Annotated in this window: 181 protein-coding genes, 1 tRNA gene and 2 pseudogenes (2 of these 184 only partly in view); 107 read left to right on the top strand and 77 right to left on the bottom strand. The window is 71.2% G+C overall.

Annotated elements, in window-relative coordinates:
- Together WMF34_RS30585 and WMF34_RS30590 are read left to right on the top strand one after the other, a co-directional pair.
- On the top strand, window positions 1-23 hold the end of the coding sequence (locus WMF34_RS30585) for an RNA polymerase sigma factor (RefSeq protein WP_012238576.1). It extends 598 nt beyond the left edge of the window; only the last 23 of its 621 coding nucleotides appear in the window; the start codon falls outside the window, past its left edge; its stop codon occupies window positions 21-23.
- Window positions 24-42: 19 nt separating this feature from the next.
- Window positions 43-1041 (top strand): zf-HC2 domain-containing protein, encoded by a 999-nt coding sequence (locus WMF34_RS30590; RefSeq protein WP_012238577.1) that lies wholly within the window; start codon window positions 43-45, stop codon window positions 1039-1041.
- A gap of 79 nt (window positions 1042-1120) precedes the next feature.
- Here the strand turns inward: WMF34_RS30590 and WMF34_RS30595 are convergent, their stop codons facing one another.
- Window positions 1121-1621 (bottom strand): TIGR02266 family protein, encoded by a 501-nt coding sequence (locus tag WMF34_RS30595; protein WP_049876417.1) that lies wholly within the window; start codon window positions 1619-1621, stop codon window positions 1121-1123.
- Window positions 1622-1751: 130 nt separating this feature from the next.
- Window positions 1752-4361 carry a glycosyltransferase family 39 protein gene (locus tag WMF34_RS30600; RefSeq protein ID WP_437990008.1) on the bottom strand — a complete coding sequence of 870 codons (2610 nt, stop codon included), beginning with the start codon at window positions 4359-4361 and terminating at the stop codon, window positions 1752-1754.
- Between the two features lie 606 nt (window positions 4362-4967).
- On the opposite strand from WMF34_RS30600, the gene era reads away from it, so the two are divergent.
- Window positions 4968-5900, top strand: a complete 933-nt coding sequence (era, locus tag WMF34_RS30605; RefSeq protein ID WP_012238580.1) for a GTPase Era — start codon at window positions 4968-4970, stop codon at window positions 5898-5900.
- Window positions 5897-7693 (top strand): ribosome biogenesis GTPase Der, encoded by a 1797-nt coding sequence (der, locus tag WMF34_RS30610; RefSeq protein ID WP_437990009.1) that lies wholly within the window; start codon window positions 5897-5899, stop codon window positions 7691-7693. The genes era and der overlap by 4 nt, the downstream gene beginning before the upstream one ends.
- A 92-nt stretch (window positions 7694-7785) precedes the next feature.
- Here the strand turns inward: der and WMF34_RS30615 are convergent, their stop codons facing one another.
- Window positions 7786-8910 carry an ArsA-related P-loop ATPase gene (locus tag WMF34_RS30615; RefSeq protein ID WP_157907874.1) on the bottom strand — a complete coding sequence of 375 codons (1125 nt, stop codon included), beginning with the start codon at window positions 8908-8910 and terminating at the stop codon, window positions 7786-7788.
- A 181-nt stretch (window positions 8911-9091) separates the two neighbouring features.
- On the bottom strand, window positions 9092-9631 hold the full coding sequence (locus WMF34_RS30620) for a hypothetical protein (RefSeq protein ID WP_012238583.1): 540 nt from the start codon (window positions 9629-9631) through the stop codon (window positions 9092-9094).
- Window positions 9632-9702: 71 nt separating this feature from the next.
- Here WMF34_RS30620 and WMF34_RS30625 point away from each other — a divergent pair, with 71 nt between their 5' ends.
- The 3 genes from WMF34_RS30625 to WMF34_RS30635 all read left to right on the top strand — a co-directional run bounded on the left by WMF34_RS30625 (window position 9703) and on the right by WMF34_RS30635 (window position 13336).
- Window positions 9703-10437 carry a tyrosine-protein phosphatase gene (locus WMF34_RS30625; protein ID WP_437990010.1) on the top strand — a complete coding sequence of 245 codons (735 nt, stop codon included), beginning with the start codon at window positions 9703-9705 and terminating at the stop codon, window positions 10435-10437.
- 73 nt (window positions 10438-10510) lie between these two features.
- A complete protein-coding gene (locus WMF34_RS30630; protein ID WP_012238585.1) occupies window positions 10511-11125 on the top strand; it encodes a TetR/AcrR family transcriptional regulator in 615 nt (204 codons plus the stop codon).
- A 90-nt stretch (window positions 11126-11215) separates the two neighbouring features.
- Entirely contained in the window at window positions 11216-13336 is a 2121-nt protein-coding gene (locus WMF34_RS30635) for an ATP-binding domain-containing protein (RefSeq protein WP_437990011.1), read from the top strand.
- A gap of 16 nt (window positions 13337-13352) precedes the next feature.
- Here WMF34_RS30635 and WMF34_RS30640 read toward each other — a convergent pair whose 3' ends face one another.
- The gene (locus WMF34_RS30640) at window positions 13353-14657 is read right to left on the bottom strand and encodes a serine/threonine-protein kinase (RefSeq protein ID WP_437990012.1); all 1305 of its coding nucleotides are present in this window, start codon (window positions 14655-14657) and stop codon (window positions 13353-13355) included.
- A 300-nt stretch (window positions 14658-14957) separates the two neighbouring features.
- Here WMF34_RS30640 and recA point away from each other — a divergent pair, with 300 nt between their 5' ends.
- From recA to WMF34_RS30660, 4 genes are all read left to right on the top strand, one after another.
- The gene (recA, locus tag WMF34_RS30645; RefSeq protein ID WP_012238588.1) at window positions 14958-16139 is read left to right on the top strand and encodes a recombinase RecA; all 1182 of its coding nucleotides are present in this window, start codon (window positions 14958-14960) and stop codon (window positions 16137-16139) included.
- A 20-nt stretch (window positions 16140-16159) separates the two neighbouring features.
- A complete protein-coding gene (locus WMF34_RS30650) occupies window positions 16160-16669 on the top strand; it encodes a SixA phosphatase family protein (RefSeq protein WP_012238589.1) in 510 nt (169 codons plus the stop codon).
- Between the two features lie 297 nt (window positions 16670-16966).
- Entirely contained in the window at window positions 16967-17827 is an 861-nt protein-coding gene (locus WMF34_RS30655) for a hypothetical protein (RefSeq protein ID WP_231864325.1), read from the top strand.
- A 169-nt stretch (window positions 17828-17996) separates the two neighbouring features.
- A complete protein-coding gene (locus WMF34_RS30660; protein ID WP_231864326.1) occupies window positions 17997-18968 on the top strand; it encodes an HDIG domain-containing metalloprotein in 972 nt (323 codons plus the stop codon).
- A 176-nt stretch (window positions 18969-19144) separates the two neighbouring features.
- Here the strand turns inward: WMF34_RS30660 and WMF34_RS30665 are convergent, their stop codons facing one another.
- The gene (locus WMF34_RS30665) at window positions 19145-19879 is read right to left on the bottom strand and encodes a hypothetical protein (protein WP_437990013.1); all 735 of its coding nucleotides are present in this window, start codon (window positions 19877-19879) and stop codon (window positions 19145-19147) included.
- Between the two features lie 131 nt (window positions 19880-20010).
- Here WMF34_RS30665 and WMF34_RS30670 point away from each other — a divergent pair, with 131 nt between their 5' ends.
- The 7 genes from WMF34_RS30670 (at window position 20011) to WMF34_RS30700 (ending at window position 26335) form a co-directional block, all read left to right on the top strand.
- On the top strand, window positions 20011-21441 hold the full coding sequence (locus tag WMF34_RS30670) for a hypothetical protein (RefSeq protein ID WP_437990014.1): 1431 nt from the start codon (window positions 20011-20013) through the stop codon (window positions 21439-21441).
- Between the two features lie 101 nt (window positions 21442-21542).
- Window positions 21543-22751, top strand: coding sequence for a serine/threonine protein kinase (locus tag WMF34_RS30675; protein ID WP_437990015.1), 1209 nt, complete (start codon window positions 21543-21545; stop codon window positions 22749-22751).
- A gap of 119 nt (window positions 22752-22870) precedes the next feature.
- Window positions 22871-23338 carry a peroxiredoxin gene (locus tag WMF34_RS30680; RefSeq protein WP_012238595.1) on the top strand — a complete coding sequence of 156 codons (468 nt, stop codon included), beginning with the start codon at window positions 22871-22873 and terminating at the stop codon, window positions 23336-23338.
- A gap of 274 nt (window positions 23339-23612) precedes the next feature.
- A complete protein-coding gene (locus WMF34_RS30685; RefSeq protein WP_231864327.1) occupies window positions 23613-23993 on the top strand; it encodes a hypothetical protein in 381 nt (126 codons plus the stop codon).
- Window positions 23994-24062: 69 nt separating this feature from the next.
- A complete protein-coding gene (locus WMF34_RS30690) occupies window positions 24063-24434 on the top strand; it encodes a hypothetical protein (protein WP_012238597.1) in 372 nt (123 codons plus the stop codon).
- Window positions 24435-24569: 135 nt separating this feature from the next.
- A complete protein-coding gene (locus WMF34_RS30695) occupies window positions 24570-25385 on the top strand; it encodes a metallophosphoesterase family protein (protein ID WP_044969510.1) in 816 nt (271 codons plus the stop codon).
- A gap of 128 nt (window positions 25386-25513) precedes the next feature.
- Window positions 25514-26335, top strand: coding sequence for an alpha/beta hydrolase (locus WMF34_RS30700; protein WP_437990016.1), 822 nt, complete (start codon window positions 25514-25516; stop codon window positions 26333-26335).
- Between the two features lie 27 nt (window positions 26336-26362).
- On the opposite strand, the gene WMF34_RS30705 is transcribed toward WMF34_RS30700, so the two are convergent.
- Window positions 26363-27112, bottom strand: a complete 750-nt coding sequence (locus tag WMF34_RS30705; RefSeq protein WP_012238600.1) for a metallophosphoesterase family protein — start codon at window positions 27110-27112, stop codon at window positions 26363-26365.
- Window positions 27109-28113 (bottom strand): hypothetical protein, encoded by a 1005-nt coding sequence (locus tag WMF34_RS30710; RefSeq protein ID WP_437990017.1) that lies wholly within the window; start codon window positions 28111-28113, stop codon window positions 27109-27111. The genes WMF34_RS30705 and WMF34_RS30710 overlap by 4 nt, the downstream gene beginning before the upstream one ends.
- Window positions 28114-28380: 267 nt before the next feature.
- Between WMF34_RS30710 and WMF34_RS30715 the strand changes: the two genes are divergently transcribed.
- The 3 genes from WMF34_RS30715 to WMF34_RS30725 all read left to right on the top strand — a co-directional run bounded on the left by WMF34_RS30715 (window position 28381) and on the right by WMF34_RS30725 (window position 31188).
- Complete coding sequence (locus tag WMF34_RS30715) at window positions 28381-29787, top strand: NAD-dependent succinate-semialdehyde dehydrogenase (RefSeq protein ID WP_012238602.1); 1407 nt, start codon at window positions 28381-28383, stop codon at window positions 29785-29787.
- Window positions 29788-29910: 123 nt separating this feature from the next.
- On the top strand, window positions 29911-30693 hold the full coding sequence (locus tag WMF34_RS30720) for a dienelactone hydrolase family protein (RefSeq protein WP_437990018.1): 783 nt from the start codon (window positions 29911-29913) through the stop codon (window positions 30691-30693).
- A 141-nt stretch (window positions 30694-30834) separates the two neighbouring features.
- Window positions 30835-31188, top strand: coding sequence for a DUF1801 domain-containing protein (locus WMF34_RS30725; RefSeq protein WP_231864328.1), 354 nt, complete (start codon window positions 30835-30837; stop codon window positions 31186-31188).
- Between the two features lie 42 nt (window positions 31189-31230).
- On the opposite strand, the gene WMF34_RS30730 is transcribed toward WMF34_RS30725, so the two are convergent.
- Window positions 31231-33687, bottom strand: coding sequence for a substrate-binding domain-containing protein (locus WMF34_RS30730; protein ID WP_437990019.1), 2457 nt, complete (start codon window positions 33685-33687; stop codon window positions 31231-31233).
- A 137-nt stretch (window positions 33688-33824) separates the two neighbouring features.
- Between WMF34_RS30730 and WMF34_RS30735 the strand changes: the two genes are divergently transcribed.
- The 4 genes from WMF34_RS30735 to WMF34_RS30750 are packed head-to-tail and all read left to right on the top strand — an operon-like array spanning window position 33825 to window position 37810.
- On the top strand, window positions 33825-34802 hold the full coding sequence (locus tag WMF34_RS30735) for a fumarylacetoacetate hydrolase family protein (protein WP_012238606.1): 978 nt from the start codon (window positions 33825-33827) through the stop codon (window positions 34800-34802).
- Window positions 34799-35464, top strand: coding sequence for a maleylacetoacetate isomerase (gene maiA / locus WMF34_RS30740; RefSeq protein ID WP_437990020.1), 666 nt, complete (start codon window positions 34799-34801; stop codon window positions 35462-35464). Before WMF34_RS30735 ends, maiA begins: the two co-directional genes overlap by 4 nt.
- Before the next feature lie 37 nt (window positions 35465-35501).
- Window positions 35502-36650, top strand: coding sequence for a 4-hydroxyphenylpyruvate dioxygenase family protein (locus WMF34_RS30745; RefSeq protein ID WP_437990021.1), 1149 nt, complete (start codon window positions 35502-35504; stop codon window positions 36648-36650).
- Complete coding sequence (locus WMF34_RS30750; RefSeq protein WP_437990022.1) at window positions 36650-37810, top strand: homogentisate 1,2-dioxygenase; 1161 nt, start codon at window positions 36650-36652, stop codon at window positions 37808-37810. Before WMF34_RS30745 ends, WMF34_RS30750 begins: the two co-directional genes overlap by 1 nt.
- 26 nt (window positions 37811-37836) lie before the next feature.
- Here the strand turns inward: WMF34_RS30750 and WMF34_RS30755 are convergent, their stop codons facing one another.
- The 5 genes from WMF34_RS30755 to WMF34_RS30775 form a co-directional block, all read right to left on the bottom strand.
- Window positions 37837-38412 (bottom strand): hypothetical protein, encoded by a 576-nt coding sequence (locus tag WMF34_RS30755; RefSeq protein WP_012238610.1) that lies wholly within the window; start codon window positions 38410-38412, stop codon window positions 37837-37839.
- 25 nt (window positions 38413-38437) lie between these two features.
- A complete protein-coding gene (locus WMF34_RS30760; protein ID WP_012238611.1) occupies window positions 38438-39541 on the bottom strand; it encodes a deoxyhypusine synthase family protein in 1104 nt (367 codons plus the stop codon).
- A 69-nt stretch (window positions 39542-39610) separates the two neighbouring features.
- Window positions 39611-42823, bottom strand: coding sequence for a hypothetical protein (locus WMF34_RS30765; protein ID WP_437990023.1), 3213 nt, complete (start codon window positions 42821-42823; stop codon window positions 39611-39613).
- Window positions 42824-42860: 37 nt separating this feature from the next.
- Entirely contained in the window at window positions 42861-43430 is a 570-nt protein-coding gene (locus tag WMF34_RS30770; protein ID WP_437990024.1) for an RNA polymerase sigma factor, read from the bottom strand.
- Window positions 43431-43650: 220 nt separating this feature from the next.
- The gene (locus WMF34_RS30775; RefSeq protein ID WP_437990025.1) at window positions 43651-45063 is read right to left on the bottom strand and encodes a sigma-70 family RNA polymerase sigma factor; all 1413 of its coding nucleotides are present in this window, start codon (window positions 45061-45063) and stop codon (window positions 43651-43653) included.
- Between the two features lie 619 nt (window positions 45064-45682).
- Between WMF34_RS30775 and WMF34_RS30780 the strand changes: the two genes are divergently transcribed.
- Window positions 45683-46951, top strand: coding sequence for a hypothetical protein (locus WMF34_RS30780; protein WP_437990026.1), 1269 nt, complete (start codon window positions 45683-45685; stop codon window positions 46949-46951).
- Window positions 46952-47066: 115 nt separating this feature from the next.
- Here the strand turns inward: WMF34_RS30780 and WMF34_RS30785 are convergent, their stop codons facing one another.
- Entirely contained in the window at window positions 47067-48101 is a 1035-nt protein-coding gene (locus WMF34_RS30785) for a hypothetical protein (RefSeq protein ID WP_437990027.1), read from the bottom strand.
- Between the two features lie 486 nt (window positions 48102-48587).
- On the opposite strand from WMF34_RS30785, the gene WMF34_RS30790 reads away from it, so the two are divergent.
- On the top strand, window positions 48588-49406 hold the full coding sequence (locus WMF34_RS30790) for a hypothetical protein (RefSeq protein WP_437990028.1): 819 nt from the start codon (window positions 48588-48590) through the stop codon (window positions 49404-49406).
- A gap of 313 nt (window positions 49407-49719) precedes the next feature.
- Here the strand turns inward: WMF34_RS30790 and WMF34_RS30795 are convergent, their stop codons facing one another.
- The 9 genes from WMF34_RS30795 to WMF34_RS30835 form a co-directional block, all read right to left on the bottom strand.
- A complete protein-coding gene (locus WMF34_RS30795; protein WP_437990029.1) occupies window positions 49720-50790 on the bottom strand; it encodes a hypothetical protein in 1071 nt (356 codons plus the stop codon).
- 30 nt (window positions 50791-50820) lie between these two features.
- Window positions 50821-51879: a hypothetical protein gene (locus tag WMF34_RS30800; RefSeq protein ID WP_437990030.1), complete on the bottom strand. Its 1059-nt coding sequence runs from the start codon at window positions 51877-51879 to the stop codon at window positions 50821-50823.
- Complete coding sequence (locus WMF34_RS30805; protein WP_437990031.1) at window positions 51876-52559, bottom strand: hypothetical protein; 684 nt, start codon at window positions 52557-52559, stop codon at window positions 51876-51878. The genes WMF34_RS30800 and WMF34_RS30805 overlap by 4 nt, the downstream gene beginning before the upstream one ends.
- A gap of 78 nt (window positions 52560-52637) precedes the next feature.
- Window positions 52638-53279: a hypothetical protein gene (locus WMF34_RS30810; protein WP_437990032.1), complete on the bottom strand. Its 642-nt coding sequence runs from the start codon at window positions 53277-53279 to the stop codon at window positions 52638-52640.
- Window positions 53280-53458: 179 nt separating this feature from the next.
- Entirely contained in the window at window positions 53459-55021 is a 1563-nt protein-coding gene (gene ltrA / locus WMF34_RS30815) for a group II intron reverse transcriptase/maturase (protein ID WP_437990033.1), read from the bottom strand.
- Window positions 55022-55447: 426 nt separating this feature from the next.
- Window positions 55448-56500, bottom strand: a complete 1053-nt coding sequence (locus WMF34_RS30820) for a hypothetical protein (RefSeq protein ID WP_437990034.1) — start codon at window positions 56498-56500, stop codon at window positions 55448-55450.
- Complete coding sequence (locus tag WMF34_RS30825) at window positions 56497-58695, bottom strand: hypothetical protein (protein WP_437990035.1); 2199 nt, start codon at window positions 58693-58695, stop codon at window positions 56497-56499. Before WMF34_RS30825 ends, WMF34_RS30820 begins: the two co-directional genes overlap by 4 nt.
- Window positions 58692-60152, bottom strand: a complete 1461-nt coding sequence (locus WMF34_RS30830) for a hypothetical protein (protein ID WP_437990036.1) — start codon at window positions 60150-60152, stop codon at window positions 58692-58694. The genes WMF34_RS30825 and WMF34_RS30830 overlap by 4 nt, the downstream gene beginning before the upstream one ends.
- Window positions 60153-60585: 433 nt before the next feature.
- Window positions 60586-61659 (bottom strand): DUF72 domain-containing protein, encoded by a 1074-nt coding sequence (locus tag WMF34_RS30835; RefSeq protein ID WP_437990037.1) that lies wholly within the window; start codon window positions 61657-61659, stop codon window positions 60586-60588.
- 385 nt (window positions 61660-62044) lie between these two features.
- On the opposite strand from WMF34_RS30835, the gene WMF34_RS30840 reads away from it, so the two are divergent.
- Complete coding sequence (locus WMF34_RS30840; RefSeq protein WP_157907010.1) at window positions 62045-62401, top strand: hypothetical protein; 357 nt, start codon at window positions 62045-62047, stop codon at window positions 62399-62401.
- 82 nt (window positions 62402-62483) lie between these two features.
- Here the strand turns inward: WMF34_RS30840 and WMF34_RS30845 are convergent, their stop codons facing one another.
- The 3 genes from WMF34_RS30845 to WMF34_RS30855 form a co-directional block, all read right to left on the bottom strand.
- The gene (locus WMF34_RS30845; RefSeq protein WP_012238616.1) at window positions 62484-62669 is read right to left on the bottom strand and encodes a hypothetical protein; all 186 of its coding nucleotides are present in this window, start codon (window positions 62667-62669) and stop codon (window positions 62484-62486) included.
- A gap of 110 nt (window positions 62670-62779) precedes the next feature.
- Complete coding sequence (locus WMF34_RS30850; protein ID WP_012238617.1) at window positions 62780-63196, bottom strand: RNA recognition motif domain-containing protein; 417 nt, start codon at window positions 63194-63196, stop codon at window positions 62780-62782.
- A gap of 362 nt (window positions 63197-63558) precedes the next feature.
- Entirely contained in the window at window positions 63559-64482 is a 924-nt protein-coding gene (locus tag WMF34_RS30855) for an undecaprenyl-diphosphate phosphatase (RefSeq protein ID WP_437990038.1), read from the bottom strand.
- A 62-nt stretch (window positions 64483-64544) separates the two neighbouring features.
- Here WMF34_RS30855 and WMF34_RS30860 point away from each other — a divergent pair, with 62 nt between their 5' ends.
- The 3 genes from WMF34_RS30860 (at window position 64545) to WMF34_RS30870 (ending at window position 69779) form a co-directional block, all read left to right on the top strand.
- Window positions 64545-64910, top strand: a complete 366-nt coding sequence (locus WMF34_RS30860; protein WP_437990039.1) for a hypothetical protein — start codon at window positions 64545-64547, stop codon at window positions 64908-64910.
- A 151-nt stretch (window positions 64911-65061) separates the two neighbouring features.
- A complete protein-coding gene (locus WMF34_RS30865; protein WP_437990040.1) occupies window positions 65062-65235 on the top strand; it encodes a hypothetical protein in 174 nt (57 codons plus the stop codon).
- A 23-nt stretch (window positions 65236-65258) separates the two neighbouring features.
- Window positions 65259-69779, top strand: a complete 4521-nt coding sequence (locus WMF34_RS30870) for an nSTAND1 domain-containing NTPase (RefSeq protein WP_437990041.1) — start codon at window positions 65259-65261, stop codon at window positions 69777-69779.
- Between the two features lie 332 nt (window positions 69780-70111).
- Here WMF34_RS30870 and WMF34_RS30875 read toward each other — a convergent pair whose 3' ends face one another.
- Both WMF34_RS30875 and WMF34_RS30880 read right to left on the bottom strand, forming a co-directional pair.
- Complete coding sequence (locus WMF34_RS30875) at window positions 70112-71065, bottom strand: hypothetical protein (RefSeq protein WP_437990042.1); 954 nt, start codon at window positions 71063-71065, stop codon at window positions 70112-70114.
- 548 nt (window positions 71066-71613) lie between these two features.
- On the bottom strand, window positions 71614-73176 hold the full coding sequence (locus WMF34_RS30880; RefSeq protein WP_437990043.1) for a sigma 54-interacting transcriptional regulator: 1563 nt from the start codon (window positions 73174-73176) through the stop codon (window positions 71614-71616).
- Window positions 73177-74434: 1258 nt separating this feature from the next.
- Between WMF34_RS30880 and WMF34_RS30885 the strand changes: the two genes are divergently transcribed.
- Entirely contained in the window at window positions 74435-74977 is a 543-nt protein-coding gene (locus tag WMF34_RS30885; protein WP_231865071.1) for a response regulator, read from the top strand.
- A 51-nt stretch (window positions 74978-75028) separates the two neighbouring features.
- Here WMF34_RS30885 and WMF34_RS30890 read toward each other — a convergent pair whose 3' ends face one another.
- The 5 genes from WMF34_RS30890 to WMF34_RS30910 form a co-directional block, all read right to left on the bottom strand.
- Window positions 75029-75523 carry a VOC family protein gene (locus tag WMF34_RS30890; RefSeq protein ID WP_437990044.1) on the bottom strand — a complete coding sequence of 165 codons (495 nt, stop codon included), beginning with the start codon at window positions 75521-75523 and terminating at the stop codon, window positions 75029-75031.
- A gap of 96 nt (window positions 75524-75619) precedes the next feature.
- A complete protein-coding gene (locus tag WMF34_RS30895; protein WP_437990045.1) occupies window positions 75620-76471 on the bottom strand; it encodes a helix-turn-helix domain-containing protein in 852 nt (283 codons plus the stop codon).
- A gap of 159 nt (window positions 76472-76630) precedes the next feature.
- Window positions 76631-77752 carry an ADP-ribosylglycohydrolase family protein gene (locus WMF34_RS30900; RefSeq protein ID WP_437990046.1) on the bottom strand — a complete coding sequence of 374 codons (1122 nt, stop codon included), beginning with the start codon at window positions 77750-77752 and terminating at the stop codon, window positions 76631-76633.
- A 149-nt stretch (window positions 77753-77901) separates the two neighbouring features.
- Entirely contained in the window at window positions 77902-78597 is a 696-nt protein-coding gene (locus WMF34_RS30905) for a hypothetical protein (protein ID WP_437990047.1), read from the bottom strand.
- Between the two features lie 234 nt (window positions 78598-78831).
- Window positions 78832-80328, bottom strand: a complete 1497-nt coding sequence (locus tag WMF34_RS30910) for an amidase (RefSeq protein ID WP_437990048.1) — start codon at window positions 80326-80328, stop codon at window positions 78832-78834.
- Window positions 80329-80516: 188 nt separating this feature from the next.
- Between WMF34_RS30910 and WMF34_RS30915 the strand changes: the two genes are divergently transcribed.
- Both WMF34_RS30915 and WMF34_RS30920 read left to right on the top strand, forming a co-directional pair.
- Entirely contained in the window at window positions 80517-80861 is a 345-nt protein-coding gene (locus WMF34_RS30915) for a hypothetical protein (protein WP_437990049.1), read from the top strand.
- 986 nt (window positions 80862-81847) lie between these two features.
- Complete coding sequence (locus WMF34_RS30920; RefSeq protein WP_437990050.1) at window positions 81848-85798, top strand: serine/threonine-protein kinase; 3951 nt, start codon at window positions 81848-81850, stop codon at window positions 85796-85798.
- Here WMF34_RS30920 and WMF34_RS30925 read toward each other — a convergent pair.
- The 3 genes from WMF34_RS30925 to WMF34_RS30935 all read right to left on the bottom strand — a co-directional run bounded on the left by WMF34_RS30925 (window position 85748) and on the right by WMF34_RS30935 (window position 88758).
- Window positions 85748-86845: an alpha/beta hydrolase gene (locus WMF34_RS30925; protein ID WP_012238633.1), complete on the bottom strand. Its 1098-nt coding sequence runs from the start codon at window positions 86843-86845 to the stop codon at window positions 85748-85750. The genes WMF34_RS30920 and WMF34_RS30925 overlap by 51 nt on opposite strands.
- Window positions 86842-87393 carry a PadR family transcriptional regulator gene (locus WMF34_RS30930; RefSeq protein WP_437990051.1) on the bottom strand — a complete coding sequence of 184 codons (552 nt, stop codon included), beginning with the start codon at window positions 87391-87393 and terminating at the stop codon, window positions 86842-86844. Before WMF34_RS30930 ends, WMF34_RS30925 begins: the two co-directional genes overlap by 4 nt.
- Before the next feature lie 246 nt (window positions 87394-87639).
- Window positions 87640-88758: a sterol desaturase family protein gene (locus WMF34_RS30935; protein WP_437990052.1), complete on the bottom strand. Its 1119-nt coding sequence runs from the start codon at window positions 88756-88758 to the stop codon at window positions 87640-87642.
- Window positions 88759-89122: 364 nt separating this feature from the next.
- Between WMF34_RS30935 and WMF34_RS30940 the strand changes: the two genes are divergently transcribed.
- The 3 genes from WMF34_RS30940 to WMF34_RS30950 all read left to right on the top strand — a co-directional run bounded on the left by WMF34_RS30940 (window position 89123) and on the right by WMF34_RS30950 (window position 94297).
- Window positions 89123-90787, top strand: coding sequence for a glycoside hydrolase 5 family protein (locus tag WMF34_RS30940; RefSeq protein ID WP_437990053.1), 1665 nt, complete (start codon window positions 89123-89125; stop codon window positions 90785-90787).
- A 77-nt stretch (window positions 90788-90864) separates the two neighbouring features.
- Window positions 90865-91956 (top strand): D-xylose ABC transporter substrate-binding protein, encoded by a 1092-nt coding sequence (gene xylF, locus WMF34_RS30945; RefSeq protein ID WP_012238637.1) that lies wholly within the window; start codon window positions 90865-90867, stop codon window positions 91954-91956.
- A 457-nt stretch (window positions 91957-92413) separates the two neighbouring features.
- The gene (locus tag WMF34_RS30950; RefSeq protein ID WP_437990054.1) at window positions 92414-94297 is read left to right on the top strand and encodes a multicopper oxidase family protein; all 1884 of its coding nucleotides are present in this window, start codon (window positions 92414-92416) and stop codon (window positions 94295-94297) included.
- A gap of 108 nt (window positions 94298-94405) precedes the next feature.
- Here WMF34_RS30950 and WMF34_RS30955 read toward each other — a convergent pair whose 3' ends face one another.
- Window positions 94406-94546 carry a hypothetical protein gene (locus WMF34_RS30955; RefSeq protein ID WP_437990055.1) on the bottom strand — a complete coding sequence of 47 codons (141 nt, stop codon included), beginning with the start codon at window positions 94544-94546 and terminating at the stop codon, window positions 94406-94408.
- On the opposite strand from WMF34_RS30955, the gene WMF34_RS30960 reads away from it, so the two are divergent.
- The 5 genes from WMF34_RS30960 to WMF34_RS30980 all read left to right on the top strand — a co-directional run bounded on the left by WMF34_RS30960 (window position 94545) and on the right by WMF34_RS30980 (window position 99882).
- Window positions 94545-95660: a phosphotransferase gene (locus WMF34_RS30960; RefSeq protein WP_012238639.1), complete on the top strand. Its 1116-nt coding sequence runs from the start codon at window positions 94545-94547 to the stop codon at window positions 95658-95660. The genes WMF34_RS30955 and WMF34_RS30960 overlap by 2 nt on opposite strands.
- The gene (locus tag WMF34_RS30965) at window positions 95657-96190 is read left to right on the top strand and encodes an adenylyl-sulfate kinase (protein ID WP_012238640.1); all 534 of its coding nucleotides are present in this window, start codon (window positions 95657-95659) and stop codon (window positions 96188-96190) included. Before WMF34_RS30960 ends, WMF34_RS30965 begins: the two co-directional genes overlap by 4 nt.
- A complete protein-coding gene (locus WMF34_RS30970) occupies window positions 96184-97803 on the top strand; it encodes a protoglobin domain-containing protein (protein ID WP_012238641.1) in 1620 nt (539 codons plus the stop codon). The genes WMF34_RS30965 and WMF34_RS30970 overlap by 7 nt, the downstream gene beginning before the upstream one ends.
- Before the next feature lie 71 nt (window positions 97804-97874).
- Complete coding sequence (locus WMF34_RS30975) at window positions 97875-98315, top strand: response regulator (RefSeq protein ID WP_012238642.1); 441 nt, start codon at window positions 97875-97877, stop codon at window positions 98313-98315.
- Between the two features lie 172 nt (window positions 98316-98487).
- The gene (locus WMF34_RS30980) at window positions 98488-99882 is read left to right on the top strand and encodes a sigma-54-dependent transcriptional regulator (protein WP_012238643.1); all 1395 of its coding nucleotides are present in this window, start codon (window positions 98488-98490) and stop codon (window positions 99880-99882) included.
- A gap of 143 nt (window positions 99883-100025) precedes the next feature.
- Here the strand turns inward: WMF34_RS30980 and WMF34_RS30985 are convergent, their stop codons facing one another.
- The 3 genes from WMF34_RS30985 to WMF34_RS30995 form a co-directional block, all read right to left on the bottom strand.
- A complete protein-coding gene (locus tag WMF34_RS30985) occupies window positions 100026-101144 on the bottom strand; it encodes a branched-chain amino acid aminotransferase (RefSeq protein WP_437990056.1) in 1119 nt (372 codons plus the stop codon).
- A 177-nt stretch (window positions 101145-101321) separates the two neighbouring features.
- Window positions 101322-101957: an MBL fold metallo-hydrolase gene (locus tag WMF34_RS30990; protein WP_173427425.1), complete on the bottom strand. Its 636-nt coding sequence runs from the start codon at window positions 101955-101957 to the stop codon at window positions 101322-101324.
- Between the two features lie 196 nt (window positions 101958-102153).
- On the bottom strand, window positions 102154-103443 hold the full coding sequence (locus WMF34_RS30995; RefSeq protein WP_012238646.1) for a hypothetical protein: 1290 nt from the start codon (window positions 103441-103443) through the stop codon (window positions 102154-102156).
- Window positions 103444-104287: 844 nt separating this feature from the next.
- Between WMF34_RS30995 and WMF34_RS31000 the strand changes: the two genes are divergently transcribed.
- Complete coding sequence (locus WMF34_RS31000; RefSeq protein ID WP_012238647.1) at window positions 104288-105376, top strand: serine/threonine-protein kinase; 1089 nt, start codon at window positions 104288-104290, stop codon at window positions 105374-105376.
- Between the two features lie 25 nt (window positions 105377-105401).
- On the opposite strand, the gene WMF34_RS31005 is transcribed toward WMF34_RS31000, so the two are convergent.
- The gene (locus WMF34_RS31005; protein ID WP_231864334.1) at window positions 105402-107282 is read right to left on the bottom strand and encodes an amidohydrolase family protein; all 1881 of its coding nucleotides are present in this window, start codon (window positions 107280-107282) and stop codon (window positions 105402-105404) included.
- Window positions 107283-109283: 2001 nt separating this feature from the next.
- Between WMF34_RS31005 and WMF34_RS31010 the strand changes: the two genes are divergently transcribed.
- The 5 genes from WMF34_RS31010 (at window position 109284) to WMF34_RS31030 (ending at window position 115929) form a co-directional block, all read left to right on the top strand.
- A complete protein-coding gene (locus tag WMF34_RS31010) occupies window positions 109284-111431 on the top strand; it encodes a TOMM precursor leader peptide-binding protein (protein ID WP_437990057.1) in 2148 nt (715 codons plus the stop codon).
- An 11-nt stretch (window positions 111432-111442) separates the two neighbouring features.
- Entirely contained in the window at window positions 111443-112216 is a 774-nt protein-coding gene (locus WMF34_RS31015; RefSeq protein WP_012238652.1) for a SagB/ThcOx family dehydrogenase, read from the top strand.
- A 31-nt stretch (window positions 112217-112247) separates the two neighbouring features.
- Entirely contained in the window at window positions 112248-113285 is a 1038-nt protein-coding gene (locus WMF34_RS31020; protein ID WP_080599047.1) for a TOMM precursor leader peptide-binding protein, read from the top strand.
- 111 nt (window positions 113286-113396) lie between these two features.
- Window positions 113397-114914: a protein kinase domain-containing protein gene (locus WMF34_RS31025; protein ID WP_437990058.1), complete on the top strand. Its 1518-nt coding sequence runs from the start codon at window positions 113397-113399 to the stop codon at window positions 114912-114914.
- Entirely contained in the window at window positions 114892-115929 is a 1038-nt protein-coding gene (locus tag WMF34_RS31030) for a hypothetical protein (protein WP_437990059.1), read from the top strand. Before WMF34_RS31025 ends, WMF34_RS31030 begins: the two co-directional genes overlap by 23 nt.
- A gap of 110 nt (window positions 115930-116039) precedes the next feature.
- Here the strand turns inward: WMF34_RS31030 and WMF34_RS31035 are convergent, their stop codons facing one another.
- Window positions 116040-117506, bottom strand: a complete 1467-nt coding sequence (locus tag WMF34_RS31035; RefSeq protein WP_437990060.1) for an OmpA family protein — start codon at window positions 117504-117506, stop codon at window positions 116040-116042.
- Window positions 117507-117526: 20 nt separating this feature from the next.
- On the bottom strand, window positions 117527-118789 hold the full coding sequence (locus WMF34_RS31040) for a hypothetical protein (protein ID WP_437990061.1): 1263 nt from the start codon (window positions 118787-118789) through the stop codon (window positions 117527-117529).
- 514 nt (window positions 118790-119303) lie between these two features.
- Between WMF34_RS31040 and WMF34_RS31045 the strand changes: the two genes are divergently transcribed.
- Window positions 119304-121805, top strand: a complete 2502-nt coding sequence (locus WMF34_RS31045) for a M1 family aminopeptidase (RefSeq protein WP_012238658.1) — start codon at window positions 119304-119306, stop codon at window positions 121803-121805.
- A 100-nt stretch (window positions 121806-121905) separates the two neighbouring features.
- A complete protein-coding gene (locus WMF34_RS31050) occupies window positions 121906-122520 on the top strand; it encodes a hypothetical protein (protein ID WP_012238659.1) in 615 nt (204 codons plus the stop codon).
- A gap of 136 nt (window positions 122521-122656) precedes the next feature.
- Here WMF34_RS31050 and WMF34_RS31055 read toward each other — a convergent pair whose 3' ends face one another.
- On the bottom strand, window positions 122657-123319 hold the full coding sequence (locus WMF34_RS31055; protein ID WP_231864335.1) for a hypothetical protein: 663 nt from the start codon (window positions 123317-123319) through the stop codon (window positions 122657-122659).
- 126 nt (window positions 123320-123445) lie between these two features.
- Here WMF34_RS31055 and WMF34_RS31060 point away from each other — a divergent pair, with 126 nt between their 5' ends.
- The 3 genes from WMF34_RS31060 to WMF34_RS31070 all read left to right on the top strand — a co-directional run bounded on the left by WMF34_RS31060 (window position 123446) and on the right by WMF34_RS31070 (window position 126751).
- Complete coding sequence (locus WMF34_RS31060; RefSeq protein WP_437990062.1) at window positions 123446-124606, top strand: hypothetical protein; 1161 nt, start codon at window positions 123446-123448, stop codon at window positions 124604-124606.
- A gap of 136 nt (window positions 124607-124742) precedes the next feature.
- Window positions 124743-125885, top strand: coding sequence for a hypothetical protein (locus WMF34_RS31065; protein ID WP_437990063.1), 1143 nt, complete (start codon window positions 124743-124745; stop codon window positions 125883-125885).
- A 377-nt stretch (window positions 125886-126262) separates the two neighbouring features.
- Entirely contained in the window at window positions 126263-126751 is a 489-nt protein-coding gene (locus WMF34_RS31070; RefSeq protein WP_012238663.1) for a hypothetical protein, read from the top strand.
- Between the two features lie 172 nt (window positions 126752-126923).
- On the opposite strand, the gene gndA is transcribed toward WMF34_RS31070, so the two are convergent.
- The gene (gene gndA / locus WMF34_RS31075) at window positions 126924-128456 is read right to left on the bottom strand and encodes an NADP-dependent phosphogluconate dehydrogenase (protein WP_012238664.1); all 1533 of its coding nucleotides are present in this window, start codon (window positions 128454-128456) and stop codon (window positions 126924-126926) included.
- 218 nt (window positions 128457-128674) lie between these two features.
- Here gndA and WMF34_RS31080 point away from each other — a divergent pair, with 218 nt between their 5' ends.
- The 4 genes from WMF34_RS31080 (at window position 128675) to WMF34_RS31095 (ending at window position 134612) form a co-directional block, all read left to right on the top strand.
- On the top strand, window positions 128675-130738 hold the full coding sequence (locus tag WMF34_RS31080) for a hypothetical protein (protein WP_437990064.1): 2064 nt from the start codon (window positions 128675-128677) through the stop codon (window positions 130736-130738).
- Window positions 130739-131119: 381 nt separating this feature from the next.
- Window positions 131120-132658 (top strand): serine/threonine protein kinase, encoded by a 1539-nt coding sequence (locus WMF34_RS31085; protein ID WP_437990065.1) that lies wholly within the window; start codon window positions 131120-131122, stop codon window positions 132656-132658.
- Between the two features lie 57 nt (window positions 132659-132715).
- On the top strand, window positions 132716-133837 hold the full coding sequence (locus WMF34_RS31090) for a hypothetical protein (RefSeq protein WP_437990066.1): 1122 nt from the start codon (window positions 132716-132718) through the stop codon (window positions 133835-133837).
- A gap of 55 nt (window positions 133838-133892) precedes the next feature.
- Window positions 133893-134612 (top strand): hypothetical protein, encoded by a 720-nt coding sequence (locus WMF34_RS31095; protein ID WP_012238668.1) that lies wholly within the window; start codon window positions 133893-133895, stop codon window positions 134610-134612.
- A gap of 3 nt (window positions 134613-134615) precedes the next feature.
- Here WMF34_RS31095 and WMF34_RS31100 read toward each other — a convergent pair whose 3' ends face one another.
- Window positions 134616-134972, bottom strand: a complete 357-nt coding sequence (locus WMF34_RS31100; RefSeq protein ID WP_437990067.1) for a Spx/MgsR family RNA polymerase-binding regulatory protein — start codon at window positions 134970-134972, stop codon at window positions 134616-134618.
- A 291-nt stretch (window positions 134973-135263) separates the two neighbouring features.
- Between WMF34_RS31100 and abc-f the strand changes: the two genes are divergently transcribed.
- The 3 genes from abc-f to WMF34_RS31115 all read left to right on the top strand — a co-directional run bounded on the left by abc-f (window position 135264) and on the right by WMF34_RS31115 (window position 139924).
- On the top strand, window positions 135264-136886 hold the full coding sequence (gene abc-f, locus WMF34_RS31105) for a ribosomal protection-like ABC-F family protein (protein ID WP_012238670.1): 1623 nt from the start codon (window positions 135264-135266) through the stop codon (window positions 136884-136886).
- Between the two features lie 124 nt (window positions 136887-137010).
- The gene (locus WMF34_RS31110) at window positions 137011-139575 is read left to right on the top strand and encodes an ATP-binding protein (RefSeq protein ID WP_437990068.1); all 2565 of its coding nucleotides are present in this window, start codon (window positions 137011-137013) and stop codon (window positions 139573-139575) included.
- Window positions 139576-139666: 91 nt separating this feature from the next.
- Window positions 139667-139924 carry a hypothetical protein gene (locus tag WMF34_RS31115; protein WP_437990069.1) on the top strand — a complete coding sequence of 86 codons (258 nt, stop codon included), beginning with the start codon at window positions 139667-139669 and terminating at the stop codon, window positions 139922-139924.
- Between the two features lie 122 nt (window positions 139925-140046).
- Here WMF34_RS31115 and WMF34_RS31120 read toward each other — a convergent pair whose 3' ends face one another.
- Together WMF34_RS31120 and WMF34_RS31125 are read right to left on the bottom strand one after the other, a co-directional pair.
- Window positions 140047-140412: a hypothetical protein gene (locus WMF34_RS31120; protein ID WP_437990070.1), complete on the bottom strand. Its 366-nt coding sequence runs from the start codon at window positions 140410-140412 to the stop codon at window positions 140047-140049.
- 158 nt (window positions 140413-140570) lie between these two features.
- A complete protein-coding gene (locus tag WMF34_RS31125) occupies window positions 140571-141206 on the bottom strand; it encodes a hypothetical protein (protein ID WP_437990071.1) in 636 nt (211 codons plus the stop codon).
- A gap of 312 nt (window positions 141207-141518) precedes the next feature.
- Between WMF34_RS31125 and WMF34_RS31130 the strand changes: the two genes are divergently transcribed.
- The 7 genes from WMF34_RS31130 to WMF34_RS31160 all read left to right on the top strand — a co-directional run bounded on the left by WMF34_RS31130 (window position 141519) and on the right by WMF34_RS31160 (window position 147632).
- The gene (locus WMF34_RS31130) at window positions 141519-142358 is read left to right on the top strand and encodes a hypothetical protein (protein WP_012238679.1); all 840 of its coding nucleotides are present in this window, start codon (window positions 141519-141521) and stop codon (window positions 142356-142358) included.
- 205 nt (window positions 142359-142563) lie between these two features.
- Window positions 142564-142983: a hypothetical protein gene (locus WMF34_RS31135; protein WP_437990072.1), complete on the top strand. Its 420-nt coding sequence runs from the start codon at window positions 142564-142566 to the stop codon at window positions 142981-142983.
- Between the two features lie 31 nt (window positions 142984-143014).
- The gene (locus WMF34_RS31140) at window positions 143015-143896 is read left to right on the top strand and encodes a DUF692 domain-containing protein (protein WP_437990073.1); all 882 of its coding nucleotides are present in this window, start codon (window positions 143015-143017) and stop codon (window positions 143894-143896) included.
- Window positions 143893-144843: an HvfC/BufC N-terminal domain-containing protein gene (locus WMF34_RS31145; RefSeq protein ID WP_437990074.1), complete on the top strand. Its 951-nt coding sequence runs from the start codon at window positions 143893-143895 to the stop codon at window positions 144841-144843. The genes WMF34_RS31140 and WMF34_RS31145 overlap by 4 nt, the downstream gene beginning before the upstream one ends.
- Before the next feature lie 38 nt (window positions 144844-144881).
- Window positions 144882-145523 (top strand): RNA polymerase sigma factor, encoded by a 642-nt coding sequence (locus WMF34_RS31150; RefSeq protein ID WP_231864338.1) that lies wholly within the window; start codon window positions 144882-144884, stop codon window positions 145521-145523.
- Between the two features lie 7 nt (window positions 145524-145530).
- A complete protein-coding gene (locus tag WMF34_RS31155) occupies window positions 145531-146193 on the top strand; it encodes an NrsF family protein (protein ID WP_437990075.1) in 663 nt (220 codons plus the stop codon).
- A 161-nt stretch (window positions 146194-146354) separates the two neighbouring features.
- Window positions 146355-147632, top strand: coding sequence for a lactonase family protein (locus WMF34_RS31160; protein WP_012238685.1), 1278 nt, complete (start codon window positions 146355-146357; stop codon window positions 147630-147632).
- 27 nt (window positions 147633-147659) lie between these two features.
- Here the strand turns inward: WMF34_RS31160 and rsmG are convergent, their stop codons facing one another.
- Together rsmG and WMF34_RS31170 are read right to left on the bottom strand one after the other, a co-directional pair.
- Entirely contained in the window at window positions 147660-148379 is a 720-nt protein-coding gene (gene rsmG / locus WMF34_RS31165) for a 16S rRNA (guanine(527)-N(7))-methyltransferase RsmG (RefSeq protein ID WP_437990076.1), read from the bottom strand.
- A gap of 98 nt (window positions 148380-148477) precedes the next feature.
- Complete coding sequence (locus WMF34_RS31170) at window positions 148478-148936, bottom strand: VOC family protein (protein WP_012238687.1); 459 nt, start codon at window positions 148934-148936, stop codon at window positions 148478-148480.
- Window positions 148937-149195: 259 nt separating this feature from the next.
- Between WMF34_RS31170 and WMF34_RS31175 the strand changes: the two genes are divergently transcribed.
- The 7 genes from WMF34_RS31175 (at window position 149196) to WMF34_RS31205 (ending at window position 153024) form a co-directional block, all read left to right on the top strand.
- Window positions 149196-149573: an ArsR/SmtB family transcription factor gene (locus tag WMF34_RS31175; RefSeq protein WP_044966197.1), complete on the top strand. Its 378-nt coding sequence runs from the start codon at window positions 149196-149198 to the stop codon at window positions 149571-149573.
- A complete protein-coding gene (locus WMF34_RS31180; RefSeq protein WP_012238689.1) occupies window positions 149570-150073 on the top strand; it encodes an SRPBCC family protein in 504 nt (167 codons plus the stop codon). Before WMF34_RS31175 ends, WMF34_RS31180 begins: the two co-directional genes overlap by 4 nt.
- Window positions 150074-150085: 12 nt before the next feature.
- Complete coding sequence (locus WMF34_RS31185) at window positions 150086-150562, top strand: ATP-binding protein (RefSeq protein ID WP_012238690.1); 477 nt, start codon at window positions 150086-150088, stop codon at window positions 150560-150562.
- Window positions 150552-151313 carry a tRNA(His) guanylyltransferase Thg1 family protein gene (locus WMF34_RS31190; protein ID WP_044966199.1) on the top strand — a complete coding sequence of 254 codons (762 nt, stop codon included), beginning with the start codon at window positions 150552-150554 and terminating at the stop codon, window positions 151311-151313. Before WMF34_RS31185 ends, WMF34_RS31190 begins: the two co-directional genes overlap by 11 nt.
- Before the next feature lie 339 nt (window positions 151314-151652).
- Window positions 151653-151871 carry a hypothetical protein gene (locus tag WMF34_RS31195; RefSeq protein WP_044966200.1) on the top strand — a complete coding sequence of 73 codons (219 nt, stop codon included), beginning with the start codon at window positions 151653-151655 and terminating at the stop codon, window positions 151869-151871.
- Window positions 151872-152050: 179 nt separating this feature from the next.
- Window positions 152051-152569 carry an HD domain-containing protein gene (locus tag WMF34_RS31200; protein WP_012238692.1) on the top strand — a complete coding sequence of 173 codons (519 nt, stop codon included), beginning with the start codon at window positions 152051-152053 and terminating at the stop codon, window positions 152567-152569.
- Between the two features lie 77 nt (window positions 152570-152646).
- The gene (locus tag WMF34_RS31205; protein ID WP_012238693.1) at window positions 152647-153024 is read left to right on the top strand and encodes a hypothetical protein; all 378 of its coding nucleotides are present in this window, start codon (window positions 152647-152649) and stop codon (window positions 153022-153024) included.
- A 266-nt stretch (window positions 153025-153290) separates the two neighbouring features.
- On the opposite strand, the gene WMF34_RS31210 is transcribed toward WMF34_RS31205, so the two are convergent.
- Window positions 153291-154289, bottom strand: a complete 999-nt coding sequence (locus WMF34_RS31210; protein WP_012238695.1) for a hypothetical protein — start codon at window positions 154287-154289, stop codon at window positions 153291-153293.
- A gap of 286 nt (window positions 154290-154575) precedes the next feature.
- Window positions 154576-155982 carry a porin gene (locus WMF34_RS31215; RefSeq protein ID WP_437990077.1) on the bottom strand — a complete coding sequence of 469 codons (1407 nt, stop codon included), beginning with the start codon at window positions 155980-155982 and terminating at the stop codon, window positions 154576-154578.
- A 488-nt stretch (window positions 155983-156470) separates the two neighbouring features.
- Here WMF34_RS31215 and WMF34_RS31220 point away from each other — a divergent pair, with 488 nt between their 5' ends.
- Together WMF34_RS31220 and WMF34_RS31225 are read left to right on the top strand one after the other, a co-directional pair.
- Window positions 156471-158672, top strand: a complete 2202-nt coding sequence (locus tag WMF34_RS31220) for an SUMF1/EgtB/PvdO family nonheme iron enzyme (RefSeq protein ID WP_437990078.1) — start codon at window positions 156471-156473, stop codon at window positions 158670-158672.
- Between the two features lie 2 nt (window positions 158673-158674).
- Window positions 158675-160174 (top strand): hypothetical protein, encoded by a 1500-nt coding sequence (locus WMF34_RS31225; RefSeq protein ID WP_012238698.1) that lies wholly within the window; start codon window positions 158675-158677, stop codon window positions 160172-160174.
- Window positions 160175-160403: 229 nt separating this feature from the next.
- On the opposite strand, the gene WMF34_RS31230 is transcribed toward WMF34_RS31225, so the two are convergent.
- From WMF34_RS31230 to WMF34_RS31245, 4 genes are all read right to left on the bottom strand, one after another.
- On the bottom strand, window positions 160404-161159 hold the full coding sequence (locus WMF34_RS31230; protein WP_012238699.1) for an SAM-dependent methyltransferase: 756 nt from the start codon (window positions 161157-161159) through the stop codon (window positions 160404-160406).
- 35 nt (window positions 161160-161194) lie between these two features.
- Window positions 161195-162067, bottom strand: coding sequence for an STAS domain-containing protein (locus WMF34_RS31235; protein ID WP_437990079.1), 873 nt, complete (start codon window positions 162065-162067; stop codon window positions 161195-161197).
- 432 nt (window positions 162068-162499) lie between these two features.
- Complete coding sequence (locus WMF34_RS31240) at window positions 162500-163087, bottom strand: thioredoxin family protein (RefSeq protein WP_012238702.1); 588 nt, start codon at window positions 163085-163087, stop codon at window positions 162500-162502.
- 62 nt (window positions 163088-163149) lie between these two features.
- Entirely contained in the window at window positions 163150-164376 is a 1227-nt protein-coding gene (locus WMF34_RS31245) for a glycosyl hydrolase family 18 protein (RefSeq protein WP_437990080.1), read from the bottom strand.
- Window positions 164377-164775: 399 nt separating this feature from the next.
- Between WMF34_RS31245 and WMF34_RS31250 the strand changes: the two genes are divergently transcribed.
- A complete protein-coding gene (locus tag WMF34_RS31250) occupies window positions 164776-166632 on the top strand; it encodes a HEAT repeat domain-containing protein (RefSeq protein ID WP_437990081.1) in 1857 nt (618 codons plus the stop codon).
- 574 nt (window positions 166633-167206) lie between these two features.
- Here WMF34_RS31250 and WMF34_RS31255 read toward each other — a convergent pair.
- Complete coding sequence (locus tag WMF34_RS31255; protein ID WP_012238705.1) at window positions 167207-168124, bottom strand: TIGR01777 family oxidoreductase; 918 nt, start codon at window positions 168122-168124, stop codon at window positions 167207-167209.
- A gap of 128 nt (window positions 168125-168252) precedes the next feature.
- On the opposite strand from WMF34_RS31255, the gene WMF34_RS31260 reads away from it, so the two are divergent.
- On the top strand, window positions 168253-169347 hold the full coding sequence (locus WMF34_RS31260; RefSeq protein WP_437990082.1) for a hypothetical protein: 1095 nt from the start codon (window positions 168253-168255) through the stop codon (window positions 169345-169347).
- An 84-nt stretch (window positions 169348-169431) separates the two neighbouring features.
- Here the strand turns inward: WMF34_RS31260 and WMF34_RS31265 are convergent, their stop codons facing one another.
- Window positions 169432-170205: an acyl-CoA desaturase gene (locus tag WMF34_RS31265; RefSeq protein ID WP_012238707.1), complete on the bottom strand. Its 774-nt coding sequence runs from the start codon at window positions 170203-170205 to the stop codon at window positions 169432-169434.
- 170 nt (window positions 170206-170375) lie between these two features.
- Between WMF34_RS31265 and WMF34_RS31270 the strand changes: the two genes are divergently transcribed.
- Window positions 170376-171152, top strand: coding sequence for an NTP transferase domain-containing protein (locus tag WMF34_RS31270; RefSeq protein WP_437990083.1), 777 nt, complete (start codon window positions 170376-170378; stop codon window positions 171150-171152).
- A 14-nt stretch (window positions 171153-171166) separates the two neighbouring features.
- Here WMF34_RS31270 and WMF34_RS31275 read toward each other — a convergent pair whose 3' ends face one another.
- Window positions 171167-172156 carry a D-cysteine desulfhydrase family protein gene (locus tag WMF34_RS31275; RefSeq protein WP_437990084.1) on the bottom strand — a complete coding sequence of 330 codons (990 nt, stop codon included), beginning with the start codon at window positions 172154-172156 and terminating at the stop codon, window positions 171167-171169.
- Window positions 172157-172299: 143 nt separating this feature from the next.
- Complete coding sequence (locus WMF34_RS31280; RefSeq protein WP_437990085.1) at window positions 172300-174024, bottom strand: hypothetical protein; 1725 nt, start codon at window positions 174022-174024, stop codon at window positions 172300-172302.
- A gap of 246 nt (window positions 174025-174270) precedes the next feature.
- Here WMF34_RS31280 and hutH point away from each other — a divergent pair, with 246 nt between their 5' ends.
- Window positions 174271-175815, top strand: coding sequence for a histidine ammonia-lyase (gene hutH, locus WMF34_RS31285; RefSeq protein WP_437990086.1), 1545 nt, complete (start codon window positions 174271-174273; stop codon window positions 175813-175815).
- Window positions 175816-175922: 107 nt separating this feature from the next.
- Entirely contained in the window at window positions 175923-176270 is a 348-nt protein-coding gene (locus WMF34_RS31290) for a hypothetical protein (protein ID WP_231864341.1), read from the top strand.
- 68 nt (window positions 176271-176338) lie between these two features.
- Here WMF34_RS31290 and WMF34_RS31295 read toward each other — a convergent pair whose 3' ends face one another.
- The gene (locus WMF34_RS31295; RefSeq protein WP_272095040.1) at window positions 176339-176539 is read right to left on the bottom strand and encodes a hypothetical protein; all 201 of its coding nucleotides are present in this window, start codon (window positions 176537-176539) and stop codon (window positions 176339-176341) included.
- A gap of 1311 nt (window positions 176540-177850) precedes the next feature.
- Between WMF34_RS31295 and WMF34_RS31300 the strand changes: the two genes are divergently transcribed.
- The 4 genes from WMF34_RS31300 to WMF34_RS31315 all read left to right on the top strand — a co-directional run bounded on the left by WMF34_RS31300 (window position 177851) and on the right by WMF34_RS31315 (window position 182801).
- Window positions 177851-178582, top strand: a complete 732-nt coding sequence (locus WMF34_RS31300; protein WP_437990087.1) for a hypothetical protein — start codon at window positions 177851-177853, stop codon at window positions 178580-178582.
- Window positions 178583-178695: 113 nt separating this feature from the next.
- Entirely contained in the window at window positions 178696-178881 is a 186-nt protein-coding gene (locus WMF34_RS31305) for a hypothetical protein (RefSeq protein ID WP_437709389.1), read from the top strand.
- A gap of 103 nt (window positions 178882-178984) precedes the next feature.
- On the top strand, window positions 178985-179467 hold the full coding sequence (locus tag WMF34_RS31310; protein ID WP_437709391.1) for a helix-turn-helix domain-containing protein: 483 nt from the start codon (window positions 178985-178987) through the stop codon (window positions 179465-179467).
- A 358-nt stretch (window positions 179468-179825) separates the two neighbouring features.
- Window positions 179826-182801, top strand: coding sequence for a bifunctional DNA primase/polymerase (locus tag WMF34_RS31315; RefSeq protein ID WP_437990088.1), 2976 nt, complete (start codon window positions 179826-179828; stop codon window positions 182799-182801).
- A gap of 58 nt (window positions 182802-182859) precedes the next feature.
- On the opposite strand, the gene WMF34_RS31320 is transcribed toward WMF34_RS31315, so the two are convergent.
- From WMF34_RS31320 to WMF34_RS31330, 3 genes are all read right to left on the bottom strand, one after another.
- Entirely contained in the window at window positions 182860-183072 is a 213-nt protein-coding gene (locus tag WMF34_RS31320; RefSeq protein ID WP_437990089.1) for a hypothetical protein, read from the bottom strand.
- Window positions 183073-183131: 59 nt separating this feature from the next.
- On the bottom strand, window positions 183132-183428 hold the full coding sequence (locus tag WMF34_RS31325; RefSeq protein ID WP_437990090.1) for a hypothetical protein: 297 nt from the start codon (window positions 183426-183428) through the stop codon (window positions 183132-183134).
- A 75-nt stretch (window positions 183429-183503) separates the two neighbouring features.
- The gene (locus tag WMF34_RS31330; protein ID WP_437990091.1) at window positions 183504-184184 is read right to left on the bottom strand and encodes a hypothetical protein; all 681 of its coding nucleotides are present in this window, start codon (window positions 184182-184184) and stop codon (window positions 183504-183506) included.
- Window positions 184185-184828: 644 nt separating this feature from the next.
- On the opposite strand from WMF34_RS31330, the gene WMF34_RS31335 reads away from it, so the two are divergent.
- The 9 genes from WMF34_RS31335 (at window position 184829) to WMF34_RS31375 (ending at window position 196351) form a co-directional block, all read left to right on the top strand.
- Complete coding sequence (locus WMF34_RS31335; protein WP_437990092.1) at window positions 184829-185068, top strand: hypothetical protein; 240 nt, start codon at window positions 184829-184831, stop codon at window positions 185066-185068.
- A 4-nt stretch (window positions 185069-185072) separates the two neighbouring features.
- Entirely contained in the window at window positions 185073-185735 is a 663-nt protein-coding gene (locus WMF34_RS31340; RefSeq protein ID WP_437990093.1) for a hypothetical protein, read from the top strand.
- 2 nt (window positions 185736-185737) lie between these two features.
- Window positions 185738-187000, top strand: coding sequence for a hypothetical protein (locus WMF34_RS31345; RefSeq protein WP_437990094.1), 1263 nt, complete (start codon window positions 185738-185740; stop codon window positions 186998-187000).
- Between the two features lie 313 nt (window positions 187001-187313).
- Window positions 187314-188471 carry a hypothetical protein gene (locus WMF34_RS31350; RefSeq protein WP_437990095.1) on the top strand — a complete coding sequence of 386 codons (1158 nt, stop codon included), beginning with the start codon at window positions 187314-187316 and terminating at the stop codon, window positions 188469-188471.
- 218 nt (window positions 188472-188689) lie between these two features.
- Window positions 188690-190141, top strand: a complete 1452-nt coding sequence (locus tag WMF34_RS31355; RefSeq protein WP_437990096.1) for a hypothetical protein — start codon at window positions 188690-188692, stop codon at window positions 190139-190141.
- A gap of 38 nt (window positions 190142-190179) precedes the next feature.
- Window positions 190180-191718 (top strand): hypothetical protein, encoded by a 1539-nt coding sequence (locus WMF34_RS31360; RefSeq protein WP_437990097.1) that lies wholly within the window; start codon window positions 190180-190182, stop codon window positions 191716-191718.
- 167 nt (window positions 191719-191885) lie between these two features.
- Window positions 191886-192626 carry a hypothetical protein gene (locus WMF34_RS31365; RefSeq protein WP_437990098.1) on the top strand — a complete coding sequence of 247 codons (741 nt, stop codon included), beginning with the start codon at window positions 191886-191888 and terminating at the stop codon, window positions 192624-192626.
- Window positions 192627-192640: 14 nt separating this feature from the next.
- Complete coding sequence (locus tag WMF34_RS31370; RefSeq protein WP_437990099.1) at window positions 192641-193465, top strand: hypothetical protein; 825 nt, start codon at window positions 192641-192643, stop codon at window positions 193463-193465.
- A gap of 765 nt (window positions 193466-194230) precedes the next feature.
- The gene (locus WMF34_RS31375; protein ID WP_437990100.1) at window positions 194231-196351 is read left to right on the top strand and encodes a recombinase family protein; all 2121 of its coding nucleotides are present in this window, start codon (window positions 194231-194233) and stop codon (window positions 196349-196351) included.
- Between the two features lie 394 nt (window positions 196352-196745).
- On the opposite strand, the gene WMF34_RS31380 is transcribed toward WMF34_RS31375, so the two are convergent.
- Window positions 196746-196988, bottom strand: a complete 243-nt coding sequence (locus tag WMF34_RS31380; RefSeq protein ID WP_437990101.1) for a hypothetical protein — start codon at window positions 196986-196988, stop codon at window positions 196746-196748.
- 310 nt (window positions 196989-197298) lie between these two features.
- Here WMF34_RS31380 and WMF34_RS31385 point away from each other — a divergent pair.
- Window positions 197299-197904 (top strand): annotated as a pseudogene (locus WMF34_RS31385) (tyrosine-type recombinase/integrase); the annotation flags it as partial.
- 167 nt (window positions 197905-198071) lie between these two features.
- On the opposite strand, the gene WMF34_RS31390 reads toward WMF34_RS31385, so the two are convergent.
- From WMF34_RS31390 to WMF34_RS31400, 3 genes are all read right to left on the bottom strand, one after another.
- Window positions 198072-198157 (bottom strand) — tRNA-Leu (locus WMF34_RS31390).
- A 320-nt stretch (window positions 198158-198477) separates the two neighbouring features.
- Window positions 198478-198972, bottom strand: coding sequence for a hypothetical protein (locus WMF34_RS31395; RefSeq protein WP_437990102.1), 495 nt, complete (start codon window positions 198970-198972; stop codon window positions 198478-198480).
- A 371-nt stretch (window positions 198973-199343) separates the two neighbouring features.
- Entirely contained in the window at window positions 199344-200546 is a 1203-nt protein-coding gene (locus WMF34_RS31400; protein WP_437990103.1) for a DUF418 domain-containing protein, read from the bottom strand.
- Window positions 200547-200812: 266 nt separating this feature from the next.
- Here WMF34_RS31400 and WMF34_RS31405 point away from each other — a divergent pair, with 266 nt between their 5' ends.
- Both WMF34_RS31405 and tnpA read left to right on the top strand, forming a co-directional pair.
- Entirely contained in the window at window positions 200813-201748 is a 936-nt protein-coding gene (locus WMF34_RS31405) for a MarR family transcriptional regulator (protein ID WP_437990104.1), read from the top strand.
- A gap of 220 nt (window positions 201749-201968) precedes the next feature.
- Window positions 201969-202163 (top strand): IS66 family insertion sequence element accessory protein TnpA, encoded by a 195-nt coding sequence (gene tnpA, locus WMF34_RS31410; protein ID WP_049876422.1) that lies wholly within the window; start codon window positions 201969-201971, stop codon window positions 202161-202163.
- 69 nt (window positions 202164-202232) lie between these two features.
- Here the strand turns inward: tnpA and WMF34_RS31415 are convergent, their stop codons facing one another.
- Entirely contained in the window at window positions 202233-203150 is a 918-nt protein-coding gene (locus WMF34_RS31415; RefSeq protein WP_437990105.1) for a LysR substrate-binding domain-containing protein, read from the bottom strand.
- 88 nt (window positions 203151-203238) lie between these two features.
- On the opposite strand from WMF34_RS31415, the gene WMF34_RS31420 reads away from it, so the two are divergent.
- A complete protein-coding gene (locus tag WMF34_RS31420; RefSeq protein ID WP_437990106.1) occupies window positions 203239-204384 on the top strand; it encodes a peroxiredoxin-like family protein in 1146 nt (381 codons plus the stop codon).
- Between the two features lie 1581 nt (window positions 204385-205965).
- Window positions 205966-206055, top strand: a pseudogene (locus tag WMF34_RS31425) (IS5/IS1182 family transposase); the annotation flags it as partial.
- Between the two features lie 96 nt (window positions 206056-206151).
- Here the strand turns inward: WMF34_RS31425 and WMF34_RS31430 are convergent.
- Window positions 206152-206538, bottom strand: coding sequence for a hypothetical protein (locus WMF34_RS31430; RefSeq protein ID WP_162143951.1), 387 nt, complete (start codon window positions 206536-206538; stop codon window positions 206152-206154).
- Window positions 206539-206914: 376 nt separating this feature from the next.
- Here WMF34_RS31430 and WMF34_RS31435 point away from each other — a divergent pair, with 376 nt between their 5' ends.
- From WMF34_RS31435 to WMF34_RS31445, 3 genes are read left to right on the top strand one after another with little or no spacing between them, the layout of a single operon-like run.
- On the top strand, window positions 206915-210415 hold the full coding sequence (locus WMF34_RS31435; RefSeq protein WP_437990107.1) for a hypothetical protein: 3501 nt from the start codon (window positions 206915-206917) through the stop codon (window positions 210413-210415).
- On the top strand, window positions 210415-211758 hold the full coding sequence (locus WMF34_RS31440; protein WP_437990108.1) for a hypothetical protein: 1344 nt from the start codon (window positions 210415-210417) through the stop codon (window positions 211756-211758). The genes WMF34_RS31435 and WMF34_RS31440 overlap by 1 nt, the downstream gene beginning before the upstream one ends.
- 1 nt (window position 211759) lies before the next feature.
- Window positions 211760-221728, top strand: coding sequence for a LysM peptidoglycan-binding domain-containing protein (locus WMF34_RS31445; RefSeq protein WP_437990109.1), 9969 nt, complete (start codon window positions 211760-211762; stop codon window positions 221726-221728).
- Window positions 221729-221970: 242 nt separating this feature from the next.
- Here the strand turns inward: WMF34_RS31445 and WMF34_RS31450 are convergent, their stop codons facing one another.
- Window positions 221971-222369 carry a hypothetical protein gene (locus WMF34_RS31450; protein ID WP_437990110.1) on the bottom strand — a complete coding sequence of 133 codons (399 nt, stop codon included), beginning with the start codon at window positions 222367-222369 and terminating at the stop codon, window positions 221971-221973.
- Between WMF34_RS31450 and WMF34_RS31455 the strand changes: the two genes are divergently transcribed.
- On the top strand, window positions 222364-222552 hold the full coding sequence (locus WMF34_RS31455; protein ID WP_049876424.1) for a hypothetical protein: 189 nt from the start codon (window positions 222364-222366) through the stop codon (window positions 222550-222552). The two genes, WMF34_RS31450 and WMF34_RS31455, sit on opposite strands and share 6 nt — an antisense overlap.
- Window positions 222553-222783: 231 nt before the next feature.
- Here the strand turns inward: WMF34_RS31455 and WMF34_RS31460 are convergent, their stop codons facing one another.
- Window positions 222784-223872: an AAA family ATPase gene (locus WMF34_RS31460; protein ID WP_012238747.1), complete on the bottom strand. Its 1089-nt coding sequence runs from the start codon at window positions 223870-223872 to the stop codon at window positions 222784-222786.
- A 635-nt stretch (window positions 223873-224507) separates the two neighbouring features.
- Between WMF34_RS31460 and WMF34_RS31465 the strand changes: the two genes are divergently transcribed.
- The 3 genes from WMF34_RS31465 to WMF34_RS31475 all read left to right on the top strand — a co-directional run bounded on the left by WMF34_RS31465 (window position 224508) and on the right by WMF34_RS31475 (window position 225925).
- Window positions 224508-224654 carry a hypothetical protein gene (locus WMF34_RS31465; protein WP_437990111.1) on the top strand — a complete coding sequence of 49 codons (147 nt, stop codon included), beginning with the start codon at window positions 224508-224510 and terminating at the stop codon, window positions 224652-224654.
- Window positions 224655-225029: 375 nt separating this feature from the next.
- Window positions 225030-225389, top strand: coding sequence for a hypothetical protein (locus tag WMF34_RS31470; RefSeq protein ID WP_437990112.1), 360 nt, complete (start codon window positions 225030-225032; stop codon window positions 225387-225389).
- Window positions 225386-225925 (top strand): hypothetical protein, encoded by a 540-nt coding sequence (locus WMF34_RS31475; protein WP_437990113.1) that lies wholly within the window; start codon window positions 225386-225388, stop codon window positions 225923-225925. The genes WMF34_RS31470 and WMF34_RS31475 overlap by 4 nt, the downstream gene beginning before the upstream one ends.
- A gap of 108 nt (window positions 225926-226033) precedes the next feature.
- Here WMF34_RS31475 and WMF34_RS31480 read toward each other — a convergent pair whose 3' ends face one another.
- Window positions 226034-226195 carry a hypothetical protein gene (locus WMF34_RS31480; protein WP_437990114.1) on the bottom strand — a complete coding sequence of 54 codons (162 nt, stop codon included), beginning with the start codon at window positions 226193-226195 and terminating at the stop codon, window positions 226034-226036.
- A 25-nt stretch (window positions 226196-226220) separates the two neighbouring features.
- Between WMF34_RS31480 and WMF34_RS31485 the strand changes: the two genes are divergently transcribed.
- On the top strand, window positions 226221-227111 hold the full coding sequence (locus tag WMF34_RS31485) for a hypothetical protein (RefSeq protein ID WP_437990115.1): 891 nt from the start codon (window positions 226221-226223) through the stop codon (window positions 227109-227111).
- A gap of 198 nt (window positions 227112-227309) precedes the next feature.
- On the opposite strand, the gene WMF34_RS31490 is transcribed toward WMF34_RS31485, so the two are convergent.
- The 3 genes in view from WMF34_RS31490 to WMF34_RS31500 are tightly spaced (at most 37 nt apart) and all read right to left on the bottom strand, a layout consistent with a single transcriptional unit that may run on beyond the window.
- The gene (locus tag WMF34_RS31490) at window positions 227310-228866 is read right to left on the bottom strand and encodes a hypothetical protein (protein ID WP_437990116.1); all 1557 of its coding nucleotides are present in this window, start codon (window positions 228864-228866) and stop codon (window positions 227310-227312) included.
- Window positions 228867-228903: 37 nt separating this feature from the next.
- Window positions 228904-230547 carry a hypothetical protein gene (locus WMF34_RS31495; protein ID WP_437994676.1) on the bottom strand — a complete coding sequence of 548 codons (1644 nt, stop codon included), beginning with the start codon at window positions 230545-230547 and terminating at the stop codon, window positions 228904-228906.
- Between the two features lie 20 nt (window positions 230548-230567).
- On the bottom strand, window positions 230568-230686 hold the 3' end of the coding sequence (locus WMF34_RS31500; RefSeq protein WP_437990117.1) for a hypothetical protein. Its footprint extends 985 nt past the window's final position; only the last 119 of its 1104 coding nucleotides appear in the window; the start codon falls outside the window, past its right edge; its stop codon occupies window positions 230568-230570.

The raw sequence follows: 230686 nt of genomic DNA on the forward strand, positions 1-230686 counted from the left end.
ATTACGCGAGGGCGCTGCGCTAGCGCTCCGGAAGAGCTGTCTATGGACTGCGAGAAGTTCGACCAGCACGTGATGGACGCGCTCTACGACGAGCTCGACGAGCTGACGTATGCGGCCATGAAGCGGCACATGGACGGCTGCGCCCGGTGCGCGTCGGCGTTCGCCGGGCTGCGCGCGGCGCGCGACGTCGGCGCCTTGCCGTTCGAGGAGCCGAGCGAGGAGCTCGAGGCGCGGATCCTCGACGCCGTCGAGGTCGCGCAGAAGAAGACGCCGTTCCGGCGCAAGGCGCTCCGCGCGCTGGCCTGGGCCGGCAGCCACGCGATGCGCCCGCAGCTGGCGATGGCGGCGCTGTTCGTGCTCGTCATCGGATCGAGCCTGCTGCTGCTGCGGCCGAAGACGGGCGTGGCGCCGGTGCGGGTCACCGAGTGGGGCCAGCCCGCGTCGTTGGATCAGCACGAGGCGCCCCGCACGGCCGCGCCTGCCCCCGCGGCCGTCGTGATGCAGGAAGGCGACGGCCGGCGCTCGGCCGAGGCCAAGGCGAACGATGCGCCCAGGGCGGAGGCGGCGAAGGAGAAGAGCGCGCGTGCGTCGGCGTCCGCGTCCCCGGACGACGGCGCGAGCGCCGCGTTGCACGAGGCGCAAGCGCTGCAACGCAAGTCGGGCTGCGCGGCCGCCGTCGGCAAGCTCGACGAGGTCGGCGCGCAGTACCCGGGCACGCCGTCCGCTCACGCCGCGATGTGGGAGGCGGCCCGGTGCTACCAGGCCTCCGGGGACACGGCGAAGGCGCGCGAGCTGCTGCTCGCGCTGCGCTCCGCGAAGGGCTACGGCGACCGCGCCGAGCAGCAGCTCGCGGACCTCGAGGCGAACGCCGCCGGCGCGCAGGCGCAGAACTCGGCGCCGGCGGCCGCCGCCCCCGCCGCTGCGGCGCGGCGCGCTGCGCCCAAGGCGGCGATGCCCGCGGCGCCGCCGCGCGGCGCCGAGGAGCAAGGTGCGGCGGGCCCCGCGCAGGCGGCGCCCGCCGACACCGCGACGTCCCGCTGACGGGCCGCCGGCGCGGCCGCGCCTCCGCCGTCCCGGGCGCCGCGCCTCGACCTCACCGCGCGCCGCGGCGGCGCCAGCGTCAATTCGATCTCACCGGCGCGTCGCGGATGTAGGCGATCGTCCTGATCGTGCCGACGATGCGCTCGCGATCGTCCGGCGTGAGATCGACGAAGCGGATCCCCATGCCCGGGTTCGGGTTGTCGTGGAGGGGGCGCACCTCGTTGATCCACTGCACCGTCCCCTCGAGCACGTACGAGCCGCCGGTCCCCGGCGGCGAGAAGCGGAGCGTGAGCCGCGTGCCGATCGAGAGAGGCTGCGTCGTGCGGACGAAGATGCCCATCTCCGAGATGTTGGTGATGGACGCGTAGAGGAACGTGTCGTCGGTCTCGCAGTCCACGAGCCAGGTGACGTCGAGGCGCTCGGACGAGCGTCGGTCGAGCGAATCCGAGGCGGGGACCTCGAGCTCGGCGTCCTCGCCGGGGCGATGCGCGTCGCCGTAGGGGCCGGTTTGCGCGCAGGACGGCGGCGTACCGCCCGGCGCGTCGGGCGGATGGTTCGAGTCCCCACGGCCCCCGGTCATGAGTCTGCGACTAGCCGCTTTCCGCACGCGCGTCGAGGGCGCTCGACGAGGAGGAGCACGCGAGCGTCGCCGGGCCGCGCGATGCGAGCCGCGCAGCGCGCGCATGCGTCGGGATCCCCACGAGGGCAGCTCACCGCACGCGGATGACGCCGCCGCGGATGCGGTCCTCGTGTTCCGGCCCGCGCGTCACCTGTAAGCGCGTCTCACCGGCGAAGAGGCCGAAGTAGAGCGTGTAGTCGCCCGGGGTGAAGTTGGGCTCGAGCCGGAGCTCGTGGTCGTCCACGACGACGTCGCCCGGCTGCCACAGGCTCAGCGGGTAACGCCCCTCGATCACGGGATGGTCGCCGTTGTATCGACGCTGGAACCCGTCGATGTGAACGAACATCTTCCAGTTGCCGGTGATCGGCCGGTGGACCCGGAAGTACGTCCGCAGGTGGTAGCTCTTCTGAGGGACGACGCTCGAGACCTTCTGGCCGTCGTCGTCGGTGAGCTCCCAGCCGAGCACCTCCAGCTGATCCTCGAGCATCGCGTCGAGCGGGTTCTCGGGAGCGGCGGGCTCGTCGAGGACGATACGGCCGAGCCAGCTCTCGTTCGGCCTGCCCCCGAGCTCGTTCGACGCAAGGAGGATCTGGCTGGAGCGGCCGTCGAGGACGGGCAGGTTGCGCCGGTAGCGCTTGCGAAAGAGGCTGTTCAACCGGGGCAGATCGTCGGCCTTCACGACGAGCCAGCGGCGAGCAGCGGGGACGACCGGAGCGGCGCCGTCCCCCGAGCTCCCCGCGGCGGTGAGCCAGTCGAACGCCTGCAGGACATCGGTGAACGAGGTGACCTCGCCGCCCTGGTAATAGGCCGCCGTGCGGCTCCGGACGCCGAGCGTCGCGAGCGGCTCGCCGGGCTTGCGAAGCGACTCGTACGACGCGAAGACCTCCTTCGGCGAGAGCTGGGCCGCGAGCGCCGGATAGTACCAGAAGCTCAGCGCGAAGCCGGCGACGAGGCCGGCGAGCGGCGTGCCGACGGCGCGCGGGAGGGAGGCGCGCGCGACGGCGTGGCGGAACGCGTCGCGCGCCACGAGGAGCAGCACGGGGCTCGCCGCCAGCAGCATGGGCAGCGCCCACCAGGCGTTCATCCCGTACGCGGCGAGGTGGTTCGGCATCCTCGCCACGGTGCCCCACCCGATGCGCTTGCCGACGAAGAGCATCGCGCCGACGCCGACGAGCGCCGCCTCGAGGACGATCAGCAGGAAGAGCAGGTTGCCGTTCCAGATGCGAGCGAGCTCCGCGGCGCCGGCGTGCACCTCGTCGAGGACGCGCCGCGCCCACGCGCTGAAGCTGCGATCGAGCTCGCGGGGCTGCTCTTCGAGCCAGGTGAGCGAGACGAGGCCGGCGAACGCGAGCAGGACGAAGCGCATCGCCGAGGCCGCTTCGCCCTCGAAGCTCTTCGGGAAGACGGGCTTGTCGACCGAGAAGACGCTGAGCGCCCTGTCCGGTGAGGTGACGAGATCGCGGTAGAGGACGAAGGCGAGCACGGCGCAGCCGACGGCGAGCGCCCGCGAGGAGGGGGCGCCGCGCTCGAGATCGCGGACGGCGAGCGCGGCGATGGCGGCGAGGAGCGCGGGGCCGCTGAACGGGAGCGCCCCGGCGTGCGGCGCGAGGACCGCGAAGGCGCCGTAGGCGAGCGCAGATGTAACGATCAGGGCGATCCGGACGCCGGCCTCGCGATCGAGGAGAGGGTCGACGATCTCGCCCGCTCGGTCCGCGGCGGGGGCTCGGAAGAGCCGGCCGACGGCGAACGGCAGGAAGGCGCTCCACGGAAAGAGGGCGTGGCCGAGCTGGCGCAGCGTGAGATCGAACGTGGACTCGACCGGCGGCTTCTTGAGGAGCGCCACGCCGAGGGCGCGGGGGAGCGGCTCGCCGGCGCTCGAGCTCGCGAGCACGAGGGCGCCCTGCGCCGCCGCCGCGACGCCGAGCACCAGCGCGGCGGCGCCCACGAGGTCGCCCAGCGTGGGCCCCCGGCCTTCCGGCGCGGGCCAGGCGCCGGACGTCCGGAGCAGGAGCCAGGTCAGGCCGGCGCCGAGCGCGGGGACGGCGACCCCGATCAGCAGGCCGCGGCTGAGGTATCCGGCGACGACGCCGAGGATCCCCACGGCGAGCCACGCGGCCGGCGCGAGCCGGGCGCCGCGCTGCGCCCCTCGCCCGCCCTCGAGCAGCGCGCCGGTCAGCCCGCAGAACGCCATCGTGAGCGCGGCCATCGTGACGATGTCGCCGAGCAGGGTGCGCGCCTGCATCACGTAGAGCGGCATCGTCACGAGCACCGCGACGCCGTACAGGCCGGCCCTTCGATCGACGAGGCGGGCGAGGAGCTCGTAGAGCACGAGCGCGCCGGCGAGCCCCCACAGCGCGAGCGGGAGGCGCCCGGCCCAGTCGTGCAGGCCGAACACGCGGAAGCCGAGCGCCATCGAGGTGAACCCGAGCTCTCCCATGCCGAGATCGGTCAGGGTCGGCAGCTGCCCGGGAGCGTCCGGGAGATCCACGCCGCGCGCGCCGAAGACATGGATGGCGATGCGGCGGGCCAGGTCGGCGCGATCGAGCTCGTAGGGGTCCCAGATGCCGCTCTTGCCGATGAGCGGCAGCAGCGCAAGGGCCGCGAGCGCGAGGGCCGCGAGCCTCGCGAGGCCGGCGCGCCCGCTCCCGGCGGCCGCGCGGCCGCCGTCCCCGCTCCCGGCGGCCGCGCGGCCGCCGTCCATGACCGGCGCGTCACCGATCTCAGCCGAGCGCGCCTCGAGGGGGGGCACCTCGGCGCGGGGTGGGGCTCCGCTCGCGTGCGGGTCGGGGGCGGCGGGCGGGGCTCCGCGCTGTGGGTCCCCTCGGTGGACGCTCGACATGCAGGGCATCCCCTTACCGCCTTCGCGCGCGCGTGACCACGGATCGTGGGGAAGCGTTTGTAGCCCCCCTGGGCGTCTGCTATCGCGCGCGGCGTGGTGAAAGCCCGTCCCCAGAGCGCGCCCCAGGGCGCGAAAGCGCGCCCGCAGGCGCCGAAGCCCGCCCCGGCCGCCGGTGGCCCCCGTCGTCCTGCCAAGAAAGGTAACGAAGGCAGCCGCCGGGGAGCGCCGTCCGGCGAAGAGCCCCGGGCGAGCAAGAAGCGAAGCCCCACGGCGCGCTCGTCCGGCGCGGCCCGCAGCCAGCCGGGACGTGGATCCCGCCCTGGTGGCGACACGAAGGGGCGACCGCTCCCGGAGCGGACGGGCCGGACGGCAGGCGGGCGAGGCGCCGCGCAGCAGCAGCGCAGGAAGGCGGCCGAGCCGAGGCGGACGGAGGAGGCCGACGCCTCGCTGCCGAGACGATCCGGGCGCGTGGCCCTGGTCGGGCGCCCCAACGTGGGCAAATCGACGCTGCTGAACGCGGCGCTCGGCCATCCGCTCGCGATCGTCTCGCCGACGCCTCAGACGACGCGCGACGCGATCCTCGGGGTCGTGCACCACGGCCCGGCGGAGATCGCGCTGCTCGACACGCCCGGCCTGCACCGGCCGCGCACGGAGCTCGGGCGCGTGATGAACCAGGCGGCGCGCGAGGCGGCGCGGGGCGCCGACGTGATCGTGTTCGTGACCGAAGCGCCGGATCCCGCGCGCCTGCCGCGGCGCGTGAAGGAGGGGGAAGACGGCCCGCCGCTCGCGCCGCACCCGAGCGATCTGACGTTGCTCGCGGACCTGGGGAGCGAGGCGCCGGTGGTGTTCGTGCTCAACAAGGTCGACCGGATGCGGGACAAGGCGCTGCTCTTGCCGCTCCTCGACGCGTTCGCCAAGCTCCGGGAGTTCGCGGCGATCGTCCCCATCTCGGCGCTGCGCGAGGACGGCGTCCAGCGCGTGCTCGACGAGGTGGCGAAGCTCTGCCCCGAAAGGGACTGGGGCTTCGCGCCCGATGAGCTCACCGACAGGCCCACGCGCTTCTTCGCCGCCGAGTACGTGCGCGAGCAGATCCTGCGCGCGACGAAGGCCGAGGTGCCCCACGCGAGCGCCGTGCAGATCGAGCGCTACGTCGAGCCGACAGGCGAGGGCGCGCTGCACATCGACGCGACCATCCACGTGGAGCGGCCCGGGCAGAAGAAGATCCTGATCGGCGCCGGCGCGGAGCAGCTGAAGCGCATCGGCACGGAGGCTCGGCTCCGGATAGAGGAGCTCGTCGGCCGGCAGGTGAACCTCAAGCTCTGGGTCCGGGTGACGCCGGAGTGGCGCGAGTCGCGGGAGCGGCTGGACGAGCTCGGTTACAACAAGGGAGAGACCTCGTGAGCGCGGCAAAGCCAGCCCTTTCCAGATCGAACAAGCGCAGCCAGGGAGCCGCCGGAGGCGGGCGGACGGCGAAGAAGGGCGACGCCCCCGAGAAGAAGAGGGGCGGCGTCGCTCCCAGGAAGGGCACTGCCGCTCCCGGAAAGAGCGCAGCGGCCCCCGGCAAGGGCGCTGCCGCTCCCGGAAAGAGAGCAGCGGCCCCCGGCAAGGGCGCTGCCGCTCCCGGAAAGAGAGCAGCGGCCCCCGGCAAGGGCGCCGCCGCTCCCGGAAAGAAGGCGGCGGCGCCCGGCAAGAGCGCCGCCGGATCGAAGAAGGGCAGCCGATCAGGCCCGAGCAAGGGCCGCGCTCTCGCCGAGCCGATCGGCCACGAGGCGGCGCTGGACAGGGAGGAGCTCGCGGTGGACCTGGCCGAGGAGGTCATCGCGGCCGTCGAGGACGCCACGGCCGATGCGCCTGCGCCGCCCCCGTCGGCCGGGATCGTGGCGCTGGTCGGGCGGCCCAACACCGGCAAGAGCACGCTGTTCAACCGGCTGGTCGGCAAGCGCGTCGCGATCGTGCACGACGAGCCCGGGGTGACCCGCGATCGTCACTACGGCGACGTCACCTCGCGGGGACGGCGCTTCACGCTCGTCGACACCGGCGGGTTCGACCCCGAGAGCGATGATCCCATGCGGCAGGGGATCAAGCGGCAGATCGACCTCGCCATCGCCGAGGCCGACGTCATCGTGTGCGTGCTCGACGCCGTGACGCCGGTCACGCCGTCGGAGCACGCCGAGCTCGGCCTGCTGCGCCGCGCGGGCAAGCCCGTGATCTACGTCGCCAACAAGGCGGACTCGCCGAAGGCCGAGGTGGAGGCGGCGGAGCTGTACCGCCTCGGGATGGAGCGGCTCATCCCGATCAGCGCCCTCCATGGCCGCGGCATCTCGGATCTGGAGATGGCCATCGAGGCGGCGCTCCCCGAGGAGCCCGCGGCGCCCGAGGAGTCGGCCGAGGGGGCGCTCCGCATCGCCATCATCGGGCGGCCCAACGCGGGGAAGTCGTCGCTCGTCAACCGCATCGCGGGCGAGGAGCGCATGCTGGTCGACGCGACGCCCGGCACGACGCGCGATCCGATCGACACGCTGGCCGAGCGCGACGGCAAGCGTTTCTTGCTCATCGACACGGCCGGCATCCGGCGCAAGTCGAAGGTGGCGAAGGAGGACAGCGCCGTCGAGGCGGTCAGCGTGATCCACGCGATCCGCGCCATGGAGCGGGCGGAGGTCGTGCTCCTGCTCTGCGACGCGGCCGAGGGCGTGGCCGAGCAGGACGCGAAGATCCTCGGCCTCGCGGTCGATCGCGGGTGCGGCGTCGTGATCGGCCTCAACAAGATCGATCTCCTCGATCGCAAGGCGCTCGCCAAGGCGGAGCAGGACGCCCGCGACAAGCTCTCGTTCGTGCCGTGGGCGCCGATCGCGCACGTGAGCGCGCGCAGCGGGCGCGGCGTGGCGAAGCTCATCGAGACCGTGGCCCAGGTGGCCGACGCCTACCGGAAGCGCGTGCCCACCGGGGAGCTCAACCGCTTCTTCGAGCAGATCCTGCTCACGCACCCGCCGCCGACGCACGGCGGCCGCGCGCCCCGCCTGTTCTTCGTCACGCAGGCCGAGACGTCGCCGCCGCTGTTCGTCGTCGTCGCGAGCGATCCCGACAAGCTCCACTTCAGCTACCGGCGCTACGTGGCGAACCAGCTCCGGCAGGCGTTCGCGCTGGAGGGCGTGCCGGTCCGCGTGAAGTACAAGGAGCGCAGGCGGCGGGGGTAGGCGGGGATAAGCCGGGGGCAGCCCAGCTGCCTCCTCACGGACCGTTCCGCGTCACCCGAGGGCAGCCACGAGAACCGACGAGCTGCCCCTGGCTACCCCGCCGCCCCGGGCTGCGGCGCCAGCACGTCGGCGATCCTCGCGAGGCCGGCCACGTCGTGGATGTCGTAGGGGAACGCCGGGACGTCGACGCGGACGCTGCCGGCGCTCTGCTCGTCTTCGAGCGCCGCCTCGAGGGCGATCAGGTTCAGCTGATCGAGCTTGCCCATGCGGCTCTCGTCCTTGGCGGCCTGGAGCAGGCGCGCCGCGGCGCCGGAGGCGAGCCCAAGGCTGCTCCCGTCGAGCGCGGCGGCGATCTCGCCGACGCCGGGGAGGGCGCCGTACACCGGGTGGACGCGGTTCACGACGAACGCGTCGCGACGCATCTGCTGCTCGCGCAGGCGATCGGCGAAGTACAGCACCTCGCGCACGCAGAGCGGATCGGGCGTCGTGACGAGCACGTACGCCACGTCGGGGCCGCGGAGCGCCGACGCCACCGCGTCCGCCCGCTGCTTCCAGCCGCCGAAGACCGCGTTCATCTCGCTGATGAACGCCGCGATCTGCTCGAGGAAGCCGCTGCCGGTCAGCTTGCCGATGCCCCGCAGCACCGCGGCGGTCGAGCGCGCCAGCAGGTTGAGCGAGAGCTTGCCGGAGCTCTGGAAGGCCTGCACGAACCACCGCGTGGCCGCGCCGTCGATGGCGCCGACGAGGCGCTCCGGCGCGTCGAGGAAATCCAGCGCGTTCGCCGTGGGCGGCGTGTCGAGCAGGACGAGGTCGTAGCTCGGGTCGCTCCTGACGGCGTAGAGCTTCTCCATCGCCATGTACTCCTGCGTGCCCGCGAGCGACGTGGAGATGTACTTGTAGAGGACGTTGCCGAGGATCCGGTCGCGCTGCTCGGGCGTCGGGGCGAGCGACGCGACGAGGCCGTCGAAGGTCGACTTCGTGTCGAGCATCATGACCGTCATCGAGCCGGGCACGTCGACCCCCGCCCTGGCGAAGCGGGCGGGCTCGATCGTCTGCGCCTCCGTCGTCATCTCCTCGAGCCCGAGGCTCTGGGACAGCCGGCGCGCCGGATCGATCGTCAGGCAAAGGACGCGCTTGCCGCGGCGGGCAGCGGCCAGGCCGAGCGCTGCAGTCGTGGTCGTCTTGCCGACGCCGCCGCAGCCGACGCAGAGGATCACCCTGCGGGAGGCGAGCAACGGGGCCAGACCGGCGTGGTCTGCCTGAAGGGACGCGTCGGCGGCGGGCGGGCTGTTCCGAGGGGGTGCGAGCGAGCCGGGCATTGCGCGCGACCTGAGGCCGCGGCCCCTTGTAGCACGAACCGGGGGGGCGCGAGCGCCCGGCCTGCGGCGGCGCTGCCGCTCAGGCGGCGCGGAGGATGCGCAAGCACCCCGCAGCGGCCCGGGCAATGGAGGCGCCACGCTCCGCCGTGCCGCCGCGGCCGCAGAGCAGCACCTCGCCGCCCGACACCGAGAGGCTCTGGACCTCGACGTCGGCGGTGAGCGTGGCGATGCGCGAGCCGACGGCCGCGCTCTGCACGGCGTCCGGGTTGGCGAGGAGCGGGGCGTAGGCGGCGAGCTCCTCGCACGCCGGCCACGCGCCCGCCCCGGCGACGAGGCAGCCGCTGTCGTCCACGAGGACCACGACGTCCAGGTTCGCCTCGGCGCGGGTCGTCGAGAGCTGGTAGTGCAGCGCGGTGACCGGATCGTCGCTGCGGCGGCGACGCCGCTCGGAGGTGGGGATCCCCTCATCCAGGGCCGGTGTGCCCTCCTCGACCGAGGGCGCGCCGGGATCGACCGGGGGCTCTGCGCGGCCTCCCGGCCTGCCGCCGCGCTGGCCGCCAGCGCAGCCATCCGACGCGAGCTGAGGCACAAGCTGCTGGTTCGATAACGAGAGCGACACGAACACCTCCTCGACGCGAAGGATGGTCGCAGCGCACGAAGGCGGCCAACTTTGCTAAGTTCGGAGCGACGATGCGCGGCTTCATCGATCTGCACTCCCACTGGGTCGCGGGCGTCGACGACGGCGCCCGCACCGTCGAGGAGAGCCTCGCCCTCCTCACCGCGCTCCGCGGCGCCGGGTTCGACACCGTCGTGGCGACGCCGCACATGCGCCCCGGGATGTTCGACAACACCCGGCAGGGCCTAAAGGCCGCCTACGACGCGACCTGCGCCGCGCTGCGGGCCGCGGCCGGCGCGCGCGACCTGCCCGCGCTCGATCTCTCGTCGGAGCACTTCTTCGACGACATCATCTTCCAGCGCCTCCTCGACGGCAGCGCCCTCCCCTTCCCGGGCGGCCGCGCCGCGCTCGTCGAGTTCCCGACCCGGAGCTTCCCCGCCCGGGCCGCGGAGCGGCTCTTCGATCTCAGCCGCCGCAAGCTCCGCCCCGTCATCGCCCACCCGGAGCGCTACGAGCCCGTCTTCGACGACATCTCCTCGCTCGATCCGCTGCTCGACGCGGGCGCGGTGCTCCTCCTCGACGTCGCGGCGCTCACCGGCAAGTACGGGCGCACCCCCCGCCGGGCCGCCGAGCAGCTGATCGAGGCCGGCTACTACTACGCCGCGTGCAGCGACGCCCACGCCGCAAAGGACGTCCCCGAGGTGCGCGACGGCATCAAGGCCCTCTTCGCCAGGGTCGGCGAGGAGGAGGCGAGCTTCATGCTCATCGACGGCCCGCGCGCGATCCTCGAAGGCACCGTCGACCCCTGAGGCCGCGATCCGCCCGCTCGCTTGACGGGCCGCCGTCGATCGCTATAAGTGAACCACACGTTCACTATTCGCCATGGCGCAGTACCTCAAAGACGACGTCCAGGAGAGCATCACCTCCGCCGCGCTGACGATCTTCGCGCGGAAGGGGTACGAGAGCGCGACCATGGCCGAGATCGCCCGGGCGGCCGGCGTCTCGACGGGCAACATCTACCGGTACTTCGCGAACAAGGACGCGCTCTTCTACGGGATCGTCGACGACGGCTTCGCCCGCGCCTTCACGCTCCTGCTGCGCCGCCGCGTGAAGGCGCTCGACGGCGTGGAGGACGTCCGGGCGCTTCCGCCGACGGCCGCCTACCACCTGATCTCCGAGGAGCTCCTCCGCTTCTGCATCGAGAACAGGCTGCGCGTCGTGATCCTCCTGGGGCGCGCCGGCGGCTCCAGGTACGAGCGGTTCGCCGAGGAGACCGCCGAGCGCCTCATCGCGCTGGCGATCGAGCACTTCCGCGCCCTCGACCCATGCCTCTCGGTGACCGAGGTGATGCGGTTCAACCTGGACCAGATCTACCAGGGCTTCGTCAGGACGATGGTGAACGCCCTCGCCCGCTTCGAGGACGAGGACGCCATCCGAGAAGCGGTCCACGGTTACTCGAAATACCACCTCGCCGGACTCAGGAGCTTCTTCGCGTAACCTTCGCTTCGCCTCGCCTCAAAAGTGAACGAACCATTCACCCATCGAGCTCGACCCCTCGCGGAGGCGAGGGGCGCAAGGAGGCCCATCATGCTGGAGAGCACGCTTGATCTGCCCGTCGAGGCGCGCGCCGTCCTCGAGGAAGAGGCCGCGCTCCTCGAGCGCGTGCGCGCCGCGCTGGACAGGGCGCAGGAGCGCGCCGCGCGCGCCTTCGGGCGCGCGCCGCGCGAGCTCAGGTCCGTCGCGGCGCTCCGGGAGCTCCGCGACGAGGCCGCCGCGGCCTCGGCCGACGATCTGCCGGCGGTGCTCCTCGAGATGAGCGTGCGGCAGCGCCTCATCGAGCAGGAGCCCAGGGAGGCGCTGCCCGACCCGCTCTGCCCGTACCTCGCCCACCTCCGGGTCGACGAGGGCCAAGGGGCGAAGGACTACCTGCTCGGCCACGCGACGTTCCTGGATCCGTCGGCCGACGTGCGCATCCTCGACTGGCGCGTCGCGCCGGTGGCGCAGATCTTCTACCGGTACCGCGAGGGCGACGAGTACGAGGAGGCCTTCCCGGGGCGCGTGGCCGAGGGCGTGGTGAAGGCGCGCCGCATCGTCGTCGTGGAGCGCGGCGCCCTCACCCGGATCGTGGGCGACGGCCTCGTCCTGACGCGGCGAGGCGACGGGCGATGGACCCTCGCGGAGCGCGCGGCGCTCGCCATGCAGCCGGGCGGCGCGGGCACGGCCGCCCGCCCCGGGAGCCTCGGCGTCGGCGCCGGCGCCCCGGACCACGCGAAGGCCGCGGACGTCACCGCCCTGCTCGATGCCGATCAGTACGCCGCCGTGTGCGCGCCCCCCGAGCGGCCGCTCCTCGTGCTCGGCAGCGCCGGGAGCGGAAAGACGACCGTGGCGCTGCACCGCCTCGCCCGGATCGCCGCGCTCGATCCGGCGCGGTGCCCGCTCTCGGCCATGAACGTCGTCGTCCCCGAGGAGGGCCTCGCGCGGCTGTCGCGCCGCCTGCTCTCGCCGCTCGGCGCGGGGGAAGCCCAGGTGAAGACGCTCGACGCCTGGTCGTCGGCGACAGCGCGCGAGGTCTTCGGCAAGCCGATCGCCCTGTGCGACGATCCCCCGGCGCTCGTCTCCAGCCTCAAGCGCCACCCGGCGCTCTACAGTGCGCTGCGCGAGCGGTTCGCCAGGCTCGCCCCGGCGAACACGACGCTCCCGCGGCTGCGCCGCCGCCTCGCCGACGTCTTCACGGATCGCGGGTTCCTCGAGGGCGTCGTCGCCGCCTCGGGCGGGGACCTCCCCAGGAGCGCCGTCGAGGAGACCGTCCGGCACACCCTGCTGCAGATCGCCGAGCCCCTCGACCGGCAGCTCGCCTCGATCACCGTGGCGTCGATGAAGCGGGCGCTCGACGGCCGCGCCATCGCGGAAGGGACGCCGGACGAGCTCGCGGGGACGCTCGACGTCGACGATCTGCCGATCCTGCTCTTCCTTCGCGCCGCTCGCCGCGGCCTGGACGGGGCGGGGTGGTCGCACCTCGTGCTCGACGAGGCCGAGGACTTCTCGCTGTTCGAGCTGTTCGTCCTGGGGAAGCTCCTTGGCGAGACGCGCAGCGTCACGCTCGCCGGCGACGAGGCGCAGCAGACCACCTCGAGCTTCGCCGGCTGGGACGCGGCGCGAGCGGCGCTCGGCGTGGGCGACGCGGCGACCTGCCGCCTCGCGGTGTCGTACCGGTGCCCGCGGCCGGTGGCGGAGCTCGCGCGGCGGCTCCTCGGCGAGCTCGCGCCCGAGGCGCCCGCGCGCGCGGCCCGGGACGGCGCGCCGGTCGGGCTCTTCCGCTTCCCGGGCGAGGCGCAGGCGCACCTGTTCCTCGCCGGCGCGCTCCGCGACCTCGTCGGGCGGGAGCCCCGCGCCTCGGTGGCCGTCATCGCGCGGGACGCAGGCGCCGCGCGGGAGCTCCACGCGCTGATCGCGGACCTGCCGGAGGCGAGGCTCGTGCTGGAGGGGGCCTTCTCGTTCGAGCCGGGCATCGACGTCACCGACGTGGACAGCGCGAAGGGGCTCGAGTTCGACTACGTCGTCGTGCCCGACGCGACCGCGGCGGCGTACCCGATGAACCACGAGGCCCGCCGGCGGCTCCACGTCGCGGTGACGCGGACGTCGCACCAGCTCTGGCTCATCTCCGGAGCGGCGTGGTCGCCGCTCCTCGGCGGCGTGGGGGCGAGCTGACGCTCGCCGCGGCGCCCTAGGGGCGCGGCCCGGCCGGCGCGGAGACGGCGGCGGGAGGGAGCGGGCTGTCCCTCACCGCCGCGGTCCCGGCGAGCGCGACCCCGAGGACGGCGGCCCCGAACACCAGCAGCGCCTGCAGCCAGCGCCGCGTGGCGAGCCGAGGCTCCACCTCGTCGTCGGCCGAGCGGTCCCCTGGATCGAGCGACTCGAGCGCGGCGCGCAGCTGCTGCGTGCGGAGGTGGGACGCGTCGCCCAGGATCGTTCCGAGCCAGCCGGCGACGAGCGCGTCGTTGCCCGGGTTCGCGGCGCCCGGGATCGCCTCCTCGAGCGCGCGCATGAGCTTCGCGGCCGTCGCCGTGCGCGCGGTGGGCGACTTGGCGAGCGCCTCGGAGACGAGGCGATCGAGCGCAGGCGGGATCGGCTCGGGCGGCGGCGGCGCGCTCAGGCGCTCCGCGAACCCGCGCCGGGACGGGACCGCCCGCGACGACAGCGGCGCGGCAGGCCGCTCGCTCGCGATGTGGGTCATCGTGCTCTCGCTGTCGTCGGCCTGGAAGGGATGAGCGCCCGACAGGAGCTCGTAGAGGAGCACCCCGACCCCGAAGAGATCGGACCGCCGATCGCACGGCTGCCCCCGGATGTGCTCCGGCGCCATGTACGGCGCGCTGCTCCGGAACAGGAACGCGCCCCCCTCGCCGCCCGCCGCGCCCGCTCCCGAAGCGCGCCCGCCGTCGCCGCGCAGCGACTGCGGCCGTCGCTCGGACATCCGCCCTTCCTCGAGCTTCGCGATGCCGAAATCGACCATGCGGACGAGCCCCTCGGACGTGATGAGGACGTTGTCCGGCGAGACGTCGTAGTGCAGGAGCTCCCGGGGGTTGCCGCCCTCGTCCCGCAGCTCGTGCGCGGCGTCGAGGGCCGCGCAGATCTGGTAGGCGAGCCTCGCCGCGACCAGCACCGGCGCCGGGCGCCCGCGCGCGGCGCGCAGCACCGACGAGAGCGGCTCCCCGCTCACCCACTCCATGACATAGAAGAACGTGCCGTCCGTCTCGCCCAGATCCACGACGGGCACCACGTTCGGGTGCCTGATGCGCGCGGCCAGCGCGGCTTCGTCGAGGAATGTCCGGACGGCGTCGGGATCGGGCGAGAGCTCCGGGCGAAGCACCTTGATCGCGAAGAGCCGCTGAAACCCGTGCTCCCGCCTCAGACGCGCCGCCCAGACCTCACCCACGTCGCCTGCGGCCACCCGCAGGACGAGCTCGTACCGGCCCAGGGAAAACCCCGGGAAAAAGCGCCCCCCGCCCCCCACGCGGAAGATGTGGCCCACAGTTGAAGAGCCCGCCAGTGCTCCCGGTGTGCGACGATCACGATTGTTGCCCTGGTTGTGAGACTCGACCTCAACCAGGAACCGCTTCCGACCACGACATCACCGCCCTCCGGCCCTCCGGGGCGCCTGCCGGGCCAGCCCGCTGCTCGGACGTTTTCGGTCCTATCCGGGATGCGGGGGTCTTGCTTCCTGAACAACCGGACAGTAAAGCTGCCGGAAACTGTTGCCCTGCGCGTCGTGGGTCCACCTCCGCGGTCCCCCGCCGTCGCCCCCCTCCTATCGCTCCCTCCCGAGGTACGCATGAGTGACGAGAAGAACACCAAGCAGAAGTCTGCCGCCCTCGAGCTCGCGATCGCCAGCGTCGAGAAGGAGTACGGCAAGGGGGCGATCATGCGCCTCAAGGACGGGCAGACGCTGCACGACGAGGTCGCGGCCGTGGCGACCGGCTCGCTCGGCCTGGACATCGCCCTCGGCATCGGCGGCTACCCGCGCGGCCGCATCGTCGAGGTCTACGGGCCGGAGTCGAGCGGCAAGACGACCCTCACCCTCCACGCCATCGCGGCCGTCCAGCGGGCGGGCGGGACGGCGGCGTTCATCGACGCCGAGCACGCCCTCGACGTGAACTACGCCAAGAAGCTCGGCGTGAAGACCGACGAGCTGCTCATCTCCCAGCCCGACTACGGCGAGCAGGCGCTCGAGATCGCCGACATGCTGGTCCGCTCGAACGCCGTCGACATCATCGTCGTCGACTCGGTCGCCGCGCTCGTCCCCAAGGCCGAGATCGAGGGCGACATGGGCGACAGCCACGTCGGCCTCCAGGCCCGGCTGATGAGCCAGGCGCTCCGCAAGCTGACCGGCACGACCTCGCGCTCGCAGTGCCTGCTGATGTTCATCAACCAGATCCGGATGAAGATCGGCGTCATGTTCGGCAGCCCCGAGACGACGAGCGGCGGCAACGCCCTCAAGTTCTACGCCTCGGTCCGGCTCGACATCCGCCGCATCGGCGCCATCAAGGAGGCCGCCGCGGGCGGCAAGGAGCCAGCGGTCGTCGGCAACCGGACCCGCGTCAAGGTCGTGAAGAACAAGATGGCTCCCCCGTTCCGCGAGGTGGAGTTCGACATCCTGTACGGCCAGGGCATCAGCCACAGCGGCGACGTCATCGACCTCGCGACCGAGGCGAGCATCATCGAGAAGAGCGGCTCCTGGTTCTCGTTCCAGGGCGAGCGCATCGGTCAGGGCCGGGAGAACGCCCGCACCTACCTCGAGCAGCACCCGGCGGTGCTCGACAAGATCGAATCGATGGTCCTCGCGAAGCACGGCATCTCGCGCGTCGGCGGGGCGGCCCCGACGAACGGCGCCGCGAGCCCCGGCCCCGCTCCGAAGGGCGGAGCCGCGGCCGAGGCCCCCGCGCAGGCGAAGGGTCGCGGCGAGGCAGCCTCGTCCGGCCAGGACGCCCGCCGTCCCCCGGGCAAGACGAACTGACGCCCGCTGCCATCGACGCCATGCACCTCTACGTGATGCGGCACGGCCCGGCGGAGGAGCGGGCGACCAGCGGGCGCGACGCGGATCGGAGGCTCACCCCCGAGGGCCGCGAGCGCGTGGCGCGGGTCTCGCTCGAGCTCCACCGCCTCCGGGGCGGCGCCCCGCTGCCGCTGGTGCTCGCGAGCCCCCTCGCGCGCGCGAGGGAGACCGCCGAGATCGCGGCGCCGATCTGCGGCGCGCCGGAGGTCGAGCTCCGGGACGAGCTCGCGCTCGACGCCGGGCTCCCGAGCTCGCTGGTCGCCGCGCTCGCCCGAGGCGGCGCCGACGCGCTGCTCGTCGGGCACCAGCCGAACGTGGAGCACCTCGTCCGTACGCTCGTCGACACGCCTGGCCGGGGCGCGACAGCGCTGCTCCCCGCCGGCTTCTGCACTGCCCTGGTCGTCGCCCTCGAGCCGGAGCCTCCCCAGCGCGCGCAGGGCCGCTGGCGCATGACGCAGATCCTCGATCCCCGGGCGCTCGCCCCGCGATGAGCGAGGCGCTGCGCACGGCGCCCTGTCATGGCGGGAGAGAGAGCAGGAGCAGAAGACGCGCGTCCGAGGCGGAAGGCGGCCCGACCGGCGCATGCGCGCGTGGCCTTCACTACAAACACATGAATTTGCAGAGGAAATTCAGATCACCGGCGAGCGACGGCCGGGGCGCCCGCCCTCTCCCTCCGGAGGGTCCGGCCCCCCGCTTACATAGTCACAAATCCGAATGATTTCGATGTTCTCGGCCGCTCGCTTGACAAGGATCCCACCCGAGAATACGCCCAAATAAGGAGGATTGAGATGGCGGGACAGATGGCCTTCCCCTTCGCTCAACCCCCTCCAGGCCGTCTGTCGCGCAGCGGTGGGAAGGGCGCGGCGCGTACTTCCCTGCTGCCGCGTGTCGCCCGGGCGGTCGTCCGGGTGCCGGACCCCCGTCATCATCCGATCGACATCGATCTGCCGCCGGGCCAGCCGCACATCTACGTGCACGAGGGGGCGCGCCAGGCGCTCATCCGGCGGCTGGAGCTGGCCCAGAAGCGGCCGGTCCTCCTCTCGGTGACCGACAACTACCGGCAGATGATCTCCTCCTCGCTCCGGGAGGGCATCCTGCAGGCGCGCGTCCACCACATGTTCCTGGACGCGCCGGCGGTCGTCCAGGAGGCGCTCGTCCGGTACGTCGTGACGCAGGACCGGGCCGCCTCGCTCGTGGTCGGCCAGTACATCGACGAGAACGGCCACCGGATCCGGGCGAGCCGGCCGGTGAGCACGCCGCTCTCGACGCAGGGGCGGACGCACGACCTGCTGCTCCTGTTCCAGAAGCTGAACCACGCGTACTTCGGCGGCGGGGTCGACGCGCTGATCACCTGGGGCAAGCGGACCAAGGCGCGGAAGGCGCGGCGCACCATCAAGCTCGGGAGCTACTCGGCGGTCGAGCGGCTGATCCGCATCCACCCCGTGCTCGACCGGCCCTGGGTCCCCCGCTACTTCATCTGTTACGTCATCTACCACGAGATGCTCCACCACGTGATGCCGGCGAGCCACGGCAACGGGCGCCGGATGCTCCATCCGCCCCAGTTCCTCGCCCGCGAGCGGCTCTTCCGCGACTACGAGCGCTCCCTCGCCTGGGAGAAGGACCACGTGGGGCGGCTCCTCCGCACCTGACGCATCCATCGCCTGCGGACGCACGTCATCCGGCGGCGTGTCGAGCGACGAACGCGACGAACCATTGCGCGAAGGTGCGGCTGGCTCTAAACCGGCGAACCCCCGCTCGGGCCGCGCCAGCCGGCGCCCCGTGGGCGACCCCGTAACCTCGAAAGTGTGGAAGGCCAGCGTGCAGGAGATTGTCACCCAGGAAGCGAGCCCGAAGCGGGCGATGGAGGCCCTCGAGTGGGCCGTCCAGCGAGCAGAGAAGGCGGAGGTCGAGCAGCCCGAGGCGGGCGCCGAGCCACGCGCCTCGTCCAGGGTGATCTCCGGGCGGCCCGCCGACTTCAAGGCCGCGGCCGCCGCCTACCTGCCCGATGTCCGCAAGCTGCTCGACCGGGTCATGATGAGCGACGACGCCGAGGCCGGGCTCGACGCCCTGCTCGAGTCGGGCGCCCTCGCCGCGATGCTGCCCGAGGTCGAGGCGATGGTGGGCTTCGGCGACGGGGAGTGGCGCCACAAGGACGTCTGGAAGCACACGAAGCAGGTGGTGCGCCAGGCCGTCCCGAGGCTCGAGGTCCGCTGGGCGGCCCTGCTCCACGACATCGGCAAGACGAGGACGCGCTCCATCTCGCCGACGGGCGAGGTCCACTTCTTCGGTCACGCCGAGGTCGGCGCGCGGATGTTCGACAAGATCGACCGGCGGCTGCCGCTCTTCACGAAGGAGGAGGCGCTGAAGAACAGCATCCGCTTCCTGATCCTGCACCACCTCCGGGCGAGCCAGTACGACGCGTCGTGGACCGACAGCGCGGTGCGCCGGTTCGCCAAGGAGATGGGCGGCTGCCTGAAGGACGTGCTCGACCTGTCGCGGGCGGACATCACAACGAAGCGGCCCGAGAAGAAGCGGAAGGGGCTGAAGCAGATCAGCGAGCTCGCCGAGCGGGTGCTCCAGGTCCAGGCGGAGGACGCGGTGGTGCCGCCGCTGCCGAGCGGCATCGGCGACGCCATCATGCATGCGTTCGGGCTGCCGCCGTCGCGGCGGATCGGCGAGATCAAGCGCGCGCTGGAGGAGGCGGTCGAGGCGGGCGAGGTGGCGTCGCACCAGGAGGCGGACGTCTACATCGCGTTCCTCCGGGAGCACGCGGGGCGTTTCGGGATCTGAAGGCGTAGCGCAGAGAGCCTCTCAGGGGAGGCGACCGCTCGCGCCGCAGTGCAGGCGCTGAGCGGTCGCCCGCACAGGAGACGGGTCCAGATCGGCGTCTTCGGAGCGGAAGCGCACTCCAGTGCGCTGAGCACCGAAGACGCCGAGATGGGCCCGTATCCGAAGCGGTCGCCCGCTCAGCGCAGGGGCGCTTCGCAGGTGATGCAGCGGGGGGGGACGCCTTCCTTGTGGTAGTGCTCGCCGCAACGGCCGCAGAGACGAGCGTCGGCCTCGAAGGCGATCAGCTTGTCGGTCGCCTTGCAGCGGAGGCCGGCGACCTGCGGCGGCTCCAGCGGGCGCACCTCGCCGGCGGCATCGTCGGGCGGAGGCAGCGCGCCTTCCTTGATGTCCGCCGCTCGCGCGGGGATACGCACCCTCGCCTCGGCCAGCGCGCGCGCGGCCGCCGGCAGGTGCGCTCGCAGCGGGATGGCGATCGCCGTGCCGCTGCCCTGGACCGTGAGCGCTGTCTCCGTGAGCAACAGGCCCGTGACATCGTTCCAGCCGATGCGCTCGATCTCGCCAGGCCCGCTCTCCAGCCCCACCCCGGCATCACCGACACGAAGCGCCTTCATCGACCACTGACCGAAGAGCCCCACCGCCGCCCCGAGGAGCAAGGCGCCGAGGAGCAGGTACGTGGCTGCCGGGTGCGCCCCAGCATCCTCGCCCCGGAACCACTGGCCGTAAACACCCGCCCCGGCCAGCAGCGCCGCGACGGACATGCCGAGCATCGTGAGGCCGAGCTCGAGCGACGCCTTCGGCTCGAAGCGTCGCTCGCTCCGCGGATCGGTCCGCTGCCGCAACACGACCTCACCGCCCTGCCCCGTGGTCCCCGAACCCTTGCGCTTGCGCTTCACCGGTCTGTCGGCTGCCATCGGCGGCTTCCTATCGGAGGAGACGCCCGGACGCAAAGGGGCTCAGCCCAGGCCAGCGCTCCGCGCGAGCAGCCAGACGGGAGCCGCCCCCCGCCCGCGCGGCAAGGACGGAGAGGTATGCTGGGACAGTGATGCTCTCGATGCCCAACGCGGCGACGTACGTCCTGCCCGCGCTGGGCATCGGGCTCGCAGCCCTCGCGATCCTGGGGCCAGGCTCGCCACGCATGGCCACCGGCGTGCGGGTGTGGGGGGCGCCCGTCGCCGGAAGCGAGGCGCTGGCGCTCCGCGTCGAAGGGGTGCGCCGCCTCCACGGCGCCGACGATGCGGCGGCGATCCCGCAGATCGAGGTGAGCGCCACGTCCGCAGGGGCGCCGCTCGAACGGTGGACCGGCTCGCTCGACAAGGACGGCATCGGCGAGGCGCTGCTGCGCGCGCCAGCGGGGCTGCGGGAGCCGGTGACCGTGCGGATCGCGCTGGGCAGCGGCACGCTCCTGGAGCGGCAGCTCCCGCTGCTGCCGCCGCTCGCAGCGGCGGACACGAGCGCGCTGCCCGGCGCGGCGCACGCGACCGCGCTGCCCGGCGCGGCGCACGGGGAGCTCCGCCTGCAGGTCACGGCGGCGCGCGGAGCCCTTGCAGCTCCGTTCCCGGAGCGGGTGCGGGTCGCGATCGAGGCGCAGGACGGAACGCCCGCGGCAGGGGCTCGCCTCGAGGCGAGCGCCGTCGGAGCGGAGCTGGACGGGCGCGGCAGCGGTCCGGCGCAGATCACGGCCGATGCGCGCGGCGCCGCGGAGCTCACGCTCAAGCCGCTGGCGCACGCGGTCGAGCTCACGCTCCGCGCGACCCACCCGGGGAGCGCACCGCCTGGGACACGGATCGCGAGCGGCACCTGGGAAGGGAAGCTGCCCGTGATCCCGGGAGCCATCTGGCTCGATCCGGGCGGTCTCGATGGCGAACGGCCCGAGCTCCGGTTGATCTCCCCGACGCCGAGGCCGCGCGCCTACGTCTCGATCGGAGGTGCGCGCGGCCGTGCGCTCGGGACGATCGTCCCGCTCGCGGCGGACGGCGCGGGCTTCTTCTCGGGGAGGGTGACGCTCCCGGACAGCGCCGCGCCCGGGGAGGCGAACTGGGCCGTTGTCGCGAGCGACCCCTACGAGCAGGGCGCGGGCACGGTGGCCTGGCCGATCACGTCCGCGGCGGCGTCCGCCTCGCCGCGGCGCGTGGAGCTGCTCGCGGACGGGATGCCGGCGGCCGAGGCGCGCGAGCGGGCCCGCGCCTCGCATGCGCGGCGCGCTGGCCTCGTGGTCCTGGCCGCCTCCGCGGTGGCGCAGGTGCTGCTGCTCGCGCTGCGATCCAGGACCGCGCGGCGCCGCCTGGAGGCGCACGTCGCCGCCGCCTCGGGCGGCGAGGGCACGGGCGGGACCGATGGCGCGCCGCTGTCCAGGGAGGATCGCGACCGGCTGCTCGCCGCCGTGCGGGCGGAGCCGCTGCTGTCGGCGTTCGCGCTCGCCGCGCTCGTCGGGCTCTCCTTCGCGGCGGTCGCGGCGCTCGCCACGTTCCGATGACCCGAGGGCGCGTGCCGCCTCGTGGATTTGATCCGCGGCGGGCCCCGAGCCGCTAGACTGGAGGGCCAGGCGGCACGGGGCGGGAGGACGACAGACAGGGCATGTCCGAGCAGCAGCGGTACCGGGTCATCAAGCGCCTCGCCTCCGGAGGCATGGCGGAGGTCTTCGTCGCCGAGAGCGCGGGGATCGAGGGGTTCAAGAAGCAGGTCGCGATCAAGCGCGTCCTGCCGCAGCTCAGCAAGAAGGAGCAGTTCATCGCGATGTTCCTCGACGAGGCGCGCCTCTCGGCGCACCTCTCGCACTCGAACGTCGTGTCGGTGTTCGACATCGGCGTCGGCGACGGCACCTACTTCATCGTCATGGAGTACGTGGACGGCGCCGACCTGAGGGCCCTCCTCGATCACCAGAAGAAGGTCGGCCGGCCGATGACCGTCGAGGTCGCCGCCTTCATGGCCGCGAAGATGTGCCAGGGCCTCGCCTACGCGCACGAGCTCGCGACCGCCGACGGAAAGCCGCTCCAGATCGTGCACCGGGACATCACCCCGGCCAACGTGCTCATCACCCGCTACGGCGAGGTGAAGATCGTGGACTTCGGGCTCGCGAAGGCGTCGAGCCAGCTCGCCGAGAGCGACGCGGGCATCATCAAGGGGAAGTTCGGCTACCTGGCGCCCGAGACGGTGCTCGAGCAGGGCGTCGACCAGCGCGTCGACATCTTCGCGCTCGGGATCATCCTCTGGGAGATGCTCGCCGGGCGCCGGCTGTTCCTCGGCGACTCCGACTACATCACGGTGCGGCTGGTGCGCGACGCGGTGATCCCCTCGCTCCAGCAGATCAACAGCGATGTGCCGCGCGAGCTGGAGCAGATCATCCGCCGCGCGCTCGCCCGCGACCCGGGGGCTCGCTACCTGTCGGCGCGCGAGCTCGGGCGCGACCTGACCCGCTTCCTCTACCGCTATGGCCGCCCGGTGAGCGAGGACGACGTCGCCTCGCTGGTGGAGCGCGCCAAGGGCGGGCCGGCGCGGGCGGTCGACGGGACGCAGAAGATCGCCGAGCTCATCGACATGATGCTCCTCGAGTTCAAGTCGCTCACGAAGGAGCCGACCGCCGGCGGCAGCGGCCTGAGCCTGCTGCCCACCCTGGAGGGCGCCACGATCCTGACGCACGGGGACGAGCACCCGAGCTCGCCGCCCCCGCGCAGCGACGGGCCGCTCGGGGGGCTCGCCGATGAGCTGGAAGGCCCGGACTCGCTCCACCAGGACGAGTCCTCGTCCTCGGTGACGGCCTGGTTCCGGGGGCTCATTCCGCGCTAGATCCCGCACGGACAGCGACGTGACGTCCGCGCCGCCGCGCTGTCCCATCCGTCCCATCCCATGACCCGTCACCGGCCAGGAGGAGCCCTCCTCCGGCCCACAGCAAAGGCAAAGAGAAGATGAGCGTCGAGATTGGAAAGCCGTTTCCGCGCTTCGCCCTGCCGAACCAGGACGGCAAGACCGTGAAGCTCGAGGATTTCGCGGGCAAATGGCTCGTCCTCTACGTCTATCCGAAGGACGACACGCCGGGATGCACGATCCAGGGCAAGTCGTTCACGGCCTCCAAGGCCGATTTCGACGACGCCAACATCGCCGTGGTCGGCGTCAGCGAGGACGACGTCACGTCGCACAAGAGCTTCTGCGACAAGTTCTCGTTCACCATCGACCTGCTCGCCGACACGCGCCATGAGCTGCTCAAGGCCGCGGGCGTCGGCCAGAGCGAGTGGAAAGGCACCCTGTACTGGGACCGGACGACATTCGTCATCGATCCGTCGGGCGTGCTGCGAAGAACCTACCTGAAGGTGAAGCCCGACGGGCACGAGCAGGCGCTCCTCAAGGACATCGCGGAGCTCAAGGCCCAGGCCTGAACGCCGCGACCGCCTGCGAGAGCAGGGCGCACGCAGAAGGGCGCTCCACCTGCGCAAAAACTTGCTCACGCTGGATTTGCTGGCATGTCGCCCCTACCCTGTCGCCCTTGTGGCACCACGCCCTCCTTTTGCTCCCGGTCGAATCGCATCGCTCACGGCCTTCGCGGCGATCGCCGCGGCGGCGCTCGCGACCGCTTCCGCGGTGGGCGCCTGTAAAGGCGCGGGGGGCGGCGGGTCCGTCGGCTCGAGTACGGGCGACGCCAGCGGCTGTCCGATGGGGCCGAGACAGGCGCTGTTCACCATCACCGTGCGCGCGAGAGGCGCCACCGTCCCGCCGGACACCACCGTTCACATCACGTGGAGCGCCGCGGACGAGCCGATCTTCGTCCTGAGCGATCCGACCACCTGGAAGACGCTCGACGAGGCCAACCTGGTGTGCGCCGTCGATCGCGCGCAGCCTCCTCCCGAAGCGCTGGAGACGCTCGTCTGCGAGCTGTGGACGGCCGGCGTGACGTGGGTGAAGATCTCGGGGACAGGCTACGACGACTTCGAGCAGACGCTCGCGCCCGTCATGAACGAGGAGTGCGAGAGCTTCCTGCCTCAGAGCGTCGATATCGAGCTCGTCCCGGCGGTGGACGGGGGCACGGGGGAGTAGCCGGAGGGCGGCGCACCGGGGCGATGAGATCGCTGCCAAGCCCAGGCGCCCTCTCCTGTCGAATGCAGCATGCGCCCCCATCCCGTCTTGCCGCTGCTCCTTACCGCCTTCCTCTCCGCCTGCAGCTCAGCCCCCGAGGCGAAGGCCCCGGCCCCGGGCGGGCAGACCTTCCCCGAGGCGGTCGCGATGATGTGCGATGTCGACAGGAGAGCCGGGCTCGACCCGGAGGGCGATCCGATCAGCGTCGGGCAGATGCGGTCGGCTTGGATCACAGAGCACGTGGAGAGCCCCGATGGAATCGAGCTCCGCACGATGCTCAGCGTGAAAGGGGCCGCGGAGCAGGGCGCGATGCTGCGCGAAGAGGCCAAGAAGGCAGGACTCGCGCGCTGCGCGCTCGCGGACTCGCTGGAGGCGGACGGGACCGGCGGGCTGTCGCCATGACGCCGTGAATGCACAGGATCGGCAGCGACGCCCAGCCATCGGCGGCGGCGCGCCGCTAACCGAAACGTGGAACGGGGATGGGAGATCGCGCCACCCTCGCTGGCTCCCCCTCCCGTCCCCGCCTATCCTGATCTCATGGCCGCGCCGACCCCGCTCCGCCTCGCCTGGGCGACCGACGTCCACCTCAACTTTCTCTCCCGCGAGGAACTCACCGCCTTCTGCTCCACCCTCGCCGCCACCGCCTCCGATGCCGTCCTCTTCACCGGCGACATCGCGGAAGCCACGAGCCTCCGCCCCCTCCTCGAGACCGTCGCCCAGGCCATCGAGCGCCCGCTCTACTTCGTCCTCGGCAACCACGATTTCTACCGCGGGAGCATCGCCGCCGTGCGCACGATGGCCGCCGAGCTGTCGGCCACCTCCCCCTGGCTCAGGTGGCTCCCGTCCATCCCCCACGTCGAGCTCGGCCCGGACACCGCCCTCGTCGGCCACGACGGCTGGGCCGACGCCCGCCTCGGCGATTACGAGAGATCCCCCGTCATGCTCAACGATTATGTGCTGATCCAGGAGCTCGCCTCCCTGGGCAGGCGCCGCCGGAGAGAGGCCCTGCACCGCCTCGGCGACGAGGCCGCGGAATACCTGCGCCGCGTCCTGCCCTTGGCCCTCGAGCGGTACCGGCGCGTCATCGTCGCCACGCACGTCCCCCCGTTCAAGGAGGCCTGCTGGCACGAAGGCCAGATCTCCAACGACGATTGGCTCCCCCATTTCACCTGCAAGGCCACAGGCGAGGTGCTCCGCGAGGCCGCCCTGCGGCACCCGGAGCGGCGGATCGAGGTGCTCTGCGGCCACACCCACGGCGCCGGCGTGGCGGAGATCCTCCCGAACCTCGTTGTGCGCACCGGCGGCGCCGAGTACGGCGAGCCCGCGGTGCAAGGCATCATCGCGACCGCGTAGGCCACCCTCGGGCCGCGCCACCCGCCTCCCCGCCGCCCTCGCGGGCGTCCATCCCAGGTACCATCCTCTCCCCGCACGACGTATCCTGCGCGCCCACTCCCTCGCCGACCTCGGCAGAACGGTGAGCCATGCCGACGAACGACCTCGACAGCCAGCTCGACGAGCTCCTTCGCGCGCTCGACGCAAACCCTCGCGCCACCGACGTCTTCTATCCCAGGCGGGTGAAGACGAGCCCACCCGCCGGCGCGACGGACTACGACATCCCCGTCGCCCCCGGGGTGACGCTCGGCGCGCGCTGGCACCTGTCCGACCCGGGCAACCCGACCGTGCTCGCGTTCCACGGCAATGGCGAGACCGTCCCCGACTACGACGACATCGCCGAAGGCTGGCATGACATCGGGCTCAACCTCTTCATGGTCGATTACCGCGGCTATGGCTGGAGCGGCGGGCAGCCGACGCTGCGCTCGCTCCGAGAAGATCCCGTGAAGGTCTCCGATTTCTTCCAGCGCGAGCTCGCCGAGACGAGCCGCGCCGCAGGCCTCGATCAGCCGCCGAAGCCGTTGCTCTTCGGCCGCTCGCTCGGCAGCTCCCCGGCGTCGCGCATCGCCGCGCACCGCGGCGACGCGTACCGCGCGCTCCTCCTCGAGAGCGGGTTCAGCGACGTGCGGCAACTGCTCGCCCTCTTCGAGATCGACCTCGGCGATCTGCGCGACGAGGCGCACCGCAGCTTCTCGAACCCGGAGCTCCTGAGAAACGTCGAGATCCCGGTCCTCGTCCTGCACGGCGCGCGCGACACGCTGCTCCCGCCGGACCACGCCCGCGAGAACCACGCGGCCGTCCCCCACGAGAGGAAAGCCCTGCACCTCATCGACGGCGCCGGGCACAACGATATCCTGCTCTTCGCGTCCGCCTATTTCGGAGCGATACGGGCCTTCCTGCAGAAGCACTGAGCGAAAGCACCGTTCGGCGCTCGCCCGCTACACCTCGAACAGCAGAAACGGCTTGCCAGTGAGCTTCCTGAGCAGCGGCATCGCCACGTTGTAGACCGGAGTCCCGTTCGACATGCGCCCCTCGAGCGCCCCGTGGTGCGCGTGGCCGTGGAAGACCACGTCGGCGCCGTACAGATCGATCGGCGCTGCGAGGCGGCTCGTCCCAAGGAACGGCCTTATCTCCACGTTCTCGCCGACGGTCGTCTCGAGGATCGGCGTGTAATGCATGATCACGATCTTCTTCTCGCTGTCGAGCTGGGACAGCGCCGCCTCGAGCTTCAGCGCCTCGGTCACGGCCTCCTGGACGAACGCCTTGAGCGGGCCCTCGCCGAACGCCTGGAGCGTCGCGCTCCCGAACCCGCCCATGAAGCCCTTCACGCCGGCAACGCCGATGTCGTCGCGCAAGATCAGGTGATCCCCGTCGAGCACCTCGACGCCCGCGTCGCCCAGGAGCTTCGCGATCTCGGCGCCCGCCCCCCGGTCGAGATCGTGGTTGCCGAGCACGGCGGCGCACGGCATCGAGAGCCCGGCGAGCGCGTCGGCCAGCACCTTCGCCTCCTCGGGGTGGCCGCGATCGGTGAGATCGCCGCACAGCACGAGCAGCTCCGCCTCCGCGTTCACCGCCTTCACGAGCTCGCGCATCCTGGCGCCGTGCTCCGGCCGGCAGTGCAGATCCGAGGACGCCGCGACGCGGCGCTTGCCCGGCTCCCCGTTCCCTCCGGCGACGGCGGCGCTCATGAGCCCGGCTTGCGGACCCGCGCCGCCTCGACCTCCACCCTCGGCCCCTCCGCGCCGCCCGGAGCCCCGTCACGGCCCGGCTTCCCCTTGCCGAGGCGAGGCCGCCCCGCCGCAGACCGCTGGCGCTTCCTGCACAGCGCCCCCCGCGCCGCCTCGGGCGCGGACGCAGCGGACCCCACGACGAGCCCGAGCTTCTCGTAGTCGTGCACGTACTGCTGCCTGCTGATCAGGTTGCCCCGGCATACCCGGAGCGGCGCGTCGCCGGCCAGCGTCTGCTCCAGCGTACGCCGGCAGAGCTCGTCGATGATCCACCCGGGCACCCGGCTCCGCGCGCCCGGATAGACGAAGCGGTACAGCGTCAGGTGCGCGAACAGGACCTCCCAGTAAGGGCCGAACCGGGCGAGGAGCCTCTCCCAGTCCATCTCGTCCCCACACGCGTAGATCAGGTGGTTCACGTCGGCGCCGTCGTACCGCTCCCGCTCGTCCACGAACGCCTTCGTGAAGATGATCTCCTCGACAGGCGCGATCAGGCAAGAGTGCCCCAGGATCGTGGCCGGACGCGCGTGCTCGAACCAGCCGCCATCCACCACGGCCAGGCCGTTGCTCGACGAGAAGATGAGATCGATGAAACGGTCGCCCGTGTAGGCCTTCCCGATCCACCGCGGATCGATGAGCTCCGTCTCGAAGCCGGCCCGCTCCAGCGCCCTGAACGCCGCCGGCACCTCCCGCTCGGCCAGCATCACGTCGAGATCCTTCGTGTCCCGGAAAATGCCCGTGTACGCGAAGAAGGCATACGCCCCCGCCACCATGAACGGCACGCCGGCGCAGAGGAGGGCGTCCATCGCCCTCACCCTCACCTCCAGCTCGCCCGCGCGGGAGAGCTGGCCGGCAGGGTCGTCGAAGGCCGGAGGAGCGAGCGCCGCGCGCTCGCCCGCGCGCATCGCCCGGGCTGAAAGCGCGTGCTCCGCGTCGCCTGCGACAGGGGATCCGCTGCGGACCATCCCCCCCTGCGTAATGAACAGGACGTGCGATGGCGACCCCCCTCCCCCCTCACGCGCCCGGAACATGCGAGGACCGCGAGGACCCCGCGGACCACGTCGGAAGACGCCGGAACGACGCGAACGAAGGAAGAGAAGCGGGCTCGTCCTCGCTGACCATTGCACGACGTGGCGGGTCTGGCTCAAGCTCGCCTGCCGGGGCCGCTCGGCGCGCCCCGAGCTGGCTGGCGACGAGCCGCGGCCCCCGACGCTCGAAGAGGAGGCACATCCGTGAACACCGCCATCGCGACGATCAATCCAGCGACCGGAGAGACGATCGAGACGTTCGAACCCCTCTCGTCAGCGGCGCTGGAGCAGAAGGTGGCGCGCGCGCACGCCGCGTTCCGCGGCTTCCGGCAGACCCCGGTCGCCGAGCGGGCCAAGAAGCTGCGCCGGGCAGCCGACATCCTCGACGGCGAGAAGGAGCAGCTCGGGCAGCTCATGACGCTCGAGATGGGGAAGACCATCGGCTCCGCCATCGCCGAGGCCCAGAAGTGCGCGACCGCGTGCCGCTACTACGCCGACAACGCCGAGCGCCTGCTCGCCCCCGAGGAGGTCGCCACCGACGCGGGCAGGAGCTACGTGGCCTTCCACCCGCTCGGCGTGGTGCTCGCCATCATGCCGTGGAACTTCCCGTTCTGGCAGGTCTTCCGCTTCGCCGCGCCGGCGCTCGTCGCCGGCAACGTCGGCCTCCTCAAGCACGCCTCGAACGTCCCCCGCTGCGCGCTCGCGATCGAGGACATCCTCCGCCGGGCCGGCTTCCCGGAAGGGGTCTTCCAGGCGCTGCTCACCGGGACCGACGTCGTGCCGCGCCTCCTCGCCGACCCGCGCATCGCGGCCGCGACGCTCACCGGCAGCGAGAACGCGGGGCGCAGCGTCGGCGCCCACGCCGGCAAGCACCTCAAGAAGGTGGTGCTCGAGCTCGGCGGCAGCGATCCGTTCATCGTCCTGCCGAGCGCCGACCTCAACGCCGCCGTGGGGACCGCGATCCGCGCGCGCATCATCAACAACGGCCAGTCCTGCATCGCGGCGAAGCGCTTCATCGTGCACGAGTCGATCGCGCCCGAGTTCGAGCAGCGCTTCGTCGCGACCATGCGGCGCCTGCGGGTGGGTGATCCCATGGATCCGTCGGTCGACGTCGGGCCGCTCGCCACCCCGCAGATCGCCGCGGAGCTCGAGGAGCAGGTGCGGGCGTCGGTGGCCGCGGGCGCGCTCCTCCTCACCGGAGGCAAGCGGCTGAGGGGGCCGGGCAACTACTTCCCGCCGACCGTGCTCACCGACGTCCAGCGCCCCTCCCCCGCCGCCGACGACGAGCTCTTCGGCCCGGTCGCGGCGGTCTTCCGCGTCACCGACCTCGACGAGGCCATCCACATGGCGAACTCCACCCGGTTCGGCCTCGGGGCGAGCGCCTGGACCCGCGACGCCGACGAGCGCGAGCGGCTCATCAACGAGCTCGATGCCGGCCAGGTGTTCATCAACGGCATGGTCGTGTCCGATCCACGGCTGCCGTTCGGCGGCGTCAAGATGTCCGGCTACGGCCGCGAGCTCTCCTCGTACGGCCTGCGCGAGTTCGTGAACGTCAAGACCGTCTGGATCGCCAAGGACGAACGGCCGAGGGGCCTGCCAGCATCCGAGTGATCCGAGGAGCGGAGCGGCCGAAGGACGGCGAGATCGAGCCGCCGAGCGATCGGCGGGTGAGCCGCTCGCCACCCGTACGGCCGCCGCTTCCCTGGCGTCGTACGACGGGCGATGATGGCGGCCATGTCGCTCCCCGGCTTCACCGAGACGCAGTTCTCCCACGACGGCGTGGCGCGGGTGGTCTACCGCCGCGGCGCGGGCCCGGGCGTCGTCGTCATGCACGAGATCCCGGGCATCACCCCGTCGGTCGCGGCGTTCGCCGAGCGCGTGGCGGACGCCGGCTTCACCGTCTTCGTGCCGCACCTCTTCGGGACGCCCGGCAAGCCGGACACGCCCCTCTACATCGTCGAGCAGCTGGCCCGCGCCTGCATCAGCCGCGAGTTCCACGTGCTCGCGTCCAGGCAGGCGAGCCCGATCACCGACTGGCTGCGCGCGCTCTGCCGCGACGTCCACGCGGAGCTCGGGGGCAAGGGCGTCGGCGCGATCGGCATGTGCCTGACGGGCAACTTCGCGCTGGCGCTGATGGTCGACCCCGCCATCGCGGCGCCCGTGCTGAGCCAGCCGTCGCTGCCCTTCCCGCTCTCGCGCGAGCGCCGCGCCGGGCTCCACCTCTCCGACGACGACCTCCGCGCCGTCAAGGAGCGCGTCGCCGCCGGGACCCCGGTGCTCGGGCTCCGCTTCACCCACGATCCGATGTGCCCGAAGGAGCGGTTCGACCGGCTCGGGGCCGAGCTCGGCGACGGCTTCGAGAGGATCGAGATCGACTCGTCCCCAGGCAACCCCCATGGGCTCACGCGCACCGCCCATTCGGTCCTGACGCGCGATCTGGTCGACCGCGAGGGCCACCCGACGCGCGAGGCGCTCTCGCGCGTCCTCGCCTTCTTCCGCGAGCGACTCCACCCCTGACCGCCGCGACGGAAGCCGCGCCCGAGCCGGAACGTCACGCGCCGCCACGCGCCGTCACGCGCCGTCACGCGACGAGGCACAGGCGGTTGCGTCTCCGTGAACGTCGACTTACGGTTATTCATTGTGTCGGACGATCCGGCCGTGGCCGCTCTGCTGAGCGAGTACCCCCCTGCAGCGCAACAGCTGACCTTGCGCGTGCGCAAGCTGCTCCTCCGCATCATTCCCGACGTCCACGAGCACGTCTATCCAGGCTGGCGGCTCGTCAGCTTCCGGATGGGCGGCGGCGACCAACACAAGATCTGCTGGCTCGCCCCGCAGCGCGTCGGCGTGACCCTCGGCTTCGAGCGCGGCGCCGAGCTGCCGGATCCGAACGGCCTGCTCACCGGCGAAGCCAAGCAGGTCAGGAACCTCCATATCCGCTCTGCCAAGGACGTGGACGTCGCCGCGATCGCCGCGCTGGTCGCGGCCGCCGTCGCGCTCCACCGGGGCCGGTGAGGATCGCGCGGAGCGCCGCTGCGCGACGGCGGCGCCCGCGGCTCAGCGGCGCCCGTGGAGGACCCGCCCGCCCGTCTTGCCGAGCGCGTACGAGAACCCGAGCTCCAGCGTGGAGCGGGTGACGATCGCCCCGAGATCGAGCCCCTGATCCACCATGAGCCGCGCGGCCTCGGGCGCGATCCCGACGAGCACCACCTCGGCCCCGAGCAGCCCGGCGGCGCGCGCCGCCTGCGCGAGGTGGTTCGCCGCGCTCGCGTCGACCACCGCCATGCCGGTGACGTCGATGATCACGACGCGCGCCTGGTGCTCGGAGATCTCCTTCAGCATCGCCTCGATGAAGCGGCCGGAGCGGTGCGTGTCCAGCGCGCCCACGATCGGCATCACGAGGACGCCGCGCGCGATCGGCACCACCGGGCTCGACATCGCGGCGATCGTCTCGAGGAGCGCCTCCTGGCGGCTGCTCAGCGACTCGAGCGCCCTCGTCCGCTCCTTGATCCGCGACAGGAGCCGCGCGTTCTCGATCACGACGGAGGCCACCGCGGCCACCCGCTCGATGAGCGCCAGGTCGGTCGCCGAGCACGCGTCGGGCTGCGGGCTGGCCAGGACGAGGACCCCGAGGACCGCCTCCCGGGAGAGCAGCGGCACGCCGACCAGCGTGCGCGCGCCGCTCCGGCGCGCCTCGGCGACGTCGCGGAAGCGCTGGTGCTCGCTCGACGCGGTGTCGATGACGAGCGAGCTGCACGAGCGCATCACCCGGCCCACGAGCGAGTCGTCCGCGACGGGCGCGCGCTCATCGTCGACGAGGCTCTCGCGCTGGGCCATGCCGATCACCAGGAAATCGAGCGCGCGCTCGTGCCCCCCCGCGCCCAGCCTGCGGCTCGCGATCCTGCGGGCGGAGCTCGAGGCGAGGTGATCCGAGAGGGCGCTCGAGAACGGCGTGCGCTCGAGGGTCACGAGGTCGACCCCCGTGTCGATGCAGCGCGACGCCGGCAGATCCGCGAGGGCCTCCGGGACGCCGCGCGTGGCCATCTCGTAGAGCGCCTGCACGCCGCGGTACCCCATGTCGTACTCGCGCTGCACGATCGCCGCGTGGATCACGCCGTCCTGGAGCATCGCGACCGTCGAGGTGACGAGATCGAAGGCGACCACCTTGAGATCGCCGGATCGCCCGAGCCTCATCGAGGCAAGCCCCAAGCTGGGGCCGTTCTCGCTGCACACCCCAAGGGCGCCGGAGAGGCCGGGGTTCGACCGCACCGCGTCGACGGCGAGCGCGACCGCGCTCTCCACGTCGAACAGGTTCTCCGAGAGCGAGGCCACGCGGACCGACGAGCCGGCGATCGCCTCGCGGAACCCCTCGATGCGCCCCTGGGCGTTCGGCACGGCGAAGGACTCCGCCTGGACGGTGATCTCGCCTCCCTGCGGCATGAGCCGCAGCATCGCCTCGCCCGCGATCCTCCCGGCGGCCCGGTTGTCGGTCCCGACGTAGAGCAACGACCGGCTGCCCGGGGCGGCCGGCGTGTCGATCGTGATGACCGGGATCCCCGCCGCCATCGCGCGGTCGATGGCCGGCTCGAGCGCCACGGGGTCGATGGGCGCGATCGCGATCCCGCCCACCCGCCGGCGGATCCCTTCCTCGAGGAGCGCCTCCTGAGCCGCGGCGGCGGCGGACATGACGCTCCTGAACTCGACCCCGACCCGGAGGTCGCGCCCCGCCGCCAGCGCGCCGTCCCGCAGGTTGTTCCAGTACGCCGTCAGCGGCCGGCGGGGAGCCTTGTAGACGCGGATCATCGGCTGGCCTCGCGCGCCGTCGGATCCGCGCCATCCATCGGCGACGCGCCCCTCGCCCCCAGCGTCCTCCAGGATGGCGAGATCGATCGTGCTCCACCGCGGGCCGGTCTGCACGCTCCGGATCCCGTCCGCGAGCGTCTCGATGAGCTCGAGGAGATCGACCGACTCGGCGACGGAGCTCAGCACCTCCTCGAGCAGGCGCAGCTCCTGGGCGCTCTGCGCCTTCTCCTCGAAGAGGCCGCGCCGCTCGAGCACGACGCCGACGCTCACCGCGATCGACTCCACGAGCGCGCGCCACGGGCCCGAGAGCGGCGCCGCGTCCGGCTGCTCCAGGGCGAGGTAGGCGCCCGGCGCGCCGAACATGGGCACCGGTACGACGTGGACGTGGACGCCGTCGAGCGGCCAGCCAGGCGCTTCCGCGAGCTCGGGCAGGTGCGCCTGGTACCACGCGGCCGCGGGGACGAGGCACGGGCCGTGCGCCGCCTCGGGCGCCGCGGCGGGGCCGAACGGAGCCGACGCGCTGAGCACCCCGCCGTCGGACGGCATGTTCACCCGGCCCGGCAGGAGGCCGTCGAGCCCGACGATCGCTCGACAGGAGAGGCGCCGGCCGGTGCGAATCAGCAGGCTCCCGCGCCGCGCGCCGGGGAGGCCCTCCACGGCTCGCCGCACAAGGTCGTGGAGGGTCGAGAAAACGTCCAGTCCGGTAGTCATGCAGATCCGTTCTGCCGCTCGCTCGCTCGCCGCGCAGCGCGCGTGCGGGCGCGTCCCGTAGCAGGCGTGAGCGGACTCGTGCTTGTCAAGCAGAGACGATGGGACCACCGTAGGACCCACGAGGAGCTCGCACCCGCATGAAGCTCGCCTCTCTCCGCGGCCCCGGCCGCGACGGCACGCTCGTCGTCGTCCGCCGCGACGGCCTCGCCTACACGCCTGCCGGCGAGGCCTTCCCCACGCTCCAGGCCGCGCTCGACGACTGGGAGCGCGCCGAGCCCGCGCTCCGCCGCATCGCGGCCGACGTCGAGCTCGGCGAGGCGGCCGTGACGCCGCTGGTCGCGGAAGAGCTCGCTGCGCCGCTTCCGCGCGCCTACGAGTGGGTCGACGGCTCGGCGTACATCCACCACATCGTGCTCGTGCGCAAGGCGCGCGGCGCCGAGCCCCCCGAGACGCTGACGACCGATCCGCTCGTGTACCAGGGCGGCTCCGGCGTCCTCCTCGGCCCGACCGACGACATCGTCCTGCGCGACGAGGCCTGGGGCCTCGATTTCGAGGCCGAGGTCTGCGCCGTCCTCGGCGACACCCCGCAGGGCACGCGCCGCGAAGAGGCCCACCGGCACATCCGCCTCTTCCTGCTGGCCAACGACGTGACGCTGCGCAACCTCGTGCCGGCCGAGCTCGCGAAGGGGTTCGGGTTCTTCTGCTCCAAGCCGGCCACAGCGTTCTCGCCGTTCGCGATCACGCCCGACGAGCTCGGGGACGCGCTCCGCGACGGGCGCGTCCACCTGCGGCTCCGCTCGACCTACAACGGCGCGCTCATCGGCGATCCCGAGGCCGGCCCGGAGATGCACTTCTCGTTCTTCGATCTCATCGAGCACATCGCCAGGACGCGCAGCTTCACCGCGGGGACGCTCCTCGGCAGCGGCACCGTCTCGAACCGGGATCCGGCGCGCGGCGTCTCTTGCCTCGCCGAGCGGCGCATGCTCGAGATCCTCTCGGACGGGGCGGCCAGGACGCCGTTCATGAAGCCAGGAGACACGATCATGATCGAGATGCTGAATCGCGCGGGAGAGAGCCTGTTCGGGCGCATCGCGCAGCGGGTGGTGGCCAGATGAGCGCCGCCGTGAAGGGGCTCGCGCTCTACGGCTACTGGCGCAGCTCGTGCAGCTGGCGCGTGCGCATCGCGCTGGCCCACAAGGGCGTCGAGCACGCGTACCGGCCGGTGAACCTCGTCCGGGACGGCGGCGAGCAGCTCCGCGACGAGTACCGGGCCAAGAACCCGATGGCGCAGGTGCCCCTGCTCGAGTTCGAGCAGGACGGCGCCGTCCGGCGTGTGTCCCAGTCGGTGGCCATCATCGAGCTGCTCGAGGACCTCTTCCCCGCGCCGCCGCTCCTGCCCGCGGATCCTTACCTGCGCGCCAGGGCGCGGCAGCTCGTGGAGATGATCAACTCCGGCACCCAGCCGATGCAGAACACCGCCACGCTGAAGTACGTGAGGGACGAGCTCGGCGGCGACGAGAAGGCCTTCGGCCGGCGCTTCATCGCCTCGGGCCTCGCCGCGTTCCAGGCGGCGGCGAGCGAGCTCGCCGGGCGGTTCTGCGTCGGCGACCAGGTCACCGTGGCGGACGTGTTCCTCGTGCCCCAGCTCTACAACGCGCGGCGCTACGAGGTCGACCTCGCGCCGCTCTCGATCCTCACGCGCATCGAGGCCGCGTGCATGGAGCTGCCCGCGTTCCAGGCCGCCCACGCCGACCGCCAGGTCGACGCGGTCGCCTAGCTCGCCCCTGCGTTACCCCTCGCGACGGAGGACCCAGATGGCCAAGGTGGAGTCGATCGGCATCAAGCGGGTGGAGGCGCTGCACTACTACGTGCGCGACCTGGAACGGAGCCGCAGGTTCTACACGGAGAAGCTCGATTTCCAGGAGATCGCCGCGAGCTCACCGGATCTCACGGCGGCGGCGGCGCAGCAGTCGGTCGTCTTCCAGGCGGGCGAGTGCGTCGTCGTCTGCTCGCAGCCCGCCGGCGAGGGCGGGCGGGCGTGGCGCTACCTGCGCAAGCACCCCGACGGCGTGGGCACGGTCATCTTCGAGGTGGAGGACGTCGACCGCGCCTTCCGGCTGCTCGACGGCCGCGGGGGTACGCCGATCGACGAGGTGCATCGGGTGACGGAGGCAGGCGGCACCTTCGCGTCGTTCTCGATCACGACGCCGTTCGGCGACACCACCTTCCGCTTCGTGGAGCGGCGCGGCTACCCCGCGCTGTTCCCCGGCTGCGTGGCCTACGACGCGCCGCGCGGCGGCGAGAACCGCTTCGGGCTCACCCGGTTCGATCACATCACCTCGAACTTCCAGACGATGGCGCCCGCCCTGCTCTGGATGGAGCACGTGCTCGGGCTCGAGCCGTTCTGGCAGATCGCGTTCCACACGAACGACGTCGCGAAGGACGCCAGTCACGGCTCGGGCCTGCGCTCGGCCGTGATGTGGGACCCGGCCTCGGGCGTGAAGTTCGCGAACAACGAGCCCTATCGGCCGCACTTCAAGAGCTCGCAGATCAACGTCTTCAACGAGGAGCACCGCGGCGACGGCGTGCAGCACGTGGCGCTCGCCGTGGAGGACATCCTCGCCGCGGTGCGCGCGATGCGCGGCCGGGGCGTGGAGTTCATGCCGACCCCGGGCGCCTATTACGACATGCTGCCCGAGCGCCTGCAGCGGCTCGGCATCGGGCAGATCGACGAGGACGCGGCGGCGCTGCGCGAGCTCGAGGTGCTCGTCGACGGCGACGGCGCGAGGTCGTACCTCCTCCAGATCTTCCTCAAGGAGTCGTCGGGCACGCACCGCGATCCCGACGCCGGGCCGTTCTTCTTCGAGCTCATCCAGCGCAAGGGGGATCGCGGCTTCGGCGCCGGCAATTTCCGGGCGCTGTTCGAGAGCATTGAGCGGCAGCAGAAGGCGGGGCACGGCTGATGCTCGATCGCGTCGTCGCCGGGATCGTCCCGCCCAAGCACCACATCGCCTTCCGGAGCGAGGCGGGGGATCTCCGCTACGAGGAGTGCCTGACGCGGGCGGGCTTCGACGGCCCCTACACGATCGCTTACCACGAGCGCCGGCCGCACGAGCACCGGCTCGCGGAGGCAGCGCACGGCTTCGCGCTGCCGGTCGCCGCGCCGGCGCGCCCGCTGGCGAAGCGGCACTACCGGTCGCAGGATCTGCCGCGGCGGGGCGGGCCCGCCGTCGACTGCCGCGTGCCGCTGCTGTTCAACGACGACGTGGTGATCGGGCTCGTCCAGCCGGACGCGGCCGATCCGGTGTACTTCGCGAACGCGGACGCCGACGAGCTGTTCTTCGTCGTCCACGGGGGCGGCGTCCTGCGCACGATGCTCGGCGATGTCCGCTTCGAGCAGGACGATTACGTCGTCATCCCGAAGGGGCTCTTCTACCGCTTCCTGCCGGACGCAGCGCCCCAGCGGTGGCTCTCGATCGAGGCCGCGGACATCCACCTCCCGCGCAAGTGGCGCAACGAGGTCGGCCAGCTGCGCATGGACGCGCCGTACTCGCACCGCGATTTCCGGCGGCCCACGTTCGTCGGCCCCCTCGACGAGGGCATCCGCGCGCTCGTCGTGAAGCGCGGCGGCGCCTTCCACGGCTTCACCCTCGAGCGCTCGCCGCTCGACGTCGTGGGCTGGGACGGGGCGGTGTACCCGTTCGCGTTCCCGATCCTGCGCTTCCAGGCGCGCGTCGGGCTGGTGCACCTGCCTCCGGACTGGCACGGGACGTTCGCCGCGCGCGGCGCCCTCGTCTGCAGCTTCGTGCCGCGCCCGACCGACTTCCACCCGGAGGCGATCCCCTGCCCGTACCCCCACGCGTCGGTCGATTGCGACGAGTTCCTGTTCTATTGCCGCGGCAACTTCACCTCGCGCCGCGGCGTCGGCCCCGGCAGCATCTCGCACCATCCGGCCGGCGTCCCGCACGGGCCGCACCCCGGCGCGTACGAGGCGAGCCTCGGGGCGCGCGAGACGAGCGAGCTCGCGGTCATGCTCGACACGATCCGCCCGCTCTCGGCCACCGCGGCCGCGCTCGCGGTGGAGGACCCGGGCTACCAGGACAGCTTCATCGCGCGCCCCTAGCGGGATCGGGCGACGGGAGACTTCCCTCAGGGCCCTCCGCGCGGGGGCTCAGCGCCCTGAGGCTTGTTGAAGCAGGCGCTCGTGCACTCGTTGAAGCGCTGCGACTCCTCGAAATCGATCCCGTTCAGCCCATTGCAGGACATGCCGGCGATGCAGCGGGCGCTGCACAGGATCTGCCCGACGCATTCGTCGGGGTTGGTCGAGAACGGGAGTCCCAGCCCGCACGCCATGAAGACGTCGTTGGCGTCCTCGCAGACGGTGCGGAAGACGGAGATGCCGCAGCCACGGAGGCTATCTCGCTGGCCGTCGCAGCCGTCGAACAGGTACTTCTCGTCCTTGCATTCGAGCTCCTCCTCGACGCAGCTCACGTAGGCGTCGAAGGAGCCGGTGCAGCTCGCCTTCACCGCGTCCGCCCGCGCGGTCTCCGCCTTGTCGACGCACTCGAGGTACCTCGCCTCGCTGCAGCCGGAGCAGTCGCAGATGCGGTCGCAGGCGCGCTCCTCGGGCGAGGGGCAGCCAGCGGACACGAGCGCGCCGCCGGCGGCGGCCAGGGAGAGGAGCACCCAGTGGGTGCGCGGCGAGCGGCGCTTGGGGGCGAGCACGGTGACCTCCTCGCCCTACTTTATTTCATTTCGGCATCTTGCCGAGCCGCTCGAGCAGCGCGCGCACGAGCAGCGGCCACGCGACCGTGGCGTCCGCGTACACCTCGGCGAAGCGCCCGCCCTCCTGCGGCGGGGTGAACTTGCCCCAGCTCACGCCCTCGGAGTACGTGCAGCCGGACAGGCCGCCCCAGTGCACGGGCTCGGGGCAGATGCGGACGCCGTACTGGAACCGCGGGTGATCTACCTCGATGTCCAGGCGATCGCCGACGATGTCGTAGAACGGCGCGACCTGCTGGGCCCAGTTGCGCGGCACGCCGCCGCCGATGGTGAAGATGCCGAGGCGCTTCTTCTTGCGGACCAGGCGGGCGTAGCTCAGCAGATCGAGGAACGGATTGTAGGGCGGCGGCACGGCCTCGCGCCACACGTCGAAGCCCGGCTTGTCGCCGTGCTGCGCCTTCACCTTGCGCAGCATCCACGTCGCCACGTCGAGGCCCATCTCGCTGTCGGTGAAGGCCGGCACGTAGACGGGCACGTCGCGGAGGTACGCGCTCCGGAGCACGCCCGGCGAGTCGCCCATCTCCGCGAGCGCCTTGCCGAGCTGGCGGCAGATGATCTCGCTCGACCAGGGAGAGCCGGGGTCCAGCTTGTCGAGCTCCTTCCGGACGAAGACCTCGATCGCGTTGAGGTTCTTCTCCATCTCGAGCGTGTCGTAGACGCGGTTGTACCCCTTCTCGAAGTACGTCTCGTCGGAGATGCCCGGGTTCGCCTTGTAATGGGTCAGGCCGACGGCCTCGCTCAGCCCGTGCGCCATGAGCGCCCCCGTGCTGATGATGCAGTCGATCATGCCGGCCTCGATCATCCTGACGATGACGACGCCCATCTTGGCGACCGTCATCGCGCCGGAGAACGTCGCCACGACGAGGCAGTCCTCGTCGCGCACCATCGCCTCGAGCACGTCGCACGCCTCGCCGAGCGCGCGGCCGCTGAACGCGGTCCTGCTCATCGCGCGGAGCAGATCGTCGAACGAGTCAATCTTCAGCGGGTCGAGCGCGGCGAGCGGGACGAGCTGGTCTTCGACGCCGTCGCCGAGCTGGCGGTGCGAGGGACGAGGATGCTTCGGAGAGGACATAGGGCGCGAACATATACCCGCGCGGGGGGCGGGCCGTCGAGCGCGAAGCTCCCCGCGAGAGGGGCAAACTCAGGGCCGTACGGGCAGCGAGCACGCGAGGCGCCGCGCGGGTCTGTCCGCAGGTCCGCCCGCTGGTCTGCCCGCTGCCGCGCCCTCCGTTCCGCCGATTCCGCCGAGCTTCCCGGCGCCTTGGCCGATGCCGCGATCGCCGCCTTCGGCGCGCCGGGCCGCGAGATCGGCGCGAACGAACGCGAGCGGGCCAGCGCTGGGCTGGCCGTCGGTCCGCCGCTCCAGATCCATCAGCGCGGCGATCTTCGCCACGCAAACGTCACGACCTGACACACGGACGTCATAGACAGCCGTGCTCGCGGGCGCGCGGCGGCCATCGATCGTCGCGGACGCGCTCGCCCGATCGAACAGGAAGCGCGCGCCGGGCGGGCGCGCGGCGCACGCCGGCATGCGGGTGAGCTCGGCGCGGACATTCGGGGCGATCTCCCAGCCGTCGAGCGGCAGGAGCGGCGGGGCCTTCGCGGTCGCGCCTTGCGCCGTCGTCGCGGCGGGCGGGATCGGCACCGTCCGGCCGAGCGTCAGGCCGTGGAAGCTGAGCAAGAGCGGCACGCCGGCGCTCGTCGGCTGCCCCAGCGCGGGCTCGCCGAGGTTCGCGAGCGAGGCGATCGGCCGCGGGGCCTCGCCGGAGGACCACGCGACGAGCGACGCCCCGCGGAGCCACGCGACGGGGCCATCCGGCGCCTCGCTGAAGGCGACCTCCGCCTCGGGCATCAGCTCCAGCGGCACCTCGGCGACCTCGGCGCCGCGGCCCGGCCTCACCTGGATCAGCACGTCGCGGCCCGAGGCGCGCACCCCGAACAGGATACGGCCCCCGGACGCCGCGAACCGGGCGAGGATCGCGTCCCGGCCGACGCCCTCGGGCGCCGGGCCCGTCCACGAGCGGACCCTGGCCTGGAGCTCGGTCGGGTCGAGCCAGCGCAGCGTCCACGTCGCCCGCGGCGCGGCGGAGGCGCCGCGCGCCTGGAGATCGGCGCCGGCGCCCCTGGCAGCAGCGCCGTCGGGCGAGCGCACCTCGAGCGCGGCGACGGTGGAGAGCTGGCCCCAGCGCCTGTCCCTCACCGACGAGATGCGCCGCTGGCCGTCCGCTCCAGGCTTCACGTCGCGGGCGAGCAGCGCGAGCGCCTCCTGGGTGCTGCGCGGCGGCGGCACGCCCGCCGGCGAGAGCGGCGGCCCCGGCTGTGTCGTGCAGGCGAGCGCGCGCTCCGGCAACGCCGGGGACGGCGGCGGGCGGAGCGGCAGGAGCGGCGCGGCCCCGAGCGCAGGGCCGCGGGGCGGCGCTCCCTGCGCGGGCAGCGGCGGCCCCCAGCCGACGCGGAGGTGGGTCGAGATCCTCAGGCCGGCCTCGTTCACGGCCAGCATCCCGGGCTCGGCGAGCAGGTCGCCGCTCCGGGCGATCTCCGCCGCGGCCTCGGGTGGGACCTCGATGGGCGACCACGTGCGGCCGGCGTCATCCGACGCGAGCACCTTCCCTTCCCCGACGGCGATCCCGCGGCCGGCGTGGACCACGGCGTGCGCGGCCCCGGCGAGGCGAGCCCGCGAGGCCTCGCCGCCGGGGGAAAGGACGACGGCGGTGAGCTCTCCGGCCTCGTCGGCCACCACGAACGACAGCGCGCCGTCCTGCCCCTCCTCGATCGGGCTGACCACGTTGACGTCGTCGCCCCCGCCGCGCAGCCAGCCGAGCGGGAGCAGCGGAGCCTCCCTGCCGCCGGGGTCGATCACCGCGACATGGGCGCCGGGCGAGGCGCCCTCGCGGCCGTCGCCGCGCGGCGCGGGCTCGTCGCGGGGCGCGACGTCGCTGTCCCAGAGCCCGCGCAGGATCGCGATCCGGCCGTCGGCGAGCGCGCCGGCGCCGCGCCAGCGGACGTCCGCGCCCGGGCGGACCGTGCTCCACCGGCCGCTCGGCTGGCGCACGCACACGCTGCCCTCGTCATCCGCGTCGCACGGCGCGAGCAGCAGGGCGCCGCCGCTCGGGGACACGCGGAGCTCGGCCTCGCCGCTCCGCACGAGGACGGGCGGCTCGCTGCCGAGAGGGCGGTCGGGCTTGACCTGGAGCACGCCGAACGGATCGTGGCGGCTGTCCGTCCCGCCCTCGCCGAGCGCGCAGGCAACCCACGCCGCTCGTCCCGCGCGGCCGACGCCGCAGACGTTCAGCCAGTCGCCGCGGCCGAAGGGGGCGACCTCGTGGAGCGCGCCGGTGGCGAGATCCACGCGGGCGAGGACGCCATGGCTCGCCGTGATCGCGGCGGACGCCCACGCCGCGCCGCTCGAGATCGCCGCCTCGAGCGGGTGGCGCCCCGTCGCGCGGATCCAGCGGAGCAGGGGCGCGCCTGGGCCGCCGGGCTCGGGCGCGTCGTCGGCGGGCGCGGGCGCGGGCCCGAGCCGCGCCTCGGCGACCAGGATCCGCGCCTCGCGCTGCCCGGACGACGAGGCCCTGCCCTGCATCACGGCGATCAGCTCGCCGTCGCGCAGACGGACGTCGGCGACGCGGAGCAGCGCGGCGGGGTCGCCGTCCGCTCCGTCCCCGCCCGGCGACGGCGCGACGGGGCGCCACGACGCGCCGCCGTCGGCCGTGACCGCGAGCCCCGCCGCCTCGAAGAGCCCGGCGCCGTGCCGCGCGTCGCGGAACGCGAGGGCGCGCAGCGGCAGGGCGGGCAAGCCCGGCAGCGTGCGCGGCTGTCCCGTCTCGACGTCGAGGAAGATCGGGGAGTCGGCGATGGCGTCCCAGACCGCGACGACGGCGGGCCCGCCGCCGATGCGCTGGAGGTCCGTCTCGGACCGGGCGAGGACCGCGGGCGCGCCGAGCGGGTCATCGAACCGGTAGACACCGTGGACTCCGCGCCCGACGAGCCGCGGGCCGGCTGCGGACGGAACCAGCGCGAGCTCGATCAGGGGCTCGGGGCACGCCGCGGTCTCCGGCCGCGCCGCACCGTCGGCCCCGACGAGGACGCGCTGGCCGCCGACGAGCGCGAGCGTGCCGCCGGCGACCCGGGGCCCGACCACGGTCGCGCCGCTCGCGTCGACCCAGCGGGCGGGCACGGGCGCGGGAGGCGGGGGGCGTACCGCCGCGGGCGCGCCGCGCTCTTGCGGCGCGGGTCGGGGCGGCGCGCCGCCGCAGCGGGCGAGCGCGAGCGCAGCGAGGAGCGCGGCCGCGCGCCGCGACCTGCGCGGTGGCGCTGCGAGGCGGGGAGCGCCCGCCGCTCTGGACTGCATCATCAGGGCTGAGACTACCGTGATTCGCTGGCCGCCTCGGCTACTCTCGCCGATCGGCGAGCGCCTTTCGGGCGATCCGAAGCCTGCCGGCGGTCGTATCCGGGTTCAGTCCGTGCGCCCTGGCGTAGGCGGTCATCGGCTGGGGACCTGCGGCGGCGAGGAGGAGCTCGCGGTGGTGCGCGGGCAGCTCGACGAGCACGCGGAGCGCCGCGCGGGCCAGCAGCCTGCCGTCCAGGTCCATGCTTCCCTCGTGGACGAGCGCGCGCGGCTCGTCGACCGGGACCTCGTGGCGTATGTGGGCGCGTTCCAGGTGATGGCCCGCTTGCCGCCACGTGATGCCATGCAACCAGCGCTGGAGCGCGCGGCGCGGATCGACCCGTGGATCAGGGCGGTACCTGCCAGCCCGGATGGCGCTCCACGCGGCGATGAGCACGTTCTGGAGCACGTCGTCGCGATCGCGCGCTGGGACGCCGCACGCGACGAGCCTGGCCGCGATCAGCCGCTGCTCCGCGACGAGGGTGGCGAGGGGTGGCGAGACCGCGGGGCGGAGCGGCGTCGAGCGCGCCGGAGCAGGCGGCGCGCCGCGCTTGCGGCGGCTGCGGCGGCTCATCGCGAGCTCCGGCGCACCGCGCCTCGGCCGGCCGGCGGCGGGCAGCGGGGAGGGCGTTCGCGATGGAGGGCGGGTGTTCGTGCGGCACGCGTGAGCACGCGTGTGTTGCGTTCGACGGTGAGCCACCGTTGTTCCTCGAATGACGCGTCCATGCGCGCGAGTTCCCCGACGCACCCGCGCTTCGCTGCGAAATCGATCGAGCACGCTCGATTTCACAGGTTCAAGGAGAGCCGTTCAACGCGTCTTCGATGGCGGGCATATAGGCGCTTCCGGGGAATGCCTCGCGGAACCGGGCGGCGCGCGCTGCAGCCTCGGCGTGCCGGCCGCTCTGGCCGAGGGCCTGGATCGCCAGGGCCTCGCGTTGCTGCGCTCTCGGGCTGCGCGGGTGGCTCCGCGCATGGCGGTCGAGCGCGTCGAGCGCCTCGGTCGCTCTTCCCGCGCCGAGCGCGGCGATCGCGCGCTGGATCAGGGTCAGATCGGTGTCCATCGGCGGGACGGACGCCTTGGCGCCGGTCGCGGCTGGCGGCGCAGGAGACGGCGCCGCCGGGACATCGGCGAGCGCGGCCGGCGCGCCCGAGCCGACCGGGGCCGCCGCGAGCCTGTCGCCGCGAACGAGGGTGATCTCCGGCGGGGCGGCGCGCGGCCAGGCAGCGTAGAGCGTGCCGGCGCCGGCGCCGACGCCGCCCAGGAACACCGCCGCGCCTGCCGCGACGAGCTTGGCCCGCGTGATCTCGATGCCACCCCGCGCGAGGCTCGCCGGGGCGCGGCGCGCGTCCCACGCGGGGACGGCCTCCGCCGCGCCCTCGCCGGGCGGGAGGGCTCGCGCGGCCTGGCCGGCCGGCGCGCCCCCGTCGCCCTCCCCGGCGGAGAGCCGCGCCTGAAGCCGCGCCCAGAGGACCTCGCCGAGGTCTTCCGGCAGGTCGAGCCGGGCGTCCCCGAGATCGAGCAGCTGCGGCGCGTGGGCCAGGGCGAGCGGCGCCAGCGCGAAGCGCGCGCCGTACACGCCGAGCGCGTCGCGGTCGCTCGCGCCCAGCCGCTTGACCGCGGCCGCGAACTCCCTGCGGGCCCGCCGCAGCCGGTCCCACGCGGTGTTCTCGGAGATCTGGAGCGCGGCGGCGATCTCGCGCATCTCGATGCCCTCGAGCTCGTAGAGGAGGAACACGACGCGCCGGTCGCCCTCGATGCGCTGGACGAGCTCGCGGACGATCCGCTGCGTCTCGGCCTGCGCGAACCGCTGCTCCGCGTCGTACCCCGGGTCCGCGACATCGACGCGCTCGCCCTCGGAGCCCGCGAGCAGCTCCCGCCGGTTCCCGGAGAGCCGCATGTGCCGCAGGGCGAGGTTCGACGCGATGCCCGCCACCCACGCCTTCATGGAGAAGCGAGGGTCGTAGTCCCCGAAGCGGCGGTGGACGACCAGGAACACCTCCTGGGCCACGTCGCGCAGGTGCCGGGCCGGCACCCCCATCCGCCAGAGCACCCGGAGGACGTACGGGAGCAGGCCCGTGTAAACCTCCTCGAAGGTGGGGCGAGGGGGCGGGTCGGCCGGCGGTGCCGAGCCGGCGTTGGCCGCCTGCCCGGGGTCGGCGTCATGGGTGGGGGCCGGCGGAGGCCGGGGGGATTGAGACTCCGTCATCGCTACTTGTTCCCGCGAGACGGGCCGGATCGTGGCGAAATCGTACGCGGGGCAGAAAAAAAATCGGGGCTCGGTGGCCCCACATGGGGCCGCGCCCGTGGCCGCCTCGATGGCCACCGCCGTTCTGTCGCATTACATGATGTTTCCGCGTATCATTGCGAGATCAACCAGGCGCATCGGCGAGCGGCCATCGACGAGCCTGTCAGCATCTCTCGGCACGTTCTGAGCGCCGTACCTCTACTGCGGGAAGTCGGCCGGGGAAGCGAACCGCCAAGCCGCCAAGGGCGCCAAGAAAACCGGGGAATAGGGGGGAGATGCCGGGACGGCCCCATTCCCCCTCTCCCCTTGGCGTCCTTGGCGGCTTGGCGGTTTTTCTGCTGATCCGGAGTAACTTCCCGCAGTAGAGCTACGACGAGATTCGCTCGGCGGGCACGCGATGGATGCGAACTCTTTGCGCGGATCATTCCGAGAAGGACCCGATGGCGGACGCAATGCGGACCCGCGAGCGTCCAGGAGGGGGAGGTCTTCACGCGCCGTTCTGCCCGTGCTTCCCTCCCGAGGCGCTCGCGCGACAGCACCGCGTGCTCGGGAGCTGCGCCGTGAATGAAGAGGTGAGACGATGACGATGTGGAGGTGGGCTCGACGGGAGAAGCGGGGGATGGTGCTGGCGTCGGGCGCCACGGCCGTCGTGCTGGGGGCCTGGGCTGGTGGCTGCGGAACGACCGATCACTGGCTTTGCCCCTACGATCCCGAGCCTGGAATCAAGGACTATCCTTGTCTTGTATCGTGGGACGCCGTGGATGGTGGCGACGGCGCCGACGCGTGCGGCGATGCCGGTGCTGATGCAGGCGACGCCTGCGCGGAGGGGGGAGCTGGCGCCGATTTCGACAGCGCGACGGTCCCCGGGTTCGATCCCAACCTGCGGGAGACCTGCACCGGGCAGTGCGTGCCGCGGGAACCGCTCGGCTGGTCCGAGCCGGCGCTGGTCTGGATCGGCCCTCCGGATCGCGCGCCCGACTGCCCCGCCGCTGCGCCGAGCGTCGGCTACGAGGGCCATGCGGACTTCACGGCGGCGGCGCCGCCCTCATGCCCGGCATGCCAGTGCGATCCGCCGGACGCCTCGTGCGAGCTACCGGCGGCGTGGAGCGCTTACGCCAGCTTTCCCTGCGACGTCCCCGGCGCCGCCGAGACGCCGTTCGCTGCTCCCGAAGGTTGGGACGGAGCCTGCACCTCGGCCAGCGCGATCGCCGCCGGACAGATGTGCGATGGCGCCCCGTGCGCACAGTCGCTCGAGATCCCGGCCCCCCGCGTGCTTCCGGGGAGCTGCGTGCCCAGGACCGCGGAGAGCCCCGAGGGGCCGGAGGAACCCGAAGGCGCCGGGAGCTTCGCGCTCTTCGCACGGGCGTGCACCGGCACCGCGTTCGCGCCGTGCGCCGATCCCGGGATGATCTGCACCCCGGCGCCGCCAACCGGCGATGCCGCGCCGCCCGAGAGGTTCCTGACGTGCGTCTATCATGAGGGAGAGCAGGACTGCCCGGCGACCTACCCGGACCGGCACGTCTTCTTCGCAGGCGCCGAGGACACACGCGGCTGCGCCCCCTGCGGCTGCGGCGAGCCTATCGGGGGCAGCTGCAGCGTCCTGGCCTCGGCGTTCAGCGATGGTGCGTGCTCCCAGTTCGCCGTCGGCGTGGTGGTGAGCTCCGCGGCTCCGCTCTGCACCGGCATCGTCCCCGGGACGGCGCTCGGGAGCAAATCCGCGAGTGTTGTCAGCCTCGATCCGGGCGCCTGCGCGCCGACGGGCGGCGAGCCGACCGGCAGCGTCGCGCTGCTCGGCGCTGCGACGTTCTGCTGCCGCCCCGAGCCGATCCCTGATCCGGTGCCTGCCTGAGACAAGCGGACCTGGATCCTGACGACAGCACCGACGCAGAGCCCGTCCACATCCTTACCCGCACGCGGGATGCTCCCGGCGCGCGCGCTCCGATCGGCGCACCGTCGGGGCCGGATCAGAACGAAGCGACGAGGTGCAAGGCTCCCGCCTTGGAGCTACCGGCCACGGACCAATTCTCACGGCCACGTAGATGAAACGCGGGACGCTCGAGGTTGGCCACGAGCTCGCCCGTGAGCCGAGCGGCAAGGGAGTACGAGAGAGGCACCTCCACGCCACCGCGCAGCCCGAGCCCCACGTAGCGCCACGACGCATCCCCCACGGCGTTGACCCTACCGAGGTAGCGCACGCGGCCTGCCGTGACGAGGCCGCAGCCGAAGAACCATGCCACGTGCCCGCAGGGGACGACCGAGCCCCCGAGCCAGGACACGCGGTAGACGATGCCCCGATACGGCTCGGCGGCGACTGGCAGGTGTACGCGTCCCTCCAGCGAGAGCGAGAACACCTCCCACCGGGCCCCCACGAACCCCGAGAACCCGACCGCCGGGGCCGGCGCGACGCCCTCGGAGATCAGCGCCCCCGCCCCGACCTGAAGCCGCGGCCACGCCGGCGAGGGGCCACGGCGCTCCCCGGGCCGCGCAGGCGCGGCGGGCTGGCACGGCGGCAACGGCGCCGCGGCCGGCGCGCGCGGGGGCCCCGCCGGCGCCCCTCCCGGGGAAGCCGTCACCGGCGGCTCCGGCGCGGTGGCCGCCTCCCCCGGCGCCGGAGGTGACGGAGCCGGCGGCGACGGCGACGGCCCCCGCGCCGATCGCACCGGGCGCAGCATGATCGCAAGGGCGGTGCCGACGTCCTCCACGAGCGCCCCGCAGGCCGCGCCCGTGAGCTCCTGGCCGCCGAGCCGCCGCCCGTCGCTGTCGAACAGCGCGATCTCCCCCAGGAAATGCCGCCCCTTGCGCGAAAGGACCACCTCGATCCGCCGGTCGCCGCCGCCGCCCACGAACGGATCCATCCCGCCGAGCTGCGCGGCGACGACGTCCCGGAGCGCCTGCTCGTTGGGGCACCCCTCCGCGCCCGGACCGCGCGTATAGGACAGCCGCGCGCCGCCCGCTGGGACCTGACCGGAGGCCGCCGGCACGGCCAGCACCAGGGACACGGCACTCCACCCGATGGCGTTCAGACGTGGATGGCGCAAGGGACTCCGCTCGATCGTCAGGCAAGGGGTGCGGGGCAGCGCCGAGGGGCCACGGCCGGCTGCGACCTGCTCCGAGTGGAATTACGGACCACGACCGGCGCCCGGCAACGGATTTTTCCGGGCCGCTGCGGCTCGCCAGACCCGCACGGGCGGGCGCCGGAGGCCTCGAGGTCTGCCGGACGGGTCGATCACCCGTTCCGGGAGGCCTCCGGGCCTCTCCAGCAGGTCGGCGACCTCTGGAAAGAACCCGATCGGCCTGCGCCGGCACGACGCCGACCCGTTCCGGGAACCCCCGGGGATCTCCGAGCATGCCGGCGACCCGTCGAGGAACCCCCGCGGCATCTCCGACATGCCGGCGACCCGTCGAGGCAAAGAGTCGCAGTCCATAGCACGTTAACGACGACCGGAGGGATTGACCTGGGATATCAGCGTTCATATCGGTACACGATGGACCAAACGTTCGATGCTTCGATCTACGTTCGCGCGCCCATCATCAACATTGCCAATGGCGTGACCCTCGCCAACGCGCTGGTCGCAGCCTGTCCGGATGCGGCGCCGGAGAACGTCGCCAAGGCGTGTACGAAGCTGAAGGCCGCCGGGGAGGCAGGCCAGAAGGCGCTCACCGCGCGCCGCCGGGAGAACGGCGCCCTGTCCGAGGACGACGTGCGCGTGCTCGACCGGGAGGCCGACGGGAGCTTCGGGGCGCTGCGCATGCGCCTCATCGCGACCTCGATGCTGCCCGAGGCGCGCTTCCCGCAGGCCCGGCGCGCCGGAGAGCTCGTCCAGGAGCTGTTCGGCGAAGACGGCCTGTCGTTCCTCACCGCCGAGTACTCCGCGCAGAACACGGTGATGGCCTCCATCGCCGCGCACATCGAGGAAGCGGGCCTGAAGCCGGAGATCGACGCGATCGCCGGGCCCGAGTTCCTCGAGCAGATCGGCAATGTCCTGCCGCGCTACGACGCGATGGTGAAAGACAAGCTACAGAAAGAGGTCGCCGCGACATCGAACCTCGCGACGTACGTGCGCGCCATCCAGTCCGCCATCGTCAACTACGCGACCAAGGTCGCCGGCATGGTCGACGAGGACGAGCCCGAGACCCTCGAGACTGTCCGGAAGGCCCTCCGCCCGCTCGACGCGCACCGCGAGGCCGGCGCCCGGCGCGCCCAGGGCGGCGCCAAGGGGGAGGCGGCGAGCGGCGCCCCGGCCGCCCCCCCGGCGGCCGGCGCGGCAGCCGACGGAGCCGGCGAGCCTATCGCGCCGGTCTGAGGGGCATCGCAGCAGGACCGGGGCGCCAGGCGCCTCTCCAGCGGCACCTGGCGTCCAGATCCTCTCCCGAGCTTCCCGTTCCGACTCGTCTGCGAGCGCCACATCGAACGCGCACCGCGTGACGAGCTCCTTGGTGCCGGCAACCTTCGAGGGGGCGCCCGGAGGCGTCCTTGCCGTCCCACGAGAACGTCGTCCCGCTGTTCGGCTCGCGGGGGGCAGGTGAATCGCTCCTCGGAGCGCCGGCCGGCGATCTCGACGACCAGGTCGATGCGCTCGAGCGAGGCGGGCACGCCGCGGCGGCTGGGCGGGATCGTTAGGGCATCAGGCCGAGCGCGAAGAGGGCATCCGACCAGAGCGGCCAGAGCGTGCGGTACGGGTGGGTCGCGAGCACCACGCCGCCGCTCGGGAGGCGCCGGACGTAGAACCGGGCGTGGTCGACAAGGAACTCGAAGTGGTCGAGGGTGATCTCGACCTCCGACAGGGCCGAGCCGCTGCCTGTCTCCGCGCCCCCTCCATCGCTCTCCCTGCGCTGCCGCGTCCGCTCGTGGATCTCGCGCGCGCGCGGCTCCGCGGCGCGCCACGCGCCGTCTGGTGTCTCCGCCGCGGCTTCGAGCGCTTCGAGCAGGGCGGAGGGTGGTGTTGCCAGCGCCTTGAGGACGGTTTCGCGGGAGAGAGAGCTCGAATGCGCCCCCGCATGTCGTAGCGCGACGCACGCGCCGGGCGGCGCGGCTTCCACCCGCGCGCGGAGCGCATCCAGCGACAGGCCCGCGGTGCGCGACACCCTGTCCTTGTCGTGGAGGCAGATCCACGAGAGGGCGAGATCGCGCGCGATGTCGCGGGCGTCCGCGTTGTACGTCGCGCACAGGGCGACCGGCGCGAGCCAGGTCCGCGCCGTCGTGCAGCCGCCGGTCGGGACGCGCCCGCTCGCGTCCGGCGCGCAGAGGCGGAGCAGGACATCCTCGATGTCTTCCAGCGCCATGTGCCACGCGAGCACGGCCTCGGCCTGCACGGAGCGCGGGCCGCGGTCTAAGGCGAGGTCCATGTGCATGGGGGCAAAGGCCTCGATCTGGCGGGCGTGCATGTGGATGGGGCCCTTCGGCTTGAGACGCTCGCTCTTGTCGGTGAAGCAGCGAAGGATGCAATGGACGAAGTGCTCCTGGCTCAACGATGCGACGAAGTAGGTCTCCGCGTCGGTGCGTCCGAAGTGGGTTCGGAGCATCGCGACCACTTCATCCACGGAGATCGTATGGCATTCCGTGTCGCGGTCCATGATCGCGCGCATGCTGTACCGTGGCTCCTTGATGAGGGCCGACAGCGCCGCGCCGAACGCATCGACCCTCTGTGCCTCGTCACACCAGGCGAAGAAAAACGGACCTTCTCTCATCGATCGATCCTCCTCGTGAGGTAGCCTGCGTCAGGACATGAGGCCGAGCACGAAGAGCGCGTCGGACCAGAGCGGCCAGAGGGTGCGGTAGGGGTGGGTCGCCAGCACCACGCCGCCGCTCGGGAGCCGCCGGACGTGGAAGGGGGCGTGTTCTTCGAGGAAGCGGGTGTGCTCGCGCGTCGTGATGTTTACCCAGAAGGCGGGTGGGACCTCCCCCGCGTCCTCGTCCTCGAGCTGGCGGCGTAGTTCCAGGAGCTCGCGCGCCTTGGGTTCGGCCGCGCGCCACGTGTCGTCGGGCACCGCCGCCGCCTCGAGCGCTTCGAGCAGCGTGGCCGGCGGCGTCGCGAGCGCCTTGAGGACGGCCTCGCGCGAGAGCGAACGCGTGAGCTCGCTCTTGCCTTTCATGGGCACGCGCGCGCCGCGCGGCGCGGCTTCCACACGCGCGTGGAGCGTCGAAAGCGGCGTACCCGCGATGCGTGAGACGCTCTCCTTATGATGGAGGCTCACCCACGAAAGGGCGAGGTCGCGCGCGAGCTCCGCGGCGTTCGCGTTGTACGTCGCGGACATCGCGACCGGGGCGATCCAGTCCTCCTCGCCCGTGCAGGCGCCGGTCGGCACGCGCCCGCTCGCGTCCGGCGCGCAGAGGCGGAGCAGGAGGTCCTCGACGTCGCCCTGGACCACGTGGTAGGCGGCCGCGGCCTCGGCCTCCACGGAGCGGGGGCCCCTGCTCACCGCGAGCTCGTAGGGGTAGAAATCCTTCTTGCGTTCGCCCGCATCTACCCTGAGGGGGCCGTAAGGATGGCGACGTTCGCTTTCCTCCGGGTAGCACGCGAGGTCGAACCTCATGACGCGCTTGGAATCGTTCGGCCTCACGCTGGAGCCCACGTGAGCGCTCTTCAAACCTCCGAAGTGAGCGCGCACCATCGCGAGCACCTCGTCGATGGAGCACGTTCGGCAGGTTAGGCTCGCGCTCATGCCCAGGCTTAACATATACCCCGGGATGACCAGCGCGGACAGCGCCGCCGCGAACGCATCGATCCGTTCTGGCTCGTCGCACCAGGCGACAAATTGAGGTCCTGAATAGCTCATAGCCGGATTACCATGATGGGTTTGTTGAAGCCCTCGAGGGTAACGGTCTTACCAGCGTCCCAATCGAATAGGTAGCCATCCTTGACGGTGAACTTCTTCGGATCGAACTTCGCCCCCTGCTCGATGATGATCTCGACCCGCGCCACGTCTCCATCGAGCCTCCTCTTCTTCAACGCCTCCATCGCGTTCAAAAGCTGATCGCGCACCTTGAAGAAGGGGATTCTCGCGCCGCCCTTGGCTTCGCTCACGATCAGCTTGTGTCCGCTGGATATCGACAAGAAGTCAGGCGCCGCACCCTCGCTACCGCCATGGCTCGATTCCCTCGGAATCTTGAGCACGTCGCGCACGCCGTCGTCGCCGACCCCGATGAGCGATCTTCCGTCGTCCACCAGGAACTTGGCCGCCTTCTTCTCGAAGATGTCCACATCGAACTTCGTGATCGCCCCCGTGAGCGTCTTGTACCCCCGGACGCGGTTCGTCTTCACGATCTTGGCGAACGCCTCCTCGATCTCGGCGATCTCCCCGGCCACCCGGATCGCGGACGGCCTGAGCCCCCCGGCGGTCTTGATCACCCGCCACATCGGCCCGATCGCCGCGACCCCGAACCCCACCCCCGAGAAGATCCGCTCCTCGTCGCTGAGCTCCTGCCCCGACGGCAGGCACCACGCCTTGCCCGTCACGGCCTCGCACAGGTCGAGCGCCGGCCCCACCACCGGCACGAATCCGACCCCGAGGCGCGTCGTCGCGTGGACGAGGGTCTACATCACCTCCGCGTACGCCCCGAACCCCTCGGCGACCGTCGACATCGCCCCCGCGAACGCGCTGATCGTCTGGTAGAGCTGCGTCTGCTCCAGGTCGAACCCGTCCCCTGTCCACAGGTTGAGGTTGTCCTTCATCTGGTCCGCGAGCGCGTCGAACCGCGGCTTCAGCACCGTGTCCACTTGCACCCGCAGGTCCGGCGGGATCGGCGTCTCGATGAACCAGTCCGACGCATCCATGAACTGCCGCACGAACCCGGTGATCCGGTTCTGCGCCTTCAGGAACGCGTTGGTCTCCGCGAGCGACACGCCCATCCGGTCGCGCAGCGCGATCTCCAGCGCTCCGCTGTTGGCCCTCCACGCCCGAACGTTCGCCACGAAGTCCGCCCGGAAGACCACCACCCGGCCGCTCACGTCCGCCTCCAGCGCCGCGAGCACCGCGTCCGCGTACGCCGCGTAGGGATCCCGCCCCTCGTCGAACGCCCCGTTCACCTCGGCGATGTCCGGCACCTCGACCCACGGCACCTCGCTCTCCCCGAGCGCGTACGCCTGCGGGTCGTCCGGGTCCCACCCTCGGTGATGTTCGTCGATGAAGACCGATTTGCGAGGCTGGAGGACTGTTCCGAGAGCGCGGATGCCCACCCTCGGCCCGTGCTCGGCGCTCCGCGCCTGCGCGCGGTCCGCCCCTCCGTCGAGTAGGGGCCCCGGTCACCCAGGGGCCCCTCTCACAGAACCGGACTTGTGGGCCTCACATCCGGCTCTTCGGGACGCCGGCATCCGAGGTCGCCCTCGTCGTCCGGCGCCGGTGTTTCCACCCGCAGCTATCCCAGCGGCAGCGCAAGCTGCGCCGGGGCGATGATGGCTCGGCCTTGCAGTTCCCTCCACTTGGCCGCCAGCGAAACGAGCCCACGTTCGGCGAAGTACGCGTTACGCAGTCCCCGATCCACGGGCGAGTAGTGGCTGAGCGCCCACCAGGAGCGATGCCCCTCGTAGACCTTCCACGCCGTCTTGGGCTTCACGCCGAGCCGGATGAGCCGGCGTGCGATCGTGCGCTTGCGCTTCCACTGCTTGAGCAGCAGCGCGCGCAGCCGCCGCCGGATGTGCGCGTCGAGGTTCGATAGCATCCGCGCCGCGGCCTCGGTGCAGATCCAGAAGAAGCCGATCCAGCCGAGCAGGTACGCGTTCAGCTGGAGGATGCAGTCGCGGAGCGACCTTCCCCAGTTGCGCGGCACCAGCTCGCGGACCTTTTCGTCGACGCGGGTCTTGGACCGCTTCGACAGCCTCACCTCGACGCTTCCGTCCTCCGGCTCGCGCCGCAGGCTGAAACCGACGAAGTGTCGCCCCTCCGGTCGAGCGACCGCGCTCTTGGCCGCGTTCACCTTCAGCCGCAGCCGGCTCTCGATGAAGCGGACCACACTCGCCATCACACGCTGGCCGCTCCGCTCACTTCGGACGTAGATGTTCACGTCGTCGGCGTAGCGGACGAATCGGTGGCCGCGCCGCGCGAGCTCCCAGTCGAGCTCGTCGAGCACGATATTACTGAGCAGCGGCGAAAGTGGACCGCCCTGCGGCGCCCCCTCCTCCGTGCTCACCACCACCCCGTTCGGCATGATCACCTTGGCCTTGAGCATCCTTCGGATCAGGTCGATGAGCCGTCGGTCCTTGACCCGCAGCTCAAGCCTGGCGAGCAAGCGGTCGTGGTGGACCCGATCAAAGAAGGTCTCCAGATCGAGATCGACCATCCACTCGTGCCCCTCCTCCAGATGCCACACGGCCTCCGCGATCGCCGTGTGACAGCTCCTCCCCGGCCGGAAGCCATGGCTGCTTTCGTGGAACGTCGGCTCGTAGTGCGGGCTGAGCACCAGGTGCACCGCCTGCTGTACGATCCGATCGACCACGTTCGGGATGCCAAGGCCGCGCTGGCCGCCCCCTACCTTCGGGATCCACACCCGGCGGATCAGGCCGGGTCGGTAGCTCCCTTCCAGCAGCTCGCGTCGCAGCGCCGGCAGCACGACGTCGAGGTGCGCGCGCACCTCGTCCACGCTCTGCCGATCCGGTCCAGGGGCGCCGTCGTTCTGCGCCACCTTCTCGAACGCACGCATCAGGTTGTCCTCGGACGCCACCTCCTCCATCGTCATCGCCGGCAGGGCGATTCCCTTCGTGTTCCGAGCCTTCGGCACCGCGCGCGGCGCAGGCACGGACCGGCCCGTGTCCACCCCGCCGTCGGCCCCTTGCGGGTTGTCGGCTGTCGCTCGGAACAGTTCGAGCTGTCCTGCCTGTTCACTGGCCGTGGTCGCCTTCCCTCCCCGCGTCGCCGCGGTTGGGACCGCCTTTCGGCGGCCTTGCGGTAGTACGCGACCATCCGACTCCTCCCGTCCCTTCACCACTTTGTCCTTTCGTTCTCCGTGGTTACCGCCCGCGGTCGCCCGCGGCGGAGGCCGGGAGGCCTCCCCGGGTAAGAGCGCGAAACTTCGTGCCGAGCCCGTCGCCTATACGCACGCCGCCCGACGGACATTTGGGCTTCGCCGCCGTTGGCCGGCTCACCCCGCGGTACGCGCGCCTCGTCAGCGCTTCGCTTTCGCTCGGTTCGGCACTGCACCTTAGACTTCCACCAGACGCTCCCTCGCGGGCTCGCCCTTGTCGCTTCGGTGTTGGGTTCCTTTCCGCCTAGGTCCCAAGAGGACTTTCACCTCCAGTTCCGCGCCCATGCCGGGCGCACCAAATCGCGCGCTCCGCGCGCTCAGGGAGGGGTGCGCCGTCCCGCATATCCAGGTGGGAACCTGAGAGGGAGAGCAGCCGGGCAACTCGCGTCAGGACGTGATGCCCAGCAAGAAGAGGGCGTCGGCCCAGAGCGGCCAGAGGGTGCGGTACGGGTGCGTCGCCAGCACCACGCCGCCGCTCGGCAGGCGGCGCACGTGGAACGGGGCGTGCTCTTCGAGGAAGCGGACGTGCCTGCGCGTGGTCGTGTCCACCCGCCAGGTGGGCAGACCTTCGATCTCCTCGGTCTGGCTTGTCAGCTCCAAAATCTCTCTCGCGCGCGGCGCGGCGGCGCGCCACGCGTCGTCGGGCACCGCCGATGCTTTAAGGGCGTCGAGCAACGCGGAAGGCGGTGCTGCCAGCGCCTTGAGGACGGTTTCGCGGGAGAGCGACCGCGCGTGCTCGCTGCCACCTTTCATGGCGACGCGCGCACCGGCCGGCGCGGCTTCCACCCGCGCGCGGAGCGCATCGAGCGACATGCCTGCGGCGCGCTTGATCTTGCCCTTGTCGTGGAGTTCCACCCATGACAGGGCGAGATCGCGCGCGAGTTCCGCGGTGTTCGCGTTGTACGTGGCGCACATGTCGACCGGCGCGACCCAGTCCCAGGCGTTCGTGCATGCGCCGGTCGGGATCCGTCCGCTCGCGTCTGGCGCGTAGAAGCGGAGCAGGAGGTCCTCGAGATCGTCCTCAATCACGAGCCACGCCAGCGCAGCCTCGGTCTCGATCGAGCGCTGGCCCCTGCTCAAGACGAGATCGAGCTCAGGACGGAGAAAGTCGGATTTGTCGCACACACGCAAGACGAGGGGGCCGGATGCATGGCGACGTTCGTATTCTTCCGCGAAGCACGCGATGCCGAAGCATATCGCGCGCTCGGGGTGCCTCAGCATGACGCCGAAGGATAGGTCCGCGTTGATCCATCCGGAGAAGTGGGCGCGGACCGTCGCGACCACCTCGTCGATGGAGTGCGTTTTGATCCAAATGTCGTTATCCATCGCCACGCGGATGAGGTCTCCCGGAATCACCAGCGCCGACAGCGCTGCCGCGAGCGCGTCGACCCGGTCGGCCTCGTCACACCACGCGTAGAACATGGGGCCTGCTTCGCTCATAGCCGGATCACCATGACGAATTTGTCGCCTACGGCGACGGGTTTGCCCGTGAGCAGGTTGATCAAGTAGCCGTCCCGCACGCCGATGTTCTTGTTATCAAACGTCGCCCCCTGCTTCATGATGAGCTCCAATCGGGCAACGTCGCCATGGAGCTTCCACTTCGTCTTCAGCGTTTCCATCGCGTTCGTCAACTGCTCGATCACGTCCCTGGCGATTACCTCGTCTCCGCCTTTTGCCTCGCTGAGAATCAGCTCGTTCCCTCCGCGTAACGAGACGAAGTCCGGCGCCTTCCCCTCGATGGTACCCGTCCGTGACTCCTTCGGAATGTCGAGCACCCTGCGCACGCCGTCGTCGCCGACCCCGATGAGCGCTCTTCCGTCGTCCACCAGGAACTTGGCCGCTTTCTTCTCGAAGATGTTCACCGCCTTGGTCGTGATCGCCCCGGTGAGCGTCTTGTACCCCCGGACGCGGTTCGTCTTCACGATCTTGGCGAAAACCTCCTCGATCTCGGCGATCTCCCCGGCCACCCGGATCGCGGACGGCCGCAGCCCGCTGGCGGTCTTGATCACCCGCCACATCGGCCCGATCGCCGCGACCCCGAATCCTACCCCCGAGAAGATCCTCTCCTCGTCGCTCAGCTCCTGCCCCGACGGCAGGCACCACGCCTTCCCCGTCACGGCCTCGCACAGGTCGAGCGCCGGCCCTACCACCGGCACGAAGCCCACCCCGATGCGCGTCGTCGCGTGCACCAGCGTCTGCATCACCTCCGCGTATGCCTCGACGCCCTCGCTGACCGTCGACATCGCCGCCGCGAAGGCGCTGATCGTCTGGTAGAGCTGCGTCTGCTCCAGGTCGAACCCGTCCCCTGTCCACAGGTTGAGGTTGTCCTTCATCTGGTCCGCGAGCGCGTCGAACCGCGGCTTGAGCACCGTGTCCACCTGCGCCCGCAGATCCGGCGGGATCGGCGAGTCCTCGAACCAGTCCGACGCATCCATGAACTGCCGCACGAACCCGGTGATCCGGTTCTGCGCCTTCAGGAACGCGTTGGTCTCCGCCAGCGACACGCCCATCCGGTCGCGCAGCGCGATCTCCAGCGCCGCGCTGTTGGCCCTCCACGCCCGCACGTTCGCCACGAAGTCCGCCCGAAAGACCACCACCCGGCCGCTCACGTCCGCCTCCAGCGCCGCGAGCACCGCATCCGCGTACGCCGCGTAGGGATCCCTCCCTTCGTCGAACGCCCCGTCCACCTCCGCGATGTCCGGCACCTCGACCCACGGCACCTCGCTCTCCCCGAGCGCGTACGCCTGCGGGTCGTCCGGATCCCACCCTTCGGCGCGCGCGTCTTCCGTCGCCAGGTCCGCGACCTCGTCGGCCTGCGCGCCGAACTCGTCCATCAGCCGCGCGAGCTCGTCCTCGAGATCGCTGACGCTCTGCTTCAGGTCGTCGACGAGCTGCTCCATCGCCGCGCGCGTCTCCGGCGCGACCGCGTCCTTGTGCCGGTCCAGGATCGCTTCGAGGTCGGTCCGCGATATCTCGTCGAGCGGCCGGCCGACAAGGTCCTTGAGCTCGGTGTCGAGCTGCTGGAGCAGGTCCATCTTCTCCGCCAGCAGGCCCACCGCCCGTGCGTTCGCCACGAGCGCCGCGCGCTCCTTGGCGATCTCGGCCAGCAGGATCTCGATGTCGCGCGCCAGCGCCGGGTTGACCTCCGCGAGGCTCAGGTCGAGCGTCGTGTCGCCGAAGAACGCCGTCCCGCTGCGCCGCACGTTGAAGAGAGGCTTGTTCAGTCCGAGCGGCTCCGAGACGAGGTGCACCACCTCGTGCGACTCGGTGCACCAGTCATCGCCGGCAGAGTTCTTCACATGGAAGTGGAAGTCGTTCGCTCCCATCTGGAGCAGCACCGAGTCGAACTCCGTCTCCGCCCTGTTCGTCTGCGGTCCGTCGGGGAGCTCCAGCAGCGCGCCGGGGACCTCGTACGTGGTCAGCGGCGTATCGTTGACGCTGAAGAAGTTGTGTCCGACGAGGAACGCCCCTTCGCACGAGGAGCTGAGCTCCGTGCGCTCCCAGTCCAGCCTGTACGGGGTACCGGCCCACGCGAACGACGGCGCCAGCACCGCCAGCGCCGTGACCAGCGCGACGAGCCTCGGGAACACCGCGGCGCTCCGGCCGCGCAGCGCAACGTCCTTGGCGCCTCTCATGTCCCCTCCGCGCCGCGCACGGCGGCGTCATACGCGATCGCGGCGCCCTTCACGTCGCCCGCGTCGAGCCTCGCCTGAGCCGCGTCGAGCTCCGCCGCGCCCATCCCCTTCTCCCGCAGCGCTGCGAGGCCCGCCGCGATCTTCTGCGGCACCCCCGTGCTGAGCTCGGCCGCCGCGGCGTCGAACCGCCCCCGAAGCGCTGTGCAACCGGCCTCGCGCCAGGACGACCCCGCCGCCTCGCAGAGCGGTCGCAGCTGCGCCAGCGCCAGGAGCTCGCCGCACCGCTCGGCCAAGAGCGGCAGCCCGAGCTTCTCGCTCACCGGCGGCGCCGCCGACAGTGCCGCGACCTGCGCGCGCGCACGCTGCTCGAAGGCGTCCGACGCCTTGCGCGTCCGCGCCCCTGCGACGGCCTCGCGCGCCCCCTCGTCCATCTGCAGCACGCGGAGCGCCTGCCGGCGCAGCGCGATGCCGCCGAGCAGCGCCGACGCGGTCGCGTCGCTCCGGGCGACACGACCCTTCACGTAACCCAGCATCGCGTTCAGCGAGCGCAGCGCGCCCGACGTCATGTCCGGCAGCACCGCGCCGTGCGTGGCGAGCAGCTCCCTGTGCGGCGCCATCGCCTCATCGAAGGAGGCCGCGAAGACCTGGAGCGTCGCCGACCAGCTCAGGATCTCCGCGGTGAGCTCGCCAGGCGAGCGGCTCGCCTCGCGCGCCGCCGCGAGCACCGCCTGCTCCACGCCGTCGATGCCGTCGATGTCCGACCGCGACGCCTGCACCGAGAGCGCCGCGTATGCCGCCGTCTCCGCCGCCTCGGTCGCGCGGTACGCGGCGAAGCGCGCCGCGACGCCCGCGTATTTCGATCGCAGCGGGGCGGCCTCGTCCCGGGCCTGGTCGAAGATTGCCTGTACGGCCGCCGTCGCCTGCCTGTCGGCCGCGAGCGTGGCGGCGAGCGGCTCTCTCTCCGCGCTGGCCTTATCGAGCATCGCCGCCGTGAAGTTGCCGGCCGCGTCGACCGGCGCCTCCGCGAGCAGCACCCGCTGGCGGTCCCTCGCCTCGTCGAGCAGCGACGCAAGCTTGCCAGCGAGCGTCGCCCGCAGGGACTCGGCGTTCCTCACATCGTCGCGCACGTAGGCGATCGCCTCGTCGATGTGGCCGAACCAGACGCCGAGCGAGGTTTCGCTCGCGACGATCTCCTCCGGCGTCTTGTTGTTCGGCCATGTGGCCCACACCTCGATGGGCAGCGCGCCGTCCTTCTCGGCCTGGGCCCACGCGGCGCCCGGCCCCTGATTCTCGCCCACGCAGTGCTCCGCGCCGCCCACCGCCGCCGCGCAGAAGCTCCCGAACGTGTCGTCCCCGAACTTCCACAAACAACCTGCCCCCGTGGCGCCGAACATCAGCGCGCCGATGGCCGCCGCAAGGATCGCCCTCCGTCGCGCCGGTCTGGATCTCTCGATCATGCTCATTGCCTCCACCCCGCGAAATTTCTCGCCCGCGCACGCTCGCCCGCCGATTTTCCAGAAGCAAGCGTCCTCACCAGAGCGCTAGGACATTGCTCGGCCGTGGATCGCGCCCCGAGCGCCAGGTTGTCCGTCCTCAATGCGCGGACAGTCGCCGAACAGGAGAGGTGTGCTTGGGGGTGCGCGGCGCCACGGCCTGCGGACCGGCCGCGGGGTCGAGGCGGACGCCGCTGAGCTCGTGCCCCTCGCCGGCGAGCTCCGCGAGCGAGGTCTCGGCGTCGTGCTCCTGGGGCGCCGCGCGGCTGTCCACGTCGCCACCAGCAGGCCCGCGTGCGCCCGCCAGAGGAGCGGTGTCCGCGGCGGTACACGGAGGCCGCAGCGGCGGATGGAGGCGGCGACCGCGACAGGGACGCAGCGATCGCGACAGCGAGGCTCAGTGGACGGCCGGGCCTGCCGGGACCGGGGCGCTCTCGTCCGCCAGCGCGGCTGCCCTGCGGGCGAGGAGGGCCATGAGCCCCCTGGCGCCGACCACGGCATGGTCGGACACGCAGTTGTTGAAGATCGCGTGCACCTGCTCTGCCTCCTGGGAGAGCCGCGCGACGGTCTCCGCCCAGGGAGCGAGCTCCACGGGATCGTAGACGTACCTGAACTTCTCGTTCACGCCGACGGGCGCGTCCCAGGTCTCCTCGCGCCGGCCGTGGAAGCGCACCACGGCGAGGCGAGGATCGGCGACGAGCGCGGTGGGAGGCATGCTGTTGTCCTTGCCCTGCGGCTCATCGACGATGACGTAGAATGCGCCGAGATCTCGGAGGAGGTCCGCGACGCGCTCGATGCGTCCAGGCATGCCCCATGACCCGTGCCGGAGCTCGACGGCGAACGGGAGCCCGTCCATGCGCCGCCGGCACGCCTCGATGACACGCACGTTGCCGCGCGTCGCCGTGAACCACGGAGGGAACTGGAAGAGCACATACCCCAGCTTGCCCGCCTGGCGCAGCGGCTCGAGCGCCATCCGGAAGCGCTCCCAGAGCGCGTCTCTGACCTCGGCCGGCAGGTCTGCCGGGTAGAGGCGCCGCCGGTCGAAGAGCGAGGCTGGCAGCGCGCCCTGGACGTCCGGGGGGAGGCGGACGGGCTCCACCGGGTGCTGGGTGAGCGGCGCGAACGCCTTCATGTTGAACACGAAATCAGGCGGAGTCCGCTCGACCCACTGCGCCACCGTCCCGGGACCCGGGAGGGCGTAATAGCTCGAGTTGACCTCGACCACGGGGAACTGGGACGCGTAGAACTTCAGCCGTTGCGCCGGGCTCGACACGCCCTTCGGGTAGAATCGATGGCTCTTCACCAGGGTCGGGTCCGTCCACCCGGCGGTCCCGGCGAGGACGTTGCCGATGCGGGCGGGCACAGGCGCGCACGCCGCGAGCGCCGCGGCGCGCGCGAGCCGCTGCTCCTGCTGGTGTGGAGCCTCCTCTGAAGGCGACCGCGGCGGGTCGCGCAGGGCTTCTTCGTGCATATCGGGAGCAACGTAAGGCCTCGTTGCGGCGATGGAACCGCTCGCCCGCAGATACGGCGGCAGGCGCTCATTGCCTCTCACGAAGGTCCTCTCTCCAGTCGTGCGCAACTGCTGGTCGTGCGCGTATGCTCCCGCTCGCTCGACGAGCTCCCGGATTGCCAGATCCTGATCCAGGCGGCCTTCCGTCACGCTCTTTCGCCGTGGTGGATGAGGCCGCGAATGCAGAACGCCGACAGCGTGGAGAGCCCAGATTGTGCATGCGCCGGCCGGTCGCCTGCGCTATACTGAACAGGGGCTAGGGGGATTGATATATTCCTGCCCGGCAGGACAGAGGTGATCGATGTATTCAGCGAATCGTCGCCGGAATATCGAGCGGGAGGAGCGCATGCTGCTCCGCGAGAAGCGGGAGCAAGCGGCCGGCAAGCTCCTTCAGAAGGTGCCGCAGCTCACGAGCTTGAACCTGGAAATTCGCGAGACCCGGCCCAATTCGGCCATGAATGAGACGCAGTACATCCGCCGCGTCGTTGTCGAGCATGCGCATGCGCTGTTCGAAATGCCGTGCTCGTACTCGTCGTGTGACAACGGCGGCTACGACGTGACGCAGGAGATCCTGCGCGGCCTCGCTTCGCGCACGGCGCGGTTCGAGGGGGAATGCGCCTGTCGAGGGAGCTGTGGTGGCGAGTGCTGCTCCCGGGTCCTCCGCTACGTCGCCACGGCCACATACCGCAGCCCCGAGGCATAGGGCGGGCGCTTATCGCCCGGGACGGCGTACGCCGCGAGCGGGGGCCGGGGCGCTGTCCGCGCCTCGGCTCGCGCTCCGCGCTTCACTCGGTGATGGGAGGCTGTGGCCCCGGGACGATCCCTGCGATGTCCGGATCCTCCCCCGGTGTTCCGCCGTCACCGGGGCCCTTTTCCTTGCGGCGCGCGAGACGGTTCGCGTCTTTCTCGCGCTGCTTTTCCTGCCGGGCGCGTTCTTTTTGCCGCTTCATTGCTGCCTGTTTCTGCTGCATAGGGAGCCAGGCCTTTCAGCGCCTCCGGGCGGCGCGTTCTTCAGCACCTCGCGGTGCGTCCTGAAGGCGCAGGCGCGGCGCACGAGCGGCGCCGCGCCGCGCCCGCGAGATCAGTACCGGTCGCCGCGACCGCCGCGGCCGCCGGAGCCACCGCGACCGCCGCGGCCACCGCCGCCGCCGCCGAAGCCGCCCCCACCGAAGCCGCCACCGCCGCCGCCGAAGCCGCCCCCACCGCCGCCGCCGAAGCCGCCCCCACCGCCGCCGCCGAAGCCGCGCGCCGGGCGCTCCTGCGCTTCGTTGACCTTGAGCGCGCGGCCATCGAGGACCGCGCCGTTCAGCTGCGAGATCGCGCTGTTCGCGGCCTGGGCCGAGCCCATGGTCACGAACGCGAAGCCGCGCGGCTGCCCCGTCTCGCGGTCGGTCGGCATCGCGATCTCACGGACCTCGCCGGCTGCGGCGAACGCGGACTCGAGGGTCTCGCGGGTGGTGCTGAACGAAAGGTTTCCTACGTAGAGACGATTTCCCATGCCATCCTGCTTTTTTTACGGCTTTCTGTTGCGCCACTGCGGCGCTCTCGGCCTGCCATCCGACGAAGCCGTAACGGATCGAACGGAGACGTGCCGCGCGGAACTCCCGCGCGGTCACACGGTGCGTCGTCCAGTCGTCCGAGCGAGCTGCAGGCTCCCTCACGAGAGGGAAACAGGAAAGCGTCGTATCGAGGGCCAGGGACGTTCGTGAGAAGAAGCATCCTAGCCCGATGCGCCGTCGTTCGCAAGCGGGCCGTCCGTGGTCGAGGGTGCCACGCGTCGCCACCGCGCGCTCGCGCCTCGCGGGCGCGCCAGCTCCACGCGGCCTCCTGCTCGCCTCGCCGCGCCAGCTGGCTGTACGCTTACGGGCGGCTCGGGTGATCGCCGGCACGGGCGAGGCCGTCTACCGCGGCCGCGACGTCCCCCCGCGGCGCGGGTGAGGCCGAGGCGGCGCCGGCCTCGGCGGGGGCGGAGCGGCTGGCGATCCAGAGCCAGAGGACGAGGGCGCCGAGCGCGATGCGGTACCACCCGAACGGCGCGAGACCATAACGCTTCAGGTAACGCAGGAAGACCGCGATCACGAGCAGGGCGACGGCGAACGAGACGGCGAGCCCGACCACGAGCGCAACGATCCCGCCGGGGGCGTCGAGCAAGGCGCGGCCGTTCTTGACGAGATCGAAGACGGTCGCGGCGCCGAGCGTGGGGATGGCGAGGAGGAACGAGAACTCGGCGGCCGCGGCGGTGCTGAGGCCGGAGAGCTGCCCGCCGACGATGGTGGTCATCGAGCGCGACGCGCCGGGCCAGAGCGAGAAGCACTGCGCGAAGCCGATCGCGAGCGCGCGCTGGAACGTGACGTCCTCGACGCGCGGGGCGCCCTGATCCGGCCGGCGGCGGCGGACCGACTCGACGCCGATCATCAGGAAGCCGCCGACGATGAGCGCGGCCGCGACGGGCCCCGGGCCGAACAGGTGCGCCTTGATCGCCTTGTGGAAGAGCAGGCCGACCACGGCGGCGGGGAGAAACGCGAACGCGAGGGCGAGCGCGAGGCGGAGACTGTCGGGATCCCGCCGGACCATGCCGCGCACGGTGGTCGAGAGGCGCTCGCGGAAATAGACGACGACGGCGAGCACCGCGCCGAGCTGGATCACGATATCGAGCGTCTTCGCCGCCTCGCTCTGGTGACCGAGCCACGCGCCGAGCAGGATGAGATGACCGGTGGACGAGACGGGAAGGAACTCGGTCAGGCCCTCGAGGACCCCGAGCAGGACGGCATCGAACCAGAACATTGCGCCGAGTCTACCCTCACGCGGGCGAGAGGTGCTCGAGAGCGCGCACGGGATCGACCTGCGTGGCGGGATCGCGGCGCGGCCGCGGCGGCGCGGTGGAGGGCGCCGGCCGTCGCGAGGGTAGCGCCGGAGCCGGAGGCCCCACCCACCAGCTGCAGAAAGAGGCCGCCGCGACATCGAACCTCGCGACGTACGTGCGCGCCATCCAGTCCGCCGTCGTCAACCACGCGACCAAGGTCGCCGGCATGGTCGATGAGGACGAGCCCGAGACCGTCGAGTCCGTCCGGAAGGCCCGCCGCCCGCTCGACGCGCACCGCGAGGCCGGCGCCCGGCGGGGGCAGGGCGGCGCCAAGGGCGAGGCGACGAACAGCGCGCCGGCCGCCCCGCCGGCGACCGAGACGGGGGCCGACGGCGGCGCGCTGGGCTGAAGACCGCGGGCCCCAACCCGGCACGTTCCGTGCCGTCGCGTCGCTCCGGAATGTGGGTATAGCATGCCACCGGATGCAACCCGCCCCGATGCTCGCGCAAGCGGCGCAGCGGCGACATGACCCACAGCGATCTTCCCCCAGACGTCCCCCCTTGTGGCTCGTCGTGTCGATCGGCGGCGTATTCACCGGCGTGGCCGTGCCGGCGATTCTCGCCGGCGATGCCGCTCGATCGCCGGCACCATCACAACGCAACATCCGGGTGCGTGCGCCCGCCGAGCGCCCCCGGCCCGAACGGCTGCCCTGGCCGCTGGGGGCGGTCGAATGATCTCCGAACGATCTCGGGGAGCGATGGGGGACTCCGCTCCGTCCACCGTCGAGCGCGCGCTGTGGCCGATCGGCTCCACCGTCAAGCACTACGAGATCATCCGCAAGCTGGGTCAGGGGGGCATGGGCGCCGTGTTCCTGGCGCGCGACACCCGGCTCGGCCGCCGGGTCGCCATCAAGATGCTGCTGGAGCACGGCGGCCGCGGCGCGGAGCGCTTCCTGGTCGAGGCGAGGGCCACGGCCCGCTGCGAGCACGAGAACATCGTCGTCATCCACGAGGTGGACGAGATCGACGGCACCGCGTTCATGGTGCTCGAATACCTCGAAGGCCGCACGCTGCGCGAATGGCTGAATGATCGCGGGCCCGCCCCGGTGCCGCCCGGCCTCGCGGCCGAGCTGATGATTCCCGTGGTGCGCGCGCTCGGCTGCGCCCATCGGCTCGGGATCGTGCACCGCGACCTCAAGCCGGAGAACATCGTCCTGACCGACGCCGGGCCCATCAAGGTCCTCGATTTCGGCATCGCCGCTCGGCTCGGGCAGGAGGAGATCTCGCGGGTCACGGGCACCACCAGCGCGCTGCCCAGCACGACCGCCGTGACCGACGAGGCGACGATCGTCGGCACGTTCCCGTACATGTCGCCCGAGCAATGGCGGTGCGAGGAGATCGATCCTCGCTGCGATCTCTGGGCCGTGGGGCTCCTCCTGTTCGAGCTGTGCACCGGCGCGCACCCGTTCGCGCCGCAGGTCGCGCAGCGGCTAGCCGAGACGGCGGATCCCGCTCTGCCGATGCCCGGAGCGAGGGAGAGGCGGCCCGACGTGGGGCCGCTCGGCCAACTCATCGATCGTTGCCTGAAGAAGCGCAGGGAAGAGCGCTTCGGCTCGGCCGAGGAGCTGTGCGCCGCGCTCGAGCTGCTCGCGACCCGCCGACAGACACCCTCGCTGGGTGAGGATGGGAGCCCGTTCGCCGGCCTCTCGGCGTTCCAGGAGGCCGACGCGGGGCGCTTCTTCGGTCGCGAGCGCGAGATCGCGAGCCTCCTGGAGCGGCTGCGCAACCAGCCGGTCGTGGCCGTGGCCGGCGCCTCGGGCGCGGGCAAATCGTCGTTCGTGCGCGCGGGCGTGATCCCGGCCTTGAAGCGGTCCGGAGAGCGCTGGGAGGCCTTCACCCTCCGCCCTGGCCTCCGGCCGTGCGCCGCGCTCGCCGATGTGCTCGCCCAGACCGGGGGCGCGAGCCTGGAGAGCGCCGCGCCCGGTCCGATCGAGCTGACCGACCCCGAGGCGCTGCTCCCGATCCTCCGCGCCCGGCCCGGCCTGCTCGGCGCCGCGCTGCGCGCGCGGTGCCGGCGGCCCGGAGGCCCACAGCACGTCCTGCTGTTCGTCGATCAGCTCGAAGAGCTGTATACGCTGAGCGCGGATCCAGCCGAGCGGACCGCGTTCATCGCGTGCCTCGCGGGCGCGGCCGACGACGCGTCCTCCCCGCTGCGCGTGATCCTCTCCCTCCGCTCGGATTTCCTCGACCGCGTGGCCGAGGATCGATGGCTGACGACCGAGGTGACACGGGGGCTCATGCTGCTCCCGCCCATGGGGCGCGCCGGCCTGCGCGAGGTGCTGACCCGACCCCTGGAGGCGGCCGACATTCATTTCGAGCATGAGTGTATCGTCGAGGCCATGCTCGACGCGCTCGAGAAGACGCGGAGCCCGCTGCCGCTGTTGCAATTCACGGCCACCAGGCTGTGGGAGGCGCGGGATAGCGAGCGCCGCCTGCTGACGCGCGACAGCTACGAGAGGCTCGGCGGGGTCGCGGGTGCGCTGTCCACGCACGCGGATACCGTCCTCGGGGCGCTCTCGCCGGCCGATCAGCGGCTCTGTCGGGCGGTGTTCCTGCGCCTCTGCACGCCCGAGCGCACGCGCGCCGTGGTGGGGATCGCCGAGCTGGCCGGGCTCGCGGAGGACAGCGGCACTCTTCAGCGGGTGGTCCATCATCTCGCCGACGCAAGGCTCCTCCTGATCGAGGCGTCTGCCGAGCGGGACGGCGCGACGGTGGAGCTCGTGCACGAGTCCCTGATCGACACGTGGGCGAAGCTCCGGCAATGGCTCGACGAGAGCGCGCAGGACGCCCAGTTCCTGGCCCGGCTCCGCGTGGCGGCACAGCAATGGAAGACCGGCGCGGAGGCCGCGGGGCTCCTCTGGCGGGACCGCGCGGCGGACGACGCCCGAGCGTGGCTGTCGCGCCGGCAGGCGGAGCGCGGCGCGGGCGCGGAGCTCGGCATCGATCGCGGGGAGGAGCGGTATCTGCGCGCGGTCGTCGCCCTGGCCGATCGCGCGCGGCGCCTGCGATGGCGGATCGCGGCGGGTGTCATCGCCGCGCTCTCCGCGATCGCCGTCGCCGTGTCGCTCCTCGCGGTCCGGGCGCAGAACGAGGCTGCGCGCGCCGACCGGGAGGCGACGCTCGCGCAGGAGGAGGCCAGGCAGGCGCGCAACGCCACGCGCATGGCGGCGGCGCGCGAGCTGGAGCGGAGCGACCCTACGACCGCGCTCGCCCTCCTGCGCGAGGTCGAGCCGCCGGGCGTGCCGCGGGGCTGGTCCGATCTGGTGTTCAGCGCGCTCCACGGCAGCATCAGCAGCGTCGTCCTCCGCCATTCGAGCAAGATTTGGTTCGTCGCGTGGAGCCCGGACGGCGCGCGCATCGCCACCGCGTGCGACGACCGCGCTGCCCGCGTCTGGCGCGCCGATGGAACGGGCGAGCCGCTCGTGCTCCGCGGTCACGACGACGCCGTGTACTCGGTGGCGTGGAGCCCCGATGGAGAGCACATCGCCACCGCGTCCACGGACAAGACCGCGCGCGTGTGGAACGCCGACGGCACGGGTGAGCCCATCGTCCTCCGAGGTCACAGGGACGTCATCCAGCTCGTGGCGTACAGTCCCGATAGCCGGCGTATTCTGACCGCATCTCGTGACGAGACGGCACGTGTGTGGAACGCCGATGGCACGGGCGAGCCCATCGTCCTCCGAGGTCACCGGGGCTGGGTAGCCGCTGGGGCGTGGAGCCCCGATGGAAGGCACATCGTTACCGCATCCTGGGACAACACCGCGCGCGTGTGGAACGCCGATGGCACGGGCGAGCCGATCGTTTTCAACATCGAGCTAGGGGGCGACGTCTACTGGGCGGCGTGGAGCCCCGATGGGAAGCGAATCGTGACCGCCTCGGAGGACGGGAGGGCGCGCGTATGGAACGCTGACGGCACGGGCGAGCCCATCGTCCTGAGCCCTCATGGGCTCCTGCGGCTGTCCACGACCTACCTGCTCTCCACGACCTTCAGCCCCGATGGGAGGCGCATCCTAGCGACGGACTGGGACAAGAAGGTGTGGCTGTGGAACGCAGACGGGACGGGCGACCCCGTGGTCCTCCACGGGCACCAGAACGTGGTGTTCGTGGCGGCGTGGAGCCCCGACGGAAGGCACATCGCCAGCGGGTCGTGGGACGGAACAGCACGGGTGTGGAGCGCGGACCTCCAGAGCTCGCCCCCCGTGATCGGCGACCACGAGGCCGCGGTCACGGCGGCAGCGTGGAGCCCCGATGGTAGACGCATTGTCACCGCCTCGGAGGACCGCACCGTGCGCGTGCGGAGCGCGGACGGCACGGGGACACCCCTCATCCTGCGCGGCCACGAGGGCAGGATCTTCTCCGCGACGTGGAGCCCCGATGGAAAGCACATCGTCACCACCTCGGAGGACTACACCGTACGTGTGTGGAGCGCGGACGGCACGGGGACACCCCTCATCCTGCGCGGCCACCACGAGAGGGTGAACTTCGCGGCGTGGAGCCCCGATGGCCGGCGCATCGTCAGCGCCTCGGACGATTTGACGGCGCGAATCTGGAATGCCGACGGAACGGGCGAACCGCTGGTCCTGCGCGGCCATGAGCTCCTCGTCAAGTACGCTTCCTGGAGCCCCGACAGCCGGCGCGTCGTCACAGCCTCCTACGACAACACCGCCCGCGTGTGGAACGCCGACGGCACGGGCGAACCGGTCGTCATCGCCCGCCACGAGGCCTTCCTCTCGGCGGCGGAATGGAGCCCCGACGGGAAGCGCGTCGTGACCGTGTCCACGGACAAGACCGCACGGGTGTGGAACGTGGATGGGAGCGGCGAACCCGTGATCCTCGCCGGACACGACAACGATGTCCTTCGGGGGGTGTGGAGCGCGGACGGCGAGCGCATCCTGACCGCATCTCGGGATGGCACCGCGCGTATCTGGAGCGCGGACGGCAAGGGCGAACCGCTGATACTGCGCGGTCACGCCGAACCGGTCTACTCCGCCGAGTGGAGCCCCGACGGCCGGCGCGTCATCACGGCGTCCGCCGATGGGAGCGCGCGGGTGTGGACGGACCTCGAGGTGCCCCGGGGCCCTGACGACCCGCAGCTGTGGTTGGCAACCCGCGATTGCCTGTCCATCGAGCGCAGGGTCGAGCTGCTGAACATATCCGAGGCCGCGGCCCGCGCCGACTGGCAGGCCTGTCAGCGCCGTGTGGAGCAGTCGGTCCCGTAGAACCGACCGCCCCACTCCTCCGGGCGACGGCAGCCGAAGCCGAGCCTTCCACGACCGGTTATTTGGTTTACAGTCCCACAGGATCGCGCCGGTGTCGGCTCGCGTGAACACGTCGATCCGGCCGCCGCGATGCACAGCTGTGACCGGTCCGGTCGGCATCGCAAACAGCCGCTGCTGCGACTCGAACGTCAGGTACGCATCTGCGCCGCCGCGATCGCGCGCGGTCGTCTCGTAGTGCAGCTCTGGCCGCCAGGCAGCCAGCGGCACGGCGCTCCGCCTCGGTGCAAGACCGCTCGATGCGCCCATGGTCTTGACCCACGGCCCATGGGACCTCACGCCGCGCAGTACAGGTCGGCCCGGAAATTCTCCAGGACGCCGATGGCGATATCGGGCACGACCGACATGATCGGCAACTCGAAGGTCTGGTTGGTGACGGGGAGCTTGATGGTCCGGGTCCCTGTTTGGACGAATCGGCACCTCCAGACCGAAATGCTGGCAAAATCGCCGACTCCCGGCAGTCGCTTCTTGACCGCCGTACGCAGGTCCCGGCTGAGCTCGCTGGAGAGCCGAGACAGGCCTTTCCGGATCTGCTCCTCGATCTGCCCCTCGTCCACACACAGGCCGACGATGCAGTCCGGTCCCGGCAGATCGATATCTATCTCCCCGGCCTTGACGTCGATGACGCGCCCCAGGTCGTCGGAGGTGGAACCGCGCACGAACGCAGAGAACTTCAGCTCGCCGCCGCTCTTGGTCGCATGCACGCTCACCCGGCTGCTCAGGATGGTGGCCTTCAGGCTGTCCAGCTCCAGGTTTTTGCGGATGGGCGTCAGCGTCAGGTTGAGCTTCGTCTGGGAGATCCCCTGGTCGTCCGGCGTGGTCAGCTGGGCGATGAAGATCTTCTGGACCGTCTGCTGCTCCTGCGTGGAAACGTCGCTGAACCTGAACGGCTTGGAGCGATAGAGCGGATCCAGTATCCGGAGCGGGGGGAACCCCGGGACCGGGTGTGGCATCATGGTCGTCCGGAATGCCATGACTTGGCCTCGGGAACTCGCGAGCGAACTTGGGATCGCGAATGAAAACTCACCCAGGTCATTCGAATCTATACTGAACGACATCGACGGGATGAAGCTGCCGGAGAACTGGCCGCTCGGCAGGTCGGTCGCGAGGTGAACCCGGGTCTTGCCGAGGGGCGCAAAGCCTTCGGTCGGCTTGCCGTTGGTCTTCACGTAGCTGGCGACGAATGTCTCCAGGTTGGTGATCATGAACAGCTTGCCTGTGATATTCATGTGAGTCGATTCCTTCCCGAGATCGGTGCGTCGTTGTTCGCGCAAACTGGGCGGCGTGCGGATCTATCCCAGCGGGCGCGCGCGGCTGCCGCCCCCTCGGTTGCACCTTTTTCTGCATTGTTTGCATTGGATATGCCATGAGCGCACCGCCAGGCTCGAGGCTGCGAAAGGCGGTCCGTCAGGCGCGTTCAGCTGGACGGGCGATCCCTGGGAAGGGGCACGCGTCCCCTGGAAGGGACGCCCGTCCCCTCCACGGGATCCCGTGGAAGAGACGCCACCGTCACGGCCGAGAGAGGTAAAATGTGGACCGGTTTCCACGCGTGCGCGCAGGCGAGGCCGAGCAGCGCGGCCAGGAGCCGGCGAGTCGCCTCCTGAGGCCGTGTCCGCCTCCTGCAGGCCGGTGGGAAGCGCCCCGGTGCCGGCGCGGTCCCTCGGTTCGAACGCGTCACCTGCCGCCCCGGCCTATGTCGGGCCTCTCCGGCTCGATCGATTCAGCCCGCTCTTCCCGTCGACCCCCGGCGCGGATCCCCCAGGAGGGGACGCCCCCATCACCGCCGCGAGAGGTCGAAAGCGCGGACCAGCCTGTACGCGTGGGAGCGGGCGAGATCGAGCTTCGCCGCGGCCTCGGTCACGTTCCAGCCGTTCTCCTCCAGCGCGTCGCGGAGCAGCGCAGCCTGGAACCGGCGAGTCGCCTCCTGGAAGGTCAGGCCCCTGTACGGCCCAACCTCGACCGGAGCGACGGCCCCCTTCTCCGGTCGGCTCGCCCCCGCCGCCGCCGGGAACAGGTGCCGCCGCTCGATCTGCACGACCCCCTCCGCCGCCGCGCGGATGGCGGCGGCCTCCACGGCGTGCCCGAGCTCGCGCACGTTGCCGCTCCACTCCGCCGCCTCCACCGCGCAGATCGCGTCCACGCTGAGCTGGAGACGGGAAAAGCCATGGGCCTTGCACGTCTTCGCGCAGAAGTGCTTTGAGAGGAGCGCGACATCCTCCCTTCGCTCGGTGAGCGACGGGAGCCGGATCGGCAACACCTGGAGCCGGTACAGCAGATCCTCACGGAACTCCTTGCGCTGGACTGCCACCTTGAGATCGATGTTCGTTGCGGCGATCACGCGCACATCGGCCCGAACAGGCCGCGTCCCGCCCAGCGGGTAATACTCCTTGGACTGGAGCAGCTGGAGCAGCTTGGCCTGTCCGTGGGGCTTCAGCTCCCCAATCTCGTCGAGAAACAAAGTGCCACGCTCCGCGGCGGCCACCTTGCCCTCGATCTTCCTCGCCGCCGTCGAGTGCGCGCCTGGCAGCGCCCCGAACAGCTCGCTCTCGAGGAGCCCCTCCGGGAGCGCCGCGCAGTTCAGCTCAACGAACGGCCCGTGAGCGCGCGGGCTGCTGTCGTGGATCACGCGGGCGAGCTGCGTCTTGCCTGTGCCGGAGGCCCCCGTGAGCAGGACCGCGACGTCCAGCGGAGCCGCCGCCGCGACCTGCGCGAGCATCTCCGCGAGGGCGCGGCTCCTGCCGACGATGTCGTCCGCCCGCAGCGTGCGGCGAGGAAGACGAGTCGAGTCCGCCTCGTCCGACCGGCGCCTCCGGAGCAGCAGCCGATCGGCAAACGGAGCGATGTGCCGCGCGAAGACCTCGACGTGCCGCCGGTCTTCCTCGGAGAACGGCCCCTTCTGCGCGCGGTCCTGCAGGTAGACTACCCCCACCGGGGGAGCCGAGCCGACCGGCGCGCAGATCAGCGCCTCGATACGGTTCTGCTGGACGCTCTTGCTCGAGCGAAAGCGAGGGTCGAGGAGCGCAGATACCGTGCTGATCGTGCGCCCGGTTGCGAGCGCCTCGGCCATGACCCCCCGCGAGAACGCCGCGCGGATCTTCGCGATGTCCTGGTCCTCGCACCCGTGCGCGACCCAGAACGCGGGCTCTCGGTCGTCGGGAGCGAACATCAGCTCGATGTACCCCCGGATAGCCCCGCTGATCTCGACGATCAGCGCGAGCGCGTCCGAGAGGAACGGATCGATCTCGTCGGCCTGACCGAGCTCCAGGAGCATGCGGTAGAAATCCCGTTCTTTCTCGACGCGCGCCGACGGTACGGAGCTGTCGGGGGAGAGGGACGACATTTCTCGGATATAGTGGAAAAGCAGCGAGACCTACAATGGAATCCGCCTGTGTCCGGGCGCAGGCTGCCGCTGCCGCCCGTCGGGGAACCGGGAGTTCGATCGCGAGGCCAATGCGAGCTTCGGGCCGCCGCGCGTGCGCCTCGTCGCGGTCGCGATGGTCCCCGCCGAGCGCTTTCCCGGGACGCGGGGCGCCGTGGAGCTGGTCGAGCAGCTCGTCGGCGATAGCCCCGTAGAGCTGGACGAGCTGCTCATCCCGGAACCGCGCCCTGCTGCGGAAAGCCCGCGCTCGAACCGCGACCAGGCAACCTCGCCGGCACCGGCAGCGGCGCGCAGCTCCCAACGATCGTGGCGCCCGATGGCGTCGGCGTGATCGGCGACCACGGTCCCCGCGAGCCCGTCCGACGAACCCGGATCCGCGAGCCGATATGCGCTGTTGACGTCGCCGTCGTCGCTCGCAGGAGAGGTGGTCCCAGCCAAGCTGTCAGGGAGCCTGAGGGCACGGCACGGACGTGAAGGTCGCGGAAGGACACCCGGACGAACCAGGTTCGCAAAGTCGGAGCAGGTGAGATCCGTCCCCCCGTGATGAGCGCGCCGGCGCTCGTGCGGATCGCCGCGCACGCCACGAGCACGAAACGACACCGCGAGAGGAACAGGGCACCTGCGAGAGGGGGAAATCCCGACAGAAACAGGGAAATCCCGATCAGCCGTGAGTGCCAGCCGCGCGAAGAGGAGAAGAAGGGCACCGCGAGTACTGCAGTTCACACGCTAGCCATGTGAAGATTCGAACAAGTTGCATTTGTTTCCGGCATGCATCGCGATCGTGACCCGAGGCGGGCGCCCGCAGCCGCGCTGAACTGGGCCGTTCGCGTTGCATCTTCGACGTCCCGAGCGCCTCCGCGACACCGTTCAAGCAGGTCGAACGGAACTCGAGATCTTCATGCTGGTCTGTCGAGAGGGCATGTTGCGCGGTTGACTCGAACAAACATCGTCGTGTACACCTCGATGGAAGAGGCCGTCGGCGCCGGGGGGTGCCGCCGTGCAGGCCATCGACACCACGCAAGCGCGCTCGCGCACTTCCGCGGCACAGCGGCAGGAGATGCGGGCCCGCGATCGTCGCAGGGAGGCAGCCACCGTGTCATCGACCGTAAGAGCCCATCGCACCTCTTCGCAGGGTCAGCACAGGGACGCCGCGATCTCGTCTTCCCGACGAAAGTATTGCGTCCTCGTCGTCGACGACGACGAGAGGGCGCTGAGGTCCATTTCCGCGGTCCTCTCCGGGGACGTCGACGTCGTGGAATGTACATCGGCGGAGCAGGCGCTCGTCTTGCTCGAGACCAGGGAGTTTCACCTGGTCTGCTCCGACGTGGTGATGCCTGGGATGAAAGGGGACGAGCTGCTCCGGAGGGTGGCGAACATGCCCGTGTACACGAGCTGTCTCCTCATCACCGGCGCCGAGGAGTACACGCGCTCGAAGGAGGCCGTGTATCACCACGTCCTGCTCAAGCCGTTCAATCCGGCCCGGCTCACGGCGCTCGTCCTTCAGCTGGCGCGCCTCACCGAGATGAAGCGCTCGGTGCACTCGATGGCGGACTCGCTCACGCCGACGGACGCCGGGAGCGAGCTCGTGTCGTGCGGCTGGCCCGACGCCGGGATGGCGCCGGAGTCGTCGCACGCGCCGAGATCCACGAGGCAGGAGGCCTGCGTGACGTGCGGCGCCACGCCGCACGATCTGCCGCACGAGCCGGAGCCGGCGAGGGCCGCCGCGCCCACGCTCCGCGCCAGGAAGCGATGGGCCCGGTGAGCCTGCGGCCGCGCCGCCCCGCGGGCGGCGGCGCGGCCGACGCGGCGCGGGTCAGGCGCCGCTCGGGCCCTGCTCTTCCCACCACCTCGCCATGCGCACCTGCATTTCATCGACCGAGACGTCCTCGATGACGGCCGACAGGATCCACTGGTGCCCGAACGGGTCCTCGATCCTGCCCTCTCGCCGGCCGTAGAACTGGTCCGCGATCGGGTAGATGATCTTGGCCCCCGCCTCGATGGCGCGCGCGGCGACCGCGTCGGGATCCTCGACGTTCAGCGTGAGGACGATCGGCGAGCCGCCGAGCGCCTTCGGGCCGCGCGCGTTCCACTGGGGGGCCTCGTCGGCGATGCTGATGATGGAGTCGCCGATCACGAGCTCGGCGCAGACGATGGCGCCGCCGAGCTTGGGGTCGGCGAGGCGCAGCTTCTCGGTCGCGCCGAACGCCTTCTTGTAGAACGCGATGGCGTCGGGCGCGCCGGCGACGACGATGTGCGGCACGACGGCGTGGTACGGGGGCGGGGCGATGGGGTGGGGTCGCTGGGTCATGGGCGAAGGATGCCCACGCGGCCGGAGCGGGTATTGTAAAAACATGCCGGCCTGCCGAGCCGGCTCGGCCAGCGCCGGCTCGGCCATCGCCGGCGGTCAGCCGTCGAGCGGGACATGGTTCCGCTCGCGGCGCCTGGTCACGTACTCGGTGGGCGTGAGGCCGGCGAACGCGCGGAAGTCGTGGATGAAGTGCGCCTGGTCGTAATAGCCACACGCGGCCGCGACGCCCGCCCAGGAGACGCGCTCGCCGCGCTCGATCGCGGAGACCGCCTGCTGGAAGCGCTGCACACGGCAATAACGCTTCGGGGTGAGGCCGACCCGCTCGGTGAAGCTCCGGATGAACCGCTTCGAGCTCATCCCGAGCTGCCCTGTCACGTCAGCCACGGTCCACGCGCGGGACGGGTCCGCGAACGCGGCGAGCGCGAAATCGACCGAGGGATCGCGCTCGAGCGGCGCGCGCGGGCGGAGGAGCCGCGACGCGAGGGCGGACTCGAGCGCGCGGAGCCGCTCCGCGGGGGTCTTCGCCTCGAGCACGCGCTCGCGGACGAGGGCGGCCTCGCGCCCCCACAGCGCGTCGAGCGAGACGTGGGCGCCGCCGAGCGCCGCGGCGTCCAGGCCGAAGAACGGGGCCGCGCCGCCCGGGGAGAGCTCCGCGCCCACGATCGCGCGCTGCTCCGCCGTGTCGATCGCGAAGTGCTCGGCGTGGGCGCCGCAGACGGCGATGCCGGAGAGGCGGTGGCAGCGGGCGGTGCCGCCATCGGCAGCGCCGTGCTCGGCAGCGCCGTCGTACCAGCGCAGCTCGTCCTCGGCGAGGTTGATGAGGAGGCTCATGGCGCCGCTGGGAAGCACGCGCTCCAGCAGGTCGGGGAGCTCGGGGGCAGCGTAGTACCAGAGCAGGCGGACGAAGCGGGCGAGAGGGGGAGACGGGGTGCGGGTGACGAAGAGCATGGGGAGGCCCGACGGGGGCGAGCATGCCACGGACGGAGGACGAACGGCGCGCAAAGGCCGCTCCGATCGAGCCGCACCGCGGTCGAGCAGACACCCCGATCCATCGAGCCAGCGCGCGAACAGCTTCGGGAGCGGTCCCGTGGAGGGGGCGCTCGGAGCTCAATAAGGCGGCAGCATCCTCCGGAATCCGTGACCCAGCGCCAGCGCCAGGAAGACCAGGTTGCGCAACGGCAATGCCGGCCAGAAGAGGCCGAGAGGCCCTTCCGTTCGGGCGGTTCGCTCCTCCCCCGCCGCGGCGCCCTCCCCTTGCTCGCCCCGGAACACCCGCGCGAGCCGCGCGCCGAGCCGCCGCATCCACGCGATCGACCGCGGGAAATCGGCGATCCCGTCGAGCCACGCTCGCGGGATCCCGCGCGCCCCCACCGTCGCGCCCGCGAGGCCGCCGACGATCGCGCCCGTGCTGTCGGCGTCGCCGCCGAGCAGGATCACGTCCTCCACCGCGCGGCGGAAATCGCCCGGGTGCGCGAGCCAGCAGAACAGGGCCGCTGGAACGGTGTCCACGATGAAGCCGCTCACGCCCTGATGGAGGCCTATAACCGCGGCGAAGTCCTCCGCCGAGGCGCGCCGGCCGAGCAGCTCCGCCGCGCGGTCGAGCCTGCGGCGGAGCTCCTCGTCCGCGACGCGCTCGCGGAGCAGCGCGAGCAGCTCGGCCGAGTTCACCTGCTCGGGCGCGCGCACAGCGGCATACGCGGCCGCGAGCGCGATGATCCGCGCGCCCTCCTCGGCGCGTGGATCGGTGTGCGTGAGGCGCGTGGACACGCGCACCATGGAATCGATGCGCGAAGGCGTGAGCGCGAGGGCCGCGCCCAGGATCGGCGCGCGCATCGCGGCGCCGTTGCCCGCGGAGAAGACGCCGCTCCGCTCCGGAGAGAACCCGAGCCACAGCTTGAGGATCGCCCGCAAGGTGGCGTAACCGACGCCTGCCGGCAGCGAGGCGAGCCAGCCGCGGAGCTGCCACGCGAGCGCGCGCGCGAACCGCGCCGCGTCCCGCGGCGCGGCCAGGAGCGCCTGGGCCGTCATGCACGCGTGCTCGGCGTCGTCGCTGATCATCCCGCGGCCGAGCACGAAGCGGTGCTCGATCGGCGACGCGCCGAAGAGGCGAGCGGCGCGGCGGCGCGACAGGCCCTCTCTGGGCAGGCCGAGCGCGTCGCCGACCGCCGTCCCAAGGAGGACGCCGGTGAGGCGGTCCTCGCGATCGATGGGTATCGTCTCGATGGCCATGCGAGCACGTGTTTCACGTTCCGTGCCCGCGAAGCGCGGCGGAGAGCCGCGCTTTCACCCGCCCTGGCCAGGGTGGCGGCTTGCCAGGATGGCAGTTCCTCGACAGGCTGATCGACACCGTGTCGCGAGAGCCGCGGTAACCCGCTGCCTCAGGGGCAGCGCGGAGCTGTGTACTCGCCGCTGGGATCGGTTTCCCAGAGCGAGCCCACGCTGAGACGGAAGCGCACCTCGGCCTCGTCGATGGCGAGGATCTCGAGCGTGCCCGGTCCAAACGACCCACCGCCCCACGGGCAGTCGTCCGGCTGCGGAGAGTAGGGCTCGCCCGTCTCGCTCATGTGGCTATAGCTGACGAGCGCGGGATCCTCGAGATCGTAGACGCCGACCTGCTGGTAGGCGCTGGGCAGCACGATGCTCAGCGCCCAGTGCCCGCCGCAGGTGAGATGCGTGGTCGGCGAGCCGCACGAGACACCGAGATCCGATGCACGAAGGAAGAGGTCATTGGGATCGAGCGCGGGGCCGCCGCCCGACCCGCTGCTGCCTCCAATGTCACCCTGGCTCTCCCAGTACCGGTCCCAGAGCACCTCCATCTGAGCGCGCGTCAAGGCGACAGCCGGCAACGCATCACCTGGCTCGGCGTCGCCCCCGGAGCTGCCGCTGCCCGCAGTGTCGATCGAGCCGCTCTCGCGCCGCGGATCGGCGGGGTCGTTCGAACCGCTCTCGCGCGGCGGATCGGCGGGGTCGTTCGCGCCGCCGTCGTTCATCGCGCCCTCGATGAAGCTCACGTCACAGGCGGCCAGCAGGAGGGGCGCCAGGATCAACAGCATGGAAGCGTTCTTCGTCGTCATGGCGTCCACCACTGCATGACCGGCGCCAACCCGACGGTAGTCCAAAACCACGGCCAAACGACGGTGCAACACGCAACCTGTGCCGCGGGTGTGCCAGCGTGCGCCTTGGCGCCCTGGCACCGGGTACGACGCTCTCGCTCTCAGGTACGAGCGCGCCGGCAGCGGCCCGTGAGGGCCGCGCCGGCCACGCTCGTCCCTCGCACCCCGGCAGCGCCGGAGGTGCGAGGCGCGAGCTCACCACGAGGTCAGCTGAGCTTCGATCCTGTGTTGAGTCGCCTGCTCGTAATCGTAGGCGAACCCGAGCAGCTCCGCCTCGCTCCAGTGAGGGCCGACGAAGATCAGGCTGAAGGGAGCCCCGTCGCTGTATTGACCAGCGGGCACGACCACCCCGGGCAAGCCCGCGATGTTGATCGCAGACTCCGTCGTCGCGGGATAGGTGTCCGAGCCAGAGAGCTCCGGCACCGTGTCATAGGTCTGCGGAAACGCGAGGCCGTCCAGATCGTGCGCCGCCATCACCGAATCGAAGACGTTCACGTACTGGTCCCGCAGGGCCCAGAAGCCCGACAGATCGGGCGCGACCTCGGGGAAGAGCAGCGAGGCGGCCAGCACGGGGAGCTCGTCGACGTACCAGGACAGCGGCCCGCCGACGGGATCGAACGGAGATATCCCCGTGAGGGCCGCCAGTCCGTCGATCGAGCCGACGACATTCCCGCCGACCTTGACCCCCTTGAGGTAGCGCTGGAAGTCGTAGGCCACAGACTCCGTCCCTCGCATGTCATAGGGCTCATCCGGCAAGGCCAGATCGGCGAAGCCGCTCCCGGCGAAGGGATCTGCGACGACGATCGCGCCTTCGTCCTCCAGCTCCTCGATCGCTTCCTCGTACAGCGCTTGCGTCTCGGGAGACAGGCCGCCGTTACGCCACCCCGAGCCGTACAGGCCGATTCGCTTTCCGCAGAGGGCGGTCTTGCTCAGCCCGCTCGTGTAGCCCCCCACGGGCAGGTGTCCATTGGACAGGCTCGTCTTGGGATCCTCCGGGGAGTAGCCCGCGAGGATATCCATCACCATGGCCGCGTCGCGGACAGTCCGCGCGATGGGGCCCACCACGTCTCTCGTGCTGGCGGCCAGGGGCACGACGCCGGCCGTGGGGACGAGGGCGAACGTCGGCTTGATGCCGACGAGGCTCTGCGCGGCCGCAGGGTTCTGGATGGATCCCCCCGTCTCCTCCGCGAGGCCAAGCACGGCGAAATTGCCAGCCACCGCCGTGGCTGTGCCGCTGCTGCTCGCCCCGGGCACCAGGGTCGGGTCCACGGCGTTGTAGGTGGGCCCCGCCCAGCTGCTGTTCGCCCGGGTGCCGTCGTCGCTGAAGGCCGGGATGTTCGTCTTCCCGAGGATGATGGCCCCGGCGGCGATCAACCGATCGACGACGACGGAGTTCTTGATGGGGAACAGATCGACACCGCCGGCGACCTGCGAGCTGAGCGGAGCCCAGCCCGCCGTCGACGGCAAGCCGACGTGATCCATCGACTCCTTGATGACGACGGGGATCCCGGCCAGGGGGCCGAGGGCCACGCCGTTCCTCCGCTTCCTGTCGATCTCGCGCGCCTGCGCGATGGCGTTCGGGTTCATCGAGGTGAACGCGTTGTAGGACGACTCGTACTGCGCGATCCTCGCGAGATAGGCGTTCGTCAGCGCCTCCGCCGTGTAACGGCGCATCGCGTACGCCAGCTGCACCTTCGAGATCGTCAGCTCAGATACGTCGATAACGGGAACGCCAACAGAGGCGGTCGCACCATAGGCGGTGCTGGGAGCCCCTGCGGCAATACCAACGGAAATGGCTGCTACCAAGGCAGCGCCAGACAGAATGTTCTTGTTCACGATGGACTGCTCCCTCTCACTTCAGGACATCGACCCTATGCCGAATGAACCTCCGCCGTCGGGTGCCGATCTGGAGCCTCGAGCTCGAATCACACGAGTACAGCGGACCAGAGATCGACGAGGCATGGAATCGTCGCGCTCCGCTCGTTCAAGGCCATGTGACGGCGCCCGTCGCTCCGGACGAATCGCCGTACCGTGACGATGACAATACCAACCCGTCCAGCGAACCAACTGGCTCGCACCATCTCGACGGTTCGTCGAGAGCCAATTTAGCTAGGATGTACAGCGGCCTTGAGCAGAAGATTCTTCGTGGCTTTTTACCAGCCAAGCAGGTGACACAGCGACAGAAGAAGCGCGCCTCGAATGCGGTTGCTCTCCTACAAAGATGAAGAATATGCGAGAGCTAGGCGCATCATACTTCATGTAAGATATAGCAAGTCGGGGTTCGGTGGCAAGTTGATGTTCGAATTTTTTGAATAGTTTGGGATTCTCGCTGCCTCCCTTGTGCTCCACGTCTAGCTCTAGCCGCGCGCCCCCTCTGGCCGCTCTGGCCGCTGCACCGCGTCTTCCTGGCACGCACCGTGCAGCGTGCACCCGTCGGGGCGGCGCCTCGCCGGCAGCGACGGAGCGGCCTTGTGACCGGTTGTCATCGTCATGGCGCAAACCGCTCGCGGCGCGAGCGGATGTCGCCGGGAGCGGGGCGGCGTCGGTCCCGTCCATCCCGTCCATCCCGTCCATCCCGTCCATCTGGCACGGGGCGTTGCGCGTCGCCCAGCGGCCCAGCGATGCGCGGAGGGGCACGCTCGCCGAGGCGGCCGCTGCCCGGGGCGAGCCCGCGTCGTTCAAGGCGCTTCGGCCAGCCGACGGTCAGCGGAGGCCTGCCCCCGGGATGCCGGGGTGGGAGAGCATTCTTTAGAACCATGTGTTCCGCTCTCCTTGGAAAGCGACACCCAATCAACAGCTCAGGCACCCTTCGAAGGGGCCTCCTTATACATGCTCCACGGCCTGCGGACGCTCGTCCACGTCGGCCCGGCTTCGCCCCCGGCGGGGCGATGCTCCAGAGCCGAGCGCCGCGCGGCGCGCACCGGCACACGTCGTCCCCCCATGTCAGAGAAGTCGTCACTTGATCTGAGCCGCTTGCGGAGGATCGGAACACCGGTCTCGGGGAACGGAGTCAGGCCTCTGGGGGAGAGAGGACTCAGAATCCTCCACAAGAAATCGTCCCATGGCTCCTCGCCCTCTGCTGGACCGACGGCGGCGAGGCTGGCCACGGACACGGGGGCGACGCTCCGCGCCTGCCCCGATGTCGGCCTCGGCGGCCAGCCCCGGCGCTCGCCGTGGACTTTCACGGGCGAGGACGCCGATACTCGAGGGGATGCAACCAGGGGAAGTGCTCGGAGGCCGCTTCGAGATCGTGGGCCGGGCGTGCGCCGGCGGCATGGGGGCGGTCTTCCAGGCGGTCGATCGGCGCTCGGGCGAGGTCGTGGCCGTCAAAGTGTGCCTCGACGAACAGAAATTCGGCGACGAATCGCGCCTCTCTCGCGAGTCCAGGGTGCTCGCAGAGCTCTCCTGCCCAGGTATCGTGCGCTACGTCGCGCACGGGCTCGGCGCCTCGGGCGCGCCGTGGCTCGCCATGGAGTGGCTCGACGGCGAGGACCTCGAGCAGCGGCTCCAGCGCCGGGTGCTCACCGTGGACGAGGCGATCGCGCTCACGGTGGGCGCCGCCGCCGCGCTCGCGGCGGTCCACGCGCGCGGCATCGTTCACCGCGATCTCAAGCCGAGCAACCTGTTCCTGGTGAACGGCGACGCCGCGCGCGTGAAGCTGCTCGACTTCGGCATCGCCGGGATCCCCGACGCCACGCGGCTCACGCGGACGGGCGCCTTCCTCGGGACCCCGGCGTACATGGCGCCAGAGCAGGCCCGGAGCGGGCAGGACGTCGACACGCGCGCCGACGTCTTCGCGCTCGGCTGCGTGCTGTTCGAGTGCCTCACCGGCCAGCCGGCCTTCTGCGGGGCTCACCTGATGGCCGTCCTCGCGAAGATCCTCCTCGACGAGGTGCCGCGGATGAGCTCCCTCTGCCCCGGCGTCCCCCCCGCCCTCGACGCGCTCTGCGCCCGGATGCTCGCCAAGAACCCGGACGACCGCCCCCGCGACGGCGCGGAGATCGCCGCGGCGCTCGAGGCCATGGGCGTCTCGCCGCTGGCGCGCGCGCCGTCGGAGCCGCCGCCTTCGAACCAGCGCCGCCAGTCCTCGCTGACCCACAAGGAGCGGCGCGTGCTCTCGGTGGCGCTGATGGGGCCCGGGCCGCGGCTCGCCGCTTCCCCGGGGCGGGCCGACTCCGAGACGGTGGTCGCCGTCGTGTCGCCGGAGCTGCGCCGGGAGATCGAGGCGCTCGGCGCGTGCCTGGAGCTCCTGGCGGACGGGTCGATCCTGGTGATCCTCCTGGGAGCGGGCGTGGCGACGGATCAGGCAGCGCAGGCGGCCCGCTGCGCGCTCCTGCTCCGCGCCGCCGGCGGGGACAGGCCGGTGGTCCTCACGACCGGCCGCGTGGAGGTCACGGGCGGCCGGCCCGTCGGCGACGTGATCGACCGCGCCGTCCGGATGCTGGCGCAGCCCACGGCGGCGCTCCCGGGCGCGCCGGCGGCAGGACGCGGGACGCCCATCGCGCCCATCGCCATCGACGAGGTGACCGCCGCGCTGCTCGACGCCCGCTTCGAGGTCGTCGAGACCGAGGCGGGCCTGTGGCTCCGGGGAGAAGAGCCGCTCGCCCGCGGCGCGCGCATGCTCCTCGGCAAGCCCACGGCCTGCGTCGGGCGCGACTGGGAGGTGGCCACCCTCGAGGCCCTGCTCGCCGGGTGCATCGAGGAGTCGCGGGCGCGCGCCGTGCTCGTCACCGCGCCGGCGGGGCTCGGCAAGTCGCGCATCGCCTACGAGATCATCCGCCGCGTCCGGCAGCGCGACGAGCCCGTCGCTGTCTGGATCGGCCGCGGCGACCCGCTCCGCAAGGGCGCCCCGTTCGGGATGCTGCGGCAGGCCCTCCAGGGCGCGTGCGGGATCCGCGACCGAGAGCCGATCGAGGCGCGCCGGGAGAAGCTGCTCGCGCGGGTGACCGAGCGCGTCCGCGCGGCCGACGCCCAGCGCGTGGCGGAGTTCCTCGGCGAGCTCCTGGGCACGCCGTTCCCCGACGAGGACAGCGCGCCCCTCCGCGCCGCCCGCAAGGACGCCCCGCTGATGGGCGATCAGATGCGCAGGGCCTGGCTCGATTTCGCCTCGGCCGCGTGCGCCGCGCAGCCGCTCCTCCTCGTGCTGGAGGACCTGCACTGGGGCGACCTGCCCACCGTCCAGTTCATCAACGACGCCCTGCGCCGGCTCGTGGACCAGCCCCTCCTGGTGCTCGCCCTGGCGCGACCCGAGGTGTACACGCTGTTCCCCGGGCTCTGGGCCCACAGGGATCTCCAGGAGCTCCGGCTCAAGGAGCTGAGCTCCCGGGCGGGCGCGCGGCTCGTGCGGCACGTCCTCGGCGACGGGGTGAGCGCCGAGACCGTGGCGCAGCTCGTGGCGCAGGCCGACGGCAACGCGTTTTACCTGGAGGAGCTCATCCGGGCGACGTCCGAGGGGAGCCAGGGCGCGCTTCCGGAGACCGTGCTGGCGATGGTGCAATCCCGGCTGGAGCGCCTCGACAGCGCGGCGCGGCAGGTGCTGCGCGCGGCGAGCATCTTCGGGCGGGTGTTCTGGCGGGGCGCGGTGGAGGCGCTGCTCGGCGGCCCCGGCGGCGTCTCCGGGCTCGCGGATCACCTCGATCGCCTCGAGCGGCTGGAGTGGATCGGCGCGCGCGACGAGGCGAGGTTCGAGGGAGAGCGGGAGCTCGTCTTCCGCCACGCGCTCGTGCGCGAGGCGGCTTACGGGATGCTCACCGACCAGGATCGCGCGCTCGGCCACCGGCTCGCCGGCGAGTGGCTCCAGCGCGCGGCCGAGCCCTCGGCCGCGGTGATCGCGGAGCACTTCGATCGGGGCGGCGAGCCGCTGCGCGCCGCCGCGTTCTACCACCAGGCCGCGGCGCAGGCGCTCGCCGCGAACGACCTCGTCGTGGTGCTCTCGTCGACCGGGCGCGCCATCGAGCTCGGCATCAGCGGCGAGGCGCGCGGCGAGGTCCTCCTGCACCGGGCCGAGGCGCACCACTGGCGCGGCGAGCTCGTCGAGGCCGCGCGCTGGGCGACGATGGCGGTAGAGGAGCTGCCCCGGCGCAGCGCGCCCTGGTACGCCGCCGTGCGCGAGGCCGCGGTCGTGCTGGCCCGGCTGGGGCAGCACGATCGCCTCGCCAGCCTCAGCGGCGATCTCGCGGACGCCTGGACGGGAGAGGGCGCGACGGGCGCGCTCCTGGCGGCGTCCGCGGGGACGGCGCTCTACCTGACGATCAGCGGCCTCTACGCGCACGCCACGCCGCTCCAGGCGCTCATCGACGCCGCGGCCGAGCGCTTCTGCGACGACCCGGCCGTGAGCGGGGTCGTCCTCCGCGAGCGCGCCTGGCGCGAGCTGTACGCGGGCCGGCACGGCTCGAGCCGGGCGCTGCTCGCGCGCTCGATCGCGTCCCACGAGCGCGCGGGGAACCTGCGCCTGGCCTGCTTCTGCCGGCTCGATCTCGGCTTCGAGGAGCACCAGCTCGGCGCGTACGCCGAGGCGGAGACCATCCTCCGCGCCGCGCTCGCGGACGCCGAGCGCATGGGCCTCGACGGCTGCATGGCGGTCGCGTGGAGCACCCTCGGCGCGCCCCTCTGCCGCCTGGGCGCGCTCGACGAGGCGCGCGAGGCCCTGACGAAGGCCATCGCGTTCCTGGAGGCGCAGGGGGATCGCCGGCTCGCTGGCGCGTCGCGCACCTACCTCGCCGGGTGCCTGATGCGCGCGGGCGATCTCGCGGGCGCCGAGGCCGAGGCCCGGCGCGCCGTGGCGCAGCTGGAGAGGATAGGTCCGCTCGCCGTGCTGGCGCGGGCGACGCTTTCGGCCGTCCTGCTCGCGCGCGGCGAGACCTCCGAGGCGCTCGCCGAGGCGCGCGCGGCGGTCGCGTTGCTCGATCGGCTGGGCATGGTCGAGGAGGGCGAGGCGTTCGCCCGCCTGGTCCACGCCGAGGCGCTGTTCGCGGCGGGCGACCTCCCGGCGGCCCGGACCGCCATCGCGCACGCCCGGACGAGGCTCCTCGACGTCGCCGCCCAGCTCGACGACGCCGCGCGGCGCGCGCAGTTCCTCCAGCGCGTCGAGGAGAACGCGCGCACGCTCGAGCTAGCGCGCGCGTGGATCGACGAGCGGGGCTCCGCAGGACGAGGGGCCTAGCGCCGCCCCGCGGGGGCGAAGCTCGCCGGCGAGGAACTCGGCCTGCCGGCGAGCATTCTCCGCGTGCGCCGGGCCTACATAGAGGTCGAAGTGGCCGCAGTCGTACCCGGCCAGCTCGCTGCGGTCCCGCAGCCGCGCGTGCGCCTCCTCGACGTACGCGCGCGGAACCATGTCGTCGCGATGCGCCGCGACGAAGAGCACCGAGCACCTCACCTTGTCGAGCTCGTTCATCGGGACGCACTCGTCGAGGGTCGCCAGGCCGCGCGCCAGCATCCGGTTCTCCCACCCGCCGAGAGGCGGCCTGGGGAGCAGTCGCCAGAAATCCGAGCCGAGCGGCCCCTCCAGTCCGGCCGCGCTCGGGTTCTCCACGCTCGTCGCGAACGCCCACTCGCCGGGGCGTCCGAAGAGCGGCACATACACGGGCGGGAAGACGCCCAGCATGTCGAGCGTCGCAAGGAACACGAAGCGCGCCATCGAGAGGCCGCGCGGCTCGAGCCGCGGCGGCGTCTTCAGGTACGGACACTGGGCCACCACCGCGCGGACGTCGTCACGGCGCGCGGCGGCCACCAGCGCGGTGCCGCCCGAGAAGCTCGAGCCCCACAGGGCGATTCGCGACGAGTCCACCGACGCGCCGAGGTCGCGCTGCACGAAGGCGATCGCCGCTTCGTAGTCCTCGCGGTGCCGGGGCGGCGCGACCCAGTGCCGCGGCAGGCCTTCGGACCCACCGAAACAACGGTAGTCGAAGGCCAGCACCGCGAGCCCGCGCTCCACGAAGACCCACGCAAACTCCTCGAGGAAGCCGTCCTTGGTGCCGCCGAGGCCAGGCGCCATCAGCACCACCGGCGGCGCACGCGCGTCGTCCGGCAGAAACAGCCAGCCTTCGAGCTTCGTGCCGTCGACGGCCGGGAAGTGGACGGTGCGGACGACGCCGCCACGGCCTCGTTGCTGCGGGCGCCCAGGCGACTTCACCCACGGAAACCGCGAGCGCCTCCAGAGCACGCCCCAGACCACGGCGAGCAGCGCCAGCGCGACAGGCAACCCGATCATCGACGACCTCCCTTTGGCCGGAGCTCACGCCGCGCCTTGTCGACCCAGGCCAGCTCGGCGTCGCACCAGGCGAGCCCGTGCTCGATGGAGAGCCGCCACAACGTCGCCTCGCGCTTCGAGCGGGCGAGCGAGAAGATCTCCTTCATCGAGAGGCGCGCGGTGTACTCGGCGCGCGTGGCGGCGAGCGAGTCCCCGTACTTCGCGAGCACGTCGTCGAGGACCCGCGGCGGGAGCTCGGCCGCGAGGACGAACTTGAGGAGCAGGGGGTGTCGCAGGTGCAGGGGCTCGACGGGCGCCCGCAGCCACGCGTCGAGCTCGACCATCCCGCGCTTCGAGAGCGAGTAGACCAGCCGGTCGGGCTTCCCCTCGCCCGGCTCGCGCTCGCTCACCACGAGCCCGTCTTTCTCGAGCGCGTGAAGCTCCCGGTAGATCTGGCTCTGCGTGACGCTCCAGAACGCCCCGACGGATCCCTCGAACCGCTTCCGCAGCATGTACCCGCTCGTCGGCTCGAGCCGCAGAAAGCCGAGGATGGCCGCTCTTAGTGACACGCGAGCCATAGGATACACGTGTCATATGATTCCTGTCAAGGTCATCTCTCCTCGGGGATGTCCCTGAGGTGAAGCCCCGCCAGATCCCTCACGTTGCTGGGACTCTCAGCGAGAAATTGAGCAGGGAGACGGGGAGGCGGGGAGACGGGGAGGCGGGGAGACGGGGAGACGGGTGGGATTCAACCCCCCGCCTCCCTGGGAATCTTCCCGAAACTCTTTGTCGCTCTTCAGGACTGCTCCCGCCGCTCAGGCCGGCGAGATTGGCAGTTCCTTCGGAGAGCTCGCGGCCGCCGCGCCCTGGGCCGGCGCCGGCAGGCTCGGCCCGTCGAGCAGGGCGCCGACCGCCGCGAGCGCCGCAAGGAGGACCGCCGCCCCCGCCCACAGCGGGCCCGCGGCCATGGCCGGCGACGCGTAGAGGTACGCGATCGCGCCGAGCAGCGCCGCGAGGAAGAGCGCCGCGGCGAGCGCGCGCGCCCGGCGGGGGCGCGCCACGTCGTGCAGGACGTAATCCGGGTCGGTGCGCAGCGGGCCGCCGTCGGGCGGAGTCGCGGTGGACCGCCACTCCGGCGGCCGGAGCCAGACGAGCAGCTTGCCGGAGAGGCGCGGCTCCGCCGCCGCCATGCGCGCAAGCCTCCGCCACGGGTCGACGTTGGCGCGCAGCGCGCTGAAGCTGGCCAGCGGCTGGACCACGCCGTACCGCGGGGGCGCCCCCTCGGCGCAGAAGGTGCCGAACAGCCGATCCCAGACGATGAGCACGCCGCCGTGGTTCCTGTCGAGATACGCGGAGTCGACGCCGTGGTGCACGCGGTGATGAGATGGCGTGTTCAACACCCACTCCAGCGGACCGAGGCGGCCGACGAGCTGCGTGTGAATCCAGAACTGATAGAGGATGTTCAGCGTATACGTCGTGACGACCATCCCCGGCGGGAAGCCGAGCACGGCGAGCGGCCAGAAGAACGGCCAGTACAAGGCCCGCTGGAGCCAGCTCTGGCGCAGCGCGACCGAGAGGTTGTAGTCCTCGCTCTGGTGGTGGACCGCGTGCGCGGCCCACATGAAGTTCACCCGATGGCTCGCGCGGTGCGCCCAGTAGTAGCAGAAGTCGACCGCGACGAAGCAGGCCGCCCAGCTCCACAAGGCGCCGTCCGGCAGCCGCGCGAGCGCGGCGCGCTCGAACAGGAAGAGATGGACGAGGACTCCGCCGCTCACGACGGAGACGATGACCTGCTGCCCGACCCCGCACGAGAGGTTGGCGAGCGCGTCGGAGAAGCGGTAGTCGCGGCGCCCGCCGCGGCGACAGAGCCAGAGCTCGACGCCGATGAGCGCGAAGAAGGCCGGCACCGCGAACAGGATCAAGCTCGGCGACATCCCCCGTCCTCCATGGAGCCGCCGCGCGGCGGCTCGGCTCACGCCGGCCCAGTCTAGCCTGGAACGCCCCCGGCGCGCCCGGAGACGCACCACGCGAGAGGCGCCACACCAGCCGACCTCTTCCCTGTTGACGCTGAACCGTTTAAGTGGTCTGCCACGAGCCACGCCGGCGCGCGAGCGACCACCTGGAGCGGAGATTTGTATCGTCGCGGAATCAGGGGGAGCTCACCGGTGCCGCCGGCGATGCCACCCCGCGACGGTGGCGCAGCAGCCCGGCAGCTCCCTGCGAACCGGACGCGCGCTCCGGGCGGCAGGGCTCGGCGATCCGTGAGGAACGACACTCGAACCACATAAGGAACCGACCATGAAGAAGACGTTCTTGCTCGCTTTGGGTTTGCTCTCCCTCGCCGCGTGCTCCTCCTCCGACCCGGCGGACCCCGCGCCCTCCGGCGGCACGGGCGGGTCCGGCACCACCGGCGGCGGCGGAAGCGGCGCCACCGGCGGGAGCGACGCCACCGGCGGCGGCGGAAGCGGCGCCACCGGCGGGAGCGACGCCACCGGCGGCGGCGGGGACGGAACCGGCGGCGGCCAGGAGCTCGACTGCGCCCAGCAACCGGAAAAGTGCTACGTCCGCGCCGAAGGTAGTAAGCTCACGCTCGACGGGAAACCGTACAGGTATATGGGCACGAACTTCTGGTCGGCTCCCTACATCAGCCGCGAGCGCCTGCGCACCGAGCTCGACATCCTCGAGGCCCACGGCGCCCTGAACCTCAGGATCATGGCGCTCAGCGAGGGCGACATCCCCGCGGCGCAGCAGAACGATCAGGTGTACGGCCCACAACGGATCTTTCCAGCATCGTCCGACAAACCGTGCGCCGATGCGCAGCTCGAGGCGTTCGCCGACAACCTGGTGACGGTGCTCGACGAGATGCACAGCCGCGGGATGAAGGCGGTGATGACCCTGAACGACTTCTGGCACTGGTCCGGCGGTATGCCCCAGTACATGAAGTGGGCTCACGAGCAGCCGACCCTCTCCTGCGGAGAGGACTTCAGCGCGTACCAGGTCGGCCTGACGCACCCCACGACGGGCGCTGCCCTGCTCGCGGCGGACCACCACGTGCCGTTCGCCGGCTCGATCCGGTTCCAGGAGGGCACAGGCCAGGACTGCCAGGCCGTGGCCATCGGCGAGTGGGCCATCCCTCACTCGGGCACGCTCGATCCGAACACGAACCCGTGGCCCGACCAGATGGATCTCTCGTCGCTGTTCTTCTGCAACAAGAAGGCCCAGGAGTTCTACTTCAGCCGGGCCAAGGTCCTGATCGAGAAGCTCAAGGACCATCCGGGGATCATGGCGTGGCAGCTCGGGAACGAGCCGCGATCGTTCAAGGGCTGGGGCCCGCTCTTCAAGCTCTGGGTCGAGAGGAACGCGAAGTTCATCAAGGACATCGACCCGAACCACCTCGTCTCCATCGGCTCGGAGGGCGACCTGTCCTATAACTGGGGCGACTACGCCAACAGCGATTACAGGGCGTTCCACGACGTGCCCGGCATCGATTACCTCACCTTCCACGTGTGGCCCGAGAACTGGGAGTGGTACGACCCGTCGCTGCCGATGGACAGCGCCGCCGACAAGGGGCTCCTGGCCGCCATCACCAAGAGCAACGGGTACATCGACGCGCAGCTCGCGCACGCCAGGGCGCTTGACAAGCCGATCGTCGTGGAGGAGTTCGGGCTCGCCCGGGACGACAAGTCCGAGCCGGTCTCGTCGCCCGTCGCCAAGCGGAACGAGTATTACGCTTCCATGTTCGACGCCGTCGTCGAGAACCCGGAGCTCGCCGGCGTCAACTTCTGGGCCTGGGCCGGGATCGGGAGGCCGTCGGACGACGGCAACGACTACTGGCTCCTCGGGAACGACTACATCGGCGATCCGCCCCATGAGCTCCAGGGGTGGTACTCGGTGTACGATGACGACACGGAAACCTTGAATCTTATCATGAGCTACGCCGACCAGCTCAACTCGACGCAGTAGCGCCGGCGGCCATAACAGAGCCCCTATTCCATTCATCTCACGCGGAGGTCACCTTGATTCGTCGCTCCACCTTTCTCATGGCGTTGTTCTCGCTCGCGTTCTCGGCCGGCTGCTCGAAGCCGGAGTCTGAAGGCGGCGCGAGCGCGAACAAGCCCGAGGCAACAGCCGCCAAGGGTGCGGAAACCAAGGGTCCGGAGAAGAAGAAAGACAAGATCACGATCGGCTTCTCCATGGATACCCTCAAGGAGGAGCGGTGGCAGCGCGACCGCGACCTGTTCAAGGCGAAGGCCGAGACGCTCGGCGCCCAGGTGCTCGTGCAGTCCGCGAACGGCGACGACGCCCTCCAGAACTCGCAGGCGGAGAACCTGCTCACGCAGGGCGTCGACGTGCTCGTGGTCGTGCCCCACAACGCCAAGACGACGGCCACCATCGTCGAGTCGGCGCACAAGCAGGGCGTGCCCGTCATCGCGTACGACCGGCTGATCCTCGACTCCGACGTGGACCTCTACGTGTCCTTCGACAACGTCAAGGTGGGCGAGCTCCAGGCCGAGGCCCTCGTGAAGAAGTTCCCGAAGGGGAACTACATCCTCATCGGCGGCTCCCCGACCGACAACAACGCGAAGCTCTTCCGTGAAGGGCAGATGAACATCCTGAAGCCGCTCATCGACAAGGGCGACGTCAAGACGGTGGCGGACCAGTGGGCCAAGGACTGGCAGCCGGTCGAGGGGCTCAAGATCACCGAGAACGCCCTCACCAAGAACAACAACAACGTCACGGCGGTCGTCGCGTCGAACGACGGGCTCGCGGGCGCGGCCGTCCAGGCCCTCGGCGAGCAGAAGCTCGCCGGCAAGGTCGGCGTCTCGGGCCAGGACGCCGAGCTCGCCGCCTGCCAGCGGATCGCGGCCGGCACCCAGAGCATGACCGTCTACAAGCCGCTCAAGCTGCTCGCCGAGAAGGCCGCCGAGCTCGCCGTCAAGCTGGCGAAAAAGGAGCCCGTCGGCGAGAAGACGCAGACGGTCAACAACGGCAAGAAGGACGTCCAGAGCGTGCTCATCACGCCGGTCGCCGTGGACAAGGACAACCTCGCCTCGACGGTGATCGCGGACGGCTTCCACAAGGTCGAGGACGTCTACAAGGACCTCCCCAAGGACCAGTGGCCGGCCAAGTAGGCCCCTAGCTGGACATCCAGGGCCCGGCGAGCGCCCCGGCCGCCGCGAGGCGACCAGCCGCCGGGTCAGGTCCGCCCCTCCCCCATCTGCGCCCGTCTCGACGGCCGCGATCCTCAATGAGGCTCTTCGCCCGGAGAGCCACCGGCACGGCACATCCCCTCTCGACCACGGGCCTTGGGCGGCGGATCGTCCGAGGCGACCCCGCTCCGCACGGCGGAACGCGGCGCGGCTCCGGGGGCCTTTCGATCAGGGCGATCCTCCGTGATCCAGGGGCTCCTCGAATCCGGAGCTTCCTGCGTGGATCGGAGCCGTGCGCTGGTCATGATGCTGCGCCCTCGCAGCGCCGCGCGAGGCAAGGAGACGCGATGTCCTCCATGAAGCGACGAGAGCCACGGAAGGACGGTCCGACCGCGACGGGGTCACGGGGCTCCGGCGAGGTGGCGCGGTGAAGGCGGCCGTGGCGACGTGTCCGGCCGCCCCTGGCTCGGCCCCGACCCTCTCCGGCGCCGCGATCCCGAGGTACACGCGCCCGTTGCTCATCCCAGGGGTCATGCCCCTGGCCACGGGGCTCGGCGCGGGCAGCGCGGGCCGCGATGCCTACGAGATCGCCGTCCGGCAGATCGAGCAACACATCCTGCCACCCGAGCTGGGTTTGCCCCCGACGACCGTCTGGAGCTACGGCTCCGTCCATCATCCGGAGACGTTCGCCTATCCGGCGTTCACCGTCGAGGCGAGGTACCGCAGGCCGGTGCGGGTGAAGTGGATCAACGATCTCAGGGACCCAGCGACCGGCCGCTTCCTGCCTCATTTGCTCCCCGTCGACCCCACCCTGCACTGGGCCAACCCGCCCGGCGGGGCGCAGGGCCGCGACAGCCGGCCCGCGTTCCCTGGCGATTGCCCGCCAGAGCCGTACCGGGGCCCGGTGCCGATCGTCACGCACCTCCACGGGATGGCCAGGATGGGGCAAGAGAGCGACGGTTATCCCGAGGCCTGGTATCTCCCCGCGGCGACCGACATCCCCGAGGGGTACGCGGCGACGGGCACCTTCTACGACTACTTCCAGCGCACGTCGCCGCTCGGGGACCTGTGGGAGCCGGGCGCGGCCGTGTTCCAGTACCCGAACGACCAGCGGGCCACGACGCTCTGGTACCACGACCACACGCTCGGCATCACCCGGCTCAACGTCTACGCGGGGCCGGCCGGCTTCTACCTGCTCCGCGGCGGGCCGGACGATCTGCCGCAGGGCGTCCTGCCCGGACCAGCCCCGCGACCGGGAGACCGCCCAGGGGCGAGGGTGTACGAGATCCCGCTGTTGATCCAGGACCGCTCCTTCAACGACGACGGGTCGCTCTTCTATCCAGCGTCGCGCGGGCTCGCCCCCGAGCTCGCGGACATCTACATCCCGAAGGGCGATATCCCGCCGATCTGGGTCCCGGAGCTCTTCGGCGACGTCATCGTCGTCAACGGCCAGGCATGGCCCTATCTCGAGGTCGAGCAGCGGCGGTACCGCTTCCGCATCCTGAACGGCAGCGGCTCGCGGTTCTTCATCCTGAAGATGGATAACGGCCTCCCGTTCTGGCAGATCGGCTCGGACGGCGGACTCCTCCCTTCCCCCGTGGAGCGCGGAACCCTCCTGCTCGCTCCGGCCGAGCGCGCGGACGTGATCGTGGACTTCAGCGGGGTCCGCGCCGGCGCCGAGCTCGTCCTCCTCAACCTCGGTCCGGACGCGCCGTTCACCGGCGGCCCGCAGACCGCCGCCGATCCGGCGACGACAGGGCAGGTGATGCAGTTCCGCGTCGTGCCGGCGACCGGCGCGGACTCGAGCACGCCGCCGCACCGGCTCGCGCTGCCGCCGCTCGCCCCGCTCGGAGAAGCGGCGCTCGTGCGCCAGGTGTCCCTGAACGACCTGAGCTCCGCGATCCGGCCCGACGCCGGCCTGAGCGTGGCCGCGCTGGGCACGCTGGAGCCTCCTCCGGGCTCCCGCACGGCGAGGCCGCTCTTCTGGCACGATCCCATCACCGAGAACCCGGCCCTGGGATCGACCGAGGTGTGGGAGATCTACAACTTCACCGTGGACGCGCACCCGATCCACGTCCACGAGGTCCATTTCGCGATCGTCGATCGCCAGCCGTTCGACGGCGCCCCGCGCCCGCCGGAGGCCGGGGAGGAGGGCCGCAAGGACACCGTCGTCGCGCTGCCGTTCGAGATCACGCGCATCAAGATGGTGTTCGAGAGCCCTGGCCGGTTCGTGTGGCACTGCCACATCCTCGAGCACGAAGACAACGAGATGATGCGGCCTTACCAGATCGGTCACACGCCGCCCGGGATCCCGACGCGCTGATCCCGCCCCGCCTCACGCCGCGCGACGTCGCGCGGCCCCGCGCACGCCTCGCGCGGCGGCGCAGGTCCTGCGAGCGCCCGGCCTGGTCCCGGCGCCGTGCCCGCCTCATCAGCCCGCCGAAGGCTCCGCGAGGTCCAGGATCCGGCCGCTCCCCGAGGTGCGCTGCTGGAGCAGGCTCGTCAGCCATGCGGTCTGCTTCTTGCTGCGCACAGGGTCACGCGAGCACGTCGCCCCATCCGAGGAGACCATGAGCGCCCCGTCGGTCCTGCCTGAATCCGATCCCGCACGCCCGGTCCGCGAGCTCATCGATGCAGCGTTTCCTGCGGCGCGCGTCGAGGAGATCACCCTCCTCGGACCCGACAACCCCTCGGGCCACGACCAGACCGAGAAGGCCGCCGGCTACGGCGTACCCCGCCGGATCACGGTGGTGAGGCCCGATGGCTCCAGGCAGAAGCTGGTCCTGCACACGTCCACCGCGGACGCGTTCGGCCACGACAGGCGGGCGGATCGCGCGGCGGAGGCGCTGCTCGCCTTCGACACCTTCGGGTCGATCCCGGCGCACGTCGAGGTCGTGGACGTCGGCTCGCTGACGCGCGACGGTCACTTCCTGTCCCTGCGGGATGCGGGCGAGTTCTATCTCCTGACCACGTACGCGGAGGGAGACGTCTACGCCGCGGATCTGCGCCGGATCGCGAAGGAGCGGCGCGCGGGCCCCGAGGATCTCGCGCGCTGCGAGGCGCTCGCCAGGTACCTCATCGCCCTCCACGGCGCGAAGGGCGCGCAGCCGGGCAGCTACCGCCGCGCGGTGCGCGATCTCGTGGGCCACGGTGAAGGCATCTTCGGCATCATCGACGGCTATCCGGACGACGTGCCCGGCGCGCCGCCCGAGCGGCTCCAGGCGATCGAGCAGCGCTGCGTGGCGTGGCGATGGAAGCTCCGCGGCATGGACCGCCGGCTCGCTCGCACGCACGGGGACTTCCACCCGTTCAACATCGTGTTCGACGAGGCGTCGCGGCTCACGCTGCTCGACACGAGCCGCGGATCCCAGGGCGATCCCGCGGACGACGTCACCTGCCTCGCCATCAATTACGTCTTCTTCGCGCTGGACGCGCCTGGCGCGTGGGAGGGCGGCTTCCGCGCGCTGTGGCGGCGGCTCTGGGAGGTCTACCTCGGCTGGAGCGGCTCCGCGGGGCTTCTCGACGTGGCGGCGCCGTTCCTCGCGTGGCGCGCGCTCGTGCTGGCCAACCCCGGGTGGTACCCCGCGGTCACGGCGCGGGCGAGGGACGCGCTGCTCTCCTTGGTGGAGCACGCCCTCGACGCCCCGCGCTTCGATCCGGACGACGCCGAGGGGCTCTTCGCGTGAGCGGCGGGGTCGTCTGGATCACGGGGCTCCCGTCGTCGGGCAAATCCACGCTGGCCGCGCGGGCGCACCGGGCGCTGCTCGGCGAGGGGCGGGCGAGCTGCCTCCTCGACGGGGACGAGGTGCGCGACGCCCTGGTCCCGCGGCCCGGTTACGACCCGCGCGCTCGCGACGATTTCTACGAGACGCTCGCGCGCCTCGCGGCGCTGCTCGCGCGCCAGGGGCCGATCGTGATCGTCGCGGCGACGGCGCACCGCCGCGCCTACCGGGAGCGCGCCCGCGCGCTCGCGCCGCGGCTCATCGAGGTCTACGTGGACGTCGCTCCGGCGACCTGCAGGGAGCGCGACCCGAAGGGGCTCTACCACGCGGCCGGCGCCGGGGAGATCGGCGCGCTCCCGGGCGCGGGCGCCGACTACGAGGCGCCGCTCGCGCCGGAGGTCGTCGCGCGCGGCGGCGAGGACGAGGCGGCGCTCGCGGCGCTCCTCGAGCGCGCGAGATCCTGGTCCGCCTCGGCGGGGGCGGGGCCGTGGTAGACACGGTAATCGTGCCCGCGCAGGAGACGCTCTTCGACGAGATCAAGCGGTACGTCCGCTTCAGCGAGCAGGACGAGCGCTGGCTCGCCGTGCTCCGCGCGCACGCGGAGCCGCACTTCCCCCGCATCGCCGACGAGTTCTACGATCGCATCCGCGAGCACGAGGGCGCGCACGACGTCTTCACCGGCGAGGAGCAGGTGGAGCGGCTCAAGCGATCGCTCGTCCGCTGGATGACGCGCATCTGCACGGGGCCCTACGACGGCGCGTACTTCGACGAGAGCGCGAAGATCGGGCGGATCCACGTCCGGGTGGGCCTCCCCCAGCGGTACATGTTCACGGCGATGACGCTCATCCGGCTCGCGTTCCACGAGATCGCCCAGGGCGCGCTCGGCGCGGAGGTGATCCCGGTCAGGGCGGCGGTGAGCAAGGTGCTCGATCTCGAGCTCGCCATCATGCTCGAGACGTACCGCGACGATTTCCTCGCGCGCGCGCAGCGCACCGAGCGCCTGGACCGCGAGGAGGTCGGCCGCACGCTCGCGCGCACGGAGCACCGGTACAAGAGCGCGGTCGAGCTGGCCCGCGTCCTCGTCGTGGGCCTCGACGCGCAGGCGATCGTGCGGCTCTTCAACCGGGAAGCGGAGCGGATCACGGGGCTCGCGCGCGAGGACGTGCTCGGGGTGCCGTTCGTCGAGGCGCTCCTCCCCGAGGAGATCCGCGCGGATCACGGCGCGCTCGTGGAGGACGTCGCCGCGGGCCGCCGCCCCAGCGTCGATCTGCTGGAGAGCATCGTGCGCACGCGCGCCGGCAAGATCCGCGATCTGCGCTGGCAGCTCGCGTACGCGCCTTCCGCGGCCGACGACGAGGTGGTGCTGTTCGCGATCGGGCAGGACACGACCGACGAGAACGCGCTCGCCGCGCGCGTGCGCCAGAGCGAGAAGCTCGCCGCGGTGGGGACCCTCGCGGCCGGCCTCGCGCACGAGATCAGGAACCCGCTGAACGGCGCGCAGCTCCACGTGACCTTCCTCGAGCGGGGGCTCGCGCGCGCCGGCCTGAAGGACCCGGACACGCTGGAGGCGATCCAGGTCGTCCGCGACGAGATCCGCCGCCTCTCGGCGCTCGTCAGCGAGTTCCTGGACTTCGCCCGGCCGAAGCCGCTGGACCTCCGGCCGACGCCCGTCGTCCCGCTCTGCGAGCGGGCGGCGCGCGTCGCGGCGTCGTCGGACGGCGCCGGCGCGCAGGCCGCGGTGAAGGTCGACTTGCCCTCGACCGACATCATGCTCGACCTCGATCCCGCGAAGATCGAGCAGGTCCTGCTGAACCTGCTCCGCAACGCGATCGAGGCGGTGGACGCGGCCGGAGGCGGCACGGTCACCCTCCGCGCGCGGCGGCAGCCGCGCCACGCCGTCGTCGAGGTGGAGGACGACGGCCCCGGGATCGCGAGCCCGGACGCGCCGATCTTCGATCCGTTCTTCTCGACGAAGCCGAACGGCACCGGGCTCGGGCTGGCGATCGCGCACCGCATCGTCACCGATCACGAGGGGACCATCGAGTTCCAGAGCCGCCCGGGGAAGACGCTCTTCCGCGTGACGCTCCCGCTGCGCCGCTCCGGCTGACCTCCGCCGCTCTCCTGGCCGCGCGCGACCGCGGCTCTGGGGCTGGCACGCAACTTGGTAGGGATCCGGGCGTGGAACCGCGCAGCACCGAACAACCGCTGATCCTGCTCGTGGACGACGACGTGCAGAGCGCTCGCCTCCTCGAGCGCCTGCTCGAAGAGGACGGCTTCCGGGTGGAGCTGGCCACCAACGGCGCGCTCGCCATCGCGCGGCTGGCCCGCCGTCCGATGCCGGACATCCTCGTGACCGATTTCCGGATGCCCCACGCCGATGGAATCGCTGTCGCGCGCTACGCGAGATCGCTCCGGCCGGATCTCCCGCTGTTCTTCTTCACCGGGTATCCCGACCTCGTGGCGCGCCTCGGGCGAGGGCTGGAGCCCGCGGCGGTTGTGCACACGAAGCCGATCGACTACATCGCCCTGAGCGACGAGCTCCGCGCCACCGCGGACGCGGCGCTCTCCGACGCCTCGCGCGCGACGCGGCCGAGCTCCCCCTTCCCTTCCCCGGCCTGAGCAGGGGCGCGCCAGGCCTGGCGAACGGCTTGCGCCGGGGTGCAACGGCTGCGGGGCCCGCCGCCTGCCCCGGCGCGGCCCTCCCGCCGGCCCCCCTCGAGCCGCGCGGCCGCGCGGTCGCCGAACGAGTGTCGCGGCGCCTCGCGGACACGGTATGTTCGGAAGGAACGATATGAACGCTGAGAAGAGGCAGAGCTCGAGGGTGCTCGTCGTGGACGACGAGGCGAGCGCGCGCTCGGGGCTGGAGAAGCTGTTGCGCCAGGAGGGTTATACCGTCGACGCGGCGGCGGACGGCGTCGAGGCGGTCGAGGTCGCGGCGGAGCGGCCGCCGGACGTCGTCATCACGGACCTGAAGATGCCGAGGATGGATGGGGTGGCGCTGCTCGGGAAGCTGCGCGAGCAGGATCCGGCGCTGCCGGTGATCGTCGTCACCGCGTTCGGGGACGTGACCTCGGCGGTGCTGGCGATGCGGGCGGGGGCCGAGGATTACCTGACGAAGCCGGTCGACTTCGACGCGCTCCTCCTCACGCTGGAGCGCGCCCTCGAGCGGAGCGCGCTCCGGGTCGAGGCGGAAAACCTCCGCCGGCAGCTGCGGGAGCGCCAGGGCGAGGGCGTGGAGGGGCTCATCGGGACGAGCCCGGCGATGCAGAGGGTCTACCGGATGGCCCGGCAGGTGGCCGGCGCGCGGGCGACGGTGCTCATCACCGGCGAGAGCGGCACGGGCAAGGGCGAGCTCGCGCGCGCGATCCACGCGAAGGGCTCGCGCGCCAAAGGGCCCTTCGTGACCCTGCACTGCGCGGCGCTCGCGGAGTCCCTGCTCGAGAGCGAGCTGTTCGGCCACGAGCGCGGCGCGTTCACCGGCGCCGACAAGCGGCGCATCGGGCGGTTCGAGCAGGCGCACGGCGGGACGCTCTTCCTCGACGAGGTCGGCGAGATCGCCCCCTCGACGCAGGTGAAGCTGCTCCGCGTTCTCCAGGAGAGGACGTTCGAGCGCGTCGGCGGGAACGACGCCGTGACCGTCGACGTGCGGCTCATCGCGGCGACGAACCGCGATCTCGCGGCGGCGGTGCAGGAGGGCCACTTCCGGGAGGACCTCTACTACCGGCTCAACGTCGTCCACATCGACATGCCGCCGCTGCGCATCCGCGACACCGACGTGCTGCTCCTGGCGAATCACTTCCTGCGCCGGTTCGCGGCGGAGAACCACCGCAAGATCGAGGGGTTCACCGACGAGGCCCGGGCGAAGCTCATCGCGCACCGGTGGCCGGGGAACGTGCGGGAGCTCGAGAACGCGATCGAGCGGGCGGTCGTCCTGTGCGACGACGCGCGCATCGACGCGGAGCACCTCCCCATCGACGCGGCGCCGGTCGCCAAGGGGGCCCTGCGGATCCCGGGCGCCACCATGGCGGAGATAGAGCGCTATGCCATCCTGTCGACGCTCGAGGCGACGAACGGCTCGACGACGCGCGCGGCCGAGCTCCTGGACATCAGCATACGCACCATCCAGTACCGCCTGCACGAATATGGGCTGACGGCGAAGTCCAAGCGCCCGCCGGCGGCGCAGTAGAGCGGCTTCCGCCCACTCCTGCCACGTGCAGAGCGGCGGTCACCCGCACAGGAGACGGGCCCAGATCGGCGTTTTCGGCGCGCAAGCGCACTCCGGTGCGCTGAGCACCGAAAACGCCGAGGTGGGCCCGTATCCGAAGCGGGTCAGACCACGTCGTGCATCCAGCCGTGGCGATCGGGGGCGAGGCCGTGCTGGATGTCGAGCAGCGCCTCCCGGAAGCGCGTCGCCACGGGGCCCGTCTCGTTGTTGTGGATGGAGAAGGTCCCCTCGCGGGACTTCACGGCGCCGATGGGCGTGATGACCGCGGCCGTCCCGCACGCGAACGCCTCGGTCATGCGGCCCTCGCGCACCGCCGCGCGCCACTCGTCGAAGGTGACCCTGCGCTCCTCCGCGGCATAGCCGAAATCCCGGGCGAGCTGGATGATGCTGTCGCGGGTGATGCCCGGCAGGAGCGTGCCTGTCAGCTCGGGGGTCACGATCACGGGGCGCCCCCGCTCCTCGTAGACGAAGAAGATGTTCATTCCCCCCATCTCCTCGACGACGCTGCGCTGGACGGCATCGAGCCAGACCACCTGCGCGCAGCCCTCGGCCGCGGCGTTCATCTGCGCGAGCAGGCTCGCGGCGTAGTTGCCCGCAAACTTGGCCGCGCCCGTGCCGCCCGGCGCCGCCCGGACGAAATCCTCCGAGATCCAGACCGTCACCGGCTTCACGCCCTGAGGGAAATACGCGCCCGCAGGCGACGCGATCACCAGGAAATCGTAGTCGCGCGACGCCCTCACCCCGAGCGCCGCCTCGGTGGCGAACATCAGCGGTCGGACATACAGGCTCTCGCCAACCGGCGAGGGGACCCATGCGCGATCCTGGCGGATCAGGGCGTCGACCGCGCCGACGAACAGGTCGACCGGCATCTCCGGCATCGCCAGCCGGCGGGCAGAGCTATTGAAGCGGCGCGCGTTCGCCTCCGGCCGGAACGTCTTGATGCGCCCGTCCGGCTGCCGATAGGCCTTGAAGCCCTCGAAGATCGCCTGACCGTAATGCAGCACCATCGCCGCAGGATCGAGCGTGATCGGCGCGTACGGCCGGATCTGCCCCCGGAGCCAGCCCCTGTCCGCCGCGTACGGGATCACGACCATGTGCTCCGTGAACACGCGTCCGAAGGCAGGGTTCTGCATGCGCTGCGCGCGCTCCGCGTCGCCGAGGGGATGCGGCGTGGCTAGAATCTCGAGATCGACCTTCTTGACAGGCGCGCTTTCGGTGCTCATCGTGCTCGACTTCCGCGGCGGACAGCGGTCGACCCGGCTCGAGTGGGCCGACGCGCGTCATCGTCGCGCGGCATTTTTCGAAAGAATCCTGGCGGGATGCAAGCACTTTCTCGCGAGAAAGCACCGCGGCGACGTGGTCAAGCGAGCGCGCAAGCGAGCGCGCGAGCGAGCGGCGCGTCACGACCGCAAAAAGGGATTTCTGTCGCGCTCCTCGCCGATCGTCGTGGAGGGGCCGTGTCCGGTGACGACCCGGGTCGACGGATCGAGCGTGAGCAGCTTGCCCCGGATGGATGAGACGATCGCCCGCGAGTCGCCGCCCCACAGATCGGTCCGGCCGATGCTGCGCCGGAACAGGGTGTCCCCCGTGAACGCGACGGCGCCCGTCTCCGCGAGCACCAGGAACGAGACGCTGCCCGGCGTGTGCCCCGGCGTGTGGAGCACGTGCAGATCGAGCCCGCCCGCCTTCACGACCGCGCCGTCGTTCAGGTCGCCGTCGACCTCGCACCGCTCCGGCAGCGCAATGCCGAGCATCGCCGCCTGGACGGGGAGCATGTCGTAGAGGAAGCGGTCGGCCTCGTGAATGCGGGCCGCGGCGCCGGACCAGCGCTGGAGCGGCGCCGTGGCGCCCACGTGATCGATATGGGTGTGCGTGTGCACGATGGCCGCGACCTTCGCCCCGGCCTGCTCGACGCGCGCGCGGATCTCGTCGAAATCGCCCCCGGGGTCGATGACCACGGCGCCCTTGCTCACAGGGTCGACGAGGATCGAGCAGTTGCACCCCAGCGGACCGACGGAGAACGTCTCGAGCAGCACAGGGCGAGCTTGTAGCACGCGGAGCCCCGACCTCCACGCGCGACATCGTCGGCGAGGCGGCGCCGCGAGCGCCGGTCGACCACCGCCGACCACCGCCCGGAGCGCGCGGCGCCGCGGCGCTGAAGGACGCGCGGAGACCTCGGATCCTCGCGGACCTCGGGTGCTCGATCCCGCGCGCGCTGGCCGCCCGCGGCCGCTACTTCGGGGCGCTCACGATGGTGCCGTTCATTCCGAGTCCGTTGGTCCAGTAGACGCGGGTCGCGTCGAGGGCGATGCCGTAGGGCGACGGCTCGCCGGCCGCCACGGCCCCGATGATGCCGTTCGGCAGCATCCTCATGACGTTCGGTGAGGTGGGGTCCGCCCAGTAAACGCCCGTCGCGTCGGCGGCGATGCCCCTCGGGTTCCCCTGCCCGCTCGCGATCACCGCCGGCTCTCCGCCGGTCTTGGCCACCCGCATCACGTTGCCGGTCCTGCTGGTCGTCCAGTAGACGTGCGTCGCGTCGACGGCTATCTCGCGCACCTGGCCTTGATCGACCGCCAGCGTGGTGAACGGGCCTTCGCCCCTGGAGTCCTTGGGCGCGGACATCACCATGCCGCGCTCGTTGCGCACGGTCCAGTAGACGTGCGTCTCGTCGACCGCGAGGGCGTGGGTCGTCCCGCCCCCGTCCGAGATGACGGTGAACGGCCCGTTGCCGTCCGAGTCCTTCCGCGCGCGGACCACGGAGCCGCCTTCCTCGCGGTTCGTCCAGTAGACGAACTCCTCGTCGATCGCGATGCCGAACGGATCGGGCTGCCCTGCGGCGATCGCCACCGGCGCCTCCTGCCCGCCGACCCGCGCCCTCATCACCTGACCGTCGCTCTCGCCGGCCACGCCCTGGTTGGCCCAGAAGACGTGGGTGGCGTCGGCCTTGATATCGGCCGGCTGGACCTGCGCGGTGGCGATGTTGATCGCGACGGCTTCGCCCTGCGTCCACTGCCTGACCACGCCCTGCTCCCCGTTGGTCCAGAACACGATGCCGTTGGCGACGGCGAGGTACAGCGGATCCCGCTGGCCCGAGATGTGGATCGAGGTGCGGATGCACGTGCCGTCCCGGCAGGTGCCATCGCAGTCGACGGGGCAAGTGCCGCAATGGAGGGCGTCGTTCGTCACGTTGACCTCACAGCTGTTCTCGGCATCCGCGTCGCAATCGACGTAAACGTCCCCGCAGACCGGCGGCTCGTCGATGATGGGCCCCACGCCCCCGCTCCCGCCGCTCCCCGCGGTCGCTCCGCCCACGCCCGGCTCGCCCCCGGTGCCCTGGCCGCCCACGCCCGCCGCGCCCCCCGTGCCCGGCGCGCCGCCCTCGCCTCCTCCCGCGGAAGCCGTGGTCCCAGGACCGGACCCGCCGGTAACGAAGAGGTTCGACGCCTCAGGCGTGGAGCAAGCTGCTACGGCGAGTCCGGAAACGAGCCCGAGGAGAACGGTGCGACGCATTGTGCTGTGCATGGAAACCTCCACCCATACAGGCTACACGAGCCTGTCGAAAAAACGCATCTGTGAACTTGATGTGTTTTCAAACCTAATTCGTCCGCGCACGACCGGTCACGCCTCGTGCGGATCCGGAGGACGATGACGCCGATGCGGCGGGCGAGGGCGCGCGTGGCAGGACAGCAGGCTCGACCCCGGCGCGTGCGGGCGCGCGGGTCCGGCCGCCCCGCGCGGGCGCGCGCGGCTGGGGCTCCGGCAATGTCGCTGGATCTACCGACAAGTGGTCGCGCTCCGCCGGCGACGGGGAGCGCCGCCCAGCGCGCAACGGGCTCTCGCCACGCCGGGGCCGCGGGCGCGACTCCGCACCTCGCGCGGCCGGCGCTCCCCGTCGCGCGGCCGTGAGGCACAGGCGATGAGGGGTCTCCGCGCGCTCGGCCGGAGACACGATGAGGCAGCGCCATCAGCGCAGGAGACGGCGCAGCCCGGCGACTCACGATCACGGCGGAGCGGTGGAATCTCGAGAGAGCGCGCGCGGCCGCGGCGGTGGGCGCGATCTCCCGAAGGCCGCTCGGGAGGCCTGGCTCACGCGCGCTTCGTGAGCTCCAGCCTCGGCGCCGCCCGCCCGCCCGCTCCCTCGCGAGCGCCTCGCCCACGCGCCCAACCGGGAAGATGGCGCTGGGCGCGCAGGGGCGCTACCCTCCGGACGCCGCGTGTGTGAACGTACGATGTCATCCAGGGTGGATCCGCTGTTCCGCCGCGTGGCGCGCGGTCACGGGGGAGCGCGCGGCGCGGCTGTGCGAGCCCTGCGCTGCGGCCTCCTCGACAACGCCGCGCGCGGGGCTCGACCTGGAGGCGCGAACGCATGAGCGAGTCCGTGTTCATCGCGGGAGGCCAGGCGAGCTCCGCGGCGCGAGAGCGCGCGATGACGCTCGTCGGGCGCACGCTCGTCCACCGCTATCGCCTCGAGGAGCTCGTCGCGATGGGCGGCATCGCCGCCGTCTTCAGGGCAAAGAAGCTCGCGACCGGCGAGGACGTGGCCGTCAAGGTGCTCCACCCGGACGCCGAGGAGCTGCCGGAGCTCATCGAGCGCTTCGAGCGCGAGGCGCTCGCCGGTCGCCACATCTTCCACCCGAACGTCGCGGCGGTCTACGAGATCAACCAGCTCGACGACGGCGCGTGGTTCATGGTGATGGAGTTCATCCGCGGCATCACGCTGCGGAAGCTCATCGACCAGGGCCCCGTCCCCCCGCTGCGCGCGGCGAACATCGCGCGCCAGCTCGCGAGCGCGCTCAACGCGGCGCACGACTTCGGGATCGTGCACAGGGACGTCAAGCCGCTCAACGTCATGGTCCTCGACGGGCCGGAGGAGCGCGTCCTGCTCATCGACTTCGGCCTCGCCAAGGTGCCGATCGAGCAGTTCTCCATCACCGACGACGGCTCGCGCCGCTCGCTGACGAACGCCGGCGTGCTGCTCGGCACGGTGGCGTACATGGCGCCCGAGGCGGCGCTCGGCATGCGCTCCGTCGACCGGCGGGCCGACCTCTACGCGCTCGGGGTCATCCTCTACGAGATGCTCGCGGGCAAGCACCCCTTCACGGCGGTCGAGCCGTCGGCGCTGTTCGCGCAGCACCGGTCGGCCGTGCCGCCGCCGATCGCCGAGCGCTCCCCCGGCGTCGTCGTCCCGCCCGCGCTGGAGGCGGTCGTGATGCGCCTGCTCGCCAAGGACCCGGACGACCGCTTCCCCCACGCGCGCGCCGTGCTCGTGGCGCTCGACGCCGCCATCCAGAAGATGAGCGCGCCCGAGAGCGGCATCGCCCTCGCCGCCCCGTCCAGCCTCCGGGCCGCGGCCAGCTTCATCGAGCGGCGGACGTCGCGCGCCGTGATCGCCGGCGCGGGCATCCTGTTCTTCGCGATCGGGAGCGTGATCGCCTGGCTGCTCGCGTCGCGCTGAGCGCGCGCGGCGTCGTCGCGCGCGCTCAGCGGCGCTCGGATTGCTCACAGGTCCCCACGGGGAGGCCCGCGATCGCGGTGCGATCGACGCATCGCTCGCCGCCCGGGCACGGCCCGCCGCGCTCGCCGCGCGGATCGCAGAGCGCTCTGCACGTGTTCGAGGGGTCGCACACGCTGCCCGGCGCGCAGGCAAAGGACGCGTCGCACGGCTGCCCGTTCGAGCCAGCGCCCGCGTACCAGCACGACGTCGAGCCGTTGCCCCAGAACACGCAGGCGGCGCCGTTCGCGCAATCCTGCGTGAAGAGGTCGCAGCCGTCGCCATCGACGCAGGCCCCCGCGGCGAGCGAGCCGCCGTCGACGAAGCACGCGCTCCCCGGCGCGCAGTCCGAGGCGACGCTGCAGGTCGCTGCGCAGATCTGGGCCGGGCTGCACGCCCGCGCGGGCGCGCACTCCGACGCGGCGAGGCACGTCTCGCCGAGGCCAGCGCCCGTCCTGGGCGCCCGCGCGAGGTTCGTCTTGCGCGGCAGCGCGAGCGCCTCGCGATCGAGGAGGACGCCGGACTTGTAGACGCGCGACACGCGCCCCAGCGCGCGGATGTCGGCGAGCGGATCGCCGTCGACCACGAGCACATCCGCGAGCGCCCCTCGCTCGAGACGCCCGAGGTCGGGCCGCCCAAGCACGTCCGCGGCACGCCGCGTGGCTGCGGCGAGCGCCTCGAGCGGCGGCACCCCGGCCTCGACGAGGAGCGCGACCTCGCGGCGCAGGCTGAGCCCGTGAAAGACACCCGGGTTGCCGGCGTCGGTGCCGGCGGCGATGGTGACCCCGGCCTGGTAGCAGGTCTTGAGGTTCGCGATCCCCTGCTCGCGCCACGCCTTCACGAGCTCCCGGTACCGTGCTGTCCTGAGCTCCGCGAGCAAGGACGGGTCCTGCAGCGCGGCGATCACGCCGGCCGGCACGTCGTCGGCGAGGGCGGGGTCGTCGAGCTCGGTGAGCGTGCCATGGACCGTGCGGGACAGGCCATCCTGCACCACGAGCGTGGGGACGACGACGGCCCCGGCGGCGGCCATCCTCTGCGCGAGCTCCGGCGAAATCCGGTCCTCGTCCGGGACGTGCGCGAAGAGCGTCACGCCGGCGTCGAGCGCCATCTCGATGTCGGCGGCCGCCGTTGCGTGAGCGATGACCCGGACGCCCGCGGACACGGCAGCCTGATTGATGGCCGCCGCGGACGGGGGCGAGAGGTGCGGGAGCGGCTGCGATCCTCCCGACTCGAGCACGATCTTGATGAAGTCGGGGGCCCTCGGGAGTAGCGCTTCAAAGGCGCCATCGACGTCGGCGGGAGAGTCGATGAAGACGCAGAAATCGCCGGGCGGGCTGCCGAGATAGCAGGGATGCCCTCCGGTCGGCGTGAGCAGCGGACCGGCGGCGAAGAGCTGCGGAGCGAGGATGTCGCCGGCGTTGATGCGCGCTCGCTGCTCGAAGATGACGTGCTGGGAGGAGCCGAGGTCGAGGTACGAGGTCACGCCCGCCCGGAGCATCGCCTTCGTGTGATCCTCGATGTGGAGGTCGCCGTCGTAATACCCATAGGGCCCGGCGACGCTGAGCGAGTGGACGTGGAGATCGATCAGCCCGGGGAGGACCGTCTTGCCGGCGACGTCCACGACCTCGCCGCCCCCGGCCTCGACGCCGTCGGGCGCGACGTCGTCGAAGACGACCTGCTTCACCCTGTCGCCCTCGATCACCACGGTTGCCCTGGCCGCGCGCGTGCCGTCGAACACCATGCCTCCCTTCAGCACGGTGCAGCCCGCACACCCCACCTCGGTCGCGTTGAGCGTCGAGGGGCGCTCCGCGACGCCGCAGCCTGCGAGCCACGTTGACGCGGAGAAGAAGCACAAAGCGAGGCGACCCATCGCCAATCCGGGCGAAGTACGACGCATGACACTCCGTTGTTGATGGGCGCCTCTGGCACCCGAGAAGAGGCGGACCGGTTACCGGAGACAGGGCGGAAAAGCAATCGAATGAGGCGGCGCGCACAGCGCGGTGCATGCGCGCCCGCAGCGTGCCGCGTTATCCAGGATTGTTCGCGTCGAGGAGGGCGAGGCGCTTCGTCGCCGACGTCCCTCTCGGCGCTCCGGCCCGAGCGGGTGACGGCTCCAGATCGCAGGAGAGCTCGACAAATGGGCCTATCCCGGAAGCGCACCCGCTCGAGCGCACGGAGGGAGCGCAGGGAGGCACGCTCGATGTTGTTCCGGCCTTCTCGGCTCCTCCGGCGGCGATCATGGCCATAGGGGAGAGCCGCCCGACGTGGGACGAGCGAGAGAAGGGAGCCCGCGGACAGCCACCTTTGGCGGCCAGTTCCCTCGCGCTGCACACGGATCGGGCCGCCCTGGATGTTAGGGAGTCAGCCCAAGGTTCCGTCGTCCAGCGACAAGCCGCCATATTGACGAAGACCCTCTGCGTGCCTCACCTACTCGTGGGAGGCTCTGCGATGAGTGATTCGAAAAAAGAAAACAGTGCTCCGAAGGAATTGGATGTGATGATGAAGGAGCTCCGCAACGCCATCGACGATTTGTCGACCAGGCTGGACGACATGGCAACAGCGACTCCGGCCAGTTACAACTGCAGCTGCGGCGGCTGCGGCGGCTGCGGATGTGGCGGATGCGGCGGCTGCAGATGTGGCGGCTGTAGATGTGGCGGCTGCAGATGTGGCGGCTGCGGCAGGTGTCGCTGTAGCTAGCCCCGAGGCCGGCGAGGCCGAGCGATAGAGCTCTCTGGGGAGACGGGGAGCGCGAGGCTCGAGAAAGGCACGTTCCCGGCTTCCCCGGCTTCCCCGGCTCACCATGAACGCGCGACGTCGCGCGTTCGTGGTGAGCTCGCGAGTTTCTTATTTCGTATCCCCTCCGCTCGTCGGAGCACGGCTCCCCGAGCACCAGAATTGAACCTCTTTACCGAAAGTGCAGGGCGGCGCCTGTCGAGGCGCCGCCGCGCTGCGCTTTCCTGGAGATCTCGCGTGGCCGCTCAACTGCCCAGCTCAGCGACCACCGCTCCCTCGCTCGAGGGGACCGCCCGCCTGCGCCGGCGGAAGCGCGCGAGACGCTCGCGCGATCACGCGTCCGGGAGCCCGCGAAAACCTCCTTTGGCGGCCGGATTTCTCGCGCTGTGCACGGGTCGGATCTCCCTGGATGATAGGGAGTCAGCCCAAGCTTCCGTCGTCCAGCGACGAGCCGTCATATTGACGAAGACCGTTTGCGTGCCCCACCTACTCGTGGGAGGCTCTGCGATGAGTGCTTCGAACAACGACAACAATGCTCCGAAGGATCTGGATGTAGCGATAAACGAGATCCACAATGCCATCGACGAACTGTCGACCAGGCTGGAGGACGTGGCAGTAGCGAATCCGACCGCCCGCAACTGTAGCTGTAGCTGTAGCTGTAGCTGTAGCTGTAGCTGTAGCTGTAGCTGTAGCTGTAGCTGTAGCTGTAGCTGTAGCTGTAGCTGTAGCTGTAGCTGTAGCTGTAGCTGTAGCTGTAGCTGTAGCTGTAGCTGTAGCTGTAGCTGTAGCTGTAGCTGTAGCTGCGGCGGTTGCCGATGCGGCGGCTGCCGATGCGGCGGCTGCCGATGCGGCGGCGGAGGCAGGTGTCGCTGCAGCTAGCCCTGAGGCTGGCTAAGGCCGAGCCATAGAGCTCTGGTGGGAGACGAGGAGCGCGAGGGGTCGAGAAAGACAACTTCCCGTCTTCCCGGGCTCACCACGATCGCCCGACGTCGCGCGGTCGTGGTGAGCTCGCGAGCGTCTTCTCTTCTTTGCCTGTCGGGGCACGGCTCCCCGAGCACTAGAGTTGAACCTCTTTACCGAAGGTGCAGGACGGCGCTCGTCGAAGGGCCGCCGTGCTGTCCTTTCCTGGAGATCTCGCGTGGCCACTCAACTGCCCAGCTCAGCGACCACCGCTCCCTCGCTCGAGGGGACCGCCCCGCCTGCGCCGACGGAAGCGCACGAGAAGCTCGCGCGCTCGCGCGTCCTCGTGGTCGGGCTCGAACCGTGGGGCGCCATCGCGGCCATCGAGCTCGCGTGTCTGGGCGTCGGCGCGCTCCACGTCCTCGACGACAGGGAGGTCACGACCGACGATCTCGGCCCCTTCGCCGAGGCGGATCTCGGAAAGGATCGCGCGCGCTCGCTCTCCCTCGCGCTGTCACGCATCGCCCCCGGCTGCGCGGTCACGCCCGGAACGCTGCGCGCCGCTGTGGATCGCCCGATCGTCCAGGAGGACACCGGCTGGGACCTCGTCCTCGCCTGCGTCTCGGGCGATGATCTCCTCGTCCTCCAGGGCGTCGCCCGCTTCGCTCACGCGGCCTCCGCCCTGTCGCTCAGCGCGCACATCGAGGGGCTCGACGCGGTGATCGGCCCGGCCGTCGTGCCGGGCGAGACCGCGTGCTGGAACTGCTGCCGTCTGCGGAGGCTCGCGACCAGCGATCGGCCAGAGGCGGATCACGCGCTCCAGGCGTCGCTCCTCGCCGCGCGCCCAGGGCGGCGCGCGCGCACCTACCTCGCGCCGATGCCGGCGTTCCTAGGCCACGCCGTCGCGCTCGCGGCCCTCGATCTGCTCGTGAACCGGGCCGCGTCGCGGCTCACGGGCCATTTCATCGTCCAGAACCTGGTCGACCCGGAGGCGTCGCTCCACGCCGTCCTGCAGATGCCCTGGTGCGCGGTCTGCGGCGGCGCCGCCGACGCCCTCCGCACGGCGAGCGCGCGCCGGGGCTCGACCACGCGCCTCCACGAGGCCCACGATCCCGCGGCGCTCCGCCGGATGCTGGCCGGCGTCGTCGACGCGCGGTCGGGCATCGTCCGCCGCCTCACGCTGGACGCCACGAGCCCGGCGCTCGCCCCGCAAGCGCCCATCACGGCCGCGGCGGTCCTCAGCGAGTACACCGATGGCTCTCCACACGCTCACGGCGCTCGTGAGCCGCAGGTCGGCACCGGAAAGGGCTTCACCGCCGTCGAGGCCCTGATCAGGGCGACCGGCGAGGCGGTCGAGCGCTACTCTGCCGAGGTCGTCAACCGAAAGGAGCTCCTTCGCTCCTCGGTCGCCGGGATGGCAGGCGACTTCATCGCTCCGGAGCAGCTCTGTCTCTACGACGAGGAGCAGTATGCAAGGCCCGGATTCCCCTTCGTGCGGGTCGATAAGGCCGCGCCCATCGACTGGGCCCTCGGGCGCTGGATGGACACGGGCGCGCCCGTGCACGTGCCGGCGCTCCCGACCTACTTTAACTACTGCGGAGGGCACGACGCCCACTTCTGCCAGGTGACCTCGAACGGGCTCGCCGCGGGCGCGACGCTCGAGGACGCCTCGATGGGGGCCGCGCTCGAGCTCATCGAGCGCGACGCGTTCATGATCTCATGGCTCGCTCGCCGACCAGCGCGGCGGATCTTGCCCGACGACTCGGTCGATCCCGAGGTGCACGAGATCGCCCGGCAGCTCGAGGAGCGCGGGGCCCGGATCGAGCTGTATCTCCTCGACGGGGGCGTGTCGGTCCCTGTGGTGATGTGCGTGGGTTACGGCGACGGCAAGCGCTGGCCCGGCGCGGTGGTCTCGATCTCCGCCCACCTGAGCCCCCTCACCGCGATCACGAAAGCCATCTTGGAACAAGGCCAGATATGCCACTACGTCTTCCGCCTGATGACGGGTGAGGCGGTCGCCATCCCCGAGCGGCCCGAGGATGTGCTGACGCTCGAGGATCACGCGGTCTACTACCTCCCCCCGAGCCGCGCCGAGGCGTTCGCCTTCCTCCGCGAAGGAGGCACGGTGACCGCCGCCGAGCTGGAGGAGCCCGAGGACGTCTCTCCGTCCGAGCTCACCCGGCGCGTGCAGTCCGCGGGGCTGCGCATCGCGATCGTGGACGTGACGTCGCCCGATCTCGCGGCGACCCCTTTCCGCGTCGCCCGGGCCGTCGGGCCCTATTTCCAGCAGATCCATTTCGGCCACCAGCTCGCCCAGCTCGGCAACCCGCGCCTCCGTTCGATGACCCCCCACGGCATCAATCCTGACCCGCACCCGATGGCCTGAGAGAGGACACCATGGCAAGGAGCAAAGAGGCGGACGTCGCGCGGCTCTATCATCTCCAGTCCTCCCACGTGAGGTCGCGGCCGCTGGAGCCGCCGTTCGACGCGGATCTCCAGCCGATCCGCTTCCGCACCTACGTGGGCTCGACGCGCACGCCGCTGCCCGGGCGCGATTTCGCGATCGATGCCCCGCTCGGCGCGGTGCTGGAGCAGCGGCGCTCGCACCGCGAGTTCGCCCTCAGGCCGATGCCCATCGAGACGCTCGGGCGGCTCCTTCACGCGAGCTACGGCGTCCGCGGCACGCGTAACGTCGAAGGGGTGTGGAGCTGCGATCGCCCCGCGCCCTCAGCCGGCGCCCGGTATCCGCTCGAGATCTACGTCGCGACGCAGGCCGTCGAGGGGGTCCCGGACGGCCTGCACCACTACGACCCCCGCGCGCACGAGCTCGAGCTCCGCCGGGAAGGCCTCGCGCACGCCACGCTCGTGGATCTCACGCTGGGTCAGGACATGATCCTGAACTCCAATGTCGTGGTCGTCATCACGGCGGTGCCGTTCCGCACGATGTGGAAATACGGCCAGCGCGGATATCGCTTCCTGTGGCTGGACGCCGGGCACGTCGGTCAGAATCTCTATCTCGTCGCGACGGCCATGGGCCTCGGCCCGGTGGGGATCGGCGGATTTTACGACGAGGAGCTCAAAGCCTTCCTGGCGCTCCCGGCCGAGGAGGACACCATGTACGTCGTCTGCATCGGTCAGCCCGCGCCGGCCGAGGGCCGGAAGGGGCCCTAGCGTGCCTGAACCAGAAGCGTCGGAGAGCACCATGCCCAGCATTCGACTCAGCCGCTCGGCCAGCATCACGCCCACCGACGTGGGCGTCATCCTCCGCTCCGATCTCGGCAGCTTCCAGCTCACCGGCCTGGATGTGAGCGCGTTCGTCGAGCGGATGGTCCCGCTGCTCGACGGGTCGCGCGACCGGGAGGCGCTCGTCGAGGCGCTCGCGGACTACTCGCGCCAGAGCGTGACGGCGTTCCTCGACCTGCTCGAGGCGCGCGGCCTGGTCGAGCCGGTGCCCGACCACGCGCCGTCGGCCGACGGCGATCGCCTCCGCGGGCAGCGCGAGTTCCTCCGCAAGTGGTCGTCGGCCCCGGAGCAGGCGGCGCAGCGGATCGCGAACGCGCGCGTGCTCGTGGTGGGCCTCGAGCCCTGGGGGGCCTCGGCCGCCCTGGCGCTCGCGGGGGCGGGCGTCTCCGCGCTCCGCCTGATCGACGGCGGCGCCGTCGGCCCGCGCGACGTCGCGGTGGTCCGCGCGCGGGGGGAGGCGGCGCTCGGCGGGCCCCGGCGCGGCGCCGTGGCCGCGCTGATCCGCGAGCACGCGCCGCTCTGCCGGGTGGACGAGAGCTCCTCCGCCGCGCTGGAGGGGGGTGACCTCCTCTCGCCGGAGGGGCGCCCTCACCTCCTCGTCGCGGCGGTGCGCGGCGACGACGCGGAGCTGCTGGAGCGCGTCGCGCGGTTCGGCCATCGCGCAGGGATCGCCTCGCTCTTCTCGCACCTCGCGGGGACGACGGCCGTCCTGGGCCCGCTCGTCTTCCCGGGGAAGACGGCGTGCCGGATCTGCGCGACGACCGAGGCGCTCAACCCCTCGCTCGCGGCGCGCTCCCTGGCCGAACCCGCGCCGCACGCCGGCACGATGGGTCAGCTGCTCGGCCACCTCGTGGCGATGGAGGCCCTCAAGGTGCTCTCGGCGTACACGCCCTCCAGGCTCGGGGGCAGGTTCCTGATCCAGGACCTCGCGACGCTCGAGACATCGCACCACACGCTCGTGAGGTTGCCCTGGTGCAAGGTTTGCGGCGAGGGATGACGCGGGGCTCTAGGTGCTCTAGCCTGCGGCCGTGAAGAGGCCTCCCCTTCCAGCCGCCTCCCGCATCGCCGACGCGCCCGCCGCCGTCGCCGATGGCCCGGGCCTCGCGCCATGATCGGTCGAACGCTCGACGACCGCTACACGATGCTCCGGCTGCTCGGCCAGGGCGGGATGGGCGCCGTCTACGAGGCCCGGCACGCGGGCACCGGCCGCCGCGTCGCGGTGAAGGTCATCCTCGGCCAGGCCGCGGACGACGAGCTCGTCCGCCGCTTCCAGCGCGAGGCGCGCGCGGTCGGCGCGGTCGAGTCGGAGCACATCGCGCAGGTGTTCGACACCGGGCGCGACCGCGAGACCGGCGCGCCGTACATCGCGATGGAGTTCCTCGAGGGCGAGGACGTGCAGGCCCTCATCGAGCGGCTCGGCCCGCTCCCTGTCGATCTCGCGCTCCGCATCGGGCTGCAGGCGTGCCTGGGGCTCGAGCGCGCGCACGAGGCCGGCATCGTCCACCGCGACATCAAGCCGGCGAACCTGTTCCTCGCGAAAAAGCAGGGCGGCCAGCGCGTGATCAAGGTGCTCGACTTCGGCGTCGCCAAGGTGACGGACAACAGCCTCGGCAACGGCGGGATGACGAAGAGCGGGGCGCTCCTCGGCTCTCCCCTCTACATGTCGCCCGAGCAGGCGCGCGGCAACGGCGCCATCGACGCGCGCTCGGACGTCTGGTCGCTCGGCATCAGCCTGTACCACGCCCTCTCGGGCCATCGGCCCAACGAGCACCTGACCGGCCTCGGAGAGCTCGTCCTGGCCATCTGCACGACCCCGGTGCGCTGGATCCAGGAGATCGCGCCCTGGGTGCCGCCGGAGGTCGCCCGCGTGGTGCACCGGGCGCTGGTGATCGATCCGGCGGGCCGCACCGCGAGCGCCGGCGAGCTCGCGGCGGCGCTGCGCGCGTTCCTGCCGGGCGGCGAGGCGATCATCGAGGCGATGCTCGTGCCGCTCGACGCCGCCACGCGCGCGTCGCGCGCGTCGTTCGGCGCCATCTCGGCCCCCCCGCACGCCTCGAGCGCGCCGTTCGGCGCTGCGCTGACCCCGCCGCGCGCGTCGGCCGCGCCCTTCGACGCCGCGGGGCGCCCGTCGGGCGGGCAATCCGGACCGTATGCGCTGTCGGCCACGGCGCCCGCGACGAGCGTGCGGCTGTCGAGCCGCCCCGAGCGCCCGGCGTCGCGCCCGCCCGTCGCCCTGATCGCCGGCGGCGTGCTGGCCGCCGCGCTCGCGGGCGGGGCGGGCGTCTACCTCGCGGTGCGCAGCGCGCCGCCGGCCGCGCCCGCGCCCTCGGCCGAGCCGGCGCCGCCTGCGCGCGCCGAGACCGAGCCGCCGCCTCCGTCCGCCGGCGTCGAGGCCAGGCCGACGCCGTCCGCCAGCGCCGAGCCGCCGCGCGCCGACACGCCCGTGGATCCGCCGGCCGCGGCCTCGTCGACGCCCGCGGCGCCCTCCGCTGCGGCGACGGCGCGCGCCGTCGCTTCGGCGCCGGCGAGCGCCGTCGCTCGACCGCCCGCGCCGAGGCCGTCTGCGGCCAGGCCGCCGCCGCACAGGCCCCCGAGGAATGACGATGATGAGACATCGAGGAAATAGCCGCGTCGCGTGGTGTGTCGCCGCGCTCCTGTCGCTCTCCGCGGGTGTCGCCAGCGCGGAGCCGTCCGCGGATCAGGCGGCCGCGGCCGAGGCGCTCTTCCGCGAGGGGCGCGATCTCGTCGCGCAGGGCAAGCTCGCCGAGGCGTGCCCCAAGTTCGCGGCGAGCCAGCGGCTGGACCCGGGCTACGGCACCCAGTGGAACCTGGCGGACTGCCTCGAGCGGCTCGGCCGCACCGCGAGCGCCTGGGCGGCGTTCCGCGAGGCGGCGGACATGGCGAGCCGGGCCGGCCAGGCGGACCGCGAGGCGAAGGCGACCCGCCGCGCGGCCGATCTCGAGAAGAAGCTCGAGCGCCTCGCCATCACGGTGAGCACGCCGGCGGACGGCCTCGTCGTGAGGCGCAACGGCGCGGTCCTCGACGCCGGCGCGTGGGGCGCGCCGCTCCCGGTCGATCCGGGCAAGCACCGCGTCGAGGCGACCGCGCCCGGCAAGAGGCCGTTCTCGGTCGAGGCGCAGACCGCCGGCCCCGGCCAGGTCGTCACCGTGGAGGTCCCGCCGCTCGAGGACGACCCCGCGGCGACAGCGGCGACCCCGCCGCCCGGCGGGCAGCCCGGGCCGCTCGCCGCGCCGCTCCAGCCGGCCGCGGGCGGCGATGGAGACAGCAGCGCGGGCACCCGCCGCACCCTCGCCTTCGTGGCAGGCGGCGTCGGCGTCGCCGGCGTCGTGACCGGCTCGGTCTTCGGGCTCCTCGCCAGCTCGCGGTGGAACCAGGCCCAGGACGATCACTGCCGGACCGAGACGCTCTGCGACGCCCGCGGCGTGGCGCTGGTCGAGGACGCCAAGAGCGCCGCGAAGCTGTCCACCGCCGGCTTCATCGTCGGCGGGGTCGGGCTCGCGGCCGGCGTCGCGCTGTTCGTGACGTCGCTCGGCGACACGGAGCCCGCGGCGGCGCGGATCGTGGTCGCGCCTGCCGTCGGCACGGCCGGCGGCGGGCTGGCGATCCACGGCCGCTTCTGACGCCTGGCAGCGCCCGGCGCCACGGCGCGCCGCGGCGGCGGCCAGCCCCGCTGCGGGCCCCGCCGCCGTGCCCGGGAGGGCGCGACGCGCCGCTCCCGGGCGAGCGCGCCTCACTCGTCGATCACGAACTCCACGCGGCGGTTCTTCGCCAGGCTCGCCGGATCGGTGCCCTCGGCCACCGGCCTGTCCGACCCGAAGCCCTCGGCCGTGAGCCGGCCCGGGCTGACGCCCTTCCGGATCAGGTACTTCCGGACCGTCTCGGCGCGCTGCTCGCTCAGCTCCTGGTTCAGCTCGGGCGTGCCGGTCTCGTCGGTGTGCCCCTCCACCCGCAGCCGCTCGATCTCGGGGTTCGCCTTCATGACGAGCGCCACCTGATCCAGGGTCCTGTACGAGTCCTGCTCGAGCTCGGCCGAGCCGGTCCGGAAGCGGATAGTGTCCCGGATCACAAACTCGCCCTGCTCGTACGCGACCCGCGGCTCGCCCTTGTCGGGGCAGCCGTCGTCGTCCTCGACGCCGTTGATCGTCTCCTTCTCGTCCGGGCACTCGTCGTCCGCGTTCGGCACGCCGTCGTGATCGTCGTCGGCGTCCTCCTCGGGGCAGCCGTCGCTGTCGTAGTCGGCGTCGCGATCCTCCGGGACGTCGGGGCACTGGTCGCGCTCGTCGTCGACGCCGTCGTGGTCCCTGTCGTGCGAGGTCGGCGTGTACTTCACGCCCGCGAACACGCGGAAGATCGGCACGCCGTAGCCGGCCAGCGCGCCGATCCCCGGGCCCGCGGTGATCTCCCACTCCTCGCTCGGGTTGATCTTCACGTAGCCGAGCGCCTCGAGCGGCGTCTCCTCCTCGTTCAGGTCGTCCGCGGCGATGCCGATGCCGCCGTTCGCCTCGGCGCCGATCTCGACCTTCCCGTCGATGCCGCCGAAGCGGTAGCCGAGCGCCGCGGCGTACGTCAGCTCGCTCGCCGCCTCGACGTTCGCGTACGTCGTCCCCTCGCGGATCGCGACGCCCGCGTTGACGCCGAACCTGAGGCCGGGCGCGAACCGGTGATCGAGCACGATGCGCGGCCAGAACACGACGTTGCGCGCGCCGCCCGCGAAATCCCCGGTGTGCGTCGGGACGCGCAGCTCGGCCACGAGGCCGAGGCCGATGGAGTCGCGGTCGTCGAGCAGGCGCAGCTTCGGCACGATCCGGATGTCGCCGAGGCCCGCGAACGACGGAGAGCCCTCGCCCGACTGCGCGAGGAAGAACGGGATGTCGAGGCCGAGCGCGAACGGCTCGGCGATCGTGACCGACGCCATGAGATCGGCGCCCAGACGGCCGCTCACGATCTGGCTGCGCACCTCGCCGTCGCCCGTCGCGACGATCAGCGGGTTGCGCGCGTAGTTCAGGAACAGCCCGAACGCCCATGGATCGCCGGGCTCGCGGACGCCGGAGCCCTCCGTGACGACGAAGGCGTCGTGGGTGACGGCCGGCTTGAAGCGCTCGACGTCGATGTCCGTGCTCTGCGCCGACGCGGGCGTCGCGGAGGCGAGGACCGCGCACGCGGCGCAGGTGATGGCGGCGAGGCTCGGTGCGCGCATGGTTCTCCTCTTCATCGGCTTCATCGGCCGGCTCCGGGTCCGCGGCGCGGGCGCCTCCGCAACCGGAGCGCGAGCCCGCCGGCGGCGAGCAGCGACAGGGCTCCCCCTCCGTACGGCGCGGGCCCCGCCGCGCAGGCGCAGGCGCCGCCCTGGACCGCATCACCCGGCAGGAGATCCGGTTCGCCCGGGCCGCCCGCGCCGCTCGACGCCCCGCCGTCGACGCAGCGCCCGGTCGGCGCGCAGCGCAGGCCCGCGCCGCACCCGGACGAGCCCGGCGAGCACGGGCCGCACTGCCCGCTGACACACACGAGATCGCCGCACTGGGCGTTCGACGTGCAGGTGTCCCCGGGCGTGGGGACGCACCGGTAATCCGCGGAGCAGTCCTCGTCCGCGTCGCAGTCGACATCGTCGACGCACGACACCGGCAGGATGCAGTCGCCGTCCACGCAGATGCCCCTGCCGGCGCAGTCCGCGTCGCGCGTGCAGCCGGAGGGCGGGACGATCACGTCGGGCACGCGGTCGCCGTCCGCGTCGCCGGCCACGCACGGCGCGGAGAGGCCGATGTCGAGATCGCCCGGCCCGAGCGCCGCCGCGTCGTTCACCGACCGGAAGTACAGGTTCGCCTCGCACGCCACGCCGACGCCCACGGTGTCGAGCGCGATGGATGCCTGCGCGTACCCCCGCGTCGCGTCGTTGATCAGCAGGGGGTCGATGTCCGTCCCGGCCTCGGTCGCGACCTGCGCGTCCGTCACGTCGACGGGCTCGTACCGCCCCGACGCCCCGGAGAAGGACCAGACCCTCACGAGCGTGCCGTCGCCCTTCACGCCGAGCACGACCTCGTAGCCGCCCGGCGACCCGTCGTTCGTGAACCGGTCGTCGATCCCCGCCGTCGCGGCGGTGCCGCCGGTCTGCCGGTTCCTGTCGGTGTCGATGAACACGAAGAGCGTCGTCTCCCGGCTGATCGCGGCCGTCTCCGACACATACCCGCGCACCCAGAACCGCCCGTCGGCGGCGACCGCGTACGCGGAGCGGAAGTCGATCGATCGCTCCGGCGCATCGAAGGTCTCGCCGTCGCCCGCGACGTCCTCGTCGCCGTAGGGCCACCTCGGCTCCCCGCTCCTGTCGATCGCGACGATCTCGTCGAGCACCGGCGTCGTCCGCCCGCCCGTCCACGTCTGAGCGGACGAGCTCCTCGGAAGGAGCGCGACGCCGAGCGCCGCGCCCACAGCCAGCGGCGCGACCCACGAGCGCCCCCGCGCGCACCCATCTTTGTGTTGTGCCATGGCGGGGAGCATCCTCGCACAGGTCGCCGCAACCCTTACAAATGAAAGGCGATTCGCGCCCAGAGTGCGCAAGGGTGCGCGCCTGCAATACCATGCATCCATACCGTTTGTTCGCGCGCGAGCGGGAAGCGGGAGAAGCGCTCACCGTCGATGCGATGTCGATGCGCTCACCCTCCGTGCCGATTGGGCAGCTGATCATCGCTCCTCCCTCCCCGCGCGCACGAAGCGCGGAGAGCACGGTAGAAGGCGAACGCGCGCGCCGGAGGCGCGGCCTCCACGCGCGGCGGCCCGGAGCGCCGAGCGGCCGTGACGCGGGCGACCAAGCGCCCCTTCTTTTCATCACCGCGCGGCTCGCCGGGGCCTCCAGCGCGATCACCTGGCTTGGCCACGCGCCCGTGTTCTGTAACTGTCCCGCGGTCAGTTACGCGTCGCTGCGCCGCCGTGGGCTCGGGGGGTCCGAGCGCTGGCGCCTGGCCGCGCGAGATGAATCCCTCTTCCGATCGAAGGAACCGCGATGCACTGCACACTCCAGAAACACCGCCCCGGAGCGCTCCGTGTGGCTTGCCTGCTGCTCGGGTCGCTCGCCGCCGCGTGCTCGGACGAGGGCCCGGCGCCGCTCGAGGGGAGCGCGTTCGACGTCGAGCGTTACGACCTCCGGGGCGAGTTCGACTGGGAGCGGAGCCGCCTCGTGGCGACGCTGGGCCTCACGCTGTCGCTCACCGGAGACGGCCCGAGGACGGTGGTCCTCGACAGCGCCGTCGCCGAGGTGAAGGAGGTCCGGCGGAAGGGCGGCGGGGCGCTCCCGCACGCGCTCGATCCGCAGCGCCAGGCGCTCGCGATCGACCTCTCGAGCGAGCCCGAGGCGATGAGCGGCGCGCCGATCGCGCTCGAGATCGACTACGAGGCCCGCTCCGGCGACGCCCTCCGCGCGGTGCCGGCGCGCATGGGCGATCCGGTCGCCGTGCGCGCCGTCTACACGGTATCGGAGCCGCTCGGCGCGTCGCGGTGGATGCCGTGCCACAACGCGCCCTCGGACCGGGCCATCTTCTCGATCGCCATGCGCGTCGACGGCGGCGAGGCGCTGATCGCCAACGGCGATCTCGTCGGCGACGAGGATCTCGGGGCGTCGGGCCACCTCGTCCGGTACGAGACCGCCTACACGCTGCCGCCCTACCTCATGGCGTTCGCGATCGGCGACTTCGAGGTCGAGCGCGGGACGAAGGGCGATCTCCCCATCGCGGTGTGGCATCGCCGCGGGTTGCCGGGCGATCACGGCAGGATGGTGGACGAGCTCGCGCGCGCCATCGGCCGCTTCGAGGAGCTGCTCGGGCCGTACCCCTTCGAGAAGTACGCGCTCGTGCTCCTGCCGGATTTCTCCGTGGGCGGGATCGAGCACGCGAGCATCAGCTTCCAGCGCGAGGAGCGGAGCACGCAGCCCGCGCTCGCCTCGGATCTCCTGCTCACGACGCACGAGCTCTCGCACCAGTGGTTCGGCGACCTCGTGACGGTGGAGACCTGGGACGATCTCTGGATCAAGGAGGGCATGGCGACGTTGCTCGAGCAGGAGGGCGTCCGCGTCTACACGGACGAGAGCGGCGCGGGGACGCTGAACGGCGACGAGCTCGGCCCCCGGGACGGCGACGCCGTCCGCGATCCGTCGCTCGCGCCGGGCGAGAAGTACACGAGCGGCCCCTACGGCCGCGCCGCCTGGCTGCTCACCCAGATCCGCAGCCTGGCCGGCGAGGAGGCGTTCTGGTCGGCGCTCCGCGGGGTGCTCGAGGAGCGCCGGTTCGGGACCATCGGCACGGACGCGTTCCTCGGCGCCTTCGCGCCGGCGCTCGGCCCGGAGGCGGCCGCGCGCGCGCGGCGAGCGGTCGTGGCCAAGGCGCTCCCGTGGCTCACGGTCGACCCCGCGCCCTCCGGCGGGGCGTTCGTGACGGTGCACGACCCGGAGGGCGCGCTCGTCGCGCCCCTGGAGCTCGCGTGGGTGGCCGGCGACGGCCCGACCCGCGTGCAGACGCTCACGCCCGGCGAGCGCGTCGAGGTCGCGCCCGCGCGCCCGGGCGAGCTCCTCGTCGTCGATCCGCAGGACCGCCACCCCGAGTGGGCCTTCCTGACCACCGACCGTGATCTCGAGGCCTACGCCGCGACGCTCGCCCCGCGCCGCGTCCCCGCGGGCCCCGAGGGCGTCTCGCGCTTCCTCGACGTGGGCGGCGCGCACCAGCTCGCCGCGCTCCAGGACGGCCTGCCCCAGGGGCTCGCGCCCGAGGAGTTCGAGGCGTTCGTCGAGGGCCTCGACGGCGAGGCGGCCCGGGCGGTATCGCTCGCCGCGGCGTGCGACGTCGCGTGCGCGCCGGGCCTCGACGCCGACGTCCGCGGCGCGTGGTCGAGCGTGCTCACCGGCCTCTTCGCTGGAGCGCCTTACAGCTACGGCCTCGACTACGTCGGAAGCTACGCGTCGTGCAGCGCCGTCGTGTCCCCCGAAGCGCTGTTCGCCGAGGACTGGTCCGCGCTCGAGACCGGGCTCGCCTCGGGCGGCGTCTCCGACGTGCGGCTCCAGTACCTGTCCAAGTTCAAGCTGCCGCCCGAGGCGGCGCTCCGCACGTGGGGCAGGGTCGCGCAGATGGCGAGCTCGGTGCGCGCGCGCGTGCTCGCGATCCGGCACCTCGCGACGTACGTGGACGGGCTCGACCCGGCTGCCCTCTCGGCCTTTCGCGCCGTCTTCACCGGCGTGCTCGGCGCGACCGATGTCTCCGACGTCCTCGCCGCGGATCTCCGCGCCGTGGTGGCCTCCGCCGCGCCCACGGCGGCCGGCAACCAGGGAGCGCTGGACGGCCTCGCCCGGGTGCTCCGCTCGCCCGCGGCCCGCTCGGCTCACCCCGCCTCCGTCTGCGCGGCGTTCGCGTTGACGAGGGGTGACGAGCAGGCTTTCCGCCGCTTCGCCGCGGGGATCGAGGGCGCCGACGTGACGGACACCACCGCCGATCTGCTGCGCTCTCCCGTCCATTGTCTCTGACGCGCGCTCGCCACGACATCACATCTCCCCCCGCCGGCCTCGCTCCATCGCGAGGCCGGCCCTCTGCGCGGCAACCGAACGCTGCTATGCTCCGCTGCCCATGTCGGAGCTCGTCCAACTTCTTCGCCAGAACGCCCCGATTGCTCGCATCGCCGAGCACCTCGATGGCCTGACGCACGAGGAGCGCCGCAGCGCCCTGTCGACAACGACGCGCGCGGATCAGCGGGCGCTCTATGCCGCCGCGAGCCACGCCCCCCCGCTCACGCTCGACTTCTTCGTCCCGGACGGCACTCCGCGCCGCGTGGCGGTTCGTCACGAGGGCAGGAACAGCCTTCCTCTCCCGTCCACATTCCGCTTCTTCGAGAAGCGTTTTGCCTTGCCCGAGGACGGCAGCGCGCGGCTCTTCGGTTACAACGAGGGTTCCACGCGTCCCTGGATTGGCCCGGGCTTCTTCGTCGCGGTCCCGACGGCCGGCAATCCTGCGTGGCAGGAGCGTGGCGCCATCGTGATCGACTACTTCCAGGTCCCTGACGGCCCCGTACCTGACGGCTGGCCCCGGGTCGTCCCCAACAGCAAAGGACTCCAGTTCTTCGTCTACAACGGAACCCGTGATTTCATGCGTCGGGTCTCGAAGGACGTGTCCATCGGCGCGGCGTTCAAGGGCGAGCGTTCGCTCGACCATTACTTCACGCTCTGCCGCTCGCCGCCCGCGTAGCCGTCACCAACGTTTACCTTTACTGATCGTGGTCGTCAACGATAGGTCGTGAACGACCACGACCACGTAAACGACCACGTTCACGTTCGGATGTTAGGAGAACGCGGCGCGAAGCTGGGTGAACGGCGATGCCCCCCTAGTTTGGCTGGGGCCCCCCGCCCAGCCGCGCCAGCATCCCCTTTCGCAGGAGCCCCACCTTGTTCCGCATCGCGGTCACCTGTTGCCGCATGCCGTCCGCCTGCTCCGCGAGGTCGACGATCCCCGCGGCCGTCGCCGCCTGGGCGAGGGCGCGCGCCTCGTCGGCGAGGCGCCCCATTCGCCCTTCCACCTCGTCCATCGCCGCCACCACCTCGTGGATCTGCTCCGGCGTCGTCGCCTCCCGCTGGCGCGCCGCGGTCTCCTGCACCAGCTGGTTGATGCTCCGCCCCTCCTCCCCGAGCGCCGCGAAGCGCTGGAACAGCTCCCCGAGCTGCTCCGCCCGCCGCTTGATCTCCTCGCCGCGCGCCGCGAGCGCCGTGGCGGTCGCCTCATGGCGATCCCGCGCCGCCGCGATCGCCGCGATGAGCGACCCGAGCGCCATGCTCACGCGCTGCTGCGCCTCGGCCGCATCGGTGGTCGACTTCGCCGCGCGCTCGATCCCCTTGCGTGTGTCGAGGGAAAGCCGCCGCGCCGACTCCGCGAGCTCCTCGAAGCGGACGAGCTCGCGCTCGAGCGCATGCGCCGCTTCCGCGAGCTCGCCCCCGCCCTTGCCGTGATCGTCCTTCCCGCCCCCACGGCCGTTCTTCTCGCGCTTGTTCACGTCACACTCCCTGCGCTGCCTGTCCACCTCCTGGGAGGCCCCGCCGTTTCGCCTGCAAGCGATGTTCGGACCGGTGTACTGTATCAAAACGGCGGCTCGTACGTCGGACGCACCTCGGAGGAACGGATGCGAAGCGCGTGGCTCGTCCTCGTCGGAGTTCATGCCCTGCTGGGCTGCGGGGCCGCGCCGCGGAGAGAGCCGGCCGCCGACGTCGACGCCACACACGCCGGGGTCGCCGCCCCCAGCGCCGTCCCGGAGAGCTCGACCCGCGAGGCGCGCGCCGCCCTGCGCTCGCCCGAGGAGAAGGAGCGCGCCGCCCTGCGCCCGCCCAGGAGCACGCGCGCCCGCGACACCGCGCCCGAGGCCCCCAAGCCGCGCGCCCCGATCCCGCTGTCCGACAAGGCGAGCACGCCTGTCCGCTCCGCCGGGAACAACCGCCCGCCCGCCCGCCCGCCCGTGAAGGAGCGCGCCCCGATCGCCCTCCCCGGGAAAGGCAGCGCCGCGCGCTCGATCGAGGCCGACTGCAAGGCGCTCGGCCCGGAGGTCCAGAAAGCCTCGAGGATGATCGAGGTGCTCCGGCAATCCGACCTGAACACGCCGCCCGACGTGCTCGGGAGGATCGCGGATCGGCTCGACCTCTGGGCCCGCGCGGCCGCGGTCCAGGCCTCCGATCCGGAGCTCGCCCAGGGCGCCAAGGACATCCGGGAGAGCTTCGCCCGGACCGGCGCCGCGGCCCGCAAGCTCCAGGCGTCGCTCGGCGCTCACGACCGCAAGAAGGCCGGTGTCGCCCGCGCCGGCCTGGAGAGGGAGCTCGACCAGGACGCCAAGGCCGTGAGGGGCATTGCCGCCCGTTGCAAGAGCAACCCCTATGACCCGATCAAGGGCAAAGCCCACATCCCGCCTCACGTCGTGCGGAGCGTCGTCCAGGAGCGCTTCGGCGAGATGCGCGCTTGCTTTGAAAAGGGCCTTCGCCTGAACCCCAAGCTCCAGGGGCGCCTGCCCGTGCACCTCGTCGTCGATGGCGAAGGGAAGGTCACCTACGCGGGTGACGCCGACCGCCCGCCCGAGGACGCGCCGCTCCTCATTGCGCTGCCCTCGCCCGGCGCGACGCCGCCGTCGTCGCCCGCTCCCCCGCTCCGCGACGCCAAGGTCGTCGGCTGCGTGCTCGACGTCTTCCGCGGCCTCCGATTCCCCTCCGCCGCAGACCGCAAGAGCGTTGCCACGGTGGTCTATCCCGTCGTCTTCGGTGTGGACGACAACCGCTCTCCAGCGACCTCCTCCAGGTGACGCACAGCGCAATCGCGGCAGCGAGGGGCTGGCCCCTTGCCGTCCGGGCGAGGCCGACGCCAAGCACGCTCAGCCTCACTTGCGCCACTTGCAAAGTTATTTCCTTCTCAGGGGCCTGAGGGTAAGCATTCCGCCGATGAAGCTCTCGCTCACCGAGCTCCAGGACATCCGCCGCACGCTCGCGGCGCGCATCGTCTTCGGCCTCTCCACGCCCGGCACCGAGATCGCCGCGCTCCCTGCCTATCTCGCGCCGCCGCCGGGTGGGATGATGGGCCGCGCCGTGGTGGTCGACGCCGGCGGCACGAACCTGCGCGCCGCCATCGTGGAGCTCTTGCCGGGAGGCCAGTCGCGCATCGTCGCCGGGCCCGTGCCTGCGAAGTTCCCGGGCGGGCCGGAGATCGCGGGCGACGCCTTCTTCGACGTGCAGGCGGAGCTGGTCGAGCGCCTGGGCGCCGTGCACGGCTTGCCGGTGGGGTACTGCTTCTCGTATCCGTCGGAGACGCTGCCGTCGCTCGACGCGCGGCTGCTCCGCTGGACCAAGGGCGTCCAGGTCGCCGGGGTCGAGGGCACCAGCGTGGGCGAGCGGCTCGGCCGGGCGCTCGGCGCGCGGAGGCTCCGGCCCGGTCCGGTCCGGGTGCTGAACGACACGGTGGCGAGCCTGCTCGGGGGTGCCTTCGCGCACGGCGGGGCGCAGCCCGCGGCGTTCATCGGGCTCATCGTGGGGACGGGGACCAACATGGCCACGTTCCTCCCCGCCGGCCGGATCCCGAAGCTCAAGACGGGTCACTTCGTCGCGCCGATGGCGGTCAACCTCGAGAACGGAAACTTCAACCCTCCGCACCTCCAGCCGTTCGACGCGGAGCTCGACGCGAGCTCCGAGAACCCCGGCGCGCAGCGGTTCGAGAAGGCGGTGTCCGGGGCCTACCTGCCCCGGCTCTTCGGGCGGCTGTGTCCGGACCATGCCCCGCTGACGAACTCCGCGGATCTCGTGCGGCTCCGCGACGAGGGCACGGACGAGGCGCGGCGGGTGGCTGGCGACCTGCTCCAGCGCTCGGCCGACCTCGTGGCGGCGGGGCTCGCGGCCGTCACCGACGTGCTCGACAGCCCTCCTGGGGTCGGCATCCTCGCGGAGGGCAGCCTCTTCTGGGGCGATCCCCGCTATGCGCCGCGGGTGCAGGAGACGCTGCGCGCCCTCGTCGGCTCCCAGGTCGAGCCCCGGATCGCCCGGCTCGAGCACGTCAACCTCATCGGGTCGGCCTGCGCCGCGCTGTTCGCCTGAGCGGCCGCGCGCTGCCTCCCCTCGCCGCTCGCTGCGCCGCGCCGGGGGCGCCGGGCCTTTCGGCACGCAAGCTGCGCGGCCAGGGGGGAGCACAGGGGATGCCCGGGGATCTTCGTCATGGCCTGCCTTCGCGGGACCGGTCGAGTGCGGCCAGGGCCGCGTCCGCCTGGCTGTGCGGCGTCCCCGTGGGGGGTCCGAGGCGGCAGGATCACACATTTCTGGCCGAATCCGTTTTTTGCGACCACCATGACGCAGCGTTGACCCCATGGGAGGAGCTCGTCCGGTGATGTGTGAAACAACAGCGCGCTTCGGCTCGACCGGACCGGTCGGGCGGGTGGGGCGCTTCCGGTCGTCGCGGGCGGGCCCCGGTGGCCGGAATGGCTATTGTCTTTAGAGAGATGCTCCCGTCGAACCGCAGACTCGCGTTCCGCAGGCAGCCTCACCTGCTCGACGACACCGGGAGCGTCGGCGTGTGGATCACGCAGCCGGCGGGCATGGTCGTCCAGCTCTTGCGGGAGACGGTGGCGACCGGTGAGATCGCGCGGTTCATCTCGGTCGACGCGTACCAGAAGCTCGTGGGCGTCATGCGCCCGGGGGAGCGGGCGTTCTTCATCTACGACATGGCGCTCATGGTGCGGTACGAGAGCGAGGCGCGCGTGATCCTGACCCAGTGGGGTCTCAACGTGCGCGACAAGATCGAGCACATCGTCGTCCGCCCGCCCCCGGAGATGAACAAGCTCGGGCGCATGGGGATCCAGACGATCGCGGCGGCGATGAGCCTGGCGGGGGTGCAGCTCGACATCGTGGACGACATCGAGCCGTTCCTGCGCGAGCAGAACCTGCGGCCGCGGATCAGCCTCACCTGAGAGGAGTCCTCGCGAGGCTCCCCGCCCGAGGAGACGCCAAGCCTCGCGCCGAGTTCTCCTACATCCGAACGTTTACGTGGACGTGGACGTCCACGTTCACGTTCACGTTGGTGGCCGATGGTGGGGGAGGAAGACGGGCTTCGTGCCCTGAGGACGGGAATCGCGCCGGGCGTCAGTGCCCGCCGCCGGTGCCCTTGATATCCAGCTGAGGACGGGAGGGGTGCGGCCAGTCGAGGTGGAAGAACTTGCCGCGCGGCTGATCCGTGCGCTCGTAGGTGTGCGCCCCGAAGTAGTCTCGCTGCGCCTGCAAGAGGTTCGCAGGCAGGTGGGCCGCACGGTACCCGTCGTAATACGACAGGGCCGACATGAACGCAGGCGCCCAGACGCCGTTCTGCGCCGCGATCGACACCACCTTGCGCCAGTTCGCCTGACCCTGCTTGATCTGATCGTTGAAGTACGGATCGAGCAGCAGGTTCGTCAGGCCAGGATTGCGCGTGTACGCCTCCGTGATCTTCTGGAGGAAGCGGGCGCGGATGATGCAGCCGCCGCGCCAGATGCTCGCGATCGTGCCGAAATCAAGCGTCCACTTGTACTCCGCCTGCGCCGCCGCCATGAGCTGGAAGCCCTGCGCGTAGGCGCAGATCTTCGAGCAGTACAGCGCGTCGCGGATCGCCGTGATCGTCCCCTGCCGGTCCGCGACCGGGGTCGGGGTCGGGCCAGAGAGGTGCTTCGAGGCCTCGACGCGCTCGTCCTTCAGCGCAGAGAGGCAACGGGCGAACACCGCCTCCGCAATGGCGTTCGCGGGGATGCCCATGTCGAGCGCGTTGCTGCTCGTCCACTTGCCCGTGCCCTTCTGCCCCGCCGTGTCGAGGACGAAATCGACGAACGGCTTGTCCTTCTGGACAGGGTCCTTCTGCTGCAGGATATCGGCGGTGATCTGGATGAGGTACGAGTCGAGATCTCCGCTGTTCCACTCGGAGAAGACCCGGGACATCTCGTCCTTCGACATCCCGAGCAGCCCGTCGAGGAGCGTGTACGCCTCGCAGATGAGCTGCATGTCGATGTACTCGATGCCGTTGTGGACCATCTTCACGTAATGGCCCGCGCCGTTCGGCCCGATGTACGCCGTGCAGGGGACCCCGCCCTCCACCGGCTTGCCGGGGGACGCGCCCTCGATCGGCTTGCCGGTCGCAGGATCGACCTTGGCGGCGATCGCGCGCCAGATCGGCTCCAGGTGCTGCCAGGACGCGGGATCGCCGCCGGGCATCAGCGAGGGGCCGAAGCGCGCCCCCACCTCGCCGCCGGAGACGCCCGAGCCGAAGAACTTGCACTGCTTCGCGTACTCCTGCTCCCGGCGGATCGTGTCGGTCCAGAGCGAGTTGCCCAGATCGACGACGATATCGTCCGGCTCGACGCCCGCCTCGATGAGCTGCTTGACCACCATGTCCACCGGCGGACCGGCCTTGACCAGGATCACCGCCTTGCGCGGCTTCTTCAGCGCGCGGACGAAGTCCTTCAGCGTCTCGCAGCAGACCAGGCCGCCGGGCGTGCTCGGGTTCCTCGCGACGAAGTCCTTCGCGACCTGCACCGTGCGGTTGTACACGGCCACCTTGAACCCGTGGTCGGCCATGTTGAGCGCGACGTTCTCGCCCATGACGGCCAGCCCGATCATGCCGATGTCGCAGCTGGATGTGGCATCATTCATCCTGGTTCTTCTCCTTCGCACGTGGCTCTTTCGCCGCCAGCGACCGCTGTGCTGCGCGGCCAGGACGACGGGTCAGCAAGCCGCGAGCCGCGAATCGCAGGCCGCAGGCCCGCGCGCCGTCGATCTCGCTGGGTCGGCTGGGAGCCACGGGCGCGCATTCTGAGCAGGCCGGCGGCGCGGCGTCCAGTGCGCTCGCACGCCATGGTAGGCTCTCGCCGATGCGACCGGGCCCGGCGCTCGCAGGCCTCCTGCTCCTCGCCTCCGCAGCAGCCTCGGCCTGCGGGCCAGCCACGTACAACGCCCGCGCCGCCCGCGCCTTCGCGAACGAGGACGCCCGCCGCCCCATCATCGACGATCGCGCCGCGGACCTGGAGCGAGCGGCCTGGCTTGCCGACGAGGTCCTCTCGAGCACCCCGTACTCCCCGGGGGACGCGTGGATCGCGGCGCTCCGCCTCGACGACGACGAGGGCGAGCGGCTCCGCGCGCGCCTCGAGGAGACGCCCCCCTACGACGGAGAGCACGAGGTCCCGCTCGCCAAGCTCTACCGCGCGAAGCTCGACGAGGCGCTCGCCCGCGCGCCTCTTCAACAACGCGCGCGCGGTGAGCGCGGCGCGCCGCCCGCGTTCGCGCGCCTCTTCGACGCGCTCGCTGCGCTCGCGGCGCCGTCGCGCGAGGCGAGCGCCGCGAGCCGCCTGCCGGCCGCGTGGCAGGCGCTCGCCGAGCACGCGCGGGCGCTCGCCGCAGAGGAGCGGAGCGTCGAGCGGCTCTCGGCCGGGAGGCCCCTCGGCGCCCCCGACACGCCCGAGATCGCCGCCGCCAAGGCGAGGGCCGGCGCGCGGCGGCGGGCGCTCGCCGGAGCGCACCGGGACGTCGCTCTCGCCGCCGCCGCGCTCCGCGCGGCCAGCGCGGAGCAGGAGCCCGCCCGGACGATCGCGCGCGACGCCCTCCAGGTGCTGTCGTTCGTCCTTCGAATGCACATCGAGGCGCTCGCCGTCGCGCCGTACGTCGTGAAGCAGGCCCGGCGGGTGGCGCGGGACGAGCCCGGCTACAGGGCCGCCGTGGAGCGCGCGGAGGCGATCTCCAGGGTGCTCGAGGAGCAGCGCGCGGCGCTCTCCATCTGCGCCGAGGCGCTCTCCGCGCCGGCGCAGACGCCGCTCGAGGACACGGCGGGCTTCGAGGCGCAGGAGGGCTTTCTCGAGCAGGGCCGGGCGATCAGCCTCGACGCCGTCCACCTGAAGCTGAAGGGCGACGTCGAGCTCCTGCTCTTCCACCAGCTCGCGAGCGCGGGCTCCTCGGGCGGCGTCAACGATTACCGGGGCAGGACGCGGCGGCTCGCCTACGACGTCGATCCGGTGTTCATGGTCGGCGGCCGGGCGCTGCTCACGTACGACTTCGACCACGCGCGCGACGCCGCGCGCCTCAACGCCGGCTTCAAGACCGACCGGCTGTTCTCGTCGGGCGGCGACATCCAGTACGACGGCTCGCTCGGCAGGCTCCTCGGGCTGAACGGCTTCGCGAGCGACGTCTTCGACATCGGCGCCGACCTCGCCGGCGTGAGCACGAGCCTCAAGATCGCGCGCTTCACCGCCGGGAACGTGACCGAGCTCGCCGTCGATCCGGCGACCGACCGCGACGCCGGCGCCGTCGCCAGCGCGCCCTTCCAGCTCTTGCTCCGCCAGATCGACGTCGGCTTCGACGTGACGAAGCTCTTCCCCGAGGCCGCGGACGACCTCTACCTCGAGGAGCTGCTCGCGGGCTTCAGGTACATCGACTACAAGCTCCCGCGCATCTTCTATGCGCTCCGCGAGCGGGACCCGGGCGAGGGCGACGTCTACGTCTTCGAGCGGCAAAGCCCTGCCCAGAGCGTGACGTCGCGGTTCTACCAGGGCGGCTTCAGCGTGCGGATGGGCAACGGCGAGTGGCCGCGGCTCGCGCCGTTCGGCGATCTCGGCCTCTACGGCGGCGCCGGCCCGGTGCGCTACGCCTTCTCCGCGGATCCCGCGGTCCCCGGCGCCCCGCGCGAGGTCGACGAGGCGACGATGATCGCGCTCTCCGGCAACGTGTCGGTAGGGCTCCGGCTCCGCTTGACTTCGTACCTCAGCCGGCTCCGCCTGCTCACCGAGGTGTCCTACAACGTGGAGGCGATCGGCCAGGGTATCATATCGAGTATCCGCGCGACCAGACGCGGAGACGAGACGATCTACACGATCGGTCGCAAGCTCGATATCGGCGGGTTCGACGTGTTCCACGGGCCCCGGCTGCTCGCGGTGCTCGTGCTCTGACGGGACAGGCGGCGCCCCGCGCTCCGCCCGTGCATCTGACGATGTCGATGTGTCTGTCGTGAAAAACGATCAGAACGGACGGGCGCCCCATCCGCCACATCACCGCTGCAGAGCCCCGTAAGCCACGAAATCACGGGATCTTCTCGCGACGACGAGCGAGCACGAGCAAGCACGAGCGACGACGAGCGACGACGGTCGGCGCTCCGCGCGAGCGGCGCCAATCAGCGCAGGGCACTTACCTGGTGCGCAGACCTAACGAACGCGCCCTACATCGGGACTTCGATGTGGGGAGTCTTACGGCCACAAGTTTGTAAGGTCTGCAAGTTAACGAGTGCGGTCGTCCGACCAGGTGGTGTAACCTCGTTCGACGCGGGTGAGACTATGTCGCTGAACTTCAACGAGGGGATGCTGTTCGCTGGTAGGTACCGCGTCGTGCGCAGCATCGCGACGGGTGCGATGGGGGCGGTCTACGAGGTCGTCCACGTCGAGACGGATCGTCGGCGGGCGCTCAAGGTCATGCACCCGCACCTCGCCGAGAACCCCGAGTTCCACGCGCGGTTCAAGCTCGAGGCGCGCATCGCCGCGCGCATAGCGACCGAGCACATCGTCGAGGTGTTCGACGCCGGGATCGACCTGGACACCGGCATGCCGTTCCTCGTGATGGAGCTGCTCCGCGGCGAGGAGCTCAGCAAGCGCATCCGCCGCGGCGGGCGCCTGCCGCCGGAGAACGCCATCGCCTACCTGCGCCAGACCGCGCACGCCCTCGACAAAACGCACGCGGCCGGCGTGGTCCACCGCGATCTGAAGCCCGCGAACCTCTTCCTCGCGGCGAGCGACGACGACGACGAGATCCGGATCAAGGTGCTTGACTTCGGCATCGCAAAGCTGGTCGCCGAGACGGCGGTCGAAGGGGCGAACACCGCCGCCCTCGGGACGCCGCTTTACATGGCGCCCGAGCAGTTCAGCGGCGAGACGATCACGCGGGCGGTCGACCTCTTCGCGCTCGGCATGATCGCGTACACGACCCTCGTCGGCAAGGCCTACTGGCTGAACGACATGCGCGAGTACAGCAACTCGCTGGCGTTCGCGGTGATCGCGATGCACGGCCCGCAGGAGCCCCCTTCCGTGCGCGCGGAGAAGGAGGGGGTGAAGCTGCCCCCGGGCTTCGACGCGTGGTTCGCGAAAGCGACGGCGCGCGATCCCGGGGCGCGCTTCCCGACCGCTTCGTCCACGGTGGAGGCGCTCGCCGAGGTCTTCGACATCGCCCCCATGACGGTCAGGTCCTCGCGCCTGGCCACGCTGGAGACCCCGATCCCGCGGTTCAGCCATGCCAGCCAGGGGCCCGCGTCGTCGATGCCGGTGGCCGCCCAGTCGTCCAGCACGGGCGTGGAGACCCGGGTCGGCACCGGCACCGGCGCCGGCACCACCGCGGGGCCGCGGAGCCGATCCGCGCTCGCCGTCGCGGCCATCGCCCTGGTCGGCGGCAGCGCCATCGCCCTCGCCGCGTTCAGCAGGGTCGGGTCCCCGGCCCCCGGCCCCACCGAGCACGGGCAGGCGGCGCAGGCGGCGCAGGCAGCGGCCGTCGCGCCGCCGGCGACCGTCGCGCCGCCGGCGACCGTCGCGCCGCCCTCCACGCCGCCCGAGGCCGCCCCGGGCGCCGCCCGCCCCGAGGCGGCCGGCACGCCCAGCTCGACCGACCTCGCGGCGCCAGCGACCTCCGCCTCCGCGCCACCCGCGGACGGCGGCCTGGCCATCGATCCCGAAGTGCTCGCGAACGCCAAGGCCTCACCGGCGCCGCGCACCCCGGCGGCGCCGCGCACCCCGGCGCCGCCGCCAGGCGCCTGGCGCAAGATCGCGCCGACCGCCTCCCCCGCAGCGACCACCGCGAAGCCTCGGGAGTCGCTCTACGGGGCAGACTGAGCGCGGCCCCACAACGCGCTGATTTTTTGCCTAGGGCGGTCCCAAAGGAGGTATCTCATGTTATCTCCGATGCGAACCTTCTGGCCCGGGTCCGTCTTGAGCGGACTCCTGTGCATTGCTGTCACCGCGCCGGCGAACGCGCAGCCTGACGCCGTGGCCGTGGCCGAGTCGCTCTTCAACCGCGGCCTCGCGGACATGCTGGCGGGGAAGTTCCAGACCGGCTGCCCTGCCCTCACCGAGAGCTACCGGCTCGATCCTCGCGCAGGGCGGCTGTTCACGCTCGCCGAGTGCGAGGCCAAGTGGGGGCGCACCGCGACCGCTGTCGCGCGCTACAACGACTTCCTTTCGCTCTACTCCCGCCTGTCCGAGTCCGAGCAGATCAAGCAGTACGATCGCTACAAGCTCGTGCTCGAGCAGCGCGACGCGCTCGTGCCGCTCGTGCCACAGCTCACGCTGTCGCTGCCGGCCGACGCGCCCGCCGGGACGCTGGTCCAGCGCGACGGCATCACGCTGGAGGGGCCTTCGCTCGGGATCGCGCTCCCCGTCAACCCGGGCGAGCACGTCGTGACGACGAAGGCGCCGGGCGGGCCCACGCACGAGGTGCGGTTCACGATCGAGAAGTCGGAGGAGAAGACGATCGAGCTCGAGGTGAAGCTCCCCGAGGCGCCGCCGCCCGCGACGCCGGCGGATCAGCCGCCCCCCCATCAGTCCTCCTTGCCGCCGTCGCAGCGCGACGAGGGCGCGTCGCGGGCGCCGGCGCCGAGCGGGACCAGCGGCCGGCGCGTGCTGACGTACGTGACGGGCGGGCTCGCCTTGGGCGGGCTGATCGCCGGGGGCGTGACGGGAGCGATGGCGCTCAGCGAGAGCCGCCACGCGGAGGAGGACTGCGACGACGTCGGCTCCGGCAGGGCGGTATGCAAGACCGCCGAAGGGAAGGCCGCTGGAACGCGCGCGAAGGACCTGGGGCTGGTGAGCACGATCGGCTTCGGCGCCGGGGCGGCGCTGGCCGGCACGGCGCTCGTGCTCTTCCTGACGGAGCCCTCCTCGTCCGGTTCGCAGGCCAGCGCAACCACCGGCGCGCAGGCCGGCGCCGCGCCCTACCACCCAGCAGGCGCGGTGAGCTGGTCGCTGCTCGCGGGACCGACCGGGGGCGGCGTCGTGGTGCGCAGCCAGTGGTGAACCAGCCCGGGGCCGGCGCGCCCTGGCGGGTGAGGCGGTGAGGAAAGGGCAACTCATGATCACGAAGACCACGATGGCCATGTTCGGGGTCGCAGCCTCCGGTCTGCTCGCAGGCTGCACGGAGACGCTCGACTCGCAGCAGATCAAGACCGGGGGGATCTCGGCGACCCTGGAGGCGATCGCCGAGAGCGCGTCGTCGACGACCCTGCGGGCCACCCTCAAGGCCGGCGGCGACGAGAGCAACACGTACGTCATCCTGAGCGCGGGAGATCGGATCTCGGCGACCGTGGACGGCGAGGCGGTCGCGATGTCCGCCGAGAGCGATGGGGTCTACGAGGCCGCCGTCGACGTCGGCGCAGGAGGCACCGAGATCAGGGTGCTGCTGGACCGCGACGACGAGGACGACGACGACGCGACGAACAACGTGGGGACGCTCCCCGAGCCGTTCGACCTCGAGGCGTTGCCCAGAGAGCCAGTCCCGCGCGGCGAGGACCTCACGATCGCCTGGTCGCCGAGCACCTCCGGGGACGACATGGTGATCGACGTGAAGGGCCGCTGCATCTTCTCCAAGACGTTCGATGTCGGGGGCGACCCGGGGACGTACACCATCGAAGCGGGCGAGCTGGAGGCGACCAGCTCGCAGGAAACCGAGAGCTGCGACGTGGACGTCGTGATCCGCCGCTCGCGCAACGGCACGACGGACAACAACCTGGACCCGGAGAGCTCGTTCGAGCTGAGCCAGGTCCGGGGAGGCCGCTTCACCTCGGCCCCCTGAGGCTCAGCCGAACAGCGCGGCGTAGTCGTCCTCGCGGAAGCCCACGAGCACGCGGTTTCCCTTCACCAGCACAGGCCGCTTCACGAGCTTCCCGTCCTCGGTGAGCCACCGCGTGACGTCGTCGTCGCTCGCGGCGTCCACCCGCGCCTTGCCGAGCGCGCGGTAGCTCTGCCCGCTCGTGTTGAGCCACCGGCGCACCGAGAGCCCGCTCGCTGGGACCCACCGGGCGAGCTCTGCGGCCGTCGGCGGCTCATCGACGATGGGGCGCACGTCGACGTCGACGCCGCGCTCGCCGAGCCACTTCAGCGCCCGCTTGCAGGTGCTGCAGCCGGCATAAGAGAGGATCTGGACCTTGCTCATGCCGGGCCTTCTGCCCCCTCGCCCGCCCGACATCAAGCCCGGATGAGCGTGAAAAAGGAGATGGAAAGCGCGCGCATAGCAGGAGAGAAAAAAGAGGGCTCCTGTGCAATGCGCCCGGAATGCGCCTGGAATGCGCCCGGAGACGAGCAATTCACCGATTGACCGCCGGCGGTTGCGGTTCATGGCGCGCGCGCCGGCGCCGACGGCGGCGGACGAAATGCCGCATCGCGCGACGGGCCGTCTGGTATAGGGGGGCGCGGAAAGGAGCCGCCCCCAGCGGCAGCGCGCCTCGTGATCCGTCTCGATTCCATCAGCAAGCAGCACGGCAAGCAGATCCTCTTCCTCGAGGCCTCCGCGGCCGTGAACCGCGGCGAGAAGGTCGGCCTGGTGGGGCCCAACGGCTCGGGCAAGACGACCATCTTCCGGATGATCACCAAGGAGGAGGCGCCCGACGGCGGCCAGGTCGCCATCGATCGCGGCGTCACCGTCGGCTACTTCAGCCAGGACGTCGGCGAGATGAAGGGCAGGAGCGCCGTCGCCGAGACCATGGACGGCGCCGGCCCGGTCTCCGACGTCGCCGCGGAGCTCCGCGAGCTCGAGGCCGCGCTCGCCGACCCCGAGCGGATGGATGAAATGGAGAGCTTGATCGAGCGCTTCGGGCAGGCCCAGGCCCGCTACGAAGAGCTCGGCGGCTACGCGCTCGACGCCAAGGCGCGCGAGATCCTCGCCGGGCTCGGCTTCAGCCAGGCCATGATGGACGGCGACGTGGGCGCCCTCTCGGGCGGGTGGAAGATGCGCGTCGCGCTCGCCCGCATCCTCCTCATGAGGCCCGACGCGCTCCTCCTCGACGAGCCGACCAACCACCTCGACATCGAGTCGATCATCTGGCTCGAAGGGTACCTGAAGCAGTATGCAGGGGCGCTCGTCATGACCTCGCACGACCGAGAGTTCATGAACCGCATCGTCACCAAGATCATCGAGATCGACGGCGGCGAGCTCACCAGCTACTCCGGCAACTACGAGTTCTACGAGCAGCAACGCGCCATCAACGAGCAGCAGGCCGAGGCGCAGTACGAGCGCCAGCAGGCGATGCTCGCGAAGGAGATGCGCTTCATCGAGCGCTTCAAGGCCCAGGCCGCCAAGGCGGCGCAGGTCCAGTCGCGCGTGAAGAAGCTGGAGAAGATCGACAAGGTCGAGCCGCCGAAGCGCAGGAGGACGATCCGCTTCGAGTTCAAGCCCGCGCCGCGCTCGGGCGACGACGTGGCGCGGCTCAGCGGGGTGAAGAAGTCGTACGGAGGGCGCTCCATCTACGACGGATTCGACCTCCTGATCCGCCGCCGCGAGCGCTGGTGTGTGATGGGCGTCAACGGCGCCGGCAAATCCACCCTCCTCAAGCTCGTCGCGGGGGCCTCCGCCCCGGACGCAGGCGGCGTGAACGTCGGCGCGAGCGTGAAGCTGGGGTATTTCGCGCAGCACGCGATGGAGCTCCTCGACCCGACCCGCTCCGTCTGGGAGTCCATCGTGGCGAGCTTCCCCCAGGCCTCGATCGGCTCGCTCCGCACGCTCGCCGGCGCGTTCGGCTTCTCCGGCGACGACATCGACAAGCCCTGTCGCATCCTGTCCGGCGGCGAGAAGGCGCGCCTCGTGCTCGCGATCATGCTCTATGATCCGCCGAACTTCCTCGTGCTCGACGAGCCGACGAACCACCTCGACATGGCGACCAAGGAGATGCTCGTCGAGGCGCTCTCCTCGTTCGAGGGCACCATGCTGTTCGTCTCGCACGATCGCCGCTTCCTCGCCGCGCTGTCCAACCGCGTCCTGGAGCTCTTGCCCGACGGGCCGCGCGTGTATGGCGGGGGATACCTGGAGTATGTCGCCCAGAGCGGACACGAGGCGCCAGGCATCCGGAGCTGACCCGCGCCGATGTAGCGCGCGGCGCGGGCAGCGAGCAAGCTCCGCCTGAGAGCGGCGCTCTCTCGTCGATTTCGTCGATTCGAGTCGATGCTAGGTGAACACGCGCTCAAGGATTCGCGCTATCGTGAGGTCCCCGATGGATCTGCTCGGTAGACCGAACCCAAAGCGGCTCTCCGACTTCATCCAGCGCCACCACGACGCGCTCCTGGATGCCTGGAAGTACCGAGTCCAGGCGCTCAACCCGGTGCGGCGGCTGCCGGCGCCGAGGCCGACCGATCACCTGCCCGACATCCTCACCTACATCGCCGAGGGCGCGCGCGGCGCGGGCACGGCGGCGGTCGACCGGAAGCACCGGGGGCTCCCTGGGCTCCACGCGTTGAGCCGGCTCGCCCACGGGTACGATCTCGCCGACGTCGTGATGGAATACGCGGCGCTCCGCGCCGTGATCCTGGAGCTCTGGGAGCGGGACGGCGGCGACGGGGGGCGAGAGCTCATCCAGCTGAACGGGACGATCGACGAGGCGATCGCCGACGCGGTGTCCCGTTACCAGGCGGCGCGCGTGCGCCTGCTCCAGGCGCTCGACGCCATCTCGACGGCCGCGCTCGGAAGCAGCGATCTGGACACCTTCCTGAAGGCGCTCCTCCGCGCCACCCGGGAGGCGGCGGCCGCCGTGGACGTGGCGCTCGTCCTGCTCGGGGACGGGGACGCCCTCGAGGTCCACGCGACCGCGGGCATCGACGACGGGCCCCTGCCCGGACCCCCGCTCGAGGCGGCGCGGGAGTTCGCCCGCGCGGTCCTCGCGCTGCGCGGGCCCACGTCGCTCGACGCCGCGGCCGGCGGCTTGCCCGTCACCGCGCGGGAAATCCGGGCGAGGGGGCTGCGCGCCGTCTACGGCGTGCCGCTGATCCACGAGGGACACTCCATCGGCGTCGCGATCCTCGGCTCCCGCAACGCCGAGGAGTTCTCCGAGGACGACGCGCTGATGCTGCGCACGATGACCAGCCGGGCGACCGGCATCATCGTGCAGGCGCAGCTCGTCGCGAAGGAGCGCGCGGCGCGGCGCCAGGCGGACGACGCCCGCGCCCTGCTCGCGACCGTGGTCGAGCAGATGCCGGCGGGGCTCGTCATCGCCGAGCCGCCGACGGGGCGCGTCCTCCTCTCGAACCCCCAGGCCGGCGCGATCTTCGGGCTGCCGCTCCTGGAGATCCAGAACATCGATGGATACGCCGTCTGCCGGGGCTCCGACCCTCGGTCGGGCAGGCCGTACGAGGCCCGGGATTGGCCTCTCGCGCGGACGATCACGACCGGGGAGGTCGTGATCGACGAGGAGATCGACATCGTCCGCGACGACGGCGCGCGGGGGCGGATCCTCGTGCGCTCGGCGCCGGTCCGGGATCCGGTCGGGCGCGTGATGGCGGCCGTCGTGACCTTCTTCGATATCACGGAGCGGACGCGCGCCGAGCGGGGGGAGCGCTTCCTGGCCGCCGCGAGCGCCGCCCTCAGCGACACCCTCGACTTCCAGGGCACGCTCGACCGGGTGGGGCACCTGACGGTCCCCGAGCTGGCGGACTGGTGCGTCATCCAGACGCTCCCGGACCTCGAGCAGTCGCGCGGGCTCACGGTGATCCACGCGCGCCCGGAGGAGCTCCAGAGGGCGCGGGCGCTCTTCCGCGAGCTGGATCCCCCGCCGCCGCTGGTGGCGCTGCTGGAGCGGGCCCTCTGCAGCGAGCGCCCGGAGCTCATCGGGGATCCGTCGCACCCGCTGATCGCCTCGCTCGACGAGAACGGCGTCTTCCGCCGGTTCGTCCGGGCGCTCGGGATCACGTCGGCCCTCGTGGTCCCGCTCGTCGCGCGGGGCCGCACCTTCGGCTGCATCACGCTGGCGACGGCGGGATCCGGCCGGGTCTACGACGAGGCGGACCTCGCGGTGGCGCACGACCTGGCGCAGCGGGCGGCGCTCGCGGCGGACAACGCCCGCCTGTACGAGGCGGCGCAGCGCGCGATCGAGCTCCGGGACAACGTGCTCGCCACGGTGTCCCACGACCTCAGGAATCCCCTGAGCGCGATCCTCACGGCGGCCGCCGTGATGACGAAGCGCGCGGTGACGCGGGGAGAGAAGGGCGACACGAAGGCGATCCAGGCGATCCAGCGCTCGGCGCACCGGATGGATCGGCTGATCCACGACCTGCTCGACTTCGCGAGCCTGCGCGCCGGCCGGCTGGCGCTGCGCCGGCAGCCGCAGGATCCGCGGGAGATCGGCAGGGAGGCGGTGGAGACGTTCGAGTCGCAGGCCCAGGAGAAGGGGATCCTGCTGGGGGTCGTGGCGGCCGACGACGTCCCGCTCGTCACGTGTGATCGCGATCGGGTGCTCCAGGTGCTCACCAACCTCCTGAGCAACGCGCTCCAGGTGACGGGCGCCCAGGGGGCGATCACGCTGCGGTGCGAGCGCGGAGAGGAGCACGTCGTGTTCTCGGTGGCCGACACGGGGCCGGGGATCCCGGAGAACGAGCTGCCCCACCTCTTCGAGCGGTTCTGGCGCGGCGAGCGGAACGGCTACAAGGGCACCGGGCTCGGGCTGGCCATCGCCCGGGAGCTCGTGGCGGCGCACGGGGGGACGATCGACGTGGAGAGCCGCGTGGGGGTGGGGACGACGTTCAGGTTCACGATCCCCGTCATCGACGAAGGGTGAGCCGGGGCGGCGGGCAGACGGGACAGCCGCCGCAGGGGAGGAGTGGACGATCGAGCGCGCCGGTCCCAGGAGCCCTCGGGAAGGAGGAAGCATGGGAGTCGAGAAGACGCACGATCCGCCGGGCGACCCGCGCCTCGCAAACGAGGTCAGCGAGGAGAAGCGGCCTCCGCCGCAGGCGGATGTCCCGGGCGTCCGCGGGCCGATCACGCCCTCTGGCGAGCTCGAGGACACGCCGCCCGACGAGGTCGATAGCTGGGGCAGCGAAGGCGGCGCCGGCTCGTACGCGGGGGGGCCGATCATCTCGAATACGAAGCTCTCCGCGCCGAGGCCGCCCCGCGCGTCGGGGTAGCGGGGAAGCAGGGTTGATCCGCCCGGCCCGCGGGCGCGACACCAGGGCGACCGGTGAGCGCCGCGGACAGCGAGAAGAAGTCGAGTCGACCACGGCGTTTTTCAGACGACGACCGCGCCACCTCAAGGCAGCTGCGCGGACCTGGGCGCGCACCGCTGCATGTAGGCCGGCTCGGGGCAGCCGTCGTGCGTCAGGATCTCGCCGTCCAGGCACTTCACGAGCGCCGCCCGGATATCGAGGCACCTCCCCCGCCCCGCGTCCACACATCGATGCTCCGTGGTGGTCCCGTTGGCGCAGCCGTCGAGCTGGCCCTCGGGGCACTCGAGGAGCGGCCCAGTCGAACAGTCGTTCTCCCGCCGCTCGCCCGCCGCCATCGACGTCCCCTGGGTCGCCGGCTGCTTGCTGGAGCAAGCGGCGATCGAGACGAGCGCGAGCCCCGTGAAGAAGAGGCTCAGGCCCCGGCGGGGCGAGTGGCTGCGCGTGTTCATACCGTCGTTCTCCGTGGATGAAGCCCGGCCGCGGAGCCCCGATGGCGGGTCGCCGCCCGAGCGGCCGGCAGCCTACTCCACTCCACGGGACGAAGGGGCCCCGCGCATGCCCGCCTCGTCCCGCAGGTGCAGCCCAGGTCAAGACCCGATGGCCCTGGTCAAAACGCGCCGCCGCCGTGCGCGAGCAGCGACCAGCTGTCGCCGCCCGTCCGGTTCGTCACGCCGCCGATGGTCAGGTCGTCGAAGAACGCAGGGCGGAAGTTGAACCGAGCGCCCAGCTTGACGTTGCGCGTGACGAGCCGCTCCACGCCCGCGGTGAGCGGCACCGACATCGCGAACGCGTCGCCGCCGCGGCCCGCCCAGCCCACGTAGCCCACGCCCGCGACAACGAACGGCTGCACGATCGCCTCGTCGGCGCGCAGGATGTTGTAACGCAGGCCCGCGTCGAGCGCGGTCATCACCAGCGATTTCCCCGCGATCGTTCGCTGGTTCACCGAGCCGGTGTAGTTGCCCTCGACGGCCACGCGCGGCGACATGGTCCCGGTCACCCGCACGTTCCAGCTCGGCCCGACGCCCGCGGCGCCGCCCACGTAGCCCAGCACGCCAAAGCCGCCCTCGACCGCGACGGTGGGCTCCGGGATGCGCCGGATGAGCGGTTGATCCGCCGGAGGGAGGTTGCCTGTCGGCCGGGCGTGCTGATCCCGGCCCGCCGCGCCCTGCGCCTCCGCCGCGCCGGCGAGCGCCATCATTCCGGCGGCGGTCATGGCGGCCGCCGCGAGTCGTCGCGTGCTCATTGCAGTTGTCTCCGGTTGGCTCGTTCCGTCTTCGACGACCGCCTCGTGCACACCGCAGGCCACACGCGGCTGTGCAGCGCAGGTCCGGCGGGCTGCGCCCTGCGCCGCACCGGCGGCGGCCACCGAAACCATGGCGCCGCTCGCTCGTATCTCGGACATGGGACTCATGGAACCGAGGCGCCGAGCGGGCGGCCAAGCGAGGGCGATGACTCCGATCTCCCTTCCCGGGCGCCGGCCATCCTGTTCAAGTGGAGACCGCCGCGCGCCGCCGTGCGCGGGCGCGCAACGACCCGAGAGATCCAGGAGGCGAGCGTGACGACGATCCGGACAGGGACCTTGCTCCTCCTCGCGCTCGCGGCCGCCGGCCTGGGCGCGGCCGCGTGCCAGGGGGAGCAGCCGAGCCTCGCGCCCGCCGCGACCGAGCTCAAGGCGCCGGAGCCGAAGGCGCCCGCCGCGGCGGCCTTCGCGATCGACCGCGCGGGCAGCAAGGTCGAGCTCGTGATGGATGCGCCGCAGGAGAAGATCCGCGGGCGGATCGCGGGCGCCGCCGCGGGGACGCTCCAGGTCGACCCCGCCGACGTCACGAGGACGACGGGCCTCATCACGGTCGACCTCTCCACGATCGAGCTCTTCCAGACCGCCGTGGGCGACGACGGCAAGCCCGGCGAGGAGAAGAAGAGCGACCTGCAGAACCAGCACGCGCGCACCTGGCTCGAGATCTCGAAGGACACGCCCGACGACGTCCGCGCGAAGAACGAGAAGGCCCAGTTCGCGATCCGGTCGATCTCGACCTCCGGCGAGAAGGACCTCTCGAAGCTGTCCGGCGCGGAGCGGACGGTGACCGTCACGGCGTCGGGCGACCTGCTGCTGCACCAGCGGCAGTCCCCGAGGACCGTGGAGCTCATCGCCACGTTCAGGTACGAGGGCGAGAGGCCCGCGAGCGTCACCGTGAAGACGGCGAAGCCGTTCCCGGTGGGGCTCGCCGAGCACGACGTCCGCCCGCGCGAGGCGTTCGGCAAGCTCGCCCAGAAGACGCTCGAGGTGCTCTCGCCCAAGGTCGCCAAGGAGGCGATGGTGACGCTCGAGCTGACAGCGACCGCCGGCGCGGCCCCCGCGGCGCCGGCGGCGGCAGCGGACGGCGGCGCGCGGTGAGCGCGGCGCGCCGCCCGCAAGTGGGCCGTTGCGGCGACGCAGCGGCTCTGAGATGACACGGCGGTCCGGAAGCCGCCGGAAGCCGGATGACGCCTCGCCCGCCGGAGGGCGCAGGCCCGACGTGACGACAACGGTGGGCGCAGGCCCGTCGAGACGACAACGGAGGGCGCAGGCCCGACGTGACGAGAACCAGAGGAGCTACACGATGCTGTCGAAGAAGAGCATTTACGAGACCCTCGCCGCGCTGAGCGCCGGCGCCATGGTGATGAGCGGCTGCGCCGGCGCGCAGGCGCCGGTCAACGCGAGCGAGGTCCCCGCGGAGCAGGCCGCCCCGGCCGAGCCCGCGCCGGCGCCCGCGCCGACCGAGGCCGCCTCCGGCGACGCCGCCGCGGGCGCGAACGTCCCCGCCGCCCCGGCCGAGCCCGCGCCGCCGAGCGACGCGCAGTCCGCCGCGACCTCGCCGCAGGTCGCCCCCACGGCCACCCCGGCGGCCACGGCCGCGCCGCCCGCGCCGCCCACCGCGGCCCCGGCCACCGCGGCCCCGGCCAAGCCCGCCGCCAAGAAGACGGGCGCCGCCGCGAAGAAGCCCGGCCACGCGGGCTGCGGCCAGGGCACCTGCGGCTGATCGCGGCCTCCCGCGCCCTCCCCGTACCCCCATGACCGGCAGCGCGCTCACCGGCGTCGGCCTCGGGCTCCGATGGGAGTTCCTCGACGAGGTGCTCGCGGCGCTCGACGCGCCCGATCACGGCGCGCGCGACGCGGCGCTGCCCGTCCCCTTCTTCGAGCTCTCCCCCGAGAACTACATGCGGCGCGGCGGCTACTTCCCCGCCGCCATCGAGCGCGTCCGGGAGCACCGCCCGATCCTGACGCACGGGCTCACCCTGTCCGTCGGCGGGCTCGATCCGCTCGACGCCGGCTACCTGCGCGCGCTCGGGGGGTTCCTGGAGCGGCTCGATCCCCCCTTCCACAGCGACCACCTCTGCTTCTCCGGGGTCGACGGCGCGTTCCTCCACGACCTCCTGCCGCTCCCGCACACGTCCGCGGCCGCCGCCCACGCCGCGGCCCGCATCCGCGAGGCGGAGCAGCGGCTCGAGCGCCCGATGGCGATCGAGAACATCACCTACTACCTGGTCCCGGGCCGCACCTCGCTCGACGAGGCCGACTTCCTCGTCGAGGTGCTCGAGCGCGCCGGCTGCCGGCTCCTGCTCGACGTGAACAACGTCTACGTCAACGCCCGGAACCACGGCTTCGACCCGGTCGCGTTCCTGGAGAAGATCCCTCCCGAGCGCGTGGCCGCGATGCACGTCGCGGGGCACGAATGGCGCGACGACGCGGAGGTCCTCGTCGACACGCACGGCGCGCCGGCCATCGCCCCGGTGCTCGACCTGCTCGCCCGCGCGGTCGCGCGGACCGGGCCGGTGCCGGTCGTGCTCGAGCGGGACAACGACGTGCCGCCGCTCGGCGCGCTGCTCGCCGAGCTCGCCGAGGTCGACGCGGCGTACCGGCGCGGGCTCGCCGCGCGGGAGGCGCGGGCGTGAGCGGGGCGCGCGGGGTGCGGGAGGCGGGCGAGGCGGGCGCGACCTGCGAGGCGGGCGAGGCGTCGAACACGCCGCCGCCGGAGCTCGCGGCGCTGGAGCGGGCGCTCCAGCGGAGCGTGACCGCGCCGGACGGCGAGGCGATCGCGGCCGATCCCCGCGCGTGGCTCGCCCGCGCCGGGCTCGAGGGGCCGGACCTCGAGGCGATGGCGGCGCTCCCGCCGAAGCGGCTGCTGCTCTACCGGAGCCTCATCCGCCGCGGGCTGACGGGCGCGATCCGCGCCGGGATCCCGCGGACCGCGGCGCGGCTCGGCGCGCGGTTCGAGGCGGACGTGGCGCGCTTCATCGAGGCGGAGCCGCCCCGGTCGCGCTACCTCCGCGACGTCGCGTTCGAGTTCGTGGGCTTCGCGGCGCCGCGCTGGGCCGGGGATCCGGAGGTCCCCGCGTACCTCGCGGATCTCGCGCGCCACGAGCTGGCCGCCTTCGCGGCGGCGTGCGCCGAGCAGGACGAGGAGGCCGGCGCGGGCGGGGCGTCAGGGCCGCTCGGCGACGTGGCGCCGGGCGACGTGGCGCCGGGCGACGAGGCGCCGGGCGACGAGGCGCTCTCGCTCGACCGGGGGGCGCGCTTCCAGCGGGCCGCGGCGCTCGTGCGCTACGAGCACGCGGTCCACAGGCTGCTGGGCGACGCGTCGGCGCGCGACGTGCCGGCCCGCGAGCCCACCCGCCTGCTCGTGTACCGCGACGCCGCGCACGACGTGCGCTTCCTCGAGCTCACGCCGCTCGCGGCCGAGATCCTGGGCCGCCTCCTCGCGGGCGCCGCGCTCGGCGAGGCCGTGGTCGCGGGCTGCGCCGCGCTGGGACGCCCGGTCGACGGGCCGGTGCTGGAGAGCACCGCCGCCCTGCTGAGCGACCTCGCCGAGCGCGGGGCGCTCCTCGGGCCGTCGCGATGATCGCCGGCGCGCAGACGGTGTATGCCGTCAGGACCGCCATGGATGAGCTCGCCCTGAACGAAGCGATGGACCGGTACGCGTGCGGCGACGCGCGCGCGTTTCCGGAGCTGCACCGCGCGCTCGCGGCGCGCCTCCTCGCGTACCTCACCCGGATGAGCGGCTCGGAGACGCTCGCGGGCGACCTGACGCAGGAGACGTTCCTGCGGATGCACCGCGCCCGATCGAGCTTCGCCCGCGGCGGCGCCGTCGCGCCGTGGGCCTACGCCATCGCGCGCAACGTCTACCTGGATCACGCGCGCGCCCAGAAGCACCGCGGCACCGAGCGCCTCCCGAGCGATCCGGGCGCGGAGCCGCCGGACGCGCGCGGCGCGGACGCCGAGGCGGTCGCGATCGCCTCCGAGACGGCGCGGGCGGTGGAGCGGACGCTGGCGGGCCTGCCGGCGTCGCAGCGCGAGGCGTTCATCCTCATCCGGTACGAGGGGCTCAGCGTGCAGGACGCCGCGGCGGTCCTGGGGACGACCACGAGCGCGGTGAAGCTCCGCGCGTTCCGCGCCTACGAGGCGCTGCGGGCGGCGCTCGACGATCTCAAGCGGCGGCCCGAGGCGGAACCAGGAGGCGCGGAGGAGCGCCGCCGGGGCAAGGGCCAGGGGAGCGTCCGGGGAGGTGCCAATGTCGAATGAGCGCGACTTGCTGAGCGGGCTGAAGGACATCCCCGATCCCGCGGCCCACCTCGCCGCCCGCCCGCCGCCCGTCGTGGCCGAGGCGCCGGCCGAGCCGTCGCTGACGCGCCCGGCGCGCGAGCGCCGCTCCTGGAGCGCGCTCCTGGCCGGGCTCGGCTGGATCCTGCTCGTGAGCTGGTGGGAAGGCTTCCGCGACGACCTCCCCTCTCTCCGGGTCGCCGTCCCGCTCGCCGTCACGGCGGTGCTCTCCGGTCTCGGCCTGCTGCTCGCGCTGAGCCCGCGCGCCCGGGGCCTGCCGGCCGGTGTGAGGGCGATCCAAACGCTCGTCGTCGCGGTGCCGGCCGGGTTCCTGGCCGCGGCCGTCGCGACTTCGCCCGTGGCCGATCCGCCGGTGCCGCTGGATCAGCACCTCCGGTGCGTCGCCAGCGCCGTCGGCACGGCGGTCCTGCCGTTCGCTCTGGCGGCGCTCGTGCTGCGCCGCTCGTTTCTGTCGGCGCCGGCGTGGCGTGGCGCCGCGATCGGGGCCCTGTGCGGCCTCGGGGTGGTGGTCGGCATCGGGACGCACTGCGACATCGACGATCTCCTCCACATCGCGTTCGCCCACGGCCTCCCGATCGCGGCCGGCGCGCTCCTCGGCGCCGCCGCCGGGTCGCTGCGCGGACGAGCCTGAGGCGCCGCGCCGCGCCGCGTCGCGCATCCTCCCCGGCCTTCGCCGCGGTGCAGCGCGACCGCCGCGGACCTGCCGCAGCGCGCCGCGACGAGGATCGCGCCGCGGCGCTTGCGCTGCGGCGCTGGCCAGGCCTAACGCAGGAGGTAGGAGAAACCAGGTCGATGCAGCGCGCGCTCCTCTTTCTGGCGGCGGGACTGTGGCTCGGGTGCGGCAGCTCCGGCGCCGGAGCCGCGAACAACGGCGCCACGGCGGGCGTGACCGCCGGCGGCGGTGACGGCGCGAGCGTCGGCAGCACGAGCGCCAGCAGCACGAGCGGCGGCGGCGCAGGCGGCACCAGCGCGAGCGGCGACGCGGGCGGGAGCGGCGCGGGCGGCGGCGGCTCGCAGGCCGAACGCGCGTTCGTTGTCTATGTCGGCGGTCACGAGGGGCTCTTCGCCTTCCGCCTGGACGGCGCCGACGGCGCGCTCTCGGCCGTGCAGGGCCCGCTCGACGCCGAGATGAACCCGACCTTCCTCGCCGTCGACCCCGCGCACCGGCGCCTCTTCGCCGCGAACGAGCTGAACGAGGTGGATGGGGAGCTGTCGGGCGCCGTCAGCGCGTTCCGGATCGATCCCCAGGGCGGGACGCTCGAGCTCATCAACAGGGCGTCCTCGAAGGGCGCGGGCCCCGCCCACCTGTCCACGGATCGCTCCGGGCGCTTCGTCCTCGTCGCCAACTACGGCGGCGGGACGGCGGCGGTGCTCCCCGTGGGCCAGGACGGCGCGCTCGGCCAGGCGGCCTTCGACGTGTCCTTCGGTCGCCGGACGAGGCCGCACCACGCCGTGACCGATCCGGCGAACCGGTTTGCGTTCGTCACCAACCTCGGGCTCGACGAGATAACGCAGCTCACCTTCGACGCGGACACGGGCCAGATGGCGCCGAACGACCCGAAAGCCCTCTCGCTCCCCGCGGACACGACGCCTCGACACCTCGAGTTCCACCCGAACGGCCGGTTCGCCTATGTGATCAACGAGTCTGCCGGCTCGATCACCACCCTGAGCTACGACGCTTCGCGCGGGACGTTCACGGCCATGGCCACCGTCTCGACGTTGCCCGACGGCGCGAGCGCCAAGGGAAACACCGCCGCCGAGATCCAGGTGTCCCCGTCGGGCAAGTTCGTGTACGGCTCGAACCGCGGCCACGACAGCATCGCCATCTTCGCTGTCGATCCCGAGCGGGGCACGCTCACGCCCGCCGGCCATGCCTCGACGCAGGGCATGACGCCGCGCCATTTCCAGATCTCGCCGACAGGCAAGCTGATGCTCGTCGCGAACCAGGACTCGAGCAACATCGTCGCGTTTCGCGTGGACGAAGCGACGGGCGCCCTCGAGCCGACAGGCCGCGTCACCGAGGTCCCCGAGCCCACCTATGTCGGGATCGTGGCCCTGCCTGACCGCTGAGCGGGGCGAACCGAACACCGCCGTGGATCACCGCCCTGGATGGCGCTTCGGCTCCTCCCCCGACTTCCGCAGCATCACGATCTTCCCCGTCGGCGTCGCCACGGTCTTCACGAAGGCGGCCCGCTGTCGCCCGAGGACCCAGCTCGCCTCGGCGAGCTCTTCCTCGGCGCGCTGGCCCTTCACCAGCAGCACGAGCCCGCTCGGCCGCACGAAGGGCACCGTCAGGGGGATCAGCATGACCAGGCGCCCGACCGCGCGCGCCGTCACCGCGTCGAACGCGCCGCAGAGATCGCCCTTGCCGAGCTGCTCGGCGCGCTCGGCGCGCACCGACACGTTGGTGAGCCCGAGGCCCGCGGCCACCGCGACGAGGAACGAAGCCTTCTTCTGCGTCGCCTCCACCAGCGTCACCCTCAGATCGGGCCGCGCGATGGCGACCGGAAGCCCGGGGAGGCCCCCGCCCGAGCCGATGTCGGCGAGGCGCGCCCCCGCGCTCAGCTCCTCCAGGAGGGGCAGGAGCGTGAGCGAATCGAGGACGTGTTTCTCCCAGACCTCGACCGGATCCGTGATCGAGGTGAGGTTCATCAGCTCGTTCATCGCGAGCAGGCGTGCGAGGTAATCACCGAGCTTGGCGATCACCGCGGCGTCGAGGGTGACGCCGATCGCCGCGAGGCGCTCCGCGAAGCCCTCCGGAGGCGTGAGCGGAGCGGGAGCCGGCAGCGGGAGAGGAGCGCGTTCGTCAGGGGGCATGGACGTCCGCGCACCCTAGCAAGCTCCCCCTCGTGAAGCGCCGCAATTCTCGCGCTCGCCCTCCCCGCCCGCTCCGGGGCCGCCCTTGTGACGGGTCGCTACACCGCCGAGAGGCGCCTCTGCAGCTCTTCGGGAGAGACGTCTTCGATCCGGCTCGCGAAGGACCAGCGATGGCCGAACGGATCGCGGAGCCAGGCCGCCCGGTCTCCGAACGGCTTGTCCTGCGGCGGGCGATCGATGGTCGCGCCTGCCGCCGCCGCCTGCGCGACGAGCGCGTCCACGTCCTCCACGTAGACGACGACGGCCGCGCTGCTGCCTCCCAGCGTCTCGGGGCTGACGGCGCCGAGCTCGGGATACTCGTCCGACAGGAAGAACCGGGCGCGGCCGATGGACAGCTCGGCGTGGCCGATCCGCCCGTCGGGCATCGGGATGCGCGAGTCCTCGCGCGCGCCGAACGCGCGCTTGTAGAACTCGATGGCTTCCGCGGCGCTCCGCGCGCTCAGGTAGGGGAAGCACGTTTGACCATCCGGGACGGGGTGGACCTTGCTCTTCGTCATCGTCGCGCTCCTTCGTGCTCGTATCGGATCATGGCCTTTCCCGGGGCAACGGCGGGAGTCGCCTCGACGGTCGAGCGGCGCTCCTCGCGCGCCCGTGCGCCAGGAGGAAGGCGAGCCTCTCCTGGCGCCCGTCGCCTCGGCGATCCGGGTCGGCGCTCATCCTGGAGCATCGCGCCGACCGCGTATTGGAAGAAATTCACCTGCGGGCCCGGCCGTGCGGCTTGACGAACGCGTAACACATCCGTTACACATCAGGCCGATGGACGCCGTTGCCCAGGCGCTGGCGGACCCGATCCGGCGGGAGATCCTGCGGATGCTGCGCGATCGCACCGCCACGGCGGGCGCCATCGCCGGCGCGTTTCCGGTCAGCCGCCCGGCGGTCAGCCGGCACCTGCGCGTGCTGCGCGAGGCGGGCCTGGTGCGCGACGTCCAGTGCGGTCGCGAGCGCGAGTACCGCCTCGAGCTCGGTGCGCTCGCCGAGCTCGAGGCGTTCCTGCGCGAGTTGCACGCGCCGAGTCCGTGGCACCGCCGGTTCGACGCGCTCGAGACCGAGGTGCACCGCGTCGGCCGGCAGCGGCGCATGGCGACCGCCCCCCCGTCCCGCAACGAAGTGAAACGAAAAAAGGAGACTGCATGAGCCCCCGACCCACAGGCCGCGTCCGGAGCACGGCGACAGGCGCCGATCTCGTCATCACGCGCAGCTTTCGCGCCCCCATCGAGGATGTCTGGCAGAGCGTCACCGCGTCCGAGAGCACGGCGCGCTGGATCGGCCCGTGGGAGGGCGAAGCGGGGCCCGGCAAGACGGTGCGCCTTCAGATGGCGTTCGAGCAGGGGGCGCCATGGTGTGACGTCTCGATCGACACGTGCGAGCCGCCGCGTCGCCTCGCGGTCTCGGCCAAGGACGATCACGGCGAGTGGCGGCTCGAGCTGTCGCTCGCGGCGAAGGGCGAGACCACCGAGCTCACCTTCATCCAGCGCCTCGCCGATCCGGCGCTCGCCGGCGACGTCGGGCCGGGCTGGGAGTATTACCTCGACATGCTCGTCGCCTCCAGGCTCGGCGAGCCGCTGCCCAGCTTCGCCGATTACTATCCGGCGCAGCGCGACTATTACCTCGGCGACGCGCGCACGCCCTGCTGAGGTCGCCGATCGATGGGCTCGCCGGCAGTGATCCTCTTCGTTGGCCTGCCGGCATCGGGCAAGACCACGTTCTTCCGGACCCACTTCTCCGGGACGCACGTGCATGTCAGCAAGGACAATTTTCCCAACGCGAAGAAGCGCGACGTGCGCCAGGCCCGCCTGGTGACCGAGGCCCTCTCGCGAGGGCTCTCTGTCGTCGTCGACAACACCAACCCTTCCCCGGCCGAGCGGGCGCCCCTCATCACCATCGCACGCTCCCACGGAGCGCGCGTCGTCGGATATTATTTCTCGTCGCGCGTGGCAGACTCGATCGCCCGCAACGCGCTGCGCGAGGGGCGGGCGCGCGTCCCCGACGTGGGGGTGCTGGACGTGGCGAAGAGGCTCAGGCGCCCGCATCCGAGCGAAGGCTTCGACGAGCTCTACTACGTGACGATGACGAACGACGGTTTCGTGCAGGAGCTCTGGCAGGAGCAGTCGAATGAAGAGTGACGAGATGGATGCGAAGATGCGGCTGGGCGAGTGCTTTCACGAGCTGCGCGCGCTGCGGGGCGCGTACATCGTCATCCGGGTGGACGGCCGATCGTTCTCGCGGCTGACGGAGCGCACCTGCGAGAAGCCGTTCGACACGGGGTTCCATCACAAGATGACGGACGCCGCGAAGGCCGTGCTCACCTCTCTCCACGGCTCTTACGCCCATACGCAGAGCGACGAGATCTCCATCCTGCTCCCCCACGAGACCGACGTCTTCGATCGCGAAGTAGAGAAGCTGGTCTCCATCGCCGCCAGCTCCGCCACCGCCAGCCTCTCGCTCGCGCTCAGCGCGCCGGTGGAGTTCGACGCGCGCCTGTGGCTCGGCGCCCGGCGCGGAGACGTGGTCGACTACTTTCGCTGGCGGCAGGCGGACGCGGCGCGATCCGCGCTCAACAACTGGTGCTATTGGACCCTTCGAAAGGAGGGCAAGAGCGTCAAGGAAGCCACCCATGCGATGCTCGGCCTCTCCGTCGCTGGAAAGAACGAGCTGCTCTTCTCTCGTGGGATCAACTTCAACGACGTGCCCGCGTGGCAGCGCCGGGGGTCGGGCGTTTATTGGGAGACGATAGCCAAAGTAGGGAGGAACCCCAGGACCGGAGAGAGCGTCCCGGCCACCCGTCGCAGGCTTCGCGTCGACGACGATCTGCCCATGAAGGAGGCTTACGGGAAGTTCGTGCGTCAATTCCTCAAGGAGCAGGCCGAAGCATGACGAGCGCCCGCCCGCGCGTCGCCGCCTGAGGGGCTGGGCGAACAGGCCACCATGCGCTCCCGGGCGCGGTCGCTCCGGCGGCGCGCCCTCGCCTGGCGCTGGCGCGCTGTGCGCTCGTGAGCTCTTCCGAGCCGAGCTCTGCTGAAAATGAATCCAAGGGGCGCGGCGCCTGGCGACCGCGCCCCCCGTCCCGCCATGAAACGAACGCAGATCACCTCAGCTCGTAGACGTCGACCGTGTCCACGATCACATGGGGAACGAGGACGCGTCCACGCTTCGTGTCGTAACCGCGAAACGAGGTAGCGGTCGTTGTCCACGTCGTAGAGCACGCTCTCCGGCTTGGCGAAGCCGGTGTACTTTGCGACCGGGCTCGGCGCGGCGAGCCTGGGCGGCTCGGGTGCCGCCGCGGGCGCCGCGGAGGCTGCCGGAGCCGCAGGCGGGGGCTCGACGCTGTTCGTCGCGATGGGCGCGGCGGAAGCGGAAGCCGCCGGCGCCAGCGCGGGCGGCGGGGTCTCCCCCCGCAGGAAACCATCGCGGCCGCAGCGGCAATCGACGTGAAAATGCCACGGGATCGTGCCACGAGAAGACCTCCAGGCGGCGAATCTACCACAAGGCCGAGCGCTTGCGGCGCAGCGTCGATCCATGAGAATCTCCATGGGGAGTTCACAAAAAGACGACGATCTGGACAGACCTGGTCCGCCGGCTTCGGTTGGCCAATCGACTGATGGTTGGGCCTTATGACTACCACGAGAGAAAAGGCACGGTTGTATGCGGTTGCTGCGCACGGGGACCAGCGGTACGGCGACCATCCGTACTCCTTTCACCTGGATGCAGTCGCGGCGCTGGCAGAGCCGTATGGAGAAGAGGTGGTGGTGGTCGCCTACCTGCACGACGTGGCGGAGGACACCGACGTTACGCTCGCAAGCATTGAAGCGGAGTTCGGATCGCGAGTGGCCACATGCGTGTGCTTGCTCACCGACGAGCCTGGTGCGAATCGCAAGGAGCGGAAAGCAAGGACCTACGCCAAGCTGGCGCAGGCCAAGGGCGAGATCGAGATCGCGCTCGTCGTGAAAGCGGCGGACCGCCTCGCCAACGTGCGCGCGTGCATCGCTGACCGCAAGGCGAGCTTGTGGCGGCTCTACCAGAGCGAACAGCAGGCGTTCAAGAACGCGGCCTTCCGCAGCGGACAATGCGATCCCCTTTGGTCGGAGCTTGACCGATTGCTCGCAGAGGGAGCCTTCGATGGCCAGACCTGACCTCTCCATCGAGCGGACAGGTCGCGGCAATCCGGGCCCTGCCGCTCCTGTCGAACGTTAGCCGGATCCGAGAGCGCATGAGCGGAGAGCGCAAGGTGCTGGAGCCAGAGGTCGAACACAAGCTGGCCGCCGCATGGCCTTCCGAGGAAGACCGTGCGGCGGCGCGCGCGGAGCTCAGCCGGTACGGCGTCGAATCGTACGAGCGCGAGACCGAGCGCGTCCGTCTGGCGATCATCAAACTCAGCGGAGGTGCCCTCGGGGAGCTTCGCCGGATGACCGACGCCGCGAAAGGCGACTACCGCGATGTCTTGATGTGGGCCGAGTCCCCGGAGGAGGCAAAGGCACTCTGGGCAATGAACCCGAACCTCACGGACGAACAACGCCTTGAGCTCAAGGCCATCAGGCGTCGTGACCGAGCGCAGATGGACGCCTGGCTACGGAAGTCTCAGGAGTGATCGCCATTTCCCGGTCTCCTTCGCGGCGCTCCAGCCCTGGACGAGGAGGAGGATTTGCTCGCGGCCACGTCCCAGGACCATCTTGCCCGATCTCCCGAGGGAATTTGCGAGAGGGCCGTACGAAAGGTCATGTCCCCCTGCTGGGCCCATGGCGATCGGGCGGCGCCGCGCATCCTGGCGGCTTGCGCGCCCTGGATGGCTCTGGTTGATGCAGCCAGGGTCATCAGCAACGAGCTCGGCAACGACTGGACGGGGATCCGCCTTGGCTAGAGAGGCACGTCGGTCGGGACGCACGTGGAGACGCCCGCGCCGATGACCGCGGTCAGGAGCAGGGGCACCACGAGGACGGGCGGAGCTTGGGAATCGGGATCGTAGCGGTAGACGCTGGCCGACTCGAAGTCCGTGGTCACGAAGAACCAGAAGTCGCCTCCCCAGGTCGCGAACGCCCAGCTCGAGCCGATCGTGACGCCTGCCAGCGGCGTCTCGGAGAGCGCTGCGCCTGTGATCTTGTCAAACTCGCTGACGCGCGCTGCTCCGATCGGCCCATCCTTGACGAAGCCGAAGAGATGACCGTCGCCCGTGCCGGTCAGGTCCGCGTTGCCGCCCGCGCCCGCGCCAACCGGGAGGATCGTGTACGTCGTCGTGTCGAAGACGCCGAGCGTCCGGACCGGGGCCGGTTCGTCCGCGTCTGGGAAGAGGTCCGCGTCGCGCACATAAAGGGTCTCTCGGCCGGGGACGTCGTCTGCGACGAACGCCATGCCGAAGTGGCGAAACGGCTCATCCGGTCCCTTCTGGAAGGGCGTTTTTTCGCACCGCCCCGTGGCGATGTCGAGCCGGACGACCGCCCCGTCCAAGTCCACGATCCACGCCACGCCGTTCCGATCGACGGCCATCGAGAGAGGGTTTCCGGCGCCGCAAGAGAGCTTACCGATGAGATGGAGCTCCAGGTTGGCAGGGTGGAACGAATAGAACTTCCGATCAGGCGAGACCAGGTAGATGTGGTGCGTCAGCTCGGAGCACGCGCCGACGGCCCCGACGGACGGGGGATCCCATGTGGGCGTATCGTCGCGGCTCGCCCCGGGCTCGTCCCCCAGCCCGAGGTCCGGGTCCTCCGCTGGTCCCGCTCCGCCTCCACCCGCCTCGCCTGCATCACCCCAGACGAGGCTCGCGCCGCGGGGGACGTCCAGGGTGGCCCCCTGTGCGCACCCGGCCAGCAGGAGACCGAACACGCTTGCGGAAGCGAGGCGCTGGACGAGGTACCGCATGCCCAATCCTCCGGAGATGGGAGCGTTGCGGAGCGGTGAGTGGGGACGAGAGCAGGACGCCATTTGAAAAAACGAATCGCTTGAACGATCCGCCCTGCCCGGAGTCCCTGCGCCACCTCGGGGTCTCGTGCTCTCGACCGCCGGGAGCATGCTCCTGGCCCGGCTCGTCAGGCCGGCCTGGCCAGACCGCGCGCTGCCCAGCGCGCAGGTCGTCACCGGCGCGCCGCGCCGAGCTGGCCGCTATCGGTATCCGGAGAGCGTGCTCCCCGGAGGCTGCGCGTCCCCTTCAGAACGAGGCGTCGAGCTGGAGGCGACCGACGTGGCGGGCGTCGGCGGTGTCCTTGCCGAAGATGTAGAAATAATCGCCCTGGATCTTCAGGGCATACCCGTTCACATAATAATTGAGCCCGCCGCCGACCTGCTTGCCCTGCGTGTCGACGAGACCGACGAGCTTCGGATCGGTGCCGCGCTCCGCGAAGATCTGGTCCCAGCGCGCGGCCACCTCGACCTCGTCGGTCAGCAGGTAGCCCGCCTGGGCGAAGTAGCCGTAACCCGACCGGGTCCACTCCTGCGCGGCCGCGCCGTTGACCTCGCCCTCGAAGGAATCTTGCTTGGCATGGCGCACGACAGCCTCGGCCGAGAGCGAGAAGCCGGCGTATTTGAAGATGAGATCGGCCGCGCCGTGCAGATAGTCCGCCGCCCCGAGCGTGAGCGTCGTGCCAAAGGTGCTGTTCTGGCGGTTGGTCTGGTGGTTGTAGGCGCCCGTGACACCCACCGCGAGCCGGGGCTTCGCCTCGCGAGAGAGGTCGGCGTCCTGGTCGTCGTCGAACGCGCCGAACGGGCGGACCGCAAGCCGCGCCACCGCGAGCGGACCGTGCTTCTGGCCGCCGAAGCGATTGCGCCCCTCGCCGCCGCCGACGAAGAGGTTGTACGACAGCTTGCCTCCGAAGCCGAAGAGATCGGGCGACGAGAACATCAGGCCGACGTCGCGATCCAGGTTGAACTCGCGGACGGCGATCGGGCGCTCGGTCTGCTGGAGGGAGGGCTCGCGCAGGGTCCGCGCCCGGTTGAACGGGGTGAGGAACTGGCCAACACGCACGTTGAGATCGCGGATCCCGTTGTACTCGACGAAGGCGTCGAGGATGGGAGATGCGCTGTCCTTCTCGAAGTCGTTGCCGCCGAAGGCGAGCTGCACGTTGTACTTGAGATCGGGCGAGAGGATATGCCCGCTCGTCGTGAGGCGCACCGTCCTCACGTTGATCTCGTGCGTGTCGTCCTCTCCCGTGTGCGTGATGGTCTCGCGGACCTGCAGGCGGGCCCGGATCGTGGACGAGAACTTGTCGTCCGCCGTCTTGACGGTGAAGCCCTTTCCGGCCCCCGCCGTCACCTTGACGCCGCTGCCCTTGTCCTTCTCCGCGCTGGCCCGCTCCTCGGCGGCCGCCTTGCGCTCGGCCTCGAGGCGCTCGATCAGCGCGCGCTGCTGCTGCTCGAGCTCCGCGACCCTCCGGCTCAGCGGCTCGACGCCGGCCGCCGCCCCCGTCTCCTGCGGCGCGGGGGCCGGGGGCGGCGCCGGGGCCTGGGGCGGCGCCGCGGGCTGCTGAGCGGACGCCGGGGAGGGAAGCGCGGCGGCGACGAGCGAGAGCGCCGCTGCCGCGCGGACCATGTGCGACTTCTTTCCGTTGATCGATTTCAAGCGCGTTGTTCCTCGAATCAAACCAGCTGCTGACGGCGCACGGCGCTCTGCGCGCGGCGCGCACGGCCAACACCGGCCGCCGGCGCAAAGGCACACCACGCCCTCGCTGGCGGCGGACCATCGCTCCCCGGCCTGCGCTCGACGTCCCACGCACGAAACGCAGACGAGAGGCCGCGGTCAGGAGCACCCGGCTGGGCAGCAGCGACGCCAGCTGGGAACCACCGAATGTGTCATCCAATATAACGGACGAAGATCTCTGTCAAGAGATGGATCGTGCCCACAGGAATCCCTGAATGCGGGCTCGCTCACCATCCAACCGGCCTTGGAACGTCCGTCATACCGGACACCCGGAGCGGGCGGCGCCTCTGGATCGGGGAGGGCGCCGGATCGCGCGAAAGGGTTCCAACCGACGGCGAGGCAACTAAGATGACCCCGACGCACGCGCGAGGCGCCCCGATCGGGGCCCCGCCGCGGTGCGTAGGGATCTCATGAGCCAGAACCCGGACCGCAGCGATCCGCTCAACATCGCCGGCAGCCTGATCGCCGACAAGTACAGGATCGATCACGCCGTGGGCGAAGGCGGCTTCAGCGTCGTCTACAGGGCCGAGCACGTCATCTGGAAGCAACCCGTCGCCGTCAAGTGCTTCACCCTCCTCGGGGGCGCGCCGGCCGAGCAGCGCGAGCAGCTGCTCCAGGCGTTCATCCAGGAGGGCAAGCTCATGACCGAGCTGTCCAGCCGGTCGGCCGCGATCGTCCAGGCCCGGGACATCGGCACGTTCAACGCGCCGGACGGGCAGTGGCTGCCCTACATGGTCCTCGAGTGGCTCGACGGCAGGCCGCTCGATCGGGTCCTCTTCGACGAGACGGGCGAGGGCGCGCCGCCGCGCGACCTGCGCGCGACGATGGCGCTGCTCGAGTCGGCCGCGATCGCGCTCGATCTCGTGCACTCGCGGAACATCGCGCACCGCGACATCAAGCCGGCGAACCTGTTCGTCATCGGCCAGCCACGCGACGCCTCGACGTTCGTGAAGGTGCTCGATTTCGGCATCGCCAAGGTGATGGCCGATCACGCGGCGGCGGCGACGGCGCTCGCTCAGACCGGCAAGGACATCACCGCGTTCACGCCGAGCTACGGCGCCCCGGAGCAGTTCAGCCGCACCCACGGCGCGACCGGGCCCTGGACCGACGTCTTCGCGATGGCGCTCATCATGATCGAGGTGATGCTCGGCGGAGCGCCGGCGCTGCAAGGCGACGACTACCTCCAGCTCGCGGTCGCGAGCCGCGATCCGTCGCGCCGGCCGACCCCGCGGACGCTCGGCCTCACGGTCAGCGACGAGGTCGAGGCGGTCTTCGCGAAGGCGCTCGCCGTCGCGCCGGCGGACCGCTTCCCCACCATGGGCCGCTTCTGGTCGGCGCTGCACCGGGCGGTCTTCCCCGAGGACCCGGCCTGGGCGCTCTCCGCGGGCGGCGGCTCGCTCGCGCCCCCGTCCGGCGCGCCGTCGCCCCGCGCGTCCGCGCCGCGGCTCCCGTCCTCGCCGCGGATCTCGCTGCAGGCGCAGACCGCGCCGACGATGGCGGCGCCCTCCACGGCCCCGGGGCCGCCGCCCGCGCTGACGTCGCAGCCGGTCGCCGTGGCCGGCTCGAGCGCCGCGGGCGACGCGGCGGCGCCGAGGTCGAAGGGCCCGCTGTTCTTCGGCGGCGTCGCGCTCGCGCTCGCGGCCGGCGGCGCAATCACCTGGAGCCTGCTGCGCGGCGCGGCGCCCGCGGAAGAGGCGTCGCGGAGCGCGCCGGTCGCCACCGCGTCCGCCACCGCGGCGGCGCCGACGGCGAGCGCCACGGCCGCGGCGGCCGCGCTCCCCGAGCGGCGGACCGAGTGCCCTGCAGGCATGGTGCTCGTCCCCGGCGGCAAGTTCTTCATGGGCTCCGACGAGCCGGAGTTCAAGCTGTGGCAGCCCGCGCACAAGGTGACGATCGACACGTTCTGCATCGACGTCCACGAGGTGACCGCGGGCGACTACAAGGCGTGCTCGGACAAGGGAGAGTGCAAGCGGCCCCCGGCCGCGCCCGACTTCCCGAACACGAGCGGCGCGCCCGCCGCCGCGCACCAGAAGACGCTGACGGCCCTCGCCGAGCAGTGCACCTTCGGCAAGCCCGAGCTCGCGAAGCACCCGATCAACTGCTTGCCGTGGAGCCTCGCGAACGCCTACTGCGAGGTCCACGGCAAGCGCCTGCCGACCGAGGCGGAGTGGGAATACGCGGCGCGCGGCTCCGACGGGCGCAAGTTCCCCTGGGGCGACAAGCCCGGCGACCAGACCTTCATGAACGCGTGCGGCACCGAGTGCACGGCGTGGGAGAAGGCGCGCGGGCTCACGCCGAGCGAGCGCATGTACGAGGCCGACGACGGCTTCCCCGGCACGGCGCCGGTCGGCTCGTTCCCGAACGGCAGGACGAGGTTCGGGGCCGACGACGTGGTCGGCAACGTGTGGGAGTGGACCGCGGACTGGTTCGAGACCTACAAGGACGAGGAACAGGTGAACCCGAAGGGGGCGCCTGCCGGTGATCGCAAGGCGATCCGGGGCGGCGCCTACAACGGCGGCTTCGCGCTCTGGCTCAACCCGGCGTTCCGCTACCACCAGCTCGCGACGGCGAGCGCGCCGGGCATCGGCTTCCGCTGCGCCGCGCGCCTGTAGCCGTGCCGGTCCCCACGTCGCAGCTCACGAACCCCTCCATCGCCGGCCCGCTCGGCACGCTGGCGTTCTCGCAGGTGCGCCCGCTGAGCTCGTCGCTCGCGCTGCGCGCGATCCGGTGGCACCAGAGCCTGGAGCGGCTCGGGGTGGTCCTGCCGTTCGCGCTGGTGCACGACGCGGGCCTGCTCTTCTCGACGCCGCGCGAGCAGCTGGAGCTCGGGCCGCGCTGCGACCCGAAGGAGCTCGCGGGCCGGCTCCGGGACGCGGAGCGCATCGTGGAGGGGTACCGGGCGGTGCTCCGGGAGCTCGCCGAGAGCGAGGCCGCGCGATGCGCGGCGCAGCTCCGGATGAGCGACGACCTGGTCACGGTCGTGCTGTCGCGCCTCTTCGGCGCGGTCGCGGCGCGGACCCACACGCCGCCGGCCTACCGCGCGATGCTGCCCGCGGACGCGGCGCTCTTCGAGGGGATCGAGCCGCAGCTCCGCGGGCTGTTCCTGTCGGCGCGGCGCGAGTTCGAGCAGCGGGCGCTGGAGGCGCTCGACGTCTCCCGGCTGTACGTGCTCACGATGTCGGACGCGCTCGACATCGAGACGCTGCGCCTGTTCGGCATGCTGGGCTCGGAGGCGTCGGCGGGGGCGCTCGCCCAGGTCGATCTGCTCGCGGCGCTCTCGTCGCCCGAGGCGAACGACATCGTGAATTTCTCGCTGGAGATCCTGCCGAGCGTGCTCGAGACGAAGACGCGCCCGGCCGCGGGCACGACGGCGGCGCACGGCTACTCGGGGCTGGGCACGCGCGGCTCGATCGACAGCATGGTGCTGACCGAGCTCGCGTGGGACGACATGGAGCTGGCGCGCCGCATCGCGGACAACGAGGTGCTGTATTTCGCGCGCGAGCAGAGCCGGGACGAGCAGCGGCGCATCCACTACCTGCTCATCGACGCGTCGGCGTCGATGCGCGGCGATCGCCAGACGTTCGCCCGGGGGATGGCGATCGCGACGGGCAAGCGGCTGCTGCTGGAGGGCGAGGACGTGGCGTTCCGCTTCTTCGACGCGCGGTTGTACGAGCTCTACCGGGCGAAGAACGGGCAGCTGCCGACGGCGCACCTCCTGTCGTTCAAGGGGGAGCGGGGCAGGAACCCGGCGCGCGTGTTCGCGGAGCTCGCGACGGATCTGGATCTGACGCGGCACCACGATCCGCGCACGCCGGTGGTGCACCTCTTCACGCACGCGGCGCTCTACATCCCGCGGGAGATGGTGCAGGCGGTGCAGAGCCACGCGCACATCTCGGCGGTGTTCATGCTGCCTTCCGGGGGGGAGCTGGACCTCGACTACCTGGATCTGCTGGATGCGCACTGGGTGGTCGACCACGCGACGGTGGCGAGCGGGGCGGCTCGGGCTAGCGCGGCCAAGGCGATCCTCGGGGAGAAAGACCGGCAGGATCGGCCCGAGGAGGGAGGTGGTGCCGCACGGCGCCTGGGGGCCCCGCCGAACTCGCACATGGCCTGAGCCTTGCCCGCTGGGCAAGGCTCAGGCCATGTGCTCAAACATCGGCCCATCCCCCAGGCGCCGTGCGGCACCACCTCCCTCCTCGGGCCTACCAAAATTGATGGGGAGATGGGGAGATGGGGAGATGGGGAGATGGGGAGATGGGGACGGAACATCCCCCAGGCGCCGTGCGGTAGAACCTCCTTCGGGTCTACCGAAATCGATGGGGCGATGGGGAGCGGGCTTTCCTTCAGTGATGCGCGATCAGGCCCCGCATCTCGAACGGGTTCACCGCGTACTCCTCCTCGGTGATGAAGTCGTCGATGCCGAGCCACTCCGCCAGAGGCCGGCATTCATCCACCTTCCATGGGGCCACGAGCGCCGCGATCTCCTCGGGCGTGCGCGGGTAGACCTTGACCCCGGCGAGGGATCCGGCGCTGCTCAGCTGGCCCGCCGCGGCGGCGCCGCGCGACATGACGAAGCTGAGCGACAGCACGCTGCCAGGGGCGCAGAACGCGTGCAGCTTCTGCAGAATGTCGCGCGAGCTCTCATCGTCCATCAGGTAGAAGATGCCGATGCCTCCGACCGCGATGCGGCGCTCCGCGCCGAAGAACTGCGCCGCCGCCGCGAGCAACGGCGACGGGTCTCGCAGATCGGCCTGGATGTAGCGCATGTTCTGCTTGTCAGCCAGGATCTGCTCGCCGTAGATCACGCTCACCGGGTCGACGTCCGAAAAGAGGATGCGCGCATCAGGCAGGTAGTCGTTGAGATGGCCCTGCGTCGGTAGCCCCGAGGCGAGATCGAGCACGTTCATGATACCCGCCTCGGACCATCGCTGCCCCACGAGCTGGATGAACCAGCGGTTGAGCTTCGCGACCTTCGGATAGGTGGGTACGAGCTTCAAGATCGCCGCGGCGGCGGCGCGATCCACCTCGTAGTTGTGGTGTCCTCCGAGGACATAGTCGTAAACCCGACCGACGTGCGGCTTGGTCGTGTCAATCTCCATCGTTTCCTCCCTGGAGCGAGCTCACGGCGCGCTCGTCAACGGCCGCGATACAAGCCATCAGATCCTCGCTGCGGACGCGGACTGCCACGCACCTCGAGCCCTTCCCGCCGCAACGCATAGAGGATACCGCTCTGAAGATTGGCCAGGACCACGATGCCCGCGAGGTGGGCGTCCTGATCGCTCAGCGCGCGGGCCGCCTCGGGGCGGATGCCGACCAGGACCGGGTGGGTGCCGAGGAGGTCGAGCGCGCGCGCGGTGCGCACGAGCGCGTCGACGGCCTCCGCGTCCATCGCCGGCACGCCGGTCACATCGATGATCGCGGTGCGCGCTTGCCGGTCCACCACCTCTCGCAACAGGCACTCGGTGATCCTCCCCGCTCGCTCGGTGTCGAGCTTTCCAATGAGCGGCAGCACCAAGATATGATCGTACACGGGCATGATCGGCGTCGAGAGCTCGATGATCACCCGGCGCAGCTCGCGCTCGCGGTGATGGATGGCGCGCTCGAGCGCGAGCTGCATCTCGTCGCGCTGGACGCCGACCTCGCGCTTCTCTTGCTCTGCCACCGCGTCCACGAGCAGCGTCAGGTAGTCGTTCACGAGCGCCGCCGCCTCCCGCGCTTCGGGCGTACTTCCGGGCAGGCGCGCCAGCACCTCGCGCACGAGGGCGCGGCTCAGTCCAAGGAGCGCCCGCAGCCCGAGCCCCTGCTGCCCGAGCTTTTGCCCGAGCGACATGACGGGCGCCGCGTCGACGGTGGAGGAGAAATGGAACAGCTCGTCGAGGATCTGCTGCGCGACCTGCGGCAATCGAAACGGCGGGAGACCGCTGCGGTTGTGTAGGGCGTTGTCCTTGAGCACCTTCGCCGCGCTCTTCGCCAGCGCCTGGCGCTCCGGGCCTATCCAGCTCTGCATAGGAGGTCCCCTTCCTTGGCCTTGACCGTGTTGTGTCGCATGGGCGCTCACGAAGTGGGAGAGTAGACCGCCTTCGGATCGCGCTCGTCGTTCCGAGATCCAGACTGGAGTGGACCTCGGCCTCATGCCGCAGTCCACCCACCATGCAGGCGAATGTATGGCTTCACGAGGAACGCGCCCCCGAGATGAGGTCTCACTCCCCGTGCTGTGAACCTATAGGATCAGTGTCCTGACTGTCCATGTTCCATGACGACGGCAGCGCGCAGCGGCGCGACCGCCGCACGAGGCATGGCCCGCGCCTCGGCGCTCCTGGGCCTGCCGCCGACCGGCTCCAGCACGTCCATGTCGCCTGAACCCGCACCCGGCACCACGTCGCCGGGGTGAAGCGTGCGCTTCCGCCGGGTCCGGTCAGGCGCGTACTTCCAGGGATCGTTACGGAGTTCTGCCGTGATACCCCGGCTCATTGCCGGGCTTCCACTTGATGTTGCAACCGATGCTCGGGCGCTGCTCCGAGGGGACGGGCGCCGAGGAGAGCACCGCGTCGATGGCGGCGCGGAGATCGCGGCCCGTCACGGGGACGTCGTTGCCAGGACGGCTGTCGTCGAGCTGACCGCGGTAGACCAGCCGGCGATCGGGGCCGAAGAGGTAGAAATCCGGCGTGCAGGCGGCCCGGTACGCCCTGGCGACCTGCTGGGCCTCGTCGAGGAGGTAAGGGAACGTGTAGCCGACCTCGCGCGCCTCTCTGGCCATCGCCTCGGCGTTGTCCGCTGGATACGCGACAATATCGTTCGAGTTGATGGCCACGATGGCCACGTCGTCAGCGCCATAATCGCGCCTCAGCCGGGCGAGCTCGTGGCGGATGTGCTTGACGAACGGACAATGATTGCAGATGAACATCACGAGGAGCGCCCGCTGCGCTTTGAAATCCGACAGCGCGACCTGCTTTCCTGTGAAGTCGGGCAGCCTGAAGTCGGGCGCCGGGGTGCCCAGCTCAAGCATCGTGGACGGGGTGCGTGCCATGACAGGATTCTCCTCTCGCTGTGACGGCGCGCACCCTACCACGCGGCCGCAGGGCGCGGCGATCACCTCGGGAAGTGACGCTCGATCATCGAGAAGAACGCGGCCCCGCCCGGCTCGCCGCCGATGCTCCAGTACGTCACCCCGCCGAGCCCACCCTGCTCGGCGACGACGACCTTCTCCTCGAGCGACGCCAGGTCCTCGAAGAAGAGGCGCTCGCCGCTCGCGAGGAGCCGGTTCGGCGCTCTCCCCGCCGCGAGCCGCCCGCCCTCGTCGTCCGGGCACACGCTCATGTGCTCGGTGCTCGTCTCGTAGCCGTCGCCCGCGAGCTCCAGGCACTTGCTGAGCGGCTCGCACCCCACCACGGCGCCCCCGCTCCCCGGCGCCTCCGGCCCGACGAGACCGTAGTTCGGCAGCCCGAAGATGAACTTCTCGCGGCGCGCGCCGCCGTCGAGCGACCCGATGTACGAGACGGTCTCCTGTAGCCAGCCGAGCGGCGCGACCGGGCCCACGTGCGCTCCGCCGTGCCAGTGGTAGTCGTAGCTCATCACGTGCACGTGATCCGCCGAGGCGCTCAGCGCCTCGTAGTCGAATACGCCGTTCGCGGACGCGACCGCCGGCACCGCGAGCGAGAGCTCCTTTCCACGCGCGTGGAGGGCGCGCGCGAGCTCGTCGATGAACGCCGAGAAGGCGGCCCGCTCGGCCCGGACGGTCTCGCCCGGCCCGAGGACCGAGGAGAGGTGCTCGTAATCGATGTCGATCCCGTCGTAACCGTTCTCCATCACGAGCGCGACGACGCCCTCCACGTGCCTCGCCCGGAGCGCTGGATCGTGGAGCATGGCGTGCACCGCGACGACGTCGGGCCGGTCGATGGCGGCGATGAGGGGGATGAGCCGGGTCCGCGCGCCGCCGGCCGTCGTGCGGTCGAGGACGCGCCGGTCGTGAAAACCGGCGAACGGGGCCTCCCGGCCGCGCGGGTGGTTCTCGAAGCTGGTCGGCGAGGCGACGCGCCACCACTTCGGGTGCACGGCGTCGAACGCTCCCGCGTGGGCCGCGAAGGTGTCGTATCCAAGCTCGGTCGACTCGGGATCTCCGAGGAACTCGTGCAGCCAGCCGCAGAAGCGGTGATCGCCCGGCGCCTCCTCGCCTGGCGCGCGCGCCGCCTGGCCCGCGCGCTGCGCGCCGGGCGCGGCCGACGCCGAGAGCTCGGCGCTCCCCACCTCGTCGAGCGACGACGCGCGCTCGGCCGCGCCACCGCAAGAGACCGAGAACGCGGCGGAGCAGACGAGCATCAGAGTCTGGTGAAACAGCTTCATATCGGCCGCGCTCTAGCAGCCCGCCGCCGCGTCGACAGCCCGGTTCTGACGCTTCCGCGGGCTGCCTCACGCCGAGCCGGCAATGCGCCGTTTGACGGCTACTCCATCCCCGCGCTCCCAAGGAATCCCCTTATTTTGCAGCCCTTTTCAGCGGAAACAAATTGAACAGGGAGGCGGGGAGACAGGGAGTATTTTGAAGATTTCCCTCCCCGCCTCCCCGTCTCCCTGTGAATTTTCCGAAGAATTCGAGGGGATGCCTCGAGCCCTCGCCCCACACGCCGCGCCCTCGCGGCACCGGCGGCCGGCCGGCGACGTCGCCCGCGCGCGCCCGCCGCTCCCCTCGGCCAGGGCCGGTGTACTACGCTCGCTCCCGGCATGACCCAAGGCGTCCGCCCCCTGCACGAGCTCCGCGACGAGGCCCGCTCCGCGCTGGCCAGGAGCGATCTCACGCGCGCGCGCGACGCGCTCTTCAGCGCCCTCCAGCACACCATCGCCCGCGAGGAGGAGTACGTCGCCATGACGGACGAGCTCCGCGACGTGCTGGTCCGGCTGGGCGACGCGCGGAGCGCGCTCACCGTCTCCTGGTACGGCGGCAACGAGCAGAGCCAGCGCCCGCTCATCGCGAAGGTCCCGCCCATCGACCGCGCGCGCACCGTGCTCGCCTGGGCCGAGCGCGAGCAGGACCCCGAGCGGCAGAAGCGGCTCTACGGACGCGCCGCCGACGAGTACGAGGCCGCCGGCCTCGTCGCGCAGGCCGCCATCGCCCGCGAGCGCGGCCAGGACTTCGCCCGCGCCCGCGCGCTCTGGTCGCGCCTCGCCCAGCTGCTCTCCTCGTCGGGCAGCGACCTCTACGCCGCCGGCCTCGCCCGCTTCAACCTCGCCCGCACCTCGCTCCGCACGGGCGACGCCGCGGCGGCGCGCGAGGCCGTCTTCGCCTCCGTCCACCTGCTCGAGGAGGCCGCCGACAGGTACGAGACCATCGGCCAGCGCGAGCGCGCCTTCGACTGCTACCAGGTCCTCATCGCCGTCGGGCGCGAGAGCCGCGCCTTCGAGCACGTCCTCGAGGGCTACGTGAACGTCATCCGCATCCTGCGCGAGGACCACCTGCGCTACTACGCGCTCCAGTCCTACGAGGAGGCCGTCTCCGCGGCCGAGAAGCAGGGCGAGGTCTCCGCCGCCGCCACGCTCGCCCGCGAGATGGCCGCGTACGCCCGGAAAGAGGGGCTCGCCGCCGTCGCCAACTTCGCCGTGCTCACGCAGGCCCGCCTCTGGCAAGAGGTGTCCGCCGTCTCGCAGAAGCGCGCCGCCCCCCCCGAGATCGCCGAGAACGCGCTGCTCGCCGCCGTGATCGCGCTCGGCGAGGCGGGGCAGTACAGCAAGGTGGGCGGCGTCTACCGCGCGCTCACGCAGCTGCCGCTCGAGGAGACCCGGAAGAAGCACTACGCCCGCGCCGGCCGCCGCTACGTGAACGCGCAGGACCTGCCGATCGACGCCGCGCCGCTGCCGGCGCACCTCCGCCACGAGCTCGGCTTCCCCGACGTCTGGCACATCGACCTCGTCGAGTGGGAGCAAGCCGGCAGCGCCGCCCAGGCGTGCGGCGACATCGTGCTCGACCCGGCGCAGTGGTCCGAGGTCACCCGCCGCCGCGCCATGCTCGCCCGGCTCACCGCGCTCGCCGTCGAGGGCGCGACGCCCGAGGCCGCCCCCGCGCAGCAGCTCATCAGCCTCGCGGAGCAGCTCGCGACGGTCGAGCTCTACACGATCCTCTCGCCGCTCGAGCGCCTGTTCCGCCGCGCCGAGCCGAAGATCCGGGTGGCCGTCGTCCGCGCGCTCTCCCACTTCCTCTACAAGCGCACGTTCATCACCATCCGCGACGCGCTCGTGGATCCCGACCCCACCGTGGTCCACGAGGCCGCCCGCGCGCTGGAAGAGCTGCGCTTCGCCCACGCCTTCGATCCGCTCGCCCGCATCTACCGCGAGTCGCAGGCCCCCGCCGTGCGCGCCAGCGCCGTGCGGGCGATCGCGAAGATCGACACCCTCGAGGCCGGCGAGATGCTCCTCGGCATCCTCCAGCACGAGGGCGCCGAGGAGCGCGCCGTGGCCGTCGAGGCGCTCAAGCGCGTGCGCGGCATGAAGTTCGTGGAGCTCGCCCGCGGCTCGCTCTCCGAGCTGACAGGCTCCGCGCAGGCGGTGGTGCGAGAGATCCTCCAGAGCCGTGGCCTCAGCCCCTGAGCGCGCCTGCACGACCACGCGCCCGCCGGCCGCGCCGGGGCTCCACGACGCACCACAACGGCACAGCGCGGGGGTGATCCGCTGTCCGGGCAGCGAGCGCAGACTGCGCCTGGCTCCTCCCCTCTCCCACGCATCAGGGACCGCGCCTCGGACGAGCCTCAGACGAGGAGCACGAGCAACCCCGCGATTGTGCGCTGCGGCAAAGGGATTCCCCTAACGAGTTTGGTTCTCGCGGCGTTTCTGGAGGGTGCACGTCGACATCCAGTCGGGATACCCTGCACGCGCCAATCCAACTCATCCCGAGAGATTCTCGGAGCCCGATGACGTAAGCATGGAAGCGGACGGAGCGCTTGGGGGAGCGCTGGGAAACTGCCGTCCGGGCTCCCGATGGTGCGCTGCTCGACACAGGTCGACTTCTCAGCGCGCCACCGGCGGCTCTTGTCTCGTGTGGGCAGCAGCTGGGCGCCGTGCCGCGGCGCCCAGCTGCCCGCCTCCAGCGCGCCGCTCCGGCGGCGGCCGGAGCGCGGCCGCGCCCTTGCGCAGGGCGGTCGGCGCTCGACCCGCGCGCGGGCGCTCAGCCGCGGAGGATCGACTCGAGCGCGGGCACGATGCGGGCGTAGCGGAACTTGTATCCGAGCTCTTCCGCCCGCCTGGGATAGACGCGCTGCCCGGTGGTGACGATCTCGGCCGCGTCGCCCATCCCCAGCTTCACCACGGCCTCGGGCACGCGGAGCCACGACGGCCGGTGGAGCACCGCGCCGATCGCCTGCGCGACCTCGTCGCCGGTCTGCGCGTGCGGCGCGGTCATGTTGAAGGGGCCGCGCACGGCGTCGTTGTCCAGGGCGAGCAGGGTCATCCCCACGACGTCGTCGCGGTGGATCCACGAGATGACCTGCTTGCCGTCGCCGACGGGCCCGCCCAGGAAGAACCGGAAGGGGGCGATCATCTTGTCGAGCGCGCCGCCGCCCTCGCCGATCACGACGCCGATGCGCAGCTGCACCGAGCGGACGCCGTGCTGCTCCTCGACGGCGCGGGCCGCCTCTTCCCAGCGGACGACGACGTCGGCGAGGAAGCCCTCGCCGGGCGCCGCGTCCTCGTCGAGCACCTTGTCGCCCGGCTGCGGGCCGTAGTAGCCCACGGCGGACGCGCAGAGGAACGCGCTCGGCTTGCGCTTGGCCTTGCCGATCGCCTCGCCCATGAGGCGGGTCGTGTCGACGCGGCTCCTCAGGATCTCGCGCCGCGCCTCCTCGGTCCACCGCTTGACGATGGTCTCGCCCGCGAGGTGGATGACCGCGTCCACGCCGTCGACCTCCTCGAACCACGGCCCCGGGGCGTCCGAGCTCCACGACACGACGCGCGCCCCGGGCAGCGCCGCCTGCGTCCGCCCCACGTCGCGCGTCAGCACCGTCACCCGATCACCCCGCGCGAGCAGATCCTTCACGAGACCGCGCCCGATAAACCCGCTGCCGCCAGTGACAAGAACCGTCTTCACGCGATCTATCTATCACGGCTCGGACGGAGGCGGGGCTTCCCTTCGAGCGCCGGCCGGGGAGCGCTCGGACGGCCTGCAGCTGTCCAGTCGTGACGCCGAGCGCTGGAGACGGTAAGACGCGGGACGTGATGGATGACCTAGAGACCTTCAAGAAGCTTCCTCTCGGCGGCCTCGATCGCCGCGCGCTCGTGGGCTCGCTGGCCGAGCACGGCGCCCGCGTGGCGACCGAGCAGCTCGCGGCGCACCGCGCCCGTATCAGCCCGGCGGGCGCGCGCATCGCCCCGGACACGGCGGTGCTGATCCTGGGCGGCTCGAACGGCATGACCCGGGCGCTCGCCCTGCAGCTGCTCTTCGGGGAGCGGGCCGCGGTCTTCGCCGTGCACTTCGACAGCGAGAAGATGCAGATCGGCCCGCACCACGTGAAGGCGATCTCGGACGCGGCGGCGGCCGAGGGGCTCACCGCGCGCTTCTGGAACAACGACGCCACGAGGCCGCAGGTGATCGACGAGGTCGTCGCCGCGCTGAAGGAGCGGTATCGGGCGGTGCACCTCGTGAACGGCATCGCGGCCGGCGCGATGAAGCGGTACGCGGAGCACGGGCCGACGAAGGTGAAGGACCTCGACGTCGCGTTCGATCCGGTGCTCCAGATCCCTGATTTCTCGCGCCCGGAGAACATCCGCAAGCTCGGGCTCGTCGAGGTGGACGTCGCGAACGACGCGGACATCGAGCGGACCAACAAGTTCATGGGCACGTCGTCGCTCCTGTGGGTCGAGCCGCTCGCCGCGGCGGGGCTCATCGCGAAGGGCGAGAGCGTGGTGTCCTTCTGCGACTACGACTACCCGAGCGACGATCCCGTCTACGCGATGGGCCCGCTCGCCGGCGCGAAGATCCTCCAGCGCAAGACGATGGCCGAGATCCGGGAGCGGTTCGGGGCGAAGACGGCGCGCATCTGCTATCCGGCCCTGGCCACGACGGCGCTCGGGGCGATCCCCGGCGGGCTGCTGATGTACGGGCTCAGCACGCAGATCTTGAAGGAGCGCGGGCAGTTCAAGGACGTCATCGATCTCGCGGGCGAGACGATGGAGATCTGGCGTCCGAGCTGGGACGGGAGCGATCTGCGGGTGGACGCGGCCTACCAGGCGTGTCTGCCGGAGTTCAACAAGCGCAAGGAGCAGATCGGCCCGAAGGACGTCCCCGGCGCGTTCCGGCAGCTGTTCGAGTGAGCCCCAGCGCGCGGGGCCTCGGCTCCGCGCGCCGCGCTTCACGGCCGGCCACGCTGCGCGCGCGGCCGGCGGACCGCTCTACCTTCAGCCTTCAGCCCGCGCGACCTCGGGCTCGAGCCGGGCGACTTGGACCTTGTCGGACATCCGGATGATCCCCACCCAGGCAAGCACGCGGATGACCTGATACGCCGGGTCGATCTCGAACCACCGCACCGCGAAGTTCGGGCTCATCGCGTACTTGTGGTGGTTGTTCTGGAAGAGCTCGCCGAGCGTCACGAGATCGAGGGCCAGCGTGTTGCGGGAGTCGTCGTCGCTGTCGAAGTTGCGGTAGCCGTAGCGGTGGCCGCACCAGTTCACGATCGCCCCGTGCAGCGGGCCCATGGTCCAGTGGAGCGGGAGGAACAGGAACTGCCACCAGTGCGAGGCGAAGGCCACGTAGAAGAGCACGTAGCCGGTGCCCCACGCGAGCCGGCCGATCCACGCGTTGCCGATGCGGTCGAGCGTGGGCCACTCGGGGTAGCCGCCGAGGAAGCGCGGCTCCACGTCGGCCTTGCCCTCGTAGATCGCGTCGTAGCGGTGCGCGGTGTCCAGCATCATCCGGACGACATTCGAGTAGTACCGCGGCGAGTGCGGATCCTTCGGCGTGTCGCTGTACGCGTGGTGCATGCGGTGCAAGATCGCGTAAACCCAGGGCACGAGGTACGACGAGCCCTGCGTGAGGTACGTGAGGAAGTGGAAAATCCGCTCCCATGGCTTCGACATCGTGAACATCCGATGCGAGGCGTACCGGTGCAGGAAGAAGGTCTGGAAAAAGACCGAGAGCGTAGAGTGGGCGATGAGGACGATCGCGATCTCCATGTTCGCGTCCTAACCCGGGGCCGTGCGGCAGGGGGTCAGCTCACGGTCACGTTTCCGTAACGGGCCCCGGGTCCGCGCGGCCTCTGGGCGCCTCTATCTTCGCGAGATTCCGCGGGAATCCACGTGATTGTCCGTGATAAACCGAGTCCGTTCATGGTAACAGCGGTGTCGTGAAGGCCGTGATCATCGGTGCGGGCCGGGGCAGCCGGCTGCGTCATCTGACCGAAGAGCTGCCGAAGACGCTGGTCCCGATCCTCGGGCGCCCGATGCTCGACGGCATCCTCGAGGCGCTCGCCGCGGGCGGCTTCCGGCGGTCGGATATCGTGTTCGTCTGCGGCTACAAGGCCGACGTCATCCGGGCCGCCTACCCGGATCTGACGTACGTCGAGAACCGCGACTGGGAGCAGAACAACATCCTTCTGTCGCTCCTCTGCGCGCGCGAGCACCTCGAGGGCGGCTTCGTCTCGACGTACGCCGACATCGTCTACCGGCCCGAGATCGTGGCGGGGCTGGTCCGCTCTCCGCACGACATCACGCTCGCCTGCGACACGGACTGGCGGCGCCGCTACGTGGGCCGCTCGCAGCACCCCGAGACCGACGCCGAGAAGCTCCGCGCCGGCGGCGCCGGGGGGGATCGCGTCCTCCAGATCTCGCGCCGCATCCCTCCGGAGTCCGCGACCGGCGAGTTCATCGGGGTGATGAAGCTCTCGGCGGGGGGCGCCGGGCAGTTCCTGGCCGCCTTCGACGCCGCGCGCGACGCCTTCGCGGAGCGGCCGGAGTTCCGCGAGGGCCGCTCGTTCCAGCGGGCCTACCTCATCGATCTGCTGGAGCACATGATCGAGTCCGGCGCCGACCTCCGCAAGCTCGACACCCACGGCGGCTACATGGAGATCGACACCCTGGAAGACGCGTCGATGGCCGACGCGTGGTGGCGCGGCGCGCCCTGAGGCGCTGATCCGTTCTAGAGGGCGTCGGCGAAGGTCGCGCCCTGGGCGAGGAGGCCGGGGAGACCGCCGGTGTGCAGGAACAGCACCCGCTTGCCCGAGAGCTCGCCTCGCTCGGCCAGGTCCCAGAGCCCGGAGAACGCCTTGCCCGTGTACACGGGGTCGAGGACGAGGCCCGACAGCCGCGCCACCTGGAGGATCCGCGCTCGCTGCTCCGGCGTGGATACCCCGTAGGCAGGGCCCTTCGCCGAGTCGTCGATCACGAGGTGGGCGGGCGAGCCGAGGCGCGGCTCGAGCGCGCGCGCGTCGTCCATGATCCCGACCACGATCCGCGCGAACGTCGCCCTGTCCTCGCAGACCGCCATCGAGCGCACCTCGCCGGCGACCTCGTAGCGGGCCGCGCCGAGCGCGGTGCCCGCCGCCGTCCCGCCGGAGCCGCACGCGTGCACGATGACGTCGAACGGCTTGCCCCCCGCGAGGCCGAGATCGAGCTGCTTCCGGATCTCCTCCATCGCGCGCACGTAGCCGAGCGCGCCGAGGCCGTTCGAGCCGCCCTCGGGGATCACGTACGGCCGGCCGCCCGCCGCGCGGATCTCGGCGGCCGCCTCGGCCATCAGGGCGCCGCGTTCCCTGTACGCCTCGGGCGAGATCAGCCGGATCTCCGCGCCGGCGAGCCGGTCGAGCAGCACGTTGCCCTCGAGCGGCGCGGCCGCCGACGGATCGCTCGTGCGCAGGAACAGCACCGAGCGCAGGCCGAGCGAGGCGCTCACCAGCGCGGTCGCGCGCGCGTGGTTCGACTGGAGGCCGCCGCAGGTGATCACGCAGCCCGCGCCCTCCTCGCGCGCGGCGGCGAGCAGGTACTCGAGCTTGCGGATCTTGTTGCCGGCCTCCGCGCCCGCCGTCATGTCGTCGCGCTTCACGTAGAGGTCGACGCCGAGCGCCTCGGCGAGCCGCTGCGGGCGCTGGATCGGTGTCGGAAGGTGGCTCAGCGCGAGTCGTTTGCGCATCGTTTCTCTCCGCTGTCTGCCAGGGGCGCCCGCTGCTGCGCGCGGGCGGGCGGCCCTCGCAACCGCCCTCTAGCACCCTGGGCGGCCCTCGTCTGCTGTGTCCCGCGCGAGCTCGACCGAGGGCCCGGCGCGCCCTGGCCGGCTCAGTGGATCACGCCCAGCTTGAGCGTGAGCAGGTACTGATCGGGGAGCTCGGCGCCCGCGGCGTCGTCGAAGGCGCCGCCCGGGAACAGGACCCCGGCCTCGGTGCCGAACTGGAGGGTGACGAGCCTGCCCATCGCGATGCGCGCGTCGACACCGAGGTCCAGCTCGACGCCGAGATCGCGGCGGCGGCTGTCGCCGCCGTCGTAGTTGGCCAGGCTGCCGCCCGCCCGCGGGGCGCCGTAAGGATCGACCAGATCCGAGGTCGCCTCGGCGATGACCGCGCCCGCCTTGAGGTCGAGCCAGCGCGCCGGCCGCACGAGGATGCGCGGGTTCACGTAGGCGGCGCCGGGCACGCCTCCCTTGGACGGCAGCGACCTGATGCCTGGCTCGGGGGACGCGGCGAAGAGCTCCCGCTCGGCGATCGTGGCGGCGCGCGCGGTCTTCCAGGCGAGCACCTCGTCGAACAGGAGGAGCCCGACGTTGTGGCTCGGGTCGAAGGTGAAGCGCCGCGAGACGCCGTCCGTCGGGTCGTCGTCGCCCGAGGCGTAGCCGGCCTCGATCTCGGTGACGACGCGCCCCCACCGCCCGCCTGGCTGCCCTCCGCGGCCCGCGACGTGCACCGCGCCGAGCGTCGCCGCGCCGCCGACCGAGCGCACCGCCACGGGCGAGCGCCCGAACCCGTGGCCGGAAGGCGGCGGGGACCCGCTCGGGGCGAACGACGCCGCGCCGAGGATCACCGCGGCCTCGAGCTCGCCGTAGACGTGGGCGCCGCCGCCCGGCACCGGCGCGTTGAATTTGCCTGCCACGTCGAGGATGCCCGCCGTGAGCACCTCGTTGAACCGGGCCGAGCTCGTCTTCGCGCGGCGCTCGCGCGCCTGCCGCCGCAGGGCGCCGTAGATCCCGATCTCGCCGTGCCGCTCTCGCCAGAGCGCGGACACGACCGCCTGGACGGCGCGATCGCCCTCGCCTTCATCCTGCCCCTCGACGTCGTTTCCGAGCAGGTCGGCCGCGTTGTCCTCGAACACGAGGTCGGCCGCGACGGTCACGTGGAGCGGCCCGCCCTTCCCCATCGGCGTGGCCGCGAAGAGGACGCGTTCCATGAGCGATCCGCGCTCGTGGTCGCCGAAGACGCTCGCGCGCTCGCCGTCGTTGACGACGAGCCCCATCCCCCAGTGCGCGCTCTGCTGGCCCACCCGGACGACGCCGAGCGCCCACGGCAGCTCCAGGTAGAGGGTGCGCGGGTGCACCTCGTACCACGCGAGGGCGGCGCGCGCGTCGCGCACCTGCTCGACGTCGCGCGTGGTGTCCCCGGCGATGAGCCCCCGGACGACGTCGATCTGCGCCACGATCGAGGCCTTGTCCTTGAAGTGGAAGCGCGGCGAGAGGCGCAGCCAGTGGGCGATGTACTGGCTCTGCCCGAGCGTCGCCGCGCCCGGCGCCGACAGGGGCGGCGCCCGGAGCGGCAGATCGCTCATGGCGCGGTAGCGGAGCTGGTACTCGCCCTGCAGCGAGAACGTCGACCGGGTGGGATCCGGCGGGGGCGGCGGCTTGCGGCCGGTGTCGAGCACGAGCCGCTCCTCGAAGTCGTCGATGGCCGGAGCGGCCGGCGCGGCTGGCGGAGAGCCTTGCCCGGAGCTCGCTCCTTCGACGGGCTGAGCGGCGCTCGGCGAGGCGAGCGCGACAGCAAACGCAAGGGGGGCGAGGTTGGCGAAGGCGAAGCGCATCGGAAGCAAGCAGCCGCTCACCAGCGCCCGGCCGGGAACGCGCGCCCGAAGGATAGGCGGATCGATCCCCGCGGGGCACTGGATTCTTCCGTCAACGGCGCGCAGCTGGCTTTTCGCGGGGCATCCGCCGCTCTAGCGTGCGCCTTCGTGACCCTTTCCACGCCGAGCGCCGCCGCTGGTTCTCCTTCTTCGCCGCCTCCTCCGCCTCCGTCGGATCCGTCGGATCCGTCGCGTCCGTCACGTCCGTTGCTCCTCGGCCGCCCGCTCTCGCTCGCGGATCTCGAGGAGATCGCGCGGCGCGGTCGTCCGGTGGCGATCTGCGCCGAGGCGCGCGAGCGGGCGGCGGCCTCGCGCCGGGCGATCGACGCGATCGCGGCGGCGGGCGACGCCGCGCCGGCGGTGTACGGGATCAACACCGGCTTCGGCGCGCTCGCGGAGACGCGCATCGCGGATCACGACATCCGGGCGCTCCAGCGCAACCTCGTGCGGAGCCACGCCTGCGGGGTCGGGCCGGAGCTCGGCGAGGCCGAGGTGCGCGCCATGATCGTCCTGCGCGCGCAGGTGATCGCGCTGGGGCACTCGGGGGTGCGCACGGAGGTGCTCGATCTGCTCGCCGCCCTGCTCGATCGCCGCGTGAGCCCGCGCATCCCGGCGCAGGGGTCGGTCGGCGCGTCGGGCGATCTGGCGCCGCTCGCGCACCTCGCGCTGACGCTCATCGGCGAGGGGGAGGCGCGCTTCGAGGGGCAGCTCCTGCCGAGCGCGGTGGCGCTCGCGAAGGCCGGCCTCGCGCCGATCGAGCTCGCGGCGAAGGAGGGGCTCGCGCTGATCAACGGGACGCAGTACATGACCGCGCTCGGCGCGCTGGCGCTGCGGGACGCGGCCGCGCTCTGCACGGTCGCGGACATCGCCGGGGCGGTGAGCCTCGAGGCGCTGATGGGCTCGAAGCGCCCGTTCGACGAGCGGCTGATGCGCGTCCGCCCGCACCCGGGCCAGGCCGGCACGGCCGGCAACCTGCGCGCGCTGCTCGCGGGCAGCGAGATCATGCAGAGCCACGCGGACTGCCCCAGGGTGCAGGACGCCTACTCGCTCCGCTGCATGCCCCAGGTCCACGGCGCGACGCGCGACGCGGTCGCCTGGGCCGCCGAGGTGCTGACCCGCGAGGTCAACAGCGTCACGGACAACCCCACGGTGTTCCTCGGGGATGGGGCGGATGGCGGCGCCGAGCTGATCTCGGGCGGCAACTTCCACGGGCAGCCGGTCGCGCTCGCCCTGGATCTCGCCGCGATGGCGGCGGCGGAGCTCGCGAACATCAGCGAGCGGCGGGTCGAGCAGCTGGTCAACCCCGCGCTCTCGACCGGGCTGACGCCGTTCCTGGCGCCGCACAGCGGGCTGCACTCGGGGTTCATGATCGCCCAGGTGGCGAGCGCCTCGCTCGTGAGCGAGAACAAGGTGCTCTGCCACCCGGCGAGCGTCGACTCGATCCCGTCGAGCGCCGGCCGCGAGGACCACGTGAGCATGGGCAGCATCAGCGCCCGAAAACTCGCGCAGGTGATCGAGAACGTCCGGAGCTCGCTGGCGATCGAGCTCATCACGGCGGCCCAGGGCGTGGACCAGCGGCTCCCGCTCCGCCCCAGCGCGGGCGTCGCCGCCGCCCACGCCGCCATCCGCCGCGTGGTGCCCGGGCTCACCGAGGACCGCCCCCTCTACCGCGACATCGCGGCGGCCGCGGAGCTCATCCAGAGCGGTGCGCTCATCGCCGCGGTGGAGGAGGCAGTGGGGCCGCTCAACTGATTATTTCTGTTACTAAAGTTACATCTGAGACGATTTAGAGGAAAACTTACGCGAGATAAGGGAATGCGATCGGTCCATTGCGGGGCGAGTTGCTGTACATTGGCTCAGTGCCGATTCCGGTCAGCGTCCCGCCGTTTCCCTTCGATGCCGTGCGGGATCTGCTCGGGGTGGTGCGGACGATCTACGCGGCGGCGAAGGAGGGGGGGTCGTCGCGGGAGGAGCTCGCTCGCATCGCGCAGGTGGGCAAGGAGCTGAGCCGGGCGCTGGATCTGGCGGGGTCGCCCCAGCAGGGGGCGTCGGGGCTGTCGGCGGCGTGGAAGGTGGCGGACAGGGCGATGCTCCAGGTGAACGACCTGGTGGATCCGCTCACACCCGCGGCGCCGCTCCTGATGGCGGCCCGGAGCCGGGTCACGGGGAGCCGGCTGACGCTGCGGAGCAAGCCGCAGGGGCGGTAGGTGGTGGGCGGTAGGCGGTGGCGGTAGGCGGCCAGCCCCCTCGGCGGCCTGCTGTGGGGCTGGAATCGTCAGCTGCGACCGAAGAACCGGCGGCCACGCGATCGCTCGGCGTCGCGCCGGATGCCCTGCATCACCACGCGGATGAGCTCACGGTTGTAAGCGCGCCTGTCGTGGCGCTTGTGCTCGGGCAGCTTGACGCCCAGAGCGTGTGCGAGACGTTCTACGTTCTCTACCTTCGCCTCACGCAAACAGTCGATGTCCAGATCCATGGAGTGGCGCTCCCATTACTCGAATCCACTCGGCTTGTCGAGCCCAGAGGACACGAGGGTGGCCGCGCGCCGCGTCCCATCGGGTTCCCGCCGGACCATCGCAGGCTCCCATCAGACCGTGACGGGCACGCGGCGCCCCGGGCACGTCGGCGCCACGAGGCGCGGTGCGCGCCCTGCGCGACCTGGGCCCGTTCGAGGCGGCGAGCTGCTCAGGTGAGCCGCCGGGCGCGAGGCCGACCCGACGCTTCCGCCCGATTCCCCACACCACGAAGCGCGCTGCGCAACCTCGGGCAACTTCGGGGGGCGTGTGGTTCCAGGGTGCCGGTGCGGGTTGAAGCTCAATCGAGCAGGCGGCTCCCGGTCGATGGGGGTACCGCGGCTCCGGATCGCATCATCGCCCGCCAGCTCGGCGCGCCGCACTTACGAGGTAGCCCCGCCCGGACTCGAACCGGGACGCCCGCGAGGGCCGCGGATTTTAAAACCGACCAGATGGACGCCATAGGCGTCGATGCACCGGTTTCGGCCGGGAATCTCGGGGAGCCCCCCGTCCTAACGGCGCCGGTGGAGCACCCGCCCGCCCGTTCCGGCGACCCGTCCGCCCTTTCGCCAGACCCCGGACCGCCATCGCCGCCCGCCCTCCCCTCGCTGCACATGCCGGATGACCAGAGCCGGACCGAGCGGAACGCGGTCGCCTCGCCGCGGCAGCTGGATCTCGCCTCGCCAGGGCCGATCGGCGCTCCGGTCGGTTCTCAGGCCGACCTGCTGGAGCAGATCGCCAGCGCCCTCCGCACGGCAGCGGCGCGCGGAGACCTTGATACCGCTCGCGCGCTCCACGCCGCACTCGCCGGCGCGCTCGGGGTGACACAGCCGGCGGGCGAGGCGAGCGGCGCGCGGGTTATCCCGCTTCGCGGACGCGGGAGACGAGGCTAACAACGATCGCGAATTGTCAAGCGGTGCTCGTCGCACTCGTCCTGCTCCTCGCCGCGGTGGTGGTAAGAGAACGGCCGGCGAGGGCGGCAACCCTCCCGGCTTGAGATGCGAAGCGAGGTTCACGTGGGAGGCCAGGCGGGCGAGGCGAACAATGAGGCGGCGCGCCTGCGCGCAGCGGCGCGCGCGTGGCTGACCGGCGCGGACGCCCGATGGCTCGCATGGTGGACAGCACGCCGCCGGTCGCGCCTTGAGTGGGTCTACAAGGGGAGCTGGCCGAAGCTCGATCCCTGCCCTGTACATCTCCGGGAAGAGTCTGAGCACGGGCCGCGCATGCGCCTTGACTCGACGCCCGCGAGCGCATCGACTCCGCGGGAGCGCGTCTTGTCCGTTCAGACCGAGCCGGCAGAGCAAGCGTTCCTGGATCTCATCGGGCGGCCAGAAGGCGCGCGCGGAGACGCAGACATTGCCGCAGCCGTGAAGGTGCTCCGGTTCCTCGTCAAGGCTTCAATCATGGGGTCTTCTGCTGACCTGGACGTCCTTCGCGGCTGGGCCGCGGAACTCGACAGCGATCATGTCCGCCGAGCGAGCGTGGTTCGCTGCATCGTGCGTGGTGCCAAGCCCTTCGCAGAGTGGCCCGGGCCGACAGAGCGCGCCGTCAAGGAAGGATTTGAGCGCTTCCCGGTGGCTGAGCCGGACGATCGTCTGGCGGCCGAGCGTGGCCGGCCTCTGGGGCCCGCTCCGGCTCCGGAGCTCGCCGCGACCAGGGCGATCGATCGGCTCTACTTCTGGATTGCACGGGGCGAAGAGCTCGCCAAGGAAGACCCGAGCGTCAACGATGGTCTTCAAGCGATGCGCCGTATTGTCGCCGTCTACGAGCTGCGAGAGGACCTAACTGCCATCGACGCGCGCTTCGGCCGGCTGGATCCCGCGACGCTCTACGACGAACTAGCGAGTGCGACAGGGCGCAAGAAAGGCGGCAGGGGCAACGTTGGGCTGCCCGGGCTAGCGGGACGCCTGAGCGCCTCCGTCGGCGCTTTCGGCGACACGGAGAAAAGCGTCGCGGCTCAAGCGTTCCGTGATGCTCAACTCAGGCTGAGGGGGCGCCGCTGCTGACGAAAAGCCCAGCCGTCTGACTTGGGTTCTTGGCGAGCCCAAGATGAGCGACTTGCGTTTCCATAATCCAAGTCGTCGCCCTGCGGTTTCAATACGCGCCATGCTGTCCCCGTATGCAGCAGTTGACGAAGACGCAGACGGTTCTGGTGCTCGCGGGGCTTTCAGGAGCAGACCCGCGCACGGTGCGGAACTACCTCGAAACGGGGAAGGTCCGCGGGGCATTGAAGGAGCGGATCGAGCTCGCACAGCGCCAGTTGGCGCAGCTGCAGAGCTCTCTGGCGCCGGTGGTGAAGGGCTGAAACCGAGCCGTTGACGGCGCCGAGCGGGGACCGGCGGACAGGCTCAACAAGGAAGCTGGCGGGCGCCGGGTGCAAGCCGAGGCCGCGCCGTGAGGAGACGTGTATGGAGAGGATGAACGCAGCGGCCGTGCCGAGCAAGGCCGCTGACATCAGGGGGAAGGCGCTGCCCGGGCGGAAGAGCGGCAGCGACATCACGGCGCGCGTGCTGGCCACGCTCGCGAGCCCAGACGGGCCTGCCGCGGATCTGGTCCCGATGCTGGTCAAGGTCGTGCAGGTGGTCGTCCAGGAGGTGCAGCACGCCGAGCAAGCCGAGGACGACCCCGTGCTCGACGCTGGCAGCGCCGCGGCGTTCCTCGGCGTCTCGAAGGAGACGGCGAACCGGATGGCCAGGAAGGGCGAGATCGCGGCGATGAAGCTTGGCTCTCGGCTCGGCTGGCGCTTCCGCCGGTCCGATCTGCTAGCGTACCTCGAGGCGAAGCGCCGCTGGCCGGCGCCGGAGCCCGCGAATGACGCGGAGGGCCTCCCGACGGATGTTGCAGGCGTCTTGGCAGAGATGGGTCTGCCCGCCCGTAGGGGGCGACGATGAGCCGCGCATGCACAGCACATCGCGCCGCGGCCGACGGTAGTGCAGACGAGATCGGACGCGTCCTCGCTGGCCTGCGGGCATTCCTGTCGGAGCTGGGGCCGCCCCCGGAAGACGTGCGCTCTCTGCTCGTGCTCGGCTGCGTTCGTCCGCGCGGCCCTGAGTTCGCGCTCACCTCCAGGTCTGCTCTCGTGGCGCACCTGCGGCGGCAGGGCGACGATGAGACCGCGCAGGCTCTTGATGCACCGGTGCCGAACGGTGCAGTTCGCGTTGTCGCCGTGGCGAGCGACGGGAGCTACCGCTCCGCGCTGGTCTGGTGGCCATCGACGGCGGAGCGCATCAACGCCTCCGGGGGATGCGCGTGACGGCCGCAGCTCCGCATCTGCACAACGCCGCGCCGCGCGCCGCGCTCTCGGGAACGGTGGCGCGCCTCGCGTGCACGCCTCCGCCTGACGTTGTCGGGCTCGAGGCCGTGAGCGCTCTGTCGCTCGCTGAAGCTGCCGCGGAGTACGCGCGGCGTGGCTTCCGCGTGATCCCTCTGCACAGCGTCGGACCGGTCGGCGCCTGTAGCTGCCCGCGAGGAGCAGCGCACGCGAGGCATGCCGGGAAGCATCCTCGGATCAAGGACTGGGAGCGAGAGGCATCGAGCGACGTCGCCAAGGTCCGGGCATGGTGGGAACGATGGCCGAAGGCGAACGTCGGGCTGGCGATGGGCGGCCCGGCTGCCCTGTTCGCCGTCGATGTCGATGGGCCAGAAGGGCGCAGCACGCTCGAGGCGCTTGAGCGGGAGCACGGCCCGCTGCCGGAAACGCTCCGCATGGCGTCGGGCCGCGACGACGGCGGCGGTCACCTTCTCTTCGCCGTCCCGCCCGAGCTGGCCGAGCTCGGCGCAGAGCTCGCGAACAGCGTCGCCAAGCTGCCCGGGATCGATGTGCGCGCGCAAGGCGGGCAGATCGTTGCCCCGCCGTCGCTCCACCACACGGGCCGGCTCTACGCCGTGGCGCACGTCGCCCCGATCGCGAGCGCCCCCCGGTGGCTGCTCGAGCGGCTGACCACGCCGAAGGCGCCCCCCGCCAGACCGCACCTCACGCCTGCCACGCAAGAGGCGGCGCCGCACAGCACGGACGCTCGGACGCGCGCAGCGGCGTACCTACGGAAGATGGATCCCGCGATCTCGGAACAGCGAGGGCATGACGCGCTCTGGCGGGCCGCCGTGGCGATGGTCCGCGGATTCGAGCTCGCCCCCGATGTCGCGCTCGATCTGCTGCGCACCGAGTACAACCCGCGCTGCCTGCCGCCGTGGTCCGAGGCAGAGCTCCGCCACAAGGTCGAGGATGCAGGCCACGCCGGGGTGCCTCGTGGGTACCTGCTGCACGAGGCGGGGCATGCGGACCGCTTGCGGACCTCTGCCGCGCTGGCGATCGACCCGGCGCGTGATGAAGGCGACGAGGAGATCGAGCGCGATGCGATCGTGAACGAACCGCAGAGCATCGCGGCCGTCTTGAACGAGCTTCGGGGACTTCCCAGGGAGAAGCGAAGCAGTGCCGCACGTGCGCCTGGCATCCTGCGCCTCGCTGCGGCGCTGTCCGAGGACTCGCCGGACTGGACCGACCTCTACGAGGGGCTGAAGGTGCTCGGCGTGGGCGTGCTCCCTTGGAAGCGCGCGGTCCGCGCCTTCCGGGGGCACGGTCACAGCGCGAGCTCCAATGACGCCCACCCGAGCGAGACCGACGATCGCCCCGTGATCGTCGTGACCACGGCGGAGCACGAGGTCAACGACGGCGCGGTCCAGGCGCTTGCATCGGTTCCGGGCGTCTACCAGCGCGGGTGGATGCTGGTCGACATCGTGCGGGAAACCGCGAGCGTCCCAGGGCTTGCACGCGCCGAGGGGACGCGCCGTATCCGGACGATCCCCCTGCCCCGGCTGCGTGAGCTCCTCACCGTCGCTGCGCGGTGGGTCGTACAGCGGACCGATCCGCTGACCGGCGAGATCACCATGCGGACAGCGCATCCGCCGGATTGGAGCGTCCGCGCCGTTGAAGCGCGCGGCCAGTGGGAAGGCATCCCACGGCTCACCGCGATCGCAGAGTGCCCGGTTCTTCGACCCGATGGGAGCATGCTGCTCGTGCCCGGCTACGACGCACGAACGGGCATCCTCTACGCGCCCGTCCTCGACTTCCCGGCGATCCCACACGCGCCGACGAGGGATCAGGCGCGTGAGGCGGCGGACTTGCTCCTTGATGTCGTCGAGGACTTCCCCTTCGAGAGCGATGTGCATCGCGCGGCGTGGCTCGCGTCGGTCCTGACGCCCCTCGCGCGGTTCGCCTTCGAGGGGCCGGCGCCGATGTTCGTCTACTCGGGGAACGTGCGCGGCGCGGGCAAGACCCTGCTTGCGAAGGTCGTCGGGGAGATCGTCACGGGCCGATCGATGGCGACGATGACGCAGGTCGAGAGCGAGGAAGAGGAACGCAAGCGGATCACGTGCATCGCGCTGGAGGGCGATCCGCTGGTGCTCATCGACAACATCAGCCGCCCCCTCGGCAGCGGCACGCTGGACAAGGCGTTGACGGATGTCGTCTGGGGGGAGCGACTTCTCGGCAGCAACAGCCGCCCGCAGCTCCCCCTGCTCGCCACGTGGTACGGCACCGGGAACAACGTCGCCTTCCGAGGCGACACGGCGCGGCGGTGCTGCGTGATACGGCTCGACAGCCCGCTCGAGAAACCCGAGACGCGCGACGACATGCGCCAGCCGCACCTGCTCGCCTACGTGCGCGAGCACCGCGCGGAGCTCGTAGCGGCAGCCCTGACCGTCCTCCGCGCGTGGACTGCTGCAGGGATGGAGCTGCACACGCTGGAGCCGCGCATGCGGTCGTGGGGCTCGTTCGAGGCGTGGTCGAGGGTGGTCTGTGGTGCGATCGTCTGGCTTGGCCTTCCGGACCCCGGCGAGGCGCGCGGCTCTGCGGACGATGAGGACGACCCGGAGGCGACGGCGCTCGAGCAGCTCGTGGAGGGGTGGGCGACGGCGTGCGCGGACCTCTCGCCGGAGCGCCAAGGGTGCACCGTCGCTCAGGTCCTGGACGCTCTCCAGCAGGACGACGCGGATCGCGCTGCCATCCGCATGCAGTACACGCCGAAGCCGGCGAAGTGGCCGGTGCTGCGCGCCGCTCTGGCCGAGTTGATCTCAGGTGTCCCGGCGGGCAAGCTGCCGAACGTGAAGCAGGTCGGCTACCTGCTGCGTCGTTACAAGGGCCGCAACGTCGGCGGGCGCAAGCTCGTTCAGGCGGTCGTAGTGCGCGGCGAGCGGCTGTGGACGGTCGTCCAGGCGAAGCGGCCGTGATGGGGCGCCGCAGCCGGAGTTCATAGCGCCACACGAGGGGGCCTTCTCCCCGCACCGCCTAGGTCGAGATCGGAAACGCAAGCCCTTCGGAGACGAGGTGCTTCAAGAAATCGTTCATCTTCGCGGTGTCGGCGTGGCCTGGGTACACGACTACCGTAATCGACGCCGGCATGACCTGGAACGTGAACTTGTCGATCTGTACCGTCGTAAGCCCGAACTTCTGAGCTTCCGCCTTCACCTGATCGAGCGAGAGCTTCGTCGTGACGATCATCGGCAACCAAGCTACTCCGACTGGGGGCGGGGAGGAAGCGTCTGCGGGCGACGAGGCAGCTACCAGCGCCTCTTGCCGGCTAGAATCGGCTTCCCGTCATCGGTGGCAGGTTCGTCGCTAGGCTCCTGGCCGGCTTCGCGTTCCGCTCCTGTCCGTTCAACCGGCCGGCGCAGCACGGCGAGCATGCATTTCTGGGCGTGTCCCGCGGGCAGTCCCTCCCTGTGCGGCACGCCCGGCGCCCACGTCATCCCCACGCTGGCCGACATGAACTCCCACCCCTCACGCTCCGCTTCCTGCACCACCTCCGTCAGCCTCTCGGCGCTGGTCGCCTCCACGAACTTGGTCTGGTACGCCATGGGCCCTCCTCTGCCGTGCTGGACGGCGCGCGGGCCAGGCTACGTGACGCGGACCGAGGCGAGCAAGAGTCCCCTCTACTTCAGCGCGCAGTAGGGGCGCTGTGGCTCCTGCAGCTCCTTCTCGGCCTCGCGCAGGCGCGCCGCCGCGTCGGCGCAGTGGCTTGCCTCACCCAACCTCATGCACGCGCGCACGTTCCCGGCCGCCACCCGGAGGCTCACGATCCCGGTGAAGTCACCCGCCATCGCGTTGAGCTCGGCGAGTACGTCGTCCACGCTCCCGACCTCGCCGTTGCCGCCGCCGCTCCGTGCGAGCTTCCGCAGCTGGCCGAGAAGGCCCCGCGCGCGGCGCACCGCCCCGTTCCGGCCCTCGAGGCAGGCCTTCTCCAACCGCCCCGTCTCCGCGCCCGAGGAGGCGTCCAGGAGCTCGTAGACCAGCGCCGCGTTGCAGTGTCCATCGTCCCGGCAGGCCTCCCGCATGCGCGCCTCACGCTGCGCCGGCGTCCATCCGGCGATCTCCTCGCGCGTCGGAAGCGCGGCGGTCGAGGCCGGTGTGGCCGATGCCTTGGCGGGCACCGCTGCTGGCTGCTGTACCTGGGCTTGCGGCGCCGCCGGTCGGCTGCTCTCCAGCGGGGCGAAGGCCTGCCGCGCCAGGATGGCGACCAGCACCGCGCCGAAGATGACGCTCCAGACGATGATCTGCCGCTTCGAGAGCGCACCGGGTTGGGCCGGAGGCGGCTGCCCGTCGGATGTCTGCATGCTCACAGGGTAGGCGGCGAGCAGCGATGTCGTCGATGGGGGATCGGGTGGCGATGATGGCGATGGTGGCCAATCTCCCCGGGCCCCTCCGAGCGCAATCCACTTTTTCAATGGCACATGATCCGGCACACACGAAAATTTTTGTTCTCGCCCACGGCGTCTAAGGAGCATCGTCATCATCGCCACCCCGTGAGGGGCTGCATCGCGACGAAGAGGGGGAGCGTTGACCGCGCAAGTACCTGACTCTGGCGTGTCCTAGGCGTCGCCTACCCTCGGGAACAGTATCCGGGGGGTCTGATGCCCTGGGGGCTGCGTCCTCGTATGGGACGGGTTCGGGCGGGAAAATCGGAAACACAAGGCGGGAGGGCGATGGCCTGCCTCGGGAACGGCGGAGGTCGGCCGGATGCGTTCCCGCGGGTCAGTGGATCTCGAGGCTTGGGGCGACAGCGCGCCGTGGCATACGCGTTGTAGCCCGTGAACTCGGGGTGGAAGCCGCCATCGACGAGCATGAGGGGACACCTCGTCGCGTCGCCGAGAACGCTCACTCCATCGTTGCGCAACATGATGTTTCATAATGCGCAATCGACACATGACCTGTGATTATCTCTAGACCAGAGACGCTGAAGAGCTCAAGTTGTGAACCCATGAGCAAGCGACCTGTTACTGTGCTGCTCGATGACGAGGTGGAGGCGCGTCTTCACCGGAGACGCGTCAGCCGCGAGCGGATTCGTTCGTTCTCCGACGTCACGCGCGAGGCATTGATCAGAGGCCTCGATGTGATGGATCGCGAGCACCTTCCGGCGTCCATCGCGAGCACGCCGACCTTCCTCGCCGCCGCGAGCGGCACGAACGACAACAACGGAGGCGCGCCCGAGTGCGCGTAGGGCAATGTCCAAGACACAGACGCTCAGTGAGAGCGCGAACTACTATCGCTATGAACGGCCGGGGCCGCTGGCCATCGTCTCGTCGGCGTGGGGGCGCGAGTTCCCTGCCGTTCCCCACGGCGGGCCGCCGAACCGCTTTATCGCACTGCCCGCACCCAAGGCCGCCGCCCCAAGCCCCTTCCCGGCCTCATCGCTCCCCCGAGCCGTGCGGGTGTGCACCGTACCGGGGAAGAGCGCGAAGCCCGTCGGCAAGCGGGGGAACCGCGCGGCCGTGGTGTCGAGCAGCAGGCCGATCGATGCCGCAGCGAAGGGGCGCCTCACCGCTCTCAACGCGAAGGTCGGCCAGCTCGCCGTGATGGTCGATAAGGTCGACGAGCGCAAGGAACGCGATCGCCTCCTCGCGTCGCGTCCGGACCTCATTCCCGAGGTCGTCGCGGTGCTCAACAAGGCTCCGATCGCAACGGTTCGCGACGCGGTGAAGAACTGGCCCCGCGAGCCGGCAAGCCGGCTCCCCCCGAAGGAAAAGCAGGCGCTCGACGTTCGCATGGGTCTCAGCAAGCCGACGCAGGGGATCCGGCGTGAGGGGAACGCCGTGGTGTTCGGCGTCATGACGCGCGAGGACGCATGCGACGCGCTGGCCGCTCAGGGCCCGCAAGGAAGGCAGTGATCGTGAGCATTCTGGAGAAGGCGAAGAAGATGAGGATCGGCAAGAACGACACGAGTGGCACGCCCTCAACGCTGGAGATCGCACGCTCCGCGCACGCTGCGGCGGAGCAGGAGAAACGCGACACCGCGGAGCGCTTCGGGGAGGCGGAAGCGGCCCTCGCTGCCGCAGAGGCGGCCTATGACGCGGAGCCGTCCGAGGAGCTCGGGGAGAGGGTCATTGCAGCCCGACGGACCCGCGACCTGGCCGAGCTCCGCGCGAAGCGAGCCCGGTGCAGGGCCGAGGAGGCGGCCGCGGGGTGTGCCGCCGCAGAGCATGCGGCCGCTGTCGCGGGCCTCGCGGCGGACATCGCGGCCGCAGAGCGCACTCTCGAGAGCGCCAGCAAGGCCGAGAGCGAGGCGCGCAGCGACGTGGAGCACGCGAACCCCGCTCCGGCGCTGCGGCAGCTCATGGACTTCAACTGCACGCGCGAGCGGGATGCCTGCGCGGCGCACGAGCGAGCGAGGAGCGCGCGGGAGGCGAGCGTCGCGACCCTGGAGCAGCTCGAGGCGAAGCTGCTGGAACTGGCTCCGGAGCGGGAGAGCGAGATCGCCGGCCGGCGGAAGGCCCGCGCCTCGCGCGCGCTCGAGGAGCTCGTCGCCGGCGCCAGCCTCGCCGCGGTCCGGCGGGAGATCGCCCCGAGCGTCGAGGCCATCATCGCCGCCGAGCAGATCATCAGGGAGCACGTCGCACGCATCGAGGGGACTGTGGGCCGCGCCCGCGCCGACGCGCTCCGCGCTCGCGAGCTCGGGGCAGACGTGGAGCCCATCAACGAGCACCACGGGATCATGAACATCCTTGAAGCGCAGTTCAGGGCGACCCCGGACGAACACAAGAACGTCAATCAACACGGCGTGATGCTCGGCGTCCTCAGCGGCGCGATGCGGCCCGACGACATGAAGCGGCCGGAGATGTTCAGCTCGTACCGGCTCGTGCTTCGGTATCCGCCTCTTCGCGAGATCGAGCGGGCCTCCGCGCATCACATCGCCCCTGGGGACATCGATCGATACCTGAGTTACCCGAGCGCGAGCGCGGCGCAGCGAGGCGAAGCGGACCGCAAGGCCGCGAGGAAGGAGCAGGACAGAGCGGCTCAAGCCGCGTGGCGCACGAACGGCCAGACGATCGACGAGCTCCCTCCCGTTCCGCGCAGCATGGCTGAGATCGTGAGCGACTACCTGCCGCGCGTCGGCGGTATCGTCGCGCCGAACATGGGGCACAGCGCGAGCTGAAAACACGCCCGCGGCTCCCCGCTGCTGGCCGTCTCCTTCGCCTGATCAGGTCCTACACCGTAGCGGCCGAAGCCCCTCGCCAGCGCAGCGATCCCAAGGGCGCGCCACCTCTACGCCGCGCTGGCAGGCCCGGAGGAATCCGCTCGAAGCACGCGCCGATCACGGGCCTGCTGCTGTGTCAAGCGGAAAAGGCGCGTCGGACGAGGCGCGTCGTGGCGCGCCCAAGCCTCGGCCACCGGGGACGGACGAACGCGTTACGCCAGCGGGCCAATATTTCTCAGCCAAAGCGCCGATCGCTGTCGATTTCGTGCCCTTGACGCCGTCCGGCTGGCGAAAGTACCGTCCAGCGGTGCGTTTCGTCGCGAAATCGCTGTGGATATGCCTGGTGTTTGGCGTCGTGACGGGCTCTGCGGGTTCAGTCCGCGCGGAGGACCCCTATCCAGCACCCGGGAAAGGCGGCGACTCGACGGTAAAGGACCACCTTCGCCGCGCCAAGCGCGCTCGCGCACAGGGACAGTGGACCGAAGCAGTTGCCGCCTACAAAGCGGCCTTCGAGGCAGCCGATCCGGCGTCTGCCACAGAGAAGGAACGCACCGAGATCGCGGGTGAGCTCGGGCTCTGTGAGCTCGCGCTTCGCAAGTACCGTGACGCGGCGGAGCACCTGGCGTGGAGCCTTGAGCAGGGCGAGGCGCCACCTCTCGCGCAGCAACAACGGTTCTCGGAGGGACTGCGTAAAGCTCGGCCATTCGTCGCCACGCTCTTTCTGGCGGTGGATCCCCCGGACGCCGAGGTGCTCGTCGACGGCAAGGGCATCGGCCGGACCGCGCGGACGTACAAACTGTTCTTCGAGCCGGGAAACCACATGGTGCGGGGCCGTGCACCGGGCTGTAAGGACGCGCTTCATCACTTACGCGCCGTGGCGGGCGCGGAGCACGAGTTCACGATGCCGTTGCTGTGTGTGGCGGCGAGCAGCGCCAAGGAGGCGAGCAGCGCCAAGGAGGCCGCGTCGACGACGCCGACTCCCGTGCGCGCTGTGCCCGCTCCGCGCGGGCAGGCCCCCAGCCCGTGGGCCTCTTGGCCGGGGACGGTGCGGATCGGCGGTATCGCGGTCGCGACAGCCGCCGTGTCAACGGGCGCCGTCCTGATGATCAGGGCCAGCACGCTGGATGGTGACGCAAGCGAGCAACGCGACAGGCTCACGCGTTCTCGGACGTCGAGCTCATCGATGTGCTGGCAAGCGTCGCCACGCTCCGCGTGCGGCGACCTCCGCCGCCTCCTCGACGGGCGCAACCTCTCCGACCGCTGGGGCACGGCCCTGGTCATCACCGGTGGTGTCATCGGGGCAGCGACCGCCGCGTCCTTCTTTACCGACTTCTCCTTCCTGGGGCTGTCGCCGGCTCAGGAGCGGATTCACGTCTCGCCCGTGGCGACCGGGCAAGAGACCGGCGTGAGAATCGAGGGGCTGTGGTGAGGTCAGCGGGAGTGGTGGAGATGCGTTTGCGTGCAGGCCGAAGTGCTAGAGCTTCCGTTTTCGCTGTCGCGCTGTGCGCGTGGAGCGCAAGCACGTTGGCCGCGTGCCGTTATTCCGATACTTGCTTGGAAGCATTGGATTGCGACCCCGAGCCGGAGCCTCCGCCAGACCCGTGCGAGGGAGCGCCCGGTACCGCGCCAGCGCTGGACGAGTGCGGGGTGTTCGTCAGCCCGTCGTCGGGTGACGACAGGAGCCCCGGCACGAAGGGCGCGCCGGTGAAGACGTTGCAACACGCGATCGATCTCGCCGCGAGTGGCCGAGACGACAGCGAGACACCTACCCGGCGCGTGTATGCGTGCGGCGGGGTGTTCGAGGAGGCGATCACGTTGCCTTCGGGGGTCGACCTCTGGGGCAGTCGTCGCTGTGATGACGGCGACGATTCGTCGGAGGAATGGCCGCTCGGCGGGCCGAATGCGTCGACCGTGATCGCGCCGCCCGTGGGCATCCCGGTGCGGGTCCTCGGCGGGGACGACCAGCACGTCATCGCGGGCGATGACGTGACGTCGGTGATCGTCGGCGTGCGCGCTGTGGCGGCCGACGCCTCGGCACCTGACCACAAGTCATCGATCGCGATGATCTTGAGCCAGGGGGCCAGGGCGATCGTCCGGGACAGTGTGATCGTCGCAGGGAACGGCAAGGACGGGGAGCCGGGCGAGGATGCGGCCATCAAACAGGCGACGGGTGGCGAGTTCGGGAACGTCGGCGCGAACGCCTGCACGGCGGACGGCGAGACGGGCGCCCTCCCGGTCGTGACCGTGTGCGGCGACGGCATCGAGTCCACGGGCGGCTACGGGGGCGACGGCGGGCTCGAGTCGGGGGGCGACGGCGCGCCGGGGAAGCCCGAACCGGCGGAGAATCCGGAGGGCAAGGGCATGGGAGGGACCGGCGCGGGCGACGTACGGTGCATGAACGGTGCGGATGGCCGGCCGGGCCCTGACAGCCCTCGTGCGGCCGGCGCCGTTGGAGCAGGCTACCTGACGGTCGACGGCTGGATCGGCGTTCGGGGTAAGGACGGGCAGAAAGGCGGCGTAGGCCAAGGGGGCGGCGGTGGCGGCGGTAGCCTATCCCGCGGTCCCATGACCGCATGTCCGGCCAACCGGCCCCAGCGGGGAGCGGCCGGGGGCTCGGGCGGCAGCGGCGGCTGCGGTGGCCTGGGAGGCCACGGCGGCAGCTACGGCGGCGCGAGCATCGGTGTCATCGCGCTGGAAGGGAGCTCGCTGGCGCTGGACGCGACGGACGTGATCACGGGCGATGGCGGTCATGGCGGAGTGGGCGGAACGGGCCAACCGGGCGGCTATGGTCAACCAGGGGGTCAAGGTGGCCTGGGCTTCGCAAACACACCTATGTGGAAGGCGTGCGACGGCGGTTGGGGCGGCGCTGGCGGCCGCGGGGGCGATGCCGGTGGCGGCCTCGGAGGGCCGTCCTATGGCATCGCAGCCCTCAGCGCCTCCGTGAGCTTCGGGTCGGAGGTCCAGATACAGTACGGAAGGGGTGGCCTCGGAGGTCTCGCAGGCAACGCGCCTGTCAATGATTCCCTGGGGCGGGGGGAAGAAGGCGATGCCGCGGCGTACCGTCCCTTCGACAGCCCCGATCCGGAACCGCCTCGTTGAGCGGCTCGCTTCACGAACCACGACCTCGAGGGAGAACGATGAGCAGAACGAGGGCGACCTATCTGTTCCTTGGTTTGCCGCTCGCCGCACTCGGCTGCGGCACTGCGCCCGGCGTGAGCGATGCTGGCGGAGCGCCTTGTGGTGCCACCTCGTGCCACGACGAACCGCCGCCGGAGTCGGTCTGCCTCGAGCATCTCGCGGCCGGCATTCTCGACGAGGGCTGCGGCGTGTTCGTCGCCGGGCTCGCAGGGGGCGGCGATGACAGCAACCCCGGAACGAAGGCGAAGCCGGTGCTCTCCGTTCAGCGTGCTATCGACCTCGCGCGCGTTGGACGAGGGCGCGTGTACGTCTGCCGCGACGGGTTCAAGGGCAGCGTGAGGCTGCCCTCCGGCGTGGACCTCCTCGGGGGCTTCGACTGCTGGCGTTGGAACCGCGACGGCCTTGCCGCCTGGTCGCTGGTCTACGTCCCTGACAAGCCCGACGTGGCGGTGACGATCGAGCCGGCGGGCCCCGACGACGTGGGGGCCGCGGACGGGGTCTCGACGCTCGCTGATCTTCGCATCACGGCGCATGGCCCGCTCGCGATGCTCGTCCAGTCCAGCACCGGAGTGGAGCTCCTACGGAGCGAGCTTCGCGCGTCCGAGGGATGGAGCGGCCACGAAGGCGAGGAGTGGCCTTGGCCGAATCGCGCAGCGAACGGACCGGACGGCTTGTACGGCGGCGACGCGTGCTCCGCAGCCACGGTGGCTGGCGGGGCGGCGGTGGTGAACCCGTGCGACGGAGGAACCGCGAGCATCAGTGGGAAAGGAGGGGACGGCCTTCCCGATGGCGCCGGCGACGGGGACGACGGGAAGGCTACGGGGACCTCGGACCCGGAACACGGACGGGGAGGAACCGCGGAGGGGCCGGGCGCTGCCTGCCAAACGGGGTCCTTCGGGATCTACGGCGCGCAAGGCATGGTCGGCGCACCCGGCGAGGGCATCGGGCACATCACCGAGGAGGGATGGTACGGCGATCGAGCGGGCGACGGCAGCATGGGCACGCCGGGCCAAGGCGGGGGCGGGGGCGGGGGCCGCCGGGGCGGGCTCAGCGTGTGCGGCGCGGCTTCCAAGGGAGGCGCGGGGGGAGGATCGGGAGCGGCCGGCGGCTGCGGCGGGCGGGGGGGCCGAGGGGGCGAGAACGGACGCCCCAGCATCGGGATTCTCGCGCTCCACGCCAAGGTGACCGTGCGCGACACCGTGATCGAGACGTTCGAGGGGGGGTGGGGCGGCGACGGCGGGCCCCCCGAGGACGGCGGCGACGGCGGCCGAGGCGCACCGGGCGGCGCCTTGGGGGACGGCACGTGGTCGTGTGGCGGCGGCGATGGCGGTCGAGGGGGCGACGGCGGCTACGGCGGCCCGGGGCGCGGCGGCGATTCGATCGGCATCGCCTACCTCGAGGAGGACCAGCTCACCCTGGAGGGCGTCACCTTCGAGCTGGGGCCGCCGGGCAAGGGCGGCGTGAGCTGGGAGTGGAACGGCGACGAGATCCGAGGAGAGGACGGCAAAGCCGTCCGGACGCTTCGGTTTCCTGAATAGCCGGACTGGAGCTCGCCCAGCGAACCGCGTCGTCCAACTTCAGCGGTCGCGAACGTCCAGAGGCCGCCCCACGGCCCGGTTGCGGCGTCCGCGAGAGTGACCCGAATTACTTTCCATGTAGAAAACCATTCCAGCTTTACTTAGTATTCCGGGCTCGGAGGCAGCTCATGTCGAAGCGCAGTCTTCTCGGCAGGCTCGGAGCTCTGCTTGTCATCGGGTCCGTCGGCGCGATACTGATACCGGCATGTACGATCCGAATCGGGAAAGGCGGAGAAACGGAGGACAGCGAGCCCACGCCTCACGAGACGCCCACCCCGGACGGGATGCAGCCAGCGCCCGACGAGACGCAGCCCACACCGACAGACGACGGCGCGGGGGATAACACGACGTTTACCCCGGAAGAGGAAGCTGCGATCGATGCAGCGTACAACGCAGACCCGAGGGAACTCGCCTTGATGAACGCTAAGGCGACCTATGCAGCCTATGCGCTCTCCGGGCTCACCGAGACCCAGGTCGTTGATCCGACCATCGTTGACGAGCAGACACTTCGCCAGATTATCGACCAGAACACGGAGCTTGCCTGGCAGCTAGCCGAGGAGTGGATCGCAACGCTCGATCCGACAACGCTGTCCGTCGGATATCCGATCAAAGTCGAGTGCATGGATCCACCCCTTCTGTGCCAGTCGAGCGTGAAGTGTCCATTCGCCAAGAGATGCGTGCTCAACGATTGCGGCGATGGTCGTTGTAGGACGTGCCCTGATATCTGGAATCTTGGCAATCTGATTATTGGAGGATGGTGCACCTACACCTGCTACAATGATCTTGATATCGTGGGCGCTGCCATCACGTTAAAACCGGCAATCGGAAGCCAACTGGTCCCCTGGATTCAGCTCTGTAGGCCGAAGTGATAGAGGGACTCGCCATGGACTCTGACGAAGCTTCGAAGCGCGCCGCCCGGCTAGCGCAATGTATCTCTGGAGCCCTGAACCTTGCGGGTTTGCTCGCGTCGCCGCGCGCAGCGCGCAAACTCGGGGTGATGCCGTCTCGCGAGCACGCCGTCGAGCACCTGACCGACCTCTTGACTGTGCTCGGCGAAGGCCCCGACGCAGGGCTCAGCGCGGGTGCGCGGCCGCTAGACGCAGCGTCGGAGGTAGAGAGACTGCTCGCGCTGTGCCGGGACTGGTCGCCATCCCCAGACATCCCGGCCGAGATCCTGCGTGCCGCGCGTGACGTGCTCGTTGCGTTCGCCATCCCGGAGCCGCCCGGAGGGTGGGACGACTGGGAAGGCGTGCCGCCTGAAGCGCCGCCCGAGCCAGAAGACCAGGACCCGCGCCCGCCGCCTACGGAGGCGGAGCTGGCAGCGATCCCGGATACGCCCACCTTCGCCGCAGCCCTCGTGTGGTGCGGCTATCTCGCGTCGCCCAAGATGGTCGCGAAGATCCCCCCCGCGGATCTGCGCCGCCCAGCGCTCGGCCACATCGACAGCTTGCTCGCCACCTTCCGGCCAGTCCGCCGGAATCAGCCGGAGACGCGGGCATGGTGGCTAGCGCTGCTCGAGCGCCTCGAGAGCTTCCGGGCGCTCTGCGAAGCATGGGACGGCACCTCAGCGCCGCCCATGCCGTTGCAGGAGGCCGCGCGGGCGGTCCTCATGTACCTAAATCACAAGTCGAGTTCGGAGGAGTACGAGGCGCTCGATGAGGAGGTAAGCCCGTTCTACCTCGAGCCTCCCGGCCCGCGGGGCGCGTAGGCTCGGCGGGTCCGCCAAGTATCGGAACTTACAGACGACCACGCTGCGTCTGCGAGCGTGGGGAGCTCGTTCGCCGAAGCGGTTGCTCTCGGTGCGGGTGAGCGGCACGGCGTGGCGCCTCCGAGCGGGAGCGCGGGCGCCTAGAACGGGAGAGAGGTGTTGCCCTGGCTCCCGTGACGGAGCCATCGTTGCTCCCGAAGGGAGAGAGATGGCCGGCCGGCAAGCCGGCGGCGATCCCAAAGAGTAGAGCGGGCCCACGCGGTGTTGGTAGCACCGCGCGAGCCGACACCGTCCACAAACTGCGCCACGTCCAGCACCCCCTTCGGAATATGTCACCGTCACGCTGCCCATCCATCCCCTGAAGGGACGGCGGCTTGCTGTGGTCGCGTCCGTGCGCGGCCAGGATGGCCGGCGGTACGTCGACGCCGAGCATCCGCAGGGCTGGACGATCCGTCTTCCGGTTGAGTGGACCGATCGAGCCGCCACATGGGTAACGCCGCGGTTGTACGGCCGCGAAGTCCGTCTGGATGCTCGCGGTTTGCTTGAGCTCGCTGGCGCCGTGCGTACCGCCCTGGACCTCCACCGAGAGACGCCCAAGACAGAGGCGGTGGCACCCGAAGAAACGAGACAACCCGCCCATGCCTCGGCCGAAGATCCCTCGGTGGTCAGCGCTCCCCGCAACGATGCAGCGAGATCTGCTGGGCGCGTGGGCCACGCTCGTCCTCAAAATGCTACGCGTCGAGCCCACACCCGTCGAGGTCGGCCATGAGCGACAAGATCCAGCCGCAGCATCTGGAGCGTCGAGCGATGGTCTACATGCGCCAGTCCACGCTCCGTCAAGTCTACGAGCATCCTGAGTCCACGTCCCGGCAATACGCACTGAAACAGCGTGCGATCGAGCTTGGCTGGTCTGCCGACCGTATCGACGTGATCGATGAGGACCTTGGTCAGAGCGCTACAAGCGCGCAGTGGCGCACCGGCTTCCAGCGGCTGGCCGATGATGTAGCGCACGGACGCGTCGGAGCCATTTTCGCGCTGGAAGTCTCACGGCTCGCCCGCTGCTCAGCGGACTGGTACCGGCTGCTTGACTTGTGCGGCCTTGCCGATGTGATTCTCGCTGATGAGCACAGCGTCTACACTCCACGTGATTCCAACGATCGGCTTCTCCTTGGACTTAAGGGTACTATGAGCGAGGCAGAGCAGATGTGGATGCGCTTGCGACTGCACGGCGGAAAGCTCAGTAAGGCGCGTCGCGGAGAGCTCTTCTTTCACGCTCCAGGCGGCTACGAATGGGATGAAGCTGCGTGCCGTTTCCGACTCGATCCGGACGAGCACGTCCAGCGTGCTCTCCGACTCGTCTTCGAGCGCTTCCGCCTTGATGGGAGCGCCTATGCTGTGATGCGGTACTTCGCCGATCGCGGACTCAAGATGCCGGCGCGTAGCATCGCGACAGGCGAACTGCGCTGGGGGCCTCCGCGGCATGGCACAATCCTTCGCATATTGCACAACCCGACGTATGCCGGCGCGTATGTCTTCGGTCGACATGAGGAACGCCTCGCGCTTGTGAACGGTCAACCGCGCCGCCGCGTGACACGCCTGGCGCAAGAGGCATGGAAGACGTGCCTCCGCGATCGCCATCCGGCCTACATTCCATGGGAGGAATTCATGGCCAATCAACGAAAGCTGCATGACAACCGGACCCATCAAACATCACCTGATCAGCACGGCGCCGCTCGTGAAGGGCAGGCCCTGCTCCAAGGCCTCGCATTGTGCGGCAAGTGTGGTCATCGCATGGTCACGAATTATCAAGGCACGCTGCGGCGGGCATACTACAGATGCCGGACCCCGATCACGCATACCGGCGGCCGGCATGTGTGCTGTACTGTTTCGGCGCGGGTCATCGATGAGGCGGTCTCAAGGCTCTTTCTGGAGGCGACCCAGCCGCCCGATATCGAGATTGGTCTGGCTGTAGTCCGCGAAGCAGAGCGACAGTCAGACGAGGTGAACCGACAGTGGAAGCTGCGACTGGAACGGGCACGGTATGAGGCACGGCTCGCGGAGCGCCGCTATAAGGCAGTTGATCCGGACAATCGCGTCGTCGCGCGCACGCTCGAACACGAATGGAACGAGAAACTTCGTGAAGTCGAGGCGTTGGACCGAGAGCGCCAGGAGATGTTCCGACGTGAGAAGGTCAACATTACCGATGAGGACCGCCGTCGCATCTTGTCGCTTACCAAGGACCTCTCTCAGGTCTGGAACGCGCCATCCACCACGCACGCCGAGCGGAAGAATCTTCTTCGCATGCTCGTTCAGCAAGTCACCTTGAGTCCCATCGAGGTCCCTGCGCGCATGACCCGCGTGCAACTGCTCTGGAAGACGGGTGTGGTCAGTGACTTTACCGTCCCGCGGCACAGCAAGCCCATGGCCGTGGTGACGCCCCCCGAGGCGATCGAGCTTATCAAAATGCTCGTCGCTGACCAGAAGCCCGATCGGGTGATCGCCGACGAACTCAACCGCCGCGGGCTGCGCACAGGCCGCAGCGCTCGATGGAGCGCGATGTCTGTGCGCTGGATCCGCTGGCGCCACGACCTGCGGCGCCCCAGCCTCCCATCCCCCTCCGCACGTCAGCCGGACCGGCGCGCCGACGGCCTGTATTCTATCCACGGCATCGCTGCACGCTTCCACGTCACCGAGCACGCCGTGCGCTACTGGGTCGCCAAAGGCTGGCTCAAGAGCGTCGAGGGCGGTGGCCTTGGTCGTACGTTATGGTTCAAGCTCGACCGGGCAACGACCAAACGCCTGAATGAGGCCAAAGCCCGCGGCTATGGTCCGCGACCTCGAAGACATTCCCAAACCAGCATGCAGGAGGAGAATCAGTATGCGTAGGGCGTCCCCTTGGCCGACCCCCCCGACATCCCGGGAGATCACCCATGACGCACGTATCAGCTTACGCATCCTGCGCCAAGTCGCCCCCCCTCGCCCCTTCCACCCCGGAGAGTGTCGCACTCCGCGCGCTCAGCACCCCCGCGCGAGCGCTAGGCATCCCGGACGCATACGCTCCGACAGCGTCGCGAACCGTTGACGAGCTCCTCTCTCTGTGCATGGCTCCGCCCCGGAGCCGGCGCAGCACGGCCGAGAAGGCCCGCCAGACAAGCATGCCCTACCCCTCACGCTGCTCGTCCGCTGTGCCTCGGGGCTCGATCTGCAATGCGTGCGAGCCCGCGCGCCCTCGCCGCCAGCGGGGGGCTTGAGCCATGCCGCGACGCGCGACGGGCAACGTCTACTTCAGCGCAGGGCGCTGGTACGCGCGGGTCAAGCTCGGGGAGAAGCTCCGCCCGAACATCGCCCTCCCCACGTGCACGAGCGAGGACCAGGCCGTCGCGCGCAAAGACGTGCTGGCGGGGCTCGCGACGAAGCTGCGGGCCGCGCCGCACGTCGCTCCGGACATCGCCCGGGGGCTGCTCGAGCGCGCCGCGCAGCGCGACGGGAAGGCGCTCACCGCGGTGGTCGACGCGGTCGACACGCTCTGCAAGGACGAGGCGCGCCCGCAGGAGCCTGCCGCTGGCGCTGGCCCGGTCGGGCGCACCGTCGAGGCGTTCGGGAAGCAGTGGACGTCGGGCGAGCTCGCGCGCCTCTACCCCGACCACGTGAGGGAGAAGCGGAGCGCAGGCGGGGACGCCTCCCGGCTCGAGCTCTACGTCTATCCGCTCGTCGGCCCGGTCCCCCTCGCCGCCTTCTCTCTGGACGACGCACAGCGGGTGATGCGCGCGCTCCCTCCGCGCTCCGCGGCGACGCGGCGCCACGTCGCGCAGCTCATGCACCGGCTGCTGGCGATGGCCGTTTTCCCGGCCCGCCTCATCGCCGCGAACCCCCTGCCCAAGGGGTTCCTGCCCAAGGTGGGCACCGGCAAGGCGAAGGGCTGGCTGTACCCCGACGAGGATGCCCGCCTTCTCGCCTCCCCCTCGGTGCCGCTCTGCTGGCGCGCGCTGTACGGCTTCCTGGACCGCGAGGGATGCAGGGCCAGCGAGGCCGCCGGGCTGACCTTCGCCGATGTCGACCTCGAGCGCGGGGTGCTGACCCTCGACGTGAACAAGACGGACGAGCCGCGCGCGTGGGCACTCGCCGCCGACGTCGCGCGCGCCCTCCGCGCCTGGCGTGCCCTCCGCGGCGATCCGCCGGCCGACGCGGCGGTGTTCGTGGGCGAGGACGGGGCCCCGCTCAACAGCCGCGACGACCACATGGCGGCGCGCTTCCGGGCTCACCTTCAAGCCGCAGGCGTCACGCGCTCGGAGCTCTTCGAGGCGAGCAAGGCCCGGCAGCCGATCCGGGTTCACGACCTCCGCGCGACGTTCATCACCGTGAACCTGGCCAACGGCCGCTCCGAGACCTGGATCGCCGATCGCACGGGCCACAAGTCGAGCCAGATGATCAACCGCTACCGGCGCGCGGCGAGGACGGCGGCAGAGCTCGGCCTCGGAGAGCTCGCCCCGCTCGACGCCGCGATCCCCGAGCTCCGCACCGAAAAGGCGGCGGGAAAGGGCGGCAACGGCTCATCGGGGGGCGACGTGCCACGGCGGCAACGTCCAAAAAGTCTAATGAATCCAAGTGGTAGCCCCGCCCGGACTCGAACCGGGACGCCCGCGAGGGCCGCGGATTTTAAATCCACCGCGTCTGCCATTTCGCCACGGGGCCAAGACGTTGATATTACTTTGATTTTTACTTTTTTGGACCCGCGTTCTCCCTCTTGTGTGCGGTTTCCTGTGCCGTTTCCGGCGAGCTCGGGGATCGCCTGGGCGAGGGAAGCTAGCTCGCCAAGGCCCAGTTCTGCAAACGTCCTGGCGGCTCGGCGGTATCTCTGGATCATCACGCTCGATCGATGGCCAGTTCTGTCGGCCACCCAGGTCTCGCACGGGAAGACGGCCATCGCCATGAGCCGGTGGAGAAGCTGCGCGATGTGGCGGCGCAACGCGGGGGACATCGGCGGGAGCGCACGCATGACGCGCTCGGCATCGTCAGCGTGAAGGCCGCGGCGAGGACATGGCCGGCGATCGGGCAGATGTGGCGGTCGAGCGATAGACGTCCTGCTCCACGTTGCGCTTTGGCTTGACGTGGTCGGGGTACATGCGAGCGAGCTCGCCCGAGGTCCAGAGCTGGCCGAACTGCTGGAGGGTGACCTGCTTCGGTACCGAGCTGACGCCGGGAACGACCTTCGCTTGCGCGCCGCCCTTGCAGATGACGTCGACCGCCGCGATGACGTCGCGGAGCGCCCTGCCCTCGTGTACCGCGGCATGCTCCAGCAGGGCGACGATCGCGTCGCGCGTGACGTTTCGCGAAGCGCGCAGCCGCACAGCCAGGTCGGCGACGAGCTCCTTGCGCTGCTCGGCCTGCTCCTCGGTCAGCTTGGGATCGAGAGGGAAGCTCTCCCGGTCCTTGTCGCCGACGAGGACGCAGGCGTAAACCCGACCGGCGTCGTTGCGGAAGAGCAACCCGGTGGGCTTGCGGGACATGGCGCCCCGTCTTCTACCGCGATTACCGCGATTCGCGGCCGCGCTCACGCCTGCGGTGGCCGCCAGCGTGGGGGGAGCGCGAGGCCGACCTCATGGAGCCTCACCGCCATGCCGGCGGGACCGTGCTCGGGCATCTTTCGCCCTGCGCGCCGCGAGCGCAGGGACGGCGTCGAGCTTCGTCTTGAGCCAGGCGATGAACACCGCATCTCGGCTGTACGCTCCCAGCGGTACCTGGCCTCGGGCAGCACCGCCGGTCATCCGGCCAATACGGCGAACGCATCAAACAGGTTCGCGGTCCGCTGCATTTGGTAGATAGCTGGAGTCCAGAAACAAGCGGCAGCGACGAGCAGGGCCACCACGGAGCGGTGAATTCAGTCTTTTTCCTTTGAAAGAGACGGCGCGCTGACAGGCGCACTGCGGCCATAGGACATCTGTCGCAGGAGCACCTCTGCCGGGCCGCGGTGGCCCGCGCGGCGCATCCGGTCGGCCAGCAGGATCGACACGATCCAGAGGGCGACGGCGACCGTGCAGCTGGCGGTGAAGCCCAGGTCATCTCTCAGGTCCAGGGTGAACGGGTAGAACAGCGCGAGCCACACCGCCGACTGGAACAGGTAGAACGTCAACGACCGCTGACCCAGCGCGGCGAGGGCCGCAGTCAGGCGCCCAGGGTCACATCCGATCCTGATCGAGACGAGCCCGGCGGCGGCGGCCATGCCGATGCCGCCAGCGTATCCAGTCATGGCGTGTGCGCCGGCGACCGTCCAGGTCATGGTCGTCGTCCACGCGCCGGTCAGCTGCAGGGCCATGGGAAGCCGGCCGATGACGGAGACCGCCATGCAGATCACGGTGACCCGCGACAGCATCGCCGCATGGCGCTCGGGTTCGTCGAGGATACGGCGTCTGGCGGCCCAGACGCCCGGCAGCATGGCCGGCACCACCACGATGGTGGACACGGCCGTCTTCAGCGGCCAGAACGGAAGCTCGGCGAGGACGTGGGCAACATAATCGGGGGCCATGAGCGCCGCCAGGGTCATGGGAATGCCCATGGCCGCGGTGGTCTGTGCGGTGACGCTCTGCCATGTGAGCACGAGCGTCGCGGGGACGAGCGTGAGGACGCTGGTCCACCAGAGGACCGAGTCCCGGGCCCGGACCATCGGCGCGAGCAGGAGCAGCGTCAGCCCGTAGACAGCGACGATGTCGAGCGGCACGAGCAGAGCCCCGTGCGCGAAGCCGATGGCGATCAGCCCGAGGCTCCGGCGCCGCAGCAGCTTGCGAATCGAGGTCCAGTCGCCGCCCCGAGCGAGCTGCCGCTCGGTCAGCTGCCCCAGCGCGTAGCCGAAGAGGAACACGAACATCGCGCGAGCCTGGTTCTCGGCGAAGAGCGATCTCACGAGCTTGGCGATGGTGTTGAGATCGGCGGGTCCGAGGTCCCAATTGCTGACGAACGCCGGCGCATGCGCCAGGGCGATCGGCAGCAACATGAAGCCGCGGGCCAGGTCCGGCGCCAGAGATCGACGGGTGACGTCGGCAGGCGTTTGGGCGCTTCTGGCAAGGTCCATGAACATCACCCGCATGCGCGGGGTGCACGGCTGCGCCGTCCCGCGAAACGGGCACACACGCCGGCTCCTCGCCGTGGCTCGTTGAACGGTCACGAAAGCTACGTTGCGTCTCATGTGCAGTCAACGGCGAAGCAATGGATTCATCGCTCCGCGCTGCGAATTCATGACTGCTATTGCAATGGCCTTGTGGATGAATGCAACGATCGGGCGATCGACCGTTGCAATGTGCTGATTGTGAATGCACACTGGCCTCGACCATCGATCAACAGGAGCGGGCGAGGATGCCGGGAGGCAGGCTGAGCGACGAGGACCGCCGGCACATCGCATCGGGGCTGGCCGAGAGGCTCGGGTACGCCGAGATCGCGAGGCGGCTGGGCAGGCCGACGTCGACCATCAGCCGGGAGGTGGCTCGCAACGGCGGGCCCGGCGGCTACCGGGCGGACCACGCCCACGAGGCCACCGGGCAGCGCGCGCGCCGGCGCAGGCCGGCCTCGCCGCCCGGTCTGCCGGTCGCCGCCGGTGCGGACGGGCGGGGCCCCGAGGCGGTGCGCGCCTTCGTCGAGCAGTTCGCGGCGCTGATGGTCCAGACCGGGCTTCCACGGACGGCAGGCCGGGTGCTCGCCTCGCTGTACACCGCGGACTCCGGGGCTCTGACGGCCGCCGAGCTGGTCAAGCGTTTGCGGGTCAGCCCCGCGTCGGTCTCCAAGGCCATCGGTTATCTCGAAGGGCTCGAGGTGGTCCGGCGTGAACGCGGCCCCCGGCGGAGCGAGCGCTACGTCATCGACGATGACGTCTGGGAGCGGGCGTGGACGACGAGCGCTCGCTCGCACGAGATGTGGGCAGATGCCGCGCGGCGGGGAGCCGGGATCCTCGGTCCCGTCACGCCCGCCGGAGTCCGGCTGAACCGCATGGGCAGGTTCTTCCGACGCCTTGGCGACGACATGGCCGGCGGCCCCGCCGCGCCCGCCGCCGGTGACGCGCTGACGGTGCTGGCCGCGCTCGTGCACGCGAGCGCGCCGGTGACCGTCGAGCAACTGGCCACCGCGCTCGGCTGGCCCGCGGACCGTGTAACGAGCGCCCTGCACGACGCCGAACAACACCCGGACGTCATCGATCCGGTCGCCCTCCGGCGCACCGCGCCCGGCACCTACGCCATCACCGCCAGGCTCGACCGGCTCACCACGGCACAGCGTGAGGCCCTCAGCCACCTCGTGTAGAACCGAGTGGCGTAGAGGTGGCCGGTGTTCCCTGGACGCGGACGTCTCTGGACGAGACGCCGAGTATCGAGGCAACCGCCGGACGTGACCGCAGCGATTCGGCTTCGGCGAAGCGAAGCGCCTCGTGGGCCTCGCCGCTCGGCCCCCTCACCAGGTCGCGTTCGGTGACCTGCATGCTGTCTTGGAGCCTCTGCGCTGCATAGCGATCCGCGCCGGAGGTGTGACGGCCGAGAGCAGACGCATCTGGCGCGACCGGGTGGCGCGCTGGCACAAGAGCGGGCAGTCCGCCCGCGTGTTCGCGGAGCGGGAGGGGGTCAACGCAGGCACGCTCTACTCCTGGAGCCGCCGGCTGGGGATGAAGCGGAGCGAGCACCGGCAGCGGGAGGAGAAGCCAGGAGCGCATGCCCCAGCGTAGCAAGCGGAGCGTTCCTCTCCGAATGCAGCGTGCGTTGCTACCCAGACGACCCAGGTCGCCGAACCGCGCTCACCGCGCACCAGGTCGCCGGACCTGCCCGGGAGCGGGCGCGAGGGCGCGGCGGAGGTGCTCGGTGAAGGCGCGCACCTTCGGCAGGACGTGGCGGGTCGGGAGCGATACGACCGAGATCGCGATCGCATCGCACGCGGCGTCCGGGAGCACTTCGACGAGCTTCCGCGCCTTGCCCGCGCGCGCCAGCATGAAGTCGCAGAGCCACGCGAGGCCGGCGCCCTCGATCGCCAGCTCGATCAGCGCCTCGCCGTCGTCGACGACGATGCGCCGCGTGGGCGCGATCTCGCGCACCTTCACGCCGTCGCGGAGGCGCCACGGGAGGAGCCGGCCGTGCAGCGCGTACCCGAGGCGCACGTGGCGCTCGAGGTCGTCGACCGTGCGAGGCCGGCCGTGCTCGCGCAGGTAGCCGGGCGCGCCGCAGACGAGCATCCGAGAGCGGCCGACCGGGCGCGCTATCAGACCCGAGTCCGGCAGCGTGCCCAGCCGGACCGCGACGTCGATCCGCTCCGACGCGAGATCGGCCGGGTCGTCGCGCAGCACGAGCTCGACGTCGACGTCGGGGTAGCGCTCGGCGAAGCGTGCGAGCACCGGCACGATCACGTGACGGCCGATCACCGTCGGCGCCTCCACGCGGAGGAGCCCGGCCGGTCGATCGCGCAGACCCGAGGTGGCGCGCTGCGCGTCGTCGAGCTCGCGCAGCGCGGCGCGGGCGCGCTCGAAGAACGCGCGCCCTTCGTCGGAGAGCGTCACCGCGCGCGTTGTGCGGTGAAAGAGCCGCACGCCGACCTCGCCCTCGAGCTGCGTGATGCGGCGGCTGACCGCCGACGGCGTGACGCGCAGCCGGCGCGCGGCGAGCGTGAAACTCCCGAGCTCCGCGGCCTCGACGAACGCTTCGATCGCTGCGAGCCGGTCCATGTCGCACCTCGATTGATGCGTATCATGCACGAAAGTTGTTCGCCTTCGGCGATGGTTTGCGCCCCGCGCACGAGCCACGGTGCCCTGCATGAGCACCGTGAACGTCGGCGCCACCTCTCCCAGCCCGCGCGCCCGGGCGGTCATCCTCGGAGCGGTCGCGACGCTCGTCGCGACCGCGATCCACCACGTCTACGGCGGCGTTCGGTACGCGACGCCGTGGCGCCTCCACGGCGCCGCCGTCGCGCTCGCGCTCTGCGTCCCCATCGCGCTGGCGTACGCGGGGTACCGGCGGAGCCCGGGCACGCGCGCCGGCCGCATCTCCGGGGGCTCGCTCGCGGCGCTCGCCCTCGCGTTCCCGGTGACGTCGATAGGGCTCTTCGAGGGCGCATACAACCACCTCGCGAAGAACGTCCTCTTCTTCGCGGGCGCGCCTCGCGACCTGCTCCTCCGGATGTTCCCGCCGCCCACCTACGAGCTCCCCAGCGATGCCTTCTTCGAGATCACCGGCGTCGGGCAGATCGTCCCCGCGGCGATCACCGCGATCGCGGCCCTCGGCCTGATCGGCGACCTGCGCCGCCGTGTCACGAGGCTCGCGCCCGGGGCCGTGCTCGGAGCGCGCGAGCTCGTGGGCGTCCACGGCGAGCGGATCCGCATCCCCGATCCCACGCGGATCGTGCACCTCCAGCTCCGTCGCTTCGCGGGCTGTCCGGTGTGCAACCTCCACCTCCGCTCGATCACCGTCCGTCACGACGAGCTCGCGGCGGCCGGGATCCGCGAGGTGGTCGTGTTCCACTCGAGCGCCGGCGAGCTCCGGCTCCACGCCGGCGGGCTCCCCTTCGCTGTGGTGCCCGATCCCGAGAAGCGCTTGTACGCGGAGCTCGGCACCGAGCCGTCGCTTCTCTCGGTGTTCGATCCGCGCGTGTGGCCCATCATCGTCCACTCGGTGGCGCGGAGCGCGATCGCGATCCTGCGCGGACGCGAGCGGCCGCCTGCGTTGATCCCGACCGGCGGTCGCTTCGGGCTCCCGGCCGACTTCCTCGTCGCGCCCGACGGCCGCGTGCTCGCGAGCAAGTACGGCGAGCACGCGGGCGATCAGTGGTCGGTCGACGAGGTCCTCGCGCTGACGCGTGCGCCTGCGGTGTCGAGCGTGCGCGCGGCCGCCGAGCGCGGCGCCGCGAGCGTGCTGGACGGCGGAAGCGCCTCGCGCTTGCCGACGCGATGCTCTCCGGGATGACGAGTACGGCGCGGCTCATGCGCACCAGCGCGGGCGGCCGAATCACGCTCGCGCTGTTTCGGCCTGGCGGGGCCGCGGCGTTCTTCCCCAGGGGGCCGCGTTCATTTCACAGCCTGCGTGGGTCTCCTACGGTGAGCACTGCATGACGCCGTCGTCCGCGTCCGTGCAGCTCTGGAATCCGAGCGAGCTGCACAGCGCACTCGCGCAAGCACAGGTCACCTGACCCTCGCACGCGAGCGGACGAGGCTGGCAATAGTACGGGGTACCGGCGGCGTCGTTGAAACCACGAAAGCAGACGTGGTCGTCATCGCAGCCGGTGCAATCGGGTCGGAAGCCGCAAAGCTCGATCGGCACACACTGCCCGGTCCAGCAGCGGTTGTCTGCAACGCTCGGCAGCGTTCCCTCCGGGCACTCGGGGGGCAGGGCGTCGCACTCGGCGAAAAGGGGACTACAGTTGTGGGAGGTAGCGACGGTGCAGCGACCGGCGAAGCACATAGCGCGCTCGATCGCGTAGCGCTCACAACGATACTGGTCACAGTCCTCGGCACAGGCTTCGGGGGCCTCCGCCGAAGCGGGATAAGCGCCGCAGGTGCAGCAATCGGAGGCCAGTCTGCAATCTTCGTCGACCGAGCATTCCGGCTCAGCACCGCCCTGACCCGCAGTCCCGCCCGAACCAGAGCCCCCGGTCCCCCCAGTCCCACCGGAGCCTGCGCTGCCGCCCGTCGAACCCGTGCTACTGGTCTCGCTAGCGCCGTCGCTCGTCGTCTGGCCACAAGCGAGGACGAGCGTGGTGAGTAGTGTCACCTGGCACAACTTGGCATAGATGTTCGTCATGGCGACTTCTCAGCAAGATGCATTCCTCGCGGGCTGCTCGCGTGGGACGACGCGCTTGACCCAATTGTACGAATTCATCGATCTGCTCGGCGGGCGCTCCCCGATCCGGTACGATCCATAGGCGATGAAGCTCGTCGCACCCAGCGCTGTTTCGGCCTGGCGGGGCCGCGGCGTTCTTGCCGCAGCCGCTCCACGAGCTCTTCGGACAGACGTCGACGCTCCTCGACCTCGTCCCGCCGCCGTGCCGTCCGAGAGCTCGCGGGCGTCGAGCGGCCAGCGCGCTCTCCCAGCGACCTGGACCGGCGGCCGGCGCCGGCCGGTGGACGAGCACTCGAGCCGCGCAGGCAGCCGCGAGTGCTGCACGCTTGAGCGCCGGTGTGAGCCGCGGGTGGCTCCAGGCCGGTACCATTCCGCGCCTCGCGGCGGGGCCCCATGCGGGCAACTCGTGACTCATTCAGCGAGACATCCTGTTCACGGTGCACGACCTCCGCACGATCCTACCCCCGACCCAGGAGGACGGGCCCGGGGTCTACAACCAGACCTCGGTTGACATCGGGTACGCGTGGAAGGACGGCAACGTCAGCGCAGGGCCGTCTCTCGCGTTCTACGTCATGCCGGCGTGCGACGTCAGAGACCGAGGAGCACGACCGGCTCGTGCGCGCGGATCCAGGCATCGACGGGCGACCGATGGCGCGGCCTGCGGCGTCGCATCCAAGACGGATTCCATGGTAGGTTCATGAACCATTCTTCCAGGGGATTCCCATCCGGTGGTCGAAGCGCGCGGACTCCCACCTCGCCCTTCTGCACCTCGCCTGCGGGGTCATCACCTGGCGCGCGCCTGCCTGCTGGGATAGGATCTTCGGCAAACGGGTGGCGAAAGAGGCGCTCGCCGGGCTGCGCGATGCTGCACCCGTTCCTCACACTCTCTGCCATTCAAGGCAACGGAGGATTGATGGACAAGAAGAAAACAGCCTCTTCGAGGGGCGCCTCGAAGTCAGCAAGGAAAGCGGACCCGGTCCCATTCGCCGGTACCGTGAGCGGATCGCGCACGTTCGCCCAGTCGTTCACGGTGACGTGGACGCCGTCGGCCACGTGCGCCGAGATCGCTGTCACCATCACGGCAGGCGGCTCTCTCCTCACGAGCAACACGTTCACGCCAGACACCGCCACGCAGAGCGTGAGCGGATCCGACGGGACTTTCTCCGTGGACGGCTTGCTGATCGCCGCCTTCAACTCCAGCGGGACGACGGGAACGCTGCTCGCGCAACCCCTGAACTTTGACGCCCCCACCACCGGGCAGCAGACGTTCAGCGGCGCCATCGGTCTCTGGTAAACGGCCGGCAGTCGGCGAGGCCGGGCGGGCGCCCGCGTCAACGTACGGCCCGGACTTCCGCGCTCCCTCTGCGGACGGCGCCGGACAGCGATATGCGCGGTCGTCCTTCCATGGCCGACTCCCGTCAGCGCCTCGCCGTCACCCTCGCGGTCTGCGTTTTCGAGGGTACACTGACTGCCGAATTCGCCCGGTCGGGGGCGACCGGGACGCTGTTCTGTTGCGATGGCAAGTCCGCGAGCCAGGGGGGCTGATCCGTACCCCTGCACCGGCATGATCGGATTTCGTCAAACGGCTTTGAAATTGCGAGGCCGTCGGACTTCATGCGGGGGCCTTTCGTCCCGACGTCCGTCCATGGGGTGAGTGATGCGAGCTTCCGCGGTAGAACAGCCATTCTTTTCGCGCGTCGCGGAGCAGGCGGCCGCGACGCTCTACGAGCGACAAGCCGTCCCCGGCGCGGGCGGTTGGTTCGCCTTCGTCGCCTTCGCCGCGCCCCCGCAGCCCGAAGCCCTCTCCTTCGCTGGATCCTGGTCGAGCTACCTGGGCGACCCCCGGCGCGGCGAGAACGGCGGCCTCTACGTCGTCGCCGCCTCGCGCCCGGCCGATCCGGCCGCCTACCTCGCCGCCTTCATCCACGTCGTCCAGACTCTCAACACGCAGACCGGCAACTTCGCCTACCGCTACCTCTTCATCGGCGACCCGACATCCGGCGACCCCACGGCGTGCCCCGGCGTCATCCCCTTCTTCACGACCTCGCCGGACCCTTCGCAGCCCGGGCAGATCACGAGTGCAACGACGGTCGCGGCGCGCAACGTGGGCCTCGTCTTCGCGCAGGGGGTCCGAGTCTACGGCGACGTGGGCACGTCGTCGCTGCGCCTCGCCTCCTACGGGGGTGCGATCATCTCCTTGCTCTCGAGCAAGTACACCCCGAAGAACATCACGACGCTGACCTCCGATGTGATCTTCCCGCTCGATGGCGCGGCGGCCGGGGCCTTCGGCTTCGGCGTCACACTCCTCTCTTCGAACGTCCCCGCCAACGACGACTTCACGCTGCTCGACGTGGGGCTCAAGTACTTCACCGAGCGCGGCGGGCGCATCCTCAGCCAGCGCTACCCTGTCTTCGGCCCGACCGTCGACGGCTCGCCCGTCCCTTTCAGGGTCAGCTTCGACCCGCTGCGCCCGCTCGCGCACGGCCGCACGGCCTTCACCTTCGCGGGCGACGGCTCGACGTGCGCGCCCATGCACAGCGCGCTGCGCGACACGTTCGTCCACGGGGTGAACCTCGTCCCGACCGCCGGCGCGGCGGCGCTCGTCGTGCAGCGGGACACTGTGGCCGTCGCCTCGCCCGGAGACCCGCAGCAAGACTTCTACTACCTCGTGCCGTCGGGGCCGTTCGCGCTCGCCGCGGGCGACTCGCGGCCGCCGGCCACACGCGTCATGTGCGGGCTGTCGCCGACGGAGAACGTGATCTTCGATCCGCCCGGCTCCGTCATCACCTTTCACCCGGATCAGCCGGCCTTCTCGCCGCTGCTCGCGGACGCGCCGGCCGCGCAGGGCGCGCCGCGCCTGACGGATCGGTATGTCACGGCCTGGGCCACCATCACGGCCAAGGGCGGCGCGGCGCCCGGCCCCGCGCCGACCTACCTCGCACAGCCGCAGGGGAGCGCGCTGTTCGCTTCGGGCGGCAGCCCGACGACGTATCTCGAGCACCGGGAGGTACCGGCCTGCGTGCTGACCGACGCCTCGGCCGCCGCCTCGTTCCCGATGGTCGGCTACGGCGCGGTCGCCTTCGGCGCGCACCACGACACGTTCAGCCAGGGCGACGTGGCGCGGCTCGAATCGGACGTCCTCTCGGTCGAGCGCCGCGCGCGCCTCACGGCGCACGGGCAACTGCCGACGCGGGAGTCGGCCGCCAGGCCGCAGGGCGACACCCCGCCGCGCGCGACGACGCCGCAGGGCTTCGTCGTCGATCTGGCGACCGACGGCAGCGGCGCGTGGAAGCGGCTCCACCTCGCGCAGACCTCCTGGTCGCCCGACCCGGCAAAGGTGCCCAGGGCCGTGATGACGCTCGCCTTCGACGATGTGGACGACACGTTGCGCGCGGCCTTCCAGACGAACCAGCAGTTCCTCGTCGTCACGCAGCCGCGCGTGCCCTGGACCCTCGGCGGGGCGGCGGGCGCGGCCGGCACCGTCTTCGAGAACGTGCTGGCGCCGCAGGGGTGGCCCTTCGACCTCCGCGTCGGCGAGGGCTCGAACCCGGACGACTTCCGTAACGTCCTCATCTTCAAGTTCTGCGACGGCTCGCTCGACTCACGCATCGACGACGCGGCGCGCTGGACGGCCGCCGCGGACTTCAACGCCGATCCCGACTCGGTCGCCGCGTGGCTGCGCGCCTACGTCGAGGAGGCCAAGCAGCTCGCGCAAGGGCCGGACGGCGCCTACTTCCAGCGCTTCGTCGACGCCGTGAAGAGCGACGCGTGGCGCGGCATCCTGGCGCTGCGCGTGAACGTGGACGCCTCCGCCCTGCCGCAGGAGCTGCGCGGCCTCGTCGCCGGCATCGACCTGACGCAGCTCGACGCGCACCACGTCGGCGTGGACATCAGCTTCGTGGACACGTCGGGCGGTGGGTTCAAGCCCGACGGCAACAGCTCGGTCTTCGCGACCGTCTACTACGTCGATCCCGTCTACGCCGACAACCTCGCGGCCGGCGCGAGCCCTGATCTGCCGATCCCCGTCGCCGCGCAGGTGGACTATGCCTTCCGCGTCCTCACGCTCAAGGCGCTCTTCGTCAACGCGGAGATCGCGGCCTTCTCCAGCAAGTCGCAAATCACGCTCAACCGCGTCTTCGGCGAGCAGGTCGGCGCGCTCGCGCTCGACGGCGTCGTCGCGCCAAGCCACTCGGTCGTCCTCGACGGCCAATACCAGAGCCACGATGGCGTCGGCACCTACGTCTTCCAGACCAACGCCAAGGCGCGCTTCCTGCTGGTGAGCAATCTCTGGCGCGGCTTCGAGACCGACCGCGCGAGCTTCGCCACGCTGCGCGCGCCGGCGACAGGCACCGTCCTCTCGCGCTTCACCTTCGCCGGCTACCTCGATTTCGCCGTGCTCTCGACCTCCGACGGCCAGACGAGCGCCCCGTTCGACCTGCTCTCGTTCGGCGGCGAAGGGGCGGGCCACGACCCGCGCGGGTCGGGCCTGCCGTTCTCGGGGCTTCACCTCGACATGACGTTCGACACGGCCGCACCCGGCTCGCCGTCCTTCGCCTTCATCATCGACCAGATGACGTTCGCGCCGACGGCCCAGCAGGCGCGCGCGGCGAGCCTCTACGCGCGGATGCCGCTCACGCTCGCCGGGATCACGTCGGGGGCGGGCTCACCGCGGGATCTCGGCTACCTGGCCGTCAACGTGCCGTCGCTGCCGGCCGACCCGCTCGGCGACGCCTGGTACGGGCTCGTTTATACGCTCGACCTCGGCACGGCCGGCGCGCTCGCGGCGAAGGTGGGTTTCACGGCGCGGCTGCTCGTCGCGTGGGGGCCGGGCAGCGCCGCCCCGTCCTTCCGCGTCTCGGTCGGGCTTGCGCTGCCGGGCACGGGCGCCGGCAACACGGGAGCCCTCTCGCTCCAGGGCGTGCTCAAGCTGACCATCGATCGCATCCTGCTCTACCGCGATCCCGCCTCGGCCACCTTCGTCCTGCGCCTGATGAACGTCGCGCTCTCGCTGCTCGGCGTCTCGCTTCCGCCGGGCACCACGACCGCCTTCATCGTCTACGGGAACCCCGCGCCGGGCCAGCGCGACGCGGTCGGCTGGTACGCGGCCGTGAACCGCGAAAAGAAGCCGGAGCTGCTCGCGCCCACGGGAGAACGCTGATGCCGCGAATGATCTACTGGAACGTCCAGCATTTCAGCGAGGACAAGTTCTTCATCCGCAAGCGCAAGCGCAAGCTCGATGAGGACGAGGCCTGGGGCGAGGACCCCGCGCAGAAGTATCTCAATGTGCTATTCAACGCCATCACGGCGAACGCCCCCGACTTCATCGTCATCGTCGAGGCGCGGCCGGGCGGGAACACCGGCGAAGGGACGCTGCTCAGCGACGACGGCGCGATGCGGCTGCTGCGCTATCTGCGCAACAAGAGCAGCGCGCAGTGGGCGCTCGTTCCGCCCGTCATCAGCGGGCTCGGCAACGCCGGCGAGGGCATCGCCGTCTACTTCCGCCGCACCGCGACGCTCTACTTCACGGGGCCGTGGCGCTGGCCCGGCGGCGCGGGGCCGGCCGCGCCGGGCGTCGGGGCCGGAGTTTACCCGTCGCAGTACCGCAACGCCTTCTCGAGGCCGGTCGACAACCGCACGGTGCCCAACGGGAACAACCTCTACAATGCGGGGCAGATGGAGCGCCGGCTCGCCGGCCAGTGGCGCTACTTCGTGGGTGGCGGAGGAGGCGGCGGCGGGGGCGCAGGGCCGGCCCCCGCGCCGATCAGCTTCGGCGGCGCCGGCACGCGCTCGCCATTCCGCACGACGTTCTATGATTCGGCGGCGGGGCAGAACTACACCATCCTCGCCTGCCACGCCGCGCCCGGCCAGAACGCCGCCGCCCCGGCCACGGCGCCCTCGACGCTCGCCACGCAGGCCATCGGCAACCTGCACGAGGTGCAGAACATCGGCGCCAACGAGATCATCGTCGTCGTCGGCGACTTCAACGTGAGCCTCTTCGTGGCGGCGGCCACGGCCGTCGCCTACGCGCCGTTCGCCGCCCACTACACGAAGGTCATCGACACGGTCGGGGGGGCGGCTCTCCCGGCCGGCTACCCGGCCCGGGGTTACCTCTCCACGCACATCGTCCCGATCAACAACGCGACGCCCTCGAACGCGAGGGGCTACCCGGCCTTCGGCTACATGTCGGAACTGGATGCGCACGGACAGTACGACTCCATCGACAATGCTTTCGTCCGCAACAGCGTGGTCGCCAACGCGACCATCGCCAATCTCGTCACCGGCGCGCCGTACACAGCCGTCATGCCCGTGCCCGCGGGGATGCCGCCGGGCACGCTCACCTACGCCTCGGCCCTCGGCAACCCGGCGTCGCTCAACTCGCCCAACGGATACGACCCGAACGGGACGACCTTCCCCGACGAGACCGCGCTGTTCCGCGACGTCGACAACTACGCGCGCGTCTACGGCGTGAGCGACCACATCGCGCTGGTCTTCGACTTCTGACATGGGACTGCCCGAGCTCGCCACACGCCTGCGTGCGCTCGCCTCCTCCGGCGGCGTCACGCTCGATCGGGCCACGCTCACGACCGGCACCGGTCTCACGCTGCCCGACACCTACGATGCGCTCGTGCGCGCCGCCTACGGGCTGGTCGCGGGCGAGTCGTGGGTGCTCTCGGTCAAGCCCGGCGACATCCCCGATCCTTCAGGAAACGAGCTCCGCATCACGGCCGGCACCTCGACCTTCACGCGGCTGAAGCTCAACAGCGTCGCGCTCGACCTGCGCTTCACCGTGGACGCGGGCTCGGCGGCGCTCAAGGTGACGGCCGAGATCGCGCTGCCCGGCGACTGGAAGTTCACATCGAGCTTCCCGCTGATGGGCGGCTACCCGTTCGACAGCGTCCCTTACGAGACGCCCGCCTTCGTCTTCGCCTCCGAGCACGTCGACTCTTACAAGGCCGCGCCCGCCACGGTGGCGCTCGACGCCGGATTGAACTTCGCCAGCATGCTCCGGATCGAAGGCATCCTCGCTCAGATCCGCCGCTTCGTCTCGCTCTCGCAGGACACCTTCCCGTTCTTCGGGCCGATCGACGTGACCGCGTCGGACGTGATCCCGGCGCTCAGCGCGCGCGCGCGACTGGCCGGCACGCTCGTCGCCCTTGGGCCATTGCGCGTCAGCTCGCCGTTCGTCGAATTGCGCGTGCAGTACGGCGCGAAGACGGGCCGCCGCACGGTCGTCTTCGTCTTCGGGATGCAGCTCGAGATCGGCCCCGGCGTCTCGGTCGAATTCACGGCGCTGATCTTCGAGAAGCCGATAGAGATGGTCATCGGCGTCGCCGCCACCCCCGATCATGCGATGACGCCCGACGCGCTCTTCGCGCTCGTCGGGGGCCAGTCGTGGGGTGACGCCGTCCCCGGCCCGCTGCGCTCTGCGCTCCAGAGCGTCGCCTTCAAGGACCTCGAGGCGCGCACCACCATCGCCACGCCACCGGCGCTCACCACGCTCACCACGCGCGTCGGCTCGACCAGGCCGCTCCAGCTCTTCGACCAGTTCACGCTCGACGAGTTCGACGTGATCTGGGTGCTCGAGCGCGACGGGGACACCTGGGACAGCAGGCTCCAGTTCGTCGCATGGTTCAAGTTCTACCCGGAGCTGTTCGAGGGCGAGTTCGAGATCGGCATCTCGACCGACCTGCAAATCTGGGGCTCCTACGCCGGCAGCGTCTCGCTCGCCAAGCTGCTCTCGACGATCACCCATGGCGCGGTGTCGCCGCCTTCGAGCACGGACTTCACGCTGACCGATTTCAGCGTCGCGCTCGACATCCCGCGCAAGAGCTTCTCGCTGGATGTCGCGGGCAGCGGCACCTTCGACCCGCTCGGCTCGGGGCTCCTCGTCCTCGATTCGGTCGAATTCTCGATCTCGTCGAACGCCTCGACGGCGGGGCGCACCTACGGTGCGAGCTTGAGCGCCGTGCTCGCCATGGCCGGGCTCCCGCTCGGCGTGACGGCCACGTACGCGACCGGCGCGGGCTGGGACTTCCTCGCCGCCATGCCGGCCGGCGCGACCGTCTCCCTCCAGGACTTCCTGCAGCGCCTCTTCCCCGACGCGGCAGTCCCGCCCTTCCTCGAACACGTGGTCCTGAGCAACGCGCGGCTCGCCGCCCACACGGGCGGAGGCGCGCCCGGATCCATCGACACGTCCGCGACAATCCAGCTGCGCGACGTCGGCCTCGGCCCGCTCGGCACGTACACGCTCATCGCGAACTTCCACCTCCAGCACGTCGGCGGCGACGCGCCGACGACAAGCGCCGGTTTCTCCTTCGCCACGACCCTCCCGGGCATCGGCGCGCGCGTCACCATCGGCTACGCCTTCACGAGCGGCGCGAGCAAGGTCGTCAGCGTCGCCTGGGGCGCCTTCGAGGCCGACTACGACATCACCGAGAGCTTGCTCACCTTCTCGGTCGGCGAGGCGACGCTCGGCGGACTGCTCGGCCAGATCGTCGGCCTGCTCCTCGGCGACGACGGGTACCGCCTCCCGCCGCCCTGGAGCGCGCTCAACGAGCTGAGCCTGCGCGGCCTCGAGATCGTCTATGACCTCAACGCCAAGACCGTCAGCGTCGACTACAGCCTGCCGAGCCCGATCCACCTCGGATTCCTGACGATCAACGGCCTTTCGATCCAGAAGAAGGAGAGGGTCATGGTCGCGTTCGACGCGACGTTCGTGGGCGGGCAGAAGGTGCCCGCCTTCGACCCGCTCGACAAACCGCCCGACGTGCCCGGCGGCGCCCCCATCGACCTGCGCCTGCTCGCGCTCGGCCAGCGCGTCACCGTCCCCGGCATCGAGACGTCGAAGAACATCGACGCGGCCATCCGGCTGCTCGCCTCGTTCACCGGCACGCCGGGCAGCGGCCTGCCGGTTGGGCCCGTCTTCAGCGCCTCCTCGCCGTGGCTCATCGGCCTCCACCTGCTGGTGATGGGCGCGACCGTGGAGCTGGAGATCGTCTTCGTCGATCCGCTCCTCTACGGGCTGCGCGTCGCGCTCAACGGCGAGAAGGCCGGCCCCTTCAAGGGCCTCGACTTCGAAATCCTCTACAAGCGCGTCACCGACACCATCGGTGTCTACCAGATCAGGCTCACGCTGCCCGACAAGATGCGCTTCCTCCAGTTCGGCGCGCTCGCCATCACGCTCCCCATCGTCGGGCTCGATATCTACACCAACGGCGACTTCAAGATCGACTTCGGCTTCCCGTGGAACATGGACTTCTCGCGCTCCTTCGGCGTGCAGTATTTCCCGTTCACGGGCGCTGGCGGGTTCTACTTCGCCAAGCTCTCGGGCGCGACGCAGACGGCCATCGGCAAGCCGTCCGTCCCCGGCACGTTCGACCCCGTCATCCAGTTCGGCGTGGGGCTCCAGCTCGGCCTCGGCAAAGACATCTCGGCGGGCGTCCTGGAGGCGGGCATCAGCATCACCGTCTTCGGCATCGTCGAGGGCATCCTCGCCCGCTGGGTGCCGGCGAGCATGACGGGCACGGCGCACGCGTCGGACGCCCTCGCGCCCGCGCGCGCTCTCGTGGCGACGGACGACGACCCGAACGCGTCACACGACGTGGGCAAGGCCTATTACTACAAACTCTCGGGCACCCTCGGGATCATCGGCACGGTTTACGGCTCGATCGATTTCGCCATCATCAAGGCCAGCCTGAACCTGACGATCATCATCTCGCTGCAAGCTGTCATCGAGGCGCACCAGCCGCTCCTCGTCGCCATCACGGCGAGCGTCGATGTTTCGCTCTCGGTCTCCATCGATCTCGGCCTCTTCTCGATCACCATCCACCTCTCGTTCACGACGACGATCCGCGAGTCGTTCACGCTCGGCAAGGCGACAGGTGCCCCGTGGGGCACGCTGGGGCCGCCGCCGCCGCCCGCGCTCCTCGCGGAGCGCGCCGCGATGGCCGCCCACATGGCCGCGCCCGATTTCCGCGCGCTCGCCGCGCTCGCCGCGGCCGACGACGATCGCGCCGAGGTCGATCTCACCTTCGTCATGCACCCGAGCGTGGCGAGCGACCCGTCGGACGCGACGACGGCCAGGGGCAAGCTCGCCGCGATGCTCTACCTCGACGCGCCCGACCCGACCTCGCCGCCGCCGCCGCTCCCGCCGCCCAACCAGCCGCTCCCGCCCGCGCCCACCTCGTTCGAGCGCTTCGCCGAGGCCGTCTTCCTGTGGGTCGTCGCCTCGTTCGGCGGCGCGGGCACGACGCGGCGCGCGTTCCTAGAGACGACCGTGACGCGCGCCCGCATCGCGGCGGCCTACGCCTACCTGACCGGCACGACCGACCAGCGGCCCATCTCCTACGACGACGACATCGTGCCGGGGCTCTACCCGCACCTGAAATTCGTCGTCAAGGCCGGCCAGAGCGTCCAGAACGCCGCGCCGTTCCCCGTCCTCCCCGAGCTGCGGCTCGTCGCGGGCGACATCAATCGCCGCTTCGGCGACGGCCTCGCAGTCGGCGACGACTACCTCGGCGCGCTCCGCGCCTACTTCGAGCAGCTCGCCGCCCGCTACCAGAACGATCTCCAGAAGAAGTACAACGGCGGGCCCCCGGCCCCGCAACGGATGACAGCGCGCACGTCCGCGCAGACCTCCTACGCGGCGGCCATCTTCGAGGACGTGGTGCTGATGCTCGCGCGCGGCATGACCAAGGCCGCGCTCGACGTGATGGACGCCTACGCCTACCCGTACGGCGGCAGAAAGCTCTCCGACATCGTCGGCGACTTCTTCGCGCTCGGAAACCCGCTCACCGTCGCGCAGCTCGCCGAGGCGAACAAGAACGTGCCGTTCACCGCCGGCGCCTCGCTCGCGCTCGCGCGCGTCCACTACCAGCTCGCCGCGGGCGACACGTTCGCCAGCGTGATCACGCGCTTCGGCGTGACGGACGCGGCCGCCGTCCTCTCCGACGCGGCGAACGCCGCGCAGGGCGGCGTCCTGCGCCCCGGCGTGCAGCTCGCTTCCGGAGCGCTCAGCTACACGACGCGGCCGGGCGACACGTTCGCGCGCATCGCCACGGGCGAGGCGGGGTGGGGCTACGCGGCGCTCGCCGACGCGTTGAAGGCTGCGCCCGACGCCATCCTCCCGCTCTCGCTCCTCGTCCTGCCAGCCGTCAGGTACACAACGGCCGAAGAGGACACGCTGACGGGCGTGGCGAACTCCTTTGGCCTCGACCCGGCGGACGTGGCCGGCGCGGCGGCCGATGTGCCCCATCTTTACGCCGACCCCGACGGGAAGCTCGAGCTCTCCGTGCCCGATCTCATCGCGCTCTCGCCGGCGATGGTCCTGGGGCGGATGCGCTCGAAGGAGGCCGCGGCCAACCTGGCGGGCGCGAACGCGCGCTTCCTCCTCTACGGGATGCGGCCGCCCTCACCCGTGGCCGGCACCCCGCCGCTCGGCGCGCCCGCCGCGCTCTACGAGCTCGACGCGCAGCAGATCGACCTGCCTCCGGTCGATCAGGCGACGCTCTCCATCGACGCGGCGCAGCCGTGGATCGATTTCAGCGGCGGGCCGTCGCCGCTCTCCGTGCAGCTCGACATCACCTCTGCGAAGTCGCTCGCCGGCCAGTTCACCGGCGTCGTCACGGCGCAGGGCGTCCCCGCGCACGTGGACTCGATCACGCCGCTCCCCACCTTCCACGACGACCCGCGCCGCTTCACGCTGCGCCGCACGGCCCTCGTGCAGGCGGCCGAGCCCATCGCCTACCCGTTCGACGGCAACACCTCCTCCGCCGCCGCGACGCCGCGCCTCTGGTTCGTGCCCGACGCCATGGCGCGCGCGCTGGCCGAGCCCAAGCGATTGCTGCCCGCCTTCACGCTCGAGGCGACCTCGGCTGGCAACCCGCCGGAGAAGACCGCCCCCCAGCGCTACGGCTGGGCCACGGTCGTCGATGTCGAGATCAAGCGCCACGCCAGCCTGCCCGACACCTACGAGGTCTTCGGCAGCGACGAGGCGGGCACGGCCCTGCTCGAAGCCCTGATCACGCCCGGCGCGAAGGCGGCCATCGCCGGCATCGCGCTGCTGACGGGCGCGAACGCGACGGGGCAGGTGCCGACCGGCTACACCGACGCGGGCCTCTCGAAGGTGCGCGCCTATCTCGTCAAGACGAACCTCTCGACGGAGACCAACCCGCGCGCGGCGCGCGGCGCGCTCGCGGCCCGGGCGCAGCCGAAGCTGACCGGCATCCTCAACGACCCGCTCGACTTCGTGCGCTTGCTCTGGGAGGCCAGCGTCACGCGCAGCGGCGGCTTCTCGCTGACCTACCGGCGCGAGGACGGGACGGGCCTCCCCGCGTCGATCTTCGCGCAGGGCGAGTCCGCCACGATCACCTTCATGATCCTGCACGCGGCCGACGGCGACGTCGTCCACCGCGGCGCGAACGCCGTGCTCGTCGGCGACGGATTCGACCCGGCGCGCTACAATCTCGCCGCCGTCTCGGCCGCGCTGCTCGTCGACTACGTCGCTCAGGGGACGGAGTCGCTCGACGACATCGTCGCGGCCTACCGTATCCCGGTCACGTCGCTCGGCGTCGCCGCCGCGCGGGCGCGGCTCTCGCCCTCGGCGACGCTCACGATCGGCGGCATCGTCCACCAGGTGCGAGGCCCGACGAAGGACAACCCTGCGACCGAGACGCTTGCGCAGATCGCGCAGGCTTACGGCGTCACGGCGCAGCAGATCGAGGACCTCAACCCCGGCGTCTCGTTCGACCCGCTCGCCGCGCGCACGCTGCTGCGCATCCCCGACATCTCGCGGACGGGCGCGCAGTTCGCGAGCCTCTCGGCGCTCACCGACGCGTTCGGCGTCGATGCCGGGGCGCTCGCGCTCACGAACCGCGCGCTGCCGAGCATCTTCGCCGCCTCGTCCGCGAACGCGCCCAACACGTTCACCTTCGACGACCAGCTCGTCGACCGCGTCCCGACGCTGCCGCCGGGCAACGTCGGCTTCGTCTTCACCCGTGACAACCCCGGCTCCGGCGGCGACCCGGCGACGGCGCTGGCCGCGCAGTTCAACCTGCTCGGCTTCGCCGTGGCCGAGAACGTCGCCTTCAACCCGACGGCGGACGCCCTCCCCCTCGGCCCGACCCTGGAGACGGGCGCGGCGACGCGCGCTGAGCTGCACGCCTTCGCCGACGCCCCCAGCTGGAAATACACGCAAGTGCTGTACGTCGCCGCCGCCGCCAAGGGCGCGAAGGCGGGCGACCCCTACGCGGGCGCCGGCTCCTACGTCCAGATCGCCTTCCACCTGCGCGACATGTTCGGCAACCTCGCGGCGTCGGCCATCACGGAGCCTTCGCTCGCGCCGCCGCAGCCGCTGAACGACGCGCCGCTGCGCGTCGCCTACACGGACGCGCTGCTCGGCCCCGGCTCCTGGCCGAGCGTCGGCGCCGAGTACCGATTCTGCCGCCCCGAAGGCACGAGCCGGCGCGTCCTGTCGCTCGCCTTCACGTTCGACGCGAGCCGCTACACGCCCGACTCGCCGCCGTCGCCCTCCCACGATCCGAACGACGTGCCGGCATGGCAGCAGCGCGCGCTGGCCGACCAGGTCGCCTTCCAGACCGTCGCGCGCCAGCTCTCCGCGCCCGGCGTCTCGCTCTACGCGAGCACGACGATGGACGGCGGCGCGGCGCACGGGCTGGACGCCGCCGCCTTCGCCGCCTTCGCGCAGAGCGCGGCCGACTACCTCGCCGGCGTCGCCGACGGGAAGACACCGCCGCTGCCCGTCGTGCCGAAGGCGGAGTTCGATGTGGCGCCCTCGAACCCGGCCGACATCTTCGCCCTGGAGGTCTCGATCGTCGTCGAGCGCCCGGCCTCGCAGGTCGACACGGCCTTCGTCGGCACGGCCGCCGAGCGCATCTCCACGCTCGTCTCGCCGCGCGCGGCCGCCAAGGAGGGGGCCGAGACGCAGGCGCTCGCCGCCTTCGCGCGGGACCTCGAAGCGGCTTACGTCGACGGCGACGTGTTCCTCAAGGTGGCGAGCGGGCGCTCGCAGCGCGACACGGCCGACGCCCCGACGGTCTGGATCGTGCGCCTGCGGACGAAGCCCGGCTCGCCCGCCGACCCGGGCATCGGCTTCGCCGCCACGGGGCCGGCGCGCTACTACGCCCCGCGCCCGCTCGCGAACGTGCTCATCTCGCGCGGCGACGTCCCCATCCTCGCCTACGATCCGCGGACGGGCGTCGACTGGGACAGCCCGAAGGAGACGGCCTTCTCCGGCATCGCCATGGACACGTGGGGACGGACGGCGCTGGCCGCGCTCGATCGCTTCCTCTCGCCCGACGTCGCCGGCGCCGCTTTCCTCATCGACTACGTCGATCCGGAGGAGAACGGCTACCTGCAGAAGCTCCTCCAGGTGAAGGCCGACCTCGCCGCCGACATCGCGCAGACGCTGGAGCCGATCCTCCAGATCCCGCCGCTCGATCCGGACGATCCGGCGCCGCTCGACGACGCGTCGGAGACGATGCGCCAGCAGATCCTCGCCAAGGCCGAGAACGCCTACATCGTCTCGGCCATCTGCCAGTTCCGCGCCGACGTCTCTTCGAAGTACGTCAACGACCCCGAAAAGGACCTCTACGCGCCGCGCTTCTACGGGAGCATCGGCGCGGCGCTCGGGCCCGCGCCCGGCGGCGCGGCGGGCAGCGCGCCCGAGTCGCGCCCGTGGTCGTTCACTGTCGCGCGGCCCGTCCTCGCTCCGAAGGGCGCCTTCGTCACGACGGCGCTGACCGTGGTCGACCCGACGGCGCAGTCGCACCTGCCGCTCGAGCTCGACTTCAAGCTCTCGAACATCGAGCACGACATCTCGAAGGGCGTGGACGGCGAGTACCTCGCTTCGTCGTGGCTCACCTTCGTCATCCCGTTCGACCGCGAGCCGCCGCAAGCGCCGAGGGTCGACACGCAGATCGGCGCGGTCGACATCCCCGTCGTCCTGCGCGTCATCCCGCCCGCCCCGTCGCTCGTCGCGCAGGACGCGTTGCCGACGCCGGACGACAGTCAGGATCTGGTCAAGGCGTTCGAGGACGCGAAGCGCTGGAGCTACGCCTTCACCTACGAGAAGGACGTTGTCGCGCAGGACACCATCGACTGCTCGGTCAGCTTCAACCTCGACGATGTGGCACCGTCCGGCACGCTCGGCGCGCGCCAGCTCGACCTCTTCGACTACCTCGCGCGCTTCGTCTCGGTCTGGCCGGACATGCTCCGCACGATGATCGACGTGCTCGTCCCCGAGAAGATCGATCTCGACCCGGCGAGCGACGCCTACAAGCGCGCGCGCAAGCTCGTCGGCGATTTCTACAAGCTCCTGGAGCCGATGCCCGCCGCGTGGGCGCTCTGGCAGGCGCGCCTGGAGCGCAGGCGCCTGCTCGCCGCGCGCGTCGCCGGGCCGCAGGTCTCGGAGTTCGCCTTCTCGGTGCAGGAGCAGGACGTGGGCGGCCTGCTCGTCGCGCGCCGCACGCTGGGCAAGAGCACGGCGCAGGTCTGGGACTCGGCCGCGAAGCAGCTCGTCCCGCTGCCGCCGCCGCAACTGACGATCGACGACGGAGCGACCGTCTGGACGGCCACGCCCTATGGCTCGCCCGACCCGGAGCTGTTCAAGTTCACGAGCGGCGGCCAGACGCTCACCTACCAGGCGGCGGAGGGGCTGCGCCAGCGCCGGCCGATCTTCAGCGGTCTGGCCGGCGGGCTCGACATCGCCGCTTACCAGAACGGCTGGTCGGCCGTGCAGGTCTCCCGCAACCGCGACCTCGTGCGCGACGCCCAGGGGAAGACCATCCCGACGACGCTCGACTTCATCTACGCGACGCCGGAGATCCGCTTCGCCTCGCGCGTCACGCCGATGCTGCTGCGCACGCGCGTCTTCGACGTGGCCGCGCTCTCGTCGCCGCCCTTGCAGACGCTGGCGACGCACATCCAGCGCGTGCTGGCGCTGCTCTTCGAGGGGACGGCCCCCGGCACGGAGCAGCTCGTGCGCCTCGACGGCGAGTACGCGCAGACCATCGGCGCCGGGCTGCCCCCGGCCGTCGCGCCGATCTTCCTCGGCGTGCCGACGCGCGTCACGCTCGACGGCGCGGCCACACTCGCCGAGAACGCCGCGGGCTACGTCGGCCGCTGGTTCGCCGAGAACAACCCCGCCGACGGCTCGTTCCACTTCACGCTGACGCTCTTCCCGACGCTCAGCAGCAGCCGGCTCCCGCTCTTGCAGATGACGCAGCTGTCGCTGGCACGGAAGGACGTCTCCGGCCTGCCTGGTCGACCGCGCGGCGGCGCGCCCGAACCTCCGGCCGGGGCCCGAGGCGAGCGGCGGCCGCAGAAGAAGCAGTCGAGCCCGCGGCAGAAGGAGTCGCCGGCTGCGCGTTCGGGGGAGCCTCCGGGGCCGGAGGAGCGGCTGGACGACGGGGCGGAGAAGCAGCCCGCCGCGCGCCCGAAGAAGCGGCATTGACGGACGCCCTGATCCGTCGAATTCAGCGATGGATCGGACCAGGTTTGGATCCGAATCAAGCTCCCTGAAGGCTTGACAAAGACGCCTCTCGACCCGTGCAATGGTCGGGGTCATGCGGCCGGCCAATCGTGCTCGCACGCATGGTCCCACAGCGGTTCGACGAGGTTGAGCTCCGGGCAGTATTCACGTACTTGCTGATGCCCCCCGCAAGACAGCTCCGTCAGGGATTCGTGATGCGCGACTCAGGGCAATTGCCCGTCATCACCCGGCTCGTCGTCTCCCACTTCGCCCGCCTCCGACTCGCCGTCTTCCGGCTCGGCCTCCTCCGGCTCGCCGCCATCCGCCCCCTCCTCTTCTCCTCCGCCGTGGGCGCCGCGGGAGACGGGGAACGGCGCATAGTCCTTCATCTTGTCGGTGCCCGCGTACCAGTACTCCGCGGCGGCGCGCAGCCTCCGCTCGGCGTCGCCGCTGCCCGCCCGGATCGCCATGAGCCGCTTCTGCCCTTCGGGGCTCTTCTTGAAGCGGAGATCGAAGAAGCGGAGGAGCGATTGCTTGATCTGGGCGGCCTCGGCGGCCGGCTTCTCGAAGGCCGCGGCGGCCCGCTCCTGGCGCTGCTGCGCCGCTTGCCAGCGCGATTGCACGACGCGCAGGAGCTCGATCTTCTCACGAAGCCCGACTTCCTCGTCGCGCCCGACGGCCGCGTGCTCGCGAGCAAGTACGGCGAGCACGCGGGCGATCAGTGGTCGGTCGACGAGGTCCTCGCGCTGACGCGTGCGCCTGCGGTGTCGAGCGTGCGCGCGGCGGCCGAGGTGTGCGCGCGGTGATGGAGCACCCGAGGGCTCGGCCAGCGACAACCTCGACGGTCTGCTCGAAGTCGTAGCCAGGAAGACGAGCCGCTCCCGCCCTCAGACGGCAAGCCCGCCCCGACGACCGCCTCCCCCGCCGCCGCCCTGAGCTGTCGAGCTCGGCCAGGTCGCTTCCCTCCGCTTGACGAGGAAAAGAGATCTCCTCCCCTCGCGCCGGCTCCGCTCGCAGGGCTCACGCGGGGGCGGACGTCATTCATTCTCTGCCGCGCCGCGCGCCAGCACCGTCTCGCCACCGTTCTTGTCAAGCTCGATGAGCCGGCAGGGCGTCGCCTTCCGGATCCGCTCTGCCAGCGGGCGGGAGTGCGTCGTGATCCACAGCTGACTCCGGGATGCCGCGTGCACAAGGAGATCCCCGAGCGGCCCGAGCAGATCCGGATGCAGGCTCGTCTCTGGCTCGTTCAGCGCCAGCAGCAGCGGAGGCCTCGGGCTCAGCAGCGCTGCCAGGAGGCAGAGATAGCGCGCCGTGCCGTCCGAGAACTCGCGGGCGTCGAGCGGCCGCGACATCCCTGGCAACCCGAGCTCGACGCGGAACCGCCCCTGCGTCGAGGAGACCTCGAGCGATGCGCCAGCGAACGCGCTGGAAACGGCATCCTTCAAGGCGCCCCTGTCGCCGATATCGAGGATCGTCGCCAGCGCCGCGGCCAGATCGTGGCCATCGGTGCTGAGCACCGGCGTCCGCACCCCGACCTGCTCCACCCGCAACGGCGCGCCGGAGTCGGTGCGGAAGTGGTGATAGAACCGGAAGTTCATCAGCTGTTGCCGCACCACCGAGAGCAACGGAAAGCGGTGCGGCTCCACCACTTGCGCCAGCACCGACTCCGAGCCCCAGAGCGAGAAGGGAAAGGTCACGCGGTGGCCGTCCGCGTCGCGCACGAAGGCCGAGCCCGCGGCCCGCTCCAGCATCGGCAGGCGGCGGCGCTTGTCGAGCAGCCAGAGGTTCTCTTCCTTGATGTCCGGGTCCAGCTGGAACGGCCCTCCAGGCGGCGGCGTCAGCCCGCATTGAAGCTCGTAGACGAGCTGATCCAGCCGCACCCGCAGCGTCATCCGCACCGGGCCTTTGCTGCGCCCGCCGGCCCAGAGCACCGAGGGCATCCCCCCCTCTTCGGCCAGGGTGCGCGCAAAGCTCCCGCTCGCCGCGGCGCCCAGCAGCACCATGGTACGATAGAGGTTGGTCTTGCCGACGCCGTTCGGTCCGACGATGACATTGACCTGCGCGAGGGGGAGGGTCAGCTCGCGGATCGAGCGATATCCCGCGACGTGAAGCTCCTGGACCGTCATCCCGCCGAGGATAGCCCAGACGGGTTCGTTTCGGCATCGATGGGCTCCTTCCCCCGTGCGTAAGACAGCAGGCTGACCGTCAGGTTCCGGGAGATGCCGAACAGCGTGCCATCCTCGGCGCCCTCTCGCCCTGCCTGTTCACGGCTCCGGGCCGCGGGCTGCGCTCGCACGCGACGTCGTGCCGCCTGGTGGACGCCGCAAACCGCGGGCGAGCGGAGTACCCAAGGTGGAACGTCATGATCGACAGGCTGGGGGATCGATACGGCCTTCAAAACGAATCGTTCCACATCTTGGCAGGGTGGGTCGACTCGGCCGACTCGGCCCGCATTTGGCTCACCGACCAAACGGCGCTCAGCTTCTACAAGCGCCGCGCGAGCTTGGGGGCCGTCGCCGTCCACCGTCCACCTGGTCAAGCTCGAGGCCATCGCCGGCGAGCTCCTCGGGCGCGGGGCCTGCCGCCACGGCCTGCAGAACGGCCGCGGGTGTCGAGGTCGACTTCCGCGAGCGCGCGATCACGCTGGCGTCATACATGGCGCCGGAGCAGATAGCGGGGCCGCGGGGTCAAGGAACACCGCGGCGGGATCCGCACCTTCCGGCGGACCGGAGGCGGCGGTTGATGAGAGGATGGATGCCTGATGAAAAGAGCGTGTTCTCCCGGGTGCGGCGCGGTGGCCATCTCCTTTAGCTCGGATCCCCGGGATTGGGTGTGGGTCGGCGTGGTCCTGCTCGTGCTCGTCGGCGCCTGCGTCGCGCTCGTCCGCCGCTCCCGGCGCCGTCGCTGACGCGGTAGGCCGCCTGCACTCCGTAGGGGGCGTTGCTCGCTTGGGGCGGCGCCTGGCGGGGGAGCAGCCGCGGGGTCGAGCTGGACGCCGCGAGTACTGCACGCTCTGGACGGAACGATCCGCGTCCATTGTGGTCCTCTCGTCTGGATTCCGTTTGACGCCGGATCCCTGTTATCAGAAGAACCGCCCGCGTCGCCACGTTGCTCGTCTGTTGCGGAGAGGGGAGAAGCGGAGAGGCCGACAGAGAGCCCGACGAGCGCGCCAGACCCGTGCCCCGGATTCGGCGACATATCCGGAGACGAAGCGACCTTCTTGAGCTGTAGCGACGCGTGTAGCTCGAAGTGCCCGCCGCCTGGAATGGCCCCATGGATATATGTGGATTTCGATCCGTCGGCATTCAGGTTTGTCACCATCATCGATGACGACGACACGGGCAAAGGCGCGGGGTGGCAAGAGGCCAAGGCCAAACTGAATTTTAAGAGACTTACTGTTCCGCATGAGATCAAGAGCTGGTTCTGCGCTTTCACCATCGGCATGCCGCTCCGGACCGAGATTTATGGACCAATCGATGCAGACCGTGCAGCCAGCATCAGCGAGGAGATTACGGAGGAGGTAGCAAACCGCATGGACTACCATCTCCCGCAGGGAATATTCTGTAGTAGGTTCATCGACCAGACGCGGGCGACGTTCAAGTCCAAGTACAAACGGCTCGGTGCAACGGTGACGAATCCATGACGATAACTCGCTCCGAGCTTCTCGACGTCGTCTACCGATTCTACCCGCGGGGCGTGCACAACACCGATCGCATCTACGTGCCTCCGGGCGAGCCCGTTTACAAGGACACGGAAGAGCACCGCCGCCTGGTGGAAGCCGCAGACCGCGGGCGAGCGGAGTACGCAAGGTGGAAGGCAATGATCGACCGGCTGGGGGATCGATACGACCTTCAAAACGAGTCGCTCCACATCTTGGCAAGGTGGGTCGACTCGGCCTACTCGGCCCGCATCTGGCTCACCGAAGAAACGGCGCTTAGCTTCCACGTGTCCCTGCTCGGGCCATACTACGGGATCCATCTCCCCGGCATCCCCGAGGAGGAGCCGGTGGCGCTTGATATCGCCCGGGAAATCGAGTCCACGTACCCTGGCTACCGGCCGATCCCGCCGGAGATCGGGAACGAGGTCGTGCCGGATGTGGCGATGATCGTGGTGTTGATGGGCGAGGCGACGATCTACATGTGCCTCTTATCGGACAAGTGGACTTGGGTGGATCCGTAGCTGTTCCCCTGGGTGAATGCCGCCCGCGTGGCCGAGCACGCTATTGGATGGACAGAGCTGAAACATCGACTCCGGGATTGTGAGACTATGAAACACAACGTTGAAGAGCTACTCGGCATCGTCTATCGATACTATCCCCGTGGGGTCGGGATTATGGATGACGGCGATATCGACGTCCAGCGATGCATGGAGACCGAAGAGCACGACCGGCTCGTGCGCGCGGATCCAGGCATCGAAGAGCGACCGATGGCACGACCTGCGGCGTCGCATCCAAGACGGATTCCCTGGTAGGTTCATGAACCATTCGCTGCACCTCCCCACCGGAGGCCTCGACGCCTGTTACTCTTTTTCGATCGACATGCCGGAGTCCACGGGTCGAACGCTATGGTTCCATGTGAGCTTTCTGGTTCCTTACTATATCGTCCATTGCGAACGCACGATCGATATCGTAAAGCGAACGAGGAACTCGTTCTCGGTCAAGTTTCTAGGACTACATTTCATCGTTCCGCGCAGCCCGTTCGATCCGAGGTTCGTCGCTCGTCCGGACGATGCGCAAAAGTTTGCCATCATCGGGAGGGAATATGCCACCTTCGATCTGTTGCCCGACGAGCATCCATGCGCGGAGTGGATCTCCGGCGACATCGAAGCGACCTTCGGTTGCGAACGGATGCCGCCGGAGATCGGGACTGTGCTCGTGCCCGATGTGATGCCGGGCCTGCGTCTCCCCGGGGAGGCTAGACTCTACGACTGCCTGTTCACGGACCAGCACAGGTGGGTGGAGCCATCGCCGTCTGATGAGCCGGCACCCGGCGTCCAGATCGAAGCGAGCAACCTGACACAGCCCCTCATCGCGGTGCTCACGGTGCTCACGGCGCTCTACTGCATCTTGTGGCCCCTGATGCCAGAGTTGCAGAGCGGTTCTTGCTACTCCGTGGTCGAGACGGCCGGAGTCCTTCGCAAGGACGAGTTGATCGACACGCTCGCGAAGATTCGCGTGCTCCTTGAGCCGCCGAAGACTCCATGGGGCATCGCTGCCAGGCGCGAGCTCGAAGCTGCCTCGCGCGAGCTCGAAGCGCTGGTCGCCTCGTGGGACGGCGAAGGCGAGCCGCCGGCCGCCATGGTCGCCTGGGCCTGGAGCTTCCTGGCGAGTTGGCCCGTGAACTCAGAGCCCGCAGCTTCCTCGTAGCACGACTGCTGGAAATTGTCCCGATCGGCAGAAGAGCCGCCGAGATCGCCAAGAGGAGAGCGGGAGGGCCGTCCGGGTATGTCCCCTCCTACTCCCATGGTTTCTAGGCATCACGGCGGTTCGCTTCGCTGCCTGCCTTGCTGAAATCGTGGCAGCCGCCGTGGAGGTCCGTGCCGTTCTCCCATGACGTGACTTCGGCTACTCAGGGAACCGAAACGTCTCGACGGCGATGCCGTCCTCCCCCGTGAGCACGTCGCCGGACCAATCCCAGCTCGTGCCGCCCGGGCCCGGCAGCCCGATCTCGAAGGTGACCCGCTCGAGCGTGAGCTGGTCCTCGTCGAGGTAGGCGATGCCGATCGAGTCCCCACCGCGCCCGGGGCCGCCGTAACCGCCGTCGCCTCCGGGGCCGCCGCTGCCCCCCTGGCAGGACCACATGCCGTCCCCCAAGGCGCCTCCTGGAGCGCCTCGGCCGGCCTTGCCGCCCTCCTCCGGCTCCCCGCCGTCGCCGCCTTGGCCCCCGTCGTCGCTGATGATGAAGCTATCGCGCACCGTCACCGTCGCGTGGAGCGCCAGGATCCCGATGCTCGGCTGGGCGTTCCCGCCCGCTCGGCCGCCCCGCCCCCCGCAACCGCCCGCGCCTCCGGAGCCGCCGCCGGCGCCGCCCTGGGTGGCCACGCCGCACACCGCGAGCCCACCGCGACGCCCGCCACCCCCGCCGCCGCCTTGGCCCGGCATCCCCCGGGCGCCATCGCCGGCCCAATCGCCGTGCCATCCGGTCTCATCGAGCCGCCCGCGGCCCTTGCCCGGTGCGCCGGCGGCGCCCCACATGCCGCTTTTCCCGGTGGTGCCGCTGCTGCAACCCCCGTCTGCCTGGCTGCCACGTCCTCCACTTCCCTGGTGCCGTGGGTTCGGCTCGGGTACGGGCTCGCCGTCCTCCCCATCTCCGGCGCCGTCGGCGAGCCCGTCGCCCCCCTTGCCACCGACGCTCGGGATCCCTCCCTCGCAGGAGTTCACCGCTCGAGCCCCACCCGGGACCGTCGCTGCGGAGCACGCGTCTCCCCCATACTGCCCGTCCGGTCCTTCCGCTGCCCGGCCCGGCCATCCGTCCCCATCGTGGCCCCCCAATCCGTAGTCGGCATCGATCCAGCTTCCGACGATCTCCACCGCGGCGCCCGACCGAACGATCATCCCGATATGCATTTGGCTGCGGATGAACATGTGATCGATGACCGAGACCCCGTCCGCTGCCCCCGTGTCGCCGGCGCGCGCCGGCTCGACGATCAGCGCGATCTGCCCGACCGAGAGGGGACCGAGCTTGCTCATGCCCTGCGACACGGTTTGAACCTCCTTCACGCGTTCCCATTCCAACGTGCTGAAGCCTCCGTAGATATCCACCCCGGAAGGCAGCGTGAGGGACTCGTCGAAGCCATCGTTGTTGGCGAACACGCGACCGCGCCCGGTGCGCGCAAGCTCGATGCCGCGCTGGATGGAACGAACCGGCCTGTCCTTCGTGCCGGGGTTCGCGTCGTCGCCGCCGAAGAACGGATTGTGGACGAACACGCCGCAGCCATCGACCGCCTTGCCGTTCGCAAGGTGCTCCAGGCAGACGGACTCGGGGATCGGATCGCCTCCACACGTCGATGGTCCGTCGCACGGCGGCGCACCGTTCGGGTCGTCCACCCCCGGTGCGGTCCCGCAGCCGGCCGAGGCGAGCGGCAGCGCAACGACAAGGAGGATCGCGGAATTCAGGTTCATGGGCATCCCTCGATGGCCGCGTGTCGCGCGGCGCGATTCAATGGATCGGCTCGCCTGCCGCGGGGAAGGCGACCAGTTGACCTTGTGGGCCGCGTTCCCCTTTGCCCACCTCGTCCTCCGTGCCGGCGTTCCCCGCGAAACCGCCGTCACCGGCGCCTCCGACACTCACCGTGGTGCCGGGTCGAATGGCGAAGTTGGGCACCACGTAGGCAATGCCGACGGATGCGCCACCGAGCCCGCCGCCGGCATCACCTCCGCGACCGCCGTTGCCTCCATAGCCTCCGCGGCACGCGCCCCACAGCACGCCGTCTCCAGCATAACCGACGCCGCCGTGAGCGCCCTGGCGACCAACGCCGCCCGGTTGGCCAGTTCCGCCGACGCCGCCATGGCCGCCGTTGCCAGTGCGCACGTCGGTGTTGGCCACGGTCAGGTCCGTGCCCTCCAGCGCGACGATACCGATGCTCGCGCCGCCATAGGCGCCGCCCTTGCCGCCCTCGCCACCGCAGCCCCCGCTCCCCCCCGATCCGCCGGCCGCACCACGTTGGGGGCGGCTTGTCGGACACGCAAACATGAGCCCGCGCGACTTGCTGCCGCCGCCGCCGCCGCCGCCGTAGCCGACGCCGCCCTTCGTCCCGTCCTCACCACGGACACCGGTCCATCCATCGTCGCTGAGGAAGCCTGGACCCAAGGCGCCATCCGCACGACCACCGTCGGCGCCGTCTGCGCCATCGCCCCCGTCCTCGCATCGCGTTTGATCCGCGCCGAGCCCCGCGTGGCTGTCGCGATCGGGATCCTCCGCGAGCGCCGGCTGTCCCGGTGCGCCATCGCCGCCCACGTCGAGTCCGCCGTCACCGCCGTAGCCGCCCGTCGACTCGATGCCGTCGCCGCACACGGTGACCACCGGAAGGGCGCCCACCGCAGCGTCTACAGTACATGCGTTCGCGCCGTTGTTCCCTACGACGCCGTCCGGCGCCCGCTCGGTGTCCGCGTCCTCTCCCGGCTCCCCGTCCTTGCCGTTGCCGGCGACGATCACGCTGTCCTGCACGATCGCCGTGGCCCCCGTGCTCAAAATCACCGCGATCGACGACTTGCCATCGGGCGCCGAGGCGTCCGCCGCCACGACGCGCACGCCGGCGATCACCGACGTCGTGTCGTCCCCCGCGACCGCCTTACCCTCCTCCCGGAGGACCCGCAGCGGGATCCCCCCCGGCGGAGCGATGATCGTCGGGTGATCGGGCCCGCCGAATGAGCCCTCGTACGACCAGTCCCCGCCGTCACACAGGCGCCCGCCCCAGAGGTCGACCCCCGAGGGCAGCGTGATCGTCTCCGCGAACTCCCCGCCGCACGCATACACGCGCAGGGTCGCGTCCTCGCCGCGGCTCCGCCCGTGCGCGGCCAGCCCGATCGCGTGCTGCAACGTCCTCACCGGCGCGTCCTTCGTGCCAGGGCTCCTGTCGTCACCCGACAGCGGGCTGACGAACACGCCGCATTCATCCAGCGCCGGCGCCGTGCCGGGCTCTCCCTCGCACGGACCGGGCGGAGGCACCGGCTCGGGCTCGCACGCCTCCACCTCCCAGCAAGGGTCGGAGTACGGACACCCTGTCAGCGTGCTCGCGCCGCACACGCAGATCGCAAGAGCGACGACACCCCGCGCCGCGCGCCGGCCTTCCTTCGAACGCATCGTCTCGGCCCCCGATGTCGTCACCACGACCCCTCGAGCATCACGCCGATCTCTCGCCCGGTCGCCACGGGCGACGCGTGGATCCGATCCCGAGCCGGCGTGAGCCCCAGGAAGGAGAAGTCCGTGAAGAAGGAAGCGG

The sequence above is a fragment of the Sorangium sp. So ce145 genome (assembly GCF_051525985.1).
In the GTDB taxonomy this organism is placed as follows: domain Bacteria; phylum Myxococcota_A; class Polyangia; order Polyangiales; family Polyangiaceae; genus Sorangium; species Sorangium cellulosum_B.

Coding starts and splice junctions, on each gene's coding strand:
- WMF34_RS30590 (WP_012238577.1), top strand. CDS start 43: ATGGACTGCGAGAAGTTCGACCAGCACGTGATGGACGCGCTCTACGAC.
- WMF34_RS30595 (WP_049876417.1), bottom strand. CDS start 1,621: ATGACCGGGGGCCGTGGGGACTCGAACCATCCGCCCGACGCGCCGGGC.
- WMF34_RS30600 (WP_437990008.1), bottom strand. CDS start 4,361: ATGGACGGCGGCCGCGCGGCCGCCGGGAGCGGGGACGGCGGCCGCGCG.
- WMF34_RS30625 (WP_437990010.1), top strand. CDS start 9,703: ATGCGCGGCTTCATCGATCTGCACTCCCACTGGGTCGCGGGCGTCGAC.
- WMF34_RS30630 (WP_012238585.1), top strand. CDS start 10,511: ATGGCGCAGTACCTCAAAGACGACGTCCAGGAGAGCATCACCTCCGCC.
- WMF34_RS30635 (WP_437990011.1), top strand. CDS start 11,216: ATGCTGGAGAGCACGCTTGATCTGCCCGTCGAGGCGCGCGCCGTCCTC.
- recA (WP_012238588.1), top strand. CDS start 14,958: ATGAGTGACGAGAAGAACACCAAGCAGAAGTCTGCCGCCCTCGAGCTC.
- WMF34_RS30650 (WP_012238589.1), top strand. CDS start 16,160: ATGCACCTCTACGTGATGCGGCACGGCCCGGCGGAGGAGCGGGCGACC.
- WMF34_RS30655 (WP_231864325.1), top strand. CDS start 16,967: ATGGCGGGACAGATGGCCTTCCCCTTCGCTCAACCCCCTCCAGGCCGT.
- WMF34_RS30665 (WP_437990013.1), bottom strand. CDS start 19,879: ATGGCAGCCGACAGACCGGTGAAGCGCAAGCGCAAGGGTTCGGGGACC.
- WMF34_RS30670 (WP_437990014.1), top strand. CDS start 20,011: ATGCTCTCGATGCCCAACGCGGCGACGTACGTCCTGCCCGCGCTGGGC.
- WMF34_RS30675 (WP_437990015.1), top strand. CDS start 21,543: ATGTCCGAGCAGCAGCGGTACCGGGTCATCAAGCGCCTCGCCTCCGGA.
- WMF34_RS30680 (WP_012238595.1), top strand. CDS start 22,871: ATGAGCGTCGAGATTGGAAAGCCGTTTCCGCGCTTCGCCCTGCCGAAC.
- WMF34_RS30685 (WP_231864327.1), top strand. CDS start 23,613: ATGGGGCCGAGACAGGCGCTGTTCACCATCACCGTGCGCGCGAGAGGC.
- WMF34_RS30690 (WP_012238597.1), top strand. CDS start 24,063: ATGCGCCCCCATCCCGTCTTGCCGCTGCTCCTTACCGCCTTCCTCTCC.
- WMF34_RS30695 (WP_044969510.1), top strand. CDS start 24,570: ATGGCCGCGCCGACCCCGCTCCGCCTCGCCTGGGCGACCGACGTCCAC.
- WMF34_RS30700 (WP_437990016.1), top strand. CDS start 25,514: ATGCCGACGAACGACCTCGACAGCCAGCTCGACGAGCTCCTTCGCGCG.
- WMF34_RS30705 (WP_012238600.1), bottom strand. CDS start 27,112: ATGAGCGCCGCCGTCGCCGGAGGGAACGGGGAGCCGGGCAAGCGCCGC.
- WMF34_RS30710 (WP_437990017.1), bottom strand. CDS start 28,113: ATGGTCCGCAGCGGATCCCCTGTCGCAGGCGACGCGGAGCACGCGCTT.
- WMF34_RS30720 (WP_437990018.1), top strand. CDS start 29,911: ATGTCGCTCCCCGGCTTCACCGAGACGCAGTTCTCCCACGACGGCGTG.
- WMF34_RS30730 (WP_437990019.1), bottom strand. CDS start 33,687: ATGACTACCGGACTGGACGTTTTCTCGACCCTCCACGACCTTGTGCGG.
- WMF34_RS30735 (WP_012238606.1), top strand. CDS start 33,825: ATGAAGCTCGCCTCTCTCCGCGGCCCCGGCCGCGACGGCACGCTCGTC.
- maiA (WP_437990020.1), top strand. CDS start 34,799: ATGAGCGCCGCCGTGAAGGGGCTCGCGCTCTACGGCTACTGGCGCAGC.
- WMF34_RS30745 (WP_437990021.1), top strand. CDS start 35,502: ATGGCCAAGGTGGAGTCGATCGGCATCAAGCGGGTGGAGGCGCTGCAC.
- WMF34_RS30750 (WP_437990022.1), top strand. CDS start 36,650: ATGCTCGATCGCGTCGTCGCCGGGATCGTCCCGCCCAAGCACCACATC.
- WMF34_RS30760 (WP_012238611.1), bottom strand. CDS start 39,541: ATGTCCTCTCCGAAGCATCCTCGTCCCTCGCACCGCCAGCTCGGCGAC.
- WMF34_RS30765 (WP_437990023.1), bottom strand. CDS start 42,823: ATGATGCAGTCCAGAGCGGCGGGCGCTCCCCGCCTCGCAGCGCCACCG.
- WMF34_RS30770 (WP_437990024.1), bottom strand. CDS start 43,430: ATGAGCCGCCGCAGCCGCCGCAAGCGCGGCGCGCCGCCTGCTCCGGCG.
- WMF34_RS30775 (WP_437990025.1), bottom strand. CDS start 45,063: ATGACGGAGTCTCAATCCCCCCGGCCTCCGCCGGCCCCCACCCATGAC.
- WMF34_RS30780 (WP_437990026.1), top strand. CDS start 45,683: ATGACGATGTGGAGGTGGGCTCGACGGGAGAAGCGGGGGATGGTGCTG.
- WMF34_RS30790 (WP_437990028.1), top strand. CDS start 48,588: ATGGACCAAACGTTCGATGCTTCGATCTACGTTCGCGCGCCCATCATC.
- WMF34_RS30795 (WP_437990029.1), bottom strand. CDS start 50,790: ATGAGAGAAGGTCCGTTTTTCTTCGCCTGGTGTGACGAGGCACAGAGG.
- WMF34_RS30800 (WP_437990030.1), bottom strand. CDS start 51,879: ATGAGCTATTCAGGACCTCAATTTGTCGCCTGGTGCGACGAGCCAGAA.
- WMF34_RS30820 (WP_437990034.1), bottom strand. CDS start 56,500: ATGAGCGAAGCAGGCCCCATGTTCTACGCGTGGTGTGACGAGGCCGAC.
- WMF34_RS30825 (WP_437990035.1), bottom strand. CDS start 58,695: ATGAGAGGCGCCAAGGACGTTGCGCTGCGCGGCCGGAGCGCCGCGGTG.
- WMF34_RS30830 (WP_437990036.1), bottom strand. CDS start 60,152: ATGATCGAGAGATCCAGACCGGCGCGACGGAGGGCGATCCTTGCGGCG.
- WMF34_RS30835 (WP_437990037.1), bottom strand. CDS start 61,659: ATGCACGAAGAAGCCCTGCGCGACCCGCCGCGGTCGCCTTCAGAGGAG.
- WMF34_RS30840 (WP_157907010.1), top strand. CDS start 62,045: ATGCTGCTCCGCGAGAAGCGGGAGCAAGCGGCCGGCAAGCTCCTTCAG.
- WMF34_RS30845 (WP_012238616.1), bottom strand. CDS start 62,669: ATGCAGCAGAAACAGGCAGCAATGAAGCGGCAAAAAGAACGCGCCCGG.
- WMF34_RS30850 (WP_012238617.1), bottom strand. CDS start 63,196: ATGGGAAATCGTCTCTACGTAGGAAACCTTTCGTTCAGCACCACCCGC.
- WMF34_RS30855 (WP_437990038.1), bottom strand. CDS start 64,482: ATGTTCTGGTTCGATGCCGTCCTGCTCGGGGTCCTCGAGGGCCTGACC.
- WMF34_RS30870 (WP_437990041.1), top strand. CDS start 65,259: ATGGGGGACTCCGCTCCGTCCACCGTCGAGCGCGCGCTGTGGCCGATC.
- WMF34_RS30875 (WP_437990042.1), bottom strand. CDS start 71,065: ATGAATATCACAGGCAAGCTGTTCATGATCACCAACCTGGAGACATTC.
- WMF34_RS30880 (WP_437990043.1), bottom strand. CDS start 73,176: ATGTCGTCCCTCTCCCCCGACAGCTCCGTACCGTCGGCGCGCGTCGAG.
- WMF34_RS30890 (WP_437990044.1), bottom strand. CDS start 75,523: ATGACCCAGCGACCCCACCCCATCGCCCCGCCCCCGTACCACGCCGTC.
- WMF34_RS30895 (WP_437990045.1), bottom strand. CDS start 76,471: ATGCTCTTCGTCACCCGCACCCCGTCTCCCCCTCTCGCCCGCTTCGTC.
- WMF34_RS30900 (WP_437990046.1), bottom strand. CDS start 77,752: ATGGCCATCGAGACGATACCCATCGATCGCGAGGACCGCCTCACCGGC.
- WMF34_RS30905 (WP_437990047.1), bottom strand. CDS start 78,597: ATGACGACGAAGAACGCTTCCATGCTGTTGATCCTGGCGCCCCTCCTG.
- WMF34_RS30915 (WP_437990049.1), top strand. CDS start 80,517: ATGAACCTCCGCCGTCGGGTGCCGATCTGGAGCCTCGAGCTCGAATCA.
- WMF34_RS30920 (WP_437990050.1), top strand. CDS start 81,848: ATGCAACCAGGGGAAGTGCTCGGAGGCCGCTTCGAGATCGTGGGCCGG.
- WMF34_RS30925 (WP_012238633.1), bottom strand. CDS start 86,845: ATGATCGGGTTGCCTGTCGCGCTGGCGCTGCTCGCCGTGGTCTGGGGC.
- WMF34_RS30935 (WP_437990052.1), bottom strand. CDS start 88,758: ATGTCGCCGAGCTTGATCCTGTTCGCGGTGCCGGCCTTCTTCGCGCTC.
- WMF34_RS30940 (WP_437990053.1), top strand. CDS start 89,123: ATGAAGAAGACGTTCTTGCTCGCTTTGGGTTTGCTCTCCCTCGCCGCG.
- xylF (WP_012238637.1), top strand. CDS start 90,865: ATGGCGTTGTTCTCGCTCGCGTTCTCGGCCGGCTGCTCGAAGCCGGAG.
- WMF34_RS30960 (WP_012238639.1), top strand. CDS start 94,545: ATGAGCGCCCCGTCGGTCCTGCCTGAATCCGATCCCGCACGCCCGGTC.
- WMF34_RS30955 (WP_437990055.1), bottom strand. CDS start 94,546: ATGGTCTCCTCGGATGGGGCGACGTGCTCGCGTGACCCTGTGCGCAGC.
- WMF34_RS30980 (WP_012238643.1), top strand. CDS start 98,488: ATGAACGCTGAGAAGAGGCAGAGCTCGAGGGTGCTCGTCGTGGACGAC.
- WMF34_RS30985 (WP_437990056.1), bottom strand. CDS start 101,144: ATGAGCACCGAAAGCGCGCCTGTCAAGAAGGTCGATCTCGAGATTCTA.
- WMF34_RS30995 (WP_012238646.1), bottom strand. CDS start 103,443: ATGCACAGCACAATGCGTCGCACCGTTCTCCTCGGGCTCGTTTCCGGA.
- WMF34_RS31000 (WP_012238647.1), top strand. CDS start 104,288: ATGAGCGAGTCCGTGTTCATCGCGGGAGGCCAGGCGAGCTCCGCGGCG.
- WMF34_RS31005 (WP_231864334.1), bottom strand. CDS start 107,282: ATGGGTCGCCTCGCTTTGTGCTTCTTCTCCGCGTCAACGTGGCTCGCA.
- WMF34_RS31015 (WP_012238652.1), top strand. CDS start 111,443: ATGGCAAGGAGCAAAGAGGCGGACGTCGCGCGGCTCTATCATCTCCAG.
- WMF34_RS31020 (WP_080599047.1), top strand. CDS start 112,248: ATGCCCAGCATTCGACTCAGCCGCTCGGCCAGCATCACGCCCACCGAC.
- WMF34_RS31025 (WP_437990058.1), top strand. CDS start 113,397: ATGATCGGTCGAACGCTCGACGACCGCTACACGATGCTCCGGCTGCTC.
- WMF34_RS31030 (WP_437990059.1), top strand. CDS start 114,892: ATGATGAGACATCGAGGAAATAGCCGCGTCGCGTGGTGTGTCGCCGCG.
- WMF34_RS31035 (WP_437990060.1), bottom strand. CDS start 117,506: ATGCGCGCACCGAGCCTCGCCGCCATCACCTGCGCCGCGTGCGCGGTC.
- WMF34_RS31040 (WP_437990061.1), bottom strand. CDS start 118,789: ATGGCACAACACAAAGATGGGTGCGCGCGGGGGCGCTCGTGGGTCGCG.
- WMF34_RS31045 (WP_012238658.1), top strand. CDS start 119,304: ATGCACTGCACACTCCAGAAACACCGCCCCGGAGCGCTCCGTGTGGCT.
- WMF34_RS31050 (WP_012238659.1), top strand. CDS start 121,906: ATGTCGGAGCTCGTCCAACTTCTTCGCCAGAACGCCCCGATTGCTCGC.
- WMF34_RS31060 (WP_437990062.1), top strand. CDS start 123,446: ATGCGAAGCGCGTGGCTCGTCCTCGTCGGAGTTCATGCCCTGCTGGGC.
- WMF34_RS31065 (WP_437990063.1), top strand. CDS start 124,743: ATGAAGCTCTCGCTCACCGAGCTCCAGGACATCCGCCGCACGCTCGCG.
- WMF34_RS31070 (WP_012238663.1), top strand. CDS start 126,263: ATGGCTATTGTCTTTAGAGAGATGCTCCCGTCGAACCGCAGACTCGCG.
- gndA (WP_012238664.1), bottom strand. CDS start 128,456: ATGAATGATGCCACATCCAGCTGCGACATCGGCATGATCGGGCTGGCC.
- WMF34_RS31080 (WP_437990064.1), top strand. CDS start 128,675: ATGCGACCGGGCCCGGCGCTCGCAGGCCTCCTGCTCCTCGCCTCCGCA.
- WMF34_RS31085 (WP_437990065.1), top strand. CDS start 131,120: ATGTCGCTGAACTTCAACGAGGGGATGCTGTTCGCTGGTAGGTACCGC.
- WMF34_RS31090 (WP_437990066.1), top strand. CDS start 132,716: ATGTTATCTCCGATGCGAACCTTCTGGCCCGGGTCCGTCTTGAGCGGA.
- WMF34_RS31095 (WP_012238668.1), top strand. CDS start 133,893: ATGATCACGAAGACCACGATGGCCATGTTCGGGGTCGCAGCCTCCGGT.
- WMF34_RS31100 (WP_437990067.1), bottom strand. CDS start 134,972: ATGAGCAAGGTCCAGATCCTCTCTTATGCCGGCTGCAGCACCTGCAAG.
- WMF34_RS31115 (WP_437990069.1), top strand. CDS start 139,667: ATGGGAGTCGAGAAGACGCACGATCCGCCGGGCGACCCGCGCCTCGCA.
- WMF34_RS31120 (WP_437990070.1), bottom strand. CDS start 140,412: ATGAACACGCGCAGCCACTCGCCCCGCCGGGGCCTGAGCCTCTTCTTC.
- WMF34_RS31125 (WP_437990071.1), bottom strand. CDS start 141,206: ATGAGCACGCGACGACTCGCGGCGGCCGCCATGACCGCCGCCGGAATG.
- WMF34_RS31135 (WP_437990072.1), top strand. CDS start 142,564: ATGCTGTCGAAGAAGAGCATTTACGAGACCCTCGCCGCGCTGAGCGCC.
- WMF34_RS31140 (WP_437990073.1), top strand. CDS start 143,015: ATGACCGGCAGCGCGCTCACCGGCGTCGGCCTCGGGCTCCGATGGGAG.
- WMF34_RS31150 (WP_231864338.1), top strand. CDS start 144,882: ATGGATGAGCTCGCCCTGAACGAAGCGATGGACCGGTACGCGTGCGGC.
- WMF34_RS31160 (WP_012238685.1), top strand. CDS start 146,355: ATGCAGCGCGCGCTCCTCTTTCTGGCGGCGGGACTGTGGCTCGGGTGC.
- rsmG (WP_437990076.1), bottom strand. CDS start 148,379: ATGCCCCCTGACGAACGCGCTCCTCTCCCGCTGCCGGCTCCCGCTCCG.
- WMF34_RS31170 (WP_012238687.1), bottom strand. CDS start 148,936: ATGACGAAGAGCAAGGTCCACCCCGTCCCGGATGGTCAAACGTGCTTC.
- WMF34_RS31175 (WP_044966197.1), top strand. CDS start 149,196: ATGGACGCCGTTGCCCAGGCGCTGGCGGACCCGATCCGGCGGGAGATC.
- WMF34_RS31180 (WP_012238689.1), top strand. CDS start 149,570: ATGAGCCCCCGACCCACAGGCCGCGTCCGGAGCACGGCGACAGGCGCC.
- WMF34_RS31185 (WP_012238690.1), top strand. CDS start 150,086: ATGGGCTCGCCGGCAGTGATCCTCTTCGTTGGCCTGCCGGCATCGGGC.
- WMF34_RS31190 (WP_044966199.1), top strand. CDS start 150,552: ATGAAGAGTGACGAGATGGATGCGAAGATGCGGCTGGGCGAGTGCTTT.
- WMF34_RS31200 (WP_012238692.1), top strand. CDS start 152,051: ATGACTACCACGAGAGAAAAGGCACGGTTGTATGCGGTTGCTGCGCAC.
- WMF34_RS31205 (WP_012238693.1), top strand. CDS start 152,647: ATGAGCGGAGAGCGCAAGGTGCTGGAGCCAGAGGTCGAACACAAGCTG.
- WMF34_RS31210 (WP_012238695.1), bottom strand. CDS start 154,289: ATGCGGTACCTCGTCCAGCGCCTCGCTTCCGCAAGCGTGTTCGGTCTC.
- WMF34_RS31220 (WP_437990078.1), top strand. CDS start 156,471: ATGAGCCAGAACCCGGACCGCAGCGATCCGCTCAACATCGCCGGCAGC.
- WMF34_RS31230 (WP_012238699.1), bottom strand. CDS start 161,159: ATGGAGATTGACACGACCAAGCCGCACGTCGGTCGGGTTTACGACTAT.
- WMF34_RS31235 (WP_437990079.1), bottom strand. CDS start 162,067: ATGCAGAGCTGGATAGGCCCGGAGCGCCAGGCGCTGGCGAAGAGCGCG.
- WMF34_RS31240 (WP_012238702.1), bottom strand. CDS start 163,087: ATGGCACGCACCCCGTCCACGATGCTTGAGCTGGGCACCCCGGCGCCC.
- WMF34_RS31245 (WP_437990080.1), bottom strand. CDS start 164,376: ATGCTCGTCTGCTCCGCCGCGTTCTCGGTCTCTTGCGGTGGCGCGGCC.
- WMF34_RS31250 (WP_437990081.1), top strand. CDS start 164,776: ATGACCCAAGGCGTCCGCCCCCTGCACGAGCTCCGCGACGAGGCCCGC.
- WMF34_RS31260 (WP_437990082.1), top strand. CDS start 168,253: ATGGATGACCTAGAGACCTTCAAGAAGCTTCCTCTCGGCGGCCTCGAT.
- WMF34_RS31265 (WP_012238707.1), bottom strand. CDS start 170,205: ATGGAGATCGCGATCGTCCTCATCGCCCACTCTACGCTCTCGGTCTTT.
- WMF34_RS31275 (WP_437990084.1), bottom strand. CDS start 172,156: ATGCGCAAACGACTCGCGCTGAGCCACCTTCCGACACCGATCCAGCGC.
- WMF34_RS31280 (WP_437990085.1), bottom strand. CDS start 174,024: ATGCGCTTCGCCTTCGCCAACCTCGCCCCCCTTGCGTTTGCTGTCGCG.
- WMF34_RS31295 (WP_272095040.1), bottom strand. CDS start 176,539: ATGGATCTGGACATCGACTGTTTGCGTGAGGCGAAGGTAGAGAACGTA.
- WMF34_RS31305 (WP_437709389.1), top strand. CDS start 178,696: ATGCAGCAGTTGACGAAGACGCAGACGGTTCTGGTGCTCGCGGGGCTT.
- WMF34_RS31310 (WP_437709391.1), top strand. CDS start 178,985: ATGGAGAGGATGAACGCAGCGGCCGTGCCGAGCAAGGCCGCTGACATC.
- WMF34_RS31320 (WP_437990089.1), bottom strand. CDS start 183,072: ATGATCGTCACGACGAAGCTCTCGCTCGATCAGGTGAAGGCGGAAGCT.
- WMF34_RS31325 (WP_437990090.1), bottom strand. CDS start 183,428: ATGGCGTACCAGACCAAGTTCGTGGAGGCGACCAGCGCCGAGAGGCTG.
- WMF34_RS31330 (WP_437990091.1), bottom strand. CDS start 184,184: ATGCAGACATCCGACGGGCAGCCGCCTCCGGCCCAACCCGGTGCGCTC.
- WMF34_RS31335 (WP_437990092.1), top strand. CDS start 184,829: ATGAGCAAGCGACCTGTTACTGTGCTGCTCGATGACGAGGTGGAGGCG.
- WMF34_RS31340 (WP_437990093.1), top strand. CDS start 185,073: ATGTCCAAGACACAGACGCTCAGTGAGAGCGCGAACTACTATCGCTAT.
- WMF34_RS31360 (WP_437990097.1), top strand. CDS start 190,180: ATGAGCAGAACGAGGGCGACCTATCTGTTCCTTGGTTTGCCGCTCGCC.
- WMF34_RS31365 (WP_437990098.1), top strand. CDS start 191,886: ATGTCGAAGCGCAGTCTTCTCGGCAGGCTCGGAGCTCTGCTTGTCATC.
- WMF34_RS31370 (WP_437990099.1), top strand. CDS start 192,641: ATGGACTCTGACGAAGCTTCGAAGCGCGCCGCCCGGCTAGCGCAATGT.
- WMF34_RS31375 (WP_437990100.1), top strand. CDS start 194,231: ATGAGCGACAAGATCCAGCCGCAGCATCTGGAGCGTCGAGCGATGGTC.
- WMF34_RS31395 (WP_437990102.1), bottom strand. CDS start 198,972: ATGTCCCGCAAGCCCACCGGGTTGCTCTTCCGCAACGACGCCGGTCGG.
- WMF34_RS31400 (WP_437990103.1), bottom strand. CDS start 200,546: ATGCGGGTGATGTTCATGGACCTTGCCAGAAGCGCCCAAACGCCTGCC.
- WMF34_RS31405 (WP_437990104.1), top strand. CDS start 200,813: ATGCCGGGAGGCAGGCTGAGCGACGAGGACCGCCGGCACATCGCATCG.
- WMF34_RS31415 (WP_437990105.1), bottom strand. CDS start 203,150: ATGGACCGGCTCGCAGCGATCGAAGCGTTCGTCGAGGCCGCGGAGCTC.
- WMF34_RS31420 (WP_437990106.1), top strand. CDS start 203,239: ATGAGCACCGTGAACGTCGGCGCCACCTCTCCCAGCCCGCGCGCCCGG.
- WMF34_RS31430 (WP_162143951.1), bottom strand. CDS start 206,538: ATGGCGCCGCTGAACGTCTGCTGCCCGGTGGTGGGGGCGTCAAAGTTC.
- WMF34_RS31435 (WP_437990107.1), top strand. CDS start 206,915: ATGCGAGCTTCCGCGGTAGAACAGCCATTCTTTTCGCGCGTCGCGGAG.
- WMF34_RS31440 (WP_437990108.1), top strand. CDS start 210,415: ATGCCGCGAATGATCTACTGGAACGTCCAGCATTTCAGCGAGGACAAG.
- WMF34_RS31445 (WP_437990109.1), top strand. CDS start 211,760: ATGGGACTGCCCGAGCTCGCCACACGCCTGCGTGCGCTCGCCTCCTCC.
- WMF34_RS31460 (WP_012238747.1), bottom strand. CDS start 223,872: ATGACGGTCCAGGAGCTTCACGTCGCGGGATATCGCTCGATCCGCGAG.
- WMF34_RS31465 (WP_437990111.1), top strand. CDS start 224,508: ATGAAAAGAGCGTGTTCTCCCGGGTGCGGCGCGGTGGCCATCTCCTTT.
- WMF34_RS31475 (WP_437990113.1), top strand. CDS start 225,386: ATGACGATAACTCGCTCCGAGCTTCTCGACGTCGTCTACCGATTCTAC.
- WMF34_RS31480 (WP_437990114.1), bottom strand. CDS start 226,195: ATGCGACGCCGCAGGTCGTGCCATCGGTCGCTCTTCGATGCCTGGATC.
- WMF34_RS31485 (WP_437990115.1), top strand. CDS start 226,221: ATGAACCATTCGCTGCACCTCCCCACCGGAGGCCTCGACGCCTGTTAC.
- WMF34_RS31490 (WP_437990116.1), bottom strand. CDS start 228,866: ATGAACCTGAATTCCGCGATCCTCCTTGTCGTTGCGCTGCCGCTCGCC.
- WMF34_RS31495 (WP_437994676.1), bottom strand. CDS start 230,547: ATGCGTTCGAAGGAAGGCCGGCGCGCGGCGCGGGGTGTCGTCGCTCTT.